The organism is Gardnerella sp. KA00255, assembly GCF_049244095.1.
GTDB classification, from domain to species: Bacteria; Actinomycetota; Actinomycetes; order Actinomycetales; family Bifidobacteriaceae; genus Bifidobacterium; species Bifidobacterium vaginale_F.
Window position 1 is genome coordinate 173,015 of record NZ_CP058374.1, and the last position, 230,686, is coordinate 403,700.

The 230,686-nt window shown below is 39.0% G+C and carries 162 protein-coding genes, 6 tRNA genes, 1 other RNA gene, 5 pseudogenes and 3 riboswitches (1 of these 177 only partly in view); of the genes and pseudogenes, 49 read left to right on the forward strand and 125 right to left on the reverse strand.

Annotation, left to right across the window (positions count from 1 at the left end; all coding sequences use genetic code 11):
* Positions 1-193: 193 nt before the first annotated feature.
* Positions 194-283: riboswitch (TPP riboswitch) on the reverse strand.
* A 315-nt stretch (positions 284-598) separates the two neighbouring features.
* From HXT51_RS00690 to HXT51_RS00710, 5 genes are all read right to left on the reverse strand, one after another.
* Positions 599-671: transfer RNA gene (locus tag HXT51_RS00690), tRNA-Val, on the reverse strand.
* 40 nt (positions 672-711) lie between these two features.
* Positions 712-783, reverse strand: a tRNA-Val gene (locus HXT51_RS00695).
* 34 nt (positions 784-817) lie between these two features.
* Positions 818-888: transfer RNA gene (locus tag HXT51_RS00700), tRNA-Cys, on the reverse strand.
* 28 nt (positions 889-916) lie between these two features.
* A tRNA-Gly gene (locus HXT51_RS00705) sits at positions 917-989 on the reverse strand.
* A gap of 428 nt (positions 990-1,417) precedes the next feature.
* Positions 1,418-3,673 (reverse strand): KAP family P-loop NTPase fold protein, encoded by a 2,256-nt coding sequence (locus HXT51_RS00710; RefSeq protein WP_421776538.1) that lies wholly within the window; start codon positions 3,671-3,673, stop codon positions 1,418-1,420.
* A 441-nt stretch (positions 3,674-4,114) separates the two neighbouring features.
* On the opposite strand from HXT51_RS00710, the gene HXT51_RS00715 reads away from it, so the two are divergent.
* Both HXT51_RS00715 and HXT51_RS00720 read left to right on the forward strand, forming a co-directional pair.
* Positions 4,115-4,702 (forward strand): hypothetical protein, encoded by a 588-nt coding sequence (locus HXT51_RS00715; protein ID WP_421776539.1) that lies wholly within the window; start codon positions 4,115-4,117, stop codon positions 4,700-4,702.
* 178 nt (positions 4,703-4,880) lie between these two features.
* Positions 4,881-6,278: a hypothetical protein gene (locus tag HXT51_RS00720; RefSeq protein WP_421776540.1), complete on the forward strand. Its 1,398-nt coding sequence runs from the start codon at positions 4,881-4,883 to the stop codon at positions 6,276-6,278.
* A 14-nt stretch (positions 6,279-6,292) separates the two neighbouring features.
* On the opposite strand, the gene HXT51_RS00725 is transcribed toward HXT51_RS00720, so the two are convergent.
* Positions 6,293-7,051, reverse strand: coding sequence for a hypothetical protein (locus HXT51_RS00725; protein WP_421776541.1), 759 nt, complete (start codon positions 7,049-7,051; stop codon positions 6,293-6,295).
* 88 nt (positions 7,052-7,139) lie between these two features.
* A complete protein-coding gene (locus HXT51_RS00730; RefSeq protein ID WP_421776542.1) occupies positions 7,140-7,913 on the reverse strand; it encodes a DNA-binding protein in 774 nt (257 codons plus the stop codon).
* Positions 7,914-8,047: 134 nt separating this feature from the next.
* Here HXT51_RS00730 and HXT51_RS00735 point away from each other — a divergent pair, with 134 nt between their 5' ends.
* A complete protein-coding gene (locus tag HXT51_RS00735) occupies positions 8,048-10,840 on the forward strand; it encodes a class I SAM-dependent DNA methyltransferase (RefSeq protein ID WP_421776785.1) in 2,793 nt (930 codons plus the stop codon).
* Positions 10,841-11,157: 317 nt separating this feature from the next.
* Here the strand turns inward: HXT51_RS00735 and HXT51_RS00740 are convergent, their stop codons facing one another.
* Together HXT51_RS00740 and HXT51_RS00745 are read right to left on the reverse strand one after the other, a co-directional pair.
* Complete coding sequence (locus HXT51_RS00740; protein WP_421776543.1) at positions 11,158-11,988, reverse strand: DUF3800 domain-containing protein; 831 nt, start codon at positions 11,986-11,988, stop codon at positions 11,158-11,160.
* A gap of 568 nt (positions 11,989-12,556) precedes the next feature.
* The gene (locus HXT51_RS00745) at positions 12,557-12,946 is read right to left on the reverse strand and encodes a hypothetical protein (RefSeq protein ID WP_421776544.1); all 390 of its coding nucleotides are present in this window, start codon (positions 12,944-12,946) and stop codon (positions 12,557-12,559) included.
* 156 nt (positions 12,947-13,102) lie between these two features.
* Between HXT51_RS00745 and HXT51_RS00750 the strand changes: the two are divergent.
* Positions 13,103-13,186, forward strand: a pseudogene (locus tag HXT51_RS00750) (type IIL restriction-modification enzyme MmeI); the annotation flags it as partial.
* A gap of 149 nt (positions 13,187-13,335) precedes the next feature.
* On the opposite strand, the gene HXT51_RS00755 reads toward HXT51_RS00750, so the two are convergent.
* The 6 genes and pseudogenes from HXT51_RS00755 to HXT51_RS00780 form a co-directional block, all read right to left on the reverse strand.
* Positions 13,336-16,038 (reverse strand): ATP-dependent Clp protease ATP-binding subunit, encoded by a 2,703-nt coding sequence (locus HXT51_RS00755; RefSeq protein WP_421776545.1) that lies wholly within the window; start codon positions 16,036-16,038, stop codon positions 13,336-13,338.
* A 74-nt stretch (positions 16,039-16,112) separates the two neighbouring features.
* Positions 16,113-17,144 (reverse strand): annotated as a pseudogene (locus HXT51_RS00760) (DUF3027 domain-containing protein); the annotation flags it as partial.
* 3 nt (positions 17,145-17,147) lie between these two features.
* A complete protein-coding gene (locus HXT51_RS00765) occupies positions 17,148-17,537 on the reverse strand; it encodes a cold-shock protein (RefSeq protein ID WP_103084224.1) in 390 nt (129 codons plus the stop codon).
* 125 nt (positions 17,538-17,662) lie between these two features.
* Entirely contained in the window at positions 17,663-19,573 is a 1,911-nt protein-coding gene (locus HXT51_RS00770) for a sensor histidine kinase (protein WP_421776786.1), read from the reverse strand.
* A 206-nt stretch (positions 19,574-19,779) separates the two neighbouring features.
* Entirely contained in the window at positions 19,780-20,523 is a 744-nt protein-coding gene (locus HXT51_RS00775; protein WP_103084223.1) for a response regulator transcription factor, read from the reverse strand.
* A gap of 116 nt (positions 20,524-20,639) precedes the next feature.
* Positions 20,640-21,338, reverse strand: coding sequence for a hypothetical protein (locus HXT51_RS00780; protein WP_421776546.1), 699 nt, complete (start codon positions 21,336-21,338; stop codon positions 20,640-20,642).
* Positions 21,339-21,651: 313 nt separating this feature from the next.
* Here HXT51_RS00780 and HXT51_RS00785 point away from each other — a divergent pair, with 313 nt between their 5' ends.
* Complete coding sequence (locus tag HXT51_RS00785; protein WP_103084222.1) at positions 21,652-21,942, forward strand: WXG100 family type VII secretion target; 291 nt, start codon at positions 21,652-21,654, stop codon at positions 21,940-21,942.
* 134 nt (positions 21,943-22,076) lie between these two features.
* Here HXT51_RS00785 and groL read toward each other — a convergent pair whose 3' ends face one another.
* Both groL and HXT51_RS00795 read right to left on the reverse strand, forming a co-directional pair.
* Positions 22,077-23,702, reverse strand: coding sequence for a chaperonin GroEL (gene groL / locus HXT51_RS00790; protein ID WP_415691975.1), 1,626 nt, complete (start codon positions 23,700-23,702; stop codon positions 22,077-22,079).
* 420 nt (positions 23,703-24,122) lie between these two features.
* A complete protein-coding gene (locus tag HXT51_RS00795) occupies positions 24,123-24,812 on the reverse strand; it encodes a LytR C-terminal domain-containing protein (protein ID WP_103084220.1) in 690 nt (229 codons plus the stop codon).
* A gap of 215 nt (positions 24,813-25,027) precedes the next feature.
* Between HXT51_RS00795 and HXT51_RS00800 the strand changes: the two genes are divergently transcribed.
* The 12 genes and pseudogenes from HXT51_RS00800 (at position 25,028) to HXT51_RS00855 (ending at position 38,341) form a co-directional block, all read left to right on the forward strand.
* Positions 25,028-25,756 (forward strand): uracil-DNA glycosylase, encoded by a 729-nt coding sequence (locus tag HXT51_RS00800; protein WP_103084219.1) that lies wholly within the window; start codon positions 25,028-25,030, stop codon positions 25,754-25,756.
* Between the two features lie 149 nt (positions 25,757-25,905).
* On the forward strand, positions 25,906-26,937 hold the full coding sequence (locus tag HXT51_RS00805; protein ID WP_415692199.1) for an AAA family ATPase: 1,032 nt from the start codon (positions 25,906-25,908) through the stop codon (positions 26,935-26,937).
* The gene (locus HXT51_RS00810; protein ID WP_415705729.1) at positions 26,934-28,007 is read left to right on the forward strand and encodes a DUF58 domain-containing protein; all 1,074 of its coding nucleotides are present in this window, start codon (positions 26,934-26,936) and stop codon (positions 28,005-28,007) included. Before HXT51_RS00805 ends, HXT51_RS00810 begins: the two co-directional genes overlap by 4 nt.
* A 158-nt stretch (positions 28,008-28,165) precedes the next feature.
* The gene (locus HXT51_RS00815; RefSeq protein WP_415691979.1) at positions 28,166-28,720 is read left to right on the forward strand and encodes a hypothetical protein; all 555 of its coding nucleotides are present in this window, start codon (positions 28,166-28,168) and stop codon (positions 28,718-28,720) included.
* 42 nt (positions 28,721-28,762) lie between these two features.
* Positions 28,763-30,007, forward strand: coding sequence for a vWA domain-containing protein (locus tag HXT51_RS00820; protein ID WP_258004165.1), 1,245 nt, complete (start codon positions 28,763-28,765; stop codon positions 30,005-30,007).
* A 71-nt stretch (positions 30,008-30,078) separates the two neighbouring features.
* Entirely contained in the window at positions 30,079-31,209 is a 1,131-nt protein-coding gene (locus HXT51_RS00825; protein ID WP_421776787.1) for a vWA domain-containing protein, read from the forward strand.
* Positions 31,206-31,865, forward strand: coding sequence for a DUF6466 family protein (locus HXT51_RS00830; protein ID WP_415705732.1), 660 nt, complete (start codon positions 31,206-31,208; stop codon positions 31,863-31,865). Before HXT51_RS00825 ends, HXT51_RS00830 begins: the two co-directional genes overlap by 4 nt.
* 331 nt (positions 31,866-32,196) lie before the next feature.
* Positions 32,197-32,574, forward strand: a complete 378-nt coding sequence (locus tag HXT51_RS00835) for a hypothetical protein (protein WP_421776547.1) — start codon at positions 32,197-32,199, stop codon at positions 32,572-32,574.
* 434 nt (positions 32,575-33,008) lie between these two features.
* Positions 33,009-33,791: pseudogene (locus HXT51_RS00840) on the forward strand (alpha/beta hydrolase); the annotation flags it as partial.
* Positions 33,792-33,829: 38 nt separating this feature from the next.
* Positions 33,830-35,272 (forward strand): adenylosuccinate lyase, encoded by a 1,443-nt coding sequence (purB, locus tag HXT51_RS00845; RefSeq protein WP_421776548.1) that lies wholly within the window; start codon positions 33,830-33,832, stop codon positions 35,270-35,272.
* A gap of 123 nt (positions 35,273-35,395) precedes the next feature.
* A complete protein-coding gene (locus HXT51_RS00850) occupies positions 35,396-37,846 on the forward strand; it encodes a lysylphosphatidylglycerol synthase transmembrane domain-containing protein (protein WP_415705735.1) in 2,451 nt (816 codons plus the stop codon).
* A 213-nt stretch (positions 37,847-38,059) separates the two neighbouring features.
* Positions 38,060-38,341 (forward strand): HU family DNA-binding protein, encoded by a 282-nt coding sequence (locus HXT51_RS00855; RefSeq protein ID WP_103084211.1) that lies wholly within the window; start codon positions 38,060-38,062, stop codon positions 38,339-38,341.
* Between the two features lie 150 nt (positions 38,342-38,491).
* On the opposite strand, the gene HXT51_RS00860 is transcribed toward HXT51_RS00855, so the two are convergent.
* Positions 38,492-39,328 (reverse strand): inositol monophosphatase family protein, encoded by an 837-nt coding sequence (locus HXT51_RS00860; protein ID WP_103084210.1) that lies wholly within the window; start codon positions 39,326-39,328, stop codon positions 38,492-38,494.
* 228 nt (positions 39,329-39,556) lie between these two features.
* Here HXT51_RS00860 and serB point away from each other — a divergent pair, with 228 nt between their 5' ends.
* Entirely contained in the window at positions 39,557-40,240 is a 684-nt protein-coding gene (gene serB / locus HXT51_RS00865; RefSeq protein WP_421776549.1) for a phosphoserine phosphatase SerB, read from the forward strand.
* Positions 40,241-40,368: 128 nt separating this feature from the next.
* On the opposite strand, the gene fmt is transcribed toward serB, so the two are convergent.
* From fmt to hrcA, 3 genes are all read right to left on the reverse strand, one after another.
* Positions 40,369-41,412, reverse strand: a complete 1,044-nt coding sequence (gene fmt / locus HXT51_RS00870; RefSeq protein WP_421776550.1) for a methionyl-tRNA formyltransferase — start codon at positions 41,410-41,412, stop codon at positions 40,369-40,371.
* Positions 41,413-41,566: 154 nt separating this feature from the next.
* Positions 41,567-42,709 (reverse strand): DnaJ C-terminal domain-containing protein, encoded by a 1,143-nt coding sequence (locus tag HXT51_RS00875; protein ID WP_103084207.1) that lies wholly within the window; start codon positions 42,707-42,709, stop codon positions 41,567-41,569.
* Between the two features lie 114 nt (positions 42,710-42,823).
* Positions 42,824-44,128 (reverse strand): heat-inducible transcriptional repressor HrcA, encoded by a 1,305-nt coding sequence (hrcA, locus tag HXT51_RS00880; protein WP_421776551.1) that lies wholly within the window; start codon positions 44,126-44,128, stop codon positions 42,824-42,826.
* Positions 44,129-44,424: 296 nt separating this feature from the next.
* Between hrcA and tkt the strand changes: the two genes are divergently transcribed.
* On the forward strand, positions 44,425-46,524 hold the full coding sequence (gene tkt, locus HXT51_RS00885) for a transketolase (protein WP_421776552.1): 2,100 nt from the start codon (positions 44,425-44,427) through the stop codon (positions 46,522-46,524).
* 209 nt (positions 46,525-46,733) lie between these two features.
* Complete coding sequence (gene tal / locus HXT51_RS00890; protein WP_421776553.1) at positions 46,734-47,837, forward strand: transaldolase; 1,104 nt, start codon at positions 46,734-46,736, stop codon at positions 47,835-47,837.
* 79 nt (positions 47,838-47,916) lie between these two features.
* Here tal and HXT51_RS00895 read toward each other — a convergent pair whose 3' ends face one another.
* The 33 genes and pseudogenes from HXT51_RS00895 to HXT51_RS01055 all read right to left on the reverse strand — a co-directional run bounded on the left by HXT51_RS00895 (position 47,917) and on the right by HXT51_RS01055 (position 87,014).
* Complete coding sequence (locus HXT51_RS00895; RefSeq protein ID WP_421776554.1) at positions 47,917-49,545, reverse strand: RNA-binding domain-containing protein; 1,629 nt, start codon at positions 49,543-49,545, stop codon at positions 47,917-47,919.
* 362 nt (positions 49,546-49,907) lie between these two features.
* On the reverse strand, positions 49,908-50,429 hold the full coding sequence (locus HXT51_RS00900; protein WP_421776555.1) for a hypothetical protein: 522 nt from the start codon (positions 50,427-50,429) through the stop codon (positions 49,908-49,910).
* Between the two features lie 58 nt (positions 50,430-50,487).
* Complete coding sequence (locus HXT51_RS00905; protein WP_421776556.1) at positions 50,488-51,012, reverse strand: hypothetical protein; 525 nt, start codon at positions 51,010-51,012, stop codon at positions 50,488-50,490.
* A gap of 66 nt (positions 51,013-51,078) precedes the next feature.
* Entirely contained in the window at positions 51,079-51,597 is a 519-nt protein-coding gene (locus HXT51_RS00910) for a hypothetical protein (protein ID WP_421776557.1), read from the reverse strand.
* A gap of 131 nt (positions 51,598-51,728) precedes the next feature.
* Positions 51,729-52,226 (reverse strand): hypothetical protein, encoded by a 498-nt coding sequence (locus HXT51_RS00915; RefSeq protein WP_421776558.1) that lies wholly within the window; start codon positions 52,224-52,226, stop codon positions 51,729-51,731.
* Between the two features lie 205 nt (positions 52,227-52,431).
* The gene (locus tag HXT51_RS00920) at positions 52,432-53,262 is read right to left on the reverse strand and encodes an HAD hydrolase family protein (protein ID WP_421776559.1); all 831 of its coding nucleotides are present in this window, start codon (positions 53,260-53,262) and stop codon (positions 52,432-52,434) included.
* 57 nt (positions 53,263-53,319) lie between these two features.
* Positions 53,320-53,568 (reverse strand): preprotein translocase subunit SecG, encoded by a 249-nt coding sequence (secG, locus tag HXT51_RS00925; protein ID WP_103084198.1) that lies wholly within the window; start codon positions 53,566-53,568, stop codon positions 53,320-53,322.
* 239 nt (positions 53,569-53,807) lie between these two features.
* Positions 53,808-54,611 (reverse strand): triose-phosphate isomerase, encoded by an 804-nt coding sequence (gene tpiA, locus HXT51_RS00930; RefSeq protein WP_421776788.1) that lies wholly within the window; start codon positions 54,609-54,611, stop codon positions 53,808-53,810.
* 217 nt (positions 54,612-54,828) lie between these two features.
* On the reverse strand, positions 54,829-56,034 hold the full coding sequence (locus tag HXT51_RS00935) for a phosphoglycerate kinase (RefSeq protein ID WP_415705740.1): 1,206 nt from the start codon (positions 56,032-56,034) through the stop codon (positions 54,829-54,831).
* A gap of 187 nt (positions 56,035-56,221) precedes the next feature.
* Positions 56,222-57,160, reverse strand: a complete 939-nt coding sequence (whiA, locus tag HXT51_RS00940) for a DNA-binding protein WhiA (RefSeq protein ID WP_103084196.1) — start codon at positions 57,158-57,160, stop codon at positions 56,222-56,224.
* A 177-nt stretch (positions 57,161-57,337) separates the two neighbouring features.
* On the reverse strand, positions 57,338-58,204 hold the full coding sequence (gene rapZ, locus HXT51_RS00945) for an RNase adapter RapZ (protein WP_308411036.1): 867 nt from the start codon (positions 58,202-58,204) through the stop codon (positions 57,338-57,340).
* Between the two features lie 134 nt (positions 58,205-58,338).
* Positions 58,339-59,553 carry a shikimate dehydrogenase family protein gene (locus HXT51_RS00950; protein WP_103084195.1) on the reverse strand — a complete coding sequence of 405 codons (1,215 nt, stop codon included), beginning with the start codon at positions 59,551-59,553 and terminating at the stop codon, positions 58,339-58,341.
* A gap of 11 nt (positions 59,554-59,564) precedes the next feature.
* On the reverse strand, positions 59,565-62,282 hold the full coding sequence (locus HXT51_RS00955; RefSeq protein ID WP_103084194.1) for a primosome assembly protein PriA: 2,718 nt from the start codon (positions 62,280-62,282) through the stop codon (positions 59,565-59,567).
* Between the two features lie 79 nt (positions 62,283-62,361).
* The gene (gene metK / locus HXT51_RS00960) at positions 62,362-63,588 is read right to left on the reverse strand and encodes a methionine adenosyltransferase (RefSeq protein ID WP_103084193.1); all 1,227 of its coding nucleotides are present in this window, start codon (positions 63,586-63,588) and stop codon (positions 62,362-62,364) included.
* A gap of 138 nt (positions 63,589-63,726) precedes the next feature.
* On the reverse strand, positions 63,727-64,011 hold the full coding sequence (gene rpoZ / locus HXT51_RS00965) for a DNA-directed RNA polymerase subunit omega (protein ID WP_103084192.1): 285 nt from the start codon (positions 64,009-64,011) through the stop codon (positions 63,727-63,729).
* Positions 64,012-64,161: 150 nt separating this feature from the next.
* The gene (gmk, locus tag HXT51_RS00970; protein WP_103084191.1) at positions 64,162-64,770 is read right to left on the reverse strand and encodes a guanylate kinase; all 609 of its coding nucleotides are present in this window, start codon (positions 64,768-64,770) and stop codon (positions 64,162-64,164) included.
* A 146-nt stretch (positions 64,771-64,916) separates the two neighbouring features.
* Positions 64,917-65,822 (reverse strand): orotidine-5'-phosphate decarboxylase, encoded by a 906-nt coding sequence (gene pyrF, locus HXT51_RS00975; RefSeq protein WP_103084190.1) that lies wholly within the window; start codon positions 65,820-65,822, stop codon positions 64,917-64,919.
* Between the two features lie 10 nt (positions 65,823-65,832).
* Positions 65,833-69,222: a carbamoyl-phosphate synthase large subunit gene (gene carB, locus HXT51_RS00980; protein WP_415705741.1), complete on the reverse strand. Its 3,390-nt coding sequence runs from the start codon at positions 69,220-69,222 to the stop codon at positions 65,833-65,835.
* Between the two features lie 24 nt (positions 69,223-69,246).
* Positions 69,247-70,458: a glutamine-hydrolyzing carbamoyl-phosphate synthase small subunit gene (gene carA, locus HXT51_RS00985; protein ID WP_103084188.1), complete on the reverse strand. Its 1,212-nt coding sequence runs from the start codon at positions 70,456-70,458 to the stop codon at positions 69,247-69,249.
* 75 nt (positions 70,459-70,533) lie between these two features.
* Positions 70,534-71,082 (reverse strand): transcription antitermination factor NusB, encoded by a 549-nt coding sequence (gene nusB, locus HXT51_RS00990; protein ID WP_415705742.1) that lies wholly within the window; start codon positions 71,080-71,082, stop codon positions 70,534-70,536.
* Positions 71,083-71,286: 204 nt separating this feature from the next.
* On the reverse strand, positions 71,287-71,850 hold the full coding sequence (efp, locus tag HXT51_RS00995; protein ID WP_103084186.1) for an elongation factor P: 564 nt from the start codon (positions 71,848-71,850) through the stop codon (positions 71,287-71,289).
* Positions 71,851-71,971: 121 nt separating this feature from the next.
* On the reverse strand, positions 71,972-72,964 hold the full coding sequence (locus HXT51_RS01000) for a hypothetical protein (protein WP_421776560.1): 993 nt from the start codon (positions 72,962-72,964) through the stop codon (positions 71,972-71,974).
* Between the two features lie 135 nt (positions 72,965-73,099).
* Positions 73,100-73,793 (reverse strand): annotated as a pseudogene (gene pyrE / locus HXT51_RS01005) (orotate phosphoribosyltransferase).
* Between the two features lie 81 nt (positions 73,794-73,874).
* A complete protein-coding gene (locus HXT51_RS01010) occupies positions 73,875-74,870 on the reverse strand; it encodes a dihydroorotate dehydrogenase (RefSeq protein ID WP_421776561.1) in 996 nt (331 codons plus the stop codon).
* Positions 74,871-74,876: 6 nt separating this feature from the next.
* Positions 74,877-75,773: a dihydroorotate dehydrogenase electron transfer subunit gene (locus HXT51_RS01015; protein WP_415691999.1), complete on the reverse strand. Its 897-nt coding sequence runs from the start codon at positions 75,771-75,773 to the stop codon at positions 74,877-74,879.
* A gap of 136 nt (positions 75,774-75,909) precedes the next feature.
* On the reverse strand, positions 75,910-76,953 hold the full coding sequence (pyrF, locus tag HXT51_RS01020; RefSeq protein ID WP_421776562.1) for an orotidine-5'-phosphate decarboxylase: 1,044 nt from the start codon (positions 76,951-76,953) through the stop codon (positions 75,910-75,912).
* A gap of 34 nt (positions 76,954-76,987) precedes the next feature.
* Complete coding sequence (locus HXT51_RS01025) at positions 76,988-78,400, reverse strand: dihydroorotase (RefSeq protein ID WP_103084180.1); 1,413 nt, start codon at positions 78,398-78,400, stop codon at positions 76,988-76,990.
* A gap of 65 nt (positions 78,401-78,465) precedes the next feature.
* Positions 78,466-79,728 (reverse strand): aspartate carbamoyltransferase, encoded by a 1,263-nt coding sequence (gene pyrB / locus HXT51_RS01030; protein ID WP_421776563.1) that lies wholly within the window; start codon positions 79,726-79,728, stop codon positions 78,466-78,468.
* Between the two features lie 133 nt (positions 79,729-79,861).
* Positions 79,862-82,966 carry a bifunctional [glutamine synthetase] adenylyltransferase/[glutamine synthetase]-adenylyl-L-tyrosine phosphorylase gene (locus tag HXT51_RS01035; protein WP_415705842.1) on the reverse strand — a complete coding sequence of 1,035 codons (3,105 nt, stop codon included), beginning with the start codon at positions 82,964-82,966 and terminating at the stop codon, positions 79,862-79,864.
* Positions 82,967-83,033: 67 nt separating this feature from the next.
* Positions 83,034-83,495 (reverse strand): hypothetical protein, encoded by a 462-nt coding sequence (locus tag HXT51_RS01040; RefSeq protein WP_415692003.1) that lies wholly within the window; start codon positions 83,493-83,495, stop codon positions 83,034-83,036.
* 152 nt (positions 83,496-83,647) lie between these two features.
* The gene (locus tag HXT51_RS01045; RefSeq protein WP_103084176.1) at positions 83,648-84,427 is read right to left on the reverse strand and encodes a trimeric intracellular cation channel family protein; all 780 of its coding nucleotides are present in this window, start codon (positions 84,425-84,427) and stop codon (positions 83,648-83,650) included.
* A gap of 296 nt (positions 84,428-84,723) precedes the next feature.
* Entirely contained in the window at positions 84,724-85,851 is a 1,128-nt protein-coding gene (locus HXT51_RS01050; protein ID WP_421776789.1) for a branched-chain amino acid aminotransferase, read from the reverse strand.
* Positions 85,852-86,396: 545 nt separating this feature from the next.
* Positions 86,397-87,014, reverse strand: a complete 618-nt coding sequence (locus HXT51_RS01055) for a 50S ribosomal protein L25/general stress protein Ctc (protein ID WP_421776564.1) — start codon at positions 87,012-87,014, stop codon at positions 86,397-86,399.
* Positions 87,015-87,572: 558 nt separating this feature from the next.
* On the opposite strand from HXT51_RS01055, the gene HXT51_RS01060 reads away from it, so the two are divergent.
* The 3 genes from HXT51_RS01060 (at position 87,573) to HXT51_RS01070 (ending at position 93,966) form a co-directional block, all read left to right on the forward strand.
* Positions 87,573-89,612, forward strand: a complete 2,040-nt coding sequence (locus HXT51_RS01060) for an AMP-dependent synthetase/ligase (protein ID WP_103084174.1) — start codon at positions 87,573-87,575, stop codon at positions 89,610-89,612.
* 372 nt (positions 89,613-89,984) lie between these two features.
* The gene (locus HXT51_RS01065) at positions 89,985-90,611 is read left to right on the forward strand and encodes a hypothetical protein (RefSeq protein WP_421776565.1); all 627 of its coding nucleotides are present in this window, start codon (positions 89,985-89,987) and stop codon (positions 90,609-90,611) included.
* A gap of 178 nt (positions 90,612-90,789) precedes the next feature.
* The gene (locus HXT51_RS01070; protein ID WP_421776566.1) at positions 90,790-93,966 is read left to right on the forward strand and encodes a hypothetical protein; all 3,177 of its coding nucleotides are present in this window, start codon (positions 90,790-90,792) and stop codon (positions 93,964-93,966) included.
* Between the two features lie 124 nt (positions 93,967-94,090).
* On the opposite strand, the gene era is transcribed toward HXT51_RS01070, so the two are convergent.
* The 6 genes from era to HXT51_RS01100 form a co-directional block, all read right to left on the reverse strand.
* Positions 94,091-95,086 carry a GTPase Era gene (era, locus tag HXT51_RS01075; protein WP_415705844.1) on the reverse strand — a complete coding sequence of 332 codons (996 nt, stop codon included), beginning with the start codon at positions 95,084-95,086 and terminating at the stop codon, positions 94,091-94,093.
* Positions 95,087-95,658: 572 nt separating this feature from the next.
* Positions 95,659-97,029, reverse strand: coding sequence for a hemolysin family protein (locus tag HXT51_RS01080; protein ID WP_421776790.1), 1,371 nt, complete (start codon positions 97,027-97,029; stop codon positions 95,659-95,661).
* A gap of 116 nt (positions 97,030-97,145) precedes the next feature.
* Positions 97,146-97,685, reverse strand: a complete 540-nt coding sequence (gene ybeY / locus HXT51_RS01085; RefSeq protein WP_103084172.1) for an rRNA maturation RNase YbeY — start codon at positions 97,683-97,685, stop codon at positions 97,146-97,148.
* A 2-nt stretch (positions 97,686-97,687) separates the two neighbouring features.
* The gene (locus HXT51_RS01090; protein ID WP_415705758.1) at positions 97,688-99,073 is read right to left on the reverse strand and encodes a PhoH family protein; all 1,386 of its coding nucleotides are present in this window, start codon (positions 99,071-99,073) and stop codon (positions 97,688-97,690) included.
* A 3-nt stretch (positions 99,074-99,076) separates the two neighbouring features.
* On the reverse strand, positions 99,077-99,439 hold the full coding sequence (locus HXT51_RS01095) for a histidine triad nucleotide-binding protein (protein WP_421776567.1): 363 nt from the start codon (positions 99,437-99,439) through the stop codon (positions 99,077-99,079).
* A gap of 187 nt (positions 99,440-99,626) precedes the next feature.
* On the reverse strand, positions 99,627-100,424 hold the full coding sequence (locus HXT51_RS01100) for a 16S rRNA (uracil(1498)-N(3))-methyltransferase (protein ID WP_421776568.1): 798 nt from the start codon (positions 100,422-100,424) through the stop codon (positions 99,627-99,629).
* A gap of 95 nt (positions 100,425-100,519) precedes the next feature.
* Here HXT51_RS01100 and HXT51_RS01105 point away from each other — a divergent pair, with 95 nt between their 5' ends.
* Complete coding sequence (locus tag HXT51_RS01105) at positions 100,520-101,572, forward strand: succinate dehydrogenase/fumarate reductase iron-sulfur subunit (RefSeq protein WP_421776569.1); 1,053 nt, start codon at positions 100,520-100,522, stop codon at positions 101,570-101,572.
* Positions 101,573-101,702: 130 nt separating this feature from the next.
* Here HXT51_RS01105 and HXT51_RS01110 read toward each other — a convergent pair whose 3' ends face one another.
* The 5 genes from HXT51_RS01110 to HXT51_RS01130 all read right to left on the reverse strand — a co-directional run bounded on the left by HXT51_RS01110 (position 101,703) and on the right by HXT51_RS01130 (position 105,460).
* Positions 101,703-102,494 (reverse strand): TIGR00730 family Rossman fold protein, encoded by a 792-nt coding sequence (locus HXT51_RS01110; RefSeq protein ID WP_421776570.1) that lies wholly within the window; start codon positions 102,492-102,494, stop codon positions 101,703-101,705.
* 20 nt (positions 102,495-102,514) lie between these two features.
* Positions 102,515-103,759, reverse strand: coding sequence for a Na+/H+ antiporter NhaA (locus HXT51_RS01115; RefSeq protein ID WP_103084168.1), 1,245 nt, complete (start codon positions 103,757-103,759; stop codon positions 102,515-102,517).
* A gap of 141 nt (positions 103,760-103,900) precedes the next feature.
* Positions 103,901-103,974 (reverse strand) — tRNA-Arg (locus HXT51_RS01120).
* 170 nt (positions 103,975-104,144) lie between these two features.
* Positions 104,145-104,843: an ATP-dependent Clp protease proteolytic subunit gene (locus tag HXT51_RS01125; protein WP_103084167.1), complete on the reverse strand. Its 699-nt coding sequence runs from the start codon at positions 104,841-104,843 to the stop codon at positions 104,145-104,147.
* Between the two features lie 5 nt (positions 104,844-104,848).
* Positions 104,849-105,460 (reverse strand): ATP-dependent Clp protease proteolytic subunit, encoded by a 612-nt coding sequence (locus HXT51_RS01130; protein ID WP_103084166.1) that lies wholly within the window; start codon positions 105,458-105,460, stop codon positions 104,849-104,851.
* A 179-nt stretch (positions 105,461-105,639) separates the two neighbouring features.
* Here HXT51_RS01130 and HXT51_RS01135 point away from each other — a divergent pair, with 179 nt between their 5' ends.
* Entirely contained in the window at positions 105,640-106,494 is an 855-nt protein-coding gene (locus HXT51_RS01135; protein WP_421776571.1) for a hypothetical protein, read from the forward strand.
* A 53-nt stretch (positions 106,495-106,547) separates the two neighbouring features.
* Here the strand turns inward: HXT51_RS01135 and HXT51_RS01140 are convergent, their stop codons facing one another.
* The 7 genes from HXT51_RS01140 to HXT51_RS01170 all read right to left on the reverse strand — a co-directional run bounded on the left by HXT51_RS01140 (position 106,548) and on the right by HXT51_RS01170 (position 117,434).
* Positions 106,548-107,975 (reverse strand): chloride channel protein, encoded by a 1,428-nt coding sequence (locus HXT51_RS01140; RefSeq protein ID WP_421776572.1) that lies wholly within the window; start codon positions 107,973-107,975, stop codon positions 106,548-106,550.
* 213 nt (positions 107,976-108,188) lie between these two features.
* A complete protein-coding gene (tig, locus tag HXT51_RS01145) occupies positions 108,189-109,547 on the reverse strand; it encodes a trigger factor (RefSeq protein WP_421776573.1) in 1,359 nt (452 codons plus the stop codon).
* Positions 109,548-109,600: 53 nt separating this feature from the next.
* Positions 109,601-111,055 (reverse strand): HRDC domain-containing protein, encoded by a 1,455-nt coding sequence (locus HXT51_RS01150; RefSeq protein WP_421776574.1) that lies wholly within the window; start codon positions 111,053-111,055, stop codon positions 109,601-109,603.
* 107 nt (positions 111,056-111,162) lie between these two features.
* Positions 111,163-112,077, reverse strand: coding sequence for a hypothetical protein (locus tag HXT51_RS01155; RefSeq protein ID WP_415705770.1), 915 nt, complete (start codon positions 112,075-112,077; stop codon positions 111,163-111,165).
* A gap of 155 nt (positions 112,078-112,232) precedes the next feature.
* Positions 112,233-113,114 carry a pyruvate formate-lyase-activating protein gene (gene pflA / locus HXT51_RS01160; RefSeq protein ID WP_103084160.1) on the reverse strand — a complete coding sequence of 294 codons (882 nt, stop codon included), beginning with the start codon at positions 113,112-113,114 and terminating at the stop codon, positions 112,233-112,235.
* A gap of 128 nt (positions 113,115-113,242) precedes the next feature.
* On the reverse strand, positions 113,243-115,618 hold the full coding sequence (gene pflB, locus HXT51_RS01165) for a formate C-acetyltransferase (protein ID WP_421776575.1): 2,376 nt from the start codon (positions 115,616-115,618) through the stop codon (positions 113,243-113,245).
* 118 nt (positions 115,619-115,736) lie between these two features.
* On the reverse strand, positions 115,737-117,434 hold the full coding sequence (locus tag HXT51_RS01170; RefSeq protein ID WP_421776576.1) for an NAD+ synthase: 1,698 nt from the start codon (positions 117,432-117,434) through the stop codon (positions 115,737-115,739).
* A 375-nt stretch (positions 117,435-117,809) separates the two neighbouring features.
* Here HXT51_RS01170 and HXT51_RS01175 point away from each other — a divergent pair, with 375 nt between their 5' ends.
* The 4 genes from HXT51_RS01175 (at position 117,810) to thiC (ending at position 123,299) form a co-directional block, all read left to right on the forward strand.
* On the forward strand, positions 117,810-118,643 hold the full coding sequence (locus tag HXT51_RS01175; RefSeq protein ID WP_421776577.1) for a MetQ/NlpA family ABC transporter substrate-binding protein: 834 nt from the start codon (positions 117,810-117,812) through the stop codon (positions 118,641-118,643).
* 242 nt (positions 118,644-118,885) lie between these two features.
* On the forward strand, positions 118,886-119,722 hold the full coding sequence (locus HXT51_RS01180) for a methionine ABC transporter ATP-binding protein (RefSeq protein WP_421776578.1): 837 nt from the start codon (positions 118,886-118,888) through the stop codon (positions 119,720-119,722).
* 2 nt (positions 119,723-119,724) lie between these two features.
* The gene (locus HXT51_RS01185) at positions 119,725-120,405 is read left to right on the forward strand and encodes a methionine ABC transporter permease (RefSeq protein WP_421776579.1); all 681 of its coding nucleotides are present in this window, start codon (positions 119,725-119,727) and stop codon (positions 120,403-120,405) included.
* A 140-nt stretch (positions 120,406-120,545) separates the two neighbouring features.
* A riboswitch (TPP riboswitch) is annotated at positions 120,546-120,656 on the forward strand.
* Positions 120,654-123,299: a phosphomethylpyrimidine synthase ThiC gene (gene thiC, locus HXT51_RS01190; protein WP_103084155.1), complete on the forward strand. Its 2,646-nt coding sequence runs from the start codon at positions 120,654-120,656 to the stop codon at positions 123,297-123,299. (Overlaps the previous riboswitch by 3 nt.)
* A 226-nt stretch (positions 123,300-123,525) precedes the next feature.
* Here thiC and HXT51_RS01195 read toward each other — a convergent pair whose 3' ends face one another.
* From HXT51_RS01195 to HXT51_RS01205, 3 genes are all read right to left on the reverse strand, one after another.
* Positions 123,526-125,865 (reverse strand): RelA/SpoT family protein, encoded by a 2,340-nt coding sequence (locus HXT51_RS01195; protein ID WP_103084154.1) that lies wholly within the window; start codon positions 125,863-125,865, stop codon positions 123,526-123,528.
* A 191-nt stretch (positions 125,866-126,056) separates the two neighbouring features.
* Positions 126,057-126,536: a dUTP diphosphatase gene (dut, locus tag HXT51_RS01200; protein WP_103084153.1), complete on the reverse strand. Its 480-nt coding sequence runs from the start codon at positions 126,534-126,536 to the stop codon at positions 126,057-126,059.
* Complete coding sequence (locus HXT51_RS01205; RefSeq protein WP_103084335.1) at positions 126,536-126,829, reverse strand: DUF4193 domain-containing protein; 294 nt, start codon at positions 126,827-126,829, stop codon at positions 126,536-126,538. The genes dut and HXT51_RS01205 overlap by 1 nt, the downstream gene beginning before the upstream one ends.
* Positions 126,830-126,989: 160 nt before the next feature.
* On the opposite strand from HXT51_RS01205, the gene sepH reads away from it, so the two are divergent.
* On the forward strand, positions 126,990-128,420 hold the full coding sequence (gene sepH / locus HXT51_RS01210; protein ID WP_421776580.1) for a septation protein SepH: 1,431 nt from the start codon (positions 126,990-126,992) through the stop codon (positions 128,418-128,420).
* 83 nt (positions 128,421-128,503) lie between these two features.
* Here the strand turns inward: sepH and HXT51_RS01215 are convergent, their stop codons facing one another.
* A complete protein-coding gene (locus HXT51_RS01215) occupies positions 128,504-129,736 on the reverse strand; it encodes an alkaline phosphatase family protein (protein ID WP_421776581.1) in 1,233 nt (410 codons plus the stop codon).
* Positions 129,737-129,928: 192 nt separating this feature from the next.
* Between HXT51_RS01215 and HXT51_RS01220 the strand changes: the two genes are divergently transcribed.
* Together HXT51_RS01220 and HXT51_RS01225 are read left to right on the forward strand one after the other, a co-directional pair.
* Entirely contained in the window at positions 129,929-132,607 is a 2,679-nt protein-coding gene (locus tag HXT51_RS01220) for a DNA gyrase/topoisomerase IV subunit A (protein ID WP_421776582.1), read from the forward strand.
* A gap of 486 nt (positions 132,608-133,093) precedes the next feature.
* Positions 133,094-134,308, forward strand: coding sequence for an ATP-binding protein (locus HXT51_RS01225; protein WP_415705785.1), 1,215 nt, complete (start codon positions 133,094-133,096; stop codon positions 134,306-134,308).
* Positions 134,309-134,534: 226 nt separating this feature from the next.
* On the opposite strand, the gene HXT51_RS01230 is transcribed toward HXT51_RS01225, so the two are convergent.
* From HXT51_RS01230 to HXT51_RS01255, 6 genes are all read right to left on the reverse strand, one after another.
* Positions 134,535-136,493, reverse strand: a complete 1,959-nt coding sequence (locus HXT51_RS01230; protein WP_421776583.1) for an InlB B-repeat-containing protein — start codon at positions 136,491-136,493, stop codon at positions 134,535-134,537.
* A gap of 47 nt (positions 136,494-136,540) precedes the next feature.
* Positions 136,541-136,744 (reverse strand): hypothetical protein, encoded by a 204-nt coding sequence (locus tag HXT51_RS01235; protein ID WP_421776584.1) that lies wholly within the window; start codon positions 136,742-136,744, stop codon positions 136,541-136,543.
* Between the two features lie 155 nt (positions 136,745-136,899).
* Positions 136,900-137,082, reverse strand: a complete 183-nt coding sequence (locus HXT51_RS01240) for a DUF3791 domain-containing protein (RefSeq protein WP_415692206.1) — start codon at positions 137,080-137,082, stop codon at positions 136,900-136,902.
* Between the two features lie 33 nt (positions 137,083-137,115).
* Complete coding sequence (locus HXT51_RS01245) at positions 137,116-137,610, reverse strand: DUF3990 domain-containing protein (protein WP_415705789.1); 495 nt, start codon at positions 137,608-137,610, stop codon at positions 137,116-137,118.
* The gene (locus tag HXT51_RS01250; protein WP_415705791.1) at positions 137,607-137,849 is read right to left on the reverse strand and encodes a DUF3791 domain-containing protein; all 243 of its coding nucleotides are present in this window, start codon (positions 137,847-137,849) and stop codon (positions 137,607-137,609) included. Before HXT51_RS01250 ends, HXT51_RS01245 begins: the two co-directional genes overlap by 4 nt.
* Positions 137,850-138,392: 543 nt before the next feature.
* Complete coding sequence (locus tag HXT51_RS01255) at positions 138,393-140,558, reverse strand: InlB B-repeat-containing protein (RefSeq protein WP_421776585.1); 2,166 nt, start codon at positions 140,556-140,558, stop codon at positions 138,393-138,395.
* Between the two features lie 286 nt (positions 140,559-140,844).
* On the opposite strand from HXT51_RS01255, the gene HXT51_RS01260 reads away from it, so the two are divergent.
* Positions 140,845-141,954, forward strand: a complete 1,110-nt coding sequence (locus HXT51_RS01260; protein WP_415705792.1) for a type II TA system antitoxin MqsA family protein — start codon at positions 140,845-140,847, stop codon at positions 141,952-141,954.
* 168 nt (positions 141,955-142,122) lie between these two features.
* Here the strand turns inward: HXT51_RS01260 and HXT51_RS01265 are convergent, their stop codons facing one another.
* The 3 genes from HXT51_RS01265 to HXT51_RS01275 form a co-directional block, all read right to left on the reverse strand.
* Entirely contained in the window at positions 142,123-144,573 is a 2,451-nt protein-coding gene (locus tag HXT51_RS01265) for a DNA gyrase/topoisomerase IV subunit B (RefSeq protein WP_421776586.1), read from the reverse strand.
* A gap of 106 nt (positions 144,574-144,679) precedes the next feature.
* Complete coding sequence (locus HXT51_RS01270; protein ID WP_421776587.1) at positions 144,680-146,155, reverse strand: RNA polymerase sigma factor; 1,476 nt, start codon at positions 146,153-146,155, stop codon at positions 144,680-144,682.
* A 138-nt stretch (positions 146,156-146,293) separates the two neighbouring features.
* The gene (locus tag HXT51_RS01275) at positions 146,294-147,172 is read right to left on the reverse strand and encodes a hypothetical protein (RefSeq protein WP_421776588.1); all 879 of its coding nucleotides are present in this window, start codon (positions 147,170-147,172) and stop codon (positions 146,294-146,296) included.
* Between the two features lie 297 nt (positions 147,173-147,469).
* On the opposite strand from HXT51_RS01275, the gene HXT51_RS01280 reads away from it, so the two are divergent.
* Together HXT51_RS01280 and HXT51_RS01285 are read left to right on the forward strand one after the other, a co-directional pair.
* Positions 147,470-148,588: a polyprenyl synthetase family protein gene (locus tag HXT51_RS01280; protein WP_415705799.1), complete on the forward strand. Its 1,119-nt coding sequence runs from the start codon at positions 147,470-147,472 to the stop codon at positions 148,586-148,588.
* A 138-nt stretch (positions 148,589-148,726) separates the two neighbouring features.
* Positions 148,727-151,021 carry a protein kinase domain-containing protein gene (locus tag HXT51_RS01285; RefSeq protein WP_421776589.1) on the forward strand — a complete coding sequence of 765 codons (2,295 nt, stop codon included), beginning with the start codon at positions 148,727-148,729 and terminating at the stop codon, positions 151,019-151,021.
* A 201-nt stretch (positions 151,022-151,222) separates the two neighbouring features.
* Here HXT51_RS01285 and HXT51_RS01290 read toward each other — a convergent pair whose 3' ends face one another.
* A complete protein-coding gene (locus HXT51_RS01290; RefSeq protein WP_103084139.1) occupies positions 151,223-151,942 on the reverse strand; it encodes a lysophospholipid acyltransferase family protein in 720 nt (239 codons plus the stop codon).
* Between the two features lie 80 nt (positions 151,943-152,022).
* Between HXT51_RS01290 and HXT51_RS01295 the strand changes: the two genes are divergently transcribed.
* Entirely contained in the window at positions 152,023-152,610 is a 588-nt protein-coding gene (locus HXT51_RS01295) for a hypothetical protein (protein ID WP_415692035.1), read from the forward strand.
* A gap of 113 nt (positions 152,611-152,723) precedes the next feature.
* Here HXT51_RS01295 and secA read toward each other — a convergent pair whose 3' ends face one another.
* Complete coding sequence (gene secA / locus HXT51_RS01300) at positions 152,724-155,507, reverse strand: preprotein translocase subunit SecA (RefSeq protein WP_103084137.1); 2,784 nt, start codon at positions 155,505-155,507, stop codon at positions 152,724-152,726.
* 332 nt (positions 155,508-155,839) lie between these two features.
* Positions 155,840-156,508: a ribosome hibernation-promoting factor, HPF/YfiA family gene (gene hpf, locus HXT51_RS01305; RefSeq protein WP_415692036.1), complete on the reverse strand. Its 669-nt coding sequence runs from the start codon at positions 156,506-156,508 to the stop codon at positions 155,840-155,842.
* A gap of 278 nt (positions 156,509-156,786) precedes the next feature.
* On the opposite strand from hpf, the gene rnpB reads away from it, so the two are divergent.
* Positions 156,787-157,167: RNase P RNA component class A (rnpB, locus tag HXT51_RS01310), an RNA gene on the forward strand.
* 28 nt (positions 157,168-157,195) lie between these two features.
* On the opposite strand, the gene HXT51_RS01315 is transcribed toward rnpB, so the two are convergent.
* From HXT51_RS01315 to eno, 22 genes are all read right to left on the reverse strand, one after another.
* The gene (locus HXT51_RS01315) at positions 157,196-157,867 is read right to left on the reverse strand and encodes an HAD family hydrolase (RefSeq protein WP_421776590.1); all 672 of its coding nucleotides are present in this window, start codon (positions 157,865-157,867) and stop codon (positions 157,196-157,198) included.
* The gene (gene recN / locus HXT51_RS01320; protein ID WP_421776591.1) at positions 157,857-159,668 is read right to left on the reverse strand and encodes a DNA repair protein RecN; all 1,812 of its coding nucleotides are present in this window, start codon (positions 159,666-159,668) and stop codon (positions 157,857-157,859) included. Before recN ends, HXT51_RS01315 begins: the two co-directional genes overlap by 11 nt.
* 8 nt (positions 159,669-159,676) lie before the next feature.
* Positions 159,677-160,729 (reverse strand): NAD kinase, encoded by a 1,053-nt coding sequence (locus HXT51_RS01325; protein WP_415705807.1) that lies wholly within the window; start codon positions 160,727-160,729, stop codon positions 159,677-159,679.
* 202 nt (positions 160,730-160,931) lie between these two features.
* On the reverse strand, positions 160,932-161,747 hold the full coding sequence (locus tag HXT51_RS01330) for a TlyA family RNA methyltransferase (RefSeq protein ID WP_415692040.1): 816 nt from the start codon (positions 161,745-161,747) through the stop codon (positions 160,932-160,934).
* A 26-nt stretch (positions 161,748-161,773) separates the two neighbouring features.
* A complete protein-coding gene (locus tag HXT51_RS01335; protein WP_415692207.1) occupies positions 161,774-162,871 on the reverse strand; it encodes an HAD-IIA family hydrolase in 1,098 nt (365 codons plus the stop codon).
* Positions 162,872-163,025: 154 nt separating this feature from the next.
* Positions 163,026-164,738 (reverse strand): hypothetical protein, encoded by a 1,713-nt coding sequence (locus HXT51_RS01340; protein WP_421776592.1) that lies wholly within the window; start codon positions 164,736-164,738, stop codon positions 163,026-163,028.
* Between the two features lie 192 nt (positions 164,739-164,930).
* A complete protein-coding gene (gene tyrS / locus HXT51_RS01345; protein ID WP_421776593.1) occupies positions 164,931-166,250 on the reverse strand; it encodes a tyrosine--tRNA ligase in 1,320 nt (439 codons plus the stop codon).
* Between the two features lie 103 nt (positions 166,251-166,353).
* Positions 166,354-166,962: an arginine repressor gene (argR, locus tag HXT51_RS01350; protein ID WP_421776791.1), complete on the reverse strand. Its 609-nt coding sequence runs from the start codon at positions 166,960-166,962 to the stop codon at positions 166,354-166,356.
* Between the two features lie 269 nt (positions 166,963-167,231).
* Positions 167,232-169,856: a phenylalanine--tRNA ligase subunit beta gene (gene pheT / locus HXT51_RS01355; RefSeq protein ID WP_421776594.1), complete on the reverse strand. Its 2,625-nt coding sequence runs from the start codon at positions 169,854-169,856 to the stop codon at positions 167,232-167,234.
* A gap of 5 nt (positions 169,857-169,861) precedes the next feature.
* Entirely contained in the window at positions 169,862-170,947 is a 1,086-nt protein-coding gene (gene pheS, locus HXT51_RS01360) for a phenylalanine--tRNA ligase subunit alpha (RefSeq protein WP_103084127.1), read from the reverse strand.
* Positions 170,948-170,979: 32 nt separating this feature from the next.
* Complete coding sequence (locus HXT51_RS01365) at positions 170,980-171,924, reverse strand: TrmH family RNA methyltransferase (RefSeq protein ID WP_421776595.1); 945 nt, start codon at positions 171,922-171,924, stop codon at positions 170,980-170,982.
* 65 nt (positions 171,925-171,989) lie between these two features.
* A complete protein-coding gene (locus HXT51_RS01370; RefSeq protein ID WP_421776792.1) occupies positions 171,990-172,922 on the reverse strand; it encodes a cation diffusion facilitator family transporter in 933 nt (310 codons plus the stop codon).
* A gap of 305 nt (positions 172,923-173,227) precedes the next feature.
* Positions 173,228-174,280: a class C sortase gene (locus HXT51_RS01375; RefSeq protein ID WP_421776596.1), complete on the reverse strand. Its 1,053-nt coding sequence runs from the start codon at positions 174,278-174,280 to the stop codon at positions 173,228-173,230.
* Between the two features lie 111 nt (positions 174,281-174,391).
* On the reverse strand, positions 174,392-174,784 hold the full coding sequence (locus tag HXT51_RS01380; RefSeq protein ID WP_421776597.1) for a hypothetical protein: 393 nt from the start codon (positions 174,782-174,784) through the stop codon (positions 174,392-174,394).
* 201 nt (positions 174,785-174,985) lie between these two features.
* A complete protein-coding gene (locus HXT51_RS01385) occupies positions 174,986-176,704 on the reverse strand; it encodes a SpaH/EbpB family LPXTG-anchored major pilin (RefSeq protein WP_421776598.1) in 1,719 nt (572 codons plus the stop codon).
* A 286-nt stretch (positions 176,705-176,990) separates the two neighbouring features.
* Positions 176,991-183,029: a Rib/alpha-like domain-containing protein gene (locus tag HXT51_RS01390; protein ID WP_421776599.1), complete on the reverse strand. Its 6,039-nt coding sequence runs from the start codon at positions 183,027-183,029 to the stop codon at positions 176,991-176,993.
* A 597-nt stretch (positions 183,030-183,626) separates the two neighbouring features.
* A tRNA-Leu gene (locus tag HXT51_RS01395) sits at positions 183,627-183,710 on the reverse strand.
* A 99-nt stretch (positions 183,711-183,809) separates the two neighbouring features.
* A complete protein-coding gene (locus HXT51_RS01400; RefSeq protein WP_421776600.1) occupies positions 183,810-185,498 on the reverse strand; it encodes a DUF501 domain-containing protein in 1,689 nt (562 codons plus the stop codon).
* 200 nt (positions 185,499-185,698) lie between these two features.
* A complete protein-coding gene (locus HXT51_RS01405; protein ID WP_421776601.1) occupies positions 185,699-186,220 on the reverse strand; it encodes an FtsB family cell division protein in 522 nt (173 codons plus the stop codon).
* Positions 186,221-186,288: 68 nt separating this feature from the next.
* A complete protein-coding gene (gene folP, locus HXT51_RS01410) occupies positions 186,289-187,422 on the reverse strand; it encodes a dihydropteroate synthase (protein ID WP_421776602.1) in 1,134 nt (377 codons plus the stop codon).
* Positions 187,423-187,580: 158 nt separating this feature from the next.
* A complete protein-coding gene (folK, locus tag HXT51_RS01415) occupies positions 187,581-188,081 on the reverse strand; it encodes a 2-amino-4-hydroxy-6-hydroxymethyldihydropteridine diphosphokinase (RefSeq protein WP_415692053.1) in 501 nt (166 codons plus the stop codon).
* A 232-nt stretch (positions 188,082-188,313) separates the two neighbouring features.
* Entirely contained in the window at positions 188,314-189,609 is a 1,296-nt protein-coding gene (gene eno / locus HXT51_RS01420; protein WP_103084118.1) for a phosphopyruvate hydratase, read from the reverse strand.
* 212 nt (positions 189,610-189,821) lie between these two features.
* Positions 189,822-189,946: riboswitch (TPP riboswitch) on the forward strand.
* On the opposite strand from eno, the gene HXT51_RS01425 reads away from it, so the two are divergent.
* The 3 genes from HXT51_RS01425 to HXT51_RS01435 all read left to right on the forward strand — a co-directional run bounded on the left by HXT51_RS01425 (position 189,936) and on the right by HXT51_RS01435 (position 192,807).
* On the forward strand, positions 189,936-190,751 hold the full coding sequence (locus tag HXT51_RS01425) for an ABC transporter permease (protein WP_103084117.1): 816 nt from the start codon (positions 189,936-189,938) through the stop codon (positions 190,749-190,751). It overlaps the preceding riboswitch by 11 nt.
* A gap of 153 nt (positions 190,752-190,904) precedes the next feature.
* Positions 190,905-191,900, forward strand: a complete 996-nt coding sequence (locus HXT51_RS01430; RefSeq protein ID WP_421776603.1) for an ABC transporter substrate-binding protein — start codon at positions 190,905-190,907, stop codon at positions 191,898-191,900.
* 169 nt (positions 191,901-192,069) lie between these two features.
* Positions 192,070-192,807: an ABC transporter ATP-binding protein gene (locus HXT51_RS01435; protein ID WP_421776604.1), complete on the forward strand. Its 738-nt coding sequence runs from the start codon at positions 192,070-192,072 to the stop codon at positions 192,805-192,807.
* 51 nt (positions 192,808-192,858) lie between these two features.
* Here the strand turns inward: HXT51_RS01435 and mfd are convergent, their stop codons facing one another.
* From mfd to HXT51_RS01450, 3 genes are all read right to left on the reverse strand, one after another.
* Complete coding sequence (mfd, locus tag HXT51_RS01440) at positions 192,859-196,626, reverse strand: transcription-repair coupling factor (RefSeq protein WP_421776605.1); 3,768 nt, start codon at positions 196,624-196,626, stop codon at positions 192,859-192,861.
* Positions 196,616-197,215 (reverse strand): aminoacyl-tRNA hydrolase, encoded by a 600-nt coding sequence (gene pth, locus HXT51_RS01445; RefSeq protein ID WP_415692057.1) that lies wholly within the window; start codon positions 197,213-197,215, stop codon positions 196,616-196,618. Before pth ends, mfd begins: the two co-directional genes overlap by 11 nt.
* Positions 197,216-197,406: 191 nt before the next feature.
* Complete coding sequence (locus HXT51_RS01450) at positions 197,407-198,456, reverse strand: ABC transporter substrate-binding protein (RefSeq protein ID WP_415692058.1); 1,050 nt, start codon at positions 198,454-198,456, stop codon at positions 197,407-197,409.
* A gap of 335 nt (positions 198,457-198,791) precedes the next feature.
* Between HXT51_RS01450 and HXT51_RS01455 the strand changes: the two genes are divergently transcribed.
* Complete coding sequence (locus HXT51_RS01455; protein ID WP_415692059.1) at positions 198,792-199,583, forward strand: ABC transporter permease; 792 nt, start codon at positions 198,792-198,794, stop codon at positions 199,581-199,583.
* A 200-nt stretch (positions 199,584-199,783) separates the two neighbouring features.
* On the opposite strand, the gene HXT51_RS01460 is transcribed toward HXT51_RS01455, so the two are convergent.
* The 4 genes from HXT51_RS01460 to HXT51_RS01475 all read right to left on the reverse strand — a co-directional run bounded on the left by HXT51_RS01460 (position 199,784) and on the right by HXT51_RS01475 (position 205,857).
* Positions 199,784-202,891, reverse strand: a complete 3,108-nt coding sequence (locus HXT51_RS01460) for a UPF0182 family protein (RefSeq protein ID WP_421776793.1) — start codon at positions 202,889-202,891, stop codon at positions 199,784-199,786.
* Between the two features lie 340 nt (positions 202,892-203,231).
* Complete coding sequence (locus HXT51_RS01465) at positions 203,232-203,570, reverse strand: branched-chain amino acid transporter permease (protein WP_103084110.1); 339 nt, start codon at positions 203,568-203,570, stop codon at positions 203,232-203,234.
* Positions 203,571-203,574: 4 nt separating this feature from the next.
* Positions 203,575-204,387 carry an AzlC family ABC transporter permease gene (locus tag HXT51_RS01470; RefSeq protein WP_103084109.1) on the reverse strand — a complete coding sequence of 271 codons (813 nt, stop codon included), beginning with the start codon at positions 204,385-204,387 and terminating at the stop codon, positions 203,575-203,577.
* Positions 204,388-204,570: 183 nt separating this feature from the next.
* Entirely contained in the window at positions 204,571-205,857 is a 1,287-nt protein-coding gene (locus HXT51_RS01475; protein WP_103084108.1) for a uracil-xanthine permease family protein, read from the reverse strand.
* 594 nt (positions 205,858-206,451) lie between these two features.
* On the opposite strand from HXT51_RS01475, the gene HXT51_RS01480 reads away from it, so the two are divergent.
* The gene (locus tag HXT51_RS01480; RefSeq protein WP_103084107.1) at positions 206,452-207,516 is read left to right on the forward strand and encodes a YeiH family protein; all 1,065 of its coding nucleotides are present in this window, start codon (positions 206,452-206,454) and stop codon (positions 207,514-207,516) included.
* Positions 207,517-207,671: 155 nt separating this feature from the next.
* Here the strand turns inward: HXT51_RS01480 and HXT51_RS01485 are convergent, their stop codons facing one another.
* From HXT51_RS01485 to HXT51_RS01500, 4 genes are all read right to left on the reverse strand, one after another.
* Positions 207,672-208,616 (reverse strand): L,D-transpeptidase, encoded by a 945-nt coding sequence (locus HXT51_RS01485; RefSeq protein WP_258004157.1) that lies wholly within the window; start codon positions 208,614-208,616, stop codon positions 207,672-207,674.
* Positions 208,617-208,832: 216 nt separating this feature from the next.
* Positions 208,833-209,921: a redox-regulated ATPase YchF gene (gene ychF, locus HXT51_RS01490; protein ID WP_103084106.1), complete on the reverse strand. Its 1,089-nt coding sequence runs from the start codon at positions 209,919-209,921 to the stop codon at positions 208,833-208,835.
* 54 nt (positions 209,922-209,975) lie between these two features.
* Positions 209,976-210,779: a pyrroline-5-carboxylate reductase gene (proC, locus tag HXT51_RS01495; protein ID WP_103084105.1), complete on the reverse strand. Its 804-nt coding sequence runs from the start codon at positions 210,777-210,779 to the stop codon at positions 209,976-209,978.
* 147 nt (positions 210,780-210,926) lie between these two features.
* Positions 210,927-212,309 (reverse strand): alpha/beta fold hydrolase, encoded by a 1,383-nt coding sequence (locus tag HXT51_RS01500; protein ID WP_103084104.1) that lies wholly within the window; start codon positions 212,307-212,309, stop codon positions 210,927-210,929.
* Positions 212,310-212,534: 225 nt separating this feature from the next.
* Between HXT51_RS01500 and HXT51_RS01505 the strand changes: the two genes are divergently transcribed.
* Positions 212,535-215,102 carry a sensor histidine kinase gene (locus HXT51_RS01505; RefSeq protein ID WP_103084103.1) on the forward strand — a complete coding sequence of 856 codons (2,568 nt, stop codon included), beginning with the start codon at positions 212,535-212,537 and terminating at the stop codon, positions 215,100-215,102.
* Between the two features lie 27 nt (positions 215,103-215,129).
* Positions 215,130-215,852 (forward strand): response regulator, encoded by a 723-nt coding sequence (locus tag HXT51_RS01510; protein WP_103084102.1) that lies wholly within the window; start codon positions 215,130-215,132, stop codon positions 215,850-215,852.
* A 445-nt stretch (positions 215,853-216,297) separates the two neighbouring features.
* Here the strand turns inward: HXT51_RS01510 and HXT51_RS01515 are convergent, their stop codons facing one another.
* The 4 genes from HXT51_RS01515 to HXT51_RS01530 form a co-directional block, all read right to left on the reverse strand.
* Positions 216,298-218,304: a chromosome partitioning protein ParA gene (locus tag HXT51_RS01515; RefSeq protein ID WP_421776606.1), complete on the reverse strand. Its 2,007-nt coding sequence runs from the start codon at positions 218,302-218,304 to the stop codon at positions 216,298-216,300.
* A gap of 498 nt (positions 218,305-218,802) precedes the next feature.
* Positions 218,803-221,496 carry an ABC transporter permease gene (locus HXT51_RS01520; RefSeq protein WP_103084100.1) on the reverse strand — a complete coding sequence of 898 codons (2,694 nt, stop codon included), beginning with the start codon at positions 221,494-221,496 and terminating at the stop codon, positions 218,803-218,805.
* A gap of 17 nt (positions 221,497-221,513) precedes the next feature.
* A complete protein-coding gene (locus HXT51_RS01525; protein ID WP_374703746.1) occupies positions 221,514-222,419 on the reverse strand; it encodes an ABC transporter ATP-binding protein in 906 nt (301 codons plus the stop codon).
* A 282-nt stretch (positions 222,420-222,701) separates the two neighbouring features.
* Positions 222,702-224,027, reverse strand: coding sequence for an O-acetylhomoserine aminocarboxypropyltransferase/cysteine synthase family protein (locus HXT51_RS01530; protein ID WP_415706161.1), 1,326 nt, complete (start codon positions 224,025-224,027; stop codon positions 222,702-222,704).
* A 360-nt stretch (positions 224,028-224,387) separates the two neighbouring features.
* On the opposite strand from HXT51_RS01530, the gene HXT51_RS01535 reads away from it, so the two are divergent.
* The 5 genes and pseudogenes from HXT51_RS01535 to HXT51_RS01555 all read left to right on the forward strand — a co-directional run.
* Entirely contained in the window at positions 224,388-224,939 is a 552-nt protein-coding gene (locus tag HXT51_RS01535) for a YraN family protein (RefSeq protein ID WP_421776607.1), read from the forward strand.
* A pseudogene (locus HXT51_RS01540) lies at positions 224,939-226,369 on the forward strand (YifB family Mg chelatase-like AAA ATPase); the annotation flags it as partial. The gene HXT51_RS01535 and the pseudogene HXT51_RS01540, both read left to right, overlap by 1 nt.
* Before the next feature lie 180 nt (positions 226,370-226,549).
* Positions 226,550-226,828: a hypothetical protein gene (locus HXT51_RS01545; RefSeq protein ID WP_308411035.1), complete on the forward strand. Its 279-nt coding sequence runs from the start codon at positions 226,550-226,552 to the stop codon at positions 226,826-226,828.
* Positions 226,829-226,895: 67 nt separating this feature from the next.
* On the forward strand, positions 226,896-228,698 hold the full coding sequence (locus tag HXT51_RS01550; RefSeq protein ID WP_421776794.1) for a DNA-processing protein DprA: 1,803 nt from the start codon (positions 226,896-226,898) through the stop codon (positions 228,696-228,698).
* 83 nt (positions 228,699-228,781) lie between these two features.
* Positions 228,782-230,686 carry the 5' portion of an FAD-dependent oxidoreductase gene (locus HXT51_RS01555; RefSeq protein WP_421776608.1) on the forward strand. The gene runs 138 nt beyond the window's last position, so 1,905 of the gene's 2,043 nt are visible here — the first part of the coding sequence; its start codon is at positions 228,782-228,784; its stop codon lies beyond the right edge, outside the window.

Below are 230,686 nucleotides of genomic sequence, written 5' to 3' on the forward strand. Positions count from 1 at the left end.
TATTCCTCCTCACTTGTGCAAGTTTTCCCAAAAGTGATATTCAGGCGGATATTTTTTTGGTTTTTTGTTTGGTGTTTGGTTTTTAGTTTTGGTGTTTGGTTTTTAGTTTTTTTTAATTGTTTAGTTGATACTCGTGTAATTGCTACTACTCTGTGGCAACGCAAGATATCACGAAAATCGTGATAGAAAGAAATCACTTACTGTAATTGCTCCCTACGCATGTCTTAACAAAACAGGTTCAAAGGGTGTTTCTCAACTGTTTCCAGTACCCCTGCAATTTTCACTTGTACTCGGATGAGTATAGCACGATATTAAATGAACTCAAAATGAACATTAGTATGTGTGTTTCTGTGAAGAAATGATTGGTTGCTTGCTTAGCTGGTTGGTTGGTTGGCTGATTGACTGACTGGCTGGATGGTTGGTTGACTGGTTGACTGACTGGCTGGATGGTTGGTTGGTTGGTTGACTGCTATGAAATATTGCTTCCACTTAGGGCCACATTTGTGTTCGCATGCAAAAAATTTTCATATGAAAGTTAGAAAATAAAAAAATAGCCAGATAACAAAAAACGCAGCGATTTTACACTGCGAACATATTGTGGGTGATATAGGAATCGAACCTATGACCCCTTCCGTGTGAAGGAAGTGCGCTAGCCGCTGCGCCAATCACCCAAAATTTTTTTAATTATGCGTGAAAGGCATTCCTTTCGAGTGGGCGATACAAGGTTCGAACTTGTGACCCCTTCCGTGTCAGGGAAGTGCGCTACCACTGCGCCAACCGCCCGGTTGTGATGCTAGAAACTAAGTCTCTAACTTCGAGGTGGGTACGAGAGTCGAACTCATCTATACGGCTTTGCAGGCCGCTGCCTAACCGCTTGGCTAACCCACCGTAAGGTCGAATAACTCATCGGACCTAGAGCGGACAACGGGACTCGAACCCGCGCTCTCAACCTTGGCAAGGTCGCGCTTTACCAACTAAGCTATGTCCGCGATGCATTCTTACTGACAATGTCAGCGCCGAAGCACGAGTAACTACTATACCCGAAATATTTACAAATGCAAGCTTTGTGTTTTTTGGCGTGTCGTTTTGTGTGCGTTTTTCGACAGTTTTGGCTTGTGTTTTGTTTATTTCACCAGTTGATTTGGTGTTTTCGACAGTCTATAGTAGTTCGCCTGCCTTCCAATACAAAAACCAAACTGTGCAGTAATAAATAGCCGCGATTGAGCATTACTAGTGCATTGTTACTGTTTTGAAAGCCAACAAATAAAGGAGCCCACACAACGCCTAAGGTGAGTAAATCACCGACTGCATGAAGCCGACTTTCAACGCAGGAAGACTCCTATACTTTATGCTACCCAATAGGGTAAGCGGCAAAAATATTGTACACTAACTGCAGTGTGCTAGTGCCCAATATGATTTATTTCTTTGCTATGTTACTTTCAGATTTCCACTTTTCTATAAGTTGCAACGCTTCTCTATCATAAACATGGTCAAAATCGCCGTTATTATTTTCATAATTCAGTACAAACGACGCTAATTTTATTTGTTCTTCTTTAGTAAATTCATCTAATCGACTTTTATCAAAATTTTTTATAGAAGCATAAAATTCTTGTTCAGAAGTAAAATCAAGACAATTCTCTGAATAAAATTTCCAGTCCATTGAACTATTATATGTTGTTAAGCATAAGAATTTAAGCTTATTTACATCATCTTTAAACAGATTTTTAACGTACTCTTCAGCACTTTCACTATCTAATTTTTTCCATAAGCAAAATATTCTATCCAATCCAGCTATACTTAAAATGTTTTTAGAATTTGAGATTGATTTAATTTTTTCTACATAAATTTTTCCAATATTTTTTAGGTGTTCAAGAGTTATAATTTGCAAATTTTTATCTTCATCGTCAGATTTTCTACAATCTTGAACTATTTGATTAAGAAGAATAGACCTTGCTGCAATATTAGTTTTATCAATATTCTCAACAATGAAATTGATAATTTCATAACGTACTTCCTCTTCTTTAATAGAAATTATCATATTGACTACAATATTATTTGAATAGTAATCTGCTAATCTACTTTGATCTACAAATTCATTTTGAAGCCCTAATAAAACATATGCAATTAAATCGAATCTATTATTTGATATTTTGTTATCTCTAAACAATGAGTCTACATTTTCCAAAAAGTATAGGATATTGCCATTTTTATTAAATTCGCTAACCTTTTGCGAAAGTATTAATTTACTATAACTGTTCACGCATTTAATAATTTCTTCTCTTGGAATTTTTATATCAGATAAATTAAAGCTAAAATATAAACCTATTGTTTTTGTAGATCCAATACGTTTCCTGCTAATAAGTTCTGATTCTGATATATCTTCATTGATTAATTTATGATTTGTATCATACGCAAATGTGGGAAACAGAATTGAAACAATATCAAAAGCCATTTTGTTATACAATCCCAAACTTTCAAATTCTTGATTACATTTTTCAATATATTCAGATAATCCAAATTGTTTTAGTAATGAAGAATTAATATCTCCACGACAAATTAAATCTTTATTGTTAAAGATCCATTCATATAACTTAGGCTCGAAGATTTCTATTGCAGTAATGGCTAATAAATCAACAAATGATGTTTCTTCACATAAAGCGCCATATTTGAATTGGAAAGAATTTAGCAACCTATTAATATCTCTTATATTTTTGATATATGGATTCACGCAATTTTCAAGTACTGTTTCAAAATAATTATTGTTTTCAAATTTTTCTTCGCAATCATTTTTGTGTATAATTCTGCTGAGTCTATCTTTTAGGATTTCAGGCAGTAGCGATTTATCAATTTCGGGAACTTCAAAAGAAACTTGAACAATTTTCTTTAAATATTCATACCCGTAAATATCGTTACATTCAGACAAAGCATCGCAAACAATTTCCCTATCCATTGTAAGAACATAAATTATGTTGGGAAAATCGCCTACTTGTTTAACCAATTGGAAAATATCTTTAATTTGAGGAGTAGTCAATCTATCTATATCATCGATAAAAACAATTATTTTGTGGTTAAAATCTTCTAGCGCCTCACACAATTTTTCTTTAGCGTCATTCAAACTAGGAGCTTGCATCAATTTAGCTCCTTTTGATTTGGAAATAGTTTTCAATATAGGAGCAATTGCAGGCCCAGCTACTGGAACAAATGATAAAACGTCAATAATATCGGAATATTGACTTATAGCCTTTCCGATTTTTTCTTTATTCTCTTCGTCTTTAGCTACACCTAATTTATTCTTCAATTCATAAAAGAACAAACTGATTAAATTGTTCTTGTCGGAATAATTCCATGGCGAAAATCTAATAATTATTGGATTATGATTTTGATCTTCTTCAGTTTTTTGTGAAGTAAAAATTTTTTTGATTCTTTTGTTTACTCTTGAATACCATTTTTCTTTTTCTGCTTTTTGGGCTTCGTTTTCGTCTACTGGAATCTCGGATATTGCCATGTTAATAATAGATGTCTTACCGCTACCCCACTTTCCATACAAACCGATTACAAGACCATCTTTGCTATCATACTCGCAAATCGATTTTCCAAATTGTTTCGCAAAATCAGATCTTCCCAATAAATCTTCATCAGCTCTTTCAATAGGTTTATCAGCGACGTAGCCCATATGCCTTCTCCCTACTTTTGCAATTTCAGTATTTCGTATAATAATTTACATTCTAATCATTTATACAAATTATTCTTTGGCTAATCCTTACATATTACGTATTTCAAAAATTGAGCTACAAGCCAAAGATTTTGAAAATGCTATCGCATAAAACGCAAACTGGAAGATAGAGCATTGCGGATTGAAAATCAATGTTATGGCTTTTACAATCCTGACCAATAAAAAAGAAGACAGTTACGTTCCAGATTCTTCTACGTGAGTTCAGAAGATATTCACAGCAATTAATTTCGATATTATAATACTTTTATCTTTCCTATGATAAAAGCAATAGGTTTATAGTTTACGTAACTTAATTAAGTACTTTTACAGCCTTCATTGCAATACTGATATTTTAGATTGTAATATAAATAAAATAAGGCTTTAAAGAATTGAGAGAATATTTTGAATAGCATTCAGTCATTATGCATTAACATTAACTTAAATAATTTGGTAAATAGCATAATTATTTCAGTTGCATCTTCTCTTTTAATTACAGGCTTATATTTTATTTTCCGCGCTTTTAGATTAGATAAAATTGGTCAATATATATTGCCTGAGAATAATAAAATTTCATATGTTGAACTTGACTTAAATAAACAGATTGTGCGTAACATAGGAATGGAAGCTGCAACTGATATTGAATTATTCAAAATTAATTTTCCTTTAGATAATAGTTTTAATTACATGAATGTAGCGCATATATGTACTTTGCCAAATTTAATTCAAAATCAAAAAGAAGACATTCAATATATCCCAGATGATTGTTTAACTGTTCATGAATATTGTTTTCTTATTCAATACTCAAATATTTCAGGAATGTACTTTTGGACTTTAATAATTCCAACTAGCCCACGAGGTGACAACTTTATTCAAATCAATCCCCATTTTATAAAAGATAAATATAAACTCAATATTGCTAGTAATAAATGCAAATGTCCAAGATGTATAAAGAGTGCAGTGTTAAAAGACCAGAAAAAATACAATGGCTAAAATTGTTGCGTTAAGGAAACAGTTTTGATACACAGGTGCGTAATATTCTCAAGCGAAATTATCAATTGCTGCATTGGTTTATAGTACTAAAATTGCAAACAATAAATTATGGTCATTTACATTTGTATATTAAAATATTCTCATTAAAAGTAGAAACTTAGTTGGAGATTAAGAGATTATGGAAGATAAAAGTCTTGATTTAACTAAACCAGTTCTTGGTTTTTTGAAGACAGAGAATAATGATTCTTCTGAAACTGTAGTTATGCTACATGATAACGGAATGAAATTCGAACTGTCTGTATTATTCAAAGAGCTTAGTGGTCAAATTTTTAGGTGGTTTTTAGGAAATAACGTTATACATGTAAACTCTGATGCAGGAGATGAAATAATAAATAGATTGCCTATACCTCATATTTTGCAAGTTTTATCTCCAAATAAGACATATACATTAGTTGGATGTAGATGTGTAAAATCATCTACGAATGTAATGCGTCAAATTGGAATTGGAACAATTACATGCGACTACATAATCGTTGGTTCGAATGAAAAACAATTCAAAAAAATAAGTAATTTGCGAACAAGTTGTTCAAACCTATATGATTGGTTTACATCGGGAGGAATTAGCGTTAGTAATCTTTCCGATGATGGCGAAAGTATAAAAATAGATATTAAAAAATCTAGTAGCAAAGAGTTATGCAAAATAAATTCAACGCCAAATGAAAGCAATAAATCACTCATCAGTCTGTCGCTTGCTATCGATCAGCAGGTAAGAAAAATATCAAAAAATGGCAGTATTGTAAGCTTTACAGAAGAAGCATTTATTGAGACTGATAGTGAAGCTGAATTGAATTGGGAAAAGCATATTTCAATTCATAAGTGGATTTTAAATCTTATCTCTATATCTAAATTAGAGCGATGCGAATTTTCAAAAATGGAAGTAGGTGTGGAAAACAATAATACTTGCAATGATTTAACAGTAAAATGGTTCCATGTTCTTCATCATTTAAATGCTCATGCGCAAAGCATTGATAAAAAGCATAATAAACAATTCTTGTTTGATTTTGACGATATTAATATTTATGGAATAGAAAAATGGTTTGAATTATTGCAAATATATGGAAGAGCAATGGGAATAATATCTCACATAGCAAAAGAACAAAATAATCTTCCAGTTGAATCTGTGAATATAATCTTAGGTGTTGCACTGGAAGATATTGGGTTGGGAATAATAAAAAGCAAAGGACAAAAAGATAGAATGAACAAAAACGGTGGATTGGCATGTTTTACGTGCGCATTACACGCGATAAAAGACGAATTTGGCGAATGCTTTCCAATAGATATCGAAGATTTTGATTGGGCAAAAGAAACGAATGATATTTATAAGAAAAATAAACATGCTGATGCTAACAAAAATATGGAAAAAACTCCAAAAGATTATGAGAAAATGTATAGAATTAATATTTGCTCTATAAATATTATTAGATTGTGGATTGGCAAGCAGCTTGGAGTTGATCTACAGACAATGCTTAAAAGACTTAATTCGAACATATTTAAATACAATGAGACATCTATATAAAACAACTTTAAACGTTATATAGCGTGTTCTGTGAGAGTTTCAAGCGCATCTAAGCCACTTAACTTATGTTCTGCATCTAATGCGTCCCAGTATATTGAATCTTTAGTAAGTTTTGATTTTAGAAATCTTAATCTTTTATAATCATTCTTACTATGCAATCGTTTAGCTTCAGAATCTGGATCGTCTATTAAAGATGCTATTAGAGCTGCATCATACAAATGCTTTTCCCTGTCCCCCATATTATCTGCCTTATATGCAGCACTTTTCAATATTAGCGCTCCAAGTAAATCTGGGATTCTTAGCATTGCTTCACTATTTTCATGTCTATCAATAAGCATTACTAGCATGCTTCGATCTATTGCTTGAGCTCCGCCTGGCATGGATAAAAGTGGAGTATTAAAGATATTCAAAAAGCCTAATAGCTTTTTGGGAGTATGATCAGCTATTAGCACATCAACAACATCATTTTTGTTATTCCTTAATCTGGTTGCGTATCCAGTTAAGCCAGTTTGTAGTGCAAATCCCAGATTTTTTAGAGTGTTATAAACTTTACGAACATTATCCTTATTAGAAATTACATCGATCAATAAATCAGCGTCAGAGGTAGGACGTGCTGTAATTCCATTCATTATTGCGTGTAACTGAACCATAAGTCCGCCAGCTAAAAGCCATAGTGAACTATCGCACGATTTGGATAGTGCATATATCGTGCTCCACGGATGTGTGCTACTAGAAATTTCAACTGTGCGTGTAGGTACACTCATGCCAATCATTAAATTCCCCCAAAAACTCCCCAATATTGTTTCTAGATTTTAGCAAAAGGTATGATTCTTTTTTATTAATTTATCGTGTGACTAAATCTTATTTTGCTAGATTGTATTCAGTAAGCAGTTCCGAGAGCTTGTTTAATCCTGATTGGCGCTCGCGAACGTCAAGAGATTCAGCCAAATCTGCAGCGCACACTGCGATCGGCATAAAGGATTTTGCCGATGTTGCTCGAGTGTCTTCAGTAATGCGCGAAGACGAATTTTGGCGAATCAAATCGAAAACTTTAGAATCTTCAATAATGCGAAGTTTAACGTTGATTATTGAACTGTCCGCTCCGTCTTCTTTATTTTTAAGATGAAATTTATTTACCAAATCTTCTAAATTATTGCTACTTACATATCCTTCTATTTTGTCACTTTGCGTAAGTTGGAATTGTGAACGCATATTTCCGGTTGCTGCAGAAAGTATCAAGTGATTGGAAAGTTCTACTAGACGCGATTTTCTGCACCAATATTCAATCGTCTTCGAACGATTTTTAGATCGGTTAACAAGCTCTTGTGGAGTAATCGAACGCAAATATGCTTCTATACGATGCTTCTGCTGCCTATTGATCCACGAAACTTCACAACTGCTAAGCATAAACAATGCTGCAAAAGCTGATGACGGAGCATATGCTCTACCGCTTTTATAGTTTTGTTGCTTATAACGATTTACAGAATCTAGTGAAATTAAAATCTTCCTACTTCCAAATGTGTACGTTGTTAGTAAATGATTCGAGCATAATGCGCTAACTCTTTGAGTGCTAACTTCTAGCCGAGATGCAGCTTCCTCACGCGTAAGAAGAGTATCATTCACAAAAATAGACATAACACAAGTGTATCAAAATTGTTGCGTTAAGGAAACAGTTTTGATACGCGCGGTTGGGTATGTAGGCGGTTTTATGCGCAATTTAAAACAATAAGCACATAATCCCTAGCAAGTTAGATAATAGACTCATGAATATTGCAGATCAGCATAAGAAGGCAACAGAATTTATTGAGCGCTGGCAAGGTCGCGGCGATGAAAAGCAGGAAACGCAGAAGTTTTGGCTTGACCTTATGCAAAATGTTTTGGATGTTCCAGATGCAATAAACAATACTGAGTTTGAGTATCGTACTGCTAACCGTGGGTACATTGATATGCTGTGCCCTGATTCTAGTTTTCTCGTTGAGCAAAAAAGTAAGAATGTTGATCTTGATAAGCCTGAAGAACGTCAAGGTGATTCTGTTACTCCAGCTGAGCAAGCTGTTAGATATTCCGACAATCTTCCGCCTAGTAAAAAACCTACTTTTATTTGTACCTGTAACTTCAATACTTTTCGTTTTTATGATCTTGAGAAAGATCCTAGAGCACAAAAGTCACCAGTTGAAGAATTTACGTTAGATAAGCTTGCTGAACATTTAACAGTATTTCGTAATATTTTTAGCGAGAACCGTTCGCGCAATTATATTGAAAAACAGCTTTCTGAAAAGGCAGGATCATTAGTAGCTGACTTGCACAACGAACTAGAAGAACAGTATGAAAATCCAGATAGTGAAGAAGAACATCATTCTTTAGCATTGCTAACTGTTCGTATAGTGTTTTGCTTATATGCTGAAGATGCCGGATTGTTTACGAATCATATCTTCAGTAATTATATTCATAACGCGCAAGCTAGCGATCTTCGCAGGAAACTTATTGACTTATTTAATACTCTTGATACTAAAGAAAAAGATAGAGATAGATATCTTGAAAATGAGTTACAACAGTTTCCTTACGTAAATGGTGGATTGTTCCGTGAAAATATTGAGATTCCGCAGCTTACTGAGCCAATTAGATATGCTATTCTTCAGGCTGGAGATGATTTTGATTGGCATACAATCAGCCCAGTTATTTTTGGCTCTTTGATGGAAGAAACATTAAGCCACGATCAGCGACGAAAAGGCGGAATGCATTACACTACTGTGAAGAATATTCACAGGCTTATCGATCCACTATTTTTAGACGAATTAACAAATGAGCTTACAAAAATTGAAAATGATCATGCAATTTCTGAAAAAGTTCGTAAAAATAAACTTGAGAAGTATCAAGATAAGCTTGCAAGCCTTCAGTTTCTAGACCCCGCTTGCGGTTCAGGCAATTTTTTGACTGAGACATTTCTTTGCTTAAGAAAGCTTGAAAATAGAGCTATTGAGCTTATGCTTAGTGGTCAAGGTTACGTTGATTTAGGAGATAAAAATAGCCTCATAAAAGTAAGTATTGATCAGTTCCATGGTATTGAGATTAATGATTTTGCGGTGTGCGTTGCTAAAACGGCATTGTGGATTGCTGAGCAGCAAGCTTTAGACGATACCGAAAGTATTGCAGAATGTGCTTTGCCTCATCTTCCTTTGCATGATTCAGGAAATATTGTTAGAGCAAATGCTTTGCAATACGACTGGAATGATTTGCTTCCTGCAGATAAGTGTTCGTATGTGATTGGAAATCCGCCATTTGTGGGGCATCAGCAAAGAACTGAACAAATAAAGCAAGATTTAGAAAATGTATGCGGAAAATCTAAAGGCGGAGATTTAGATTACGTTGCTGGTTGGTATTTTAAAGCTGTTCAATATTTGCGATTTAACTATTCAGCAAAATTTGCTTTTGTGTCAACTAATAGTATTACTCAAGGTCAGCAAGTTGCTCCGTTGTTTGAATATATTATTAAGGAAAACGGTTGGAATATACTATTCGCGCATAGAACTTTTGCTTGGAATGCACAATCTACTGATAATGCGAATGTGCATGTTGTAATCATTGGTTTTACACATGTAAATAATTACACTCCAAAACTATATTATTATAAGAAGATTAATGGTGACCCAATATTGACATATCCTAAGCGTATTAATGGATATCTTATTGATGCACAAGACGTATTCGTAAACGCAAGAAGTCAAAAACAAGGGCCATTATCGCCGAATCTTTCACTTGCTAACTTTGGTTCTATGCCATTAGATGGTGGGAATTTACTTCTTAACACAGATGAAGAATATGATGAAGCAATGAAAGATCCTATTGCTGCTAAATATGTGCATCCTTTCCGTATGGGTAAAGAACTTATTAATAATATTGAACGCTGGTGTTTATGGCTTGTTGACGCTGAGCCTGCTGAAATGCGCATGTCAAGTTTTATTAATAAGCGAATACAAAAGATAAGAGAAATTAGATTAAAATCAACACGTAAGGCTACACAAAAATATGCTTCTACGCCGTGGTTGTTTGGAGAGAACCATCAACCTAGTTGTTCATATTTAGCTATTCCGAGTGTGTTCACTAGTCAACGAGAATACGCTACATGTGATTGGTATAGTTCAGATATTATTGCTGGGAATAAAATCTATACCTGCATAGACACAGATGGATTTAATTTTGCAATTATAGAATCGTCTATGTTTATGACTTGGCAAAAAGCTGTTGGCGGCAGATTGAAAAATGATTGTAACTTCTCCAACACAGTCGTTTGGAATAATCTTCCACTTCCAGAGCTTACAAGTGATATGCGAGCAAAAGTTATTGAAGCAGGTAAAGCAGTACTACAAGCGCGCGCGAATCACACAGGCCAATCCCTAGCAGACTTATATGATCCAATGTGCATGCCTCAAGATTTGCGCAAAGCTCACAACGAGCTAGATAAAATAGTAGATGTTGCTTTTGGTGCTACAAAGCCTTGCACTAATAACGACGAGCGACTAGAAATTCTCTTCAAATCCTATATTCGTATGACTAAGGAATGAATTTAATATAAATAAACTGAATAAAACAAAGAACCAATCTGTAGTTTCTACAAGTCAGGATTTATGTTTAGTGATCATTTAAAAAATTATTAACCGTTTTTTGATTAATAATGATAGACTATTAGAACAAATGGATTGGGAGTACTCGGTCGGCGGGAAAAGCTCTAGGCATAAAACCTAGAGCTTTTCGCTTTTTCTTTGACTATAACTCGCCTATAATTCTATATGTGCGACAAGCTTACTTCACTATAGGAAGTGTTGATTGCTGTTAGCAAAGGGTCACCAGTTTTGTGTGTCCCAATGCTAACATATCTACCTTAAAAAATGTCGTTTTGTATACGATGCTTCATTGGGAAATATACACCACTGTTACAAATAATATCATCAATTATATGAGCAGTTTTTAATACTGCTTTATCTCCGCGAGAAAGTTGAGATGATTCCAATGATTTATCAATCATTGCAGCGCGTGAAGCGATAAATAATGCAATATCGATCATTTGTAATCCAAAGTATTGTCTTGAGTCTTCCCAATGGAATGGCATCACAATATGAGAAAGATTTGAATCATAAAAACCCTCTGTATTTCCATTCTTTTGGTATTGCTTAATGCGGCCTTCATGTGCCTCAGGATCAGCCACTTTATCAGCGACAATAGTTATATCAGTTTTATATAATTCAGCAATAAAATTAACTCGCTCGAGACAATATTGAAGTGCAACATCGTGAGGTGTATGAGCATGTTCTTTATATCGTTGTTTTAATTCAGTAGCAGCAACACCGCGAATAATAACTTTTGCGCATGATTTTGCCAAGATACGCATTGCAGATTTATAAATACCAGTGGATTGCGCATATAGTCCACTCATGCATTCCCAATCATCCTTGAACTGGAACATGCAATGACCATGAAATTCAACATTACTTGGAACATTAAATTTTTTTATAACGCTTTCTTTTAATTTTGCAAGCTCCTGTTCTATAAATTCTTTTTGCTGCTCGTCAACAATTAACGCACCAATATAATATATATCTCCGCCAATTTTTCTATCTACAGGCGAATGAGATTCATCAATATAAGCAGTTAACATGTAATTATTATCGCACATTAGTATTTCAACCATCAAGTTAGAAAAAATAATGTGCATAACTCATATAAATTACTGCTATATTTACTACAAATTGTTGCATAAAATAGTAGCAATATTAAAAACAACTTCATATTCGTACTAAAATATTGCGAATATATTCTTCTAGTTATTTAATAATTGTGTTTATAGCATGTTTTATATTAAAAAACTATTAATACAACACATAGTTATAAAATTTGTAAAAACATCAAAATTTGTATATACTTATATATACGACAAGCTCACTTCACTATAGGAAGTGTTGATTGCTGTTAGCAGAGGGTCACCAGTTTTGTGTGGCCCTCTAGCATATTCATTCTTCTGAAACAATACGCAGTTAAATTGTGAATCTTCAAGCATATTTATCGCAATTGTGTGGTTGCGCTATATACGGGTAAGCGGATCCAAGGTGCGTAAAGCTAAGCTGATGAATATAGCGCACTAACGTAGTGCACTACTGCTGAGCACGCATATAGTTGCACCCACAATGGAAAAAGCATGTAAAAAGTCAAGTAAAATCTGCAAATTGCTCAATATTTGTAAGAATTATATATTCTATAGGAGAATAAAAATACGAAGGATAAAATCATTGTCGTTCAAAAACGAATTCGCCGACAGTATCCTTTTTACCTGGATCTATGCTTACTGTTATGAAGTTCCCTTTTTTGTTGTCGTGCGTATCTGAGAAAACACCAGAAGAAGTAAATTTAGAAGAATCCGCAGTAAATGTAATTACAGAATCACTGAGCTTCCAACTTCCAGAAAATGTGCCGTCATTATTCGTATACATGTATGTACCGTCATCTTTTATTTTTAAAATACGCTCAGGATTTGCATAGTCGTGATCTGGATTATATTTATACCAAGTTCCTGCAACTTTCGATGAACTACCACAACCTGCTAATGAAACGCAAAAACTCAGCAATAGCATCATAATTAAAGCCGAGGATGAGAATTTACAAATTACTTTTTTCATATTCATGCCCTCCTAAGTGTTATTTATATAATATGTATTCGTTTACTAGTCGTCAATGATTACACTCAAGTACTATAGGAACACAGCTTAAAGTCGTGCGCGCTAAATCGTTTAACGATAACCTTCGTTGAACAACGCTAAATCAAGGGGAAAAGCGCGAATCACCCAGGCCAATCTCTATCAGACTTGTATGATCCAATGTGCATGCCTCAAGATTTGCGAAAAGCTCACGAGGAGCTCGCGACGAGTTAGATATGACTAAAATTGAGATATAAAAACCAGTAGAAAAGCACAATATAAAATCACAGTAGAAAAACCAATAGAAAAGCCCGACGGGTTTGCGCGCCGGGCTTTTAGTGTGTGCATGTTTAGCTATTGCGTAGCTTTACTTATTCTTTGCTGTTATCTTCTTTATCTGCGCTATCCTCAGATTTATTATCTTCTGATTTACTATCTTCAGTAGCTTCAGACAAATCAACAGGTTTAGACGAATCCAGCGAAGACGAATCCGAAGACTCCAGCGAAGAAGAACCCGAAGACGAATCAACAGCTTCAGACGAATCAGCTCCATTAGTATCCTTAGCTGGATTACTAGCTACAGCTGTATCAATCGTCTCGAACTTTTCGCCTTTAATAGTGAATTCCCCTAGCAATCCTTCGCCTTCAGAATCAACTACTATGCGCTCTCCGTCAACAAGATTTCCGCGCAGAATCTGCTCAGAGATTGAATCCTCAATATCGCGCTGTATAACTCTACGCAAAGGACGAGCTCCAAGAAGTGGATCAAATCCCTTTTGAGTAAGTAAAGTCTTAGCGTTATCAGTGAGCTCAATAGACATGTGATGATCGAATAATCTATCGTTAAGGCTTTCCAAATCTAAGTCAACAATCTTACGAACTTCAGATTCAGTAAGCTGCCTGAAAACAATAGTGTCATCAAGTCTGTTAAGAAACTCTGGACGGAAATGCTTCTTTAATTCGGAATTAACCTGAAGCTTCATGCGCTGATACGTAGAATCGTCATTATTACTTAATGTGAATCCAGTAGTAGCAGCTTTAGCTATATCTCTAGTTCCAAGATTAGTTGTCAAGATAATAATAGTATTCTTGAAATCAACCTTACGGCCCTGTCCATCGGTCAAATGACCATCATCAAGCACTTGTAAAAGCGTATTGAAGATATCTGGATGAGCCTTTTCGATTTCATCGAATAACACAACAGAGAATGGCTTTCTGCGAACTTTCTCAGTTAATTCGCCGCCTTCTTCATATCCAACGTATCCTGGAGGAGCACCGAAAAGACGCGAAGCAGCATACTTTTCAGCAAATTCAGACATGTCAACGCGAATTAAAGCATTTTCGTCATCGAACAAGAATTGGGCTAAAGTCTTAGCAAGTTCTGTTTTACCAACTCCAGTAGGACCAGCGAAGATAAACGAACCAGCAGGACGATTTGGATCCTTCAAACCTACTCGAGCACGGCGAATAGAACGAGATAGAGCTGAAACAGCCTCATCTTGTCCAATAATACGCTTATGGAGTTCTGATTCCATGTTGAGAAGCTTTTTGGACTCAGCTTGAGTGAGCTTAACAACAGGAATGCCAGTTGTGCTTGAGACAACAGATGCTATAACATCTTCATCCACAACCATATTCACGTTTGATTCGCCTTCGCGCCAAGCTTTTTCTTTAGTCTTGCGATCTTCTTCTAACTTTTCTTGTTCATCTCGCAAATCAGCAGCGTTCTCAAAATCTTGATTCTTAATAGCTTCATCTTTCTTCGCAGAAAGTTTAGCAATCTTATTATCAAGTTCTTTCAGCTCAGGCGGTTCAGTTAAACGCTTAATGCGTAAACGTGCTCCAGCTTCATCTATAAGATCAATAGCCTTATCTGGTAAATGACGATCTTGAATATATCGCGCAGACATTTCAGCTGCAGCCTGCAAAGCATCATCTGTAATAGTTACATGATGGTGATTTTCATAACGCTCGCGCAGACCTTTAAGAATCTCAATCGCTTCAGCAATAGTAGGCTCATGAACCTGAATTGGCTGGAAACGACGCTCTAAAGCAGCATCTTTTTCAATGTATTTGCGATATTCCTCAGTTGTCGTAGCGCCAATCGTTTGTAGTTCTCCACGCGCAAGCATTGGCTTTAACATATCAGAAGCGCCTAAAGCACCATCTGCAGATCCTGCACCAACAATAGTGTGAATCTCATCTATGAAAAGAACGATGTCTCCCCTAGTTTTGATTTCTTTAAGTACTTTCTTTAAGCGTTCCTCGAAATCACCGCGATATCTGGAACCTGCAATCATGGAGCCTAAGTCGAGAGAATATACTTGCTTATTTTTTAATGTTTCAGGAACATCTCCTGCAACGATTTTTTGAGCTAATCCTTCAACTACAGCTGTTTTGCCTACGCCTGGGTCTCCTATAAGAACAGGATTGTTTTTTGTTCTACGAGAAAGAACCACCATAACTCGTTCTATTTCACGCGAACGACCAATAACAGGATCAAGCCTACCTTCAGAAGCTTCAACAGTGAGATTTCTTCCAAACTGGTCAAGAAGAGCAGAACCAGTTTGATTTGTTTTATCTTGTACCCCACCTGCATTAGCTAAATCATTCTTACCACTTTCAGATGGTATTCCTGAATTTCCGCGAATCAAATCCATTGTTGTTCCGCGAAGGTCATTAAGATCAACTTCCATTTTGATAAGAACTTGTGTTCCTATGCCTTCGCCTTCGCGAATAAGTCCAAGCAAAATATGCTCAGTGCCAATATAGCTATGGCCTAATTGCAATGCTTCGCGTAAGCTCAGCTCTAATACTTGCTTAGCATGCGGTGTAAAAGGTATATGGCCATTAGGAGACACAGTCCCCTTGCCAATCATTTCCTCAACTTGTTTACGTGTGCCATCAAGTTCTACACCTTTTGCACTTAACGCTTTAGCTGCTATGCCTTCGCCTTCGCGAATAAGTCCAAGCAAAATATGCTCAGTGCCAATGTAATTATGCTGAAGTGAGCGAGCTTCCTCTTGCGCTAACACAATTACGCGTCTAGCGCGGTCAGTGAAACGTTCAAACATAATTGCCTTTCATTACTATCGTTCGTTCCATCGTAACGACTTGCCATGACTCATTACTAACGTTTTGATGATGTTTTGCGTTTTTTACGCTTATTTTCTTTACTATCTTCAATAGCTTCTTCAATTAGTTCAACATCAGCACGTTCTTCACGAGGAGATTGCTCTATAACATCAATATGATAATCGTCATAAGCTGGTTCTGATTGAATCCATATCTGAGATGGTTCAGGAGGTTCAATATCTGAATGTTCTCCGCATCCATGATCAAGAGAAACAACCTTGCCGTCGTCAGGACTCCAAGCGTTTGCGCATACTCCGAACATATTTCCAAGAGCACCTGCAAGTGGAATCATAAATCCGCATGTTGAACAAGCATTACCTTCTGCAATTCTAGTCGATAATGATTTAGGCCCATGTTGCCCTGAATACCAACGTTTTGCTGTCTGTGCTATTGCTTCAGCAGTCATTACCTTTCTTCGCGAAAGATGAAATGCTTCTACTGCGTCTTCGAAATCTTCATTAGATTCGTAAGATTCACTAGATTCAGATTCTTCAGATTCTTTAGATTCTTCGCTAGATTTAGCAGCTTCATTTGCTTTATAAGCCTCGTTAGCTTCATTAGCATTAGCATCAGCAGCATCGGTGTTTTCAGAAGTTACATTATTTTCTGAAGCCTCTGAGTCAGAATTCTCTGATTTATCCTCAACTTCAGATTTATCCTCAACTTCAGATTTATCCTCAACTTCAGATACACCATTTTCAAGACGCGAATCGTTTTCTTCTGTACCAATAGAATCAGTAACAGAAAGATCAGATGGCTTTAATCTGTCTTTCCAAGGAATCCAAACTGGAGGTAATAATGAATCCTCCGTAGGCACAAGCGTAGATTCATTAATGGTCCAACGCTCTGCTTCTTCGTCATGGTATAACGTGACAGACCATTGCCATCCTTCGTAACCGCGCATAGTGCATTCAAAGCGATAATCTGTAACATTGTCGCCAAGATCTATAGCAGTTACAAAATCTCCAACTGCATCATCACGTTCTGAAGTTTCCACAGCATTTTTGTAAGCCAAATCCTGCGGATTTAATACGTCAACTGACATAAATTAATCCTGCACGTCAAAATTATCTGCTACAGCTCTAAGCAATGTAGCAAGTTTTTTACTTTCAGCCGTTGATGGGTAGTGCTTTCTGCGTAATCCATTTCCTGCAGAATCAAGAAGCTTAATTAAATCTTCTACAATAGCTGCCATATCTTCTGCTTTAGGTCTAGTAGCCTTTACCAATGATGGTGCAGATGCTAATACAGTCAAACCCATTGCTTGTGGGCCTTTACGACCTTCTACTACTGAAAATTCTACGCGAGTTCCTTTGCGAAGAGTTTTCACATCAGCTGGTACAGCGGTAGATGGTAGGAAAACGTCCTTGCCATCATCACTGGCAATAAAGCCGTAGCCCTTTTGTGTATCGTACCAACGAATACGCCCATTGGGCATAACACACCTCACTCAATCAATGACATAGTTATTAATGTAAAAGTTTGCGCATAATCAATCTGATAAATGCACACCCGTTCTATTGTAGCGCATCATAAAATTATGGGCACATAATAGTTATTTTTTCATTCACTCACTTTTACAGGAAGCACAATAGTAAGTGTTAAACCATGTGCATCCGATAAATCTAATTTATTCTTTCCATCCATTGTATCGTCAATATTCTCAACAATGTTATCTGCGTTTTTAGCATATGGAGCAGATGTTGAAGCGCAAATAAAACCATGATGTGCTTTAACAACTGATTGAACAATAGCCATTCCCAGTCCTGTTCCACCTTTTTCTCTTGCCCTAGAAGGATCAGCACTATAGAATCGTTCAAAAATGTGTGGCAATGATTCTTCAGGCACGCCTTTTCCGTGGTCTATTACGCGTATAACCGCATAAGACACGCCGCTTCCAGTTGATTGACTAACTTCCACAGCTTCAATGAATTCTTTAAGAGAGCCAGAAACAGAATCCATGCGAGCCAAAGAATCTGGTTCGATTGAAGCATTCATAATGCTTATTCCAATTTCAACAGGCGAATCAATAGGAGTATAACGATGTATGTTTCCAACAATATTCGTCATAACTTGTTGTAATCTTGCTCCATCTGCTAGCAGTGTAACTTTAGGCATGTTTCCAGGCCTAAAAACAATCTTATGCTCGCATTTTACGCTGTTGGAATCATGTGTTTTCCAGTAATCTAGGAGTTCTAAACTACCCAATTTAACATCGCGAATAGGATCCAACGCGTGCAAGTCGTTTGCAGCATCAGTAATAATAGATGAAACATTAACTTGTTGCGAAATATCTATTCCACGACCTTCATCAAATCTTGCTAAAGATAACAAGTCTTCAACTAAATCGGTCATTCGCTCTGTAGAAGATTTAATATGAACAATAGCATCATCAACTTTGTCGTCCGAGCCTGGCACTTTTCTCCACATTTCGTAAAGCTCTACATAGCCGTGAATAATTGCTAAAGGCGTTCTTAATTCGTGGCTAGCATCTGAAACGAATCGCTTCATTTTTTCTGTCATAAGCTCTTGCTCGTTAAATCCTCTTTCAATTCTTGAAAGCATTGAATTTAATGATGCAGCTAAAGATCCTATTTCCGTATTCTCGGGAGCTGATTGAACACGTTTGCTTAAATCTCCAGAAGCAATTTTAGATGCGGTTTTTTCGATTCTCTTTAACGGCTTAAGCGTTGATTGAATAATAATAGTTGACATAAATACGCCGAATAAAATTACTGTAATACTAACCATAAGGCAATATTGTGTAAGCGTATTAATAGTGTCTATCTGGTCGCTTAAAGACAATGCTATATAAACGTATCCATGTTTAGTATCGCTACTGTATTCGCTAGTGTTTCTTCCCCATTTAAGAACTAGTACACGCCATGGAGCAGAAGCTGTTTTCACAGTTGCTGAGCTCACATTTTTAAGATTTCCCTTAACTTGTGCAGGAGTAGTAAAAGGCTTATTTGGAGAAACCCCGTCTAAACTACCATCTTCAGGAAGAGTTGGAATAGATGTTATATCTCCCTTAAGAGGTGGGACAAGTGGAGTTGAAAGAATTTTGTTGTCAATATCTCTAACTTGCAGGAAGTAATCGTTAGGGCCAACTGTTGATTGACGTCCATCCTTACTACGCAATAAGTCAATGTTGTCATAAATAAGCTGTGCCTGATCAGTTAGCTGAGTATCGGTTTTTTCAATAAGATAATTTTCTACGAGTTGTCGAATTGAAAGTGAAATTCCAAATGCTGCTACAGTAAGAACAACAAAAGTGCATGCAAGTAGTTTAGTGCTGAGAGGTATAGAATCTACGCGCTTGCGCATGAAACGACGAATCCAACCAATTTTCTTTGGTTTTTCTGAAGAATTTTCAGCCACATTATTATATTTGACTAATTGCTTAGATTTTTTATCTTTGTTATCTTTGTTTTCTTTGTTATCTTCATTTACTTTATGGCTACTGTTATCGATGCCGTTATAGCTATTTTTATCGCTATTATTTTTAGCGCTATCTATATCTTTCTGATTTTCAGAATGTTCTTCATATGACGATTCATATTCTGCACTTTTAACGTCTTGAGACATTTCTAGTGAGTTTTGAGACATAGAATTTGCGTCATGATTATTCAGTGATTCAGTAACTTTCATAGCTACAAGCACCTCATACGTGAAATTTATTAGTTTTGTCCCGCTTTTGGTTCGCGAATCATATAACCAATTCCGCGTTTAGTTTCAATTAATGGGACTACTTTGCAATATTTACCTGATAAATCTTCTGTTTCAATTCCATCGATTTTCTTGCGCAAATATGAAATATATGATTCTACGATCGCAGCGTCTCCGCCCCAGTCATATTGCCAAACGTGATTAAGAATTTGATTTTTGGAAAGAACTCTTCCTTCGTTTTCCATCAAATAATGTAGAAGCTTGTATTCAGTAGGACTTAGTTCAATAGGCGTTCCAGCTCTAGAAACGTCATGAGAATTCTCATTAATTTCCAAATCTGCTACTCGCAAAATAGAGCTGTCGCTTTCTTCGTGACTATTAGTTCGGCGTAGAATAGCGCGAATGCGAGCCACAACTTCTTCTAGGCTAAATGGCTTAGTGACATAATCGTCTCCGCCAACAGTAAGTCCCATAATCTTGTCTTGCATGTCGTCGCGTGCAGTGAGGAATAACACTGGTACGGTGATGCCATTTTGCCTAATTCTTCTTGTTACAGTAAATCCATCAATATCTGGTAACATGACATCCATAACAATAAGATCTGGTTTTACTCGTTCAATAACATCAACAGCTTCAGAACCAGATGCAGCAGTGTTAACGTCAAAACCAGCGAAGTGCAGTGATGCTACAAGAAGTTCGCGAATTGACGGTTCATCATCGACAACAACAATAGATGCTTCTACATTCTTACCCATAATATTTATCTTTACTTTTACTATATGTTTTTAACAGCTGCTGAAAAATAAGCATATTAAAAAATATGATTATTTACAACTTTAACTAGTATTTCTTCAACTAACCTTATTCCATATTAAAGATGTTGTGCGTGTCGTCTTCGAGGCTTTCGTTTTCCGGATTTAATTTCATTTGCTAACTTATTTTTACGTTTAATAGCTAGAACAATTATTGTCGCGATTGAAAATAGTATAACAAGCATAACAACGGTAGATATTATGCTCGCCGATGTTGTAGTGGAAGTTTGCTTTGAAAGAACAATTTGCTTCATCATAGCTAAAGCTGATCCTGACCAATCTGGACCTGAATCGTTCATTAATGCATTTGATGCAGCGTCAGATATTGTGTCTACTGTTGTTTTGCGTTTAAGCCATTCATCTGAATTAGGCGAAACTGCTACTACTAATCGACCATCATGACTTGCTACAGCCAATAGCAAGGTGTTTGGAGCTGGATTAGTGCTTATAAGTACATCACTTGCCCATTTTGAAGGATCTTGAGAGTTTCCAAAAGTAGATATATAAAGCAATCTCACAGAAACTCCTGTTTGCTTTTTAGTCTGAATAATCGCATCAGAAACTTTTGATATTGAATCTCCTAATAAGTTTTCTGTATCTGTAATTGAATCTGTGGCAACAATATTGTTAAGCGAATGGTTTGGATTTTTATTTCCATCTTTACTTGAATCTACAGCATAAGCATTGGAAGTAAACAATTGTGTATTTGCATAATTGCTGTAAGGAAATACTGATAGAAGGCATGTCAGAATTGCCATAATGATAAAAGAACACGCCGCGCGCATTTTTTTCATCTTTTTTATATGCATAAAATAACCGCCTACACGCGTTTTTCTAAGCTTTTGTGCTTAAAAAAAAACTTCTGACCACAATGGACAAAAACATTGGTAATTTATTGCTTAATGCAATAGATTTCATAATACAGTGTTAATACGTCATATACGTGTATCGCGTCGTATTTTAAACATTTAATAATGTTGTTTTATGACGAAATTGCGTTTATGACTATTAATATTTGTAAACACTAATTATAACAATTTAATAAATTACGAGAATAGGTTGGGGAAAAATATGGCACAATTTCAAGTTGATTCGGATCGTATACAACAAGCAGCTGGAGCAGTAGGAACATCTGTTCAAGCTATTCGAGATGCAGTTAATGGAATGTATGCTAATTTGCAACAATTGCAAAGTGTTTGGACTGGATCTGCATCAGTTCAATTCGCTTCTACTGCTCAGCAATGGCGTGCTGCTCAGCAACAAATGGAACAATCATTGCAAGCAATTCAACTTGCAATGCAACAGGCATCTAATGTCTACCTTGATGCTGAGACTCAAGCAGCAGCATTGTTCCATAATTAATAACTAAAACATGAATATTACATGCTAAAAATAAAACACGGATGCGTTATAATTGCTTAACGTCTCCGTGTTTTATTTTGCTAATTAATGGTTTTATCTTAAACGAACTTTAAGTTAAAAACTTATAACTCTGTTTAGTATCCCATGTCAGCGCCGGCCTGTGGTGCAGCAGCTGCCTTTTCAGGCTTGTTTGCAACAACAGCTTCAGTTGTTAAGAACAAGCCAGCAATAGAAGCTGCATTCTGTAGAGCAGAACGAGTCACCTTAACTGGGTCAGTAACACCAGCAGCCATCAAATCTTCATAAGTGTTGGTTGCAGCATTGAAGCCTTCGCCTTCTGGAAGTTCGCGCACCTTGTTAAGTACAACATCTCCAGAAACGCCAGAGTTCTGAGCAATCTGCTTGATTGGAGCTTCTACAGCGCGGAACACGATTGCAGCGCCTGTGGCTTCTTCACCCTTGAGCTCTGTAATCTCAGGAGTCTTTTCAATCTTTGCAGCAGCCTGAACCAAAGCTACGCCACCGCCTGGAAGCAAACCTTCCTCGATAGCAGCCTTAGCATTACGAACTGCATCTTCAATGCGATGCTTACGTTCCTTAGCTTCAACTTCAGTAGCAGCGCCAACCTTAATAACAGCAACACCGCCAGCGAGCTTAGCAAGACGCTCTTGCAACTTTTCGCGATCGTAATCAGAATCAGTGTTCTCAATTTCAGCGCGAATCTGAGCCACGCGAGCATCAACATCTTCCTTAGAGCCAGCACCGGAAACGATAGTTGTTTCATCCTTAGAAACAATCACCTTAGCTGCATGGCCGAAAACAGAAGCGTCGATTGAATCAAGCTTCAAGCCGAGGTCGTCAGAAACAACCTGTGCGCCGGTCAAAATAGCCATATCCTGGAGCATAGCCTTACGACGATCGCCGAATCCTGGAGCCTTAACAGCAACAGTATTGAAAGTGCCACGAATCTTGTTCAAAACAAGTGTTGGCAATGCTTCGCCATCAACATCTTCAGCAATAATAAGCAATGGCTTGCCGGACTTCATAACGAGTTCAGCGATGTGGACGATATCTTGCTGGCTTGAAACCTTGCCAGAAGTGAGCAAAATGTATGGGTCTTCAAGAACAGCAGTCTGATCTTCTGCGTTAGTGACGAAGTAAGGGGAAATATAGCCCTTATCAAAGCGCATGCCTTCAGTGAAGTCCAAGTCAAGACCAAACTTGTTGTTATCTTCAACAGTAACAACACCATCCTGGCCGACCTTATCCAAAGCTTCAGCGATCTTTTCGCCAACTTCAGGATCAGCTGCAGAAATCGTAGCAGTAGCAGCAATCTGTTCCTTGGTCTCAACATCCTTTGCAGAAGCAAGCAATTCCTTGACGATTGCTTCAGCAGCTTTTTCGATGCCGCGGCGAAGAGCGATTGGGTTGCTTCCTGCAACAACATTCTTCAAACCTTCATGCACCAAAGACTGTGCCAAAACAGTAGCAGTTGTAGTACCGTCACCTGCAACGTCATCAGTCTTCTTAGCGACTTCCTTAACGAGTTCGGCGCCAATACGCTCGTATGGATCTTCAAGATCGATTTCCTTAGCGATAGAAACGCCATCATTTGTGATAGTTGGTGCACCGTAAGTTTTATCTAATACAACGTTGCGACCCTTTGGGCCAAGTGTAACTTTAACAGTGTCTGCAAGCTTATCCAAACCGGCGAGCATACCCTGACGGGCGTCTTCCTGGTAGGCAATAATCTTTGCCATAATTCCTCCAGATCTTTATTATGAAATACTCACTTATAGCGTGGGATAACTAACCGTCAGCTGTTTATTATCACTCACAACCTTTAAGTGCTAATCTGAAGATTAGCACTCTCGAGGCTTGAGTGCCAACTTTTATAGAAAAATTCTTTATATAAAGTACTTCTAAGGCGATTCTTTTTAAAATTATTCAATATTTTCGCTCAATAATTATTTGATAAGCATCATTTTTATTTTAGAGATATTAACAACTATAGATAAAGCAATTCTATAGATAAAGAATTTTATAGATAAAGCAATCACACTTATTTGACCATATCTTATAAAAATGGGCGCAAAGCTAACTTGCGCCCATAAGTTTTAACTAGATTTCTTTAATTTTTAATAAATCTAAATAAGATTAATTAAAAATATTTAAGAAAATCATTTACAAAGAACTACAACAATTGCAGAACTTATATCACTCTCAGACTCTACAGCACTAATACCCATTGTTTTCGCGATATCTTCTGCTGTTGCTTTATTAGAATCGTCTTTATACCAAACAACAGAATTGCTTGGAATATTCCCAGTAGGATTCGAAGCGGTTACATTAGTGTATCCAGCTTTTTTAAGTTTGTCGGCATTAGAAGCAGCATATCCGTTAATTTTCGTGGCATTAATAACTTTTACTACTACATCTTTATTAACGGCCTGAGAATTATTTTCAGAAGAGTTAGAAGAAGTATCCTTATTGTCTTTTGAATCTTTACCTGAATTGCTGTCAGTGTTATCTTTGTTGCTATCTTTTGAATCTTTATTTAATCCAAAATCATCATCTTCATCTTCGCCATCAACATCAGAATTATCCTTAGACTCAGTCTTGTTTGAAGACTTGCTTGCATAATTTTGAGTTTGTTTTCCGCTAAATGAAGTCATGATATTTGAAAGATTTCCGGAAAGTGTGGCCCATACGCCAAAGCCAAAAACTGCTGCTATTACGATTACCATAAAGTAAGGGAATAACACTGAATACCATGCTCGATTGCCTCTATGAACTCCAACAGGACCTTCTGGTGGATTGTCAAAATCATCTGGCGTGTATGACGCATAATTCTGGCTGTTTCGTGCCATAATGGCATCCCTCCAAGAAATCTACTCAGTAATATGAACCTAATATTACCTAATACCGCTCCCAAATATGATATTTTGTGTATTTTATTTATTATTTAGGAGTCTTAAACAATAATTGAAAATTAAATAATGATAAAAGAATATATTTCATAATTTTTTAATTAAAAACTAAATTATGTATCATATTTTCACCGGCTTGTCATAATGTTGTTAATATGACTATTGCGCAAATTAAGCCGTTAAATGAACTTATGGAATCTGATTGGGCTAAAGCTATGCAACCCGAGGAAGCACATATTCGTGCTATGGGTGATTTTTTGCGTGAACAAATTCACCAAGGTCATCGTATACTTCCAGAATCGCGCAATATTCTAAGAGCATTTAATATACCGCTTAGAAGCATAAAAGTTCTTATAGTTGGCCAAGATCCCTACCCTACGCCTGGTCATCCTGTTGGATTGAGTTTTAGCACTGAAGCAAATGTGCATCCATTACCTAAAAGTCTAATAAATATATACAAAGAATTGGTTGATGATTTGCATGTTCCAATGCCAGTTAACGGTGATTTAACTCCATGGACTAAGCAAGGTGTGATGCTTCTAAACAGATGCTTAACCGTAGAAGCAGGACTTCCAAACAGTCATCAGGGAAAAGGTTGGGAAGAAATAACTGAAGCCGCTATACGTGTTTTAAATAATAGAGTTGATGAAAACGGGAAGCCTTTGCCGTTAGTAGCGATACTATGGGGACGAAACGCTCAGAGTCTTGCTCCCCTATTAACCAATGCGACTCTTATAGAATCTGCTCACCCAAGTCCTCTTTCTGCAACGCGTGGATTTTTTGGCTCTCACCCATTTTCTAGAGCTAATGAGGCATTAATTGCATATGGGGTGGATCCTATTAATTGGTCTTTACCTTCTTCGCCAATTCAAGGGACTATGTAAAAAGAATCGCCATTTATTGAATTTTTTTAAAGAGATACAAGATATCGGTTACCATAGAACTCATGTCATTATTCCCTCCAGAACCACGCAAAAAAGCGTCGCCTTTGAATTCACAATTGAATGGCGTAAAAAACTATGTTGATTCATCTATAAAAGATGATGATCAATCACAAATTTCATCTAAAGATGGTGTTTCAGCTGAAGATATAAGACGTGCACAACAGATTGCAAATATCTTGCGTTCTAGATTTACTCGTACTCTTGTTGGGCAAAATGAACTTCGTGAATCTTTGATTTTAACGCTTGTTGCAGGTGGTCATATACTAATTGAATCTGTTCCAGGTTTGGCTAAAACTACAGCAGCACAAACTCTTGCAACTGCGATGTCTGGAACTTTTAAGCGTGTACAATGCACTCCTGATTTAATGCCTGCAGATTTAGTTGGAACTCAGGTTTTTGATTTTGCATCTCAACGTTTTACTACGCAAATTGGTCCTATTCATGCGAATATTGTTTTGCTTGACGAAATTAACCGTTCAAATGCAAAAACTCAATCTGCAATGTTGGAAGCTATGGCAGAAGGAGCTACAACTATTGGCGGAGAGCGTATTGAATTGCCTTATCCGTTTATGGTAATTGCTACGCAAAATCCTATTGAAGAAGAAGGTACTTTTAATCTTCCTGAAGCGCAAATGGATCGCTTTATGATGAAAGCGATTATGACATATCCTAGCGCTGAAGAAGAAGTTCGCATGTTAACTATGCTTACTGAGCGTGGATCTGATGTGATTGATATTGCTTCATTGAGCAATCAACAGATCAGTTTGCGAGATGTGATTTTCTTGCGTGCTGCTTCTCGTCGTATTCATGTATCTAAAGCGATTATGGAATATGCAGTTGATCTTGTTGCCACTTCTCGCGGAGAAGGAAAGCATCCACTTTCAACTCTCCCATCACTTGTGAGAATGGGAGCTAGCCCTCGTGCATCTATTGCTTTAATTCGTATTGCTCAGGCTCACGCTTTGCTTTCTGGACGAGATTATGTGATTCCTGAAGATGTAAAAATGTTTGTACATGAAGTTTTGCGACATCGTATTCTTCTAACTTTTGAAGCATTAGCAGGCTCTATTACAAGCGATCAGATTATTGACGCTATTGTGGAAACGGTTCCTGTACCATGATTGATTCATTTATGAATCGTTCAATTAAGGATTCTGTGCGTAAGGATTCCAAGTCTAAGGATTCTGCACGTAAGGTTTCTAAGCCTAAGAAGAATTTCAATGTGCTTAAAGACGTTGCAAGTTCTATGCTTTTAACGCCAACGAGCAAGCGTATTCGATTATCTAGTAAATCGAGATTGGTTCGTAAAAAGATAGAAATTCTTGATCATAGAATAACTCTTCCAGTTGCTAGAACAACTTTAGGCTTGTTAGAAGGTGAGCATCCTTCTCATGACCGTTATGGTAATGGAGATATTCTAGATATCCATTCTTGGCAGCCTGGCGATGAAGCGAGAATGATGAATTGGTCTGCGAGCGCTAGAGTTGGCCAACCTATGGTTTCTGCTAGAGAACGTTGTATGTCTTCTAATACGTGGATTATTTGCGATGCTAGTATTTCTATGAATGCTTCTTGCGCTTCTGGAGAATTCGCTTATGAGGTTGCTTCTAATGCAATATGCTTGTTCGCTTCTTTAAGTATGAAGCGAAATGATACTGTGCAATTAGTTATGGTTGATGGAGATTGTGTTAATTCAATGCCTCAATCTCACACAGTTCCTGATTGTGAAAGAATTATTGATAGTGCTTTTTTGCGTTATAGAAGAAATAAGCAGAATAGTGATTCATTAATTAAGTTCATTAGGAATATTCGTAATAAGCGCGGTCTTATTGTGCTAATAGTAGATAATGATTCTTTTAAAGCTTCTCAATTGGAGGATCTGCAAAAAATATCTCTTAATCAAGCGCTTGTTGTAGTAAATATTGAAACTATAAATCCTTGTGATTCGAGTTTAAACGCTAGAGTTGTTGATGGAGTTACATTAAAACAGATTCCCGCATTTTTTATGGACGATATTGTTAAAAAAGAAATTGCTTCGCGTCATGCTTTCCGTAAGAATGCTCTTGATGATGTATTAACAAACATGAAAGCTACACTTATAAATGCAAATTCAAGTGAATCAATGCTTCGTAATTCGGCGCATATTATGTCTCGCGCATTTTCGTATACTTCAAAAACTAAGGCTATTTAACAAAGGTATAGGTTTTATAGCGATGAGAGAAATTCTGACAGCTTAATACACAATATATAGAAAAATCTTAAAATGAGATTTGCTTAAGTAGAAGTAATGTGATAATTGGATTGATAATGGAGTACAAAAATAATTTTGTGCATAAGTCAGGAGGTTCCATGGATATATCAAGTATTCAGCCGCAGCTTCACGACAATATACTTTTTGTAGGAATTATTTTAGGAGCTTTAATCGCTCTATGTATTTCAGCGTTCATAATTTACATTTCGTTGCGAGTAAAGAAAATAGAAGATGCTTCTAACTCATTGAATCCGGCTCATAAAACTAGTGCACGTAAACAAGAGTGGAGAAAGAAAATCGAGTCAATTGTTGAAGATTATCATTCCGGGGCTCTTTCTCATGATCAAGCTTGTGCGAAACTTGCGTCTGTTGCAAGAAAATACGTATCGGCTTTAACTGGCAAAAATATTACTACTTGTACTTTGAGTGAAATAAGTTCTTTAAGAAATAAATTAAATAATAAGATTGGTGCAGATAAGTTAAGACAAACTATTACAGCATTGTATCCTCCTGAATTTGCTGATTTAACTATGAATTCTCAAGCTAAAGAGACAAGTGTTGATGATGCCGCGCAATGGGTTCTTTCTCTTCTCGAAGGTTGGTCTAACAATAATAAAAACGCTAAGAGTTCTAAGAGTAAGAAAACAAATTAGTATATAAGTTAATATGCTTTAAGTTTAAAGGGGCTAAATTTTATGAATGGAAGCTGGCAAATGATATGGCCTTGGCAGTGGCAATGGCCATTTCTTTTCTTAATTGGAATGTTTGTATCAGTTTGCATTCTTCTATTTGTTTTTATTTATGATTTCGTTATACAAAAAAAGCGTAGAAAAATTTGGGAATCCTTAATACTTAATCAAGAAAATAGTCTTAATAGTAAAAGAAAAAATAAATTTGTAGAAAACGCTTCTTCTTCTGATAATTCGAATAAGAGTAGTAAAAAAAGTAAGAGTAGTAAAAAGAATATTGAAAATATTAGCACTTTATACACTTTTAGTATTGATGATGACTTACAGGGAACAATAGCAAGTAGATTGTGGAGAAAGTGGATTATTCTACGCAGAACAGCAACAATTTTATTAGTTTTATCTTTGATAAGCGCTTTAGGATTATTTGCAAGACCATCAAAAATTTCAGATGCTCACGAGCAAGCAAGCACTAGAGATATTGTTTTATGCTTAGATGTTTCCGGCTCTACGTTGCCATATGATCAAGAGGTTTTGCAATCATACTTAAGTTTTGTAGAGCATTTTCAAGGTGAAAGAATAGGTTTAAGTATTTTTAATTCGACTTCTAGAACCGTTTTCCCTTTAACAGATGATTACGAATTAGTTAAAAAGCAACTTTCATACGCGTCTAAACTTTTAAATGGAGTTCAAACTCAAAGTAGCATTGATAAAATGCAACAGCGTCAATATCAACAGATTTCTGACTGGTTAGATGGTACTCAAAATCGCAAGGAATCTACATCGCTAATTGGTGATGGATTAGTCAGTTGTGCTGCAATGATTCCAGGTTTTATCTACGGATCTACAAACAATGGTCATAAAACAGCTAACAGATTCCATAGGAATGCGTCTATAGTATTAGCAACAGATAATGTTGTTTCTGGAAAGCCTACTTACACGTTGCAACAAGCGTTAGATTTAACTAAACAAGCTCATATAACTGTTGACGGATTATATTCAGGTTCTACTGAAAACGAAAACAACGACACTACTTTGAGCATGAAGAATCTTATTGAAACTCATGGAGGAACGTTCTTAACAAGAAACAACGATTCCGTATTAAGTCTTGTTCGTAAAATTGAACAAACAAGAGGTATTTTTGCGAATAAAAACAATCAGTCAGCTTTAAGTGATGATCCTGATTTATGGATTTTGCTTACGATTTTATGCTTTATTGTTTGGCTAACAATTGCAAGGAGTATGAAACGATGACACTTCTATCAATTGCGAAAACGTCATTTAATGCAGTAGCATACGAGAATTTTTCATCTGGGCAAATAATATTGAAACCTATTTTCGGGTGGATTTTTGCATCAATCCTTTTAACTGTTATATTGCTTTTTGCTTTAAAAGAATTTATATATTTTGATTTAAAGATTTTGAAAAATAACAATTTAAAAGGAATTTCGCGTTATAAAATCAGTTTCACAAAATCGAATCTTACTAACGAAACAGTTGGCATGCGCATTAGAAGATTTGTTATTTGTATCTTACTTTCAATATGCGTGTTATGCCCTTGCGTAATGCGAAATACAATTCATAGATCTTTAAGTGCAACAAACGTATTATTCGTATTAGATGTTACAGGATCTATGAAAGTAAAAGATGCTGGTTACGCAAGTTATAAAAATATAGAGCGAATTCAAACAGCAAAGCTGATTATAAATAAAGTCACAAAATCATACCCTAATGCAAGTTTTGCTGGAATACGTTTTGGAACGTCAACATCAGTAGATGTGCCTTTAACGCCTGATGCTAATGCAATAGAAAATTGGGTTAATACTGTTCAAACAGAGCCTACGGGGATTTCTTCAGGAACAAGTTTAGATGCTCCAATTGATCAAACTCTGCTTACAGCAAAAGCTATTCGCGATTCTCATCCTGAAGATGTTAATGTCTTGTATCTTATTAGCGATGGTGAAGAAACAACAGCTCGCAAACGTCGTACTTTCTCATCTTTAAGAGCATATATAAATCATGCTTTCGTTATTACAGTAGGATCAAAAGAAGGTGGAAAAATACCTGTTTCTAAAGATACTTTAGAAGATTCAGATAATAGCGATACTTCTGATTCTGCTGATGATTCTTCTTCCGATTCTAGTTCAGCTTCTTCTAAGTCTTCCAGTTCTTGGGTTATCGATCCTTCAACAGGAAATCCAGGAATTTCAAAAACTGATGACAAAAATATGAAAAATATTGCAGATGAGCTAAGCGGAGGCTTTATACACGCTAAATATAGTCAAGAAATTGGGAATGAAGCTAAGAGTATTATGTCTAAACAATGGCGTGATAGTAAGACTTTTAAACCTAGATTACGTCCTGAACCGATTGTATGGCCATTTGCTTTAGTATTATCTTTTGTAATGTTATGGGAATTATCAGTATGGCTTTTGACATCTAGGAAGTTGATATGAGACTTAAAAAACCTTCAAGTAATTCCTTGTTAGTATCGCGCATGTTAATGCGTATCAGTGCTGTTATTCTTGCGATTTTAGCGCTCGCTGCTATCTTTGCTGTGATTGTAAATATACGTTCTGAAATAGCATATAATGAAGCAACGCATAAGTTAGTCGAAAATGTTAAATCTTTAAATAAGATAGATTTAGATTTGCATATGCTTAAGATTCAGCAACAACAAACCGATGCTCAATTTGACGACGCTAACTCTAATAGTGATTTTCTTTTACCTCATATTAAGAAAAATATTGAGAGAAATGCAGCTATTTCTAGAGCATTTACAAAACAATTAACTAATCGTATAAATCAGGAAGACGCTATGAATAAATCTGATAAGAATAGCGTTGATCAAAATAAAATTAACACAAGCAATAATCCTAAATCAGACTCTACTAATAAATCTGGTAAGTCTAATAGTGATGCTTCTAATGAAAATAAGCCTGAACTTAATAGTGCTCAAAAGAATAAAGTAGAAGATCTTTTGAAACAAAATAATCATTCGAATCATCAATATGAAAATTATGACAATGATTCTAAGTCAAATAAGAACATTGATTTAAATAAATCTAAAGGAAGCATATCTAAGTCAGACAACCCTAATAAGCCTTGGTAATTTAAAATAAAATAGTGAAAATTTTTTAAAAAATCTAAAAAATAGATTGGAATTCGCATCATATAGCCATAAACAACTTCTGACCACATTAGAAGAAAATACGTGACTTTTATGCATTTATTATGTGTAATACATGTATGTTTAACAATACTTATGATGAATTCGCGTCACTTAAACGCAGTACATACATTTGTGCATTAGATTTGCTATCACTTGTACGTTCGCATGAATTAAGTGATTGGACTGGAAAAGCGGCAACCTTATACAAAAATGATTTGCAGAATGTTGCCAGAGAAGCATTATCGATATCGCACTCATATTGGAGCGCATAATGGTTTGGAAAGTTCAATCAAGTATAAGTGGTGGCACAAAGCTATCTGTTTCGCAAGAGAGCGAGTATCGTTCTTGTTGCAATCAGTTGCATAAGCTTTCTCAAGAATTTGATTCTTTAAGTTCTCAATGGATGCAAGCTGCTAGTAGAATCATGGCTAATTCCCTAGCTAAGAATTCTTGTGAAGGTCCATTATGCAATACGAATAATTCATTAACAACTTCTTTAACTTATGATCAATGTGAGATGAATTCGAAAGAATGTAAGCGTTTTTCTGAGAAGTTATTTGAATTAAGTGTTCTTCTTTCTCGCGCGAATAGTTTATATTCTGAAGCAGAAAGAGCCTCTAAACAGCTTTTGACAATGTTGTTTCTTTAGGTTTTACTTTTGCTCCGGCAACAGCTATCCCAATATTTGTTTATGCTGGAATATCTATTTTTAAAGATTCAACAACTCCAAATAGTAATATGCGAAATTTTGCAAAATGGTCTCACGATACTGCGCCATTGCAACAAGGTCTTATTAAAGGACTTTCGCAACATTTTATTATTAATCCAATAACGGGATTACCTTTGCGCTGGCTGAATTCTATCCAAAAAACTAAGTCATTATTTAAAAATGGAAAGTTTTCATTTGGATTTTCTAATCTTAATTCTCCGTTAGCAAGAGTTTCTGGAGGATTAAGTTCCATATCTTCAAGAATTAATAATCTATGGCAAGGAAATAAGTTAACTGTAACTAAAGTCAATATTCCAAAAAAGTCATATAAGAATATATTGCCTAAAAAAGGTCAAACAATAGGAGAAGCTTTTACAAATATTACAGAATTAAGCAATGGAAATATAGGCGTAAAGCCTCCGCTTGTCAATTCTGAAGCTGCAACAGTAGCTATACAGTGCTTCAGAAAACCAGATGGAAGCAAATCTTGGTTAGTTACAATACCTGGGACAGATGGCAAACCTCACTCTCCTTTTGGGTGGGAGCAAAATGCTGAAGTTATGAGTGAAAATAAAATTTCAAGAACTCAGGCAGATAGCACTCGTATGGTAATAGAAGCAATGCGTAAAGCTGGAATAAATAAGAATGATTCTGTTGCAATTATTGGCCATTCTCAAGGAGGAATTGTTGCAGCAAGCATAGCTAGTGATTATTCAGAAGAATATAATATTCAGCATGTTATAACTGCAGGATCTCCTATAGCAAATCATCCTATCCCGAAAAAAACTTGGGTAACAAGCGTAGAAATGGATGATGAACTTGTGCCAAGTCTTGACGGAAAATCTAATCCTTCAAGAAACAATTGGGTGACGATTAGCGCAAAAACAACTCATTATGGTAATGAAAAAAATAAAGATGATAAAAGAAATAAAAAATCTAAATCATCTAAAGATTCGTATAACGTTTCTGGAACAACAGTAAAAGGAGTTCCTGAATCAGGTACGTTAAGTCATGATTTACATTATCATTGCGCTGCTTATGAAGATGCTTCGGCTTTAGGTTCGCGTGCAATTCGTAGTCAAGAAGAGCATTTTGAAAATATAGTTAGTGGAAAATTAGAAAGTACAACACTCTGGCAAGGCACAGTTAACAAGTAAGAATAAATCTAATTCCTAGTTTGATGTAAGGTAAAACTATGAAGCTTACTGATATTTCTCCTGCTATTGCTCTTACACCACTCGATGGACGCTATCATTCTCAAACATCTTGTCTTGTTGAATACCTTAGCGAACCTGCTTTGAATCGCGAACGCATGCGCGTAGAAGTTGAATGGATGATTCTTTTAGCAAACGGATATGATGCCAATAACTTTACGCCTATTGTTAAGGGTGTTAATCCTTTAAGCGATGAAGAATGCGAATATTTGCGTTCAATTCCAGAAAACTTTGATAAAGATGGTATTGCTCGTCATGCTGCTCACGAGGCTGTTACGCATCATGATGTTAAAGCAGTTGAATACTATATTGATGATGCTTTAGATCAGGCAGAAGAAAAGCTTGGGCATAAAACACAGCTTTCCTCTCTTAAGACTCTTGTTCATTTTGCATGCACTAGTGAAGATATTAACAATCTTTCTATTGCTAGATGTGTTAAGAATGCTGTTAAGAATGTTTATAGACCGCAATTAGATTCAATAGTTGATTATTTAACTCAAAAAGCGCAAGAATACAGAGATATGCCACTTCTTTCGCTTACGCACGGTCAGCCTGCTACCCCAACAACTTTAGGTAAAGAATTAGCTGTGTACGCTTATAGATTAAAGCGTCAGCAAAAGCATTTAAATGCTCAAGAATATCTTGGGAAAATTAATGGAGCCACTGGTACTTTTGGTGCTCATGTTGCAGCATTCCCAGAAGTTGATTGGATTAGTGTATCTAAAGAATTCGTTGAAAATCGAATGGGACTTGATTTCAATCCTTTGACAACACAAATTGAAAGCCATGATTGGCAAGCTGAATTGTATAGCACTGTGAGCCATATAAATCATATCTTGCATAATCTTGCTGTTGATGTATGGATGTACATATCTCGAGGAGTATTTGTACAAGTTCCTGTTAAGGGCGCGACAGGATCATCTACTATGCCTCATAAAGTCAATCCAATCCGCTTTGAAAATGCGGAAGCAAATCTTGAAATCTCATGCGCATTATTCGATACTCTTTGCGCAACTCTTACTGAAAGCCGTTGGCAAAGAGATTTAACAGATTCAACTACACAAAGGAATATTGGTTCTGCGTTTGGCTATGCAGTTCTTGCACTTAATAATTTGTTTGGCGGATTGCAGTCAATTCACCCTAATGCAGATTTTATGTCTAAAGAATTAGACGATAATTGGGAAGTTTTAGGTGAGCCTATTCAAACAGCAATGCGAGCTGAGGAAATTGCTGGAGTTGAAGGAATGGAACGTCCTTATGAGCAAGTTAAAGAGCTTATGCGTGGACATCACATTACTCAAGAAGACGTTGAAGCTTTTATTTCTTCTCGTAATTTTGATGATGAAACCGCTAAGCGTCTAAGCTCTTTAACGCCAGCAACTTATACAGGTTTAGCTTCAAAATTAATAGATTTTCTTAAATGAGAATATTTAATTAGAACTTCTAACCTATGCGATAAATGTTATAGAATACTTAACAAGTATTAATTTAACGTTGCTCTTTGTTGAACAGCAGATGTTATACGCATAAAAATTAGTGGTACGGTTATGCAAACGCAAGTAATTTCCCATAAGGATGTTGTTATTAATGATACTCAGCCTGTAAGGGTGAGAGATTTAGCAGATTTGCTTTACTCTATATTTTCATTAGTTCTTACTTGTATTGTTATTTTCTTTGCAATGTATCTTTCTGGTACTACTGCGGGCGTTGAACACGACGCTCGCAGTGCAGGAAAAATGATTATATGGATTATTAATGGCGTACCGTCATCTTTATTACAACAAGGATTGACATTAATAATTGTCTCTCTAGTTTTAGCATCAATGATTAATGCTAAAAAATGGTTTGATACTGTACTATCTACTCTTACGTTGTTGCTTACGTATCCTGCTGTTTGGGCTATTTCTTATATGCTCGCATCTTTTAAAAACCAATCGTTATTCGCGTCGCTTAGTTCAATTTCAAATTTTCAAGGTAGTGATTCATTTGAATTATTACCAGATATGTATGCTGTTTTAGTTGCTTTTCTTACTGTAAGCGGACCTAGACGCGATAATCGTTTTGTTAAAATATCTTGGCATGCGTTGATTGTTGCATCTCCAATATTAGTTATGACATCTTGGCATCCTTTAGCGGGAGTTTTAGCGTCATGGTGTATTGGTAGAACGATTGGTACATTAATACGTTTTATTAAAGGCACTCAAACTAGAGGTGCTTGGGGTGACGATATTGTTGATGCTTTAAGTAACATAGGCATTGATAATTTAGTGCAGCTCACTAGGCGCAATCAGCAAGCAGATCATTCTGGTATGCTTCGTTCAAGTCTTGACGATGATTTGATTGAAAATTCTAGGCTTTATGATGCTATTGATATTCATGGAAATCGTTATGTGATTTCAGTATTAGACAATCAAGTGCATTTGCCTGGATATATAAACCAGTTATGGCAGTGGATTCGTCTAGTTGATGTCCCTGCTCGTAGGGATTTGTCTGCAAGGCATTCTGTTCATCATCATCTTTCTATGCTTTTGGCTTTACGTAATTTAAGATTAGCTACTGCAAATTTTTATGGAGTAACTGATTTTGAAAAATCATCTATGATGGTTTTTAACGCTGCTAACGCTCCTACGCCATGCAATCTAAATACTATGACAGTTGATGATGCTACTAGATTCATGAGGTATTTGGATATTGCAAATAGTCGAGGAATCACACATAGGCGTATTACTCCAGAATCCTTAGCTCGATTAGAAAATGGAACTCCTATTATTGCAGGATGGCATAATGGTGATGTTGCAAGTGATAAGAACAATATTGCTTTGGATAAAGTTCAATTATTAACTCTTATTTCTGCATGCATTGGAATCGATAATGCTGTAGAAGCTGCTATTAAATCTTGGGGTTGTAACACTCTGTCTGAATTATTGCCTTATATGCAAAAAGCAGCAATTCCTGCTTCTACGCGCGCATTGCCTGCAGTAAATAAAAAGATGCTTGAAGAATTGAGAAATAAAGTAAGCAAGATTGTAGTAGAAGAAGTAGATGAAGAAGATTCAAGTACTATACGCCTTTCGAGATTTAATTTGCGATTCTTTGTAAGCTTGGTTTTAGCAATTGTTGCTATTGCTGTTATTATTACGCAATTACATCCTCAAGACTTGATTAGAGCTTTGCGATTAGCTGACCCAGTTCTAGTAGTGCTTTGCTTTATTTGTAGTATGGTTGCCTGGATTGGTTCTGCAATTACTCTTTCTTCGTTCATGGATGATTCTAAGCCTTCGGCGTGGGTATTGTTCTGCTCGCAGGCTGCTTCCGGTTTTACAGTAGTTTCAATGCCTGCTGGAGTTGGACCTGCATTCGTAAATCTTCAAATTTTGAAAAAGCAAGGATATAATTCAACTGCTTCTACTGCAATTACAAGTGCTGTATGGATGATTCAAGCAATTATAACTGCTGCTGTTATGTTTATAATCGGAATCTTTACGGGTAGAAACGTGCTTTCAGGTATGGTTCCTACACATATGTTTGTGACTGTAATTGGAATAACTACCCTTGTAGTATCGCTTTGTATGATTATCTCCCCTATTCGTAAAAGAATAACTCGTAGATATTTGCCAATTATTTCTGCATATGGATTACAAATAAAAGAGATGATTTCGCATCCCGGTCAGCTTATTGGAGGAATTGTTGGAGCAATTATATTAGTTATTTCAGTAGGAATGGGATATTGGATTTCACTTCTTGCTTTCGGATACTACGCGAATCCTTTCGAAACCATATTACTGTTCTTAATAGCAAATGCTGCAGGATCTGCTATTCCTACACCTGGAGGTCTTGGAGCTGTTGAAGCATCGTTAACATTTGCCTTTACGTCTGTTGGAGTTCCACCAACAATAGCGTTATCTGCCACATTGCTTTATAGATTGATGTTTTACTGGTTGCGCATACCATTAGGCGCAATGTCTATGCATTGGTTAAATAAGCATAATTATATTTAATATTTTCAGTCGATTTATAGATTAATATCGTTTGAATAATTGCATATTTAGTGATTTCGTATATGAAAAAGTTTTTTAAATCTATAAATATGAAAAAATCCTAAAAAAACTTTAAAAAATCACCAAAAATGGCTACATTTGTAGGGAAAATGTACTAATATCTAGTATGAACGTGGTCTTCGAAAAGAAGGCCCCTGACACAAAGGATGCTGCATGGCATACAACAAGTCTGATCTCATTTCGAAGATCGCACAGAAGTCCAACCTGACTAAGGCACAGGCCGAAGCCGCCGTCAACGCATTCCAGGATGTGTTCGTTGAGGCTTTGCAGTCTGGTGAAGGTTTGAAGCTTACCGGTCTGTTCTCAGCAGAGCGCGTAAAGCGTGCTGAGCGCACTGGTCGCAATCCTCGTACCGGTGAAACCATCAAGATTCCTGCCTCCTATGGCGTGCGTATCTCTGCTGGTTCTTTGTTAAAGAAGGCTGTTACCGCCTGAAATTAGCAAGTTCTGCACAGATTTTGTGTGAAACAAATAAAGGGACATGCCGAAGTTGGTTTGTCCCTTTATTTTAATTTCTATTTGTTTTTCTATTTGTTTTAATTTCTATTTATTTTAACTAAAGTTCTTTTACTAATACATGCAGTCTTAGTGTAAGTATTTTTGCAATTCTTTAATCACTAATCCGTTAGAAGCGACAACATCGTTTTCTCGACGCCAATGTATAGAACTGCCATCCCACTGTCTAACAGTACCCTGCGCTTCTTTCACTACAACAGCACCAGCAGAAACACCCGGAATATCCCAATAATGAAGGTGTGGCTCAAAGTACGCATCGTAGGTGCCATCTGCAACTTTACACAAATCTAGAGAAGCTGGGCCAATGCGCTTTATATCAGATGGTCCTCCTTCTAGCGAAGAGACAACATCAAGTGCTCGCTTGGATTCTCCAGGAATATATGACATTCCATAACACACAACAGAGCCTTGAAGAGTTGACGTTGTAGACGGAGTGATTTTTTCTCGCTTTTCACCATTAGGAGTACGGCGTATACGAATCGCTCCTTGACCTTTAGCAGCCAAATAAGTAAGACCTAACGCTGGAGCGTGTACAACTCCAAGAACAGGACGAGCAGAATTTTCTTCATTAAATTCAAACAAAGAAACAGTAAGTGTCCACTCAGCCATATCCCTATTAAAATTAATAGCTCCATCAATGCTTCCAACGCACCAAAAACGCTCTCCTGGAATGCAATGCTCATGTCTATTGCGCCAGAAACCTTGGAAAGCATTAATATAAGTTAAACGATTTTCAATAAAACGTATAATCTTATCCCCAAATTCAGATGATGACTGTGTTTGGTCCCCCAACGCAAGAGAGCTCATATCTCTAGGGCTTAACTGATCCTGATAAGCGTGTTTGCCAACATCTTCTAGAATTCTTGCTACCTCTAAAGCAATCTCACGTAAATTTAATTCTGTCATATTCTCACCTCTATGCAATCAAATCCACACTTTTACTCTTATAAAACTCTGAAATCATTTTACTCAACTCATCGCTTGATACCAAACGTATAAATATTATATTGTCAACACTCCAATAATTTTCCAGATTAAAGAACAATTATCACAATAAAAACATAATTTGTAATAAGTTTTTAACAGATATAATTTAAGATTTATTAATATAACAAGAACAATTCAGAGGATATCATGAACACAGTACTGGAATCTTTTAGTAACAATTTTTATATACCTTCTATAGATACTCCAGGAATTCTAGTTATGGATGTAGACGCGACTCTTATAGACGAAGAAGTTATTGATTTGTTGGGCTATAAGGCAGGCGTTGGGAAAGATATGGAATCTATTACAGCTAGAGCAATGCGCGGAGAAATAAATTTTGACGAGTCTTTGAAAAAACGAGTATCCATGCTTAAAAATATGGATTCAAATTCTTTTGATGAAATTAGAAAAAAGATTCATGTAACTAAAGGCGCAGAAGAATTAATTTATATTCTTCATTCTCACGGATGGAAAATAGGAGCTGTTTCAGGTGGTTTTCATGAAGTAATAGATCCGTTATTATATTCTCTTTCAATAGATTTTTGGGCTGCAAATCATCTTGAAGTCGTTAATGGAAAATTAACTGGCAAAGTTTTAGGCGATATAGTTAACAGGAATTACAAGGCTGAAATGCTATGCAAATGGGCTAGAAATAACAATATAAGCATGAAAAATACAGTTGCTGTTGGAGATGGTGCAAATGATATTTCTATGCTTAATACGGCTCGTTTAGGTATAGCTTTTTGCGCTAAAGATGCTGTAAAAAGGCAAGTATCTCATAGCATTGATATACGTGACTTAAAGGAAGTTTTAAGATTCCTAGAATCGTGAAAAACTAGTTTTTAGCTTTTATAGTTCTATGCTTTTTGTACTTCTATTAAGTTTTCTTGTATCTAAATTTGTACCTAAATCTCTAGTTAAATTTGTATTTAGATGTTATTGCACATATAAAACTAAGTTTATTCGCAATATGAATTATCGCTAAGATGTGCGCCTCTAGCCCAATCTGCAGCTTTCATGGCTTTCTTACCTTGAGCTTTAACTTCTTGAAGCTCAAGAACTCCGTTAGAAGTTCCAACCCACACATGATGCTTATCTACAAATAGCTTTCCAGGTAAAAGATTATTAATATTGCGAGAAATAAGATCTTCACTATTAGCTAAAGCGCATTTAAGCACATGCAATTTTGTAGGAAGAGAATCTGATTTTGAATCTGATTTTGAATCTGACTTTGAATCAGACGACAAATCTTGGTTCAAATCGTAATCTTGCTTAGCAACTATATTGCACCATGCACCAGGATTTGGTGTACATGCTCGAATTTGACGATCTGCAACAAAAGCCGGCACGTCAAAACGAATATGAGCATCGTCTACAGTTATTTTTTGAGCGACATCATATGAACCAGGATTTTGTTCAACAGGATTTGCGCTACCGGATTCTACCGCACTAAGAGATGCAGAAAGCAAAGGAGCTCCATCTATACTTAGACGATTTAATAATTCGCCAGAAGTTTCATGCTTTCCAATTTCAGTAGTGTATTGAGCGAGAATAGGACCAGAATCCATTCCTTTAGTAATACGGAAAACTGTTGCTCCAGTAATCTCGTCGCCTGCCCATATAGCTCGTTGTACAGGGGCTGCTCCCCTCCACTGTGGCAATAATGAGAAATGTAAATTGTACCAACCTAATGGAACGGCATTTAATACAGACTCGCGCAAAATCTTGCCATATGCGACAACAGCTGCAGCTTTAACGCCTGAATTCTTAATTTGTTCAATGAAAGATTCTTCTTCACTAGGATTTGATTCCCATACTTCCAAGCCTAATTCTAAAGCAGCTTGTTTAACTGGACTTGGTACAAGCTTTCTTCCCCTACCAGTTGGAGCGTCCGGACGAGTAAGAACAGCGCGAATTTCAAAATTCTCAGTGTCTTGTGCTAACAGGCGAAGCGATGGCACTGCAACTTCAGGAGTACCAGCGAACAATAAAGGCAATACCATATAAACTCCATTCAAAATGCGCACATAAGCAGATTATTAAACGTACTTAATCACTAATCTACTTCTATAGATTTGTTGATTTTAAAAGCATCCGTAAAACAAATCTTAAAGCATTCTCATATAGCAATCTTAAAGCAGCTGTAAAGCAATCGTTTTATTCATTAAAAGCATCTTTAAGTTTGCTAAAGAAACCTTTCTTCTTTAAATCATCTTTTGCAGAACTTTGCTTAGTCTCAACTACATCGCTATCGTGCAAAATAGAGAATTTCTCAATAAGCTTACGTTCCTCTACGCTTAACTTTGTAGGGATAGTTACAGTTATATGCACAATAAGATCTCCGCGTTCCCTATTACTTGAACGCATAACAACAGATCCTAATCCCTTTAATGTAACAACATCCTCATTCTGACAACCAGCAGGAATAACAACACTTTTATCTCCATCAAAAGTGTGAATCATTGACTTATGTCCTAGAACTGCCCAGCTCATAGGAATATCAATCCAGCAATGCAAGTTATCGCCATCGCGAGTAAATTGCTTATCTTGACGAATAAGAATGTCGATATATAAATCTCCTGCAGGGCCACCGCATTCACCAATTTCGCCTTGAGAAGCTAAACGAAGTCGCGAGTGATCATTAATGCCAGCTGGAATATTTACGCCAACTTCGCGCATGGTACGAATTCGGCCGCTACCCTTACATTTAGCACAAACATTTCTGATGATAGTTCCATGACCTTCACACTGCTGGCATGGAGCAGAAGTCATCATTTGGCCAAGCAAAGTTCGTATGACTTTTTGATATGAACCGGTTCCATTGCACATAGGACATGTAATAGGTGGCATACCATCTGCAGATCCATGTCCACCGCAATCAGGGCACAATCCGAAAGTGGAGATTTTAATTTTTATTGTTCCGCCAAAAACAGCTGTTTTCAAATCAATATTGGCTTCAGCTAAAGAATCAGATCCGCGTCGAACTCTAGAAACTGGTCCGCGAGGACCTCCACCAAAGAATTGAGTGAAAACGCTACCCATATCCATATTGTCGAAATTGCTTTCAGGGTTAGGCGCTCCAGCAGAAGGATTGTTAGGATCAACTCCCATATCGTACATACGTCGTTTTTCAGGATTAGATAACACATCGTAAGCGTTATTTACTTCCTTAAACTTATCTTCAAATTCTGGTCCTGCAATATCTGGGTGATATTTACGACTCATTTTTCGATAAGCTTTACGAATGTCATCGTCGCTGGCTTGACGGTCAACTCCTAAAATCTCGTAGTAATTAATCACTATAATCCCTCATTTAGTTCATCAAAATGCATAATGAAACTTTTTTATTTCCCAAACTTCATCTTATTTTTGCATAAGGCAAGGTCAGTGTTGTTTTAAATTGCTCATAATAATTTAACTGTTATGAGCAATAAAAGTATTAAGGTATTTTGCAACAGCTTTTACAGCAGACATAGTTGCAACATAATCCATGTGTTGAGGCCCGATAGATCCAATAAATGCTACAGGCGTATTTGTGTGTGAAGGCTCAATATCGCTACTTGTTTTGTTATTTTCTCTAAGATTGTTTTCGCTAAAATCATCTTCACTAAGATTATCTTCTCCACATTCTTCATAATCCCCATACTCGTTAGAAATACAAGAATCGTCATCATCAAGATGTGAGAAGTTTTTATTTTTGCCCTCATTACTATTTTCGATAAGGCTCACATCTATATTCATGTTTCTTCTATTGTTAAGTGACGAGCCAATAATAGCTGATTCAGATATAGAAGAATTATAGCCATATGAATTATAGCCATATCCACTTGTGACTACAGATGCGTTAAATAGTTCTGGAGTGTGCGTTTCAGATCCAATAGCAACGCTAACTCCATTAGCACAATCGCTCGCCTCCTCGCTTAGAGAAGTCATTAAGCGCATAATAACAGCTTGTTCTTCAAGAGCATCAAATAATTCTGCAAAATCATTAGCATTATTACGATGCGCTAATTGAGATGCTCCAGCTATATAAAGATCATGAGTATGCTCACCTTTATACATGTCATCTAAAGCATTAGCTAAGGATTTAATAACCATGCGCATATTAGAATCGTCAGTGTGAATAGATAAATCTCTTACATACGACGCAGCGCAATCAAATGGAGTATCAGCGCACTTCTTGTTGATATTTGCCGTAAGACCAGAAAGATCCTTAATACTTATATTCCCTATAGGGAGCATATGTTGAGCTACGCTACCAGTGTCTGTAATAACAACTGCAAGTAGAGTGTTTGAGGAAACTTGAACAAGTTCTATATGTCGCACTCTAGATCTTGACAATGCAGGTGAAGCAACTAAAGCAATTTGACCAGTGATAGTAGCTAGTAGACGAGCTGAACGTTGCAATGTATCTTGTAAACTTACTGATCCGCTTAGAAAGTTGCGAATTGCACGACGTTGAGCTTCAGAAAGAGGAATAACAGAAGCTAAGCCGTCAACAAAATAGCGATAACCCTTTTCTGTTGGAATTCTACCAGCAGAAGTATGAGGCTGAACAAGATACCCATCTTCTTCAAGAGCTGACATATCATTGCGAATAGTTGCTGAACTAACACCTAAATGATGATTTTTAGTTATAGAAGCAGATCCGACAGGTTCTTGTGAACGAATATAATCTTCAACGACCGCTCGCAGTACCATCATGCGTCTCGGTTGCATTGATTTTCCTCTCATATTCTTTTAGGTACGTATTAAAAGTATGTATTATAAGCAAGTTATAAATATGCTATAAGTATGTTATCAAAAATTTGTGCAAGTGACAGTTAATATATTGAAAAAGAATGATAAAAATAACTGATATTGCTAATTTTAGTTATTAAAAAGAAAATCATTTTTTGACACACTTTAAACTCTTTTAGTCTGACGCAAAAGATAGGATGAAATCGCAATGTGAGGGTAAAAACCCAGCGTGAGCTGTGTCTAAAACCCGAATTATTGGAAGGAAAGTAGATCACATGACCGATTTCAACTGGTCTGCATTAGACGAGCGCGCCGTAAAAATGGCGAAGGTTCTCTCGGCTGATGCTGTTGAGCGAGCAGGACATGGACATCCTGGCTCCCCTGTTTCATTGGCACCAATTGCGTACACCTTGTACCAGCACTTCATTAAGCATGATCCAGCTGACCCAAAGTGGGCTGGCCGCGATCGTTTTATTCTTTCTGGTGGTCACGCTTCACTTACGCAATACGTGCAGTTGTTCTTCTCTGGATACGGCTTGACTCTTGACGATCTCAAGTATTTCCGTGGCGGTGCAGACACGCGTACTCCAGGTCACCCAGAATACGGCTTGACTCCAGGCATCGAAATGACTACTGGCCCACTCGGTCAGGGTCTTGCTTCTGCTGTTGGTTTCGCTTATGGCCAGCGCTTCGAGCGCGGTCTTCTCGATCCAGAAGCTCCAGCTGGCACTTCCCCATTCGATCACAAGGTTTGGGTTATCTGCGGCGAAGGCGATGTTGAGGAAGGCGTTTCTTCTGAAGCTGCTTCCTTGGCTGGAAACCAGAAGCTTGGCAATTTGACTGTAATCTTCGATGCAAACCACATTCAGATTGAAGGCGATACTAAGCTCACCTTCTCTGAAGATATTCTTGCTCGTTACCGTGCATACGGTTGGTACACTGATGAAGTTAGCTTCATTCAGCCAGACGGCTCCTACAAGGAAGACGTTCAGGCTTTGGCTGCTGCTATTGAAAAGGCTCAGGAAGTTACCGATAAGCCTCACTTCATTAAGGTTAATACTTTGATTGCTTGGCCAACCCCAGGCAAGACCAACAACGAAGCTTCCCACGGTTCTAAGCTTGGTGAAGAAGCTGTTAAGGGCTTGAAGGAACTTTGCGGTTTCGATCCAGAAGTTTCGTTCCCAATCGACGAAGAAGCTTTGGCTCATGCTCGTAAGGTTGCTGAGCGCGGTTTGGCTGCTCACAAGGCTTGGGATGAAGCTTTTGCAAAGTGGGCTGCTCAAAACCCAGATAAGGCTGCTCTCTACGATCGTCTTAAGGCTGGCAAGCTTCCTGAAGGCTTCGACAAGGCTATTGATGACTTGGTTGCTGGCTTCGAAGTTGGCTCTAAGGTTGCTACCCGTAAGGCTTCTGGCGCAGTTCTTAATGCAATTGCTGCTGTTATGCCAGAACTTTGGGGTGGTTCCGCTGATTTGGGCGGCTCTAACAACACCAACATTAAGGGCGCTGACTCCTTCGGTCCATCCGAGGATGCAACTCGCACTTGGCCAAACGTTTCCGAGTACGGTCGTCAGCTTCACTTCGGTGTGCGCGAGTTCGCAATGGGTGCTATTACCAACGGTATTTTGCTTGGTTCTGACACTCGCCCATTCAACGGCACATTCTTCCAGTTCTCTGATTACGAGCGTCCAGCAGTTCGTTTGGCTGCTTTGATGGAGATTCCAAACCTCTACGTTTGGACTCACGACTCCGTAGCCTTGGGCGAAGATGGTCCAACTCACCAGCCAATCGAACACTTGGCTGCATTCCGTGCTATTCCTCAGCTTGAGGTTGTGCGCCCTGCAGATGAGTACGAAACTGCTGAAGCTTACCGTTACTTCTTCGAGAAGAAGAACAGCTATCCAACAGCTATGATTTTGACCCGTCAGGGCGTTCCAACTCTCGCTGAGACCGCTGAGAAGGCTCGTGAAGGCGTAAAGCATGGTGCTTATGTCTTGGTTGATTGCGAAGGCACTCCAGACGTAATTATCATGGCTACCGGTTCTGAAGTTCAGTGGGCTGTTGCCGGTGCCAAGACTTTGGCTGCTGAAGGCATTAAGGCTCGCGTTCTTTCTATGCCATCTCTCGAATGGTTCGAAGAGCAAGATGAAGAGTACAAGGAAGCAATTCTTCCAAAGTCCGTCAAGGCTCGCGTTTCCATCGAAGCTGGCTTGGCATTGCCTTGGTACAAGTATCTTGGCGATTGCGGCAAGGCTGTTTCTATCGAACAGTACGGCTTGCAGGGTGACGGCGGTCAGAACATGATCGACTTGGGCATTACTGCTGAGCACGTAGTAGAAGCTGCTAAGGCTTCTATCGAAGAAGCTCGCGCTTAAGATAGAAAGTAAGCAAAATAAAAACTTGATGTATCAAAATAAAATTGATTCATCACAAAACTAGAAGTGCTAATTTAGTAACTTCACAGGAACAGCGATGGCGTGTTGATGCCGAGCTACCGTTGGTTCGACATCAACCGCTGTTCCTTGTAAAAACGCCAAACTACCGACGTGCCCCAATTGGTGGAGCACAGTGTTAAGGAGATAACATGACTGAAGCAACGCAGCGCACCAGCGATTCCGGCGTTTCTATTTGGTTGGACGATTTGTCCCGTACCCGCATTGAGTCCGGTTCTTTGCAGGATTTGATTGCTAACAAGAATGTTGTTGGTGTTACCACCAACCCATCCATCTTCCAGAAGGCTTTGAGCCAGGTTGGTCCATACGATGCACAGCTTAAGGAACTCGGCAAGGTCGACGTTGAAACCGCTATTCGCGAGTTGACCACCACCGATGTTCGTAACGCAACCGATATCTTCCGCGAGATCGCTGAAAAGACCGACTTCGTTGACGGCCGCGTTTCCATCGAAGTTGACCCACGCTTGGCTCACGATACTGCTAACACTGAGAAGCAGGCTGAAGAGCTTTGGGCAAAGGTTGATCGTCCAAACGTTATGATCAAGATTCCAGCAACTTTGGAAGGTCTTCCAGCTATCACCGCTACCCTTGCTAAGGGTATTTCCGTGAACGTAACCTTGATCTTCTCCCTCGAGCGCTACGAGCAGGTTATCGACGCCTTCATCGAAGGTATCGCTCAGGCTGCCGCTAACGGCCACGACTTGAAGCACATTGGTTCCGTAGCTTCCTTCTTCGTCTCCCGCGTTGATACCGCTGTTGACAAGCTCCTCGAAGCTAACGGTTCTGAAGAAGCTAAGGCTCTTGAAGGCAAGGCTGCTGTTGCTAACGCTCGCTTGGCTTACGAACTCTTCGAGAAGAAGTTCGCAGCTGACCCACGTTGGGCTGAGCTTGAGGCCAAGGGCGCTAAGAAGCAGCGTCCACTTTGGGCTTCTACTGGCACCAAGAATGCAGCTTACTCCGATTGCAAGTACGTTGACGAGTTGGTTGCTGAGCGTGTTGTTAACACCATGCCAGAAAAGACTTTGAACGCTCTTGCTGATCACGGCAACGGTGCTCCTTCTGTTAAGGGTACTTACGAAGAGAGCCACGCTGTTATGAACAAGCTTGCTGAGCTTGGCATCAACATCAAGGACGTTACCGACAAGCTTGAGGCCGACGGTGTTGCAGCCTTCATCAAGTCTTGGGATTCCGTGATTGCTGACGTGCAGTCCGGCATCGATCGCGTAAACGCCTGATTTGATTAATCATTAAATAAATAACAGAAGCCGCACATGTTCGTGGATTAATTTCCACACATGTGCGGTTTTTGTTTAACTAACGGTTAAAAACGTAAGTAGTAGACCGACCTTTTCCGCAAACTGAAATATCTCCCCTACTAACTAGATTAGATAACAATTGCTTAGCCTTGGTACTACCCACGTTAAGAATATTTTGCACTTGTTCACGCTTTATTGTTCCATGATTATGTACTGTTTCAATAATCTTTTTATAGCAATCATCAACGCTCATACGCTTATGTGACTTATCAGAATCTTGCGAAAGTGCATTTGAAGTAAATCCTAAATTATAAGTATTATTAACTAAATTTGATGAATCAGTATTAAGATCCGTTTTGTTTTTCACATTATTAGATACAATGTTATTCTTATCGCTTACAAAAAATTCAAGAGTGGTACGGTCGGGATTAAATGACTCACTTAACCTTGGATGAGGTATTCCAGCCCAATCACAGCCAGCTCTCATAGCATCAAATCCGCTTCCTGCACGTTCAACAACAGAAATCAGTGCAAACATTTTAAGCAGTGCGGGATTTCGAGAATCCGAAAAACCTCCAGCCAAAGCCACTTCTATAGGCATACGTAAACACCCAGGATTTGCAAAAGAAAGCTTAAAACCAGTGTTCAAGATATTTGTTTCTATAGAAGATTGTGAAGAACCATCAACATCAGTACTCACAGCATCATTATATGTAATAACCGTGTTTCCTCGCATATAATAATCAGCATGAATCAACGTGTTTGCAAGAGCTTCTCTAACTGCCATATGCAACGGGGTATCATCAACTCTTAATGATTGAGAATTAAGCAAAAATGGTACATCAATTTTACGAGAAAGGCGCTGCCATACAGTATTCCAAAAATCATAAAGATTACCGCTCCACGAACCATCCGAGCTGGTAATTCTATGATTCCACCTACTATCAGCATTTGTAACTTCTCTATAGTCGAGAAAATAGTACGGAAATTCCGTAATAATGCACCACTCATGACCAAACATTAAAAGACCTGCTCGAGTGGGATGTAACTTATTTGACTCGTCTTTTACTAATGCTCCGATTCTCATAAGAAATTCATCTATATCAAGCGTAAGCCAAGGATGTTGAGGACGCACTGCACTTAGCATATTGCGATAGGATCGTACAGTATCCATATCAAAATCGTCAACACTGTGTTGAAGCAGTGGAGATTGATCCATAGAATTTACGCTCGAACCATTGTCTCGGACCATCGCTTGATACTCTTCTTGTGAGCATTTGTAGTCGCCTTCAAAATTACGACGATATGTACCACCTATAGGATTTCCATTAATATAAACCGGCTTATCAGAACGATTTGCTCTTGGAACGGTTATGCGAATAATAGATTTATTATTATCCGTTTGCTCGATAGAAATATTTTCTTCAATAAGAATATTTGAACTAATTTTATTCTTATTATTTAGCGTATCCCAAATATCTTTTACCATATGCTCAGGGTTATTCACGCCAACAAGTTGCAAATTATGCTGTGCATCTTCGCTTACACCCAGCAAGATAGTTCCACCATTCGTGTTAGCAAAAGCACAATACGTTTCCCACATACTTCTTGGCATACCATTTGAAGCTGCTTTTGCTTCTAATTGATTGCTCTCTCTTAGAGAAGATAGTGAATTTATATTGAACATTGCGGTCTCGCTTCGTAAGTTATGTTTGTTGCAATATCGTTTTTTAGTTAAGTTTGTAGTTATATTTGCGCCTCAAATCGGACATTTTAAAACTCAAGCATATTTTGCGTCCGATTTACATCCTTTTCGTCCGATTCTACTTGTTTTGCGTCCAAAAAACAAGAAAACGTCCGTATTTTGCAAACGCGTCCGATTCTTCGCTATTTTCCGTCCGATTTTGCACGTTTTCAGACATTCACTCAATACGGTTCCTATGCGCGTAATATATAACACCGTTTATTTGTTTTACACTTGCACAGCGCGATTTCTGCACAAATGTCCGAAACAAAATAAGCACCACACTACAGCCTAGTAATGTTTAATTAATTCTTTCGAGAGCTACCATATTGAATCATATCGTTAACACTATCTCTACTAATCAAGAGTATAACGCGACAATATTTAGATGTGTCGATGTGGGAATTAATGTTTGTAAATATACCTGAATCATCTATTCCACCGCACTTATCGGAATAGCTATATCTCATTAATACTCCGTAGTTGCCATGGAAATAAACGCCTACGTATTCTCTCTTATCATCATGATAAATTTTCAATCTTTTTAATTTATGTTTTAAAACAGAATTATTCGGAGCAATAGAATTAGCTAAACAGCTCGCTTTATTAGAAAAATCATCAAAAGACGAGAAATTATTCTTTATATAAATATTTTCCTTATTGTATAAAGGTTCCTTAGCAGACTCTGTTATGCCACACTTAGTAGCAACTGTGCTGATATCATTATCGCTTTTACTTGTAGCTACACTATTATTGTTAGTGCCACAACTGCACAAGCATATTACAATAGCAACCATCGCAATAGATGCAAACACTCTCTTAAACATACTCAAAAACTCCTTCGCGTAAATAAAACCAACTACCTATTACCATCACTTTTAATGATCATCCCAAAAAATTCTTGTTAAAATTGTCAACGCTTAAAACACGAAATTCAATTCCGCTACTCTCAATGCGTAACATCATTACATATGAACGTCCAACATAATTAATAAACGAGAGGTTATTTTCTTTAAAGTAGTCATTAAGATTATCAGGATTACACTTGCTAAGTGTTCTCTCAATTTTAGAAGCTAATTCTAAAGCCTTAGGATCATCATGATTTAATCTTCGAACAATACATGGAACATCTTTAGTCAATAAATGCAAAACCTTACTACTCATTTTTTTAGAATAATCATGTGTATCCTCGTTATTAGGGTGCATATATACAATATCTGCCCCGTATCCATCAGATAAAGTTCCATTATCAATGACTGTACTTTCGGAGATATTGCATGCAATAGCTGCCTCTCTAATAGTTACATTTTTAGAATCGTTAGTGACATTGTTAACAGAACCCGCAACAGTACCACTATTTTGAGCAGAACCGCATGCACTCAAACCTAATACACAGCTAAGTACTACCACCAAACAGGTCGAGACAAGCTTATAATTACGTTTCACTTCACACTCCTTAGTGCTAGATTGCAATATTTATTTCTTTCGATCCAACTGATCAAGATTGAACTTGTTTAAATCTTCTTTCGTCATAATAAAAATATAATTAGAACAACTTACTTTATCGGGATTTTTACCACAATTTATTAAAGGCAATGACCAGCGGTATAACATAGAATGTTTAGAATCACCATTGTATTGCGCAAATGCAACAACATCCGAGTTTAAATATCTAAAAGAAATTTCAGTATCATCTACACCAAACATGGAGATATTATCTTGGTTGGCAGTAGACGTATTAGATTTTAGCAAGCACAATTTAGTTTTATTAAAATCATTAAACGTTTTAAAACCATTAATAATAGCCATAGTGTATTTAGAATATACAGGATCTTTTACAACCTTTAATCCACACTCTGCTGCCAACGATTTAATAGAATTTACCGATGTACTTGAAGAATTTGTTTTACCAACATTTTCACCGCAACCAGATAAACCTGTTAAGGCTATTGATAAAGATACTACAAAATATACAAATTTTTTTGTTCTACTCATAACTACTAACAACTCCATTATTTATACATATAAAAATCTAATAATCGATGTTTTATGCCGATATTATGAAATACGAAACTAACTCAATAATATTCTTTTGACATTAAGCGGATAATTAGCCAATAAAATACTTACTTAAACTTTGCAATCTCAAAACCCTGTAAGGTAGGATATACGTAATAAGTTCTACCAAAATATGGTGGCACGTATTCAATATAAATATAATAGTTTTCATCTTCAAAATTATTCAGATATTCTTCAGCACTGGTAGAAAAAGATTTAATGTTTGATGAAGATGGTAGCATAGCACTAAGTTTTTCTGCGACTGAATCTCCAGGATTAGCATTTTTTATAGCACAAGCATAATCTTTCTTAAATGTTTTTCCAGAAAAATGATTTATAGAAAGAGAATCCCCGTCATCAGAATACTTGAAATTGCATTTTTTAGCTATATCTTCAAGAGATACATTTTCTGACGAATTCTTACTACTGGAGTCATTCGAAATGGAAGAACTGCTTGCAGAATTAGCATTGTTATTGGTTTGAGCAGAACCACACGCGCTCAAACCACACATGCAACTAAGGACAACAATCAAACAACCCGAAACAAGTCTATACTTACGTTTCACTTCACACTCCTTAGTGTTATTTTGCGCTGCTTACAATACAAAATATTGCAAAAGCAGAGACCTTTTTCTCTCAACACTCACAAATATACTCTAAAAGCGCAGTAACAGCTATAGCGCGCTTGCCTTAAAAACTAAAGAAACAGACACTAACGCAGTAACAGCGTGCGCAAAAGATCCGTCCGATTTTGATGATTGCAATAAACCGCTAGAGTAATTCGTTTTGAAGCCAGTTGGCAACGCCATCGCTGTTATTGGAATCGCAAACTTCGTCTGCAATAGCAAGAAGTCGTGGATTGCTATTCGACACCGCTACCCCGTATCCACCTGCGCGGAACATGTCAATATCGATAATATCGTCGCCGAAAACAACAGTTCTACTAGGCTTTACATTTAAACGCTCACAAATAACATTCAACGCGTGTCCCTTGTTTGCAAGAGGATTTGTAAGCATCCACAAAACATCTTCGCTAATATGCAATGAAAAATCCTCAGGAAGAGCACTTTCCAAACGTAATTTTTCATCATCTTGCGGAACAATAATTATTTTGTCTGCAATGCCATCTGGAATATCGTGAAAATCAGTGCGAATAAAATTACTTGACTTCCACAATGTATGTAAATCGAAATTAGTGTATCGAATATCATTCATAACAATACCTATACGTAAAGTAGGTATCGTACAAAGTAAACTCAAGCAAACTTCACAAGCGCGCTTTGAAGAAAAACCAAATCGAACTACTGAATCAGGCTGATTTTGAGAAGCCAAAATAGATTCGCTTGAATTGTTAGAATCAAAATCTATTAGAGCACCATTCAAGTAAGCACAAACGTTAGCATTAAGAGACTTCACTATCTTAAGAGCAGAGCAAACTGGTCTAGCAGTAATAATAGCTAGCGGAATATGAGTTTTGTATTGTACTTTCTTAACAATATCGATTGTTGATTCAGATAAAAATCTACTTTCAAACTCGTCCGCATCATGCAGCATTGTGCCATCCAAATCCGCTACGATAAGAGACGGACTGAATCTCAACATTAACACACCACTTTTTACAAAAATAGCGCGGCCGAAACCGCGCTATTAAAAACAATCTTAAATCAGTGAGAACTTACTCATTAAATCTAGAGCCACGATAATGACAACCCAGAATAAAGCAATAAACACTGTCCAACGATTCAAGTTCTTTTCAGCTACACCAGAACTTCCAGCGTTCTTGGTTAAACCGCCACCGAACATATCGGAAAGACCGCCGCCTTTACCCTTATGCATCAAAATTAAGAGAGTGAGCAAAATGCTTGCGAGTACCAATAAAACTTGCAAAACAATCTTGACAGCGTTCACAACTAACCTCCTGTTGTAGAGTACTTTGATTGAGCATAATACTAACCATTGACCGATATCAGATAAAATTCATATCGGCTAAGTTATATATGTTTTTGCATGTGTCGGTTAATACTTATATCTACCAATATTCACTTATATTTATTTATTTATTTATATTTACCTTGGTAAATTATCACTTTATCCAATATATCCTAAGCTTTTAGGCTATTAATTTAGGCTACTATTTTAGGCTATTATTAGACGTTTAGGCTACCATTAGACGCGACGATATTTACTATATGCGCAAGTTCATTTGCATCTAATGCAGCTCCGCCAATCAAAAAACCATCTACATCATTTTCTTGTATAAGACTAGACGCATTTTCTGAAGTAACAGAACCTCCATATAAAATACGAACTTTGTCAGCAACTGCGTCTGAAAAAGTATTTCGTAAATCTTCTCTAATGGCAAATGCAGCATCTTGTGCTGATTGTGCAGTTGCAACCATTCCCGTGCCAATAGCCCATACAGGTTCATAGGCGATAATTAATCGTTCAGCCTGTTGTGAATCTAAATCGCGAGTAACATCGTGAACTTGTCCTACAGCAAAATCAAGTTCAATGCCTTGTTTGCGCTCTTCAAAGCTTTCTCCAACGCACAAAATAGGCTGCATTCCTGCAGCAAGAACTGCTCGAACTTGATCAACTATATTTGCATCGTCTTCAGGATGATACTTACGTCTTTCAGAATGCCCAACAATTACCATAGAACATCCTAAAGCAGCAAGCATGTCTGCTGAAACATCACCAGTAAAAGCACCTTGAGCTGTAACTGAAACTGCTTGTGCCCCATACAATAAAGGAAGCTTATTTGATTCAACAAATACTTGCACGCTTCGAATTGAAGTAAAAGATGGCATAAGTGCTATATCGCAAAGATGATAATCAGTATGAGAATCTCGCAAAAGCCAAGCAAATTTATGAATAAAATGCGTAGCTTCACGATGATTAAAGTTCATCTTCCAATTACCAGCAACAAGCGGCTTTCTGCGTAGAACCAACATTCACCCTTTACTAGCAAATACAAAAACGACGATTAGATAACGCTTAAATAATGCTCAAATAACGCTTAAATATAAATAATATAAGACAAAAGTCAATAGTGTGCCGACTCAAAGTACTTATAAGAGCCAGCACACTATTTAACGTTCGCACTAATTTAAACTAATTTAATATAACTTAATCTAACCTAAATTAATTTAACTTAGCTTAAAATTATTACTCAAGTACGCTCAAACCTGGAAGAGTCTTACCTTCCAAGAATTCGAGAGAAGCACCGCCGCCAGTAGAAATGTGCGAGAAGCCATCTTCTGGGAAGCCAAGGTTACGAACTGCAGAAGCAGAATCACCACCGCCAACAATAGTGAAAGTGCCATTCTTCGTTGCATCAACTAAGCCTTGTGCAACAGCACGAGTACCAGCAGCAAACTCTGGGACCTCGAACACACCCATTGGCCCATTCCAAACAACAGTCTTGGAATCAACAATCTTATCGTGGAAAAGCTTCTGAGAATCAGGGCCAATATCCAAGCCCATCTTGTCTGCAGGAATAGCGTCAGCTGGAACTACTTCTGGAGCAACTGGAGTATCCCCTGCTGGGAAGCCAGCGTTAACAACAATATCGGTTGGAAGTACAAGCTCAACGCCGTTCTTCTTAGCGGTTTCAATGTATCCCTTAACCTTCTCGAGCTGATCCTCTTCAAGCAAAGAAGTACCGACTTCGTGACCCAAAGCCTTCAAGAAAGTGAAGACCATACCGCCGCCGATAACAAGGCGATCAGCCTTAGAAAGCAAGTTTTCAATAACACCAAGCTTGTCAGAAACCTTAGAACCGCCAAGCACAACAGTCAAAGGACGTTCTGGGTTTTCAGTTGCGCGAGAAAGTGCCTTAACTTCCTTCTCAACAAGCAAACCTGCAGCAGCTGGAAGATCGGCAGCAACATCGTAATTTGAACCCTGAGCGCGGTGTACAACACCGAAGCCATCGGATACGAATACGTCTCCGAGAGAAGCAATCTTCTTAGCATATTCAGAGCGCTCAGCTGCATCCTTGCTGGTTTCTTCAGCGTTGAAACGAACGTTTTCAAGCAAAACAACGTCGCCATTATTCATGGCAGCTACTTTAGCTTGAGCATCCTCACCATAGGTATCTGCTGCTAAAACAACATTTGTGCCTAGCAATTCACCTAAGCGCTGTGCAACTGGAGCTAATGAAAGCTCAGGAACAACCTGTCCTTTTGGACGACCAAGATGAGCCATTAAAATCACCTTAGCGCCTTGCTCACGCAAAACCTTGATGGTTGGCAAAGCTGCGCGAATACGACCGTCATCAGTGATAGTCGTACCCTTGAGAGGAACATTGAAATCAGCACGTACTAATACGCGCTTGCCGCTCAAATCTCCCAAATCCTTAAGTGTCTTCATTGGTATCCTTTCCAAACCATGATGGCGTAATGTGAATCGAAACAAGCGATATTGCTTCGAAAATCTATAAATGCCAAGTGAGATTATACCGCATAAACCTAACAAAAAAGCATATTATGAGAACGTTAACAACAAAAAATGGGCACATCTAACGTGCCCATAAAATGTTTTAAAAAATCAAAAACTATTAAGCTCTAGATTTCTCAATCTTATCTGAAAGTTGCAAAAGTCTGCGTATACGACCAGCAATTGCATCCTTCGTAATAGGAGGATCAGCTAAATGTCCTAACTGTTCCAAAGTTGCATGAGAATGCTCCAGGCGTAAACGACCTGCCATTAACAAGTTATCTGGAATATCATCGCCTAAAACATCAAAAGCATGTCTAACCTTCTTGCATGCTTCAGTTGCAGCGCGAGCGCTACGGCGCATATTAGCATCGTCAAAATTAGCTAAACGATTAGCTTTACCACGTGCCTCTCCATCAGAACGCTTACCAGTCCACTCTCTGGCGGATCGAGGAGCTCCAATTAGATTAAGCATACGTTCAATAGCGTCAGAATCGCGTAATGTAACTCTTTCAGAGCTACGAACTTTACGAGCTTTAGCGCTAATACCTAAGCGAGCAGCCATAGTTTGTAAAGCTGTAGCAGCTTCAGCGGTAGGGCAAACAACTTCCAAGTAGCTTGCTTTGCCAGGGTCTGAAATAGCACCGTGAGCCAAAAATGCTCCACGCCAAGCAGCTTTAATTTGAGCTATATTTCCACCAACGATTTCAGGTGCTAAACCTGCAACAATACGCATCCTGCGATCCAAAAGACCAGCTTGTAAGGCTAATGCAGTAGCTCCATGTTCAACAAGAACATCGTAGCGAACAACAGTTCCATTAGGAGTTTGACGAGTGACTTGTGATACTACAGCATCGCGCTTGCATTGTATGCGTAAAACATCTACAAGCCATTGTGCAGTACTCAATGAGTCGAATTGCGCTCGGATTACAGCCTTATTGTTAACTGGTCGCAAACCGCCACCAAAGCGCATCATTGCTGCTGCTTGAGCCATAATGACAGTCGGGAGCTCATTATCGTTTGATACGAGTTCATTTTTGACGTCGTCAAGAAGAGCCAAGGGACAACCTCCTACTTTTGTTCTTCTTAAAGTATGCGTATTACAATTCGTGCCTGATGCGCAAAACATAGACATGCTCGGCTTTCTGTGATACCGAATGACTTGGACATTTTACATCTCTATATTTATTATTAGAGCGCTTACAACAGCTATATTGCAGATACTATAACATAATCCTTATATTCTACGAGCTAATTCACGAGCAGAAACAGTAACTTGTAATCCATGAAGACGTAGTCTTCTAGATAACTCAATACTTGTAGCAACTGAACGATGCTGACCACCAGTGCAACCTACGGCAATCGTAACATAATGCTTATCTTCTTTTGCAAATCCATCAATAGCTGTAAGTAAAGCTTTTTCGTAAGAATCTAGAAAAGCAATTGCAGCAGGGTTAGATAAAACATAATCTTGTACAGCTTGATCTTTACCTGTAAGTTCTCTTAGTTCAGGAATCCAGAAAGGATTTGGTAAGAATCGCATATCAGCTACAAAATCAGCATCCATTGGCATACCGTATTTGAATCCAAAACTAAAAATATGAACTGAAACTGTAGATGAACCTTTGCCGAGCAAACTTTCGTAAAGCTTAGTGGAAAGTTGGTGAATACTAAGCGCAGAAGTATCTATAATAATATTCGCGCAATCCTTTAAATGACCTAAAAGTTCTCTTTCTTCGTTAATGCCGTCGATAAGTCTCCTACCGCCTTGCAAAGGATGCGGTCTACGTACAGATTCATATCGTTTAATTAGAACTTCATCTGAAGCATCTAAAAACAGGATTCTAGTTTTAACGCCTAAATTATCTACGTGAGCTAGCACAGCAAAAAGATCATCAAAATATCCGCGAGAACGAACATCAATAACAGCTGCAAGCTTATGGACTTTAGATCCTGAGGACGTCATCATATCAACCAGTGGTATAAGCAGTTTCGGCGGAAGATTATCTATTACGTACCAACCCATATCTTCTAATGCGTTAGCTGCGTGAGATCGACCTGCTCCACTCATGCCCGTTATAAGCATTACTTCAAAATCAGTCAAAGAATTATCTTTTGTATGCGTGTGTGGAGTAAAAGAGTGACCAACAAAACTATCGTTATTGTTAATATTAGACGATAACGTTTCATTTTTAACAACATTATTCTGCTGATCATTATTTAATGAATCATCAGTCGTCATAATGCCTCCTCTAACGCCTTACGCATATGACCGCTTAAGCAATCGTAATCTGTAGCCTTGTCAGAATCATTTTCGAAGCTATTTTCAAAATTTTCTTTAGAATTTCTGTAATCATAAGTCATAAGCTTTACTTGTTCTAAAGCTTGATATAAAAGCATTTCTTCCCCGCCAATTCCGCAACCGTATCTTCTCCATACGCTTAGTAAATCACTTGGTCTAGGGTCGTAAACAACGTCGAGCAGTGTTCCTAAATGATTTATTTTTTGATTTTGGCAATATGCATCTAGTGCTATTGCTAATCCGTCTGCTACGTGCGCAGGAACTGTGCTTATAACTATGTCTGCATCTTCTATTGCGCGAATTGCGTCAATCGAAGTTAAAGATTTTAAAATGAGAGATTTATCACATTCTGATAATTTTTCCGCACCTAATTTTTCCGCAGTATACCCGGCAAATTCCGCAAGCACTTCTTCGCTAATTGTTGGGAATTTAATGCCTCCCACTGATTCGTAGTTTGCATTATTTTCACTACTTTCGATTCTGCTATTTTCGATTTTCTTGCTTTCGATTTCGCTATTTTCTATTTCCCTACTTTGGCCTTCCCCACTTTCACAGCACGGCTCTATGCTTCTGCTATTTGGAAAATCAGCACAATATTTGCGCAAAAGATTATTAAAACGTTCAACGCCTTTTACACTACCGTTATCTTCAGTTCTAGCAATAACTTGCACTTTTTCAAGTTTTGAGGCTTGAGCGATTTCTATAAGTGCCGCCATTGCCGATGATGCCGTATTGCCACTGCCAATAATAACAGCCTTTTTTACGTTGCTTATGCTCTCGTGCAATGCTCGAATAAAAACTGTTATTATGCCACTTACATCAGTGTTGCACAGTTCAATTTGAGAAGGCGATGCGGTTGCAGGATTGCTGGTAAAAATCGCTGTGTTTGCTACGTTAAGTGTGCGAGACCAGTAATCGCAAGGAGTGCCGAGTTTCATTATGGTTTTTTTAAGCGGCATTGTAAGGCTTAAGCCTTTCCAAGAGTTATCAAGATGAGCAATGAAATCGCTAAGTTCTGTCTCATTTACTCTTTCTTTGCTGTATCGCCAATTTTTAAGTCCTAAAGCCGCATAAGCAGAATTATGTAACACAGGAGATAAAGAGTGTGCAATCGGGTCTCCAAGTACTGCACAACGATAAATCTCACTCACATTTACTCCAATCAATAAGCTAATAAATCTTTAGGATCCAAACTAAAATGCAATTCGCCTTTATAGTTAAATGCGCTATGTTCTGCTAATTGTTTTCGTAATTTTTTAACTAATTCATTTCTAAATTCTAACGGAACTCTTACTACCGCTTTAACTCTGTCATGCAATTCGTTGAAATGTAGATTTTTTTCTGTTACAGAATTATGCATAGGTACAACGCCAAGCAGCGGAGAAATTTTAATATTATTTACGCAAATCGTTGGTAAATTAAAATTATTTGAATTTAAAACTCGCATAACATCTTCACGATTCCCCCAAACGCAAGCTGCGCAAACAGTTGGAGGAAGGCCAGCAGATTTGCGTTGAGAAAGTTCACGAGTAGCTAGAATAGATGAATCCCATGTTGTAAGAGAATCTACTATAGAACTATCGCTTTCTCCTAATATCATTACGCATCCGCCTCGAGATTTAGGAGCGCAGGCTGAAGATGCGCGCATCCATGAGGACAATACGTCATAATTTCCGTCAAGACTTGTAGTATATAAGCTTGCCCAAGCGTCAAGAAAAGCTACAACTCGATATTCGCCAGTGTATGATTCAGATTTAGAAATAATAGAATCGTAAGCGTTGATGTTATTTTTACTGTTTTCTGGAATTTTGCCGTTCTGTTTGTAATCAAGAGCATTATTTAATTCAGATGAAGTATTTTCTGAACTGCCATATATTAGGTTAGAATCATTGAAATCATTTGAAGAATCATCACCTGCAGCACGCTTGAAATCATTTTCAAAATCGTCATCTAATGAAGCTTCTATATCATTTTGTTTATACGATCTTTTTACTCGCGGTTCAGCGCCAGGAGTAGCAACAACAATCATTGGCTCTTCATTAATCCAAGAGACAATGCCATTTTTAGAATGTGGAGAAGATACTATCATCTTTGTGCCCGGGAAAAGCATAGAAAGTTGCTTTACAGTACCAGCAGCTCCAACACGAATTGCGCGAAAAACTTTGCACGAGCAATAAGTGCAAGACCAGTTCACAGTACTTGCACCGCACCAAGCGCATCTAGATAACGAGCCATTAATACTTAAGTCGATTGGACCAGTACAACGACGACATCTAGCTTGATGATGACATTTAACGCATGCTGCAGATTGAGTAGTACCATCTTCCGGAATAGACAATAATACTGGATACCCAGCTTTTAAAGCGTCTTTAATAATTTTTTTAGCAGTGTCTGGAACTCTTAGTCCAGCGCTATCATCGCCAATCTTTGCTAATGATTCACGATTAAGCCATCTTACCCATCCGCAAGCTGCTACTCTTACTGAATTAAAAGGGGTGATAAGTTCACTTTTACCTGTTACTAAATTACAAGTTTTATCATAATTTTTACTAGGATTTTTATCGGACTCTTCATAAGAATCTTCACTGAAGTCTTTACTGAAGTTATCACTAAAATTATTACCGGAATCTTTAGTAGAATCTTTACTGAAATCTTTACTTAAATCTTCGTGATTATAAGTATTTAAATAATTATTTGAATCGATTTCATAATGGCTTGTCATACTTCTTGCAAAAGACATGGATATAAATATTCCGCCATGATTTTTAGCTCTTAAACGCATAACGCCACGAGCTTGAGCATATGGTTGCATACCGTCAGCTTGTTGATACGCAGCATCCTCAACTATCACAAAAAGAGCGTCACCTTCAACAGGAGCATACATTGCAGCGCGCGTACCTAAAACGCATGGAACAATCCCCTGCGAAACAGCAATCCAAGATCGATAACGGTCAGCTGGAGCATCTGCAGCAGAAAGACGAACTACATCTCCAACAAATTCGCCGTTTTTCATCTGTTTATATGGTTGAAGGCCGCAAGACATTAGTGCTCGCATAACATCGTTAATCTCGCGCAATGTTGGTAATACAACCGCAACTTGCCGCCCTGAATTTATGGCAGTTACAATAATCCAAGCTAAGTCTTGTGCCCAGCGCTGAGATCCAGGCAATGCATCTATAACAAACGATCTAGCGTGATTTACATCATTTTCATCGTATTTATATGAATTTTTTAAATAAGAATATGGGTATATGACATTGGATAATGCTTCTTTTAGCGAAAAAGCGCGACTATATGATGACATCATCCTTTCATCAGTTGTAAAAGCTACACGCTCTGAGCCATCATATTCAACTTTTAAATCGTAAGAAGATTGCCTAGTAAATAATTCAGGAAGAATTTTTTGGTGAAGATTTGTAATCCTAGCTTTTTGAGCTCTGCTAGGAGAATAAGCGTATTCTTCAACGCTTGCAATTCTAGGCGGAACAGCCAGTCTAATAATGTTTGCTGGCGTACCGCCGTAGGCATTTGCAATCGAAACAATATCTGAGCGCATTGATTTAGAAAGCAATACTTTATGAGACAGTACTCTTTCAATAAATCTTAACGAATCTCTTGTAGTATGCGAATCATCGGATCTAGACCAAATAATTCCGTTAACTCTTCTAGAACCAAAACGAACGCGTATAAGAGAGCCCGGCTGAGCAATTTCGTCATACTTTTCTGGAATAAGATAATCAAAAGTGTGACCTAAATGTGGAGCTTGGACATCAAGCATCACATGAGCAACAGCGCATGATGCTGCCGGCACATTAGCAGACGAGTTTTTTCTACGCCTGCGTTTATGTGCTAAACCTTCTAATTCAGGTTGTTGCAGCATAAATCACACCTTCGCTCTTTTTACCATCCTATTTCGCGCTTAATTTACTTATTTATAAAAAATATGACGATAATTTATTTTAGTCATTAACAATATTACTAATAGCGCGTTTTAAATCTTCAACACGATTTAACTCTTCCCAAGGGAAATGCGCATCAGTTCGACCAAAATGACCATATGCAGAAGTCTTAGAGTAAATAGGCTGCAATAAATCAAGCTCATCAATAATAGCGGCTGGGCGTAAATCAAATACTTCTCGAACAGCTTTAGAAATATCCGAGCTTGTAATACCTTCAGATTCAGTTCCGAAAGTTTCCACATTTACGCTTACAGGATCCGCTATACCGATTGCATAGGCAACTTGTACTTCTGCTTTATGAGCTAATCCTGCTGCAACAATATTTTTGGCCACCCAACGCGCGGCATAGGCTGCAGATCGATCGACTTTACTTGGATCTTTTCCAGAAAAAGCTCCACCACCGTGATGAGCAGCACCGCCGTAAGTGTCAACAATAATCTTTCGTCCTGTTAATCCTGAATCTGCAGCAGGCCCACCCAAAACAAACGATCCAGTAGGATTCACTAACATTCGATAATCGTTATAATCTACTTTATTAGAAAGAGCTTCTTTTAAAACAGGCAATACGACGTTTTCGCTTAATTGCTGCTGTAACCAGTCATGAGAAACTTCAGGATCATGCTGAGTAGAAATAAGAACTGTGTCAACGCGCTTAGGATTACCATCGCAATCGTATTCAATAGTAACCTGAGTTTTACCGTCTGGGCGCAAATGAGGAACAATCCCCTCTTTACGTACTAATGTTAAACGATAAGCAAGTTTATGAGCTAAATAGATTGGAAGAGGCATATAAGAATCTGTTTCATCACTTGCGTAACCAAACATTACGCCTTGATCGCCGGCACCCTGAGAAGAATAGCGTTCTTCTCGAGAAACAGAATCATCTTTAGAATCTATACGCTGAACACCTTGATTGATTTCCGCACTCTGTTCTGTAAGAGAAACCATTACGCCGCAAGAATCAGCATCAAGCCCTATTTCTGAGCTTGTGTATCCAACATTTCTTACAACTTTTCGAACAATACCAGGAATATCAGTGTAAACTTCTCCGCGAACTTCACCGAAAACAACGAATTGACCAACGCAAGCGCACACTTCAACAGCTACGTGAGCATGAGGATCCTGACGAAGCATATCGTCTAAAATTGCATCAGCAATTTGGTCACATAATTTATCAGGATGACCTTCAGTTACAGATTCTGCAGAAATTAATTTGCGCTCTTGCATTTGCACTCCAATAAAATCCAACTCGTTAGTTGTCACACATAATAGTTGTCGCACATAATATGAATAAATCGCAGCCACATATATACCTCTAAAAGTTAAGTATGTGACTGCGATTACTTCGTTCGAAAACGAATAAAATTAATTGCCTTCACTCATATCATCGTCGCCAAGAGTGTCTTCCAACAAGCCTTCGTTAATTTCACGGAAAGCAATTGAAAGAGGCTTTTCCTGGTTCTGATACTCAACAAGAGGACCAACGTTCTGTAACAAACCCTCGTTAAGCTGAGTGAAATAAGAATTAATCTGCCGTGCTCGTTTTGCGGCAAACAAGGCAAGCGCATACTTGGAGTCCGCATGTTCCATTAAATCGTCAATCGGCGGATTAGCAAGTCCCGTAGGTGTTGGCTGAGTGCCCAATGCCATAATGTTCTCCATATTCTATGGTGCCACAATAGTTCCAAAGGTGTTATTATATGCTACCGTTCGGATATTGCCGGATACTGCCGGATATTGTGTAAGTTTTATTTATAATTCTATTTACAGGTTTATTTATTTGTTTATATATTTATCTATCTATAGGTCGTATTCTTTAGCGATTACATCCCACAATTCGTTTGCGGCACGATTTACATCGTCGTTAACAATTACAACATCAAATTCGCCAGCAGCAGCCATTTCAACTTTTGCTGTTTCTAGACGTTTTGCCTGCTGTTCAGGAGTTTCAGTACCCCTTCCAATTAGTCTCCTCTTAAGTTCTTCAAAACTTGGAGGAGCAATGAATACATAAACAACGTCTAATCCTAATCGAGATGCTTCTTGCTTAACTCGTCTTGCACCTTGTAAATCAATTTCTAGAAGAGTAGGAATATTTTGCTCAATATGATCTAAAACAGGCTGAAGAAGAGTGCCATAATGAGCCATTCCGTGAACTAGTGCAGTTTCCAAAAACTCGCCATTTTTTACTCGACGATTAAACTCTTCTTCGTCCAAAAACCAATAGTGAATTCCATTAAACTCACCTGGTCTAGGAGCGCGAGTAGTTGCAGAAACAGAAAGCCAAATATTTGGGTGCCTTTCGCGCAAAGCGCCTTCAACAGTGCCTTTACCTGCTGCAGTAGGACCGGTAAGAACAATTAGCCTACGCTTACGAACTCCGCCTCGTATGTAAGTTGCATCGGTCATCTTAATCGCACCCCATTAACAATAATAACTTCTATTAAATTCTAGTTTAACAATACTTTTAAACGAGAATATTAAATATTCTAATACTTTAACGCATTTTACGTTTCTAGTACATTGCGAATTTATTATTTTTTGTTAATTAGAGTTTAAGATTCCGAATACATCAAAGCTTGACGAATATCCCAAGCAATACGCTCAGTTGCCGCCGAAAGAGAACCAATATCTGGACCATGGGAAGCAATGGAACGTGAAACAGTGACTAAAACATTTCCGTGAGTTCCAGCAAACACAGTTTTAAGATCGCTTGCTTCAGCACCCTGCCAACCGTAGCCTGGAGAAAGAATTGGGCCAGTAAAGCTTGTAAGATCTACGTCCCCACCATTCATCCAATCGCCGATAGTAGCTCCAACAATCAAGCCAACAGAACCCATGCCTTTAGTGTTATTGTTAAAGCTTTGAGCTGTTTGAGCTATACCGTGAGCAACAGTATGTCCGCGATAGCTTCCGTTTTGTCGTATAGCTGTTTGAAGATTAGCGCCTTCACGATTAGATGTAAGAGATGCAATAAATACTCCGCAACCGTTGTTTAAGGCTTCATTAATAAGACTACTCATAGAACGAGCGCCATAATATGGAAGCAGCGTTATAGCATCGGCCATAAGCGGAGCTCCAGGCTTAAAATAAGCATCAGCTAAAGCAGAAATAGTAGTAGACAAACCACCATGTCCACAATCGACAATCGTAATAACATCCATTTGACGTGCAGCATACAGCACGCGTTCGAGCGCTGCGAATCCTTTAGAACCGTAGCGCTCAAACATGCTAGATTGGAATTTAACTGCTGCTGCCCTACCATTCATGGCCTGAAGCATACGCATAGAGAATAGCTCAGCACCTTGCGCATCCATCTCATATCCCCAATTAAGCAACATTTTGCGATGAGGATCAATGCCTACGCATAGCGGACCATATTTGGCCATAGCGTTTTTTAAACGCAAACCAAAATCAGATCGTTGTGCTTGTAATTCTTGATCGCCTATGGTTCCGGTCATGTTATAGTGCTCAACTTTCTTTAGCTTCAGCTTGCTCTATAGCAAATAATTGCTTTGCATGTTCCTGAATACTCATCACTTGATAATCATTGTTCTTAACAGCTTCAATTGCCATCAAAACTGGTGCAAACTCAGTAATCGTAGTGAATTGAGGAAGATCTGCTGCTACTGCTGCCGCACGAATGGCATAACCATCAGTACGAGATCCTCTTGAATTCGGAGTATTCAATACCATGTCAATCTTACCATTTTCGATAAGCTCTACAACATTCTTGCCGATTCTTTCGTGTACTTGCTCGCTGTTACGCACATCTTTCGCTGTGTCGCCCTTGCTAGAAATCTTGTCGACAATCACAGAATCAATGCCATAACGACGAAGTACAGAAGCAGTACCTTCAGTAGCCCAAATCGTAAAGCCAAGTTCAACTAAACGAACTGCAAGAAGCGGAAGTTGACGCTTATCTGCATCACTTACGGACACAAAAACGTTTCCGCTGGTAGGCAAACCACCCTTGTATGCTGCAAGTTGGCTCTTAGCAAAAGCATGTGGGAAGTCGCGGTCGAAGCCCATAACCTCACCAGTAGAACGCATTTCAGGTCCAAGCAAAATATCAACCGTACGACCAACAGGAGTGCGGAAGCGTTTGAACGGCAACACAGAAGCTTTAATAGCAACCTGCTGACCTGGGTGAATATCTCCGCCATCTCCTTGTGGGAGAAGAAGTCCGCGCTTGCGCTGTTGGGCAATGGTTTCACCGGCCATAATTCTTGCAGCAGCTTTAGCAAGAGCAACTCCAGTAGCTTTAGAAGCAAACGGAACAGTACGAGATGCTCGAGGATTTGCCTCAATTACGTACAAAGTATTTGCCATAAAAGCATACTGCACGTTAATAAGACCGCGCACAGAGCAGCCGCGCGCAATCGAAAGCGTGCCTTCACGAAGACGACGAATCTGATCGTCAGAAAGCGTGCTTGGAGGAAGAGTACAAGCAGCGTCACCAGAGTGCACGCCAGCTTCCTCGACATGCTCCATAATGCCGCCAATATAAAGCTCGTTGCCGTCGTAAAGCGCGTCAACATCGATTTCAATGGCGTCCTGAAGGAACTTATCGATTAAAAGCGGCGAAGGCAAACGTCCAGAAACAACCGTGTCTGCTCTAGCTTCTTCCAAAGCGCGATCAACATACTTTGCAAGTTGAGCGTCATCGTACACGATTTCCATGCCACGACCGCCAAGTACGTAACTTGGGCGTACAAGAACCGGGTAACCGATTGCGTGAGCTGCATCTTTTGCTTCCTCTAAGCTCAAAGCTGTGCCGTAGCGAGGAGCATTCATGCCTTCTTGACGAAGAACCTCGCCGAAAAGCTCACGGTTTTCCGCCAAATCAATGGCCTCAGGAGTAGTTCCCAAAATTGGAACTCCTGCAGCTTTAAGACGAGCAGCAAGCGAAAGTGGAGTTTGACCACCAAGCTGCACAATCACACCCTTAACTGGTCCAAGCTTCTTTTCTGCTTCGTAAATTTCAAGCACGTCTTCGAAAGTAAGCGGCTCAAAGTAAAGGCGATCAGACATATCGTAATCTGTAGAAACTGTTTCAGGATTGCAATTAACCATAATGGTGTCGTAATCCTTACCCAATTCCTGAACAGCGTGAACGCAAGTGTAATCAAACTCAATGCCCTGTCCAATTCTGTTTGGACCAGAGCCAAGGATAATCACAGCTTCGCGATCGCGCTTCTTAAGCTCGCTTTCGTCAGCATAGCAAGAATAGTAGTACGGAGTTGCTGCATCAAACTCTGCTGCGCAAGTATCGACAGTCTTGTAAACAGGGCGCAAACCGTAAGCCCAACGAAGCTCACGAACCATGTTTTCACCTTCGTCGCCAAGATTACGCAAATGCGCAATTTGAACGTCTGAAAGGCCAGCAAGCTTAGCACGCTTCAAAACCTTAGGAGTTAAGGTTTCAGCTTCACGAACTGCGAGCGCAGTCTCGTTAATTTGCGCCAACTGCTCAACAAACCATGGGTCAATCTTTGTTGCTGCAAAAATCTGTTCTGGCGTTGCTCCACCCCATAGTGCGCGCTGGATTTGCAAGTAGCGATGCTCTGTTGGAGTGTGCATTTCTTCAAGAAGCTTATTAACTTCTTCCTTGCTTGGGCGCTCGCCATCCCAGCTAAAGCATGAGTGACGTTTGTCGATTGAGCGCATTGCTTTTCCAAGAGATTCCTGGAAGTTTCCAGCCAAAGCCATTGCTTCGCCAACTGACTTCATAGAAGTTGTAAGCGTAGTGTCTGCTCCTGGGAACTTTTCGAAAGCAAAGCGCGGAATCTTTGTTACAACGTAGTCGATTGTTGGCTCGAAGCTTGCAGGAGTTGAACGCGTAATATCGTTTTGAATTTCGTCCAAAGTGTAGCCGAGAGCAAGTTTCGTTGCAATTTTTGCGATTGGGAAGCCAGTTGCTTTAGATGCGAGTGCGGAAGAACGAGATACGCGCGGGTTCATTTCGATTACAATAATGCGACCAGTTTTAGGGTTGATTGCAAACTGAATATTGCAACCACCGGTGTCAACTCCAACGCCTCGAATAATAGCGATACCAATATCGCGCATCTTCTGGTATTCGCGGTCGGTAAGAGTGAAGCAAGGAGCAACTGTAATCGAGTCACCAGTGTGCACGCCTACAGGATCAACATTTTCGATTGGGCAAACAACTACGACGTTATCTTTTGCGTCGCGCATAAGCTCAAGCTCAAATTCCTTCCAGCCTTCAATGCCTTCTTCAATAAGCACTTCGTTTGTTGGAGAATAGTGAATACCGGCTCCTGCAATGCGATGAAGTTCTTCCTCATTGTGAGCGATACCAGATCCGAGGCCGCCCATTGTGAAGCTTGGACGTACTACTACCGGGTATCCTAAAGTTTCAACAATTTTGTCTACTTCTTCGATTGAGTGAGCAATAAAGGATTTTGCTGACTCAGCTCCAGCTTTTTCAACAACTTTTTTGAAAAGCTCGCGATCTTCACCGCGGTCGATTGCTTCCAAAGAAGCACCAATAAGCTCAACGTTATATTTTTCTAGTATTCCTGCACGGCCCAAATCCATTGCCGCATTAAGAGCGGTTTGGCCGCCGAGTGTTGGAAGAAGCGCATCCGGACGCTCCTTCGCAATAATTCTCTCCAAAATCGATGTGTCAATTGGCTCAATGTATGTCGCGTCTGCAAGTTCCGGGTCTGTCATAATCGTAGCCGGATTAGAGTTGACTAAGATAACGCGAATTCCTTCTTCGCGAAGCACGCGGCAAGCTTGAGTTCCTGAATAATCAAATTCTGCAGCCTGACCAATAACAATAGGGCCAGAACCAATTACCATAACCGACTTAATATCAGTACGTTTTGGCATAGTAAACTTCTCTTTCCTTGAATCTTACTTGCTTTTTATAGCGTTTTCGCGCATCAATTGCACAAAGCGGTCAAATAGGTAGGAAGCATCGTGCGGACCTGCCGCAGCTTCCGGATGATATTGCACTGAGAACGCTGGAATATCAAGGCATTGCAAGCCTTCTACAACGTTGTCGTTCAAGTCAATATGCGATACCATTACGCGACCAAAGTGTCCGTTTTCGTATGGAGATTGAACAGGGCCGTCAAGAGGTGCGTCTACAGCAAAACCGTGATTGTGAGCTGTAACTTCCACTTTTCCTGTTGTAACGTCTTTTACAGGCTGGTTAATACCGCGGTGGCCAAACTTCAGCTTGTAAGTGCCAAAGCCGAGAGCGCGTCCAAGTAGCTGATTTCCAAAGCAGATACCAAAGAACGGGTATCCTGCATCCAAAACTTTGCGCAAAAGCTCGACTTCGCGATTTGCTTGGCCAGGGTCTCCTGGACCGTTGGAGAAGAATACTCCATCTGCGTTCAGAGCTTGTAAGGACTCGAAACTTATTGAGGAGCTTACGACGTGTACCCGGCAGCCACGCTCTGCCAAACGGTGAGGAGTCATAGCTTTAATACCAAAGTCGACTGCTACGACTGTGTAAAGCGGGTCTTTTCCTTCAAAATCGCCGCAAGGCTCAATCGTATACGTTTGATCAGTACTTACTTCGTCCGTTAAACGCAAGCCTTGCATTTGAGGAGTTTGCTTAATCTCATCAACGAAAGAAGCAACGGTACGAAAAGCCCCAGTTGAAGAATCAACCAGGGCCTCATTAGAAAAAATGCCGGCACGCATAACGCCGACAGAACGTAAATGACGAACCAGCTTTCGAGTATCAATACCACTGATACCAACGATACCTTGCTTTTGTAAATCATCTTCCAAGGAACCTTCAGCTCTCCAATTGCTAAAAATTGGGCTTGGCTCCTTAACTACATATCCAGCAACCCAAATGCGAGTAGATTCTGGATCTTCATGATTCATTCCCGTATTACCTATGTGTGGGAATGTTTGTACTACTATTTGCTGATCATAACTTGGATCGGTTAACGTTTCTTGATAACCAGTCATGCCCGTAGAAAAAACAATCTCAGCACGCGTAGATCCTCGCGCACCAAAAGGCTTACCAACGTAAACCTGACCGTCTTCTAACACCAATACTGCATCGTCACTGCCGAATCCGGCGAAGGTGTCGTTGTAATCCACCTTAACCCCCTTATGGCTTTAGGATATTCGTGGCAAGTTTACTCAGATTGGCGGACGGGCGACGCGCCGACTAGATCATTCAGATTCAGAAGATTCAGAAGATTCAGAAGACTTTTGGGCTTCCTGCGTTTCTTGAGTTTCCTGAGATTCTTGAGAAACCTGAGAATCGCTAGCGTTTTCCGTAGTTTCTTCTTGAGATTCGCCATTAAACTTTGCCAAGCATGCTTCTTTGTCTGCCATAATCGCGCTTAGCAATCCGTGAATAAATGCAATAGCATCATCATCGCTGTAAGTTTTAGCAAGAGAAATAGCTTCATCAATCGCAACTTTGTCTGGAATTTCTTCGTTAAGAAGCATTTCCCAAACTGCAATGCGCAAAATATTACGATCAATAACCGCCATACGTCCAACTTTCCAACCTGTTGAATAGCGGTTCAGCGTCTTGTCAATCCTATTTCTGCGTTCCCCAACACCTCGAACAATTTCAATAGCATATTCAGGAAGAGGCGTTTGAGCACCAGGCTCTTTGACTCGCTCTTCAAGCAAGGAAAGAATATTCTGACTCTTTTCATCTGCTTCATACAGTGTATTCAAAGCCCTTTTACGAGCGGTAGAACGTGCCATTGTATCGTCTTTCTGTACAAACTACATATAGAATTCTTATAAATTTACTTAAGCACACAAGCATAATCAAATATGTTATGCGCACAGCTTATAAGAACTTAACTTACATCAATATATATCCAATATTACACAAACATGCATTCACAAATAAAGCGACCCAGCAACGACTAATCGCCACCGAGTCGCTTTATGCAAAAAATTTAATTAGTTTTCGCGACCAAGGTAAGAGCCGTCACGAGTGTCGACCTTAACCTTTTCGCCTTCACCAACAAAGAGTGGAACCTGGATTTCAGCACCAGTTTCAACAGTTGCAGGCTTTGTACCAGCGTTAGAACGGTTGCCCTGCAAGCCTGGCTCAGTGTGAGTGATAGTCAAAATCACGGAAGCTGGAAGTTCAACGCTCAAAGGAGTGCCATCATGGAAGCTGACGATGCAATCAGTGCCTTCAAGCAAATACTTGCTCTGCTCGCCAACTAAGCCCTTAGGAATATAAACCTGATCATAAGTTGTCATATCCATGAAGACGAAGTTATCGCCATCTTCATAAGAATATTGCAACGTACGGTTATCAACGGTCTCGAACTCCATCTTCATGCCTGCGTTAAAAGTCTTATCGACAATCTTGCCGGAGAGCACGTTTTTAATGGTGGTGCGCACGAAAGCAGGACCTTTACCTGGCTTCACATGCTGGAACTTTACAACAGTCCAAAGCTGACCTTCAAGGTTCAAAACCGATCCATTTTTAATATCATTGGTAGTCTGTGCCACGAGTTACTCGTTTCTGTGCTAATTACAGCTGCAATTTATACAGCTAAGAAATAAACCTTGCTTATTATGCCACAAAGCGTCAACTAATTAAATAACAACACGTATTTAACGCGATTACTTACTATTGTTGATCGTCATAAGAATTACCATCACCTGAATTTGAGGATTCCGGATTATTACTACGGCCTATAGGCGCATAGCCGCCCTGATCATCCTTAGGATGTGGAGCATTTAACGGATAGCCATTGCCATCGCGATTTGCAAGATCTGAGCTTAATTCCTTAATTTTCGCCAAATAATCTTTAAGAGCATTTTGCAAATCTGTAACGCACTGTTTTAATTCATCGTCGTTGTTATTGCTCTTAATAAGAGCTTTTCTTGCAAGATCAACAACTTTTTCTAATTCAGCTTGAGCGTCTCCGAATATAGGGACATTCTTAGTTTTATCTATAAGCTCTTGACCTTGATTAACTAACTTCAATAGCTTATTAGAAACTGCTGATTTACTTGCTTTTATAGCCGCTTTAGCAGATTTTACAAGAGCATCTCTGTCTTGATGGAAAGAGTCGATTTTATCTGAAAGTTTATTTTCAACAGATGGAGAATTTTCAGAATCAGCACCAACAGGACAATTGGGTAATTTCTCTTTAGCATCTGATTTTGCATAGTTTAAAGATGATTCAAAATCATCAAATGCATCTTTAGCTTCATCTGAATCTGAGATAAATTCAGTTTTGTTAATATTTATAGCTTGAAGAACGTCATCATCTGAAAGAGATTTTATAACACCTTTTTGAGCATGCAGTGCTTTCTTTCGTAATTGGACACAAGTTTTAGAAGGCGTAGCAACGCTATTATTACTCGGCTTATTTTTATTCGTAGTTAAGAAGAACACGACTGCAGCTACGATTGCAATTGCCACCATTAAAACAGCGACTATAGCAGTAATAACTTTGCTATCTCTAAAAATGGAACCATTAGAATCATTGTCAAACTGAGAATTATCTTGATCAAATGAAGATTCGGAATCATAATCACCAGGTAAAAACTCTGGAGGCATATTTGAAGAATTCAAATCATTAAAATTCTGATAATTATTATTTTGATCTCTCATACTCAGCCATTCATCATCTAAAAAACATCATCTCAAAGTAATTCAAAATAAATTTGAATTAGCAAATAAACTTCAGTGCTAATTTAAAATCTATTATGAAAATGAAATTTCATAAATTCTATCACTATAAACTATTTACGCACCATATTCTCGCAAATAATTTTCAGCTCGAGCAGCCAAATTCTCATCCATAACAGCGCTTCCGTCACTATTAGTGAGTTTTTTGCGCTGCAGCGAAAATTTCACGCACATTAGCAATTGGCAAAACTGGGAAGCCAAATTCCTGCTCTACTGCTTTTACTGCAGAAAGCTCACTGTCTTTCGTGCGTTCCATTCTGTCTACTGCCAAAATCAAGCCAACAACTTGCACATTTGCTTCCGCTTTAAGCTTTGGCAAAGTTTCGCGAACTGCAGTTCCAGCTGTCATCACGTCGTCAACAAGCAGAACTTTCATGCCGTCTTTTAACGGTTTTCCAACCATAATTCCGCCGTCGCCATGATCCTTTCGCTCTTTGCGATCGAAAGTAAAGCCAACAGGCATATTGTGATTATTCGTCAAAGCCATTGACGTAGAAACTGCCAGCGGAATGCCCTTATAAGCAGGACCGAAAACAGTGTCAATATCTTTCGGAAGTTTGCCATCTTCGATTGCAGCAATAACTCGCTGAGCGTAATATGCTCCTAAGCTCGCGATTTTCATACCGTCATCAAAAGCGCCTGCGTTAATAAAATAAGGTGATTGACGGCCAGATTTTAGCGTGAAATCGCCAAATTTAAGTGCGCCTGAATCAAGCAAAAACTTTGTAAAACGTTCGTCTAATTCTGCCATAATTGACTCTCCTTCTTAAAATAATTTTAAATACTTTCTTAAATAAACTTTCTTAAATAAACTTTCTTGCTATATTTAATTTCAGCGCCAAGTTTTTCCTTCAGCAAGCAAAGACGCAAGCTTTGGACGAGAATCAAGCAAATCATCAAGCTCGCGAGCAATGCGAATAGGAGCAGTAGGATCCACCAAAGCAGCAGCACCAACTTCTACAGCATTCGCGCCAGCATACAAGTATTCCAAAGCTTTTTCGCCAGAATCAATGCCACCAATACCAATAATTGGAATATCTGGCATAGCTTGGCGAACTCTCCACACAAACCCAAGTCCAATCGGGAAGATAGCAGGACCGGAAACGCCTCCTGTACGGTTTGCAATAATCGGTTCGCCTGTTCGAATATCAATTCGCAAGCCAACAAGCGTATTAATCATGCTTAAGGCATCTGCTCCAGCATCAACCGCAGCTTTGCAAATCGATACAATATCAGTAACGTTTGGCGTCATTTTTACAATCATTGGCTTGTCTGTCATTGCACGAAGACGCTTAATTAAGCGGTGTAATGCCACCGGGTCCGTGCCGACGCTCATTCCGCCGTGAGTCACGTTTGGGCAGCTTACGTTAATTTCGAGCATGTCTGCAGAAGAATCTGCAAGCTTTTCAACAACTTGCGCATAATCGTCGTCACTGTGCCCTGCAACATTAGTAATAACAAGCGCTCCCATGGATTTTAGTTTTGGCAATTCGTCGATGAGATAGTGGTCGACACCAGGATTTTGCAATCCGACTGCGTTTACCATTCCAGAAGGAGATTCTGCAGTGCGCGGAGAAGGATTTCCTTCCCAAGGAACAGGTGAAACGCCTTTTGTGCAAATTGCGCCAAGTTGGCTTACGTCATAAAAACGTCGGCAAGCTGCAAGCTGGAAAGTTCCAGAAGCTGTACCAACCATGTTTTTCCACTTAACGCCTGCAACTTGAGTTGGATGCTTCCACACATGGCTGGTGTCAAAGCCAAAAGTTTCAGCGGAATTTGTTGCAGAATTTGCGTTATCTGCGTTATTTGTATTATTTACAGCACTCATATTTTTTTACTCCCAACCCAAACGATTTGCTTCAAAAACAGGACCGTCGTTGCAAACTTTCAGTCTGCCTTCCAAAGTGTCAACAACGCAAGCAACACACGTTCCATATCCGCAACCCATTCTTGCTTCTAAACTGAGCTGGCATTCAATATTTCTTTCATGTGCCCAGTGAGCTACGGCTTTCATCATAGGCAAAGGACCGCAAGATAAAATCACAGTTGGCAAATCGTCTTCGAAATCAAAATGCTTAACTTTTTCAAGTTCATTTAGCAAAGTTATAACAGTTCCTTCAGCATTCGTAATACTGTGTACGTCTGCAATATATTCTTTCATTAAATCGTCTGCAAAACGCTTGCTACGGTAGCCGAGAACCGCTGTTACGCTAGAATCTTCACGCTTTGAAAGCGCTTGAGCAGCACACAAAATAGGCGGCACGCCCAAACCTCCACTGACCAACACATAATGTGCAGGCTTAGAAATATTAAAGCCAAGTCCTAAAGGTCCGAGAGCGTCAATGCTATCTCCTGGCTTAAGTTCAGCAAACTTAGCAGTGCCTTTGCCAATCACAGCGAAAATCAGAGTAAAAGTATCCCCATCTACGCTTGCAACTCCAAAAGGACGAGGAAGCATAGCAGTTGGATCAGGAGAATACAAGTTCACGAATTGCGCAGGAGTGGATTTTTTAGCGATCTCTTCATCTCTTAAAGTCAAACGATACACGCCTTCGTCTAGCTTCTCATTATTAAGCACTTCTATAGCTCGGCGACCCCAAAGGCGCGAATATTTTGCATTATCGCTTTCATTCAACGCGCTTGATCCTGATGAATCAAAAGCGTTTTCACGTAACGTAAATATGGCGTTTCCAGATGCTTTTCGCGTTGGAATAAACATGCCATCACTCATGTGGTTTCCCCTACCCTTGTATGTGTTTTGTACCGTTGCGTTTTGGTTACTTTTTAGTTTTGTTTATCTTTATTTTATTTTTAGTTTTAGTTTTGATTTTAATTTATTTTTTAAGTTTTATTTTTAAGTTTTTATTCTAGCGATAAACTGCATTCCGCAAGTCATCTCGCATGTTCCTCGCTGCAACAGCTGCAGAATCATGCACAATATCAAGAATGTCATCAAGAGACATATGACCTTGATGCTTTAAATAATCTTCTGATTTTTTCCAAGCACCAATAATACCGCGCGAAGAATTTACAATAGCACCTTCAGAATTTGCATCAAACATTCCAGCAACATCTTGAGCTGTACCGCCTTGAGCACCATAACCTGGAACCAGGAAGAAAGTGTGCGGCATAATCTCGCGCAAACGCTTACCTTCTTCCGGATGCGTAGCTCCAACAACAGCACCGACTTTAGAATAACCGTGCTTCCCAATATTTGAAGCACCCCAGTTCTCAATTAAATCAGCCATATGCTCATACACTGGCTTTCCATCTTGCAAAATAAGCTCCTGCAGCTCTTTGCTAGAAGGATTCGATGTTCGCAAAAGCACAAAAATGCTTTTATTGTGCGCTACTGCTTCGTCAATAAAAGGCTTCACTCCGTCCGAACCCATATAAGGATTTACTGTAAGAGAATCTTCATGCCAGACGTCAAAATTTTTAGAGCTTTTTAGAAGATTTTTAAGAGATTGCGGCAGCTCACTACCAGTAGTGCTGTCATCATCAAAGTAGACAGAAAGATTAGCAAAACCGCTTAAATGAGCCGCATATTGGCCAGCTGTAGATCCAATATCTCCGCGCTTTGCATCTCCAATTACAACTAATCCTTGCGATTTTGCGTATTCACAAGTCATCGTGTAAGTATCGATACCAGCAGGACCAAGCGCCTCATACATTGCGATTTGCGGCTTTACTGCAGGCACGATATCCGAAACAGCATCAATAATCGCACGATTAAACTCAAAATAAGCAGTTGCAAGAAGCGTTGGTAAAGCTTCCTCTTTGCTAACTTCTTGTAAAACTTCGTCAGCAAGACCGCTAATAATTTCGGCAGGAACAATTCCAGGCTTAGGATCCAAGCCAACTACGCTAGGATTTTGCTTAGCTGCAATCGCTTCAATTAATTCGTCCATAATTCACCACAAACCTAACTTTATTTAACTTCAATCACATTCTTGAGAAAGCAATTTCTGAGCCAATAATCGTCGCCACTGGCCTGCCAGTAAGATGCCAACCGTCAAAAGGAGTGTTACGAGCTTTAGAATGGAATGAATTTGCGTCAACAGTCCAATTCTCATTCATATTAATAACAACTAAATCAACATTTTCAGGATGTTCTGTAAGATTTAATCGCAAAGTTCTTTTTGTAGCGCATCTTGCGGATACGTTCAACATTGCAGCAATATCAGTAGGTCTTCTACTCATCAATTGCATCGGATTTACAGCCATTAATTCAATTAGGTGTTTGTCATCTGTGTATCCTGCTTCGACAAGCACTTTTCTGCAAACGCCATAAGCGCACTCAAGACCAATAATTCCATTAGGAGTTTTTGCAAAGTCTCCAGATTTATCCTCAACTGTATGAGGAGCGTGATCGGTTGCAATCATATCAATAGTGCCATCCGCAATAGCGGCTAATGTTGCTTGACGATCCGCCTTAGAACGAAGAGGAGGATTCATCTTAGCCATCGCGCCATATCGCAAAACATCCTCATCGCACAAAGCTAAATAGTGAGGTGCTGTTTCACACGTAATCGGCAATCCCTCTTTTTTTGCTTTACGAATAGCCTCAAATGCAGCAGCTGTACTCACATGCTGGAAATGCACATGAACGCCAGTTTCTTTAGCGGCATCAATATCTCGTTGCACAATTGCAAGCTCAGTAGAAGCTGGAATTCCACCAACACCAAGCATTTTTGCAACAGGCCCATCATTTACAGAACCGGTATCGTGATGCTCGCAATGTTCAACGAACGGCAAGCCAGTTTGTTTCGCCATTTTAAGAACATCTCGTAAAATTGGTTCAGGAACTGCAGCACCGTCGTCACTTATAGCAGTGATTGGATGCTTTTTCATAGGAGAAGTTTTTTCGTCATCGCAAATTCCCGGAACATATTTTTTCCAAAGTTCAATATTGCTAGGCTTCAAACCCTCTCGTCCTAATGATGCGCACACGCTTAAGTCGTAGCGAACAGGCAATTTTACTCCGTAGATGCATCCATATCGCTGCAAATAGTCAATAACATTTTCTACATCAAAAGGAGCATCGTTCCAAGGCTCGCCATCAACTGCAGGAATAGTATTCGGCATAATCAAAACTTGTGTGTATCCACCTGCAGCCGCAGCATTTGCGCCTGTCATCATAGTTTCTTTTGCCGTTTGACCAGGATCCCTAAAGTGTACATGAGGATCAGCAAAGCCAGGAGCAATAGTCCAACTGCTAGCATCAATATCTCCACTAATTCGCGCATTTTTCTCTATAAGAGCATCCTGTCGAACGCCATCTATAATAAGATCAATGCGCTCGCCTGTATCCCAAACAGAGATATTGCGCAAAGTTAAGGTACGTGCTTCGTTCATATCACTCCTAGTTTGCGTAACTTTTAATTTTTATTGTTATTTAATTATTCTAATATATTTTATTTTCATTTAGATTCTTCGTCACAATATAAGCAATGATATTCATGCCTTTGAGACTCAGACTTATAGAATTTATGCTTAAGAGTTAGCTCACTGTTCGTTATGCATCGAGGATTCGGGCATTCGAGATTTTCAGGAGCATTCAAATCAGCTGTATGAATTCTTGGCTTAGCCAAAGAAATACCATTAGCATCGCACGCTTCAGATTCTTCGCAAGGTACTTGAACCAAATCAGTTGGCTGATATCCTGCAAGCTCATCTCCTAATACAGAACTTTCCAAAGCCATACGCATAAGCATGCCATTTTTAACCTGCTCAAAGTATGCTGCACGAGGATCGTCATCAACATCAACAGCGATTTCGTTAATACGCGGAAGCGGATGAAGCACTGGCATATAAGATTTTGCTTTTTGTAATTTTTCTTCCGTCAAAATGTACGTGTCACGAAGTCGCAAGTATTGTTCGCGATCTGTAAAACGCTCTTCTTGCACGCGCGTCATATAAAGCACGTCCAAGCTGCCGATAACTTCCATCAAGTCGCGAGTCTCTTCGTAAGTGCACGAAGGCGTATCGTTAATGCGATCGATTACGTACTGAGGAGTTTTAAGCTCATCTGGGCTAATTAGCACAAAGTGAACATTTCCAAAACGGCATAAAGTTTCAATAAGCGAGTGAACAGTGCGACCGTATGTTAAGTCGCCGCACAAGCCGACAGTGAGATTATTAAGGCGACCAAATCGAGAAAGAATAGTTGCCAAGTCTGCAAGAGTTTGCGTAGGATGCATATGGCCGCCGTCACCAGCGTTAATAATAGGCGTGCTCACAGCTTGTGTTGCAACGAAAGCAGCACCCTCCTTTGGATGACGCATCGCAACGACATCAACATAATTTGATACAACTTTCAAAGTATCATTTACAGTCTCACCTTTGCTTGCGCTAGAAAGTTGCGCGCCGGCAAAACCGATTACCTTGCCTCCTAAACGCAGCATTGCTGTTTCGAAGCTTAAACGAGTGCGAGTGCTTGGCTCATAAAAAAGAGTGGCCAACACTCTGCCATCGCAAGTGTGAGCCACTTCTTTACGGTGCGAATCAATGTATCGCGCTTTATCTAAAAGCATTCGTATTTGTGCTGTTGAAATATCGTCTAATGTAACAACACTTTTTCCTGCTAATGAATTAGCAATCGTATAACGAGAAAAATTTTGATTAGAAGAATCAGAAGAATTACAAGAACTAGAGGAACTAGAAACGTTAACTGCATTCATCATAATAAATATCGCTTACCTTTCGTCAGTTGGCAAGACGGTCACATACTACGCGACCTACGCAATTCTACTTATTTGCGTTGACGAATGCACCCACCGGAGTGGCGTAATACAATGACGCAATTACGCCATAACACTAGCGCCCATAGAATAAGCGAGACATTGTTTCGCGGCATTGACGCATGGTTGCTAAAAGATCGTTTTCAAAAACGCGACCTTGATTCGACTCATATCCAAGGTATGTAGCAATTCCGCCTAATGAATACGAGTCAGTTGGAATTATATCTGCGCGAGACATTGATCCTGACCACAAGAAGTTTGCGTTTCGAACAGCAGAACACATATGCCAGCATCGACTTAAAACTTCGGCATCTTCATTGCTTATCAAATTCTCAGATTGCAATGCTTTCAAGGCTTGCATAGTTCCAACTACTCGCAAAGACTCATGCTTTGAAGCGTATTGCAATTGCATTAATTGCACTGTCCACTCAACGTCACTCAATCCGCCACGGCCAAGCTTTAAATGACGATCCCTACTTACGCCTCTAGGCAAACGCTCTGCCTCCATGCGAGCTTTGAGCTTACGAATTTCAGCAAGCTGTGATTCACTAAGCGGATTTTCCGAGTAACGCAATTCGTTTACAACACCATTAAGCAAAGCATCGGCTAATTCTTTAGAACCTGCAGCAAACCGCGCGCGCAATAACGCTTGACGCTCCCACGTACTCGCCCACTGACGATAATACTTTTCACAAGATTCTAGACTGCGAACTAATGGACCGTCTTTGCCTTCCGGGCGCAAATCCAAATCAACCATAATTTTTGGCTCAAGCGTAAGCGATCCTTGGAGAATATTTCGCAAAATATCTACAGTTGTTTGAGCAAAACGATGAGCAGCATTTAAATCACAATCTTCGCCAACTGGCTTATAAATTACCATTATGTCTGCGTCAGAACAGAAATTTACTTCCCTGCCGCCATAACGTCCTAAAGCAATAATCGCAATTTCAGCTTGATTAGAGTTAAAATTCATTCGCAAAGCAGCATCGCGCATAGACCATTGCAAAGCAGCATCTAAAACAGCATCAAAAACATCACTCATTGCAAGCATAGAAGCGTCGTCGTCAATTAATCCACACATCCAAGCTAAAGCTACTCGCTCAATTTCTTGACGGCGAAGCGCTCGCAAATATTGCGCAAAATCATCAATACTAGTGTCATACCTTGCTAGCATTGCATGCGTTTGCATATCTAAACTTTCACGTCCGCGAGCAGATAACGCTTCGTCATCTCCGAGCCACGTAATTGACTGTATAGATTGCATCATTGCATCGCCTAAATAGCGCGAATCAGCCAACACATGGCAAAGACGTTGAGCTGCAGAAGGAGAATCACGCAAAAAACCAAGATACGTATTCTTTCCACCAAATCGTTCAGAAAGACGTCTCCACGCAAGCAAACCCATATCTGGATTCTGCCCATCGCCTAGCCATTTCAAAACAGCTGGAAGTAAAATTCTATGGATTTTAGCAGCGCGCGAAAGCCCCTCGGTAAGAGCTTCAACATGCAATTGTGCGGCGCGAGGATCTGCAAAACCAATTGATGCAAATCTTGCACGAGCGGCTTCAGGCGCAAGAACAATAGGATCAGAGTCAGATTGCGCGTTAATCGGGAGCATTGGCCGGTAATAAATATCTTTGTGCAAATGACGAATTTCACGTCGAGCTTTATCGAATTGCGCAACAAGCTCTTCAGGACGTAATCTAACAGCACGCGCAAGCCTACGAATTTGCTCATTATTGTTAAGCTGCTCAGCGCAAACTGTGCGCGCACGATCCAAACCACCGTTACCTTTAGCGCCTAAATCCGGGAATAAATGCGTGCGATGCATATTCCACATTTGCTGACGATGCTCAAGAACTCTTTCAAAACGATAATGCTCAGCCAAAGTTGCAGCTTGCGATCTTGAAACATATCCACCAACCGCTAATGCTTGTAAAGCAGAAAGAGTGTCTCTAACATGCAAGGAAGAATCTTCACTTCCATGAACAAGCTGAAGCATTTGCACTGTAAATTCAACGTCTCGTAAACCACCGCGGCCAAGCTTCATGTCAAGATCTCGTTGCGAAGCAGGAATAAGCGACTCAACACGTTGACGCATATGCTGGCAGTCAGAAACAAAATGATCACGCCTAGAAGCCTTCCAAATAAACGGCTCAACCATATCCCTATAGGATTTTCCAAGAGAAATATCTCCTGCTGCTTGGCGAGACTTTAAAAGAGCTTGAAATTCCCAACTACTCGCCCACTTTTCATAATATTCCCTATGAGATTCAAGACGTCGAACAAGAGGACCATCTTTACCTTCAGGACGAAGAGCCGTATCAATCTGCCACAAAGGAGGCTCTGAACATCCTATAACAACAGACTGGCATACTTTTTGCAAAACCATTGCCATAGATGTGCCGACTCTAATTGCAGCATCTTGCGGTTGACTATCCGAAGGCTCAACAACATAAATCAAATCAATATCTGAAACATAATTAATTTCTTGAGCACCCAACTTACCCATTGCAATTATTGCAAATCTACAAGCTGAAGATCCGCTAACTTGTCCACGAGCAATAGCTAAAGCAGCATCTAAAGCAGCATCGGCAGCGTCGGAAAGTTTACGACTAATATCTGGCTGCACTTCCACAGGATCTGCGCTCGCTAAATCGGCTGCCATAATTGCAGCAATATGCTCACGATATCTCGCTCGAAGTGAGGAAACAGCTTGCGCAAAGCCAAGTGAAGAAACAGGAATATTTACAGAAGAATCATTATTCGATGAAGAAACTACAGTCGCGATATTAGCTTGTACTGAATTTAATAAATCCTCACAACGCTCATCTCTAGTCATATGCAGTAGATGATTAGGATCGCTAGATGCAGCTTTTATAAGATCCGGATGCGTGCGCATTAAAACTCCTAATGCGTTTGACGCTCCAAGAACTTGCAATAAAGAAGTAAAGTCATGAGATTGAGGATTATGAACAAGAATATCTTTTATAATATCTGGGTAAATATTTACTAAATCTCTTAAAGCTAATACAGCTGCATCGCAATCTTCAACAACGCTAATAGAATCAAACAATAATTTAGCTGAAATATCAGGACAAATTCTGCTAATTGTCTCCATTGCTTCGCGAGCTAAATCAGGACGCAAAAACCCTGCTTTAATGAAATCTCTTGCACTCATGGAAGTGTAATCGGAAGAGTCATTGGAAGCGACATTGTAAGCGTCACTATAAGTATCGTGAGATGAATTATTCAAAATTTTTTCCGGAAGTATTATTTTCACCATTTCCGCCATTTTCACTAGTCTTTCTAGTTTCATTGCTTTGATTAGTTTCGCTAGATTCACTAGTTTGATTATTGGTCTCTTTAGAAGTTTCTTCAGAATACTGTTTTAATAAATCAAATCTAGGATCATTCTTCCTCAAAAACACATAAGGAAACTGCTTTAAAAGAAAACGGTGAACAGCAGGAATTTTCCCAATAAACATACCTAATACCAATGCAACAATAACAGCTACAGTTGCAACTCGCATTTTCATTACAAATAACACGATTACTGCAACGAAGCAAAGCACGCTTAAAATTTGTTGAAGAATATTTTGTACCTTAGTCATTGAGGACGTTCTAAGAGGTATTCCAGCAAAATAAATTCCAATTACTACAGACAATAGAAAAGCAATAATAGTTACGGCAATTTCAATAAGTGACATGGCATTACCTTTCTTAAGTAGCAGCAATACTTTTAGTTTACCATCGTACTAGCATCACAATTATTTGTTTTTCTAACAAACATATTAGTCTTTTATGCTATTTGCTAACTATCTACTAACTATTTTCTAACTATTTTCTTTAATAAAAAATTTTATAAATCTTCATCGTTTTTCGTTACATCTTTATTAGCGTTAGACAATATTAGATTGTTGTTGATGTTATTTCGTTTACGTTTTTTATGAATGCGAATTTTAGGAGTGCTTACTTTAATTGGCTTGGTTCTTTTAGCGGCTCCCAACAAAGTCAAATCGAATTTTACTGAGATAATTCGCATAACAACTACAAGAAGTACAATGCACGTATCGAGAATCATTTCTGTTTTAACGTCAAAAGTTCTACTATGCGCGCCTTTCCATACAAAAACAGTTAAAATGCAACCTATTGCAGCTGGGAACGCATACCAGTGTTTATCTCTTACAACAACTGGAACTTGGTTAAGCATCATATCTCTAATAAGTCCACCTGCTAGAGCTGTAAACATGCCTAAAAATACGGATGCCATTCCAGACATTCCAAAATCCAAAGCTTTAGCAGTACCATTAACAGCAAAAAGCCCAAGCGCTAGAGCATCAAGAGTTAGCATAAGCCATTTCCATTTGTCTATCTCAGGATGCGCAATAGCTACTAATAATCCTGCAGCTAATCCAGTAAAAACAAATCCTCTATCTGCAATACCAACCGGCGGTAATGCTCCAAGCAGCACATCACGCACAATACCGCCGCCCAAAGCAGTAATCCATGATGTTGTAATAATTGCAAAAAGATCATACTTCTTACGTATTGCCCACATTCCTCCAACCATGCCGCAGCATCCCATAGCAATATATTCAACGACAAGGAAGAAAATGTTATCGCCTAATGCTCCTTCCACAAGGCTCCTTTCGAAAGAAATATTTCTGATCTTATTAATAATCTTTTAGCATACAATAAGCGCGCCACCTACAAGCTTATACCTTTTGCTAATACGCATTGCTTATATTCTTATAGTTTGACGCGCTTTTTATGCTTTTTTATTCTATTTTTTGTTTTACTTTTACTTTTATTCTATTTTTTGAAATTGCTAAAGTTATGGAAACTCGAGTTTTAAAATTCCACAGTTTCAAAACTTTATAGTTTTATATCCCATAGTTTTATATTCTATAGCTTTATAGCTCTAGATATTTATAACTAATCGCAAACTTTCCACATCCAATTATGAGTATCTTCTACTTCACCAAGTTGAATGCCGAGCAATTCATCTCGTAATTCTTTTGTAAGTTTGCCAACTTCGCATCCGGAAACTTCAACCTCGAATTTTTCTGATTTAAATCTTCCGATTGGAGTAATAATCGCGGCTGTACCACATGCGAACACTTCAGTAACTTCACCAGAGCGAATATCTTCGAGTAATTTCTCTAACGGAATCATAGTTTCTGTAACTTCATGACCATGATCTTCCGCAAGTTGAATAATTGAACGTCTAGTTACGCCAGGCAAAATATTTCCTGTCAACGAAGGCGTTTCTAAATGGCCATCCTTATGAAGTGCAAATACATTCATTCCGCCTAGCTCTTCTAGGTATGTCTTAGTTGCAGCATCAACAAAGCATACTTGCTCACAGCCATGTTCAATACCTTTATATTCGCCAAGTAGAGAAGCTGCATAATTCCCGCCGCACTTAGCAAAACCGGTACCGCCAGGGCCTGTGCGGAACCACTGATCTTCAACCCAAATGCTAACAGGCTTCAAACCGCCCTTGAAGTATGGGCCAGATGGAGAAGCAATAACACAGTACTCAACTTCGTGGGCTTCACGCACGCCAAGGAATGGTTCAGAAGCAAACATGAATGGACGCATGTAAAGTGTATACTCGCGACGACTTGGAACCCATTGTCTATCTCGCTTTACTAAAGCTGCAACTGATCCAATAAAATCGTCAACTGAAAGTTCTGGCAAATACAAGCGCTTAGCGGAATTTTGGAATCTTGTAGCATTAACGTCTGGGCGGAAAAGCCAAATAGATTCATCAGTACGCCTATACGCTTTCAAACCTTCAAAACATTCCTGAGCGTAATGTAAAACGGATGCGCCTGGATCCATTTTCAATGGACCGTAAGGCTCTACGCGACGATCAGACCATCCTTCGCCTTTAGTCCAAGACATGTGAACCATATTGTCTGAGAAAATCTGACCAAAAGCAGGCTTGTCGATAAGCTCATTTCGCTTAGCGTCGCTTGCAGCATTCGGATTAGGTAAAACTGTAAATTTACTTACAAGATTATCTAAATAGCTTGTATCACAATGATTTTCTTGCATTACTAATGAATTTGCTTCTTCCATTGAATCAGTCATTAATGCCTCTTTCTTTCAGCATGTATTTTATAAATGCATTATTATAAAACATTCTAAGCACTAATTTTGAGTATTCGAAAATAAGACGCCTAACTCTCATATGTCTTAGCATCATTCACAATATCATTATTAATCTTTACACGCATATAAGTTATATATGATTAACAAAAATTATTATTCGAATTCGATATAACAATATATAAGGTATAGATACTGTATACAAATACAGATGATATACGGATATTACAGGTATCACGAGTATTACGGATATTACGGATATAGATAGATACGTGAATGCATACGAAGACACATATATAAAAGAATAAAAAAGATTTACTTGCAACAAATTAAAGTGACAAAAAGATAAAAAATTAGGCTCGCATAAGATTTACTTACGAGAGCCTAATTAACTAGATTTTCTAGATTACTAGATAACTAGATTAACTAATCTTAATTTTAAAACTGTAAAACTGTTAGATTTAAGTTTAAAATTTAAGATTTACAAAATTTTACTTAGCGTCTGCAGCTGGAGCGGCGTCAGTAGCAGCGGCAGCGTCGGCTGCTGGAGCTGCTTCTTCTGAAGCAGCGTCTTCAGGAACAACAACGCTTACAACGGACTCTTCGCCATCCATATCAAGCTCAGCACCCTCAGGAAGCTTTACATCCTTAGCAAACACCTTGGTACCGTCAGTTAAGCCATCAACGTTAACAACCAAGCGCTCTGGCAAGTTAGCAACATCAGCGCGAACCTTAAGTTCCTGAACGTCAACGAATGCAACAGCAGCACCCTTTGGAGTACCTTCAACGAAGACTGGAACTTCAACGTCAATCTTTTCTCCAGCCTTAACTTCGTAGAAATCAATGTGCTCTACGATGCGCTTTACAGGATTGCGCTGAACGTCCTTAACAACTGCGATACGAGATTCGTTGCCGAACTTAATAGTGAACAAAGCGTTAGCGTGACGCAAAGCCAAAGTAGTTTCCTTCATTGGGAGCGTAACGTGAACTGGTTCAGCACCGCCAGCATAAATGCTTGCAGGAATTAATTGAGCAACACGCAAACGGCGAGCAACGCCCTTACCGAACTCATTGCGTTCATTGCCTTCAAGAGTAATCTTTGTAGCCATATCGGTCTCCTTATGGTCTGGTTATTAATCCAGCTTCAGGCGCACCGACGCGCCGAAAACCACCATAAGCTGGCTATCAGCCCAGTCGATAACGGAACTCACCTTTAAACTAGCGGTTCCCTCGCCAAAGCAACTTTGCTAGTATAACTAACCGCAAAGACTAAATTTTGAATACAATAAAGTCGAAATTGATTTAATGGATTTAATAAATTTAATCGTCTTAATAAATTTAATATCTGTAATATCTGTAATATCTGTAATATCTGGAATATACGCAATAACTACTATATCCGCTATATCCACAATATCCGTAATAGCTACAATAACTTCAACAACTACAACAACTACAACAACTTCACCAATTGCAACAATTGCAATAACGAATATAAATGAACTTATTGTGACAAATTTGAAAATATTTGAAAAAATTTATCACTTTTATTGTAGCAATCATCAATATGCTTGAGCATATGGACTATTATCATATGTATTAGTAATAAAGCGTATTATTTTTGTGCGCTAAGAAGTAGCCGATTTCGGCATGATGAAGGAGCAGATGTGTCCGTCCTTAATACACTCCAGCAGCAGGCATTTAATCTAGCAAGAAAAGCACTGCATATTAGTGGTAACTTTGCACATCCTGTCAGCGATGATCGAGCAGGTGGACCAGATTATCCGGAATTGCATAACGTATCAGAAGGTAGCGTAAATCCGCTCCTTCCAAGAGTTGACGAGTGGGGTCCAGGAATGCCAACCACTACTATGGTTGATCCTGAAACTGGTTTACTGACTACAAGCACTCAAGGAAATCCTCCTTTAGACGATGGAACAAGTATTTACGACTTGTATGCTAATCGTGCATCTCGTATGGGCGATGATCCTCTTTACACTTATAAAAACGGAAATCGTTGGATTACTAAAACAGCTAACGAGTTTCTTTCAGAAGTTCGAGCAGCCGCAAAAGGCTTAATGCATTACGGATTGAAGAAAGGCGATTCTGTATCTCTTATGTGTAAAACATCCTATGAATGGGATGTTATTGATGCAGCTATTATGGCTTGCGGAGGCGTTTTAGCTACTATTTATGACACTGATTCTGCAGAGCAGATTCGCAATATTGTAAATAATTCTGATTCAAGGTTCTTAATTGTTGGAACCACTGAAATGCGCGATAAAGCAGATGGAGCAATTGAAGATTGCCCTACATTGGAAAGAATTATTTGCATTGAAACGGGCGGATTGGCCGAACTTCAAGCTTTCGGATATACAGTTAGCGACGAGGCTTTGGATGCAAGAATTGATTCTGTAAAGAAAACTGATTTATGCTCTATTGTTTATACTTCCGGATCGACTGCAGCTCCTAAAGGCGTTGAAATGACGCATGAGCATTATTGCACTACAGCTCTTAATCTTCCAACTTATTTGCCTGAACTTTTAAGCGAGAAAAATGGATCTGTTTTGCTGTTCTTACCGCAAGCTCACTCTTTTGCTCGTGCTATTAACTACATTGTTGTAGCAAGCTCTTTGCGTATTTATATTGCTCAAGGCATTTCTACTCTTATTTCTGATTTGCAAGTAGCAAAGCCAACCGTTATGATTGTTGTTCCTCGTGTGCTTGAAAAAGTTTATAACGCCGCTTCACAAAAAGCTGGTCACGGCGTAAAAGGATTGGCATTCCAAGGCGCAGTTGTTACGGCTCAGCAGTATATGAAGGAAATTTCAAAGTACGGCAAGGCTAAAGCAATCACTCAAGCTCGTCGCGCTGCATATGATCAAATGGTTTATCATTCTATCCGCCAAGCTTTGGGTGGTCGCGCGCATTGGATTGTTGCAGGCGGAGCTCCATTGGATCCTGAGCTTCTTTCATTCTTCCGCGGTGCTGGAGTGCCTGTATATGAAGGATACGGCTTGACTGAAACTACTGCACCATGCGCATTTAGCCCTCTTGGAGTTCCATTTAGAGAAGGCTCAGTCGGAATCGCTTTCCCTGGATTTACTCTTAGGATTGCTCATGATGGTGAGATTCAGATTAAGGGCACATGCGTATTTAAGCGCTACCATAAGAATGCTGAAGCTACGGAAACATCATTCACTGAAGATGGATGGTATGCTACAGGCGATCTTGGCCGTATTGATAATGAAGGATTCCTTTATATTACAGGCCGAAAGAAAGATTTAATCATTACAGCTGGCGGAAAGAACGTTGCGCCAAGCCCTATTGAGGAAATAATTAAGCGTTGTGAGATTGTTTCGCAAGCTTTGGTACTTGGAGATAAACGTCCATTTATTTCCGCTTTAGTTACTTTAGACGAACCAACTTTGCGTACGTGGCTTAAGAACAAGGGTCTTGACGCTAATATGACTATGGAAGAAGCTGCTCGTAATGCTGTTGTTCGCGCTGAAGTTCAAAAGTTCGTTGACATTGCTAACGAAGGCGTTTCACGCGCAGAATCTGTGAGAAAGTTCATTGTTCTTCCTGAAGAGTTCACTCAAGAGAATGGATTGCTAACAGCATCTATGAAGGTGATACGTCCGCGTGTTATTAAACGATATGCCACGCTTCTTAACACGCAAATGTACACTACGCGCAAAAAGTAGTATTAACTTATGTAATACGTTAAGTTTATTGCTTTAGTTTATTGTGCTTTAACTTATTGTTTAAGTTTGCTTTAAATTAGGCGATATTGCGCATTATACTGACCAATAAAATAGCCGCGGTTTGACTTTGTAATTCACTGTCTGCCGCGGTTTTTGTTTATTATATTAATTCTCAAATTTATCCATGGCTATTTGTTAAAATCACAGAGAAAAACTTGATACCCCCCCCCGTAGAAGATTATAATGCTCATAAGAAGCAAGGCTGCAGGGAAAATCGCAATGGATGCGAGAGACTTAATCGCAAAACATTGCGGTATTCACTGATTCTTGTAGAGCAATAAAACTGCAAATTCATATAAGAGGAGAGGTTTTATGAACGCCAAACTCGCAGTAGCAATCTCATTAGGCGCAAGTTCCCTTGCATTATTTGGTATGGCAGGTGTTGCCAATGCTGCAACTACTGAGCCACCATCTAATCCACCAGCTGTCTCAAATCCTCCTGCAGTACAGCAGGGAGAAAATGCTACAGATAAAGCTAAAAAAGAAGCTAAGCAAGCTGTAGATGAAGCTAATGAGCAGAAAAAAACAGTTACTAAGGAAGTCGAGGATGCTGAAAGCGAAGTTAAAGATGCTAACAGCAAAGCAATTGACGCTAACAAGGAAGTAACTGAAGCTCAGACTGAATTAGACAATAAGAAAAAAGAAGCTAAAACGGCTGAAGAACAGAAAAAAGAAGCTGATAAGGAATTATCTGAGCAGCAGACTGCGGTAGATAAAGCTGACAAAGAGGTTGACCAGAAAACTAAAGATTTAGAAAAAGCAAATAAAGACAAAGCTGAAGCCGAAGAAAAAGAACAGCAAACTAAAAAAGATAAAGAACAAGCCGAGAAAGACAAAACGGCAGCATCCAGTGAAGTTGATAAAAAAACAACTATCGCCAATACTAAAGCTTCTGAGCTCCTAACTAGGCAGAATAATCAGAAGGCCGAAGAAGACTAAGAAAGATAAGCAGGATGCTAAAGCAGAAGCAGATAGACTTTCCGGCGAGGCTGATCAAAAAGAGCAAGATCAAAAATCAGCAGAGCAAGCTGTAAATGCTAATACAGAAAAGCAGGAAAAGATTCAAAAACAAATAGATAATCTGAACGCTGCTGGTTCCGGAGCAACAAATGCCGAGGTGCAAGAGCTTAAAAACAAGGCCGAAAAAGCCAAGCAAGATTACGATCAAGCAAATACTACAGCAACTCAAAAAGCTCAGGACGCTACCAATGCTAATAATGCAATCGCTCCTAAAGCACAAGAACTTGCCAATGCAGAAACTGCTCTTAAACAAAACGAAAATTATAAGAATAATATAGCTTCATTTGACCAAGCTGCAGATGAAGCAACCAAAAAATACAATGAAGAATATAATAAAGCGAAACTTGATTCAGAAGTAGAAAAAGGCTTTGAAGGATTCTTGGAATATGTTATTTCCACAGAAAAAGCAAAAACCGATGGCTCAAGAAATGAAGATTTAATTGCAGATGCTGAACGCGCTCAAAAAATTCTTAAAGGTGAAACTTTTAAGTCAACCTATACAGAAATCAAAATAGGTAATGATACTTACAACGCCTCTTCAAAAGACATGAAAGCTCCAATCTGGGCTGATTACGTTAAAAAACTTCGACGTGTTGGCGGAGCAGATTCTTTGCAAAATTTGAAGGAAGCTGCAACTTATTATGATGCACTTAACAAAGTTCGTAACGAAGAAAAAGCTGGTTTACCAACAGTTGGTGTCCGCTTAAGCCTTATTGCTGAAAGCATCATACACTCCTTCTACTCTGCATCGATACAAGATCATGCTGCTAATTTCGACATGAAACATAATGTGACCCCTGCTTCTCCAGAACAGCTCAAATCTCACGCATACAATGATTCTTCAGAAAATCTTGCATGGGGAGAATTTGACGGCAACGATTCCAATCGTGCTATGAACAAAAAAGGAACTATGAGCATTGATATAAACAGTACTTCTAATATCGCTCATTCTTCCACTAAATCTAACGCAATGGATGGATGGTATTACAAAGAAAAAGATATATATGATGATACACTTTCATCCAATTCATTCGGTGGAAAAACACTAACAGCTGAAGGAAAAACTTTCTTACAGGAACATAGATATGATTTCTTAGATTACGCATCAGCTGGAATTTCACCAACCTTATTTAATGATGATTCTGATAAAAGTATACAAGCCAAGTTCCAACACGCTGTTGGACACTATCTAAATTTTGTTAGTACTAATAATACTGCAGCAGGATTTGCAGAAGCTGATACAGCTATAAAGGATACAAGCTTCACTGTTACTGAAACCTCTAACGGTACACAAAAAACATATAACCAAAATGGAACATTGATTTATGACGTTGCTGTATGGCATGGCAATTCCGAAAAAACCATATCTGTTGATACTTACAAGGATTTGCTGAATGCTTATATAAATAAAGTCACAGACAATGGCAAAAAGAAGCTAGAGCCTGCTAATTCTAGAAATTTGGCAGATCTTGCTGCAAAAGAAAACGTAGCTGATATCAAATTATTTGATTCTGTTTATAAAGTCATTACCTCTGAAAGTAATAATTCTCAAACAGGCGCTAACACAGTAACTGAGCTTATTAAGAAGGTCATTACAGCAAAGAAGAACTTCGAAAAGGCGAGGGACAATGCTAGCGCAGCAAATGAAGCTTCATCCAAGGCGCAGGAAAAGGCTACTGAGCTGCAGACTGCTTGGGATACTGCTCAGCAGAAGTATCAAGAAGCTGAGCAGGCCGCATCTCAAGCATCTCAAGAAAGCAAAGAGAAGCGCGAGCAGAAGATTAAGGAACTTCAGGGCGAACTTCGAGGCTTGGAAGCAAAAGCACAAGAGTTGAGCAACACGGCCGCACAAGCCAAGCAGACTGCTGATGCAGCTCGCAGGACAGCCAAGGCACAGCAAGCAAAAGTTGATGGCGAGCTTACCAAGGCTGTTAACGAAGCTCAAGTAAGGTTTGATACAGCAACTCAGGCTGTTAAAGAAGCCAACGAAGCCAAAGCTAAGGCTGATAGTGAACTCCAAAAAGCTAAAGATAAAGTAACCGGTCTGCAGCAAACGATTCAAACTCTTGAAACTCAGATTGCAACTGAATCTAAGAAAGTTGAAGACGCTAAGAGTGAAGTTCAAGCTGCTCAGGTCGCTCTTGATGGCGCTAAAGATACTCAGAACACAGTAACAGCACAGCTTGAAGCATTGAAAACAAAAGTCACGAAGGCTGGTGAAACCTTAACAAACGCAAATAATGCTGTTAAGACTGCAAAAGAAAATGTTGTTAAGAAGATTCAACTTGCTCAGACTGCTGTAACAAATGCTCAAACTAAGGTTAAGCATGCTCAAGAAGTTGTTGCAGAAGCTAAAACCAAGATTGCAGAGATAAAGAAGAATCTTGAAACAAAGAAAGCAATTTTAACTAAAACTACTAAGGATGAAAAAGTTATACAAGAGCTCAACGAAACATTCTTGGCAGCTTATCAATCGTTTGAAAGCTTCGTACAAACTCTGACAAAAACGAGTACTGATCTGCAAACTACTGATAACAAGCTCAGCACGTCTGCAACAACACTCAAGAAACAGCTGAAAGATGTTGCACCAAAGCCACCGGTTGTTAAACCAAGTCATGAGGGAGAAAGCGGTCACGGCAACACTGGTAATACGGGAAGCACAACCAATACCGGTAACACTGGAAACACAACCAACACTGAAAACGCTGGAAACACTGGTAACAATAATGTTCCGTTCATTCCGCAAGCACCGCATATTAGCGTTCCTGCTGTTGATGTTGAACAACAGTCTAACGAGTTCGCTTCAACTACCGCAGAAAATCACGCTACACAGGCTGTTGTTAAGAGTGAAACTGGGAAGTCCACTAAAGCAGAACATGCGAATGAGAAAGCTTCAGTGAAAAACACTAAAGCAAACACGCAGCATACACGTAGCACATCTTCTGCTACAAGTACATCTGCAAATCAGAACAATGCTCAATCACATGATGCAAATAAGTCTGCTGAGAATAAGAATGCTGAAAACAAGAAGAACTCTGAGTCAAAGCAAGAAGATAATAAGCAAGAAACTCAGGATTCTAATAACAATAACAGCACTCAAAACAACGAATCGCAGAACAACGAATCTAAGAATTCTCAAGCTTCTGGAAATCCTAGCGAAGCTCAGCAGGAAGGAAATAAGACTCTTACTATTGCTGCAATAGTCGCATCAGCAATAGCAGGAATCGCAGCAATCGGCGGAGGTATAACTTTCGCACGTCATCGTCGCATGTAGTTTAAAATAAATAAAACAAAAACCGCAGTCGAAAATCGTATCGGCTGCGGTTTTTTTATAAGCGATAAGCAGAATTCGCTAGGCAGAATGAGCGAGTCAAAAAACGCTAATCAAAATCTGCTTGCTAAAATCCCAAACGCTCAAGCTTCTTAGGGTCGCTCTGCCATCCTTTTGCAACCTTCACATGCAATTCAAGCACAGCTTTAGAACCAGTAATGCGATTTACAGCAGTTCTCAAACGCTTCTTAACGCGCACTAAATGCTCCGCACGATGCCCAATAATAATCGGCTTTTGCGAATCACGCTCAACATAAACAGACACAAGCACATGCGCTTTGTTGTCTTCGTATTGAGTGTCCTCGCCGCCGCCCGGATACACAATATCGTCAACTACAACAGCTAAAGAATGAGGCAACTCGTCGTCCAATTCTTCCAAAAATGCGCCGCGAATAAGCTCCGAAATCATGCTTTCTGGACTTTCCTCGCTAAGCTGATCCGCCGGATACATTTGCGGACCTTCCGGCAAGTTTTGAATCAAAACATTCTTAACTTCATCAACATTGTCGCGTTCCAACGCACTAACTGGAACAATATCCGTAAAATCAGCAAACTGCTGAATTTGAAGCAAATGCGCAACTAACTCGCTGCGGTTAAGCGTATCGATTTTCGTAACAATACCGATAAGCGGAACTTTCCAAGTCCAATTGCCCTTATCATCTTTTTTAGCAAAATCGGAGCGAAGACGGCTCAGGATTCGCCTATCTCCAGGCCCTATCTCCTGGTCTGCTGGAAGCAAGAATGCAATCGCGTCAACATCTGCAAGCGACTCGTCAACAATATCGTTCAAACGCTGACCAAGAAGCGTACGCGGACGGTGAATACCCGGAGTATCAACCAGAACCATTTGCGCATTATCTGTTGTAACAATTCCGCGAATAGCCTTACGCGTAGTTTCCGGGCGAGAAGACGCAATAGCAATTTGCGTTCCAATAAGAGCGTTCATAAGCGTTGATTTACCAACGTTTGGCCTACCAACTACAGCTATGAAACCGGAACGGTATCCGTGAAAATCAGGAGTAGAAATCGTTGCGCGAGTTGAAGCGTCTAGATTTGCAAACATCTCGTCGTCGAAGTCATCAGTGTCGTCAAAGTTGTTATCTAAATCACTATCTACTTCACTATCGAAGTCATTATCTAAGTTATCGTCGTTAGCAAATTTACTATCGTCTTTAAGATCACTCATAATTAATCCATCCAAATTCAAAATATTCCATAAAATCAAAACACTACATAAAACATTACATCAAATAAAGCATTACATAAATATTATCTGTTAATATCAAACTTTAGATTTTATTATTTTATTATTCAATTGTTCAATTAGGCTACTAAAAACGATTAGTTTACTAGCCTACTACCCTATTAAGTTAGCCAATTTTATTATTCAATTAACCTATTCAATTAACCTATTCAATTAACACACTAACTTCAAAATTTTTAGAATATAAAAGAAATTTCAAATTACGCATTATCTACGTTTCCTCAATATTCTTTTAAAAATCTTCGTAAAAATTTTAGTCAATATTTTTACTAATACCTTCTGGAATAATTTTCCAATAAGCCTAGATATTAATCTTCTCATAACTTTCAATCCTCCGAATAAAAGCTTCAATATTATTAATATTATTAATATTACTTATCAGAACTACTGGTATTAGTATCTTCACGATTCTCTTGCAAACCCTGCAAATCTCTTTCAACAACTATTGTTGAAACTTTCTTACGCCTTCCAGCAGAATCAACAGCAGTTAGCTTAAGACCTCTTGTTACAGCACTAGATCCAACAATAGGAACATTACCTAAAAGTTTAGTGAGCAATCCAAATACAGTATCAACATCGTCTTCGTCAATATGTACCTCAAACAAATCTTCAAGATCTGCTATAGGCGTACGCGCAGGCATTCGCCATACTCCATCACTTATTTCTTCAGGATCAGCGCGTTGAGTACGATCATGCTCATCTTCCAATTCGCCAACAATTTGCTCAATCGCATCTTCAATAGTAACTAAACCAGCAATACCGCCATATTCGTCAACTACAACAGCAACATGCTGACGAATGCGTTGCATTTCATGGAATAAATCATCCACAGGCTTTGATTCCGGAACAAGCATTGGGTCACGAGTAATCGTAGAAACAGCTCTACTAGAAGCAGCATGATTAAATACAGTTGCTCTAACAGCATCTTTTAAATACGCTATTCCAACCAAATCATCTACAGAATCACCAATAACCGGTACGCGAGAAAATCCTGAGCGAGAGCATAACTTCAAAAAATCTTCTAACGTTTCGCTATTCTTTACGCAAATCATATCCGTACGCGGAACCATAATTTCACGAGTTAAAGTATCTGAAAGCGTAAGAACATTTCGCATCATTTCTGAAACTTCTGGATCGAAATCATTAGCTTCAACTAAACGATCTATACTAGCTTTTGCCTGATCTCTTTGAATATCCTCTAAAGCTTCATCATCTGAAAGATCAGTATGTTTTTTACGAGAAGCCATATCAACATCGCTTGCAACTCTTACACAAGGATTTAAAGCTATTGCGATTAGCACAATACGCGATAATCTCATAAGTTTTGCAACAGGTTGAGCAGCTCCAACAGATCTTGGACGAACAAGAATAGAAATAACAGCGACAATTATTGATATAACAACGCCAATAAGAATAGTCAGCCATAAAGGTGATTTAAAAACACTAGCTATAGAAGCTACTAAAACACCATCTAGCAGATTGCATAAGATTCTCACAAAAGCACAAGCACTAGAAGCAGCATAACGATCTGCAATCAATCTTTTCACTCTATGGATTCGAGCTATTTTTCTCATGCGAACTATAGCGCTAATATCATCCTCGTTAGTTTGAGCTTCAATCATCATATTATTCAAACTTGCACGAGTAACTCTAGGTATAGCACCTTCAGCAGCAGCCATCGCTAATGAAAGCCATACTAAAAGCACAGCAACCAAAAATGAAACTACAACAACCGTCCACATTTGCACAGACAATTCTGGAAGCTCAGGAATTTTAAAGCTTTCAAACAAGTTCGTCAATTCTCATCATCGCCTTTGACTGTTATTTTGTCGCTTATTTTGCACGTTATTTTGCACGCTTACTTTTTTCTAGAGTCTGAATGATTTTTATCGTATAAATCTAATTCATTCACAGCGCCTTCAGGAAGAGTTGCGTCATAAAGTTCTCCAGATCTAGCTGCAAAGAAAGTAAGCAATAGCTGACGTTGCAAACCAAACATTTGCTTTTCTTCATCCGGCGTAGTGTGATCGTATCCAAGTAGATGAAGCATGCCATGAATAGTTAATAAAAGCATTTCTTCCATTGTGCTATGACCTGCAGCTAACGCTTGCTGCTGTGCCACCCAAGGGCAAATCACTAAGTCACCAAGCATGCCTTCAGATACTTTATCATCGCTTCCAGGAGTAAGCTCATCCATTGGGAAACTCATGACATCTGTTGGTCCTTCTAAATTCATCCATCGCTCATGCAAGCTAGCGATTGGCTCAGGATCAACAAAAGTAATTGATAAATCAGATTGCGTACTTACACGCATCTTTTGTAAAACCCACATTCCAAGATCAGAAAAAATTTTAGGATCAATATTCCATACTGTTTCATTCATAACATCAACGCTCATGATTACTCATTATTCCTCTCGTGAGCACTTTCAGAAATTTTAGATTCAATATTTACATCATTTACATCGCCAAGCTGTTCAATATCATATTGTTCTTGAACACGCTGCATATCATCACGCTGCTCATTAGGATCCTGCATATCATCGCGCTGTTCATGTACGCTCTGGCCATTAAAGCGATAATCATTAACGCTCTGATCTTCTTTTTTAAAAGGTGCTTTTTGATTGCGCTCAAGTCTTTTACGCTCAACAAATGAATCATATCGATCATATGCTTCTACTATACGTCCCACTAACGCATGACGAACAACATCATCAGCATGCAAATGAACAAAAGCTATATCTTTCACGCAGTCTAAAATGCGCTCAATTGAAAGCAAACCAGATTTCGGAACAGCAAGATCAACTTGAGTTATATCTCCAGTAATAACCATAGTAGTATTAAATCCGAGACGCGTTAAAAACATCTTTAACTGCTGCACAGTAGCATTTTGAGCTTCATCAAGAATAACAAAAGCATCGTTTAACGTGCGACCTCGCATATATGCAAGAGGAGCAACTTCAACAATATTTTCATCCAAATAGCGTTTTAATTGAGATGGCCCAAGCATATCTGAAAGAGCATCATAAAGCGGTCTTAAATAAGGATCAACTTTATCGTTTAGCGTTCCAGGCAAAAAGCCCAAGCTTTCTCCAGCTTCAACAGCAGGACGCGTTAAAACAATCCTACGAACTCTGCCATCTTCTAATGCACGAACAGCTTTAGCAACTGCTAAATATGTTTTACCTGTTCCAGCTGGACCAATACCAAACGTTACAATATTGCAATCCATTGCTTGTACGTATTGGGTTTGACCAGCTGTTTTAGCGCGCACAGGATTTCCGCCTGCAAAAGTAATAACACCCTTACTCATGCGAGCTCTTCTGCTCATAGCACGGCGATGCGCTTCTTCGCTAGAAGGCAAAAATTCGCTCGAATCTCTTGAAAATTCATTTTCTGAACGTGAAGCAGAATTGTTAACGCTATAAGATGATGCACTTAAACTATTTGCAAGCACACCACCATTATGACCAATACGATCAATACGCACATTATGTTCATCGTTGCGTAAAATATCTCGCTCTAGCATTCTTTTTACTTCATACGAATCCATAGGATGCTCATAAGCTGCATCAATCATTCTCTGTAAAGCATACTGTGCCTTCGAAGCATCTTCCTCGCTACGAGCATAATGAGATACGATACGAACATCCTGACCATGAACGCTAATATCTACTGCAGGAAAAGCGCTTTCAACATAACGCAAATGAGCATCAGCAGCGCCTAAAACTGCAACTGAATTCAATTCGCTAGGAATATGAACAATGCGCGTAGTATTTTTTGTCACGATTTACAAACTACCTTCTACCAATTTTTCACCAGTCAGCACATGCGCATGCACATGGAAAACTGTTTGACCAGCATCAAGACCAGTATTAAACACAAGTCGGTAATCACCATGGAATGCATCATTTGCAATATTTTGCGCAACCTCAGCAATATGAGCCAAAGTCTCAGAAGATTTGCTAGCAAGCTCAGCAACATTCTTATAATGATTTCGAGGAACAATCAACACATGCACTTTTGCTTGCGGATTAATATCTTTAAAAGCTACGAGTGTGTCATCTTCATAAACTCTACTGCTTGGAATTTCACCAGCAATAATCTTGCAAAAAATGCAATCACTTTCAGTATGATACTTAATATCACTCATGATTCTCCCCTTATATTTTGCTCATAACACAATCAAATGCTTATGCTTACGTATGAAGCATACTTCTTATTATTCTACACAAAACTACACATTTTATTTATAAATATTTGTATTTATATCAATCATTTATATCAATCATTTATATCAATCATATACATCAATCACTCATTTAAATCATCCATATAAATCACTCATAACGGCCTAAAACGCGAGAAAGCAATGAAAGCGCTACAGGACCTGCTGCAGATGCTCTAAGAATATTACTGCCTAACACACAGCTTTTAGCTCCAGCATCAACAAACATTGACACTTCATCTTCGCTTATTCCACCTTCAGGGCCAACTAACACATACACAGTGCGCTCGCGGCCATCGGAAAGACAACGATCTGTAAGATCATTTACATAAGATTCGATTTGACTCCAAGAATCAGTAGCATCTTGATGCAAAACTATAACCAAATTTCCATAAACACATGCTCGTCTGCATATTGCAACAACATTTTTACTTGATACGCAATCACCTAGCTCAGGAATCCAAGCTCTACGAGATTGTTCAGTTGCAGATTGCAAAACTTGATTCCACCGCTTATCACTGCGCCCTTGCTTCCATTTTGCAATAGATCTATCTGAGCACCAAGGAATTATCTCATCTACTCCAATTTGAGTTGCCATATCAATAGCCTGCTCATCATGACCTGTTTTAGCCAATGCTTGAACAAGAGCTAGACGAGTAGTTGTACGAGGCTCTCTTAAAAATGAATTAACCTTAACTAAACCATTTTCTTCATCTGTAACTGTAGCGTGAATCCTCAAACCTTTTCCGTCAGAAAGCTGTAAAGCGTCTCCAGATTTTAACCTCATAGCAGATATAGCATGACGTTTTATACGAGCTGGCAACTGTAAAGTCCAGCCCTCCTCAATGCCATTAGCCAATATAGGCGCATCATCATGATCGATATCTAATAAAAATAAAGCGTCAGTCATAGTTCAAGCCTAACCTTAAGGCTGCACCAACTTTAAAATGTTTCTGTGCAAGTATTGTGGCAAACTAGAATAGTACGTATTGGAGGTAAAGCGCAATGACTGATAATTTTAGCGATAGCACTGCGCTTGTTACCTTACGCATTTCGCGTTTTATGCCATTTTCTCAAGTAAATGATGAAGATGACAATACTCAAAATGTGCGCAAACGTAGAGAAAGTCCTTTTGCTCGCAAAAAAAGAAGCAATCCTTTTGCAAAAGTGGATTCTTCTGAAAAAAATATAGATGAATCTTCAGAATTTTCTAAACCTTCTGCAAAACGTATTCAAGGCAAACATTGGACTCAAGATTATAATTTACGAGTTCATTCAACAGATACAATTCTTGACTGCTTGCTTACTATTAAACGCACAATCGATCCAACTCTAGCTTTTCGTTACTCATGTGGACACGGAGTGTGCGGCTCAGATGCAGCAAACGTAAACGGTATGCCAACACTTCTATGTAGCGCAACAATCGGAGCAAACGCACGTCCTGAAATAAACTCTAACGTACAATCTCGCGGATTTAGAAAAACAGGCACTACAAGCAGTAATGCGCAGGCGGAAAAATCGCCAATTTTGCAGCAAAAATCTAAAGAAATCAGTTCCCCACAAAATAACAGCTTCGGCATTATTGAGCTGTCTCCACTTTCGGGATTTAGTGTTCAACGCGATCTTATATGCGATATTTCACCTATGATTGCGCAAATAAAACGTTTAGAACCTTATTTGCAAGCTGCAAACATTCCTACAAGAAATAACGAAGGAAAACTCGAGCTTATTGAGTTCTTGCAAAATCCTGAAGAACTTCAAAAAATTGAACTTTTAAGCAATTGCATTATGTGCGGAGCATGCGAAGGAATATGCCCAATTTATGCAGGCGGAGAAGCATTCATTGGTCCAGCTGCTTTAATTAATGCAGCACGATTCATTTACGATTCTAGAGACAGCAAAACAGAGCACCGCTTAGATTTGATTGACAGCAGCGATGGAATAAGCGCATGCCAGTCGGTTAGAGCCTGCTCTAGACAGTGCCCTCGCGGAATTGACATAGGCGAAGAGATTTGGCAGCTTACAACACTTGTAAACGAACGTAAAGCTCAAGATTAGTTAATTAATTTGCTAGCAAAATAAATAACTATCTAGCTTATATTTCTTAACGCTACTTTTGCTGCTATTTCCTACTTCTTACCACTATTCCTTAATGTTATTTCTTACCACTATTCATTAACGCTATTTCTTACTTCTCGGCTCCGGAAGCATCGGCTCCGGAAGCAATGCGCACAGCCTCTATAGGATCATCAGTAATAGCGAGAAGATTTGGATCAATCGAAGAAATAAATCCTCTACTCATAACACTATTTTTCAGCCAATCTATAAGACCATTCCAATATGAGCTACCAAAAAGAACCACAGGAACTTTTGCAACTTTATGCGTTTGAACAAGTGTTAAAGCTTCAAACATTTCATCCATAGTGCCAAAACCGCCCGGACATACAATAATTCCAGAAGAATATTTCATAAACATGGTTTTGCGCACAAAGAAATATCTAAATTGCATTCCTAAATTAACCCACTTATTCAAGTTTTGCTCATGTGGAAGTTCAATGCCAAGACCAACTGAAGTTCCGCCAGATTCCGCGGCTCCACGATTAGCAGCCTCCATAATTCCAGGACCGCCACCAGTAATAACCGCAAACCCGCGTTTCACTAATTGCTCACCCATAAGTCGAGCAGCAGAATATTCAGGCTCATTTTCTTTAACTCGAGCAGAACCAAATATGCTAACAGCTGCACCTAAACCAGAAAGAGCATCAAAACCATCAACAAACTCTGCTTGTATGCGCAAAGCACGCCAAGGATCAGCATTACGCCAGTATTTCTCGCAATTATTGCAGGTATCGAAATCGTGCTTTAATAATATTTCAGTACTACTCTCATTAGGAATCATAGGACCTTTTAATATTGCAGCTCCACGATAATACGTATCGTTCCAAGGCGGTACATCTTTAGAAGAATTTTCCGAAATCATATTATCTGCTTCCAAAACATTCACTCCTTAGATTTTTCCATTCGCTTTGATTGACTATACAGAAGTGCGCCTGAAACTCCTGCAGCAATAAGAGAAGCAACAAGTACTCCAAATCTTGCTTCTCCAGAAAGATCAGCGTCAGAATAAGCTAGAGAGGCTATAAGAAGTGACACAGTAAATCCTATGCCGCAAGCACACGCAGTAGGTAATAAATCGAATACTTTTAAGTTATCTGGAACTTTTAATCCAATAAAGTTCTTAGCGACAAAAGCTGTAAGCATAATGCCCAAAGGCTTACCAATAACTAAAGCAACAGTTATTGCAATAACAATAGGAGAAATAAATAATTGCCAAGTTAAGGTTTCAAAATGGACGCCAGTGGCAAATAGTGCGAATATTGGCAAAGCGAAAAGCGAAGAAAGAGGCTGGATTTTTTCACGATATCGTTCAGCTCTCAAAGACTTTTCTCCATGAACCAAATGTGCAGGAGTAAATAAGCCAACCATAACACCCGCCAAAGTTGGATGAACGCCTGCCTGATACATCATAATCCACGCAAGAATACCTACTATTGCAACTAAAATCCACGGAACTTTTTTAAGACGAACTAACATAGTCCAAACTAATCCGCAAAGAATTACGCCTACAAACCAATACCAATCTTTCAACGATGAGAAGAAAATAGCTATTAAAGCAATTCCTAGAAGATCGTCAACAGTAGCCAAAGTCATTAAAAAGGCTCTTAAAGCCTTAGGTAGTGCTTTAGCAAACAGCGCCAAAACAGCTAAAGAAAATGCGATATCTGTTGCAGTAGGAATAGCCCAGCCATCTCTTACCATTTCAAGAGATGGAAGAGCGCCAGAAGTAAGACGCATTATTTCTTGATCTGCATGAAACTCTGAAAAAAGCGTAACTGTGCACACGAATAATATTGGAGGCATAATCATACCGCCAACTGCACAAATCATAGGCATTGCAGCTGCGCGAGGATCAGATAACGATCCAGCTACTAACTCATGTTTCAGATCCAAGCCAACAGTAAGGAAGAAAATAGTAAGCAAACCGTCTTGCACCCAATGGCCAATAGACATGTTGATGTTGGTATAAGGTATTCCAACATTAGTGTGCGAGATCGCTTCAAAAACAGGCGCAGTTATAGGAATATTTGCCAACAACAAGCCAGTAAGAGCAAAAGCTAGCATAATTAAGCCAGATAATCGCTCATTATTAGCTATATTGCGAACTATTCTCCAACTGCGTAACATATCTTAACTATTCCCTTCAAAACTATTCGCTAAATAATCAAATTTACAGCACTTTTTAGTATAACTTAAAGGGATAAACCGAGCGAGTTAGTAACATGATAATAAAAAAAATCGCGGCACAAAAGCACTGCGATTAATTTGTGCGCCAGACAGGATTCGAACCTGCAACCTTCTGATCCGTAGTCAGATGCTCTAATCCGTTGGGCTACTGGCGCATGTTTCCAGCCTCAAGAACCATGTCCTTGTTTCCGGCAACTTGACTAATATACAACTTATAAAACAAAAACACAAACCCCGGCGTGTCGCCAGGATTTGTGTTTATAGAAATCCTCTAACTTTTCTCTAACTTTTCTCGCTATTTAGATTCTATTATTAAAATTTGAAGTTAGAAGTTATCACGAGTATAGCTTTTATCTCTATGCTCTAAAACTTGATCAACAATGCCATATTCTTTTGCTTGAGGAGCAGTCAAAATAGTATCAACCTCAATATCTTTACGAATACGATCAATATCCTGACCAGTATGCTTAGCAAGAGTATTTTCTAACCATTCACGCAACCTAAGCATTTCTTTTGCTTGCAACTCAATTTCTGTAGCCTTACCAAAATCTTGCCCCATAGCTGGTTGATGAATCAAAACGCGTGCATTAGGCAAAATCATACGCTTTCCAGAAGTACCTGCAGCAAGCAAAATAGCTGCAGCAGAAGCAGCTTGACCTAAGCAAACTGTTTGAACATCAGGACTGATATATTGCATCGTGTCATAAATAGCAGTCATAGCAGTCATGGAACCGCCTGGAGAATTAATATACATCATCACATCACGATTAGGATCCATGCTTTCCAAAACCAAAAGCTGAGCCATAATATCGTCAGCAGATGTATCGTCCACTTGAACGCCCATGAAAATAATACGATCTTCAAAAAGCTTAGTATACGGATCCTGAGTTTTCATACCATAAGGAGTTTGCTCTCCAAATTGCGGTAAAACATAACGATTCGTAATTCTCTGACTTGAAGAAATACCGCCAAAACCAGCTAAACGTTGTGCTCGCGCAACGAACTTCGCTTCTTCACTTGCCATAATAACTACTCCTCACCTCGCATTGAAGCCGGTGTGGTCACAATCTTATCAACGAAACCATATTCCAAAGCTTGCTGTGCAGTAAACCAATGGTCATATTCGTTATCTCGATATATTTCTTCAACAGTATGGCCAGTTTGCTGTGCAGTAAGCTCAGAAAGCGTCTTCTTCATATCCATAATCAATTCAGCATTGATTCTCACATCAGTAGCTGTACCACCAACACCACCAGAAGGCTGGTGCATAAGCACGCGAGCATGAGAAGTGATAAAACGCTTTCCAGGAGTGCCAGAGCTTAACAAGAACTGACCCATAGAAGCAGCCATACCTACAGCAATAGTTGCAACATCTGGTTCAATAAGTTGCATTGTATCGTAAATTGCCATACCTGCTGTAATAGAACCGCCTGGAGAATTAATATACAACCAAATATCTTTCTTAGGGTCTTCTGCTGCAAGCATTAACATTTGAGCGCAAATAACATTTGCATTCTCGTCTTTAACTTCGGAACCAAGCCAAATAATACGATCTTTTAATAACCTGTTAAAAATCGAATCAGTTTGGGATGGCGCTTCACCCTGTTCCATCACAGGAGAAGTTGTAAGCAAATTGGTCACTTTATCTCCTTCAATTTGTCAATTGTTTCTACATTATCGTGTGCTCGTGACTGTATTAAAACATATTATCCGTGAAACAAACACAATCTTTTACACATATTTTTTACTCATTCTGTTGCCACAAGTATGCAACATTTAGTATATTTTTAGATAACTTATCAACTCATAGAGGAGAAGTCATGGATTCCAACAACTTGCCAAACAATAATTATTCTCCGGATGCAGAAGCAAATAACGGCTATCAAAACAACGGTTATCCAGACAATTCATACCAGAACAATGGGTACCAAAACAGCGAATATCAAAATAACGCTTATCAGAATAACGGATACCAGAACAATGGATACCAGAACAATGGATACCAGAACAATGGATACCAAAACAATTCTTATCCAGACAATTCATACCAAAATAACGGGTACCAGAACAATGGGTACCAAAACAGCTGGAATTCAACAAACAGTTACCAGAATAACGTAAATCCTAATAATGGATATCAAACAAACATATATCAAAATAGTCAAGAGCCAGTAAACAACTATGCGTCAAACCAATATCAAAATACAGCAAAAACAAGTATTTTAAATAAACGAAATATTTTTATTGGTTTAGCAGCGATAGTGGCAGCAGTAATTGCACTATCAGTCGGTGGATTTTTAATAACGAATATCTTCTTTAAACCACATTACAATTGCTCTGCAGAAAAAAGCGCAAATATTGAAGAATATCTAAATTGCCACCCTTCAGAAGTGAAGGATTTCAATGATAGAATGAGTAATGATAGTGACTTCTCCACAAAAATTGAAGCTAAAGGTGATACGCTCAATCTGACTGTGCAATTCAAATATCACGTGCCTGACGAAGACATTTCATTGTTAAGAAATCAAGTTGCTTCATCTTCTAATAACTTCTCAAGAATATTTCCATCAGCAGAAGAAATTAAAAGTAAGATTATTTCTCCAATACATTTACACTACACTTTGCTAAATGATGATGGCGGTTTTATTACTGATAAAGACTACCTCGCTAATTAGTAAATATATAATATGCGCCTCTGTTATCATTAAATAAACAAAGGCGCATATTTTTATTTTCTACTAAAAGTTTTTGACAGTAGCGTTATACTTCGCGCAGCAGCACAAGCAATAACCATCGGAATAATCATAATAAGCGGAACATTCACTAACTGCGCCACCAGTAAAAGCGCAAACCATAATGATTTTCTGCTAGCAGTCAATAGGCTTGCAGCGCCAAAAATCGCAGCAATTATCAAGACATTAGGCTGATTTGATATTATGCTACCAATTAGTGGAAGTTTTATACTTATAACGCCTACAATCAGCCCAATACAAGCGCCGGTTGAAATACTTGGTTGTAGCACACCTCCAGAAGCACCGCAACGCAAAACAAGCAAAGTCATAAACATTTTCATCATTGCAAGAAGCAACAAAATAATCATAATGTTAGAGCTATCTACCGCATACGGAAAGCTAGACACAGAAAACGCAAACTGAGAAAGTGACCTACCATTCCCCATAATATGTGGAAACCAGCAAGCTGCGATACCAATAACTAAGCCAGCTACAGGCATAAAACACAGCATTTTTACGCCGCGCAAAGCATGAGTGCGACACCAAATAATACCCAATCGAAAAACGTAACCAACTAAGCCGCACACAGCACCAACAACAACAGCTAAAGCACAAATTTGCCAAGAAATCGCACATGAAAATTGCGAAATATTGTAGTAGCTAGAATGATGCATTAAAAATTCAACAACAAGCGTAGCAATATAATTCATAACAAGCGCAAAAGGCAAGCAATACAAGCGCTCCGAACGCGAAATATTTTTAATTACATTAACTACTACAGGACCGTTTTCACGATTTAGCCATGCGTAAAAACCAAGGCCTTGAGTTTTACTAAGCAAACCTAAAGCAAGCACAGTGCCAGCTAAAGGAGCATGATATACTGCAGCCAAACCAGCGCCTGCAGCAGAGGCAATGAGTACGCGCTGAGTTTTAGCAGATATATGAAAAATACTACTGTAACGCTGAGCAATCATTGCAGCCAATTCTCGCGGAGCTACTTCCCTGCCGATTGAAATCCCAGAACCAACAATGCTGATTTGTAACAAAACATGTGCGATAGTAGAAAAAATTGGCATATTGCTTCCGTCAACAGCTTGCGGAATTGTGACAATACGAGGAGGATTTTTTCTCTTGCGCAAAAAATACCAAGTTACGCTAGCAATAGTCATCGCAATCGTGCAAGATAGCACGTAACGATACCACGGAAGCTCCGAAAATACAGTGTTTTTAGCAGATTCAATTGATCCAAAAGCAAGATATTGTACTGCATAAAGAATAAACGTAAGAGCTGTTGCGCCTAAGCCGGTAATGATGCCAATGAAAATAACAGATAAAATTAGGAAAGCAAAATTTATAAACCTAAAAAGCACTGTTTTGCTATTGCAACTGAGATTCGTTGCATTAGTTTTGCTAGTACTTTTCATTATTTATACTTTCACTAAATTATATGAGATCAAATTTAAGATCACATTTATATGAGATTACATTACAAATATACGAAAACGAATATATAAGTAAAACATATATAAAATATATAAAATAAATAAAATATAAGTAAGACCCGGCAGAAAATACTTCCGCTAGGTCTTACTTAGAGCTGTCACTTAAGTAACAGCGTAGAAAAATTAGTTATACTTCTACTTGGAAAGCTCGTCAGCGACTTCTGCAGCCTTAGAAGCAGCCTTCACGCTTTCGTCCTCAGAAGGATCCTCTTCTTCAGAAAGGAATGCACTCAAGTCAATTGTTTCACCATTAGAAACAAACTTCACAGCGCGCATACCAGCAATCAAGCCCTTAGAACGAGCAACTTCCTGCACTGCAGAACCAAGCTGACCATTACGGACGATTGCGTTAATGAACTGGCTTGGATCCATACCATACTGCTGAGCAACAGAAATCAAGAAGTTAGTAACATCAGCTTGAGAAACGGAAACATCAAGGCTTTCAGACAAAGCATCAAGAACCATCTGATCGCGAATTTCCTTCTCTGCAGCCTTTTCAGCTTCTTCCTTCTGCTCATCAGTAGCCTTCTCAGGATCTGGAGTCATGCCCTTAAGATGCTCGGCAACAGCCTTATCCTTAACACCCTTTGGCACAGGAATTTCAACTTCTTCCTGAATCTTAGCAATGAAAGCATCGCGAGCAATAGTAGCTTGACGACCTTCATTAGACTGCTCGCAAGACTTGCGAATATCAGCCTTAAGCTCATCCAAAGTATCGAATTCGGAAGCTTCCTGAGCGAAATCATCGTTAAGCTCTGGCAATTCCTGAGTCTTTACGGAATTAACCTTAACCTTAACCTGAGCTTTTTCGCCTTCATGCTTGCTATTCTTATACTCATCAGTCTCGAAAATAGCTTCTTCACCAGCAGAAAGGCCTTCCAATGCCTCATCCATTGCTTTAAGAACACGATTAGCACCAACTTCGATGCTTTCGCCTTCGCTGCTTGCTACTACATCGTCACCGAACGAAGAAGTATAGTCGATATTAGCAAAATCACCCTTCTGAATTGGGCGATCTACACCAACAAGTGTTGCGAAACGATGACGCAACGCTTCAAGACGAGCGTTTACATCTTCATCAGTTACTTCAGGCTTTTCAACTTCAATTTCGACACCCTTAAACTTGTTCAACTTGAACTCTGGGCGACGCTCGACTGTAGCAACAAACTTTAACTTTTCGTCACCGTTGGCTCTTGTTGGCACTTCTTGAACTTCGAACTCTGGCTGATCCATAGGACTAATCTTCTTTTCTTCCAAAGCCTTAGAATAAAGCTCTGGAACAGCAGAATTCACAGCCTCACCGGCAACTGCGCCGAAGCCGACACGCTGATCTACAATCTTCCCTGGTACATGACCCTTACGGAAGCCAGGCACGTTAATCTGCTTGGCGATTTCCTGACGAGCCTCATCCAAGTAAGGCTTGAATTCTTCGAGTTCTACGGTAATGGTGAGCTTAACTTTAGTTGGCTCAAGATTCCTGACGCTGATTTTCACGCTTCATGCTCCTGAAATTACGTTTTTCTAGCTTCTGCCATATGGCACAACCGTTATATGATAGCGCGAGTCACGGACTCAGAAATTAAATCGGCTTGCCAATCTCTAGCGCCTTGCTCAATAAGAAATGAATGAACGTCAATATTCTTAGGATTATCAGTCCAACAAAGGCTACGAATTATTTGAGGTTTAATTAGTATATCTGTCGGAGTATGAGTATCTTCAGATATGCTCATAACAACAGCTTTTACTTTTTTCAATAATGCAAAACGTTTAGGATGATGCTCTCGCCAATATTTCATTGACTTTGGCGCGCCTTGAGTCTCTTGTAAATATGAAGACTCAAAACTATTCATATCCTCTTCAGATTTTTCAATAAATTTATCTTCATTATTGTTCTTAAAACAATCACTATCGGCATCGTCAGTTGAAGATTTCTTACCAGAACAGCCAGAATTATCGAAATTATTAGTATTAGAACTACTACTAGAGCTGTTTGAATCAGAATCAATACTCATTGCGTCTATGCCACTTTTAGCTTTAGAAATAGCTTCTTCAATAACAAGCTTCCAAACATTTGGCTTGATTTTACGCTGAATTGGAGCATATCGCTCAAACATCTTATCCTGCTCACACCCAGTATGAATTCGAACTCTCTCATTAAGAATACGAATCGAACGGAAAGACCTGGAATTGTTTGGCTTACGCTTACTTGCTTCAATAATTGCAGCATCAGAAAGCAATAGCGTTGGAGCAATGTCGTATTGTCTTGCAAGCTCATCTCTTTTTTGCCACAGCTCTTTAGCTATCATTAATCCGATCTTATCGTGCATAAGAACGCTTATATGAGATATTCGAAGCCACGGACGAGGATGCTTAGCTTTCTTTTTTTCTCCAGCTATCAACAAGTGAGCAAATTCTTCTTCAGCCCATAAAAGCTTGCCCTGCTTTTTAAGTTCCGCACGCATTACTTCTTCTAATTCGATTAGCAATTCAACGTCTAAAGCAGCGTAATTTCGCCAATCTCTAGGAAGTGGGCGGTAAGACCAATCCGCTGCAGAATGTTCTTTTGCAAGAGTAAGACCCAAATAATATTCAGTTACAGAGCTTAAACCGAATCGCTTTCTTCCAAGTAATTTAGCCGCAATCTCGGTATCGAATAAAGCAAGCGGGCGCAAACCAATATCAAAAAATCCTGGCAAATCTTGCATTGAATCGTGAATAATCCAAGGCGCATCTCCTACAGCCTTGTTAAATTCATTCCAATCAGCTCCAAGTTTTGTAAGTTCTATTGGATCCAGTAACCCGATTCCTGCACCTTTGCGTTTAAACTGAATTAGCCAATCTTCATGACCATATCTAAAACCGGAAGCTCGCTCGGCATCTGCAGCTAAAGGACCTGAGCCTGCTGCCAACAAGCTACAATAATCTTTATATGCTTCAAGCGTATCAATGACTTCTGGAACTCCTTCTCTAGGCTCTTTTAAAAGCTTTGGTTCCTCGTTCAAGAACGCCTCCCGATTGTACGCTTAGCAAACACATGCATTTAAAAACTATATGCAATATTACACACATAGTTTGCACATTGCTACAGCGAGTAACGCAACTGGCTATACTAATTACGAGATTTACGCAACAATAGTATTCCTCGCGTAATCGCAAAACCTAATACGCTTATAACTAAGGTTGGAAGCATTGCACTAAGGAAATATGAAGCATCCATATAGAAGAATCTTAACGATATTGAGCCAATACTAAAGCACACGTTCTCAGCTAAATTCTTAGAACCGCATGGTAAACCAAGAAGATGCAAAGGCACTGCAAAACACACTAAAAGCGCGTCATAAATAATACCTACAAGTACCACAATCCATCCGCCTTTGCCAGCCATGGCAGCGCACACGGACACTCCAGCCATAAGCAAGAATGGGAATATCATAAGCGAAATCATAATACCTATTCCATCGCTCAATAGCACGAGTACTGTAGAAGCAATATAGCCAATAACTAAAGTAAACCAGCAGCCAGCAAGAATCTTATGCTTAGAAATCCAACTATCTTCTTTCATAAAATCTGTTTTACTCAAGCAATACTCTTTAACAGCATCCAAAACGTAATATCCAAAGGCGTAACCAACCCAAGTACCAATAATTCCTGCAAAAGCAATAGATAGAAGCACAAGTATTAACAATCCGAAAGAAAGCTTATCTCCTGCATAAGGGTAAAACGCAAGAAAAATGTCGAAAAGTATGCCACATAACACGCTTAATATAGATGTAATTATTGGCAACGTTAAACTTCTAGAACGCAACATAGAGAATAACGATTGAATAACAAAAAATATTACAACAAGTAAAACTGCTGGACCACACGTAACTGAAATACTTAAATTACGATTATGCACCAACGCATATGGAGCGGAAGCAAGAACAATCACATAAAAAATAAGCGAAACAATAACAGCAATCGAGGCCACAGTATGCGCACGATTCCATGTACAGTATTCCTTCAATTCCTTCAACTTCTTCACGATAAGCTCCTTTGCCTATGCAATATTGAATATTATTGAAATACTATCATAAACAAAAAATATAAATATAGAAAAATACGCTCTTAACAGAATTATTACAACTTACAGAGCAATATAATTTAAACACTCCGGCAATTGAATGCGCATATTTAGATTTAATACACTACGAAACCGTGGTCTTTGAACTGGTTTACAACTCGCTCTTTAAGTGCTTTAGAAGGCCCTTTCTGATTCTCAAGAGGGTACGGAATTCGAAGCTCATGCCACTTTGGGCGGCCTAGTTGATGGAAACCAAGCACGTCAATATGCTCAACAGCATCCCCAAACGAATCGCAAATCTCTGCAACTTTTTCAACATTTTCTTCGCTGGAAGTCAAACCTGGGACAAGCACAAAACGCACCCAAATCTTCTTACCAGCCTTCGCCAATCGCTGACCAAAATCAATAGTTGGCTGCAACAATCCACCAGTAACTTCTTTATACGTTTCTTCAGTGCCTGATTTAACGTCAAGAAGACAAAGATCAATGTCTTCAATCATTTCGTCAGTATAATTGCGATTCAAAAAACCTGAAGTATCTAAGCAAGTATGAACGCCCATCTCTTTTGCAGCACGAAAGACTCTAGATACAAAAGCTGGCTGCATCATGGATTCGCCGCCGGAAAAAGTGATACCTCCGCCTGTTGCTTTAAAAAGACTTTGATAACGGTCAACTTTTTTAATCATCGCATCCAAATAAACCGGCTTACCGTCACGCATTTTCCAAGTATCAGGATTTTGGCAATACTGACAGCGAAGTGGGCAGCCACTCATAAAAACAGTCATACGAGTGCCAGGGCCATCAACAGAAGTGTTAATATCCCACGAATGCACGAACCCAATATCGCCAGTTTTAAGAGCTACCAGGCGATCTTTACGATCCAGACCAATTGGTGACTCAAATCCAGAAAGACCACCCATTAAAGTTTGACGAGCATACTCTTTCGACTCTTTCAGCATATGCTGAGTTGTTGTACGAAACGCTGTATTTTCAACCATCGAGCAGCCCTCCTGAATAGTAGATTTTTTGAAAACCGCCGGGAGTAACACCTACCCCCGGCGGCTCATAAACACTAGCAAATAATTACAAGCGTTTTATTTTACTCTCGTTACTCTTATCACTCTTATTACTCTGTAACAGATCCCTGATGGAATGTACGAGAAATAACATCGAGCTGCTGCTCCTTAGTGAGCTTTACAAAGTTCACTGCATAGCCAGAAACTCGAACCGTAAGATGTGGGTACTTTTCTGGATGCTCAACAGCGTCTTCAAGCTGTTCCTTACGCAAAACGTTGATGTTTGCGTGATACAAGCCGTGACCGTTTCCAGCATCCAAAATACCTACAAGATTACCAATTCGCTCGTCTTCATCGCGACCTAAGCCATCAGGAGTGATTGTATTAGTAAGCGAAATGCCGTCGAGAGCGTCATCGTAGTCAATCTTACCAACGGAGAACATAGATGGAAGCATACCGTGTGCATCCATACCATTTTCTGGATTTGCACCTGGAGCATACGGAGTGCCCTTCTTATGGCCGGATGGGAAGGAACCAGTATTCTTACCGTATTCAACGTTAGAAGTAATGGTCAAGATGGACTGAGTTGGAACAGCATTACGATAAACAGGCAAACGCTTTACCTGACCCATAACAGTGCTTACAACCCACTTAGCCAAATCATCGGCGCGATCGTCGTCGTTACCGTAAATTGGGAATTCTCCAACAGTCTTGTAACCAACGATTAAATCGTCATCGCCGCCCTCAATGTACTCGTACTCATGACCTTCAGTAGTCTTTGCATCCTTGTTGTAGATTGGATAAACCTTCGCGTACTTCAAAGCAGCTAAGGAATCTGCAGCAATAGACAAACCGGACATACCGCAACCAAGCGTACGGTAGACTTCCCTATCATGCAAAGCCATCTCAATGGACTCATAAGCATACTTATCGTGCATGTAGTGGATGATGTTCAAAGCCTCAATATAAGTCTCGGAAAGCCATTCCAAAGCCTTCTCGTAGTTGGCCTTAACCTTCTCGTAGTCAAGAGTGCCATCAGCTTCTGGACGAATTGGCTCAACAACACCCTTATCGATAACCTGCATGCCAGTCATCTCATCGCGACCACCGTTAATAGCGTAAAGCAAAGCCTTAGCAGAATTCACGCGAGCTGCGAAGAACTGCATTTGCTTACCGACGCGCATTGGAGAAACGCAGCAAGCAATAGCAGCATCGTCACCCCAGTGCTCACGAATGTCTTTATCGGATTCGTACTGGATTGCAGAAGTATCAATAGAGATTCGTGCGCAGAAACGCTTATAAGCTTCTGGAAGCTTTGGATCCCAGAAAATAGTGATATTTGGCTCAGGGCCAGGTCCCAAATGCTCAAGAGTCAAAGTGTTAAGCAAACGGAACGAAGTCTTGGTTACGAAAGTGCGACCATCCTCGCTAAAGCCTGCATCAGACCAGGTTGCCCAATAAGGATCACCAGAGAAGATTGCGTCATAATCCTTAGTACGCAAGAAGCGCACAATGCGAAGCTTCATAACAAGAGCATCGATGATTTCCTGAGCATCGGTTTCGTTAATTAAACCAGCCTTAAAATCGCGCTCAAAATAGCAATCAAAGAATGCAGAAACGCGGCCAAAGCTCATTGCAGCGCCATCCTGGCTCTTTACGGAAGCAAGATACCCCATGTAAGTCCACTGAACGGCTTCCTTAGCAGTCTGAGCTGGACGGCTCAAATCCAAACCGTACTCATTACCCAAATTAATAAGCTGCTTCAAAGCTTTAATCTGCTCATCGTGCTCTTCACGGAAACGAATCCAATGCTCAATTTCAGTCTCAGTGAAATCATTACGATATGGAATCGAATCCTTATCGCGCTTCTTGAACTCAATAAGCATATTAACGCCATAAAGAGCCACACGACGATAATCGCCAATAATACGACCACGGCCGTAAGCATCTGGCAAACCGGTTAAAATCTTGTTATGGCGAGCAATCTTAATGTTCTTTGTGTAAACGCCAAACACGCCATCGTTATGAGTCTTGCGGTAAACAGTAAAAATCTTCTTAATTTGAGGATCTACTTCCTTGCCGGCTTCCTTAATAGCCTGCTCAACCATACGCCAACCACCATTTGGCATCATAGCGCGCTTGCAAGGCTCATCAGTCTGCAAACCGACGATTACGTTATCGACTTCTGGGCTTTCAATGTAGCCTGCTGGCATGGCATCAATGCCTGCTGGGATATGAGTTTCAACATCGTATACGCGACGCTCACGCTCAACAGCCAAGTAGTTGTCATCAAGATACTTCCACATATGCTTCGTTTTTTCAGTGGCGTTTGCCAAGAAGCTTTCGTCACCCTCATATGGAGTGTAATTCTTCAAAATGAAATCACGAACGTCAATATCTTTCTGCCAGTTGCCGGTCTCAAATCCGTCCCACGCCTTGGTGCGAAGATCCTCTTCACTGAGAACGGAAGCATCAACAGATGTCATTTTAAAACTCCTTTTGTACTCGCAACGCATCTTCACGCTGCATTACTAACAATGTTAGAACATAGGCAAACGCATACACGAGCAGTTTTGGAAAAAATCTAGTGAAATACATCACATTTTATTCACGAAATGCTGTTGTTACTGGCATTCTTCTATCTCTACCAAAAGCAATAGAACTAACTTTTGGTCCTAGCGGATATTGGCGACGCTTCCATTCAGCACGATCAACTAATCGCATAACAGTGTCAACTGTATTCTCATCGAATCCATCAGATAGTAAATCTTCACGACCATGAGCAAGTTCAATATGCGCTTCTAAGACTCTGTCAAGCAATTCGTATTCAGGCAAAGAATCTGAATCCTTCTGACCAGGTCTTAGCTCAGCACTTGGAGGCTTAATAATTGAATTTACCGGAATTAATATCCCATCTGCAGGAGCTTTCGAAATTTCTAAATCTTCAGCGCCAACAATTGGCAACATTCCAAGTCCAATACCATTTTTAGCAGCACGATTGCGCCAACGAGAAAGAGCCCAAACCCTTGTTTTAAACAAATCTTTTATAGGAGCGTATCCTCCAACAGCATCACCATAAATAGTAGAATATCCGCATGCAAGTTCTGACTTATTACCTGTTGCGAGCGCAAGCAATCCTTTTGAATTAGAATATGCCATTACGATTACGCCGCGTACTCGAGCTTGCAAATTTTCAGCAGCAACACCTTGCAAATCAAGCTGATTCTGGAAAGATTTAAAAAGCGATTCAATTGGTTGCACGTCGTAGTGAGAGCCGATTTTATCAGCTAAATCGCGCGCATCGTCTTTAGATCCATCTGAAGAATACATGCTTGGCATTGAAATTCCCCATACGTTTTCACCACCGCAAGCGTCTGCTGCCATTGTTGCTACTAGCGCAGAATCAATTCCTCCAGAAAGACCTAAGCAAACACCTTTAAATCCGTTTTTGCGCATGTAGTCACGAAGTCCAAGTACGCAAGCACAATATACTTCTTCGTCTGGTTCCAATTCTTTTTCAATAGTTGAAACTTTTTGTTTAGATGCAGAAGAATCGATATCAATGTATGAAATATCTTCTTTAAACATTGCTGATCGTTCTAGCAAAGTACCATCAGAGTCAACTACGAAACTTCCTCCATCGAAAACTAAATCATCTTGTCCACCAACTTGGTTTACGTACACTAGTGGAGCGTTAACTTCAGATGCTCTTTGTTTTGCTAATCTGACTCTGATATCAGTTTTGCCTTCTTCATATGGAGAGCCATTCATAGTTACAAGTACGTTAATTTTATTCTTCGCTAATTGTGCTACAGGACCGCCGTCTTGCCAAATATCTTCACAAATAGCAAAACCTATACGCATATCATTAATTTGTAGGATTTCGCATTCATTTCCAGAAGAAAAGATTCTGAACTCGTCAAAAACTCCATAATTTGGTAAGAAGTGTTTATCGTAGTGAAGAATAACTTTCCCGTCGTGTAATACAACTAGACGATTTCGTGGCTTACCTGAGGATTCATCTAAACCAACAGTTCCAACTACTACGTATAAATCGGACAATTCTTCTTCGCATAAACGCTTTGCAAGAGAAGATATAGCATTATTAGCAGCTTTACGAAAAGTATTCCTTAATGCAAGATCCTCAATAGGATATCCGGTTAAAGTCATTTCAGGAAATATGACTATGCTCGCGTTATTTTTCTTAGAATTTTTGCAGTATTGCAAAATCTTTTCACTGTTTGATTCTATATTCCCTACGCAAGTATCAATCTGCGCTAATGCTAAACGAATTACACTCATGCTTATAAGTGTAATCGAAAAATAAAAATCACTAATAATATTGCAAAATTTATACACTTAATATTTTTTAGTTATCCTTTATTTACAACGTTTTCTAACTGGTCATAAGTAATACAAATATTAAAACAGTAGCGTTAAATGATTTTCTCTCATATATTGAGATTTTGTTACTCGCGAAGGGGAAAAATTGCAGAGAAACAAGAGATAAGAAAAAACTTAAGAAGTGAAGACGGGAACAGAAGACAAAAGAATAAAAGAACAAATTAAAAAGCAAAATTAAAAAAGATTAAAAAATTAAAAAGCAAAATAATTTAAAACAACAAAAAAAATAAAAAATAAAAGCAATAACTAAGATTTAGATATAAGGAGAAACGCATGAATAGTAAGAAAATTATTGCAGCAGTCATCACTTTAACTTCACTCGTCGGATTGACTTTAGGCGGATGCGGTTCACGTAAAAATGCTCAGGAAGATAATAAAACTATTATAATTGCCGCTTCTCCTACTCCTCATTCTGAAATCTTAAATAAAGCTGTAAAGCCAATTTTGCAAAAAGAGGGTTATAAGTTAGTAGTAAAGGAATTTACTGACTACGTGCAGCCAAACACAGCTACTGAAGAAGGCGAAGTAGACGCAAACTATTATCAGCATCTGCCTTATCTTGATAATTTCAATAAGGAAAAAGGCACTCACCTTGTTTCAGTAGGTGGAATTCATTTTGAGCCATTTGGATTGTATCCAGGAAAAACCAAGACAATTAAAGCATTAGCAAATGGCGCAACAGTTGCAGTTCCAAATGATCCTACTAATGAGGCTCGCGCATTGCTTCTTTTGCAAGACGCTGGATTGATTAAGTTGAAGAATCCAAATGATATTAACGCTACTACAAAAGACATTACTGAAAATCCTAAGAATTTGAAGTTTAAAGAGCTTGAAGCAGCAACAGTTCCTACTGCTATTAAGGACGTAGACCTTGCTGCTATGAACGGCAACTACGCTATTCAGGCTGGTTTCAATCCAATTAAAGACCCGCTTGCTTCAGAAAAAGTTGGAGGCGTTGCAGCTAAAACTTACGAAAACATTATTGTTGTAAAGAAGGGTTCTGAAAAGTTTAAAAAAATCAAGGCCTTGCTTAAAGCTTTGAAGACAAGCGAAGTGCGCGATTATATTACTAAAACTTATAAGGGTGCCGTACTTCCTGTTTTCTAAAAAATACTCACAATGTAGCCATATAATGCCGCAATGTGTATTATCCATGTACGCTTGCGGCATTATTTTTATAAGAGTGTAATATACGTAATGCGCGCGCTAGTCATAGTGTTAACTAATAAATAAATATAGTTAAATAAATACAGTTAAATAAATACGATGCTGGATAATAACTTGTGCGTAACGTAATATGAAACGCTGGTATATTTCACGCCGAGAACAATAATCTGTTAAGGAAAAGCATGATTCAGATTGAACATCTTCACAAAAGCTACGGCAAAGGTAGCGAAACGAATGAAGCATTACATGATATTAATCTCACTATTGAATCGGGAGAAGTATTCGGAATTCTTGGTTCCTCTGGTGCTGGAAAGTCTTCGCTAGTTCGTTGCATGAATCTGCTTGAGCGACCAACCTCTGGAAAAATCATCATTGACGGGAATGATATTACAGAAGTAAAAGATAAAGAACTTGCAAAAGTTCGCACAAATATTGGCATGATTTTCCAGAATTTTAGCCTTTTCCAGCAGCGCACAGTATTAAGAAACGTAACGTTCCCATTAGAGTTGAACCACACTCCAAAAACGAAACGAGAAGAACGCGCAAACTATTTGCTTGACTTAGTAGGCTTAAAAGATTTTGCAAATCGCTACCCTAGCCAACTTTCAGGCGGACAGCAGCAGCGCGTGGCAATTGCGCGAGCGCTAGCTAATAATCCTTCAATAATGCTTTGTGACGAAGCAACAAGCGCGCTTGATTCAACAACTACTGCACAGATTCTAAACTTATTGAGCAAAATTAACCGTGAGCTTAACGTAACGCTTGTTATTATTACGCATTCGTTAGCTGTAGCTCGTAATATTTGCGATCGAGTTGCAATGATTGATGGCGGGCGCATTGTGGAACTGGGTGACACGGATACGCTTTTTGCAAATCCACAAAGCGATATTTTGCGCACGCTTATTGCGGATGAAAAGCAGGAAAATCATCGAGCAAAACCTACAAACAAGTCTGCAAACGCGTCAACAAATGAGGCAACAAACACACCTAAAAACGCGCTTAACAATGAGGTGAAATAACAATGTTAGAAGCTGCTACACAATTTATTAATGACTACGGCGACTTACTTATTGAAGGCGTGCAAGACACACTTGTAATGACATCAGTTGCAACACTTTTTGCGTATATTATTGGTCTTCCTATTGGCGTACTTCTAATTACGTCAAACAAAAAAGGTATTTGTCCTAACGCGCCAATTAACACAGTTCTCGGCTGGATTGTTAATATCGTACGTTCAGTGCCTTTTATTATTTTGCTAGTTGCAATAATTCCTTTCACTCGTCTTATAGTTGGAACATCTCTTGGAGTTCCTGGAGCTATTGTTCCTCTGGTAATTACAGCTGCACCATTCGTTGCTAGAGTTGTTGAACAATCTTTAGCTGAAGTTGACGGAAGCTTAATTGAAGCAGCACAAAGCTTTGGCGCAAGCAAATTACAAATTGTTTGCAAAGTATTATTATGGGAATCTTTACCTTCGCTAATTCGCGGAGCTGCACTTACATTTATTACGCTTTTTGGATTCTCTGCAATGGCTGGAACAGTTGGCGCAGGCGGACTAGGAGATATTGCAATACGATACGGATACCAGCGTTATCAATACGATGTGATGACAGTAGCTGTTATTCTTTGCATCATTCTCGTACAAATTGTGCAAAGCTTGGGAGATTTTATTTCTCGTTCAATTAATCATCACGAACGCTGAAAAATACAAATATATTAAAACTAATAAAACTGTCTGCGCGAAATAATCGTTCAGACAGTTTTATTTTAATTGCAATCTTTTATCGCAACATACCTTTTGCTTATTAAATGCACGTACTCGTGTAAAATATAGAAGTCACAACATTTTTGCAGGGGTGCTTTCTCAAGAAGATTGCTGAGATAAGTTTTTATAAAACTTAACCCTTCGAACCTGTTAGTTAATACAACGTAGGGAGCAACGACTTAGGTATGACTTCGAATTATCCATACGCGTCTATGCGTAATCAATTTAACCTCAGCGCCTGCTTTATTGCAGATGCAAAAACTTGTAATCGTCCTATCACTGATGTAGTTGATGACGCTTTACGCGCTGGAGCAACATTCATACGTCTTCATGCTAATAATGATAATGCCCAGGAACTCACAACTGTTGCTCGTGATATCGCGCAAATAATCGAAGATAATAACAAATGCGACTCGGTCACTTTTGTTATTGATGAACGCGTGGACGTAGCATGGCAAGCAAGAAATCAAGGCATTAAAGTTGATGGTATTCATCTTTCACAAGGAGATATGGAACCTAGAGAAGCTCGTGCTTTGTTAGGCGAAGATGCCGTTATAGGTTTGTCATTAGAAACAGAAAGCCTTGTAAAAGTTATTAACGAACTTCCAGATGGATGCATTGATTATATTTGCGTAACAGCAATGCATAATCCAGAAGAAGGATGCGAAAACTCTACTGCATCTTACGAGTTGGAAGCAAATCATACAACGCTTGATGAAGAAAAAATCAATACTATTTGTAAAGCAAGTGATTTCCCTGTTCTTGTTGGCGGAAGAATTCAACTTGATGATGTAGATATGATTGCACGCACTAATGCTGCTGGATGGTTCGTAGCTGAAGCATTGTATTCTTCGCAAACACCAGAATCAACTATGAGCGAATTTATTGAGCGCTGGAAAGCTGTTCGAGGAGAAGAAAAGCACGGTTATGCCAAGCGTGTAATCGTTCCAGAAAATGCTGAGAACTCTGAAAAGCCTCAAGAAAAGAAGCCAACATTTATTAATGCTAAAGAAGCAAAAGACGCTGCAAAATTAGCAAAACAGCAAAGAGTTGATATAGCTGCTCGTGGATGCACTCAACGAGACAAAGCTCATATTCGTAAGACTACGCCAGTTCATTTTGAATATAAGTATGGTTCTTACGATTTGGAAGTTCCTTATACAGAAATTAAGCTTTCTGATACTCCAGGCGTTGGTCCTAACCCACCATTTAAGGATTACAACACAGAAGGACCTAAGTGCGATCCGAAGGAAGGCTTGGCTCCTCTTCGCCTTGATTGGATTTTGGATCGTGGAGACGTAGAAGAATACGAAGGTCGTAGACGTAATCTTCAGGATGATGGAAAACGTGCTATTAAGCGTGGTAAAGCTTCAAAAGAATGGCGTGGACGCATGCATAAGCCAATGAAGGCTGTGGATCATCCTATTACTCAAATGTGGTACGCGCGTCATGGAATTATCACTCCAGAAATGCAATATGTTGCTACTCGTGAAAACTGCGATGTAGAACTTGTTCGCTCTGAACTTGCTGCTGGACGTGCAGTAATTCCTTGCAATATCAACCACCCTGAAGCAGAACCTATGATTATTGGTTCTCGCTTCTTAACTAAGCTCAACGCGAACATGGGTAATTCTGCTGTCACATCTTCTATTGACGAAGAAGTAGAAAAGCTTACCTGGGCTACTAAGTGGGGCGCGGATACCGTTATGGATCTTTCCACCGGTAACGATATTCACACGACTCGCGAATGGATTTTGCGTAACTCCCCTGTTCCAATTGGCACTGTGCCAATGTATCAAGCTTTGGAAAAGGTTGAGGATGACGCTTCTAAGCTCAGCTGGGAATTGTTCCGCGACACTGTTATTGAGCAGTGCGAGCAGGGCGTTGATTACATGACTATTCACGCAGGTGTACTTCTTCGTTACGTGCCTCTTACTGCAAATCGCGTAACTGGTATTGTTTCTCGAGGCGGTTCCATTATGGCTGAATGGTGCTTGCAACACCATCAGGAAAGCTTCTTATACACTCACTTCGAAGAATTATGCGAGATTTTCGCCAAGTACGATGTTGCGTTCTCTTTGGGTGACGGCTTGCGTCCAGGAAGCTTGGCTGATGCTAACGATGCAGCTCAGCTTTCAGAATTGATGACTCTTGGAGAGCTAACCAAGATTGCATGGCAGCATGATGTTCAGGTGATGATTGAAGGCCCAGGACACGTACCATTCGACACTGTCCGTATGAATATCGAGATGGAGAAAGCAATTTGCCAAAATGCTCCATTCTATACTCTTGGACCTTTGACAACCGATACAGCTCCAGGATACGATCACATTACTTCAGCAATAGGCGGCGTGGAAATCGCACGTTACGGAACAGCTATGCTTTGCTATGTGACTCCTAAGGAGCACTTAGGCTTACCAAATAAAGATGACGTTAAGCAAGGCGTAATTGCATATAAGATTGCCTGTCATGCGGCTGATCTTGCAAAGCATCATCCGCATGCTATGGATCGCGATAACGCAATCAGTAAGGCTCGTTTTGAGTTCCGCTGGTTGGATCAGTTTAATTTAAGTTACGATCCTGATACCGCTATCGCTTTCCATGATGAAACGCTTCCGGCAGAGCCAGCAAAAATGGCTCACTTCTGTTCCATGTGCGGACCAAAATTCTGCTCTATGGCTATTTCGCAGAATATTCGTAAGCGTTTCGGAGGAGCAGCTCAGCAAGAGCAGCTCGTCGAAGAAGCCCGTAGCCAAGCAATTGCAGACGGCATGAAAGAAATGAGTAAGAAGTTTCAGGAAGCTGGATCTTCACTGTATCAAAGCATCTGATATTTAAAAATGTTAGTTAGGTATATTTGCGTTGAGAATATGCCTAACTAAAGTCTTTGATACTGAGAAGTAAAGTTACTGATATTTCAAAGCGAGTCTTTAGTATTAAATGCTAAAGACTCGCTTTTTATTAAATAATTTTAAAGTAAACGTTAAAAGTAAATGTCAAAAAATAAACGTTAAAAAAAGTAACCGTTAAAAGTAAACGTTAAAAGTAAACGTTAAATTAATCGCGTTCCATTTTTCTAAGTCTTGGCTCAGCACTATCTTTAGCGCCCGTAATCCTGTAAACATCAAAAACACCTTCAATCTTGCGAATAGCGGCAAGCAAAGTATTCAGATGCTGAGGATCTGCCATTTCAAAAGCAAATTGGCTTGTAGCAACTCTATCGTCTCCAGTAGCAATAGATCCGGAAATAATATTTACTCCGTGATCAGAAAGCACTTTAGTAACATCTGAAAGAAGATGCTGACGATCCAAAGCTTCAACCTGAACTTTAACCATGAACAAACCTTTATCGCTTGTCCATTGCACAGGAATTACACGCTCAGACTGAGTTTTTTGCAAACCAATCATATTCTGGCAATCAGTTCTATGAACAGAAACGCCTTGATTACGCGTAATGAAACCAACTATATTGTCTCCAGGAACAGGCATACAGCAACGCGCAAGCTTAACCCAAACGTCACCAACGCCTTTAACTGATACACCAAGAGCGCCATTAGTTTTACGCGCTCGCTCAGGTCTTCTTAAAGGCAAAGCTTCCTGCTCAACCTCTTCATCAACCTCATCTGCACCAGCATCTTTAACAAGTCTAGAAATAACATTCTGTGTTGAAACTTGACCTTCGCCAATAGCTGCATAAACAGATTCAACATTAGGTGCAATATTCAACTCATCTGCGACGCCAATTAAAGCCTGCGGAGTCATCAAAGTAGAGATAGGCAAGTTACGCTTACGCATAGCACGAGTTAGCTCATCCTTGCCCTCTTCAATGGCCTCAGAACGACGTTCCTTGCTGAACCACTGACGAATCTTATTACGAGCACGAGGAGACTTTACGAAGCTAAGCCAATCTCTAGATGGGCCAGCAGTATCTGACTTTGATGTCAAGACTTCAACAGTATCTCCATTAACAAGCTTAGTATCAAGAGGCACAAGACGGCCGTTAACGCGAGCGCCCATCATGCGATGACCAACTTCAGTGTGCACAGAATAAGCAAAATCTACTGGAGTTGCGTCTTGAGGAAGAGCAACAATACTCCCCTTAGGAGTAAAGACGTATACTTCTGATGCTCCTAAATCTTGTTTTAAAGATCCTAAAAACTCATCCGAATCAGGTGTTTCACTAGTCCAATCGGCAAGCTGCTGAATCCACTTAAGATTATCTGCTTCGCTAAGTTCTTTACGATCTTCCTTTTCACGCTTTAAATCATCATTGTCTGGCTTACTTAAAGCGCGACCAGCCTGACCATTAGCTTTATACTTCCAGTGTGCAGCAATACCAAATTCAGCACGCCTGTGCATATCCCATGTACGAATCTGAATTTCAACAGGCTTTCCGCCAGGCCCTACAACAGTAGTATGCAAACTTTGATACATGTTTAGCTTAGGCGTTGCTATATAGTCCTTAAAACGCCCAGGAACAGGGCTCCAGCGCGCATGCACGGCACCTAATGCAGCATAACAATCTCGAATTGAATCAACAATTATTCGTACGCCCACAAGATCATATATATTTTCAAAATCATGTCCTCGAACAATCATCTTTTGATAAATCGAGAAATAATCTTTTGGACGGCCTTTAACAGAAGCTTTAACATGCTGCTCAGCTAAATCTTCGTTGATTTCTTCAAGAATCTGGCGTAAATAAACTTCACGCTGACCAGCCCTACGAGCAACTAAAACAACGATTTCATTGTAAATTTTTGGATATAAAACCTTAAAACTTAATTCTTCAAGCTCTGTTTTAATCGCGTTCATACCAAGTCTATTTGCAAGAGGAGCATAAACATCTAGAGTTTCACGAGCTTTTTTATGCGAGCTTGATGCTTTAACGTACCTCCATGTACGAGCATTATGCAATCGGTCTGCAAGCTTTACAACTAAAACTCGCACATCCCTGCTCATTGCTACAACCATTTTTCGTATGGTTTCAGCTTGAGCGTTATCGCCATATTCCATATTCGAGATTTTGGTAACACCATCAACTAAACCTGCTACCGTATCTCCAAAATCAGCCCTACACTCTTCTAGCGTATAGTCTGTATCTTCAACCGTGTCATGCAATAATCCTGCTGCAACAACTACTGGTCCCATGCCAAGATCTGCAAGAATTTGCGCCACTGCAAGAGGGTGAATAATATATGGCTCTCCTGATTTGCGACGCTGACCCGTATGCTGCTTCACTGCTCTCTTATAAGCACGATGAAGTATATCCATATTTTCACCGGGATGATGCCATTGGCACATTCGTAAAATTGGGCACAATGGGTTATTAGGTTCATTACTAATTTCGCAACCTAATTTATTAGCACCCTTTATTTCTTCTTGCGATTCGCCCATCGTACATCACCTCCCGTTTAACACTATCCTACATGTTTCAACAAAATCCGATAACTAAATTGTTGAATAACATAAAAAATATGAATATTCTTTGAACAAATGATAATAAATTCAAAAAATATCAGTAAATATTGTAAAACTTACGACAAATCCGACAAGCGCAAGCAAGTCGGATTTATAAGCATATTTATTTATTGCAATCCTGTTGAGCCAAAACCTTTATCAGACCGGTCTGAAGAAGGAAGTTTTTCAGCAGGAATAAAATCAGCCTTTACGTATCTTTGAATTACTAATTGAGCTATACGATCTCCTCTATGGAATTCAGCCGTATGCTCAGGATCCAAATTAATAAGCGGAACCTTAATCTCACCGCGATAACCAGCATCCACAGTTCCAGGAGCATTCAAAACAGTAACTCCTTGCTTAACTGCAAGACCAGAACGCGGGTGTACAAGGGCAACGTATCCTGCAGGTAACGCAATCGCGACTCCAGTCGGAACAAGCGCACGCTCAAAAGGTTTCAAAACAAAATCTTGAGTAGTACGCAAATCCGCACCAGCATCCGAAGCATGAGCATAATGAAGAGGCTCCATCGGCTCAGAATCATTATCGAGATAACTAATAAGCACCTCTAACTGTTCTGGTCCGTTATAAGTTTCATCATATGCCATTAAGCTGCGCACTCCTTGCAAATAGGATGGTTTTCAGTAGAAGACTCAGCAAGCTGACTGCGATGCTTAACCAAGAAGCATTCTGAGCAAATAAATTCATCACCTTGCATAGGAATTACTGTCACAGATGCATCTTCACCACTAAGATCTGCACCAGGCAACTCATAATCTTCAGCAATAGCATTCTCATCATCGTCAATCTCATTAGAAGAGTTCTGCGAACCCTTGATTAACGCTTGCAATGACTCTTCATCCTCATCTTTACTACGAGGGGAATCATAATCTTGTGCCATTATGGTCCTTTCGTTCTCTAAAGCTTCTACGCGCATAGCATACATGAATGCCACCCCGCACAGAATACACGTTTTTAAATATATGTAAAATGTTAAAGAATGCAGAGTATAGACTAAAGTATATAGATAGTATTGTTGGAAGCGAGGAAAGTGGTGTACAATGCTTGAAAATCCGCCAAAAACGGCGAGTTTCGATCATGTGGATGAGAATGGCGATTTAATTTTTATTTTTGAAAACACGCCGTTAAAAATTTTCATGGACGACACGCTGAAGCACGCCATAACAGAATCACAGCGCATTAAAGATAAAAGTAGTGAGAAATCCGAAGAAGGAACCTCAACATCTAGTGCGCTTCCTATATCACAAATTCAAGCCCTTATTCGAGCAGGTATTGACCCAGCTCATGTCTCGCAACGCTATCATATTAGCGAATCGCAGGTTAGAAGATTCTCTGCTGGCGTCGAAACAGAAAAGCAATACGCTATAGAGCAATTCTTAGCTGTTCCAGCTCCTAAGCAAAGTAATATGCGAAATCTTTCAGATTTAATCGAGCGAACACTAGCAAAAGCTCGCATTGGAATGGAAACAGTGAAATGGAAAGCCACTCGTAGAGGACTTGAACCATGGCGAATTGTTGCTCAATTCAACACTGCTACTCGAACAATTAAAGCTGAATGGACTTGGAATATGCATGACAATACTGTTTCGTGCATGAATCCTTCCTCTAGACTTTTGCTTGGCGAAGAAATAGCATCTTCAGCTCACGTAAATACAAATAAGTCTTCATTCACTACTCCTTATCGAGATAATGTAAATGCGGCTTTTCCTTTTGAAAATAGTGAACTTCCTGGAAATTCAATACGTTCAGCAAGAATTGAACGCGCTATTTCTCAATGGGAACTTAACGATAAAAACTCTAACGCAAATTCATTAGCAGTTTCTAACGATGCAAATCAATTTGATTCCAGTGAAGATTCACAATTAAACAATCAAAATGAAGTAAACACTCTTGCGGATTACGTAAATAAATCATCCGCATCCGCGTCAAAGAATTCTTCAAACGGAAATGAAAAAGTTAGTGCACCTTCCAAACTGAATGTGAAAGCAAATCATAGTTCCAACAGAAGCAATACATCAGCTAAAGTTGGAAATAAATCTGATAATGCTACAAACACCAATATTTCTGACACTAATTCTGCTTCAGAAAGTGCTTCGAAAATAGCAGAAAGTTCTAAATCTTCTAGATACTCTCAAGAGGATTTATTGCTGCAAAAAGATGACATATCAAAATTATCAGCTTATGAAGCTTCACAAATAAATGCACAAGAAGCTTCAAATAGCACAATAAAGCATTCCAATAAGCGCACTAATTCTCAAAAAGCTGAAATAGGTACAAGTACAAACAACGAAAAGCATGATTCTAATAAAAGCCAGAATCTTTCAGATGCTTCTACCCTGATTTCAGCTGAAAACACTAATGCGGCTGAAAAATTAGATAACGAAGAAAAACAACGTCCTAATGAGCATAAGAGAAAAAGCGGAAGATCTGCTGTTCCTAGCTGGGATGAGATTTTATTTGGAGAAGGATGATTTTATTTAGAGAAGTATGATTTTAGAAAGCTATCTATAAAACATCTAAATACCTTGCTTAATCACAATGTCGATTAACAAAATCAATCGACCAAATCAATTAAGCAAGGTATTTCCATTTCAAGACGCGTCATAGATCCATGCACACTTGGCAAACTCATAGCTTTTTCAGATTGCATTCGAGAATCAACTATTGTAACGCGATTCTTAGCTTGAACAATCACATCACCTAAAATTTCACGAGCTCTACCACAAACCTCACCAAAAACACCATCTGAAATAGCTTGATCTTTAGTTCTAACTAATGCTTTATCTTCTAAAACATTCCTCCAATTTTGAGCTAACTCATCTGCGCTAACACCATCCTGTGCGTAAAGCATTACAGATCTAGGCTCTCCAGCAACTAAAGAAACACCTTTCATTAATTGTGCATTCTTAGCTATGTCAATGCGCTGATTAGCGTCAGATTGAATCATTCCATGATCAGCAGTAATAATAATTAAAGTTCCACTAGCACACTGTCTACGCAATAATCGCAATTGCTCATCAACTTGCTCAAAAGCAGCAATCCATTCTCCAGAATCACAACCGTAATTATGGCCAACCTTATCTGTATCACGCAAATACATATAAGTAAGTCCAGGTTCAAATGTTGTTTTAGCAGCAGCGAAAATGCGTGCGCGCGGAGTTCCACCAGTTATATAATTTGCTCCACGTAATGCAGCAATAGTAAGAGGAGAATTTTCAAATTTAGGAAGACTTACACTATCAGAGCGAACACCTTGCTCTGATAATAATTCAAAAATAGTTGGCTGACGTTGCAAATCTTCTGGATTCGGGGCATCACGAAATTGAATCAATTGAGCTAAAGCGCCCGTTTCATGATTTTTTTGAGTATATCCAGTCATGCATGTAAGACCTGGGCAAGTTCCGGTTCCAAAAGTACTCATTGCTGCAACTGTTGTACTCGGCAAACACGAATAAATCGGACGCTGATTTAACGGTTCTTTCATAAGCGAGCGAAGATAAGGAGCATGACCAATTCTATTAACAATATTCCAATAACCTAAACCGTCAACAAGCACAACAATTGCTTGACGCGCACATGGAATATTTAAAGCTTTTCGCAAAAAAGAAGAATCTTCATGAATAGCAGTTCTTACTGGAACACCAATCGCATCGCAAATTGCAGGAAGAACAGACGATAAATGTAAAGCGCCGCCAAAATTATAAATAGACGACGACTGCCAATCGCCATATCCAACTTTTTCATCAAATCGCAGCAACTCTTGCAAAGACAGCATTTCAACGCTCATACATATCATTGAACCACTTTATGAAGAAAACACACAAGTTTAACTAATGAATAACAAGTTTAACTAATCAATAACATCAATCACATCAATAAAATCAGTAACAAGTTTTATCAAACATTAAACTATTTCAACACCTTGTGCACATAAATTGCTATTATGATACTTTGTATAATCATTCCAAGGAGTTACATCATGCCTTCACGCCGTCATTCAACAGCACCTGCTTTTGACCCAAGAAAAGTTAAAGAGCATATTGTTGAAACGCCGCTAAATGAAGAAATGAGCAAGTCGTTCTTGGAATATGCTTATTCCGTTATTTACGCACGCGCTTTACCTGATGCACGAGATGGCATGAAACCAGTTCAAAGAAGAATCGTGTATCAAATGGGCAATATGAATTTAAGCCCTGATCATGCTTATATGAAATCCGCTCGAGTAGTCGGCGAAGTAATGGGTAAATTGCACCCTCACGGCGATTCTGCAATTTATGAAGCAATGGTTCGTTTAGCTCAGCCATTCTCTTTGCGACTCCCTCTAGTTGATGGACACGGAAACTTCGGCTCCTTAGACGATGGTCCTGCAGCTTCGCGTTATACAGAAGCGCGTTTAGCACCTGCAGCTTTAGGTATGAATGCAGATATTAACGAAGATACAGTTGATTTTGCACCAAACTACGATAATAAGCTTAAAGAACCAACAGTTCTTCCATCCGCAATACCTAATTTACTTGTAAATGGAGCTTCTGGAATTGCAGTTGGCATGGCCACTAATATGGCAACTCACAACTTAGGAGAAGTAATTGCAGCTGCAAAGTATGTTATGAAGCATCCTGACGCAACTTTAGATGATTTAATGCAATTTATCCCAGGACCGGATTGGCCAAACGGTGGAATTATCGTTGGCAGATCTGGCATACGCGAAGCATATGAAACAGGTAGAGGCGCTTTCACTACCAGATCACAAACACATATTGAAAATATTACCGCTCGTAAAAAAGCGATTATTGTAACTGAACTTCCATTTATGGTAGGACCTGAGCGAGTACTTGAGCGAATTTCTCAAGGAATTAAAGCTCATAAACTTGACGGAATTTCTGGAGCTATCGATTTAACAGATCGCCATAATGGCACTCGCTTAGTAATAGAAATTAAAACAGGATTTGATCCAAACGCAGTTCTTGCGCAACTTTTTAAGCACACTCCACTACAAGAAAGCTTCACGATTAATAATGTGGCTTTAGTGGACGGAAGACCGCATACTATGGGATTGCGTGAACTTTTAGATGTGTGGATTTCTCACCGCAGAACAGTAGTTCGCAGACGTAGCGAATTTAGAAGAACTAAAGCACAAGAACGTTTGCACTTAGTTGATGGATTACTGCTTGCTTTACTCGATATCGATGAAGTGATTCAAGTAATTCGTTCTTCAGAAGATGCTGATAGCGCTAAAACTAAATTAATTAAAGTTTTCGATTTAGACGATATTCAAGCACAATATATACTCGATTTACGTTTGCGCAGACTTACAAAAATGAGTCGCATAGAACTTGAATCCGAACGCGACGATTTACTAAAGAAAATCGATGAATTAAATAAGATTTTAAGTTCTAATATTGAGCTTGATAGAGTTGTTATAGCAGACATGGATTCCGCTGTAAAACAATGGGACACTCCACGAAGAACTATTCTTTTAGACGAACAAGAAGATGGAAGTTTCACCACAGTTCAAACTCGAAATACTAAAAGTTCAGATGCAGATATCGCTATGGCAGCTGTTCATGAAGCCAATAAGTTAACTTCCGTCCAAGCAGATGTTGCAGCAGCAAATGCAGCCCGTCTTGCTGGAGAATCTAATGCCGCAGCCGCAGCATTGCAATTAAGCGATGAGCCGTGCGCAGTTGCCTTAAGCGCATCTGGATTAATAGCTAGAACAAATATAGATACTTTTAATAAGTGGAAAACAAGCTCTAGAAATATTTTCGATACGCCTTGCCACAATATGTTTGTAACTACAACACGCTCAACATACGCCCTGATTACTTCAGCTGGCCGACTTGTTCTTGCGCATGTAGCTGATTTGCCTCAACTTAATTCGAACGTAAATGGTGAAGATTTACAAACTGAACCACTGCATCTATCTAGCGGCGTTAAAGCAAATGAATTATTAACATCAACTCAAAGCACAAGCCCAGTTGATGGAGAAAACGTTGTTTCTGCGCTATCACTTAATCCAGATAAACCAGAACCAATCGCTATGGGAACAAAAGACGGCGTAGTAAAACGCTGGAATAGCGATTCCCCTACTACCATGGATTCTTGGAGCGTTATTGATTTAAAGCCTGGAGATAGTGTAATTAATGCGGCTATTGCGCGCGACGATGACCGTCTAGTCTTTATTAGCTCGGATTCTTCATTACTAACTTTCGAAGCAAAACAGGTGCGACCACAAGGAAGAACAGCTGCAGGAATGGCAGGCATTCGTTTAGCAGATGGATGTATCGTATCAGCATTCTCAGTAGTTTCCAAAGATAATATTGCATGGAACTATGAAGAAGGCGATAATGGATTATTCTGCGCATCCGGAACTATTGTTTTCACAGCAGCAGGAGATGAAAATGCTCTGCCTGGCACAGATAATGGAGCAGCTAAACTAACGCCACTAGCAATGTATCCAACTAAGGGACGTGGAACTGGTGGAGTACGATCGCAAAGATTCTTGAAAGGACAGAATACTTTGTTACACGCGTACGTTGGAAATTATCCACTTTATGCTGTTACTCCTGGTGGCTCAAATGTTGAATTACCTAAACCAGATATGCGACGGGATGCTTCTGGAACAGAGCTAGTTTCCCCTATTGCACATATTGGCTAGATAGAAAGTTAAAAATAAAAATCGCGGTTAGCAATATAACAAAAATGGTGCCTTCATTCTAATAACGAAGGCACCATTTTTATATTAAGTTTAGATTATTTTTGCATTATAACCTTAGACTCATGCATTTCTTCTTAGACTCATGCATTTCTTCTTAGACTCATGCATTTCTTCAAGCAAATCTTGTACCAAATATTCATCACTCATGCAATGCATATCCGAAATACCGTTGCGCATCACGTGGAAAGCGTTTGCCTAATGTCAAAAGCTTAATAGGTGGGTGCATTTTTGCCCTTGTGTAGCAGGGCTTAGCGTAGTTAAACGTTAAAAGGTTTAATGATTGGTTTCTTTAGGCTGGTTTCTTGCGGTGTTAAATGCGATTTTGCTATTTTATCAGTTATAACTTATAAATTATCGATTTTGTCATTAAATTTCACTTATAAGTGTGATAGACTGTAATTGGTTAAGGAATGAGGGTGAAATTTTATGATTAAACGCGAACTGTATATGAGCCGTATTCGTCCATTTATTGGAACTGATTTGATTAAGGTTATGACTGGTATACGCCGATGTGGAAAGTCGGTTATGTTGAAGCTGATTCAGCAAGAGCTTACAGAATCTGGTGTTAGTTCGACGCAGTTTATTTCAATCAACTTTGAAGATATGTGCTATTCGCATCTTCTAACTGCTCAAGCGTTGAACGATGAGATTGTCAAACGTGCTAAAGAGATTGGTGGGAAGGTTTACCTATTTTTCGATGAGATTCAGGAGGTTAAAGATTGGGAAAAGTGCGTTAATTCTTTACGTGTTTCTTTGGATTGTGATATTTACATTACTGGGTCGAATGCGAAGTTGCTGTCTGGTGAGCTTGCGACTTATTTGGGTGGTAGATATGTGGAGTTTGTGATATATCCTTTCTCTTTTGTGGAGTTTATGGAGCTGTATCATTCAGTAAATCCCGATGCGTCCAATCAGCAGTGTTTTCAAGAATACTTGCTTGCTGGGGGCATGCCTTACCTTGCAAATCTGCGTTATGTAGATGCTCCGTCTAAGCAGTATCTTCATGATTTGTTTAATTCGGTCCAGCTCAAGGATATTGTAAAACGTAATAAAATTCGTGATGTTGATTTACTTGAACGAATCATTGCTTACGTGATTGCTAATGTTGGAACGACTTTTTCTGCAACGTCTCTTGCAAAGTTTTTGAAAAACGAGCATCGTACTGTCGCTCCAGAAACGATTTTGAACTATATAAAGTACTGTTGCGATGCGTACTTATTCTATCAGGTAAAAAGGGAGGATTTGCAGGGCAGGCAGGTTCTTTCTTCTAATGAAAAGTACTATATTGCTGATCATGGTATTCGCGAGGCTATCTTCGGTGGCAATATGCGAGATATTAATCTTATTTTGGAAAATATTGTGTATTTGGAATTACTTCGCCGAGGTTATGAAGTGACTGTTGGCAGAATGGGTGACAAGGAAATTGATTTTGTATGCAGTAAGCGTGGTGAAAAACTGTATGTTCAGGTCACTTATTTGCTTGCTTCAGAGGAAACGGTTAGTCGTGAGTTTGGAGTGTATGATGCTATTCGCGATAATTTCCCGAAATATGTTGTTTCTCTTGATGAGTTTGATATGAGCCGAAATGGGATTAAGCACAAGAATATTCGTGATTTTCTTTTATCTGATAAATGGAACTGAAAAAGCCTGAGTATGGTTCGGATGCTTAGTTAAGGTATTGGTTTTAGCATAAACACATGTTATTTTTACGTATTGTAAGTGGATGCGAAAAAGCTCGCACCTATTGAAAAAATTAAAAATTTTTTCTTTAATAAGGCTTCTGCTTAGTGTATTAAACATTAAACAGAAGCCTTAATTATTAACAAAACGTAAGCAATCAAAACTACGTATTATTTACCACTTATAACTAGTTTCTGCGCTTGCGATTTGCAGCAAATGATTCAACAAAGCCAGCTATACCTGCAAAAAGCGAGGCAATTGCGGAAGCGAGAACTGTGGTTGTGGTTGAGCCAGTTTGTGGAAGATACTTGGCAGCGTGCTTAGCTTCAGGATGTTTTTGCTGTTTCGGTTGCTCCGGTTGATCAGGAGCTGGCGCTGGCGCTGGCTCAAGTTCATGATCAAGCTCAGGAACCGGTGTTGGTTCCGGTTCTGGTGGTGTCGGAGGGGTCGGTGGCGTTGGCTTCTTAGTAACAGTTACTGTGGCAGATGCTGTTGCAGTAGCGCTACCATTATCCGTTACACTAAACGTAATCTTATAGGAGCCAACTTTAGTATTATCAAAACCACCATTATCAGTTAACGTTACTTTACTGGTTATATCCCCATCTTCAGGATCCTGAGCAGACACAACAAGTGTCTTTAGATCAAGCTGCTCGCCTTCAGTAATCGTTTTATCTTGCAAAGTAAGCGTTGGCGAATAATTCTTATAAATCGAATACACCGTCATATCGTTATCTACTTTAGCGCCAGCGAGAAACGCTGAACCTGTACCATCAGCTTGAGTATTCCACCCCATAAAAGAATACCCATACTTCGAAGGTTTAGTAGGCATAGACTGATCACTAATAGACTCACCAGCTTGCACTTTTACTTTCGCATACTCACTGCCCTCATTCATAAAAGTAACTGTATGACCAGCTTCTTTTTCCCACTTCGGGAACACAACGAAAGTGTGATTTGTAGTGCAATATTGTGTACCGAGCATACTACCAAACGTATTAACGCCCTTGCTGTCTCTAATTACAGCAAATAAATATGGATAATCAATAAATGGCTTAGTACCAAAATCCGAATACGCAACAGTTGTACTTTTAATAATCTTTTTATCGTCATCAAACATACGGTCATACGACGTATATGGTTTGCCGTTTTTCTTTTTAGCAACATAGAACTGCCAACCAACAAACTTGTAACCTGCTTTTGTAGGATTAGTTTTCGGGAATTGAATAGCGTTGTCTTTTACACGAATACGCTCAAAAATATTGTCATCATTATACTTGAAATTCCAGTTACCATCAGATCGATAGCTTCCATCAGCATTTTTTGCCTGCTCATACGAAAAGCACTTGTCTGCCACAGACTCATCCTTGGCATAAATAATTTCCAAGGCGTTAATACGGAACAATTTATTCTGATACGTTTTATTCGACCCTTTAGATGGAATCCATTTAAAATGACTTATATCGCCTTGAAATTCTTTTCCTTCATCTGCGGAAACATTATTATACGTCACATAATACGGGCTTGGAATTGTTCTGCCTACCACTGACACTTCGTACTCATGGCTTGAATCATAACTACCCAAGCTTTTTGTTGCGCTCGTAGCAGTATCAGGATTATAAGTGCCAGCAGTCGTTGCTACTATCTCGTTATCAGTTAAATCTTTTATCTGAAACTGGATCTTTGAAAACGCATCTTTAACGTCTTTTCCAATTTTGTCTGAGTTAGGACCAGGCCAATTCACAAAATTCAGTTGACCAAAATCGCTATTACCATTAATCAATGCATTCTTATTATCACTGTTCATGGTTTCAAATACAAGGCTAACCTTAAGCTCAGTTGTTTGTATTTGAGGATTTGTCTTATTAGGATCTGGCTTACCACTAGCAAAAAGCGCTTGATTAAAAATCGTTGGAGAAACTGAGTCTTCATTAACTTTAGACTTTGAATCAATATTTGATTCATCTTTTGTATCAGTATTTGCAACAGAATCTACATTAGATTTAGTAGTAGTCTTAACGACAGTGTTTACATTAGTATTTGTATCAAGCTTGACATCAGACTTTACACTACTCTTGGTCTCAAGCTTGGATTCAGTCTTTATATCAGACTTCGTATCAATATTTGTACCAGACTTTGGTTTCACATTCTCTTCAGATTTTGCATTACCTTTTTCAGAAGATTCAGAAGACTTTATGCCATTCTTCCCAGAAGCATCGGTTTCTTGAGAATTGCTATTTGCAACTGGGGGGGGGGGGTAATAATTTTTGCGGTGGAAGCATCAGTAACAGTAGAAACCTCAGACGCATTCGCAGTCTGCGCAACGCAAAAAGCACAAGCCGCAGTAGCAATACTCATCATTGTTGTAGACAATACAAGCACAGTTCTCTTGTTCATTTTTCCCTCTTATAAAATAAACAAACTTAAAAACTTATAAAATAAAAATCACACAGTTGCAATCTCATCCTAAGAATGCAACCACACAAACCAATATACCATAATTCAATATAATGTATATACAAAATTATGAATTAAAAAACGTATCAGAATAATTAAGATTCATGCATTTCTTCAAGCAAATCTTGTACCAAATATTCATCACTCATGCAATGCATATCCGAAATACCATTACGCATCAAATCGTAAGTAACCGAATGGTAAAACACGTCAAGCGCCTGCTCATAGCTCAGCCCAGCACGCTCAGCAAGAAGACTTACAACTCTCGCATACTTCATTTGCAACAAAACAGGATTCGCATTCAAAATCCATCACTCCCCTAAAATTTCTCCATTTACACACTCGCTTTTTACGTATGTGAGACACAAATCAATAGATTTTTGATTTCTAAAACAAATTTGATCATTAGGCTTCTCATATTTTAGCCTACCCAAAGCTTCAGCTTTAGTAATTAAATTATCAAAAAACAATTCAAGAGTGTTATAAACTTTATCGTTCGCAACACCGCCAATTACCACGTCAAAACTACTTGTATCATTCCCAGAACGAGCATTAAGTATGAAATTAAGCCATTCTTCAGAATATGAATCAAACTTAAGAACAGATAATTTACTGAGCGCATCATAGTTAAAATTATAAGAAGAAACAAAAGCATCTTTGCCTTTGCTAATAAATTTCTTCGCCCAATTATCAGCCTGACTGCGTATTGATGTGACGTAAAATCCGGCACCAAAATCAACATTCTTACGCGAATGTAATACATCCGGAAATTCAACAGGCATAAAAGAACCGTGATAAACAATCATACTTTCACACCTTTTTCGCGCATGAAGGAAATAATATCGTTTGTAATATACTCTTTGCCTTGAGTATGTAAAGCATCATATGACGGAACAATATAAGACATAAGAATATTACTTTTCTTAGTCAAAGCATCATACGTATCGCGAGGGTCTTGATTAAGTTTCTTAGCAACATTTTCAATACAAAATATCGCAAAATCAAGCTTATCTCTATCAAAATCTGCTTGCTTATTATCAATCATAACCCCTCCTTTTGTAAAAACATTATTAGAAATACATCTACTAGATAATGCGTATACAACAAGTCCTAACACACCTAACACAAGTCTACATCAAAAAATCTAAATAATACTTCTGCTTGGTGTATTAAGCATAAAGTTTCAACAAACTCAGCAAAACTTAAATTATTCAACAATTACTTATTTTTTTAGTAAAATGGGGCACCTGAGAAGATAAGTAAGGATTTTGTTGAACAGTATGATAGTGAAACAGAGCGTTTGAGGCATAGACTACCTGTAAACATATGCAGTAAGATACTTGGAACTCAGCATAAGTCTAATATGAAATTGCTTAAGGGCTTTATGGAAAACTAGTAAAATTCGCTGCAGAATTTTGCTAGTATGATAACATTATATTTGAATTGCGGTGGACGTCTTCGGACTAAACCTAGAAGGATCTGATGCGTCGGATTCTTCTTTTTCTTTTATGGGGTTATAAGTTGTAAGACTTATAACCCCAAATATTTCACATTATGGTTCTTACTTATAACTGCAAACTATTTATAACTAGTTTCTGCGCTTGCGATTTGCAGCAAATGATTCAGCTAGTCCGGCGATACCAGCGAAAAGCGAGGCAATTGCGGAAGCGAGAATTGGCGTTGTATCTGAGCCGGTTTGAGGAAGATGCTTAGCAGCATGCTTAGCTTCAAGCTGCTCTTGCTGTTTCGGTCGCTCCGGTTGATCAGGTTGATCCGGTTGAGAAGGAGCTGGCGCTGGCTCAGGCTCAGGAACCGGTGTTGGCTCTGGCTCTGGTGGGGTCGGTGGTGTCGGCCGTTTAGTAACTGTTACTGTGGCAGATGCTGTTGCAGTAGCGCCACCATTATCCGTCACACTAAACGTAATCTTATAGGAGCCAACTTTAGTATTATCAAAACCGCCATTATCTGTTAGCTTTACTTTACTGGTTATATCACCATCTTCAGGATCCTGAGCAGACACAACAAGTGTCTTTAAATCAAGCTGCTCGCCTTCAGTAATCGTTTTATCTTGTAAAGTAAGCGTTGGAACCTGATTTAAAACAACAGCATTCAAATCATAAATAGCATAAACTGTCATATCACCTGTTACTGGTGTGGCAGCACTAAATTCCTTGGTTTTATCTTTACCGGTTTCGTCCGTGCTCCAACCTCTAAATGTATAACCCGTTTTAGAGGGATTATCCGGCATAAACTGATTTAAAATACTCTTGTCGTTTATGGATTTATTCTCTTCTACCCGCACCTTTGCATAGTTTCGATTGGTATCATTTACGAATGTAACCGTGTAAATCTTAGCCTTAGGAACGATTTTGTAAGTGAAGTACGAAATACCAATTATCCTAAATTGTTTGTTGATAATATCGTAAAACATGCACTGACCTTCAAGTGTGCCAGTTTTTACTGCTATATATTTACCTTCTTTATTCTTCTTAAAGTAAGATGAATGTTCAATCTGTACTGGAGTACCATTTTCTTTGAACCCTCCCACTACACCAATACTCTGATTGACACCTTCTTTCGTAATTTTAATAGGACTTTTATATTCATCTCCTACTTCAATATTGAAAGTTCCAGGATTCTGATTATCAAATACAGAATCACCCTTCTGTGGATTATTAGATGGGAATAATTGATACTTAGCCAAATTATCTTTTACATCAATTTCAGTAATTTTATTACCCTGGAAGGCAACAGTACCAATTCCAGAAAGATAATACGGATTAGAGTCTGTATCGTGCTCTTTTCCCTTACCATCAATTACACCTTCAAACACAACTTTTTGAATTTCATTAGCTAAAAAAGCGCCATTATGTATTGAAATCACATTTTTTGGAATAACAACAGTTCCTTTAATTTTATTCCAAGCGAAAGCGCCATATTCTATAATCTTAAGAGACTGCGGAAGTGTTACACCTTCAATATAAGTTTCGCCGTCAATATACTTGTGCTTGTCTCCGACTTGTGTTGTATTTCCAGTGAAAGCACATTCATGAATAACTTCAATGCCTTCAGGAATTACCAGATGATGATTTTTCTTAAGTTTTTCCTTGCCTTTAGCAGTAAGTCCATACACATATTCATTTACCGCTTGCTTCTTATCAGGATAATAAACATCTTTCTTATATCCAATCTGCTTTCCATCCTTGGTAATATTAAAATCCTCACGAGTCCAAGTCAAAGATTCATCATTTGTAGTAGTTGAATCAGTTGATACTGATCTAGATTCTGCAGATTCGGGTACGTTTATATTTTCACGATTAGTTGTTGAAAGATTACTATTGCTTACATCTATGAGAGTTTGCGTAAGTTTAGTAGTTTCAAAATTTTCAGTAGCGTCTACAAGTTTAGAAGATTTAACAACATCATTATCAGTTTTTGCAGTTTCGGTAATTTTTGCAGCTTCATTAGAATTGGAGGAATTGATATTTTCAGAAGGTTTTACAGAATTGCTATCGAAAGCAGACCCCCCCCCATTGGTTGTTTTAGAAGTTACGTTAGAAGAAGTTAATGTATTAGATGTTACAGTATTAGAACCTGCGTTAGAAGAAGTCGCAGAAGAATTTACAGTTGAACTAACGCCAGCAGTCGCCAAACTTTCAGCTGCATTCGCAGTCTGTGCTACACAGAAAGCGCAAGCTGCAGTAGCAATACTCATCATTGTTGTAGACAATACAAGCACAGTTCTCTTGTTCATTTTTCCCTCTTTTTAAGAAAATATAAAAAATTATTTAATAAAAACTCACACACTCTGTCTCATAACATTGCTAAGCAACGTATATATACATATCTTATACAGATAGCATCATAATAACATAACAAATGTGGCTAAACTCACAAACAAACTTATAACAAGATACTCAAGCCCAAACAAAACATTTATGCATCAATAGATGCATTTTTCTTGATAAAAACACTTATTTTTTGTATCATAAAATAAATCGTAAATTATAATAATAGATTTTAGAAATGAGCTTCAATAAATGAATACAGATAAGACATTTTGCGAAGAATGCAGGAATGATGTTGAGTACTCAACAAAATCCGTTCCAATGACTGCATCTATTAAAGGAAAACAATATTCATACACTGGCACAGAAGCACACTGCAAAGAATGCGGTTCTGCCGTATATGTACCAGAAATTATTGACGCGAATCTTCGAGCATTGTATGACGAGTATCGTAAAGAAAACAATATTATTCCGCTTGACGAAATCAAGAAAATCCCTGCTAAATACTCAATAGGTAAGCGCCCACTATCACTACTGCTCGGTTGGGGTGAACAAACGTTTTCTAGGTTTGCAGATGGAGACATTCCTTCAAAACAATATTCCGACATTTTGCAACGCATTTATAACGACCCGGAATATTACTTGCAATTATTAATCAGTAATAAGAATAATCTGAAATCTGCAATTAGTTACGAAAAAAGTTATAAAGCAACACAAAAACTAATAAACGAATCACAAAATAATTCTGCAAATATTAACTTTGATAGTAATAAGTCGAGTGACAAAATAAACAATGTAATACAATACTTGCTTATAAAGTGTGAGGATATAACTCCCCTAGCCTTGCAAAAGTCCTTATACTACATTCAGGGTTTTTATTTCGCTTTTTATAAAGCGTTTATATTTACCGATGATTGTCAAGCATGGGTTCATGGACCTGTGTATAAAGACGTCTATTTGCGCTATAAAAACTACACTTTTGATCCAATAGATTCGCCAACAACAGAAATATCAGGAATTAAATCATCAGGAAAATTAGATGATTACAGATACGCTCAAAAAAGTGACATCACACGACTTACAGCAGAACTAACAACCACACTATCTACTACCGAAAAATCAGTATGCGATAGTGTTATTGATAATCTTTGCTGCTACAGTGGTAAAGAACTTGAACGATTTACGCATCATGAGGAGCCTTGGATACTTACTCGCGGCAATCTAAAAACTGATGATTCATCAGATAAAATAATCAGCAAAAATATGATTGGCAAATACTTTACGAAAATAAAAGAAAAGTACAATATGATAAATCCAGATGACATTCGCCAATATGCGAAAGATATGTTTGCCAGTAACTAACTAGCTAACTAACTAAATAAATAACTAATCTACATAAAAATCCTCCTGCAGTAATTCACTAGACAGGAGGATTTTTGTGTAAGTAATTTACACACAATCGATACTCGTGAGTAATTCACGTTCAATATAATTTATTTCACTATAAACAAAAACGTTTATATAACAAAATCAGGTATCGATTTTGGAACGATCGAAGTCGTCTGCATTATCAACAATAAACTGCTTACGCGGAGGAACATCATCGCCCATTAGCAAATCGAATACTTCACTCGCCTGCTGAGCATCTTCCATACGAATCCTTCTAAGCATACGGGTTCTAGGATCCATAGTGGTGTCTGCAAGCTGATCCGCATCCATCTCACCCAAGCCCTTATAGCGCTGAATATCGCTGTTAAAATCAATGCCCTTAGCTTGCAAATCATCAAGCTTTCCAGCCAATTCGTCGTCTGAGTAAGTATAAATGTACTCGCCCTTGTGCTTTCCAGCGAGCGCAATTCTGTGAAGAGGCGGCACTGCAGCATAAACATGACCGTGCTCAATAAGCGGACGCATATAACGATAGAACAGCGTTAGCAGCAAAATACGAATGTGCGCGCCGTCAACATCAGCATCGGTCATCATAACAATCTTGTTATAACGCGCTTGCGAAATATCAAAACTTGCGCCCGATCCCGCTCCAACAACCTGAATAATCGCAGCGCACTCTTTGTTTGAAAGCATTTGTGCAAGACTTGCTTTTTGCACGTTCAAAATCTTACCGCGAATCGGAAGAAGCGCTTGGAAAGCAGAATTTCGAGCAGCTTTTGCAGTACCAAGTGCAGAATCACCCTCGACGATGAAAAGTTCTGCAACATCGTCGTTTCCAGGCTGGCAATCAGAAAGTTTCGGCGGCATTGAAGCAGACTCAAGCGCATTCTTTCTGCGAGTAACTTCCTTAGTTTTACGCGCTTGAATACGCGCATGCATTTCGGAAACGATTTTCTCTAAAACTCGCGCAGACTGCTCTTTGAATCCTCGCTTAGATCCGGAAATCATTTCTCCGAATTGAGCGTCAGTCATTTTAGTAACGATTGGCTTAACTTGAGCGGTTCCAAGAACATCCTTAGTTTGACCTTGGAATTGAGGTTCAGCAATGCGAACAGTTATAACAGCAACCAAGCCTGCTGTAATATCATCGCGTTCAATTTTTGTATTCGAATCTTTAAGATTTACTTTTAGCTTGCGAGCGTTATCTTCAACAGCTTTACGAATTTGCTTAGTCAATCCTTGCAAGAATCCGTCTACGTGCATGCCTCCGCCAGGAGTTTCAACAACGTTCACGAAACTGACAATAGTTGAATCGTAGCCGTTCACCCAGCGCATTGCAATATCAACGCCGCATTTTCGAGTTACTTGCTGCGCGTGTAAATCTCCTGCAGAATCAACAGCTTGCGTTTCTTCTACATACGTATCTTCGCCAGAAATACGCCAAATATCTGATACTGCTTCACCTCTTGAAAGAAAATCAACGAAATCTTTGACGCCACCATTATGCAAAAATTCAACTACTCGAGGATGATGCTTATTTTGCATTGAGTTAGCAGACTCAGCATTTGCAACAGATTGCGCAACTGATTCTTCAGATTCAGATTCTTCAGATTCAGCCTCTTCAGTATCATCTTCAGTCTCATCTTCAGAATCATCTTCAGAATCATCTTCATCTTCTAATGTTTCTTCAGATTCTAAGCCATCAGATTCTAATTCTTCAAATTCGGACGCAGAGTAATCGCTATTATCAGACTGATTTTCAAGAAGATTATTTTCTTCAACAGTACCTTCTTCAACAGCACCTTCTACAACAGTACCTTCCGTATCTTCCGGCAAATCAATTTCTTCAATATTTGCCGATTCGCCTTCAGGCACATGCTCGTCAATAACAGTAATTTTTAAGCCTGGAACTAAGAAACTTGTTTGACGTACGCGAGCAATAAGCTGCTCATAACTAAAGCGAGCTGTTGAATTAAAAATCTCAGGATCAGCCCAATAGCGAACTCGAGTACCTGTAGTTTTTGGAGAAACAGTGCCAATAATCTCAAGCTCAGTAGGCTTGTTCTTACGCGTACGCTTAAATGGAGAAGCTGGAGACGGATGCATTGGATCTGCGTCACTATAAACTCCAGGATGCCCCTGATGAAAAGCCATGTGGTGTGTTTTGCCATCACGATCAACTTCAACATCCAATCGCAAGCTTAAAGCGTTTACAACCGAAGAACCAACGCCATGCAAACCACCTGCAGCATTGTACGAAGCGTTACCAAACTTAGCTCCAGCGTGAAGCTTAGTAAGAACAACTTCAACACCCGTAAGTTTTGTTTTAGGCTCTACATCTACTGGAATACCACGGCCGTTATCAGCAACTTCAATAGAACCATCGTCGTGAAGAGTAACAGTAATATGATTGCAGGCACCAGCTAAAGCTTCATCGACAGCATTATCAATGATTTCCCAAAGGCAATGCATTAAACCTTGGCTATCAGTTGTACCAATATACATACCTGGGCGCTTTCGCACAGCATCCAAGCCTTCAAGCACAGTCAGACTGTCGGCATCATACTGTTCTCGATCTTTATTAGAGACCACTTTTACCCCTTGCACGGATTAAATATACAACCGATTATCTTAAGTAATAAGTGTCGTACTATCACTAAAAGTAACAATACGACACTTCGCATATAACACTACTCAATCACTGATCTAAGAAGTCACGCAAAGTTTGCGATCTAGAAGGATGACGCAACTTAGACATTGTCTTAGACTCAATCTGACGAATACGCTCACGAGTAACACCATATACTCGACCAATATCGTCCAAAGTCTTTGGCTGACCATCTTCCAAACCGTAGCGCATTTTAATAACGCCAGCTTCCCTAGGAGACAAAGTTTCAAGAACTTGTCTAAATTGTTCCTGAAGAAGTGAGAATGCTACAGCATCCGATGGAGCGATTGCATCAGTATCTTCAATTAAATCGCCAAACTCAGAATCGCCATCTTCACCCAAAGGAGTGTGCAAAGAAATTGGCTCACGACCATATTTCTGTACTTCTTGCACCTTTTCAACAGGCATATCGAGCTCGCGTGCAAGCTCATCTGGCGTAGGTTCGCGACCAAGATCTTGAAGCATCTGGCGCTGAACTCTAGAAAGCTTATTAATAACTTCCACCATATGCACTGGAACTCGAATAGTACGAGCCTGATCTGCCATAGCACGAGTAATAGCCTGGCGAATCCACCAAGTAGCATAGGTTGAGAACTTAAAGCCCTTCTTCCAATCGAACTTTTCTACTGCACGAATTAAACCGAGGTTACCTTCCTGAATCAAATCAAGGAAAAGCATGCCTCGACCGGTATAACGCTTTGCAAGAGAAACCACAAGACGCAAGTTTGCTTCAAGAAGATGATCTTTAGCTTTCTTACCATCTGCTGCAGCCCACTTAAGCTCGCGCTTACGCTTGAACTCCATTTGGTCAATTTGCGTATCAAGCAAATGCTGAGCATACAAACCAGCCTCAATACGCTCTGACAAATCAACTTCCTGCTCAGCATTAAGCAAGCTCACGCGACCAATCTGCTTTAAATAATCCTTAACAGGATCCGCTGTAGCACCAGTAGCGATTACGCGGCGCTTAGGATTACCAGGAGCAGAATTTAAAGGATCGTCGTCATCATCATCGCGTACAACAAACGCACCTTTAGCTTGCGGAACAACAGGCTCTTCAGCTTTTGCATTATCTTCTGAATCTTCATTATCGTCGATATCTGAATCATCAAAGTCAGCATCTACGTCGTCATCAACGTCTAAACCGTCTACGTCGTCTACATCATCAACGTCAACGTCATCAATATCTTCAGGATGAATATCGTCGAGATCATCCAGCTGCATACTCAAATCATGATCGTCAACGTCGTCAATGTCAACGTCATCATCGCTAACAGAATCTAATGAATCAGGTCCATCTTCATCGTGAGAATCATCATTAAAATCAACATTCTCATCTTCATCTAAATCACTAATTTCATCATCTTTTTTAAGCGAACTCGAAGATTTAGACGTTGCGGAAGACGAACGCGTACTGCTTTTATGAGTACCGCTAGTCTTACGAGTTTTTGCTGGCTTATCTTCTTTAGTGGTAAGTTCGTCAGCTTCTAGTTCTTCACTCGTCAACTATTCCTCCTGATACAACCATTGTCATAAAAATTACATAAAGGCATAGTTATGGCAATGTCAACTTTGTGCGTCTTGCTAGTTAACCACCTTCTAAAGACAATCTAGCTCCTTAATTTTTAAACTATTCCTGATAAGTCAGCGAATTTTATCCTTTTTCAGCCATTGTGGTTCAACACCGTTTTCATATGCAGATTTAACAATTCTCGCCATTGAACAATCCTCGGAAGCATTTAAAGCAAGATTTACATAACGCTCGACTTTTCCTAAGCTAAACCACCATCTCAGATACGCAATCAATGCATAAATATGCGCTGTTAATTCAGAATAATCACTCATGATGTAAGCCATAGAAGTTAAAACGTCAATAGCATTATTCACTCTGCGAATGTCTGGGATATGATCGTAATAAGTAAATTTACTTTCTAAACAATCCCTAAGATGCTGTGACATTACTTTTGTATGAGGTTCGAAAGCCAAAGAATACAATGACTTATACTCATACCACTCGTGATAATCATCTAAAATCGAGATAAGCATTGCATCACGCACATTTATATTGCTAGTCATAACTAATGGCAAATATATTAAATCAATTCCGCGCAATCCTATATTTTCACTTGAAGCGCATTCATTTTCAGAAGAATTTTCTTCGATACCAGCTTTCTCATAAGAAAACATTTCATACCAGTTACTTAAAGCCTTTTCTCCGCAAATAATATTTGCTTCTGACTCTCCACGCATTTTAACTAGACTTTGATAAGAATTTATTCTATCGGATACAAGAAAGCGCAGATTTTTAATCCACTGTGAATTTTCGGAATTATTTTTAGATATGAAAGACTGTTGAAATACATGTGACAAATTTTCTTTAATGAAATCATAATAGTCAGAAGACTTGCTATCTAAGTTATCGTATTCTTTTGCATTGATTGGTTCATTGTCCAGATCAACACATTCATACGTATAGATATGGCTATCAGATTTATCGATAATAATTCCAGTTGTAACAGTCATAATTCCCCCTAAACATCCCCATGTTTTACGTTTTTACGTTTTATGTTTTTATGTTTTATGTTTTAGCCAATGATTATTTTTTTAAAAGCATAATCAAGCTTTAGTTAAAAAGTTTCCCAACAAAATTTTTAATTAGCAATAAAAAATCATCATTGTGGTCAGAAGTTCAAAAACAAAATAGAACCAAAACAAAAACAAAAATTAAAACAAAAATTAAAACAAAAAACTTAAATGTAAAGTATAAAATTTGTACACGCACGTAGGATAATGTCTAAACCCTGTGGATAACTTCATATTATGGATATTGATGCGGAACTTAAGCAAATAGAAAGTCGTATTGGTGTTCTTATAGAGCAGCAATTCGAGTCTCCGGCATGCAAAAACCTTCGTTCAGCGTGCAAAGACACCATGCAAACAGTGATAGACCAAGCTTTCACGTCTAGCGAAGGAGGCAAGCGTCTACGCGCATTGTTGGCGCTATGCTCTTACGATGCTGTGCTAGCAACTAAATCCAACGCGCAAAACTTAGATTTTGAACCTTCTTTAGACGATCCTAAACGAATGTCAATGATTGACATGGCGTGCGCTATTGAAGTTTTCCAAACAGCTGCACTTATCCACGACGATATTATTGACGAATCGTCATTAAGACGAGGCAAGCCAAGTGCTTACTACGCTCTTACGAACGTTTATGACAGCCAGCAAATAGGCACAGGCTTAGGCCTTATGCTCGGCGATTTATTAGCTTCTGAAAGTTTCGATATAGCTCGAAACAGCGCGAATAATCTTAGTAATACTCAAGAGCTTCTCGCAACGTTTGCCGATACTCAAAGAAATGTTTGCTTAGGCCAGGTATTAGATCTTTCAATCGAAATGATGGATTTGAGTGATCCTAAGACACTCGCTGACTCTTCTGTTAACGTGTTCCGTTGGAAGACCGCAAGCTATACAACTGTTGCTCCAATGCACTTAGGACTTCTTGCTGCAGGATTTACAGTTGAGCAAGCACATGATTTTGCTTATAGCGTTGGAGAGCCTTTGGGAATTGCATTCCAGTTGGCAGATGATTTGTTAGACGTTGTTTCAGATCCTAAGCATACTGGAAAACCAGTTGGTGGTGATATTCGCGAAGGTAAGCGCGCTACACTTCTTGCAGACGCTTTGCAGACTAGCAACGAATCTGATCGCAAGTATTTGCAAGAAGCTTATACTAAGAAAACTCGCGACGATGAAGACGTCAAGAAAGTTATCTCGATCTTGCATACAAGTGGTGCTATTGATAAGTCTAAAGAGCGAATTAAGGATCTTTGGAATAAATCTCAAGAAGCTCTTGACAATAGCGATTTGAATGAGTGCGGCAAAGATATTATGCGCCAGATTATGAATCGCTTCATCCCTGAGCAGTGGAGAAAGTAAAAACTTAAGAAAAGTAGAATATATAGCGTGTTTTTATTGTAAAAAAGCAATAAAAATGCGCTATATCTTTATTTCTCTACCCACTTGCCTGTACACTCGTAAATAGTGAATAGCGTTTGCGTATAAGGATTTGCAATAATGAGTGAAGCTACACAAGCAGAACCTGGCATGTACATTGAGAACAGATACCGTCTAGTACAGAAAATAGCTGAAGGCGGAATGGCTACAGTTTATCAAGCTCAAGATGAAAGACTTGGTAGACCTGTTGCCATTAAAATAATGCATACGCAATTGGCACAAGGCGTTCATAGAGAACAATTTATTGCTAGATTCAGGCGCGAAGCCACATCTGCTGCCTCAATAGCAAATCCTCATATTGTACAAGTTTATGATACTGGCGAATACGAGGGTCTTGATTATTTAGTTATGGAATATGTTCATGGCGTTAATTTGCGTTATGAAATGAATATGCATGGCACTTTTACAGTAAAAGATACTTTGCGCGTATTAGCTGAAACTCTTGATGGATTAGCTTCAGCTCATCTTGCCGGAGTTGTTCACAGAGATATTAAACCAGAAAATATACTTATTAACGATCGCGGCCACGTGCAAATAACAGATTTCGGCTTAGCGAAAGCTATTTCTCAAGCAACTTTATCTTCTACTGGATTACTACTTGGAACGGCAGCTTATTTGGCTCCAGAGATGATTGAAAATAATATTGCAACTCCTCAAGGCGATTTATATTCAGCCGGAACAATGGCGTGGGAAATGCTAGCTGGCAGAGTTCCGTTCACAGCTGATAATCCTGTAACTTTAGTTTTCAAGCATGTGCATGAAGATACGCCTTCTATTTCCACTGTTTGCCATGAAATAAATGCTGACGTAGCAAAATTCTTAGAAACACTTACGTCTAGAGATATGAATTTGAGGCCTAGCGACGCTTCAGAAGCATTGTTGCAATTAAAAGAATTAGTTAAAAAGCTTAATCCTCAAGACTTTGTATATAGGCTTGCTCCTACTGAATTAAACAAGTCTTATGATGATATAGACAGCAATAAAATTGCAAATTTGGCCGATAAAATCAACAGCAAAGCCGGCGACAGCAAAGCCGGCGACAGCAATTCCAATATTGAGGCCAGCAATAAAGCCGAGGACAATTCCGACATCAAATCCGACTACAAATCAGACATCAAAACTGCTGAGTTAAAGCAAAATACTGATTTTATCAATACCGATGCTGTTCCTAACGGGAACACAGATAATTCAGCAGAAACTCAAGCAATACCATTATCGAATACAAAATCAGATAATTTAGCTTACGGTAAGACATTTAAAACTTCCCAAAACGATCCATTGGAAGCCTTTAACGACAACAATCTTCCAACAATCTCTTTGCAAAAAGCAAAAATTCTTAATGAATCCATCAATAGCGAAGAAAAACAGAAAGAAAAGTCTCACAAAAAGAAGATTATCATTATTTCAAGTTCAGCTGCGGCTGCTATATGCGTTTGCGTTATAGGAGGATTGTTATACTTCTACGGTCCTAACAGTTATTGGTCTTTACCAAAGCCTAATGATTTGCAATGCTCGCGCACAAAAGCTTGTAAGATTACTAATGTTCAGTGGAAAAATTACGAGAAATTACTTAAATCTTCCGGCATTCCTTATAGCATGGATTTAGCTTATAGCGATGACATTGACTCTGGATATGTGATTTCTACTACCCCAGATATTGTCGGCGGTCATGTTGGAAAGCATAACAACGATATGCTAAAAGTTGTTGTTTCTAGAGGTATACGTCAATCTACGATTCCTATTGACATCATGACTATGTCTAAAGAAGAAGGAACTGACCCTATTGAAGCATTGCGAAAAGCAGGTTTTACAGATATTTTGCATCGCGCTTCTCTAGATATGTATTCTTTGGAAGTTCCTCAAGGAAAGATTATTGAAATAACTCCTGATCCTGGAACAACAATGGATCATAATAAGCCTGTAACTGTAGTTATTTCTCGCGGTCCTATGCCTGTAGAAATGCCTGATATAGTTAATAAACCTAAGACTGATATACAGCAAACTTTAGATGATTTAAAGCTTAAAGCAGATTATAAAGAAGAATATAGCGATACTGTTGACAAAGGAAACGTTATTAGCGCATCTAAAGATAAAGGCGCACAACTTCATTGGGGAGATAAAATTTCTATTGTTGTTTCTAAAGGACCTAAGACAATAACAATGCCTGATGTTCGCGGAAAGAACACTAATGAAGCTCGTAAGATACTTGAAGGCCTAGGACTAAAAATCAGGATTTCAGCGCCTTTAGGTGACTACACACATGTTGTAAGATTGCAATCTGCTGCTCCTGGAAAAGAAGTACCGCTGAAAGATAGCAACGGGAATCCAACTGTTATTACTCTTACAGTTGTGTGAGTCTTACAGAGTCTTACATAGTCTTACAAGAAAGCTTACAGTAAGACTCTTAAAGCTTACAGAAAAGCTTACAGAAAAGCTTACAAGAAAGCGTTACAGAGATTTACAGTCTGTAACGCTTTTTCATTCACGAAAGCAAGAATACCTAGATTAATCAGATTTCTACGCTTTTACAGCCTTTGCTACGCATGACTGCTCAAACTATTTAGCTTGCTCGGAAAGATTATCTTCAGCCTGCTGAGCTTCTTTCATGCGCTTCTTAACAACTTGAGCGTACTCATCAACATATTCTTGACCGCTCATAGCTTGAATTGCTCTAGTGATACTATCTGTAACTTCACGCAAGCGCTCGCGCGTTATTTCTTCACTACTTTTTACAGGCTCAACAATAATTGGCTTACCATAAATAGCACAAGTCTTGCCTTTTGAAGGAATAACTTGTCCTTTAGGCTGCAAGTCGCGAGTACCAATAATTGCCACTGGAATTATAGGGCAACCTGTTTCTAAAGCTAAACGAGCTGCACCGGTATGTCCCTTGTATAATCTTCCATCAGGACTTCTAGTTCCTTCAATATGAATTCCAAAAAGATGGCCTTTTTCAATAATCTCTCTAGCATGATTCAAAGCGCCAAGAGATTTTGAACCTCCAGAACGATCAACAGGAAATACGCCTACAGAAGTAAACCACCACTTTTTAAAGCGACCTTTAAAACCTTTGCCTTCGAAATATTCAGCTTTCCCCATAAAATGAATCATTCTTGGGCAAGTTAATGGCAGTAACGCGTCATCGATAACAGCTAAATGATTAGCTGCAATAATCGCTCCACCTTTTTTAGGTATGTTCTCTACACCTTTAACACTCGGATGAATCCTCATACGAGCTATGAAACCCAACCCCTTTACGAAAAACCAATAAAGCATGCTAAAACCTTTCTGCGCGCACGCAAGATATTAAGAACTTGTTTAACACGCTATCAAGCAGACTTGCTACAGTATAACTCATGACATCATCTAAGGATACCAACTCCCCTCGCCTGGGAAACAATAGTGGAAAAGATAACAATTCACACGACTTGCAAGATGATTGGTCGAATTTCTTGTCTGAACACGCTGAAGATTTTAAAGATATAGAAAAATCTAAAAACGCAAAAAACTTCGAAAAATATGTCAAGCGAGAAGAAAAACGCAATATTAAAGAAATTAAAGAACAAGAAGAACAGGCTCGCAAAAATGCACAAAAAAATTTAAGACGCGAACAAGAAGAATTTTTATCGCATGGACCAAGAGATAATATTCGCTCTAGCTGGTTAGACGTCGATAGCACTATGGATAAGTACGGAGATGATTTTGTACCGCCAAATCCGCGTTTTAATAACATTCGCTTATCAATCGTAATTTTGTGGATCATGCTATTAGTTGGTATAGCAGGCATTATTACAAGCGCATTTATACCGATTATTGCTTATATAGCAGGATCGATAAGCATAGTTTTAATAATAATTGGCGGATTCGGATTATTGATGATACGAAAAGATTCACATAACGAAAATAACGAATATAGCGATTACGGAAAAGGCGCTAGGGTTTAGATAGTGCTTATATCGCGCAATATGGCACTTTAAACGGATAAACATCCATTAGATTAGAAAAAGTAAAGACCAGCTGAAAACAGCCGGTCTTTACTTATTTTTATAAATTATTATTATTCTTCAACTTCGTTTTGACCATGGCACAACTTGTACTTACGACCAGAACCGCATGGGCACTCATCGTTCTTGCCTGTGCCTGGGAATGTGCGGCCATCAGCCCACGGAGTCTTCCACTCTTCTGCCTTTGGACGCATACTTGCTGGGACTTCACCTTCAGCATGGCTCAAAGGAGCAGGTCCTACGATAGCGGAGTTTTCTTCGGAATCTATTTCAGCAGAAGCTTCAGCAACATCGTTATCTACATCACTATCTGATTCAACTTCTTCTGTAGAAGCAATCTGATCAATATCAATGTGGAATAGAAGCTGAATTGACTCTTCCTTAATGGCTTCAATCATGGAATTGTACATCTGGTAGCCTTCACGCTGGTATTCAACCAGAGGATCACGCTGACCCATACCACGAAGACCAATACCATCCTTCAAATAATCCATCTCATAAAGATGTTCACGCCACTTGCGATCCAAAACAGCAAGTACAACGCGACGTTCAAGCTGACGAATATTATCTTCACCTAAACGATCTTCGAAAAGACTATATGAATTCTTAGAGTTTTCAACAATAAGATCGCACAAAGCCTTAGTAGCTTTTTCGCCCTTAAGCTTTTCTACTGTTGCACGCACTTCATCCCAATTAAGCGTTACAGGCATAACAAGGTCAAGAGCATTCTTCAAACCATCCCAATCCCAATTCTTAGGCTTATCGGAACGATTTTGAGCTCCACGAACATAGCTTTCAACAGTATCAGAAATGAACTTCAAAATATCGCTATGAATGTCTTCGCCTCTAAGAACCATCTGGCGCTCAGAATAAATAACAGTACGCTGCTTATTCATAACGTCATCGTACTTCAAAACATTCTTACGCATTTCAAAGTTTCTAGCTTCAACAGACTTTTGAGCTGTACGAACGCCGTTAGAAACATACTTGGATTCGATTGGTTCACCCTCAGGCAATCCCTTAGACATAACACGAGCTACAAGCTGAGTGTTAAACAAGCGCATCAAATCATCTTCCAAGCTCAAGTAGAAGCGAGATTCACCAGGATCGCCCTGACGACCAGAACGGCCTCGAAGCTGATTATCAATACGACGAGATTCGTGACGCTCAGTGCCAAGAACATACAAGCCGCCAAGCTTCTTGACTTCTTCATGCTCGTCTTTAACTTGCTCTTTAACTTCAGCCAAAACACCAGGCCAACGCTTCTCGTACTCTTCAGGAGTATCGTCTGGAGAATATCCATCAGCCTTCAACTTTGCATCAGCCAAGAACTCAACGTTACCGCCAAGCATAATATCAGTACCACGGCCTGCCATGTTAGTAGCAACAGTAACAGCACCCTTACGGCCTGCAACAGCAACAACAGCAGCTTCCCTTGCATTCTGCTTAGCATTCAACACCTGATGAGGAATACGAGCAACATCAAGCAAAGAAGAAACAATTTCTGAAGATTCAACAGATGCAGTACCGAGAAGAACAGGCTGACCTTTAGCATGTCTCATTGCAACATCGCGAATTATTGCAGCAAGCTTTTCCTTCTTAGTGCGGAAGATCAAATCATCCTTATCCATACGAATAACTGGACGATTAGAAGGAATTGGAAGAACACCAAGCTTATAAGTACCCATAAATTCTGCAGCTTCAGTTTCTGCAGTACCAGTCATACCAGCAAGCTTGTCATACATGCGGAAATAATTCTGCAAAGTAATAGTTGCAAAAGTCTGATTTTCAGCCTTAACTTCAACGTTTTCCTTAGCTTCGATTGCCTGATGCAAACCATCGCTGTAACGACGACCAGGAAGCACACGACCAGTATGCTCATCAACAATCAAAACTTCACCGTTTGTAACAACATAATCGCGGTCACGTAAGAACAAATCCTTAGCCTTCAAAGCATTATTCAAGTAACCAACAAGTGCTGTATTGCTTGGCTCATAAAGATTATCAATACCCAAATAATCTTCAATCTTAGCGATACCAGAATCGAGAATACCAGCAGTCTTCTTCTTTTCGTCAACCTCGTAATCTTTATCACGATCTAACTTCAGAACAAGCTTTGCAAACTCACGATACCAGCGAGTCACATCTCCTTCTGCAGGACCAGAAATAATCAATGGAGTACGAGCCTCATCGATAAGAATAGAATCAACCTCATCGACTATCGCGTAATGGTGTCCACGCTGTACAAGCTCACTCTTCTCCCACGCCATGTTATCGCGCAAATAATCGAAGCCGAACTCGTTATTCGTACCGTAAGTAATATCAGCATTGTACTGCTTACGACGCTCTGGTGGCTGCTGATCTGTAATAATGCAGCCAACGCTCATGCCAAGGAATCGATAAATTCGACCCATCAATTCACTCTGATAGCTTGCAAGGTAATCATTAACGGTGACAACGTGTACACCTTTGCCTTCCAAAGCATTCAAATAGCTAGGCAAGGTAGCAACCAAAGTTTTACCTTCACCTGTTTTCATTTCTGCAATATTGCCCCAATGCAATGCAGCACCACCCATAAGCTGCACATCAAAGTGACGCTGACCGAGAGTGCGCTTAGAGACTTCTCGCACAGTAGCGAAAGCTTCAGGCATAAGCTTATCAAGAGATTCACCGTTGTCTAAACGCTGCTTGAACTTGGCTGTTTGACCCTTCAATTCTTCATCGGAAAGCGCAGAAATAGTTTCTTCTAACGCATTCACAGCCTTGGCTACGTTTTCAAGGCGTTTCAACTGACGGCCTTCGCCCATTCGCAAGGCTTTGTCGACGATATCTACCACGTTTCACTCCCTTAGGTCATGTCTGCACCGACGGCCTAGACGGCACAGACGAAACTGTGCCCATATTACGCGACAGCTGGGATTTTTTGAATATAGCGCGTTGTTATTTAAATATAACAATACTTTTACTTAAAAATATCAGCATGAATATAGACATAAAATACGCAATATACATAAAAGACACATATAAACACAAATATTTTAGATAACAAATATTTATTACTTCTTTTCTCATGCATAATGCCCACTAAGATTAAACCTAGCGGGCATTACACATGTATATTTTATATACAATTATTGTAGAACTTTTCTATCTGAAACCTACCTATGCATCACTTCTTTACATTTTCTGGAGTATCAATCTCAAATACGCCATAGCTCCAACCATGCCTACGATATACAACCGATGGACGCATAGTTTCTTTATTAACAAACAGGAAGAAATCATGGCCAATAAGTTCCATCTCATACAATGCTTCATCAATACTCATTGGCTCAGCAATATGCAGCTTGCGACGAATCACAATAGGAGTGCTTCCTACACTGACTTCAACCGATTCACCAGGACCAAGATCCGAAGCAACAGCTGCATCAGCACTATTGGTTTCTTCTTCTTCATCTGGTTCTTCTTCAACTTCTTCAACTGGAACATCAGCCACACCCAAATCAACCGGAGTCATCTGAGCATATCCGCGACGATGATCCTTGCGACGATCACGAGTACGACGTAAACGCAACGTAAGCTTATCTAAAGCCATATCTAATGCGCTGTATTGGTCTGTACTCGCTGCTTCAGCGCGAATAACTGTACTTCCTGCAATAACGGTAATTTCTACTCGTTTTGCCGTATCTGCCTGCCTTGGATTACCTTCATGCGAAACAACAATTTGTACGCGCTGTGCATCCGGGGCAATGGCGGTCACACGACTCATCTTGCTTTCCACAACGTCACGAAACTTTGGCTTAATCTGCGTATGACGTCCGGTAATGACGATTTCCATGCGAACCTCCTTAAAATAACCCGAGCACTATACTCGGTCTGTATGCACATCGATAGCCACGATGCCATCGATATATTCATTATATAAGGTTTCTTCTTAACAAACTAGCGCGTTTTATAAAAATAAAAGATTATTACATTTACTAAGGGACGCCTATTGAATTTGCTAAGAAATACATATTGATAGTAAAGGAATTCCTATTGATAGCAATTGCTAAAAAATAACTACAAAAAATAATTTTTTACGATTCTAACTAAGTCTGCTATACTCAGGAAGGTTGAGGTTTCACGATGGCCGCGGTCGCAATGTTCATTCGGAGTGACTGAGGAACTTCCGGGCTCCATAGAGCACAATGGCGGATAACGTCCGCCCAGGGTGACCTGAGAGATAGCGCAACAGAAAATAAACCGCCTAATCGTTTTTTAAGTGCGTTTAGGTAAGGGTGAAATGGCGGTGTAAGAGACCACCGGACTTCTGGTAACAGTTAGTCGCATGGCAAGCCTCATTGGGAGCAAGGTCAAGCAGAAGGCATTAAGGGCTGCTCGCCCAAGTCTTCGGGTAGACTGCTAGAGTTTGGCGGCAACGTCAAATCGAGATGGATGGCCATCCGTGTGCATTTATGCACATGACAAAACCCGGGGTATGTGAAACCTCACCACTCAACTGCATTGCAGCTTAAACTATTTGTTATATTTTGGGCGCGTCATAAAAATCAGAAAACACTGCTAAACAGTTTGACAATAAAGAATCTTCTTTAAAATCGCTTTTAACATCATCTAATAATGCGCACGTTCGCATACCAGCTTGTTGAGCTGAATATAAAGCTTTAAAAGAATCCTCAAAAACAATACAATCAACCGGATTAACACCAATTTCACGCGCTAAATCTATGTAAAACTTCGAACTGTTTTTACCAACAATATCTAAATCTTCACCAAAAAACATAGTATTGAAATATTTAAATATTCCAGTGCGCTTCAACGAAGGTTCACACAAAGATTTAGAAAGAGTAGTGACAAGAACTAGATTGATACCTTTGCTATCCAAATTCTCAATATAGCTTTTAGCACCTTTTCTAAGCTGCAAACGATTAGCATACGCGTCAAACGCCATTGCAGACCATTCCTGCATCAAATCTTCTGGAGAATCTTCAAAACCAAAACGTTCAATAACATAATCAGCAACTTGCTTAGGAGTCATAGTAGCTGTAACTCTAGCAAAATCTTCCGGAACGCTAATACCCCTTTTAGCAAAGCTTTCATTGTCAATATCATCCCAAACATGCAAAGAATCAATCAAAGTTCCATCAAAATCGAATATTGCAGCGCGAATAGGAAGATTACTTTTATTAAATTCCATCAACAAACTTTCTGCTAGTATCCAGAAGCTCTTTAGCATGCTCCAAAGATGCTTGAGATTGACTTCCAGAAAGCATCCTAGAAATTTCTTGTTCTCTTTCAGTATCATCTAATTTGCTAACAGTAGTATCTGCAATTAATGAAGAATCTAAATCAGATTCCAATACACTATCTAGCACATCTTGAGAAGTATTAGAAACATCAGTGATTTTCTTACTAACAACAAACTGAGCATCCGCAAAAGAAGCAACTTGAGCTAAATGCGTTACAACAATCACCTGAGCACTTTTAGCAAGCTGAGCTAATCTCTTGCCTAATTCAACTGCAGCAACACCGCCTACGCCAGCGTCAACCTCATCAAAAATAAAAGTCATGGAATGATTATCGTCATGCTTAAACCTAGCAGCTACAAGTTCCATAGCAAGCATAAGTCTACTCAACTCGCCGCCAGAAGCACTACTGCCCATTGGCAAATACGCAGAACCCGGGAAAGGCTTAAAAAGAAACTCAACATTATCTAAACCGTGAGAATCTAAAGATACCCTTCCCGACTCTTCAGATTTACGCTTTTCAACTTTAATTGCAAGCACAGCATCTGGCATAGCTAATGATTTAAGCTCTTTAGTAACCTCCGAAGAAAACTTTTCTGCAGCATCCTTTCTAGTCTCATAAAGCTTATCAGCAAGATTTTTAGCCTCAAGATATCGCTTTTCACATAATTCTTTTGAACGCGCAACTGCTTCAGGTGAATCATCTAAATCTTCAAGCTCTAATTGTGATTTTTTAGCCCACTCTAAAACATCTTCAATTTGAGGACCCCACCTACGAGTTAACTCATTTAAATCATGAATGCGCTCATTTATAACATCTAAATCTTCTTGACTTTCATCGATATCTAGCTGCTGAGCCAATTGCATGACGATATCAGAAATTTGAGCGCAAATGTCATCAAGCTGATTTGCAATGTCATTGTAATTTCCGTCAACTCGTATAGAGCGCACGGATTTAGCAGCATTATCTATTAAATGCAATGCATCAACAGAATCCATAGCTCCATAATCTATTTGACTTGCATCCAAAGCAGATATAGCTTCACTAACACCGCGAATTATTTGAGCAGCATTCTCAATACGATCTCTTTTAGCTTTAAGATCCTCATCTTCATGCGGCTTAGGATCAATTTGACGTATTTTTTCTAATGATTCACGCAAATAATCAGCACGCTGACGTGAAGATGATTCCTGATTTATAAGACGATTATAGGATTGAATAGAGTCTTGAAAAGCTTTAAAAGCTTCTGAATATTCCTCTAATTCTTTAAAATTGCACGCAACTGAATCTAAAAATTCTCTTTGCTTTGTGCTTGACGCAATTCTTAGCTGATCACTTTGACCATGAATTGTTACTGTTTGGGCACAAACTTGTTCCAATAATGATTTAGGAACACCACATCCGGAAATAGCTGCCCTCGATCTTCCAGTTTTGGGAACTGTACGAGAAACATAAATATCTAAATTAGAACTATTATTTTCAGATTCCTCTGGATCAATCCCGGATTCATGCAATAAATCAGCTACAATGCTTGACTTCGAAACAGAAAATACGCCTTGAACCCAAGATTCATCAGAAGATGACGAAACTCTTGAAGAATCTGCTTTAGCTCCAGATATCAACTTTATAGCGCTTAAAAGCATTGATTTTCCAGCGCCAGTTTCACCAGTTATAGCAGTCATGCCACATGAAGGAGTAATAACAGCATGAGAGATTGGTCCCAAATTTCGTATTTCTAGTTCTTCAAGCACGATATCACCTACAGGCTTGTATCACTAATATCAGCAATATTAGTGGTGTTAGTATGCTTACAATTACTTATATTAATTTGACTATCTTCATAATTCCTATCAGTTTCATTATGAAGATTTGCTTCATAATATTTAGGCTTAGCCGCTATTTTACGACGATTTTCACGCCATCCAACAACAGGTAAATCAAACTTCGTAACTAATCTTTGAGTAAACGGAACTCCAGAAAGACGAGCTAAAAGTAATTCATCTTTAGATTGGCGGATTTGGATTCTAGAACCCTGCGGTAAAGCACGCTGACGTCTGCCATCGCAGCAAATCCATCCACCAGACGATGATTCTTCAAGAATATTGATAGTAAAAGTAGATCCCGAACCAATAATAAGCGGACGAGCAAAAAGCGCATGTGCTGCTAAAGGCACTAATTGCAATGCTCCAACATTTGGCCACATAATCGGGCCTCCTGCTGAAAATGCATAAGCGGTAGAACCTGTAGGCGTGGAAACTATTACACCATCACACCCAAAAGATGACATTTCCACGTCGTCAACTTGTATTGAAAGCTCTACCATACGGCCCCTGTCAGAACGATCAAGCGTGATATCGTTCAAAGCCCAGTCGCTTAAAGGTTCACTAGCTCCAGGAAGCCACACATCTACATGAGCTTCCATTCTGCGCTCCAGAAAATAATCTTTTTGCGCAATTCTATGAATAGCCTCATCTATTTGAAAACTTTCAAATTCAGCTAAAAATCCAACATGCCCAAGATTAATACCGATAATTGGCACAGGAGTACAATGCACTAGTTCAGCTGCTTGAAGCATAGTGCCATCTCCCCCAAGCACAACAACAATTTCAGTATTTTCATCAACAACACGAGTTGGAATTTGAGCAAAATCAGACGCGGCAGCACTGTTAAAAACGTCTACATGAAAACCAGCATTAACAAGTTGATTTTTAACTTGACTAACAACATCACTTTTGCTGTCAAGACGTGCATGCGTGACAACAAGCGCACGACGAATACCCGAAGCAAAATCGCCCATGAATTGTTCCGGCATTACACAGCCCCCTCACACTGTTAGCAACAATAGTAACTATTGTAATATAGTCACCATTGTAATTAATACATGAAATATTGGGCACAAAAAATATTTAACTAAAAAATAAAAGAGCAAATACTTAATTTACAACTATTTAATCTGCAATTATTTAATCTACAATTCCAACAATTTAATTTACAACTATTTAATTTACAACTATTTAATTTCTAACAATAGCGTATAAAAGATATTCAATATTCCCATGTGTTCCTTCTATAGGAGATTCATGAGTACGAATAACGTTCAAACCGTTATTTTCAGCACAATCTTTAACTGTATTTAAAGCTTTGATTCTAAGACTTTCATCGTTTACAATTCCGCCTTTGCCAAGGTTACCTTTGCCGACTTCAAATTGCGGTTTAACAAGTAAAACTACATTAGAATTCGCTTGAGCAATACGAGAAATCACTGGAATAACAAGAGTAAGCGAAATAAAAGAAACGTCAGAGACTATCAGATTTGGCTTATACGGCAAATCTTCATCATGAACATCTCTAATGTTTACACCGCTCATCTCAATAACACGAGGATTATTTGCAATTTTAGGATGCAACTGGCCGTGCCCAACATCTAGCGCTATAACAGATTTAACACCTTTTTGTAATAGAACATCGCAAAAACCTCCAGTTGACGCGCCGATATCTAAAGCTAGAGTATTTTGATCAATTTTTAATCCAGAATTTTCAAATAATGAAAAAGCTCCTTCTAATTTAAGCGCGCCTCGAGAAACATATTTAAGGCATGAACTTGCATTATCAGAGTTATTAATGGTTATTTTTTCTGAATTTTTAACTACAAAAGATGATTTTTTAATATTACAATTATTTACGTTTACTGCGCCTGATCGAATAAGACGCTGAGCTATAGTTCTACTTTCAGCTAAACCGCGATTCACAATAGCTAAGTCAAGACGCTGAGCCAAATCCTGACTTTGCGATAAGTTTTGACTTTGAATCAAGTCCTGTTCAGAATTCACAAATAAATTCCGATTTTCTCTCATAATCATAGAGAAAACTCCGGCAAAATATAATCGTCAAGCGCTTTACCACTATCTTGCAAACTCCATGTCAGTGCACAAGCTGCTCGCAAAGCATTGCAATCATTAGTGTTATTAACTTCAATAGTATTATCCACAACTCTTGCTACGGCATCTTCGCAAGTAAAAGTAGTATCATCAACGCGTTCAGGAGCATTGTGAGATTCGTTTAATCCTCGCAAGTCTTTGGAAACAAAACTTGGACGCAAATGTTTTGGAGCAAGCATAAGCATATGAGGATCTGTAACTCCAGTAAGAACAAGCAAAGAGTCATAACCCCCTCTTGTTCCAGCTTCAATATCAGTATCTAAACGATCTCCAACCGCTAATGAATTCTCAACACTAATTACAGGATTACCAGACTCGTCTTTTTCAGTGTATTTTGCATATTCAGCATCATCATGTTGAGCATTAGCAGCAACCAGGAACCTCGCTTCATCATACATTGCAGATTCCGGCTTTCCAGCAGATGCAATAGGCTCTACACCAGTAGCATTAATAACAGCTTGAATCATAGAGCCGCAGCCTGGAGCAATACCAAGCTCTCTTGGAATAGTTAAATCGCGGTTGGTAACGAAATATTTTGCGCCATGTTCAACAGCAAAAGAAACTTCCGCCATTTCTTGCCAAGTCATTTGAGGATACCAGCCTTGAATAACAGCTTTAGGATTATCTTCGCACGAATCTACAAGCTCTAATCCTACGCGTTGTACTTCTTGACGCAGATGCTCAGCACCTAGAACAAGAACTTTAGAGCCTTTTGGAACATGGCGAGCAACCATTCTTGCAGCAACAACAGAAGACGTTATAATCTGCCATGGTTCTACTTTTAAACCAAAACTTTCCAACTGCTTTGCAACAACAGATTGAAAACGCGAAGAATTATTAGTCGTGTATTCAATGAACATACCGTGATTTTGCGCGTTAGAAATTGCTTCAGACGCATATTCAACAGCATTTCCGCCCCTATATACAACGCCATCCAAATCAAGTAAAGCTAAGCTAAAAGCCTCGCTTAAAATGCGCTTTGACGATGAAAAATTCGTTCGTTTATTAGATTCCATAAAACTAACCCCGCCTGTTTTGCATGATTTCAATGCACTTGATTCGCATTTTAATCCTAATAATCCTAAAGTAGTAGCAAATATTCGTAAAGTAACAATTGCCCGGCTTACCATACTTAACATACAGCAGCCGGGCATAAAATAACGAGTCTAATTATTCTTCGGAAGCATTAACAGCATTCATCTCAATAGTTTCAGTATTGTCTGCACTATCTAAATCATCTGCGCTACTCGAAGTATCTGTATCATCCTCAGAATCCTCAGAAGTATCTTCACTAGAATCTTCACTAGAATCTTCATCAGAATCTTCGTCATAATCCTCAGAATCCTCGTCAGAATCCTCAGGAGCGTCTTCAGGAGCATATTTAGCATCTTCTTCGCTCACTCCAATATCTTCTAACAAAGAATCATTGAAATGCTCTAAATCATAGTCAATAACAATATCTTCTGGATTAATTTCCTCATCATCAGAATCAGCGTATTGTTCTTCCAAACGATCCAATAATCCTTCTAACTCAATAGCTTCATCACTACGACCAGCTTCTTCCAAGAAGTATTGTTCTGCTTGAATAGCTCGCATGCGATACTCGCCAGGCAAACCTTTAGAGCGACCCATAACATGAACAAGCTCTATAGCTTTATCAATACGATTTGTATCAGCTAAAACTCCAGCATAAACTAAGAACAACTCAGCTTTTACTTCTCCAACAACAGATTTCGCATCATCAGACATGCAAATCTCTAAAGCTTTATCAAGATTGCCCATGCCGCGTTCACAATCGGCAATAAATGGCAAATAATCAAGATAACCATTCATTCGCATAGCAGTGCGAAACTCTCTAGCAGCAAGCTTATAATCACCTTGACGGTAAGCAATAAATGCAAGAGTCTCACGCGAAAAATCAATGCGAGAAGCCTGCTTAGCAGCCCATTGAGCGTGCTCTAAAGCTAATTTTGGATCTTCTTCTTCCAAAGCATATGCTGCAAGAATATGCAAACCAATATTTTCTGAATGCTCCTTAGAAAGTCCACGCAAACGCTCTCGTGATTCCTTAGAAAGCATGGAATATTCTAAGCCCTTAGGCATCTTAGGTTCGCCAGGACGACGCGCAGTATAAGGATTTTGCGAAGGATAAGAAATAGTTCCATCAGAATTTCTACGAGGACCATTTTCATAACTAAAATTACGACGTTCATTGCGGTTATCGCGACGATCAAAACGATCGCCATCCTTCTTAAAACCGTCACGCTTGAAGCCCTCGTGCTTTACGCCATCCTTATGGAAGCCATCGCGACGCGGCTTGCGATTATCATGACGATCATCTTTATGATTAAAGCGATTGTCATCAAACTTTTTATAACGCGGATTTCCACCCTCGCTATTTCTATTTTCATTTCTTGAACGGTAGTCATTATTTCGTTCAAAACGATTATTTTCGCCACGCTCTTCGCCATGATTAAAGCGACGATTATCGCGGAAATCTTCACGACGATTGTCGCGACGATCAAAACGATCGCCATCCTTCTTAAAACCGTCACGCTTCATGCCATCGCGCTTAAAGCCATCCTTATGGAATCCATCTTTATGGAACGACTTCTTAAAGTCACCGCGACGATCTTCATTACGATCAAAATCGCGACGATCTCCATCTTTCCTAAAGCTATCTTTCTTAAAACCGTCGTGCTTTACGCCATCGCGTTTAAAGCCATCCTTATGGAAACCTCCCTTATGGAAGCCATCCTTGTGGAAACCGCCATGTCTCTCAGCGCTTCCACTTTTGGCACCGTTACGATGACCACCAAACTTTCCATGTCCACCACTAAACGACTTACCACCGCTTCGCGAGAATCCACGTTCTTCGCCCATTATTGGCACCTCTCATATACATGCTTAAAAGCAATTCAGCATATTGCATAAGCACAGTTATTTCATCAAATACCAAATGAAAGTCGTAAACAAACAAAGTCCTAAACAAACACAGGTATCTATTTATTATTTATTATCTTATTTAATTATTCGCACACATTATTGTTATCTATACTGTTAAAACAAGTAATATTACTTGCAAGTAACAGCGCCAATAGCTTTCTTACCGCGGCGAAGTAAAGCAAAACGATTTTGCAAGAACGAATCTTGACTTAAAACATCGTCAACACTATCAACACGCTCATTGTTTAAATACAAACCGCCTGCTTCAATAGCGCGACGAGCTTCGGAAATAGTGCGGAACAATCCAGCAGAAACTGCAGCCTCAACAACACGATCTCCAGCATTAGCTTTAGCGAAATCTAAGCTACCATCTTCAGCCTTAACTTTAACGCCATCTAAAGCAGCTTCAAGAGTCTGCTCATCAATATTGCTAAGATCTCCACGACCAAACAGAGCAGAAGAAGCTTCAATAGCCTGATTAGTTAAATCCTCACCGTGAACGAAACTTGTAACTTCCCACGCGAGCACACGCTGAGCTTCACGGCTTCCAGGATCATCCTGAATTTGTTGAGCCAAACGCTCAATTTCATCTTTTGGCAAGAAAGTGAATACTTTAAGCAACTTAACAACTTCATCATCCGGCTGATTAAACCAGAACTGGTAGAAGCGATAAGGGCTAAGCATAGAAGGATCAAGCCACATGGCATTACCTTCAGACTTGCCAAATTTACGACCCTGATTATCTGTAATAATCGGGCTAGTAAATACGTTTACTGAAGTTCCGCGAACTTTACGAATCAAATCCATGCCGGAAGTGAGATTACCCCACTGATCCGAACCGCCAAGCTGCAAAGTCACGTTGTAATTATCAAACAAGTACAAGAAGTCGTTACCTTGCAAAACCTGATAGCTGAACTCAGCAAAAGAAATACCTTCATCAGAATTTAAGCGGCGAGCCACAATATCCTTAGAAAGCATTGTGCCAACACGGAAATTCTTACCAACATCACGCAAGAAGTCGATAGCAGACATCTTAGAAACCCAGTCGTAATTGCTAACAAAACGAACAGGATTTTCACCCTCAAGAGGCAAAATTCGACCAATCTGCTTGCGCAAACGTTCAGCCCAGCCAGCCACAATATCCTTAGAATTAAGCGTGCGTTCACCACTTTGACGAGGGTCACCAATCAAACCAGTAGCACCGCCAACTAAAGCAATAGGATGATGACCTGCAGCCTGCAAATGACGCATATTAATAAGCTGAACAAGATTACCAATATGCAACGAAGCAGCAGTAGGATCGTAACCGCAATAATACGTTAATGGTTCTCCGTCAAGCGCTTGAGCAAGTTGCTTCTCATCAGTAGATTGTGAAATTAATCCACGCCACTTAAGCTCTTCAAACAAGGAAGTAAAACCAGCTTCCTTGTAATTCCTGACCTGAGCCATTCGTATCTCCTTATTGCATTCTAATAAAACACGAGTAGACAATAATACGTCTACAAGCCATTCAATTCTGTCAGCAGACGACGACACTTAATAAAGAATTCAACTAATTTTTTGAAGCCATATCGATAAGCCAATCAGCTCTGTTTTTTGCCATCTCATCAGATTCGCAAATAACCATAACTGTATCGTCACCACCAATAGTTCCAAGAACACCTTTTAATGGTTGCTTATCAATAACACTAGCTACATATTGAGCAGCTCCAGATGGAGTGTGAATAACCAATAAATTATTGGCACGAGCAACTTGAGTTACTAATCCAGACAATATGCGACTTACTTGCTGTTCTATGCGCAAAGAATCTACGTTATGCCCGTGAGACGTTCCATCCCCCAAAACATACGCAATTCTACCATCGTGAAGACGGATTTTTACAGCATTAATTTCATCTAAATCACGACTTAAAGTAGCTTGAGTTACTTCAATTCCATGACGCGCAAGAACTTGAGAAAGCTGAGATTGCGAAGTAATAACATCAGTAAACAACGCTTGCTCAATAAGACTTAAACGTGCCGCGCGCGTCTGCGGACGCTGCCTATAGCTATCTTCCTTCGAAGAATCTTCACTAGAAAAATCCTCGACAGAAGAATTATCGATAGAAGCATTACCTACAGAAGAACCACCTTTAAAAGAAGATGCATTTGAAGGATCCATCGATTCTTTTGAATAGGACTTCGACACGTTAAAACCTTTCAAAATAAATTTATAGAATAAGTGGAGCTATAGAATATACCATAACTCCACTTATTTTAGTCAATATCAATAGAGATTTATTAATAAATTTTCGAATAAATCTACTAAATCCACTAGATTTACCAGATCTGCTAAATCTACTAAATATTCGCTAAAATATCCAATTTTTTAGTTATCGAGAAAATATTAACAAAATCCACTACAAGCTTGTTATACACGCAATGTAGCTGTTATACACGCAATGTAGCGTGCAAAACAGACGCAGCCTTCGTAATCGATTCACGAACAGCTTCCATTTCATCACCTGAAAGCGTCCTATCTGCAGCTCTGAAAGTCACAGAATAGGCAAGAGATCGCAAACCTTCACCAAGCTGTTCACCTTCATAAACGTCAAACAATTCAACTGACTCAAACAAATCACCAGAAGCTTTTTCTATAGCTTCTTGCAATGTTCCAGCACTAAGTGAAATTGGAGCAACAAAGGCAAAATCTTGCTTTACAGGAGGGAACGTAGAAACAGGTTTTGCTTGAACAGGCTTAGCTTGCATAGCATCAAACAATGCAGTTAAATCAAGCTCAAAAGCAGCAGAATGCTTTGGCAAGCCCAAATTCTCATCAACCTGAGGATGCAACTCTCCAACAATACCAATTTCAACATCATCGGCACCATCAACAGGAATATACACCTTCGCGGTACGACCCGGATGCCAAGAAGCAGGAACATCATCAGCATTAAGCTGACGAATATCAAAAGCAACGCCGATTCGCTTTCCTAAGCGATTAACAGCTTCTACAGCATCGCTCCAATCAACTTCCCTATGATTTCCAAGCCAACCAGTTTCTTCAGCATTACCAGTCAGAAGAGCTGCAACATGCAAAGGCTGCTCAGGCAAACCAGCATCCAACGCAGCAAGCTGAGCATCCGTAGGGCGAACCGAGCCAGGCAAAGCAGGAATTGCCGGAGCATTAGGATCCGCAAAATACACGTGACCAAGTTCATAAAGCGAAACATTATTCAAACCACGGCGAAGATTCCTGCGAACAGTACCAGCCAAAGTTGTAAGAACATCGCGACGAAGCCAAGGACGATCTCCAGCCAAAGGATTTGCAATCAATACACTAACTTTGGAAATCTCATCAACATCTTGACGGAAAGCATCAAAATCTTCCTTGCCAACAAACGGGTAGCTCAAAGACTCAACCAAACCCATTTCAGCAAGCTCGTACGCAATAGCCCTGCGAGTAGCCTGATCTTTCGTTAAGCCAGTTTTACCAGTAACAGGAACAGCTGGAACTTTAACAGGAATCTCATCGTAACCGACCAAGCGTGCGATTTCTTCAACCAAATCGCATGGAGCATTCAAATCAGGACGCCACGTTGGAGGCAAAACAGAGAATGAACCGTTACCGCCACCAGCAACCGAGCAGCCAATATCCGTAAGAATATCGCTAATACGATTCAAATCAATATCAAGACCAGCTACACGCTTTACTTCATCTGCTTTAAAAACAATAACATCGCGAGGCTGCGTATTGTTTAAATCACGAGGATGACTAGATGGCTCGCCACCGCCAAAATTAGCAAGAAGCTTAGATGCCATCTGAGCTGCAGCAGGCTGCAATTGCGTATCAACACCGCGCTCAAACCTACGTGAAGCTTCAGAAGGAATCTTATGACGACGAGCAGTACGAGCAATAGAAACAGGATCAAAGTGAGCTGCTTCAATCAATACATTCTTAGTCTCACTCGTAACTTCTCCATACATGCCACCCATTACGCCAGCAAGACCAAGAACACGCGAACCGTGATTTCCACTTGGAGAATCACAAATCACTAAATCTTCATTATTTAATTCGCGATCTTTGCCATCCAAAGTAGTTAAATGTTCACCTGAACGCGCGCGACGAACAACAATCGGAGACTCAATCTTGTCTAAATCATAAGCGTGCAAAGGCTGACCCAAATCCAACATAACATAGTTAGTTACGTCTACGGCTAAGGAAATACCACGCATTCCAGCTCGAGTTAAACGACGACGCATCCACTGTGGGCTTGAAGCATTAGCATCTATATTTCTTACAGCGCGAGCATAGTAACGATCGCATCCTACAACGCCATGAATAGGATTATTATCTTCTACGCTAACCTCAATATCGGCCGCTTCTGCTGATGTAACACTATCTAAGATTGGAACATTCTTATTTAATTCTTCAACAGGATCTTTATAAACTGCTCCAGTTGAATGATGATATTCGCGAGCAACACCGCGATAAGAGAAAGCATATCCGCGATCAGGCGTTATGTTAATCTCCAAAATCGGCTTATTAAGATGGAGTAATTCCATAGCGTCATCGCCAGGCTTTAACGCATCATACTCAGCCTTAGAGAAGCCATACTCTCGCAACAAAATAATTCCGTTGTGGCTATCTCCTAAACCAAGCTCACGTTCGGAAGCACACATACCATCAGAAATATGTCCGTAAGTCTTACGCGGCTCAATTTTAAAATCTCCAGGAAGAACAGCACCAGGAAGAGTAACAACTACCTTTTCACCAGCAGCCATATTAGGAGCGCCACAAATAATGCCGCGAGGAACTTTTTTACCGTTCTCGTCAACATCGTTGTATTTATCTCCAACGTCAACATGACACCAGTTAATAGTTTTACCATTCTTCTGAGGCTCAGGAGTTGCATCTACTACGTAGCCTACAACAATAGGACCAGTAACCTGAGAAGTATGAATTTCTTCTTCCTCTAAACCAACACGAACTAAATCTTTAGCAAGCTGTTCGTATGTTAAACCTTCTGGCACTTCAACATGATCTTTAAGCCAGTCAATATCTACCATTGGCATGAGTTTTACTCCCCCATCACAAACTGTTCACTGAAGCGCTTATCGCCTTCAACCAAATCATGCATATCGTTAATGTCATGTCGAAGTAGCAAAGTTCGTTCCAAACCTACCCCGAAAGCAAAACCAGTATAAACTTCTGGATCTAAGCCAGCGGATTTAAGAACATTAGGGTTCACCATTCCGCATCCGCCCCATTCAATCCAGCCTGGACCACCCTTTTTATCTGGGAACCATAAATCAAGCTCGGCACTTGGTTCAGTAAATGGGAAGTAGCTTGGTCGCAAGCGGCTCTTTGCATCAGGACCAAACATAGCAACAGCTAAACGATCAAGCACACCCTTTAAATCAGCCATGCTCAAATGCTTATCTACTGCCAAAGCTTCACACTGATGGAAAACTGGAGTATGCGTTGCATCAAGCTCATCGGTACGGAACACTCGCCCAGGAGAAGCAATGTACAGAGGAACGCCTCGCTCAATTAACGCGCGAACCTGATCAGAAGAAGTTTGCGTGCGCAAAACCATGTTTGAACCGACAAATCCTGCAGCATCCTTCGCCTGATTGCCTTGCACGTAAAAAGTATCTTGCATTTGACGAGCTGGATGATCCGGACCAAAATTCAAAGCATCAAAATCGAACCACTCTGTTTCGACTTCAGGACCTGCAGAAATCTGCCAGCCCATAGAAACGAAGAAGTCCTCAAAATCCTCAATAATACGCGAAATAGGATGACGCGCACCCAAAGGTTTACGATTAATCGGAAGAGTCATATCAACAGTCTCTGCAGAAAGCATACGCGCTTCTTCAAGAGCTTTAATACGATCAGAAGACTGCGCAAAAGCACGGCCAAAATCAGCTCGCAACTGCGACATTAACTTTCCGACTTCTTTTTTCTGGTCAGCAGGTAAACTACCAATCTCTTTACTGGCTAAAGTCATAACTGACTGAGAACCTGCATACTTAGTTTTCGCTAACTTCAAATCTTCCATGCTTTTAGCTGAATTAACACAAGCAATGCCCTCTTCCACTGCTTTTTTTACAGCTTCAACATCAAACGTATTATTACTCGTCACAGCACCCTTCCTATCCAAGTACTAACAGTTATTTAAATAACGTTACAAAGCTACATTTTTCGCGCATGACTAGACATAGCCAAGCCCATAAGCATCACCGCTGCGCTAGTAGCCAAATTCATAGATTCAGCCTTCCCGTAAATAGGAATAACAGATATTTCGTCTACTTTATTTAAGACACTAACAGGCAATCCTCTAGCCTCATTACCGAACAAAACAGCAAGCGAAGATTCCATAATATTATTGTCGTCAAGAATAATAGGAAAATCTTTAGGCTTACGCTCGTCCGTACCATAAATATCTGCCGCTATAATTCTTATTCCAACTTTTTTCGCCCAATCAAACCATTCATTTTCACTTATTGAAACAACTGGCAAATGGAATAATGAGCCTGCAGTAGAACGAATAAGTTTAGAATTCCAACGACTTACGCAATCATCAACGAATACTACAGCATCGCATCCAGCTACGTCTGCTACTCGAATAATAGCTCCAGCATTACCAGGATCTCTTACCTGCCAGCAAGCAGCAATTCGCAAAGGTTTAATATGATTCTCGCCTAAAGAATTATCACCTAAAGGATTCTGCAAGTTATAAAAAGATCTAGTATAAAAATCATCTAAAGACTTCGAATTTAAAACAGCTACTATTCCTTGAGAGTCACTACTAATCTTGCGTATAACTTCAAGACTTACAGGATGCACATAGCATTCTTTTTCTAAAGATTCCTCAACGATAGCGCGAATAGTATCTGTAGAATTATTCTCATTCGAATCAGAAGAATTATTATTCGTAAAAGACTTATAATCGTTTACAACATTTTCTGCAACATAAATATCGCAAATAGAATCTGCAGCATACCGAACTGCCTCGCGCACACTTTGTGGACCTTCAACCAAAAATTTATGTAAATCATTGACTTTGCCACGCGTAAGAGCAGCAATACGTTTCACTCGCTCACTATGAGGATTATCAATTAATTCTTTTAAAGGCATGTATATAACTCTACTTCAAAAAACTTCAAAATAACTTCAAATAACTTCAAAAACCACTCAAGATTTCACGGCTGGTGATGCTCTGAGGAACTAGGAGTCGTATACCCTTCTGGCTCCAATTGAAAAGTAGTATGCGAAACAGATACTGGGAAATGTTCGCGCAAACAATCTTGGAGCTGACTAAGAATTTGCGCACACTGCTCAATCGTCAAATCCTTCTCAACAACTACATGAGCCATAAAAATAGGCATACCCGTAGAAACAGTACTAGCATGCAAATCATGAACAGCTATAACATGCTTCACGCCTTCCAAATGCTTACGTACTAAATCTAAATCCAATCCTTCAGGAGTTTGCTCTAAAAGCACCTTTATTGCGTTCTTCAATAACTTCAACGCTCTAGGAATCATCAAAATCGCGATAATTCCACCAGCAACAGCATCAAAACCAGTCCAACGCGTGCTCATCATAACAATTGCCGAAATCACTACTGCAACAGATCCAAGAGCATCATTCATAACTTCAAGGAACGCAGCACGCATATTCATATTGTCATGAGAACGAGAAACTAAAATAATAATAGATCCAACGTTTGCAGCCAAACCAAGTAAACCGAAGAAAAGCAGCTGATTAACATCATGAATACCATCATGACCGTTCCCAAAAAGACGCATACCTGCTTCAACAAGAGCATATACGCCAACAAAAAGCAGAACTAAAGCACCAGCCGCAGCAGTTATAACTTCCAAACGAGCCCAACCCCAAGTACGCTTTCCATTTGGTCGACGCTGCATAAGAATTGCAGTAACAGTAGATGCCACAAGCACAGAAATATCTGTAAGCATATGTCCTGCATCAATAAGCAGCGAAAGAGAATTCGTGAGGAATGAGCCAACTACTTCTGCAATAAAAACTATTGACGTAAGAGATAGCGTTAATATTAGACGATGCTGATGCGAGCGATGCAAGCTACGCGATGCATTCGAATCCTGCGAAATATTATTATTCGAAGTATTATTATTATTCGAAGTATGATTATGCAATCCTCAAACCTCCAATTGTCACGTTAAATATTCAATATACCAGTTCTATTTGCTTTAAGCTTTTTAGCGCGCGTATTTCATAAATCTTATAAGCGTAGTTATTTTATGCAATACAAGCGAGCATAAAATAAAACAAATCCTTCTACGATACAAACGCATCTTTAGTATACAGCTGTATACCTCTATATCTGTATATTTCTATATGCAGATATATGGGTATATCTCTATGAAAATAGTCAGATAATCAGCAATATGTCGAGTTAGTTTAAATGCCTTCCATGCGGCTCAATATTTTTACGACGATTGCGGACCATTATAATAATCATTGTGGCAATAACAGCCGCCGATAATATCATCGCTATAAGGAACAGCGTCATCCAAAGCGGCCATTGAAGATGATCTTCTGGAGCATGCGCTGGGTCTGGTAGAACGCGATATCCCGTCACCAAAAGCCTATGCGAGTTAACACCATACGGAGTGCACGTAAGCAGCGTTGCCAAATCGCGCCCTTTTTCGCGCTGAAGCAAACTAATATCGTGCGGCTCAACCACGCTTATGCGGAACACTTTGTATCGCAAGGTTTCACCTTGTACGTCAATATAGAAGTAATCTCCACGCTTCATGTCAGTTAAAGCGTCAAACATGGTTGCTGTAGGCAATCCAGTATGAGCAGTGATAACAGTATGCCTGTTTTTGCCACCAACCGGCAAATCAGTACCATACAAGTGCCCTGCTCCGCGAGCTAGAACATCACGCGAAGCACCATGATAAATTGGTAGTTTCACGCCTATTTTTGGGATTTTTATGATTCCCATAATTCCCATTGGTTCATCTAGTTGTTTGATATACGACTTATAGTCTTCTGTTTTTTTGTAATTATCACTGCCATCATACGGATCGGCTGTAAAAAATTTTTTCCTTCGCGCATTGTATTTTCGCGCATTTTTTAAAATAGATCGTCGCACACTAGCGGATTGATTGTAACTTACTTTGTCGTAATCTATAGAAATTTGTTTAGACACGTGGTTGTTCCACAGTGTTGACGCCACTGGGTAACTGAAGCACAAAATGCCTGCAAGCACAAACGCAATCGGCTCAATGATTTTACGAATCATAGACTTTTGCTTGGATTTGTGGGCAGCGTGAGGTTTTTGTGCTGAGACCTCTGGTGAGTTTGTTACGTTAGCTGCGGTTGCTGCATTAGTTGCGTTAGTTGTTTGTGAAGATTGGTTATTCTGGTTTTTAAAAAGCTTGTTTTGTGAAATCTTGTTGAGAAAAGCATATACTTTCGTAACAGCGCTGTTCAATTTCATGCTTCCTCGTTTCGTGTTTTTCTTATCTTAGATTTACTGATTTTTGAGTATCGTCTATAAGCTGTAGATTAATATATTCACAGTTGTTCTTCTGCGTTTAATAAAAACTATCTAACGAAATATATAACGCATTCCCACTTTTTTAGGCATTGATTGAGCTCGATCCATTTTCTTAAGCTCATCTTTATAACGCTTCATTAGTTCATATAAAAAACATACAACTATAGACAGCACTACTTGTATTAATAAAATATCGAAGAAAGCAGATCCCAAAAACTCCATGATACTACTTACAAGGCATTCATTATAAGATTTATTTTGACTTGCACTTTGTATAACACTCATCATTGATTGAACGAATGCAAATAAAAATGCAGGAACAAAATTCACAGTAAGAATCTTTGAAAGATTATAAGAGAACCTTACCAGTTTAAGTTTGCCTTCTAACTTTTCTTTGGTATTTTTGTTTTTTGCACAATTTTTATTATTAAATTTCTTAAACATTTTAACTTCTTCTTTAATAAAGAATGAATTGTTATTTATTAAAGTTCTTACAGCACAATCAGTTGAAAGCAATGCTGCAAGAACAGTTAGAATTTATCTAGTGTTTAGCTATTAATTAGCCATTAATTGGGTGGGGCGCAAAGAGTATTAATCCCTGCACCCCACAAGATACTCACCTAACAGCGAGCATCAGAACTACAATCAGGCAGCCTGCTGCTCTTCATCCTTCCTGCGATTACGCATGAAGACGAAGATGCCAACAGCGACCAAGCACATGCCAACAAGAGCAAAGATAATCACGCCATAAGCACCAGTCTTAGGAAGCTTGAACCAGTGGTCAATGCCATTGTCGCTCGTTGGAACATCCTTGAACGAGTAAACAAATGTTTGCGTTTGACTATCATACTGAGAATCTTTTGTGTATTCCGTAGGAATAGTAACTTCTTCAACTTTTGGAGCCAAGACATATTTGTCTGGAGCTTGAGTTTCCACAACGTAGAACTTTTGTCCAATTTTTGCTTTAAATCCAGTTGCTGTCAAGCCAGTAGTTTCAGCAGTTTCAGTATCAGCAGCAAATCCCTTAGAAGACTTGTTTTTGCACTTATCAGCAGAACGAGAAGCATCAGCAGCACATGCGTTTGCCTCATCTGCCTTTGCAAACACAGCAAACTTAGCACCCTTAATAGGTGTTCCGTCAGTACTGCTTATCTTCTTAATCTGGAATTTAACAAGAGTTACCTTAGATTCGTTGCCTGGATCTGGGTTAACAGGCTTTGGCTTTTCATTTTCAGGAGTACCTTTCTTATATCCTGGCTGATAACCATACTTGTTAACGAGGTCACCAGAATCAACTCCTTCGTTAAGAGTGAATTTAAGATCAACAGTTAACTTTGCATTTGGCGAAGTCTTAAGAGCAGTAGCAATATCATTAAGACCACCATTTTCACCCTCAGTAAACTCTATCTTAATACGCTTACGAGTTGCGGTGCCACTAGTCTTATCGATAGGACTATCTTCAACAGTAACCTTATACTTATCTTCTTTGTTTTCAGAATTCGTAATCGGTGTATTACCGATCGTAACTTTCTGCACAACTTTCGTATTGGCATCATATGCTTTAATCAACGCATCATCCCACACAGCAAAACCAGTGTAATCATCAGCCGTACGATCTTTAACAGGCGTACCACTATTTGTGACTACAGAAGTTGAAATGGTATATGGCAAATCATCCTTTGTACCAACCATTCCTGTAGTGTCAACAGTCTTCTTAATAGCATCCTTAGTATATGCATTCTTAGGATCGACAGTTGGATTGTAATCATATTCTGTGCCACTTTTACCACTGGTAATCTCTGGAATAGTCATGAAGAACGGCTGCGGAAGCTTTTCATATCCATCTGGAACACTAACTTCTTCAACCTTATACAAGCCAATTTGAAGATTGTTAACAGTTACTTTACCATCAGAGCCTGTTGCAAACAGAGTATTATCAGTTTCGCCTTGAGCTGGATTAGGATTAGTTACTGCAGTACCTAAATCAGTACTTGGCAAAGAACTAGGATTTAAGTTAAGACTTGGCACTTTAGCAGCAACTTTTAGCCAATCATCATACTTCTTAAGATCAATAGCTGTACCATCTAGTTTGCTAACTGGAGTTACCTTAAACTTTGCACCAGGAACAGCAGTTTCCTTCTTCTGTTCACCTTTATCATTGGTTTCATCTTTGTACTTGGTGATTGTGATGGAACCAGTCTTGTTGGCAGCAGCTTTATCCCATGGTGCAGGATCAGTACTAGCTGCTTCAGAACCCGTAGCAAATGCCACGTTGTTTGTCACCACGGCGCCGGCGACGCACAGCGTGCCAGCCATTGCGAGCGAGGCGAATGCCGCCACGCATTGTTTAGTGAATTTATTCACTTTCTTCTCCTTTGTTCAGTGCCCTTGTGGGCAGGTTTGTGAGAGGAATTACGGTTATTGTTTTATTTTGTGTTGCGCACGGTCGGCGGAGTCATCGCAAAGCCGCATGAACTCTGTCGGCGGCTACGATTTGCGCCGCGCGCAGCAAGATTAAATCCGAACCATGCTCCGGCATAATTACCGTTACTGTGTAACGTCACTGTGTACCATCACTACGTAACGCGTAATGTCATTGCCAGCACATGGAACGTTGATACTGCAGTTTTTAAGCTGCAGAAAATTTTCATCAGCATCGCCACCTTTCGCCAAGTCGCCTTAAAGCGCGAAGCTTTTTGGCAGTTTTGCAGATAAAATCTTTAATCAGTGCCTTACGCAGCAACGACTCAAGCAGAGTGTGACCCCACTTCGTCTGATCAACGAAGAACGCGCCGCACATAACGCACATGCCGATTATCATCAGCACCAGCAGCGCCATATTCATCCCCTCGCCACCGGTCTTTGGCAGCGCGAATTTAGGAGGATCTATCACGTTCACGTCGAAGGAAATTCTGTTCCAATCAACAGCAGACTTTAATTCTGTAAGCTGAACCTTTTTCATATCTGTAGATGAACTAAGCCCATTAAACACCGTCAGTGCATTCGGCTTCAACGCAAACACAGCGCACGTGTAATTTCCAGCCTTTTGAGGTATGCCAGCAATATCGTCTTCACTGCGAGACACAGCGCTTTCTATGCTGTTCGGATCTTTATTCTTCGTGAAGCCATACAGCAAGTTAGCTATGCACTTATCACCGTTCTCACTGCAAGACTTTCGCTGATCAGCATTTGCAAAAGCCCACGGTCTTACACCTTCGCCATAATTCTGGTTCAGGTGCATATTGAGCGTATCGTCAAGCCCGTGGCTCCACTTTTGCTCGCCTTGCTTAGTGCACATCATGCGCAATGAAATATTGCTACGATCTTTCAAGCTCCACGCGCGCACATACGGATTCTTAGTAAGGCTCGTGCCGCTCATAACGGTAAGAGAATTATTACCACCAAGCGTGTCAACAGGATCAGCGTCCTGGGATCTTAGCAATGTCATCTTAAGATCCTTGTCAGATCCACTGAAACCTCCAACTGTAACTTTCGCATACACAGGCTTGCCGTTGTTACCAGAATCCGGGTCGTCAGAAGTGGATCCATCCGGGTAATGGATGACAATCTCTTTAAAGTACGCTTTAGGAGCAACAGATTGATCCGGGTGGAAGGTCACTTTGCCGTAACGCGTGCCGTCATCCTTGGAACTGTGCTTGCCATTCTTTTGCTTGGAAGGATTGTCAGGCTTATTGCTTTGCTCACCAGTTTTATCGGTGGCGTTGCCAGAAGCCCAATACGACCAGTCTAAAGACACACTGTTGCCCTTAGTGCCGTCAGCATTTACTTCAAAGCCGTTTGCGGCATCCTTAAACTCAAACCAAGTTCCGTCCGGAAGCGCGCCAGGCCTCACAGCATCCTGATATTTATCTGCACCGTTAGCACTCTTAACGCTTTGCGGCACAGCATTCTCAACCTTTTGACCAGCCGTAACGTTCACATCAACATACTTCGGGTTGTAGAAGTGATTGTCGTTGTGAATTTGAATTTGTATTGCGCGATACTCGTAGTCAACACCTTTAACCGCGTCTTTTTTACCAGTATCACCATCAAGCTTCCACTTGAAGCCTTTCAAAGGATCAGTGTTGCTTGGCGTTGCTTTGCCGCTTTTATCTGGTTTAATCGACTGAACAGCATTATCAAAGCTCTCTAATAATTTGCTTCCCTGCTTAATCGCGTACACTACGCACTCGTAGTCGCCGGATTCGTTAGCCTTGCCAACAAGAGATGCACGCGTACGCTCAGTCGTATTCCTAGAATTACCATTAATCACATAATCGTCATACAAAAGCTTCACATCGCACTGTTTTTTATCCCCATAGCACTTATGCTGCTTTTGAGGATCTTCCTGATGATCCCAAATACTTGGATTCTCCATGGTAATGCCAGCAATACCATTCCAAGTGTATTCAGACGTAGTATCAGCAGTATTATCCTTGTGAATAATCTTATGACATATTGTCCTAAGCTCGATTTTGCCAGGCTTATGAGTAGACCATAAGTTAAGACGGCGAGGATGACTATTGGTAAGAGGATCACCCTTCTTAATCTTAATAGTCTTATCAGCCCAGCCACCATTGTTAAAATTGTTCGTTACATCAAAACTCAAATCGCCAGGATTATAGTCGTGTGGTACAACATTTACTTTCGCATACACTGGGTTACCATTGTTACCAGAATCCGGGTCTTCCGAAGTAGAACCATCGGGGTAATGAACAACTACTGGAGCATTATCACTCCTATTAGTGCTAATCCACCTATGAGGATGGAAAGTCACATTACCAAACTGACCCGTGCCATTCTTAGCTGATTTCTTACCGCCCTCATTCTTGACATTATCGTCATCATTTTCAAAGAAAGCATAGTTAAGAGGTCCATCTCCATTAGGCTTTCCATTCTTCGTGTACTGCTTAAACTCGAACCAAGTTCCATCTGGCAAAGGCTCATTGTCTTTCACATCATCCTGATTATTCTTTGCACCATTAGCATTCTTAACACTCTTTGGCAGCTTAGAGGTACCAGTTTCGCCAGCCTGTAGTTTTTTAACCTCTTCATACTTCGGGTTGTAGTAGTGAGCGTCCGAGTGCACGTGAATTGGGAAGGTTACAGAGTCCCAATCAACGTGTCGCACAGAGTTATTCTGAGGATACTTTGCATCTACTGTGTTATTGAGTAATGCGTTAATATTACTCAGTGTTCCACTTGCATCATTTTTGATATTTTTAACAAAAGCATCAAAACGAGAAACAAGACCGCCAGTCTTACCCTTATGCGAAAGAGTTTTCAGTCCATAAACCGTGCAAACAAAATCGCCATAGCCTTCAGGCTTACCAGTAATATGACCGTTCGTTCGCTCGGTGGTTTCCCTATTGCCGTTAACACCATCTTTTACATCATAGTCATAAAGATAAGTTCCAGTTTCGCAACCACTCTTATCATTACGATTACATGTTTTACGCTTATCACTGTTATGCTCGACATCCGCATGCTGCCACTGCTTAGGCTTACTATTACTGTCACCAGTAAGACTCAACCCATTAATTCCACCAACTTGATAGGAGTCAGCAATTGGCTGACCAGTATTAGAATCATACTTGTAGCAAATCACTCGCTGATCAATAGGTCCAGGCTTATACGTAGACCATGAGTCTACTAACATATCAACACTTTGATTCTTTTTGAAGGTAACACCTTGCGAATCGTTATCTACAATACGCGTTCCGCCAGTTCTGCCAGTGTAAAGATTCAAATGAAAATCTGGATTTGCTGTTTTTCGCTCTACCTTAACTGGAGCATTCACAGGTTTGCCGCCATTAGCAGACTCACGGTCAGTTGACTTAGAACCATCAGGATAATGCACGACTACCGGATAATTGTAAGTGTCTGCTTCCTGCCACTTATCTGGACTGAAAGTTACCTTACCGTATTTTGTACCATCTCCAGCATTATGATTCTTACCCACATTTTTATTAGCAGGCTTGTTATCTTGACCATCTTCAAAAGAAGCCCATTTTGACAATTTATCTTTCGGCTTTGCAGGCTCAAACCAAGTTCCATCTGGCAAAGGTACATTGTTCTTCACATAGCTAGGATTATTCGTAACTCCATTAGCGTTTCTGAAGCTTCTTGGAACTTTAGAAACGTTATTATTCTTATCAAAGTTACCTGCCTGCACAGTAGAAGTCTCGTACTTAGGATTGTACATTTCTGCCATTGGGTGCACTTTAAAACGGAACGTGCGCGAAGCTATATCTTTAGAAGTATAATTAGCAAACAAAGATAACATTTCAGGATGATTTTTGCCAAGATTATCAAGGTTATTGAGAATCTGACTACCCTCATGTAACGCATACACAACGCATTTAAAATTGCCATTATTTTTAGGCGTTCCACTAATAACAGCTCGAGAACGCTCAGCGGTATCACTATCGTCAGTGTACAAATACTTTTTCGTATTGCATTTATCACCTTTGCAATCTTTTTTATATATACCAAGCTTTTCCCATTGCACAGGCTTACCAATTTTCAAACCATTAAATTCTTGCTTTTCATTAGATAAAAATGTGTACTTATTGTTAGTTGTAGGATCCTCACTGCACAATGTTCGAAAAACAATTTTACCAGGCTGAACATTAGACCATGAGTCAAGCACTAAATTAGGCTTAATAGGCATGCTGTTTGTATAGTGCAAAATATCAGAGTCTCTGCTGCCAATTGGAGCACCAGCAGGACTATATTCATTATTTCCATTATGAATATTCAAATGCATATCTTGATCGCCAATTGGAAGCGGATTGACCTCCACACTGGCGTACACTATACCTCGGCCACCATTGAAGTTAGCAGCATCAGAATCCTCAGATGTAGAACCATCTGGATACGTAACAATAACAGGAGTTTTTCCCTTCAGTCCAGCTTCTTTTCTACCTGGCTTAAAATGTACTCTACCTGTTTTCTTATCTTCATTTTCAATATGTGACCACGAAAGTACTGGTTCACCAATATTGCTACCCTTGCCACCATTAGCTTTATATTGTCTTAAGGTAAAAGTAGTTCCTTCAGGCAATGGGCCTTCCTTAACCCAATACTTGCCATTTGGTCGCACGCTCTTAGGGCGCTCAGTAAAAGCATTTGATGACGTAGGCTCCACATTCTTCAATGTTTCATATTCAGGGTTATACCGGGACGCCTGAGAAACGACGTGTATATCAACGCCTTTAACCTTCACAATTGAATTGTTCATTTTACAATTGTTAGGTTTAGGATCAGGGTAGTTTATTTGAACATCAAAATGTATGGTTCTGCCTCTATCAGAAGACTTAGGACTATACTTAACTTCGCCTGTTTTTGGATTAATATATGCCTGACCAGGCTTCATATTATTAGGATTGCTAGCCTTAGTAACACCGGGCGGAAGTATCTCCATATTTCCGAATTCATTCTTTTTAAACGTAAATTCTATTCCAGCATCAGTTGGAATGACCTCAGACGTAGTACTGCCTCGATGATTTGGCATGTCCTTATAATATTTAAAATCGCCGTTATAAGAATCACCAACCCACTCACCAGTATTTATATATGGTTTTACGGAAGTAACTTCACCGTAAACAGCGTCCTCTTTAGACTTCCTTGGGAATTGGATATCATCATTATTTTTAGGATTTAAACCATAATTAAACTCTTCCAAGTCTGGTATGCCATCACCATCGTGATCATACGGACCCCAAGCTGTAAACTTATGCTTGTCACCTCTAAGTGAAATCCAGCCAGCAAGGAAAGGCAGGTCATAAGGATTCACTCCATCTTCAACTTCAGCAGAAATAATCCAGTGAACAGCATCTACACCATTATCTTGTTCCCAAGATTTAAGAATTCTGCCAAATTTACCAGCTCTACGCCATGTATTAATTTCACAAGCATTGTCTGAACCCATACCACATTTTGAAATAGAATTATCCCAGAGGCCCTCGTATCCTTTATCACCAGGCAATTTGGTTTCATTGCTTCCACCATTAAAATCACCTGGTGATTGATTTTCGCCTCGAGTCTCCCAAGAGTACGTAGTAATAAACGAATATTTACCGTCTCTCTTAACAGGATGTCGACCGTCACTCCTAGTTCTATAACGCGTAATCTTAATAGTATTGTCCTTAAGCTTCGCAGGAAGAATAAGATAAAAGTCAGGTCTACCACCATAAGTATGCTCAGCAGCTTCCTCATCACAGTCTATAAATGGATTCGCAATTTTTTTAATTCTGCAAGAAGTTGCATTAAAAAGAACATCCCACTTGATAGTCGTCGTTTTCTTTCCATTAACGGTTACCGTATTTATATCTGGCGGCTGAACACCGAAATCCCTATATACATCCCAACTCGCAACAGAGTTAGGAGAAATATATCCATTACCAAGGTAATCCCAACTAACATTAGCTGCATTAGCGTTGCGCACTGGCGGAACGATGAGCATAGTTGCTATGGTGGCGGCTGATACGAGCATTGCGAAAAGCGCACGACGGAAGGTGCGAGAAGTGTGAGCTGTGCGAGCCGTGGTGACGTTGCCGGAAGTAGCTGCAGTGCTGGAAGTGCGAGCGGTGGCGCCATCACGCTCGCCGTCCTTATGCAAAGCCAAAGCGCGCGACGCAAGACGACCCACGCGTGATGCGAATCCACGGAACTTTGCTGGTAACATTTTCTCGCCTTCCTAGTCCTCCACTGCAGCAAAAGCCGCAGTATATCTCAAATTCCAACTCTCTAAGTGTTAAGCTTCAAACACTCAGCCTGCATACGATGCCGATGTATGGCAAATCAAAAACCTTGCGCACTCGCTACTACGAATGCAACTAACTGAGCCAAGCACAGGTAGTCAGTATAAAACATATACGTATGCCTTATATGCAGGCACGGCTTCCCAGAAAGCCTCTAACAGTTCTACCCCCCCCCCATAGCAAAATTCAAGCAAAATCAGCACATTTCTTAATATTCGTAAAAATTCCTAGATTCTGTAAAAACCACAATAAAATACGTTAAAAATATATTGAAAACTTGATATTCTTCGCTTCTTTTAGTGTACATATATCGCACCAGCGTGTCACAAACACAATATACAGTCAGTTAGATAAGCATAACCACAATATACAGTGATTTTGCATACATTAATCTCAATCTAATTCCGTGTTGTTTCGGATTATTTCCCAAAAAACAACTAAAAACAGAGCTATAGTCTAAAAACATCCCAGTTTTTAACAAAAAAACGTTGCACAGCAAAAGCCATGCAACGTTTTATTCGTGCCTCCGGTGGGACTCGGACCCACAAGCCCGTAAGGGCGTCAGATTTTAAGTCTGATGCGTATGCCAATTCCGCCACAGAGGCAACAGTCATACATTATGCCATATTAATTACATAAACACAACTCAGCGTGTGGCGAATGATTATGTGGCAAGTCAGCGTGCCGAATCAGCGTCTACCAACTCAGCGTGTGGCGAGTAATTTTCTGCCTAAATCAAGCGTTATTCCATCGAGTAAACCATGCTCACTAGCCACAAATGTGTCTAATACCCCACCATGATCCTCATATGCTGCTTTAGAAACACGCTCAAGCACACGGCTCCAAACAATAGCCCCACCGCCAACAACATCAATACGTCCAGGGTGAATTGTTGCATACGTACGCCTACGATCTCTAGGCATATGTAAGAATCTATCGTTAACTGTATAAGCTTGCTCTAGCCCAATATGTGCGCCATCAACTGCACTATGATCATAATGCTTCAATCCTAAAGCGAGCGCAGCCATTGTTGTAACTGAACCTGAAACTCCAATAATAGTATTTGCTTTACCTACTGGGACGCATCGTAAAGCTTCGTCAATATTAGCGTCGATATCAGCAATCGCGGTATTAATTTCATCATCAGTTGGAGGATCAGTGTGAAGATGTCGTTCAGTCATTCTAACTGAACCAATATTCATTGAATACGCAGCTGTAACTTCCCTAATATCATTATTTATTCCGTCTCCGCCTAGAACTAATTCAGTAGATCCACCGCCCAAATCTACTACTAAATAAGGCGCAGGTAATTCATCCCTAGAAACAACACTAGTTGCTCCAAGGAAACTTAGTGCAGCTTCTTCTGTACCACTGATAACTTCAGGACGCACACCAAGTTCATCTATCATCATTTGCTCAAAAATCTCACGATTTTCAGCATCGCGCGTTGCAGACGTTGCAACAAATCTAATACCATCAACAGGATTGTCTTTTAAAACTTGCGCAAATTCGTGAGCTGCAGCTTTAACTCTCTCTAATGCTTCATTCGAAAACTTATGAGTTTCATCAATGCCTTGCCCCAATCGCACAACTCTTAACATTCGCGGAACAATATCTGTCATACCGTGATCGTTTACACGAGAGATTTTTAAACGAATTGAGTTAGTACCGCAATCAATAGCTGCAACGCACACAGATTTTTTTGATTTTTTTGATTTTTGCGATTCTGTATATTTCATATTTTCCACAACATTCTTAGAACTATCGCTATTAAAATTACTGGCATCAGAATTATCGCTATTATTTATTACTTCGCTATCGCACTCAGTTGAATCATCACTCCAAGGAGTTGTACAACGGCACACGCCAGGATCAAACTCATTACTGATTCGAGCTAATACCATGTCTCCAATTGGATTAATCCCACTACCCATAACAAGAGTTTGAGCAAGAATCGCGTGTAAACACTTAACTCTTACAGGCATACCTCCGGCGCTAACATCAGAAATATGCTCTTCACTATCCGAAAGTCGAATTGCTAAATTATGCCTAAATAACTTATAAATTTCATGAGCTTTAGCATACTGTTCAGCAATATTTGCATCATTTTTCAAAAGCTCATTACACTCACGCATAAAGCCTTCAGCTTCAATATGCGATACAGCTTTCACTGCTTCAGGACTAGTTAAATAGAATGTAGTAGGAAAAGGAGTTCCATCTTCTAAGCAAGGACGCGTAATAACAGCTAAAGGTCTTCCGCACACACAACGAGCTCCTACAGAAACCATTCCTCTTGGGAAACGCCCTAGTTGTCGGTAAACCATATCTTTATCAACGTCACTTGCAGGATTATCACAGAAGCGATTTATTGCAGCTTCTACATCAAATACCATTACTAACTCCTGTATTATTTATACCTAAAACATCTTCGTATTATTTAATCTTAACAAAAACGAATACAAGCAGGTTACACGCTAATCCAATGTAAAACTATCGCAAAATAATCACGTGTTTTACATAAAAATTAACAGTTACTTCAGTCACCTTAGTTACCTTAACTTCAGTTTCAGCTACCTTAGTTACTTCAGTCACCTTAATTATTTGTACGAGTTATATTACTATCCGCATTTTTATCCGATGAATGCTCAACCATATTTTCTGGCTTGTCAGCTTTGTGCAAAGTGTAAGACAAATTACTATACCAAGGAAGTGCAGTATGAGAAGCGCTATTGTAACTGCTTTCAGCAAAATTATTAGGAGCTTTGCCAGTAACAGCTTCAGGATGTTCAACACGAACAGCTTGCTCTCCTGGGAAAACAAACCCCAAACGATCGCGAGCGCGAGTCGCTACATATGCTTTATCTTTCCAACGGTCAATATTATTGAGCAGTGTATTTTTACGAGTTTGCAATGAAGATTCTTCATTTTGCAACGTATGCAATTCAGCTAGGCTTAACGCATAACTTCGAATAGTTGAAATAAGCTCTATAGAGCCTAAAATAACAACAGCAAGCATAATTGCAAACACTATCGGACCAGAAAAAAATTTAAAACTCTTTTTCTTGTCTCCATTCGTATTAGCATTGACAAGCATACGGCGTTTTCTTGCACTCATAATTTATAACCTACTTGGCATATTCGACGTGTGCTACAAGTAAACGTGATTCTTTAACATGAAACATTTTATTTAAGCCAGTAGTTACGATTAATAACGTCAATCATATCTACTAATTGCTTTGTTTCAGCTATATCATGAGCACGAATTACGCGACCGCCAGCCATAAACATCGCTGTTTCCGCAACAAGAGTTACAGGCAAGCGATCTTCTTTATCAAGATTGAATAACTTTTTGCCAAAGCCTTTTCGAGAAATTGCAACTAATATTGGACGACCAAAACGATTTAGCTGATTAATATTACGCATCATAGCGTAGTCTTGCTCGCCATCAGCAACTTTCGCGTATCCAATACCTTGATCGAGAATAATCCTATCTTTATCAATTCCACCATCTATAAGCATACGAAGATTATTGGTAAAGAATTCACACATAACTTTTGTTAAATTATCATATTCTGTATCTCTATTGCTGTGCATTGTAACTAAGCCAACATTAGATTCAGCCATCAATTTTACTTTTTCAGGATCTTCAAATGCGCGAACGTCGTTAACAATATCTACGCCAGCTTCAATTGCTGCTTTCATAACTGGAATTTTATAAGTGTCTACAGCAACAGCAATTTGAGGATAATTATCGTGAATATAACGAATCGTTGGGATTACACGACTAATTTCTTCTTCAGGAGTAATTTCTACATATCCCCCTGGCTTAGTTGTTTGACCGCCAACTTCAATAACGTCAGCTCCAGCATTAACGATTTCTTCTACATGCTTTTTAATTTGCTCTTCTGTTTGATATCTTCCACCGTCATAAAAAGAGTCAGGCGTAATATTCAAAATTGCGTAAACAATTGGCTTGTCAATAGTATCAAAGCAGAAACGTCCAGCTTTCCAAATAATAGTATTTTCGCGCGCAACAGAATTAATGCTTTCTAATAGATTAGAATCATTATTCCACGTTTTTTCACATGCGTTTATAAAAGGTTTAATGGCAATAAGCGGCAATAAAAATTGAACAGACGACTCTTTTACTTCATAAGAAGTATCAAAATGATCAATGAAATCAATCACCTTTTGCATGCAGTCAGAAGGTATATCATTCCAGTTCAAAACTAATTTTTGCTCTTTTTGTACTTGATTAAGAAGAACTTTTTCTGCAAGACTTGTGCCAGTAATATCACGTTCTTTTGTAATATTCATAACTATTCCTATCTTTATGTCTAAATACCTAAATAATCATATACTATTTGCAAGCTAAGTATGCGGATTTGCAATTTTGTTTCTAGCTTGCACATACCATAAATACAAATAAATATGAATGGAATATAAATAAATATGAATGTGAGAAAACGTCTTATTTAATTAAAAACTTCACTGCCTTCAACGATTTTAATCCAATGAGAATCATTAAGATAAGATAGTTTTTCTTCAAGTAAGTCATGATAGTCAGGATCATCTTTGCTGATTTCCAATAGCGGAACCAAGACAAATTTGCGATTATCGCGCTCTTTATGAGGAATAGTTAAATTATCGCTTTTAAATACGCATTTATCGTAATCAATAATATCTAAATCGATTGTTCGAGGACCCCAATGGATAATCCTCTTTCTGTGTAAACGCTGCTCTATCTCATGAATGAAATCTAAAAGTTCATAAGGAGTTAAGTCTGTTCTCAGCCTAATTCCAATATTATAAAAACTATCTTGCTCAACGTCTCCAACTGGTTCAGTTTCATAAACAGAAGAAACTATTACATTACTTATATGGGTATTTTCTTTCAGCATTTTAACTGCTTGTTGTAAATTATTTAAACGATCCCCAATATTGCTTCCAGAACTTATGTATACTAACGAACTCATACAGACCCCCAAATTGTTTTATATTTGTTTTAGATTGCTTTATGCAATTTTATTCAGTTTTATGCAATTTTTATATTTTTTAAATTGTTTTATTCAGTTTTATTTATTGCTTTAGATATTTTAATTCAGTTTTATTTTTATATAAAACGGCCAGCCACCGAAGTGACCGACCGTTTAGCATATTCAAATTAGCTTATTGTAGCTTATCAAAATGCAATTCAAAACTATGAAACTACTTAACGTACTTCTTGCAAGCCTTGAATGCACTGTAACCAGCGTACTGAGCAGTAGAACCAAGCTCTTCCTCAATCTCAAGCAAGCGGTTGTACTTAGCAATACGCTCGCCACGAGCAGGAGCACCAGTCTTGATTTGGCCGGTGTTCTTAGCAACAGCAAGATCAGAAATGGTGGTATCTGGGGTTTCACCAGAACGATGGGAAACCATGGAAGTGAAGCCATTCTTGGTTGCAAGCTCAATAGCGTCGAGGGTTTCGGTAACGGAACCAATCTGGTTCAACTTTACGAGCAAGGAGTTAGCTGCTCCAAGCTCAATACCCTTAGCCAAACGCTTTGGATTAGTGACGAGCAAATCATCGCCAACGAACTGCAAACGATCGCCAAGACGCTTGGTGATTTCTGCCCAATCATCCCATCCTTCTTCCTGGAATGGATCTTCGATGGAAACGATTGGATACTCGTTGATGAGCTTCTCGTAGTAATCAAGCATGTAAGCAGATTCGCGCTCTTCGCCATCGAAACGATACTTACCAGTTTCCTTGTTGTAGAACTCAGAAGAAGCAACGTCAAGAGAAATACCAATCTGCTTGCCTGGCTCATAACCTGCAGCTTCGATCGCATCCATGATGTACTTCAAGGAATCCTCATTGGACTTCATCTTTGGAGCGAAGCCGCCTTCGTCGCCAAGACCAGTAGCCAAGCCTTCCTTCTTCAAAACGTTCTTCAAGGTGTGATAAACCTCAACGCCGGCGCGCAAAGCGTCGCTGTAGGTTGCGAAGCCGTATGGAGAAATCATGTATTCCTGAATATCGGTTGCGAAGTCAGCGTGAGCGCCACCGTTCATGATGTTCATGTTTGGAACTGGAAGAATGTGTCCGTTAGTTCCGCCGATGTAACGATACAATGGAAGCTCTGCAGATTCAGCAGCTGCATAAAGAGCAGCAAGAGAAACGCCAAGAATAGCGTTTGCGCCAAGCTTGCCCTTGTTTGGAGTGCCATCGAGCTCAATCATAGTTTCATCAAGAGCGCGCTGGTCAGTGGCATCCATGCCAATAACCTTAGGTGCGATAACCTCATTGACGGCCTTGACTGCTTCCAAGGTACCCTTGCCTTGGTAACGGGACTTGTCGCCATCGCGACGTTCCCAAGCCTCAGCTTCACCAGTTGAAGCACCAGAAGGTACTAAACCAATGCCCTGAGCGCCATCTTCAGTTTCCAAATAAACTTGAACAGTAGGATTTCCACGGGAATCCAAAATTTCGCGTGCATATACGCTTTCAATAGCTGCCACAACTACTCCTTAATACTTATGGGTTGTGATGACTCTTTTAACATTAGTGCGTTTTATGGACGTTATAGATTCTTCCATTGTGTTTATGCCGTGAACGTTCACAATATCTTGATTTACTTCGAGTCAAATTAGCAGATCATCGATTTTTACACGAATATCGTTTATAAATATCGCTTTTAAATAATACTTGTCCATACCCTTAATAGATAATGACCTCAGACACGGGGTGCGCAACTACATCGTGCCAAACAACAATATGTACAGTGTTGCGCTGAGAATACACTCGTCGAACCTGATATAGCTAAAACTATCGAAGGGATTGTCGCATGACTTACAGTTCGCCTAATAAAGCGAAGAACATATTGAAGATTGCGTTTAAAGCGGTATCTTCGTGCAAAGTGTGGATTTCAACTATCCTCATTTTGGTTTTGTGGTTTTTCACAACTCTTTCTCCAATCGAAGACCGTTCTTTGCCATCCCCATATGAAGTAATACAAGCTTTTATTGATTTAAACAATGAAGGCATATTATTAAAATCCTTAGGAATAAGTATTTTACGAGTTCTTTTAGGACTTTTATTAGGAATTATTTTTGCTGTTCCAGCAGGAATACTTGCAGGAGGCAGTAAGCTTGGCAATATTGTTGTTGATAAACCAAGCCACATGTTGAGGTCAATTCCATTCCCGGCTTTAGCTCCAATATTAATAATTTTCCTCGGAATAGATGAAACGATGAAAATAGCGCTTATAGCCGTTGGTGTTTTTGGACCTATGTACGTTAATATTCGCGATGGAGTGCGTAATATTGATCCAAAACTTCTTGAATTAGCGCAGGTTTATCACGTTAAAAAATCTACTATTTTTATATCTATTTTGCTTCGCGGCACACTTCCAAGTTTTATGACAGGTTTGCGATTTGCAATATCTGTAGCATGGGTTGCATTAGTGACTTGCGAAACAGTTAATTCTTCTATTGGAATTGGATACATTCTTTCAAGAGCACAAGAATTCTTTAGACCAGATCAAATGATGGCATGCGTTATTATGTACGCAATTGCAGGTCTTGGATCTGAGCTTACTGCAAATATATTAGAGTATCTTCTTATACCTGAACGCAGATTAGATAGAAAATCACGCAAATAATCTAGTAATATCAACATTTTTCTAAAATTAACTACTTTTTAAAATGCATTAAATTGCTTTTTAAGAATTAGTCAATATTTAGAATCAACAACCAAATAATAACAACCAAACAAACAACAAACAATAACAACCAAACAAAAGGAGCTATATATCATGGCTAATTTAAAAATGCGATTTTCTAAAAAGAGCATTATTGCATTAATCTGCGCTGCTTGTGCAACTGTATCTCTTGCAGCTTGCGGAAGCTCACAAAAATCATCAACCGCTTCTTCAAAAGACGCTGGAACTATGAGAGTTGCTTATCTTTCTACAGCAAATTATTTAACTACTTTGAAAAATGAGAAATTCCTTCAAGACGAATTTGGCAAATCTAAAGTAGTTTACACTGGTCCTTACACTCCAGTTGACGGTCTTACTGCTGTGATGAGCGGAAATGCAGATGCTACAACCACTGGAACTGGACGCTTCATTGATTTGATTGCTGAAGGACAGCCATGGGTTGCTTTTGCACTCGAATATTACAATGGTGATTCCCAAGGAATCGTTGCATCCGCAAAAAGCGGCGTGAAAACACTAAAAGACTTGTATGGCAAGAAAGTTGCTATTATTCACAACGGTGACACTGGCGATTACATGCTTCACCGCGCATTCGATAAAAGCGGCTTAGATGTTTCTAAAGTTAACAAAGTTGAGATGAGCCCTAAGAACTTCCAGGCAGCATTTACTTCTGGACAAATCGACGCAATTTCCTCATTCGATCAGAATCTTGCTGCAGCAATGACAACTCCAGGCGCAAAGTTGCTTGTAAATGCTAAAAAGTACGGCAATATGAACGTCACCATTCACATTGTTTCTAAGAGCTTTGCTCAAAAGCATCCGGATCTTGTTAAGAAGATGTACAAGGCTCTTGTTCGCGAAGCAGAAAAGTCTCATAAAGAAAACAATGTTATTGGAAACGCTTACAAGCAGCTCGGAGCAAGCGAAACTATTATTAAGCAAATTGAAAAGTTTGACAATCCAACTATTCGTCCAATCGATGAAAAAGGTTTGGAAATGATGGAAACTCAGGCTAAAGAATACGTGAAATATGGTTTAATTAAGCAAGCTCCAAAGAATTTGAAAGATTCTGTAATGGATTGCTCGAAGTAAATTAATCCATATATCTATAAAACACATATCAGTAAAAACAAAAATTAAATATCAAAATAAATATATAACTGATTAATCAAAATTAGAACAAAGTTATATAACAAGTTTGTATAACAAAGTTATATATATTATATAAACATGATTTAGAGCAACGCAGTAGGAGTAAAATATGAACACTCAAATAGAAGAAAACTATGAGACTAAAAATAACTCTTACTGCGTTACTCTAGAACATATTGGCGTAACTTTTAAAAATAACGCTAAAATATTGCGAGATATAAATCTAAATATTAAAAAAGGTGAATTTGTATCTCTAATCGGACGCTCAGGATGTGGGAAAACCACTCTTCTTAAAGTTATTTCAGGATTAATCAAACCTGATTCTGGAACAATAAACGTCACGCAACATCAAGCAATAGGTTTCCAGGACGCAAGATTAATACCATGGCTAACAGTAAGTAAGAACGTAGTTTTCGGCATGCAAGGAAACAAATCAGAACTAAAATCTATTGCAGAAAAAGCTCTTAACGATATGCAACTTAATAATTGCGGTTCGAAATGGCCGTCAGAACTTTCAGGTGGTCAAGCACAACGAGTCTCATTAGCTAGAGCTTTAGTTCATAATCCTGAATTACTACTTTTAGACGAGCCTTTCGGAGCATTAGACGCTTTAACTCGTTTAGACATGCAAGATTTGCTTGATAATCTAAGGCAAAAACATGGCTGGACCACAATAATGGTCACGCACGATATTTCTGAAGCAGTAAGACTTTCTGACAGAATTCTTATGATCAAAGACGGAATCATTGAGAAAAACTGGAATATTGATCGAAGCCAACTTGATGCACAAAAGCGTCCAAATAATCACGTTGAAATAGAAGACGAACTGCGCATGGCATTGCAATAAATATTTTTAATACTTATATTGCAACAGATATTACAAATCAGATATTACAAATCACCACGCTAAATCTTCAAGTAATTGTTTAGACCACTTAAGAATATCTGATTCATTCATAGAACTAGATCCTAATGATGATTCAAATGGAGCAGGAATAATCAGCATATGCGTAAGTGGACGATACTGTACTGACTTATAAATCCTCTTTAATCTCATTAACAACGATTCTTTAGGATCCATACCTATAACTCTCACAGATTTACCTTGCGAAGCTATTTGTGTAATGCCTAATTTACTGGCAGCAAATCTCAATCTAGCAACATCACACAAAGCTTCGAAAGCTTTAGGCGGCTCACCATAACGATCAGATAATTCTTCTCGGATTTCTTGCAAATCTTCATCGCTACGAGCAGCAGACAACTTTCTATATGCTTCTAATCGCAACTTATCGCTATCAATATAAGAAGTAGGAATAGAAGCTTCTATCGGCAAATCAATAGAAGTTGATACTTCTTGAACATGTTCTGGTTCTTTATACTTTTCAACAGCTTCTGAAACCATGCGAACATAAAGATCAAAGCCAACTCCCTCAATATGTCCACTTTGAGCATCGCCTAATAAATTACCAGTTCCGCGTAGCTCCAAGTCCTTCATAGCAACATCAAAACCAGAACCTAAAGCCGTATGCTGTGCAATAGTTGTTAGCCTATCATGAGCTTGTTCAGTCATAGGCTTAGACGGATCATAAAGGAAGTAAGCATACGCTCGCTCACGCCCTCTACCAACTCGTCCACGTAATTGGTGAAGCTGACTCAAACCAAAACGATCAGCATGGTCAACTATAAGCGTATTTGCATTAGAAATATCAAGACCTGTTTCAATAATCGTAGTGCACACGAGCACGTCAATATCGCGATGCCAAAAATCGCGTATTACAGAATCAAGCTGCTTTTCGCCCATCTTTCCATGAGCAACACCCACTCTTACTTCAGGAACAAGATCATGAATTTTTGCAGCGACGCTAGCAATATCTTCTACACGATTATGCACGTAAAACGCTTGTCCTCCACGCAATAATTCGCGCTTAATACAAGCCGCAACCTGCTTTTCTTCATAAGCTCCAACATACGTTAAAACAGGAAGTCTATCTTCAGGAGGCGTAGCTAAAGTAGACATTTCGCGAATACCAGTTACTGCCATTTCTAAAGTTCGAGGAATTGGAGTAGCAGAAAGACTTAAAACATCTACATTCGTGCGCAAAGCTTTTAACGTTTCCTTATGTTCAACGCCAAAACGCTGCTCTTCATCAATAATAACTAAACCTAGATCTTTAAATTTAATACTAGGATTAAGCAATTTATGAGTACCTATTACAACATCTACACTACCGTCAGCAAGACCGTCAATAGTTTGTGAAATTTGACTAGCTGTTTGGAATCTACTCATAGCAGCAACTTTTACAGGGAATCCTTCGAATCTAGAAGTAAAAGTTTCATAATGCTGTTGAACTAAAAGTGTAGTAGGAACAAGAACAACTACTTGCTTAGAATCTTGAACAGCTTTGAAAGCCGCGCGCAAAGCGATTTCAGTTTTACCAAAACCGACATCGCCGCAAATCAAGCGATCCATAGGAATCGACTTTTCCATATCTGCTTTAACTTCATCAATAGTAGTTAACTGATCAGGAGTTTCTTGATAAGGAAAAGCATCCTCTAGCTCTTTTTGCCATGGAGTATCTTTGCTAAAAGCAAAACCTTTTGAAGAAGCACGCGCAGAATATAATTTAATCAAATTTTCTGCAATATCACGCACATGACTTTTAGCTTTAGCTTTAGTTTGAGCCCAATCGGATCCACCAAGCTTATTTAGCTTTGGTATTTCTGCACCAATATATTTACTAACTAAATCAAGCTGATCTGTTGGAATAAATAATTTATCTGCTGGAGCATTTCTCTTACTTGGAGCATATTCAATAACTAAATACTCTCTTGTTGCGCTAGAATCACCTGTTGAGATGCTTCTCTGCTTCATACCGATAAAACGACCTATGCCATGTTGCTCGTGAACAACAAAATCGCCAGGCTTTAATTCAACTAAATCTATTGATTTTCTTCTACGTTGAGGAGTTTTTAACTGACCAGAACGAGCACTATGACCTGTTAAATCGCGCTCAGTAAGAATAGCAATCTTAGCGCTTTTATCAATGAAACCATCCGATAAGCAAGAAGTCACTTTTTCAAAACTAGCTACACCAGTTTCGTGAATAGCTCTAGCTAAACGAGATAAAGTACCTGCAGCAGATGCAGTAATAATAACTTTGTATCCAGAATCAATTAATCCAGCTACACCACCAGAAATTTTGTTCTCATCGCCGCGAAATTCTTGTGCTGCTTCAACAGGCAAAACAATATTATTGCGTAAACTTCTATCAATGCTTGCACCAATACCAGAACCAATACCGTCGCCAATGCCAGCATCCATACCAAATGACGTAAGATTCCACACATCGTGATTTGAATACGACAACGAGTTAATAGAATCATCAAAATCAAGAAAACTTGCTTGATCAAAACTGATAGGAGCACCAGCACCATGACCGGATGCTGCAACATGCCAACTAGCAGCTAAAAACTCATTTGCAGTCTGAGCTAAATCTTCTGCAGCTCTTCTGCATTTTTCTCGATCAGATAGCATGATAATCGCATCATTAGGAAGCATATTAAATATTGGTTCCATATGCTTTACAAGAGCTGGCATTAAAGACTCCATACCCTCAACAGGTATAGAATTCGAAATGGATTCCAACATATCTTCAGCGTTAGGAATTGAACCTATAAGATTCTTAGCTCGAGATCGAACTTCGTCACTGAATAATAATTCGCTACAAGGAGTAGCCCACGCGCTTTTAATATTATCCCCATAAGTACGCTGATCAGAGGCATGGAATTCTTTAATAGTATCTATTTCGTCACCAAAAAATTCAATACGAATCGGATGACTCATAGTAGGTATAAAAATGTCAATAATTCCGCCTCTAACAGCAAATTCACCGCGCTCCATAACTAATTCCACGCGCGAATACGCTTGTTCAACCAGTCTTCGAATTGCATCTTCCATTGCAATTTCTTGACCACATCTAAACACTAAAGGCTCAACATCACCTAAACCAGAAACAACAGGCTGTATAAGTGAACGAACTGGAACTACTAATATTTTTATAGGCCCAAAAGTTAGATCTTTTTCATCAGGATGGCATAAACGGCGAAAAACAGCCATTCTATTCGCAACAGTATCCGCCCTAGGAGAAAGACGCTCATGAGGTAAAGTTTCCCAAGCTGTTAATTGTTCAACGTCATGAGGATTACCTTCATACCATGCTCTAATAGACATAACCGTATCTTGAGCATCACGACCAGAAGGAACAACAAAAACAACAGGCTTACGTTTAGATACAGCTGAAGCTATAGCAGCTCTAATTCCTAAAGGAGCTTTAATAGTAATACAAGACGAGTCTGATCCATTTAAATCACGACTTATCTTTTCGCTAGTATTATCTTCTCTACGATTATTTTTTAAACTTCCACTTTCTAAACTTCTATCGTCATAATTGTTGAAATCTAAACAATCGTCAATATCGCCTGAAACTAGCGAATAAAATACTTTATCTTTGTCACATAACTCTTTTAATGCATAAGAAAGTTGAGATAACTTACTCGTATTAGTAGTTGTGCTCGTAGTTGTGCGCGTATTTGTATTCGCACTCGTACCAGTATTCGTAGAAGATTTTTTATTTAAAGCCGCAGAATTCACATCCTCATCGACCATTGAAATGCTCCTGCGTCAATGAAAGACCGCGGAAAATAATGCTTTCTACAGCATCAGCCCCATCAGCTAAAAAGTTAGGAAGCTCAGATTTTTGAGCTGCAGCAAATCCGCCCAACACCCAATTAACAGTATTATCATGAGCGTGAGCACCACGCTGAGCATGACCGACACCCATCCTGACTCGCGCGTATTGAGGAGTTCCAAGAGAGCGATCGATTGAGCGAATACCATTATGTCCGCCAGCAGATCCTCCTGATTTTACTTTAATACGCCCAAAATCTAAATCCATATCATCATGAATTATCACAATATGATCTGGCTCAATCTGATAATAAGAACTTATTGAGGATACGGCTGCTCCAGAATCATTCATAAAAGTCAATGGCTTAGCTAAGAAAAACTTGGCATTTTTACCATCTAAATTCATAACACCTTTGCCAAGCTTAGCTAGACCTTTATGATCCGAAAGGGATACCGACCAGCGCTGCGCCAAGACATCTGCCACCATAAACCCCATATTATGGCGAGTTCCTTCATATTTTGCGCCAGGATTTCCTAAGCCCGCAATAAGCCAAAAATCTGATGCCATACTATCCCCGTTTTCTTCACAATCACTGTTACAACTAAATAACAGTCATAACTAAAACTACAAAACACCAAACAAGAAGGGCGCATCAATGCATCGCGTACATCGACGTTCTGCAGATACGCCCTCGCATACCTTTGCCTATTCTAGCAAGATGGTGGTCAATAGTAAGATAATGTTTTAATTATTTTAAACTATTTCAAAAATTCATCCGTAGAAAGCTTTTTAGCATTAGGTACTTGCTTAGTTACTTTACCCTTAGAATCGGTATAAGCGTCTTCTCTACTTAAGAAATCAAAGTAATCTTGAGCGCCTTTAACATCAGTGGTTCCAAACACGAATTTACCGCTCTTAATATCGGCCTTGCTTCCCCAATATTCGCCGTCAACAATCATTTTCATACTGCGTTTAACGAACTTTGGATCAAGATTTGCTTCTTTTGCTTCTTTTACAAGAATATCTGACGCTTCATCAGGATGCTCATAAGCGTATTCATACCCACGCTTTGCAGCTTTAACAAAAGCACGAACAAGCTTAGGATCTTTATTCACAGTCTTCTTATTAGTTATTATGCCAATAGTATCTGGCTGACCTGGAACACCGTAATCGCCCTCTTTAAAGCAACGAAGCTTTGGACCAAACATTTCAGACTGCACGCCTTCCCAAGTGCCGTAGAATCCACCAAAATCAGCTTTACCAGATTCAAGAGTCCTGAAAGTTGAAGTACCGACAGTAACTTTATCGAATTTTCCTTTGCCTCCATCGTGCTGAATCATTCTACGAATTACAGCATCACCTTCAGCTGATCCGAAAGTAGCAAAAGTACGACCGTCAAAATCTTTTGGAGAGTGAATCTTATTGTTTTTATCAAGCGAACACCAAATAGCACTTGGCTTTTGCTGAACTTGCATAACCTCTTCAAGATTTGCTCCCTTAGTAGAAAAATCAGCAACATTAGTTAATGTACTAAGCGCAAAATCAGCAACACCACTATCAACCGCATGCTCAGATCCAGTTTGTGCAACAGCCAGAATATCTACATCTAATCCAGCATCCTTAAACCAACCCTTATGTTTTGCTACATAAATACCAATATGATTAGTATCAGGAGCCCAGAAAAGCATAAAAGATACTTTTCTAAGGCTTGAATTTTGATTACTGCTAGACCCACATGCTGCAAAAGAAAAAACACAGCACAATGAAAGAATAAACGCAAGAGTACGCTTTAAAACACGCATATTCATGAGTTCCCTACTTTGTTTTACTTACCATTTTCTGGGAAATGCAGCACAGACTTGGCAGAAAACGGTATCAAGGGCCTAGCCCGCGCCGTTCAATGCCCCCGAGCAGATTAGAATCTACCGCGGTTTGCCACACATTGACTCACGAAACATTTAGATTATGCACGATTCAAAAGACAAATTCGTATTAATTGTCAAAATAAATATTTTTAAACATTACTGGTTGTGCGATACTAATAGCTGGTTGTGCGGTGCTAATAGAATGTGTGTACTAAACTGATTTTGTTTTTATGCGATTGGGGCAGCAATCGCAAGTTTAATGAAAGGAATCAATCTCTATGACGCGCTCGCGTTTAAAAAATATGCTATTAAAATATCTGCCTACCCCGATAGCAGTAGTGTTTTTACTACTTTTATGGCAATTTGCGTGCGAATATTTTAAAATATCAGAGAATTTGATTCCAACTCCAATTTCTGTTATTCAAGAAACTTTTGAATCTTTCCCATCTATGTTGCCAGCGATATTAGCTACTACTCAAGAAGCTGTTATTGGTTTTGGGATTTCAATTATAGTTGGAATACTTTTAGGAGTACTATTCCACGTTGTTAAACTTTTAAAATACGCGTTATTCCCACTTTTATGTGCTGCGCAAACAATGCCACTGATTTCAATCGCACCAATTTTTTTGATTTGGTTCGGCGTTGAAATATCGGGAAAAATAGTAATAGTCATGATTTTTAGCATTTTCCCTATAGCTGTACAAACTATACGAGGACTTGACGCTGTTCCAAGTTTTTATACAGATGTTGCTTTAACTTGTGGAGCTACTCACACTTGGACTTTATGGCATGTTAAATTACGAGTTGCAGCTCGTCAAATTTTCGGCGGAATACGAATTAGCGCAGCATATGTTTTTGGAACAGCTGCTACTGCTGAATATCTTGGAGCTAGAAATGGCTTAGGAATTTGGCTTCAATTCGCGTATAACTCGTTTAGAACTCCTCCTATTTTTTCCGCAACTATTGTATTAATAATTCTTACTTCTATTTTGATGCTAATTATTAAAACTTCCGAAAGAGTTCTTTTAGGCCCAGTAGAAGATGATGAGGATCCTGATAATCAGCTTTGATAGCACAATTTAGCCACTAATACTTAAATTGATATAAATACTAAAACTCGATTATCTAATACCAAAACTCGACTATTAAATGCGATACTAAGCGATTAAAAAAAAAAACAAAATTAATGCCGGTACTAAAAAGCACCGGCATTAACATTAGTTGTGTGAATTTATTAATTTTATTTAGTTTTATTCACATTTATTTGGCTTTATTTACCTTTAGATTCTTCTTGAATAGCCTCATTAATTGCGTCGCTTAACTCTTTTTGAGCTTTTCCATAAGCTTCCCAATTACCTGAGCGCATAGCAGAATCAGAATCCTTCAAAGCTTTAGCTGCACGCTTAAGCGCCTCTTTAGCTTTGGTACTCATAGAACTGTTTTTCACAGCATTCTTAGATTCTGAATTATTAGAGTTATCCTTAGAATCCTTAGAAGCAGAATCCTTCGCATCCTTAGAAGCATGATCCTTAGAATCCTTAGAATCCTTCGCATCCTTAGAAGCTGCAGAATTATTTGAAGCATCTCCAGCTAAAGCACCAGAATCGCCTCCAAATACTTGATCTAGAGCTTCATCTAATGTATCCGCAAATCCAACTTGATCTCCAAACGCAACCAAAACCTTCTTTAACAAAGGATAACTTGTAGATCCGCTTGACTGCACGTAAACAGGCTCTACGTAAACAAGCCCTCCACCAAGAGGCAAAGTTAGCAAGTTTCCACGCTTAACTTTCGTTGAACCAGATTCAAGCAAATTCAACTCTTTAGAAACATTCGCATTAGCGTTGAAATTATTTTGAGCTTGACCAGGTCCCGGAACATTAGACACCTTAGGCAATTCCTGCAAACGAAGCTTACCATAATTCGGACCAATCTTTCCAGGAGTATCCCCAGCATCAGAATCAACAGACAAGAAACCAGTCAATATTTCACGCGTGATTTTACCAGCTGGAATATAAGTAGAAACAAGCGAAAACACTGGTTTCTTTGCGTCTCCAGTTTGCAAAGTCAAATAATATGGAGGTTGCAAAATATCTTCTTTTTGTGCTTTTTGAGATTCAGTAGGATCCACAGGGGTTTGCCAAAAATCTTCTCCAGAGAAGAATTGGCTTGCTGTATCCACATGATACTTTGCAAGCAAATAGCGTTGAACTTTAAACAAGCTTTCTGGATAACGCAAATGCTTCATCAAGTCACCAGAAATCTTAGAAATATCGTGATAGTGACCAGGGAAAATTGAACGCCATGCTTTAATCACAGGATCTTTTGTATCCCACACATACAAATCAACAGAACCATCATAAGCGTCAACTGTAGCTTTTACAGAATTGCGAATGTAATTTGCTCGTTGATTAGTCAATCCCTTAATAGAATGAGAAGTTGTTGTTGTGGAATCTTGAGTTATCTTACCAAAATCAGTCATCTGAGAATACGGGTAAGAAGCGGAAGTAGTATATCCATCAACAATCCACTTAACACGTCCATCAACAACAGCAGGATAAACTCTACCGTCCAAAGTTAAGTATGGAGCAACTTTGGATACGCGTGTTTTAGGATCGCGATCGTACAAAATCTGCGAATCCGGAGTTACGCGGTCAGAGAAAAGAATCTGATCTGACTCAAATCTAACTGCATGTAAAAGCCTAGAGAAGAAGTTTCCTACGCTTGGACCACCATTACCCTTGAAAGTAGTTAAAGCACCTTGAGATCCAGTTGGATAATCAAATTCCCATGGAGCAGTACCTTTTGGAGATCCAACAATAGAATATTCAGGAGCATTTGGCGAGAAGTAAATACGCGGCTCATAATTTTGTGACTTAGTAAGCTTTCCTTGAGTAGGAATACCATACTCCATAAATTGAGGCTGGCCATCTGCCGTCACTTTATTTCCATAAGCTGCAACAATTCCATAGCCATGCGTATAAACAGTATGGTCATTAACCCAATTTCGATTATCATTGCCAGCTAAATCAAGCTCACGCGCAGCAATAACCGTATCTTGACTTACACCGTCAATATCGTATTTATCAACTGAAAGCGTATCTGCAAAAGTATAGTATTGCTTAGATTGCTGCAATTGACGGAAAGTTGGAGAAGTAACTTGAGGATCTAGAAGACGAATTTGCGCTGTAGATTCAGCTTCTTTTGCTAAAGCTCCAGATTTTCCTTCAGAAGTAGCGTTATACGATTCTTTCTTTACATTATTTAAACCATAAGCAAACTTAGTGGCCTCAATATTCCTCTGAATATAAGTAGCTTCCAACTCTTGCGCATTAGGTGCAACCTTAAATCGCTGTAAAAGAGCTGGCCAAGCAAAAGATATAACAATTGAGCAAACAATAATAAAAGTTAAAGCAATAATTGGTGTTTTCCATGCCTTAATTGCGGTTTTAAAACGCACTGAAATTGGTGCTTCTACAGATAAGGCATGAGATTTCATAAACCAAAATGCAATAACAGACCCAACTAACACCGTGATCACTGCCATTGCTATGCTTCCAGGAACGCCAGCATTCATATCAGTGTATGAACCGCCTGTAATTCTAGGGCCATCAAGAGTTACTAAAGCGAACATGTCTAAAATCTGTTCAAGTGCCCACGTCAAAATCACAAGCATAAACCATACAGAAATTTGTCTACGTGCTTGTTTTGTAATGCTGAATATGCCTTTACCGTCGATAGGCATACTAAAACGAATTGCTCCCATAAGAACATGGGTAATAATAGAGAAAACAAGGGATATTACCAATAAAAGCACAAATGCGCTTATAAATAACCTTAATCCCGGAAGCACAAATACATAGAACCCATTGTCAATTCCAAATTGCGGATCTTTAATACCAAAAGGTTGAGCGTTAAACATTAACAAAATTTGCGCCCAATGATTGTAGAATTTAAATCCAAATACTGCGCCTACAATCAATGAAAAAATTCCCGCAACATGCAAAGCAAGCTTTGAACTAATTCCCTGCTTTAAATCGATAACATTGCCTTTAATTCGAATATAAGTTCCATCCGCATTGCTTGGACGCGCTTTTATTGCCAAAGCTGCAGACAAGTATCCAAAAGCAGACATTAATATTGCATAAAGCACCCAAACGCCGATTTTTGCCCCTAACTGAATCCAAATTACGCTCTCGAATCCAAGCTGAGAATACCACATGCAGTCAGTTATAAAGTTTGCAAGACCAAATATTGCAGCTCCAGCAAAACATAGTATTACAACTAAAATTGCAAAAATCCAACGCCACTTTTTAGATATTTCAATAATTTTATTTACTTTAATGGAATCAGTTACCATAAACTTATTGCTCTCCATATTGCTCTCCTTGCTACTTTCGTAGCCTCCATCATTTTCGTAGCTTCCATTGCTTTCGTTATTTTCGTAGTTCATATCGTTATTTTCATAATTCATATCATTTTCTTTATTCTTTAGAAAACTTTTAAATAAATCTTTAACTTCACTGTCACCATTTACAAGATTATTAAAAATGTTCTTATAATTAAAGTTTTTATTTTTAACATTTTTATTATTCTGATTCTTTTTCTTCCCCTTAGATTTGCTCACCAATATAGAGCCAACACCTGTCCACATAATCAGAATAATTATGTCTAAAATAATCTTATCCATAGAACAAGTATACTTTTGATTCAAACATTTAATGCAAAAACACGCATTGAACTAAAAACATATATACTATAGTTCCAGCCGCAATTGAGAGCAGCATATTCTTACGCCAGCAATGAAGTACTCCAACTACGACTAACGCAATTAATTCAGGCAAGCCATGCGATCCCGTTAGAATCGGCGTAGTTTTAAGCGAATACACTAACAAAAGACCGCTCATAGCATATGGCAAAAGGCTTCCAAGGTATTGGACGATTTTAGGAGGCTTTTTGGATTCTGGAAATATCCAAAACGCTGCGAAACGAGTTGATGCAGTACCAATAATTGCAACAATAATAATAACTATGCTTTGATATAGGTTCATACTCATAAAATCACGCCTTCTTGGATTCTAAATCTTCGCTTGATTCAGATGAATTATTGTCATAATTTACATATAACTTTTCAAAGTATTTTCTAAACACTATAAAAATAATCAAAAATGTAACCAAAGAAGGAATCATAAACATTTTTGGACCAAGTATGCCAAGTGCCACAACAGCAACAACAATACCAATAATAAGCACAATATGATGTTTTTGCGCACGCCATTGTTCAATAAAAATCACTAAAAACAGGGCCGTTAAAACAAACTCAATACCCTTCATGTTTATTGGCAAAACACTGCCAACAAACCACCCTATTATTGCTCCAATTATCCAATACCAATGGTTGAGAATAGAAACAAAGAACATGAACCACTGGCGATTCACGCTTTCAGGAATTTTTGCAGACGAATTGATTGCGAAAGTTTCATCCGTCATGTCAAAAATCATAGAGAACTTCTTTATTCCAGCTCCCTTATATGGCTTTAACATTGTAATTCCGTAGAAAATATGTCTCACGTTTACAGCGAGCGCTAAAACAAGCGCGGAAAATGGGTCGAAAGCGCCAAAGAATAAGTCGAGTGTAATAAACTCCATTGTGCCAGAGTAGATTAATATGCTCATGCAAATTGGATACCATATTGAAAAACCTTTGGCATGCATTAACATTCCGTAAGAAATACCAAGGAACATGTATCCAGCGCAAATTGGTATAGTAAACGGTAAGGCAGTATCAAATGCCTTTAAAATCACAGATTTTCTATGTGAATGCTCTTTAGAAGAAGAATCCTGTTTTTTAAACACAGAATTTAACAACTTCATATATGGCACACTTCCTTATCTTTATCTTTATATTTATCTTTAATACAAATATTTAACAAAATACAACTCAAAGGTTTATAAGTATATAGCAAGGTAGGCACGTTATAACAAATTTAGCGCGCTCACAAATTAATGCAGGCGCGCTAGAGAAATAAGATTTTGTTAGAAAATCAAACTGTATTGTTAAGCAATATCTGGATCGTTTTTAGCAATCGTGCCAGTAAGCTTACCAATAACCTTCAGTAAGTGGTACACAACCAACACCACAACGGTTCCAATTGCAATGCCGTTGAACTGAATACCAGAAACTGCAAACTGGAAGTTAGCAATGCCAATAATCATAACGATTGCAGCAATCATAATATTCACTGGCTTGTCGAAGTTCACTTTGTTTTCAACCCAAATTCTTACGCCAATCATGCCAATCATGCCGTAAAGCAAAGTTGTTACGCCACCAAGAACACCAGCTGGAATTGAGTTCACAATTGCACCAAACTTCGGGCAAAGGCTTAAGATGAACGCAAACGCTGCAGCACACCAATAAGCGGCAGTGGAATAAACCTTTGTTGCAGCCATAACGCCAATATTTTCACCGTACGTAGTGGTACCGCAACCGCCAAACAAACCTGCAATAGCTGTACCAAAGCCATCTGCAAATAATGCGGTTCCAATCTTAGAGTCATAGTCGCGACCAGTCATTTGAGATACAGACTTTACGTGACCGACATTTTCTGCAATAAGAACAAGCACTACTGGCAAGAACATGAGCAGAACAGAGAAATCAATTTGTGGAGTGTGGAATTTAGGGAAACCAATCCAAGAAGCTTCCTCAATCTTTTTGAAATCAACTTGCCCATGGAAACACGCGTATGCGTAACCAACAAGAACACCTAAAAGAATATTCAAACGACCAAGAAGACCGCGGAAAACTACAGCAATAAGCATTACAGCAACTAATGTTACAAGCGCTGTATCTGGAGCTTTCTGGAAGTTAGCCCAAACTGCAGGTCCCAAATTAAAACCGATAATTGCAACGATTGCACCGTTTACAACAGGCGGCATAATAATGTCAATCCACTTAGCTCCTGCAAAATGCACAAGCACACCGATAAGAGCAAGAAGCAAACCTGTGCACATAATGCCGAAGCTTGCAACTGCAATACCTTTATGAGCTGTTGTTACAGCCATAACAGGTGCTATAAGACCAAAAGAGCTTCCTAAATAACTAGGAAGCTTATTTGCGTTAATAAGTAAGAACAGTGCCGTAGAAATAGCAGTGAACATTAATGTTGTTGATGGATCAAAGCCTGTAAGAATAGGCACCAAGAACGTAGCGCCAAACATTGCAATAACATGCTGAGCACCAATACCAGCAGTACGAGTCCAAGTTAGACGTTCGTCTGGCTCTACAACTTCACCAGGCCTTAACGTTTTGCCATTACCGTGAAGCTTCCAAGTAAATAAACTCATATTCTCTCCTAGCTCTAAATAGCATCCCTTTTTTGCTTTTAAAAGCCAATAGTCCGAGCGCAATTAAAACAGAACCAAAAATTCCTTTGCGCAACAGCTTTGTAGCCAAATCTTCATTCTAACGTATATAGCTTAAAAATCATAGTGTTGCTTGGACTAACTTGCTTTTCTATCAATTAGGCAGCGATTTGAGTTTTTCGCCCATGCATTTCCCCGATTTTGTTTACTTATGTACCCTCTAAGTAAACAAAACCAAGAATCCTACCCCGATTTTGTTTACCAACACGCACTCTAAGTAAACAAAACCAAGAATCCTACCCCGATTTTGTTTACCAACACGCACTCTAAGTAAACAAAACCAAGAACCCTACCCCGATTTTGTTTACTTATGTACCCTCTAAGTCCACAAAATTAAGCGCGACGACTTGATTTGCTATTCACAAGACAGAGATTTGAGATTCTGAGTTATTATGTTCGATTATGTGATTTTTACATTCAGCATGTCGCGCATAATTCCAGCAAAAATGCATAATCATTAGCTAAATATTTAATTTTTGTTCGCTTTTGTCCGATTATGAGAGAATAATGAGCTAAATGGTTAATTTCTTTGATACATGGAAAAAGAAAATCTGCACCATCGATATGGCTCTTATCGCTGTATTGACACTTCTAGCTTCCTTTATTGGCAGCTGGCTTAAACAATACCCAGGTTTCAAATTACTTGGTGCTCTTATTATTGCGTTGCTTGTTGGCATGGCTCTGCAGCTGCCATTGCACGCATACAAAAAGAATAATGATTTACGACGAGCAGGCGTTAAAAGCGCTGCTGGTTTGATTGCAAACAAGCTTCTTCGTCTTGGTATTATTCTTCTCGGCTTTAATCTGAATTTGCACGATTTGTTTACCGAGGGCATTAAGTGCTTGCCTATTGCAGCTGTGTTAGTTGCAGTAATGGTCTGCATAACTTATACCATTGCTAAACTTCTGAAAGTAAATCCTCAGCTTGCAATGCTAACTGCAGGCGGCACAAGTATTTGTGGAGCCGCAGCAGTTATGGGTCTTTCCGGATCAATGCCAGTTCTTCCAGAAGAGGAAGACGAGAAAGAGCAGAACGAAGTTATGGCCGTTGCAACAGTTGCAATTATGGGCACTATTTACGCTCTTGCTGAAATCTTCATTCTTCCTCACTTTGGTATGAGCACGCAGCAGCTTTGCATTACAGCTGGAGCATCTCTTCACGAAATCGCACATGCTGTTGCAGCTGGTGGAGCATTCAATAATATCCATGTTGCAACAATTATGAAGCTTGCTAGAGTTCTTATGCTTGTTCCCGCTTCCATCTTTATTGCAATTTGGTGGAATGCGCGTCATAGCAAAGTTGAAAATGGCGGAAAGCATAAGATTAGCTTCCCATGGTTTATGCTTGGCTTTATTGCAGCATCTGTTATTGGAACTTACGTGCCTTTCATAACAGCACACACAACAACTCTTGTAGCAGCAGGATACGTTTTCCTTGGCATGGCAATGGCCGCTCTTGGAATTAACGTTAACTTCAAGGTTATTTTCAAGAAGGGTCGCGCAGCTTTCGCAGCAAGTTTCTTAGCGTCTATTGTGTTGGTAATTCTTGCATGTGCAGCTGCAAAAATCTTCTTTGTATAAATAACTAAGTAAATAACTAAGTAAATACTGATTTATGAAAATAGGGAGCCTTTATAGACCCCCTATTTTTTATATTTCATAAAGGATTATCAAATAATAAATCTTTCTAAATTAACCTAATATTAAACGTTAAATAATTAAGTTAAATAATTAAGTTAAATAATTTTCACATGCGTACCTGGCTTAATGTTATCGAAGAACCACCTAGCATCGGGAACACTCAACCTTATGCAACCATGTGAAGCTTTATGCCCCAATTTACGGCCTTCTTCTTCAATATAATCTCCAAAGTTTTCTCTAGTAGGCACTGAATGGAATAAGTACACATCATCTTTGAAAGAAACTGCATAGTCGCCACCCATTCCACCACCATCATAAGCATTATAAAAATGTTCAGTTCGAGTACCAATCAAAAAATCACCTTTAGGAGTTTCTGATCCTTTAACACCTGTGCTAGCAATCATTTCATAAATCACTTTTTTACCGTGATAAATATATACACGTTGCTTTTTTGTATCAACTTTTACGTGAACATCCGCTACATTTAAATGAGTAATATCCGGATAACGACCACCAGTAGGGTGCTTCCAGACATAATCAGGATCTTTCCTAGCAAAAGCGTTATTATACTTATCTTTTGTCTTTACTTTACTTTTCCCTTTAGGATTATCTTTGACTTTGCCTTTAGGCTTATTTTTAGTTTCGTTCTTAGAATTTGCTTTGCCCTTAGACTTGTCATTTAGCTTAGACTTAGAATTGACTTTATCTTTAGACTTACCCTTAGAGTCAGCAGACTTACCCTTAGAATCCCCATTATTCTTATCTTTAGACTTATTGTTTACATTAGGAACTGGAGCTATACGACTCTTTTTAACTGCATGCTTTTCTTCGTTTTTCTCTTTAACAATCTTATTGCTAATATTAACTACATTGTTTATTGAGTAATCAACAAATCCTAAATAAACAAGCACCATAACCATGGCACCAACAAGACCGACAAATCTACGCCACATAGTCCCGTGAAGCCACAAATCAAAGCCTTTTTTAAGCACATGACCAAAATTCTTCATGTCACTTATCACGGTATGAAACATTTGCATCGTATCTCCATTAACAATAAAAATGCTATACAAACTACATTAGCATTAATAACTAATAAGTAAATCTTCAAACGAACGTAGATTACTTAATTATATAAAAAACGTTGCTAAATAGTAATCAAACTATGAAGCAACGCTTATTCTGTAGATTTCCAAAAAATATCTTCAATAAAAATATCTACAATAAAAATATCTACAAGAAGAAATCAAATAGAATCAAACATTAAACTTGAACTCTACGATATCTCCATCTTGCATAATGTAATCACGGCCTTCAAGACGAAGCTTTCCTTCTTCCTTAATTTTTGCCATAGAACCGTCAGCTGCAACAAAATCATCATAAGATACGATTTCTGCCTTAATAAATCCACGCTCAAAATCAGTGTGAATCACGCCAGCAGCTTGTGGAGCAGTCCAACCTTTATGAATCTGCCAAGCGTGTACTTCCTTAACACCAGCAGTCAAATAAGTTTGAAGACCCAAAATATCAAATCCTACGCGCGCAAGCTGATCCAAACCAGATTCCTTCAAGCCAGCATCTTCAAGCATTTCGCGCGCATCAGCTTCATCAAGTTCAGTAAGTTCTGACTCAAACTGAGCGTTCAAGAAGATTGCTTTTGCAGGAGCTACAGAAGCAGAAAGTTTAGACTTCAAATCTTCATCAGCTAACTCCGAATCATCCACATTGAATACGTAAATAAATGGCTTAGCAGTGAGCAAATGCAAATCGTAGACGTCGTTTTTATTGATCAGCTTTTCATTATGAGCTTGGTCAATAGTTTTTCCAGAAGCAAGAATTTCCTTAGCTTTGTTCACGGCATCAACATATTCTTGAGTGACTTTCTTGCCTCGCAAATCCTTTTCCAACTTTGGAAGAGCATTGTCAATAGTTTGCATATCGGCGAGAATTAGCTCAGTATTAATCGTGTCAATATCGTCAGCAGGATCTACTTTGCCGTTAACATGCACAATATCGTCGTCGTTAAACGCGCGCACAACTTCACAAATAGCATCAGCTTCGCGAATATTAGCAAGGAACTTATTACCTAAGCCTTCACCCTCAGAAGCGCCTTTAACAATGCCTGCAATATCAACAAAAGTAACTGTTGCAGGAACAATTTTTTCAGTATTAACTAATTTAGCTAAAACTGGTAAACGATGATCCGGAAGTGGAACAATACCAGTATTCGGTTCAATAGTTGCAAACGGATAATTTTCCGCCAAAACGTTGTTTCGAGTTAAAGCATTAAACATAGTGGACTTGCCAACATTTGGCAATCCAACAATTCCAATAGTTAAAGACATATTCACCTAGTTTAGACCAGTGTCGGGAAAGCCGACACAAATTGATTTTATTTACTATTTATTTTCAATAGCATCAACTGCAGAAATCACATCTCCCCTAAATCCACGAGATTCTAACTGCGCAACTCCTCGAATAGTTGTTCCTCCAGGAGAGCACACCGCATCCTTCATAATCCCTGGATGAGTGCGAGAATCCATGTATAACGCGCCTACTCCTTCAATCATTTTTGCAGCCAAACGATAAGCACAATCACGTTGCAAACCGTATTTCACACCAGCATCCCCCAACGCTTCCATATACATTGCTGTAAAAGCAGGAGCACAGCTAGAAATGCACATTGCAATATTCATATGCTCAGCGTCCACTCGTTCTACTAAAGAGATTGGCTCAAACAAAGCATTAAACATCGAAAGTTGGCTATCTGTAAGCGAATGATTAGTTTCAGCTAAAGTCACGCCTTGACCTACTGCAATAGGAGTATTAGGAATAATGCACTGCACATGAGCATCCTCGCCAAGTAACTTTTGATAGCGTTCAAGCGTCCAACCTGCAGCCACAGAAATAACAGCAAGACGACGTTCTTTAATAAAGTCAGCAATAGGTTCTAATACTTCAACAACTTGATACGGCTTTACAGCAACAATAATCGCATCGCTTGCTTCACATACTTCTTTAGCAGCATGCATAGCGCGAGCGCCAATTAGCGAAGTATTACGCTCTAGTTTTTCAAAATTATGCGCGCACGCAACAATATTTTCACCTTGCAATACTCCTGCATTCATAGCGCCTTTAGCAATTGCTTGCGCCATATTGCCATAACCTATGAATCCTACAGTACCGAATGTTTTAACGCTCATACATAATCCCCTTTAGCGCATATAAATAAAACACTATCTAAACAACACTATCTAAACAACACTATTTAAAAACAAATAGATGTATAGCATACCAAATAGTGCTCTATTAAACACTAAAACGCAAAACTTATAAGAATCGCATTTGCTTTAGCGCTTATAAATTCCCTCTAAATCACCGCGATTCAAAGATTCATTGAAAAGATGAGCAAATACCACGTCTCCATGCAAACCGTCGTGTTCGAACTCGTTTGTAGTCCAATAATGCGAATTAGCTATGCGAGATAATGTATCTAATTGCAAACCAGAATCAACATACATGTCGTCGAAGTAAACAGCTGATTGCAAAGGAACTTCATTATCAGCTAATTGTTCCTCATCGTAAATCTTGCCAAATTCTGTGTCATTCATCATAGCTTCAACAGCAGGCTTAAACGGCTTTAACGCATTTTCTTGATCAAACATCCAAGGAAATACTGCTTCTCCTGTGAAAAGAAGTGGACGAGCGGAACAAGAAAACTCAGGCATTGACTCGCGCACTTGTTGAGCAGCCCAACAAATAGGATTTTCTAACTCACCATCAGCATAAATAAACTCTTGCAAAGGCCAATAAAGTGGGCTTGAAGAAGTGCTATCCATAACTGAATACAAGAACTCATCGCTTAAAGACCCAGCTAATGCTCCGCCGCTGTGCTTAAACGCTTTAAGAGAACCATCGCCATCAGAAAAAGCTGAATCCAGTAGCCAATGAACACGCTCAAAGCTTGGTTTCATGCCAAAAGAGGATCCCAATGTTTGGAATCTTTCAACAGTAAGTTTTTCGCCATTAGGCAAAACAACATCTCCCTGCGCAATACGATCTGCAATAGCAGCAGCACGAGATACATCTTGTGGGTATCTCTCATAGAATTGCTCAGTTTTACGAGCCATTCGAGGAAAAGTATGCTCATAAACTTCACGAGCATTAGCTGGAACATGAGGAATACCGCCAGTTGTGAAGCTAGCGATTAAACCTTGAGGGAAAAGCGACAAATAAGTAAGAGTCAAGAATCCACCATAGCTTTGACCTAATGAAACCCATGGCTTGGCATCGAATTCAGTAAGTCGCAGATGTTCAAAATCTCTAATAATAGAATCAGCTAAGAAACGCTTCAAATACCAAGCTTGATGCTCTACATTCACGCCATCAGCTTCCATTCGCTTAATAGTTGAAGCATCAACTCTAGAAGAACGACCTACACCTCGTTGATCCGGTAAAACTACGCGAAAATGTTTAATAGCCTCAGCAATCCAACCATCACTAGAAGGTGAAAGTGGACGCGGGCACTGCCCTCCAGGACCACCTTGCAAAAATACTAATAATGGCAAATCATCATGAGCATGTTCAGGAGAAGTAACAACTCTACAGAATAAACGTATAGTCTCCCCTTTAACGCAATCTCCCGGCGTATTCCCATTCCAATCAAGAGGCACATCAATAGCACGTTCTTCTACATACAACCCTGGTACATAATAGTGTGTTAATAATGTCATGACTATTTGCCTTTCTAAGCTACTTTGCATGAAAAATTTTTAGCAAAACCATCAATAACAAAAGTATAGTAGAGAATCGACTATATAGCTTTTATACTAAATTATGTTTCACAAATCATGTTTCTAAATAAATTAAATTATGTTTCTAAATAAGTTAAAATAAGTTTCACAAATCATACTAGAGTTTGATTGTACGATAAAGCACTATGCGCTAGCCTTGTAATTATGAAAGTACCTAATATGTTTCAATGTGTTATACAGCGCTTACGAAAAGAGCTCACATTAAACGACATATTATTGGGTATTATTACACTTATTCTTTTTATACTTTCAACCAATCGATATATTATAAGCAATGTTGACGGATTCTTGACGCAAAGTTCGCTAATTACAGCCTATCTTATAAATATTGTTGTTGCATTACTACTTTCAGTACGAAAACTATGGCCTGAACAAGCGGCTACTATTTTTATTGTTATTTGCATTGTACAAATAATATTTGGCCCTATTCAACTTTTTGCTGATTTCTTTGGTTTCGTACTACTTGTTAATTCTATTGCGCGCGGAAATCCAGAGCATTCAAAAGCTTTTGTTATTGCAGCTTACGTAACAACAGTATTATCTTGCGTAGTAATATCGTGGAATATTGTAATGGGACCAATATATGGCATCAATCATTCAAAAGCTAGTTATGCTTGTAGCTTACGAAATATAAATAGTAGTAACATAAAAAATTGCGTTTCAAATATACTTGATTTTGCAATTCCTTCAATAATTTTTGCGATTATTATTACTACTATTACGGTTATTATCGGCTACTGGCAGCGCACTCACGTGCATACTATTCAACTTTTACAAGATCACAATAATGCTATTCGCGCGTACCGAAAGAAAGCTCAAAATATTGCTATTACTGCAGAGCGCGCAAGAATTGCTAGAGATATGCACGATATTGTTGCCCACACGCTTTCTATTATTATTGTGCAAGCAGATGGTGGTCGTTATGCAGCAACCAAAGATATTTCGCTCGCTAAAAAGACAATGCATATTATTAAAAACGAAGCCGAACGCGCCGTTCACGACATGCGTCGGCTGCTAGAAGCTTTAACTGATGCACCTTCTAACGACACAAATTTGAATCACGTGCCATCACTTATTGAGCAAGCGCGAATTGCTTCACCAAATAATATTTTTTGGCATACTGTTGATGGCATAAATTCTTCTAATAAACTCAACAAAGATGCGCAAACTGTAGCATACCGCGTTGTTCAGGAATCACTTACTAATATTCGAAAGCACGCAGGCGAATGCGTTAAAGTAAACATTCATGAAGAATGGAACACCCAAGGTTTAAAACTAAAAATTACAAATGAAATACACAAAATCGAAGCTAACCAAACGCAAAATAGCAATGCGCAGCATAAAAACGGTTATGGCTTAATTGGCATGAAAGAGCGCATTGAAAATCTTCATGGAACACTTGATTATGGAATACAAAACGATGGAACATTTAGTATTGCTGCTTTTATTCCATATTCTTACAGCACAGACCAATCAAACACTACTGCTTTTGCATTAAATAATATTACTAACGCTACTTATAAGAACATAAAAGTTAATAATCCATTATCAGTGCAAGAAAAGGCAGAAAATACAAGCGATAAAACCTCATCAAAAGTTTTGCCAGAAGCAAATAATTCACAAAATAGGATTGAAAAAGTATCACAATGGTTTGAACAACATTGGCTTATTGGAGACACTATTTATGCATCACCTTGGGTTGTTATGATGCTTTTTACACCAACTTACGATTTTACTGTTGGAACTGGAATTACTTCGCAATATTCAAGCTCGCTTTCATTTCAAATACTTTATAGAATACTTACGCTTACTACTATGATTCCATTTATGTTTCGTAGAAAAGCTCCGACTACGTGTGCAATTGTTGCAGCAGTATTTTCTGCAATACAGCTAATATTCTTGCCTAATATTTTATTCGCTAATTTTTTCATACCAAACATTATTTACGCTGCTGTACTCTACGGCAAAAAGCACACATGGCAATGGGTTAGCGCAGTAGTGCTTGCAGAATCTGCTATTTTTGCATTAAAAATTGGTATTGCTACAAGAGATATTCCACAAAATGCAACTCCAATACAATTCTTTACATCAAATATTGTTACAACCAATTTTTATGACATTATGCAAATGGCGTCCGTAGGATTAGTTTTTGGTTTCATAGTTGCAATAATTTGCTTTACAGTTATTGCGTTTGCTTATTACCGCAGAAATGATGACAATAATTTGCTGATTCTAAAAGCGCGCAGAGAAGAATTAGAGCAAGAGCAAAAACAACTAGAAGTACTTGCAGCAAATGCCGAGCGACAACGACTCAGCTCTAATATTCAGCAAGAAGTTTCTGCTACTTTGCGAAGAGTTATAAATGCTGCAGACACTGGAATTAGCATGTTAAACGGATACCAATCTGAAAACGCTAATAAAGTTGACCCAGCAAAAGTTGATTACTCAAACAGCAGCGATAAAAATACGATCTCAGATAACTCATCTCTTACTATTGAGCAAACAGAATCTATTGCTGAAGCATTCAAGCACATTGGCGAAGAAGGAAGATCAGCCTTAAGATACATGCGTCACTTACTTGGAATTTTGCGAGAAACTGAATCAGTCTCTAATAAGTCTGCAAAAAACAAAAATGCAAATCTTGCTTTAAGACCAGCAGAGTCATTAGATAATCAAATTCGACAGAATAATTCAACACAACAATTCACGTAAAACTTCACACACTGATAGTATTGAATTATGAACGATGGCAGTGTTATTCGAGTAGCTATTGCAGATGACCAAGAGCTTGTTAGAGCAGGCTTCGCAATGGTTATAAATTCACAAAGAGACATGCATGTTGTATCCCAAGCTTCTGATGGATACGAAATAGTCGATATAGCTTCCAAAGAAAATCCTGACATCATTCTAATGGATGTGCGTATGCCAAGAATGGATGGATTAGCGGCAACTAAACAGATAATTCACAATAACTCACGCGCAAACACACGTATCATAATTTTGACAACATTTGATCTTGACGAATACGTTATGGCTGCTATCCACGCTGGAGCTTCAGGATTCCTACTAAAAGATACAGAGCCAGAAACTTTGCTTAATTCCATACGAACTGTGTATCAAGGAAACGCGATTATCGCTCCTACGGCAACAAAGCGTTTGATTGAGAATATGATTCAGCAAAATCACAACTCTTTAAATTCAGATTTTCAATCCAATAACAACAAACAAGACTATCGAAGTGTAAATATTTCAAACACGCATATTAGCGAGCTTACTGATCGTGAACGCGAAGTACTAATTGAAATTGCTCACGGACTTTCAAATCAAGAAATCGCTAACAAACTATTTATTAGCTTGCCTACAGTGAAAACACATGTTGCACATATTTTATCTAAAATTGACGCTCGCGACCGTGTGCAAGCTGTAGTCTTTGCTTACGAAAATGGCTTACTTCAGCCGTAAGCATATACGCTATTTACCAGACATGCATTGCTACCAAGTAGGCAGAGATTTGAGATTTTTCGCACAGAGCGAAAGAGATCTTTAGTACCACTTTCCATCGCGCACGCAGTAACAGCTCAACACTTCGCTGGCGAGGAAGTCCACTGGACTTCCTCTCTGTGCCAGCTCACTCATCGAAGGAGCTTAAAGCGCACTATGCTGCTTTAAGCTCGGTCGATTCGCAGCCCTTCGATGGTGATTCATTGAGCGAAGAAGAAAAATTGAAAAATCTCGGTGATTAACCGAAGATTAAAAGACTAAACATGCCAAGAGCTGTCGGAGTTTCTCTTAGAGCAATGTAAAAATCTTGCGATGAGAGAAACTCCGACAGCTCAGCCCCAATAGAATGGATCTTAAAGCGCAGTCACTATCCAGCTTTAAGCTCGGTCGATTCGCCAGATAGCTTTTAAGCCTTAGGAAGGCGACGATGACGCATAACAGTAACGCCTACTGCAGCAGTTCCTACAACTGCTAGCGTTCCGACGACGCCAATAACCACCTTCCCAAGTACATTTCCTGAAGATTTGTTTTCACTTGTAGCACTAGCTTGAGCTTGTGGCTTCTTGCTTTCAACAGGAGTTTTTTCTTCAACTTCCTCAGTTTCACTGTTATTATCTTCAGGCTTCTTCGAGTTTTCTTCTGAAACCTGTGATTCAGTTGACTTATCTGCTTGCGAAGTATTGTTCGACTGAGCCGCAGCAGCTGTAGTCTGAGCAGCAGCATTAGCAACGGCCGGAGCCTGAGATGCGGCTGCAGAAGAAACCTTTTTAGCTGCTTCAGCAACTGGAGTTACTGCCTTCTGAGTATTTGCAACAGTAGGATTTGCTGCAGGTACTGAAGACACTGAAGGAGCCGAAGGTGCTACAGGAACAGCAGGAGCTGAATTATCTTCAACTTGAACTGCTGGCACTACTGGGTCTGCAGGAGCAACAGATACTGATGGAACAACAGAAGCAGGTGGCATAGCTGGAGCTTTAACAGACGGAGCTGGGATCTTAGCTTCAGGTACTGCAGGAACTGGAGCAGCTACTTTCGGAGCGGATCCTACTGGAGGTGCAGGAATTTGATTAGCATGATCTTGAGATTCGTTAGCTTTTTTAGACTCAGAAGGTGCTGGAACACTAGGAGCAGCTTGCTTTTGGGATTCTTTTGCACCATCATTATTGCCAGCAGAACTGCTGCTATTTTGCTGATTCTTTTGAGCTTTTTCCTGTTCCAATTGAGCTTTGAGAGTAGTAACTTTAATTCTAGCTGCCTCAAGATTCTTTTCTGCTTCCTTTAAAGAATCTTCAGCTTTCATCTTTAAATCACTTTTCTCAGTTCTCTCATGAATCTGATTTTTCTTAGCTGCTTTAGCACCCTCAACACCATTTTTTAAGGAGTTAATTTTTTGGCTTAGCTCATTATCTTTGCCAACTAACTTATAGTTCTCAATAATATTATTAAGAAGCTTTATTTCAGACTCTGCTTTCTTTACTTCAGAATCTTTACTATTAGAAGCTTCAAGCTTATTGGCTACATCTTTCTTAGACTCATCAATTTGATCTTTAATCTTTTTAAGTTCTTCATCTGCTTTTTCAAATTCTTGCTTTGCTGTTTTGAAAAGAGTATCTAATTGTTTCAGAGTTTCTTCTTTAGCAGCAACAGATTTCTTATTTCCTTCAACTTTTTTGCTAAGTGAAGTTTGATCATTAGAGACTTTTCTAAACTGCTCCGCTAGAGAATAAATATTACCGGCATCGTCTGGATCAGCTTTTTCTAACGCAGATTCTAATTCACCGATTTTTGTATCATACTCTTTAACTTGAGCAGAATCACTTGCAATAGATTCCTTAAGAGAATCTACTTCTTTGTGAAGATTTGAAATCTGCGATTCATATTGTTTTATGTTAGCTGCAGCTCTTTCTTTTGTTTCACTTTTTTCTTCTTCGTCATTTTGCAAACCATCAAGAGCTAATTTTGCATTATCATATTGCTTTTTTAAAAGTTCGTATGCTTCTTTTAATCCGGTAAGATCGCTCTCTTTTTCTTTTTTGGATTTTTCAAATTCTGCAACCTTTGCTTTTGCAGCTTCGGAATCCATTTTTAATGCATTCTCAGCTTCTGAAAGTTCTTTCGCTTTATCATTTTCAACGTTTTCAAATGTTTTTTCAGCATCAGAGATTTTATTTAAAAGATCGTCAAATTCTGTAACTTTTTTCTTATACGCTTCAATTTGATCTTCTAATTGCTGAACTTGCTCTTCAGCTTTTTCAATTGCTTCCTCAGTAGACGCTTTAACAGTCGCCTCTGCTGGAGCTTGTGGATCTTGTACATTCTCAACAGCATCTTGCGCCCACGCTGGCATTGGGCTTTGCATTAACAATAAGATTCCTGCAATTGCTGCGGCAGATTTTTTATTGACCGTTACCATATTTTCTACTCCTTGCTCGTAGCGGCCTTCATGTCTAACTTATGTCAGCAGTCATTCTTGAGCATAACAAAGGAATAAATACAAATACAAGATAAAAGATACGGAATATTTCCGATTAATTAACTTATTATGCATATTAAACATAACATATTTGTAAATATGCTATAAATACTTATAAAAAAGAGAATATTTATGCATAATATAGAATGTTATTCGTAAATAAGATTTACTTTTTGTTAACTTATACTTTTTAAAACCCTGCGTGTCGCAAACCCAACAGAAAAAAATAATGCTGACATAAAATTAATCATGCCAGCATTATTTATATACTTTCGACTACTAAAAATCTTTATAAATTATCGAAAATAACTTAATCTTTTTATAGTCGATATACTATATATTTTATTTAATTATTGTATACATTATTCACCTTGTTCATGCATATATACAATTTATCTTAAATTCATATATGTAAGATATGCAATCATAAAGCGAATACTATTCTTCCGCGAGCGCAGCCACTGGAGAAGACTTCACTGCTCTACGAGCTGGAAGCACACTAGAAAGAAGCGCTGCAAGCAAAGCGATTAGAGCAAGAACCGCGTAAATAGTCCAATCAACTACAAACGGAACTTTGCCAATTGTGCTAAATACCATGTAGGATCCAATCCAACCAAACATTGTTCCAACAATCAAGCCAGAAACAGTGCTCGTCAAAGAAATCAACGTTGCTTCCAACGCAAGAGATCTTCTAACCTGTCCTCTTGTCATGCCTATTGCGCGCAAAGTTGCAGATTCTTTGGTTCGCTCAATAACAGACAAGCTTAATGTGTTTGCAACACCTATTAAAGCAATCACAACAGCTACAGCTATTAATCCAACGAACACCATCATAATCGTATTGATAGCACTATCCCACTGCGCTCGCTGGAATATACTTCCAGTAGCCATAACCTCAGCATAATTAGATGTAGTTTTTTGAATGTTTTTAACAATATCTATAAGATTAGCTTTGCTAGAATCTACCGAAATAAGCAGCATATGCGTTGTAGGCTTAAGATAGTTATTGAAGTAGGATTTGCTTACAAAAGCGGTATTATTTGAATACACACCAACATTTCGATACTTCTTAAACTGAACTTGCTTTACGGTAATGCTCTTATCGTTATTACTCGAGTCAGTATTCATACCAGTGAATGGCGTAATATTATCACTGTCTGTTTCACCAGAACTGTACTTTTCTACGTAAGCTTGTAGATTAAGGTTTCCTTTTTTAAGTTCAAAAGGCTCTCCACCCTCACTATTAAACTTAGGCAAAAGCACAGAATCTTTCTTTATTTCAACGCCATCAAGATCAGTATGCATTACATTTCGAAGTTGATCTACATTATCAACTCCAGCTACCATAGCGTACTCAGTTTTGCCCTTAGCATTCTTAAAAGTCATAGGAACTGCAGGAAGCAACTCAGTATGCTTTATTCCACTAATCTTTGAAATATCGGCAGCTAGAGACTCATCAACATTCTTGCCTTGAACAATAATGTCAACACTGTATCTATCATCAACAAAACCTTTAAGAGTTGCTTTACCACAAGTTGCGCCCGTTACCACTGTTGAAACAAGCGTTACGCCAATAAGCAAAGCAGTTCCAGTTGCTGCAACTCTTCTAGGATTTCGCTGAACATTTGCGTTAGCAACTTTAGATGCTGGCCCACAAAGTGCCATAATTGCTCCAGTTGCCTTCATAGCTAGCGGCATCCAGAATATGGCTGTCATAACAATACCAATGAATATAAGTGCACAGCCAAACATTGCTCCAAGCAAAGTCATCCAAGAGTCAGAACCAGCATTAGGCGACTGCCGAGCAAGCATGCTTGCCAAAGAAGTGGCACTTAAAGCCGTAGCTAAAATACCTACAACAATAAACAGAACGCCAAAAACTGCTCGAACAATACTAGCTCGCTTATCTTTAATCAAATCCATTGGTCGTAACGCTTCCATAGGCGTTACTTTTGTAGCAGATCGAGCAGCACCCATAGATGAAAGAACTGTTACTATCATGCCGATTACTATTGGCCACACAACCGCTGGAAGCGAAACAATCAGAGGAATCTTAGATAATACGCCAGAATTAAGATTCACGTTACTAATTGCGCCCATAAATCCGATTGCGCAAAGCACACCAATACCTGCAGAAATAACTCCAAGTATTGCAGCTTCAAGCAAAACTGCAGCATAAAGCTGGTGCGACTGTGCGCCAATTACGCGCAAAAGTGCAAGAGTTCGTCTACGTTGTGCAACTAATACTTGGAATGTATTTGCTATAACAAGCGAAGAAACCAGCAACGCTAGAATACCAAATGACAACAGGAACATAACCACGAAATTAGTGCCGTTGGATGCATTTCGAACAGCTTTTACACCAACTTCGTGCCTAGACATAAGAGAGAATTGATCTGGAAGCAAAGCGTTAATCTTAGGAGATAAATCGTTTATTTTAGATTCATCAATACTCATATATACTTTGCTTTGCACAACTTGATCGTCAAAATTCTTAAGATTGTTGAGTTTTGCACAAAAACCATTCGTTACGCCACCAAGATACGTGCCGCGATTTGAAATTGGTATTTGAGAATGTTCTCCATCGCCTACAAGACCAACCACACGAACATCGTATGATTTTTCTTTATCTCCGCCAGTGTCATCTACTTTAACCAAAGTTATAGTATCGCCAATATTTGCATGTATGGATTTAGCAATACTTTTAATAAGCGTAATTTCGCCTATTTTTTGCGGATCCCTACCTTCTGTTGATTTATACACAGGAAGATTTCCATACAAGCCAGTAGACCAAGCAATACTCGTAACTGATTTATCGCCTTTTTCTACTCTTACAAGCGCAGTAGCATCGTTACTACGAATGCCATTAACACCAGGCATCTTCGATATTTTATCTAAATGAAGGTTTTTATAATGGATTTCACTACTCGGAGAACTGTTAGGATTTTTAAATGAGATTGCATAATTTGCGCTAGTGAATTCTTCCGTTGCGCTGCGAACCATCAAGTCGTCAACACTATTTACAAAAAGCAAAGTACTGCTCATAAACATGCTGCCTATAAGAATTGCAATTCCAGAAGCTATTAGCATGCGTACGCTTTTACGCATAAGTTTTAGTGCGATTTTCCACATTCTAATTTCACCACCTTTTATTGCAATTGAGCAGGCTGAACAAACTGAGAATTACCATTATTAATAGGTAATGCTTCACTTCGATCCATAAGCATCTTGCTCATGCCTTCTGCAGTAGGATTCTGAACATCTTCAACGATTTGACCATCTGCAAACACGATTGCTCGATCCGCATAAGATGCTGCAACAGCGTCGTGAGTAACCATAATCACAGTTTGGCCAAGCTCAGTTACAGACTTTTTCAAGAAGTGCAAAACTTCTGAGCTGGAAGCAGAATCGAGATTACCGGTAGGCTCGTCTGCAAAAACTACTGAAGGCTTAGAAATCAAAGCGCGAGCAATTGCAACCCTTTGACGCTGACCACCGGAAAGCTCAGCTGGCCTATGCTTTAAACGATTTTGCAATCCAAGAGTATTAACCAGGGTGTCAAACCATTGCTTATCTGGCTTTTTGCCTGCCAAAGTAAGAGGCATAAGAATATTTTGCTCAGCGCTAAACATTGGAAGAAGATTAAAACTTTGGAAAATAAAACCAACCATCTCGCGGCGCATAAGAGTAAGCTGCTTGTCATTCATGGTTGTAATATCTAAGCCATCAACCAAAACTTTTCCAGAATTAACGCTGTCAAGACCAGCTAAAACATGCATTAAAGTTGATTTACCTGAACCAGATGGACCCATAATAGCAGTGAACTTACCGCGCTCAAAGCTAACGCTAACGTCTCGCAAAGCGTGAACAATACCAGTTCCTTTTCCAAAATTTTTAACAACATGCAAAGCTGCAACCGCTGTCTCGCCAATCAAATTGGAATTACCATAATTATTCAAATTAAGATTCTGTGAATTAAAGCGAGTGTCATTTTTATCAATTGCATAACCATACGGATCATTTTCGTATAGATTTTGTTCATATTTGTCGTTCACGTTAACTCCTTTAATAAAGTGTTCAAAATGCATAGTTAACCTATTGCTAATATCAAATTTACGATAAAAATCATTGCTGAACATCGTACTAAAGGCGGAAATTCTCACAAAAAAATTAATAGCTCATTCTTAAGGATGACTTATAAATTCACAGAATATATACAAAAAATCGGAGCGCATACAAATACAATATGTGCTCCGAATTAAATGGTAATGGATCTTCAGGAATATTTTTTAATTAATAACTTTTGATTTCACCTTCGCTTTGTTTTCTCTTTTCTTTTAAGCAAGACCTGCTTTACGAACCGCGTCAAATCCTCGCTGCAAATCAGCAAGAATATCGTCAATATGTTCAGTTCCAATAGACAAACGAATAGTGCCTTCATGAATACCCTGATCCTCCAACTCTTCATGAGTTTCCTGAGAATGAGTGGTAGATGCAGGATGAATAACCAACGACTTCACGTCAGCAACATTTGCAAGCAGTGAGAAAAGCTTCAAATTATCAATAAATACGCGAGCAGCATCCCTTCCACCTTTAATATCAAACGTGAAAATAGAGCCTCCACCATTCGGGAAGTAACGCTTATAAAGCTCGTGGTCAGAACGCCCTTCAATAGAAGGATGACTTACAGATTCAACTTCTGGCACAGTTTGCAAATATTGAACAACTTTCAACGCATTCTCAACGTGACGCTCAACACGCAAGCTCAAGGTTTCCGTGCCTTGCAAAAGCAAGAATGCTGCAAATGGGCTAATGCAAGCGCCGGTATCGCGCAAAATAATCGCACGAATACGCGTCACAAAAGCTACAGAGCCAAGAGCTTCATAGAAGTTTAAACCGTGATAGCTAGGGTCAGCTTCAGTAAGAGTTGGGAATTTTCCAGGAACTTTAGCCCAATCAAAATTGCCGCCTTCAACAATAATGCCACCAAGAGTTGTACCATGACCGCCAATAAACTTCGTAGCAGATTCGACTACAATATCTGCACCATGCTCAAGCGGACGGAAAAGATATGGAGTTGCGAAAGTATTATCAACAAAAACAGGAATGTTGTGGCGGTGTGCAATCTCTGAGATAGCTTCAAAATCAGGCAAATCTGCGTTAGGATTACCAAAAGTTTCAAAGTAGACAAGCTTTGTATTTGGCTGAATTGCATCCTCGAAGTTTTGAGGATTCTTAGGATCGACAAAAGTAGTTGTTACACCATCTCGAGGAAGAGTGTGACGAAGAAGGTTATAAGTTCCACCATACACATTCTTTGAAGACACGATGTGATCGCCCTGCTGAGTGATGTTACGAATAGCATAATCTACGGCAGCTGCACCAGAAGCAACAGCCAAAGCTGCAGTACCACCTTCAAGAGCTGCAATTCTGCGCTCAAAAACATCTTGAGTAGAATTCGTTAAACGACCATAAATGTTTCCAGCATCACGCAAATCAAAACGAGCTGCAGCATGATCAAAATCATGGAATACGTAGCTTGTTGTTTGATAAATAGGAACTGCACGAGAATCAGTTGCCGGATCCGCCTGCTCTTGACCAACATGCAATTGCAATGTTTCAAAATGATATGCACCATCAATATTTTCAGCGTTAACAGCCATAATTTTCCCCTTCATAAAATCTGAAATACAAAATCTGAAATACAAAAGCTGAAATATGAAATCTGAAATAATAATTCAAAATTCATAATCAAAATTCATACTTCAATTTTCGTTAAGCTACTACTTAACTTTCACGAAATATCAACAATATTGAGATTAAAACAATAAACGTTATAAAAACAAATTATCAGTTATCACGATTAGCTATAACGCATTATTTACAGATGCAATACTCGCAAAAATTGCATAAAAATTTTTAAAAATAATCTTGATTTTAAGCCCGACACTCCCATAAAGAACTTCTGACCACATAGCTTAAAAAAACTAGCTTTCACCAACTTTCATTGATGAAATAGCATCATGAAAGAAACACATTACACTTATGAACCATATTCAGATTACGCGTTAGAAAACACGAAATATGAATACAGCGAGGAACTTATTAGAAGCAAGATATCTAATCTCGCTGAAGCGCTATGCGAAGAAAAAGATAGTAAGGCAATCGGAGCCTTAGGCGAAACATACGCGTCATTCAAACTTATACAAAAAGGATGGATTTTATTAAATCGAAATTGGCATTCTCGTTTTGGCGAATTAGACATTGTTATGTTAACTCCTGACAAAATACTAGTTTTCATTGAAGTAAAAACCAGAAGAAGCACACGTTGCGGAATACCTTTAGAAGCAATCACTTATAAAAAGCGCTTAAAAACGCGAAAAACTGCAATGAAATGGCTGCAAGAAAACGGATCGCAAGTTAGACATTGTTCAACAAGATTTGACGCAATATCTATAACTATTCCTTCTATAACTATTCCTTCTAAAGCCATTCCTTCTAAAAACACGAATAGCGATACACAGTTTAGCAACGAAGAAAGCATACAATTTAAACACATCCAAGGAGCATTCTAATGACTATTGGAAACGCATTATCCGTAGGCCTAATAGGACTAAAAGCATTTACCATACAAATACAATCCTTTATATCTCAAGGGCTTCCAGCTTTTTCTATTATTGGATTGCCAGATACATCTTTAAGCGAAGCTAGAGAACGCGTAAAATCCGCTTACCAATCTTTACATTGCGAATGGCCAGAATCGCGAATAACTGTGAATCTTTCACCTGCATCTATGCCTAAAAGTGGATCTTCATATGATTTAGCAATTGCAGCAAGCATTTTAAGCGCAAGAGGAATAATTCCATTGCAATCTTTAGATAACACGATTATTCTAGGAGAACTCAACTTAGATGGAACAATTCTTCCAATTAACGGCTTACTTCCTATATCACTATTCGCAAAAGAACTTGGAATAAAAAGGATGATTATTCCTGAAGGAAACCTTAATGAAGCTCATCTAATAAGCGAAATTAATGCAATTGGAATAAAACACATACTTGATTTAGTTGACGAACTTCATGGAGAACTCGATTCTAAAGATAGAAAATATGCAGAATACAACAGAGAACGAGCATTACAAGCCAATAGCAATACGTCATATGAACATATACACGTTAGCGAGCGCAATGCTGAAAACTCTAATAATTCAGAAAGCAACAATAGCAATTACGGAAGCGGCGTAGAAAATAGAGAAAACAGGGAAAATAAAGAAAACAGTCATGAGAATAGTAGCGAAAATAATCAAAGCAATATAGAAAAATCTTTAACGCAAAAATCTGTTTTAGAAGCAGATACGCAACATTCTATTGGAGATATGTCTGAAGTTCTTGGACAAGAACACACAAAATGGGCTCTACAGGTGGCAGCAGCAGGAGGGCACCATGTTATGATGATTGGCCCACCAGGATCTGGAAAAACTATGCTAGCTTCACGTATGCCTGGAATTATGTGTCCTCTTAACGAGCAAGAACAATTAGAAGTTGCTTCCATACGCTCTTTATGTGGAACGCTACCCTATTACGGAATTAGCGATATACCACCTTTTGAAGCACCTCATCATACTGCTTCATCTGCATCACTTATAGGCGGAGGAACAGGAATTGCAAAACCTGGTATTATCACTCGCGCTCACTGTGGAGTTCTTTTTATGGATGAAGCACCAGAATTTTCGCCTCGTGTTCTACAAACATTGAGAGAACCTTTGGAATCTGGGTTTATAGCAGTATCTAGATCTAAAGGAACTACTTTTTATCCTGCAAAATTCCAACTTATAATTGCAGCAAACCCGTGCCCTTGTGGATACGCATATGGAAACGGCGAGCGCTGTACATGTAAAGAAAAAGATAGAATACGCTATTTTTCAAGACTTTCAGGACCAATCCTGGATCGTATTGATATTCAAATGGATGTGCCACCAGTTGAACGAATACTAATTCCTCAAAGTGAATCTAATTTGAATAAATCAACTAATGCACAAAACCGAGTAGTAAAAGAATCAAAATCAATTAATAATAGTCAAAATAATAATGAAAGTAATGCAGAAAAATGGCAGAACTACAATAATACGAATCAAAGTAGTAACAGTTCTAACTACCATGGTGAGCCTATATTGACAAGCGCTATCATGCGCAGGAACGTTACGATAGCTAGACATATAGCTCAAAAAAGATTTGCAGCTCAAGGTTGGAATTGCAATGCTCAAGCTTCTGGTACGTGGTTACGCAAATACACTTCTAAACAAGCTCTAATACTTGTGAACAATGCGCTTGAAAGGCATCAGTTAAGTTTACGAGGTGCAGATAGAGCTTTAAGACTCGCATGGACTCTTGCGGATATTGCAGGACACACTTCACCAGACATAACAGATATGGCTCAAGCAATTAGTTTAAGAACAAGAATATGAGAAATGTGTAAATTTGGGAAATTCGATAAATGCAGAAAACATTAGAAATGTGGAAAATGTGGAAGATATGGAAAATATAAATATTAAAGTAAAAAATCAAACTAACAATCAAAACGATAATAGCCTTTTTATTCTTGATGCAGAGACACTATCAAGAGCAATATTGACATTCTGCTTAGATGGTGCCGACGCAATCATGTACACGCTTATTCTTGGAGCGCCAAACGCTTCTTCAATAGTGCAAAAATTACGTATGCTTACAGTGATTTTATGCGAAAAGTACAATGCCATTGGCAAAAACGAAAACATGCAATTGGAATTACTATTAGACGAGAAAAATACAGACGTTGAAAATACAAGCGTTGAAACGGATGTTGAAAATACGTACGTTGAAAATACGAATCACTATGAAAATGAATTGAGCACAAAAGAAAACGAATCTGAAATTATTAAAGACGATGATTATTACAAAAAGCAAACAGCAGAATATCGTCTTATTAAATCGATAGAAGGCAATCCTCATCTAAAGATTTTAGAACAATACTTCCATCAAGGGCTTATATCCTGGGGGTACGCTAATGCGAATAATTCTAAATCGCTAATTACATTACACCGTTCAGTTATACGCTGGTGCATGAGATTAAGTCATTTGCCTTCATGGGATGTACAGAAATTAACTGCATGGTTTACCGTTGGCGGCTCACAATGGATTATTGCGCCGAACAGTAAATACTGGCCAAATCAGCTTCAAGATTTAGCATTACACGGACAATGGGCACCACCTTTATGCTTATGGGGACTCGGAAATCCTGAAGCATTAATTCAATGCAAAAAACCTATAGCTATTGTTGGATCAAGAGGATGCGACGACTACGGTCGCGAAATAGCCGGAAGAATAGCTTATGACAGCTCCTTAAAAGGACATACAGTGATTTCTGGTGGAGCTATGGGAATTGATGCTGCAGCACATTGGGGTTCATTAGACGCTCGAAGTGTTACCGAATCAAACAACACTACTTCAGGTTGCACTGTTGCAGTATTCGCAGGAGGTCTTAACAATAAAGGACCTCACTCAAACGAAACCCTGTTTAAGCAAATAATTAATAATGGTGGCGCTTGCATTAGCGAATTATGCCCAAATACAACTCCTATAGCAAGACGATTTTTGATAAGAAATCGTATTATTGCAGCTTTATCTTCAAAAGTAATAGTCGCTCAAGCTCGAATCAGATCTGGAGCGCTTAACACTGCATTATGGGCATCTAATTTAAATCGTGAATTGTATGCAGTACCTGGAGATATCACAAGTCCTCATAACACTGGATGCAACGAGCTAATTCATGATGGAAAAGCTATTATGATTTGCTCATTTTCAGACATTGAATCTATATATCCAACCAAGCACGCGATGCCAAAACAAACTGATGTCCAAGACAAGAAAGCAGACGAGGAATTAAATAGAAACACATTAGATTCAAACAAGTTATCAGAAAATTCAGAATCAAATTATGAAAATAGCGCAGACTCATCCTCTTATAATTTATTGCAAAAATACATATTAAAAGGTATTGCAATATGTAGAAAACAGCGCATAACAACTACTATGGATGCAGTTTACAACGCAACCGTTGAAATAATAAAAAAGGATTCAAGATTATGCAAAACAAAGAATATTTCAGATAACACATCTAACACAACTAACACATCCAGCACAAATAACACAGCCAACACAACTAGCACAGCCAACACAACATCCGTGTCTTCTATAAATATTCCATCTATAGCTGAATTTTCAGGAATAATCACATTATTAGAAATAAACGGAGTTATTAAAAGGAATAATGAAAGTCTTGTAATAGTAAAGAAATAATATCGACTCACGAAAAGACAAAAATATGCCTAAGCAAATAATATTTTGCTGTATCTAATGAAAGATTGTGAGAAAATAAAAGTATGCATTTATATCCCGATGAACAGAGTACGAGTAACGAACAATCGCAAGCCAATAGCAATAATAATATAAAAATAGTTTCATCAAACTATGATGCGGTTATTATCGGAGCAGGCGGAGCGGGTCTTTCAGCAGCTCTAGGACTTGTAAGATCAAATGCATACGAACAATTGTCACAATCTGGTAAAAAACCATCCATACTTGTTATATCTAAATTACAAGCATTAAGATCGCACACTGGTTCAGCAGAAGGCGGAATAGCAGCAAGCTTAAGCAATAACGAACAAGATCATTGGCAATGGCACTATTACGACACTGTTCACGGAGGAGACTGGCTTAGCGACCAAGACGCGGCAAAGATACTAGCAAAAGAAGCGTCAAAAACCGTAATACAGCTTGAACACGATGGTGTTGCTTTTTCGAGAACCGATGACGGGCATATAGCACAAAGACGTTTTGGAGGACATACAGCTGAATTTGGCCAACAACCGATTCGTAGAGCGTCATACGCTGCGGATAGAATCGGGCATCAAATTTTATATAGTTTATGGCAACAATGCGTATCAAAAGGTATTACTTTTTATGAAGACTGCTATGTAACAGATATCGCAATCAACCATGAACTCAATAAAATTGAAGGACTTGTAGCATACGACGAATCAAACGGGAAGATTCTTGCTATATCGACTAAAAACTTACTTATCGCAACCGGCGGAGCTGGAAGACTTTTTAAAACAACATCAAATTCGTGGGATTTAACAGGCGACGGAATGGCTTTAGCCTTAAAAGCAGGATTACAACTAGAAGATTGCGAATTTATACAATTCCACCCAACAGGATTATCTCACACTGGAATATTGCTGTCTGAAGCTGCAAGAGCCGAAGGAGGAGTATTACGAAATTCTTCAGGCGAAGCATTTATGAAAAAATATGATCCCATTCATTCAGACTTAGCCCCACGAGACGTAGTGAGTAGAGCTATTATTGCGGAAATTGATGCTGGCAGAGGCGTGGAAGATTTATATAGCGAAAACAAGTCAAAGGACTGCGTATGGCTTGATATGACCAATATAGATAAAAATCGCATGAAAAGCGCATTGCCGCAAGTTCTTGAAACGATTGAAAAATATGGACATTGCGATCCTTCTAACGATTTCGTGCCAATACGACCTACGGCTCACTACACTATGGGCGGAATACCTATTACATTAAACGGAGAAGTTTATAAATGGGACGGGAATAATAAAAATATAATAAATGGTTTATACGCTGCAGGAGAATGCTCATGCGTTGGAGTACATGGAGCAAATAGGCTTGGAGGCAATTCCCTACTAGACGCATGTCTTTTTGGTACAAGAGCTGGAATAGCTATAGCAGATTCTATTGCAAAAATTGCAAAAGAAAATACATCAAAGACAAATGCCTTAGAATTTGATGCGCCAAAAGATGATACTTTAGAAGATGATAAATCTAAAGATACTGAATCCAAAGCTGACAAATCCGAACAATGCGACAGTTCGATTCTTAAAAATGCTGCTCAAAATCGTGCGAACGCAATTAATATGTTAATAAGCGCCGTACAAACCAACCAAACAGCACAAACAAGCCAAGTAGCACAAACTATTAATGAAGATAACGCTTATACATTGTTTGGAGAATTAGGCGAGATAATGGAAAATGCTATTGCAGTTAGATGTGATAAATCCTCGATTCTAAAAGCCTTGGAAAAAATCGAAAAGATTAGCAAGAAAGCTTCATTATTGAAATCTCATAATAATTCTCTTGTATTCAACCAAGAAATAACAGCAATATGCGAATTAAATAATATGCTTACTCTTTCTAAAGCAATACTTTTCGCTTCCATGAACAGACACGAATCCAGAGGATCATTTACTCGCCTCGACTAC

Bases quoted from the DNA above. Each gene is read 5' to 3' on its own strand.
- HXT51_RS00710 (WP_421776538.1), bottom strand. From the start codon at position 3,673: ATGGGCTACGTCGCTGATAAACCTATTGAAAGAGCTGATGAAGATTTA.
- HXT51_RS00720 (WP_421776540.1), top strand. From the start codon at position 4,881: ATGGAAGATAAAAGTCTTGATTTAACTAAACCAGTTCTTGGTTTTTTG.
- HXT51_RS00725 (WP_421776541.1), bottom strand. From the start codon at position 7,051: ATGATTGGCATGAGTGTACCTACACGCACAGTTGAAATTTCTAGTAGC.
- HXT51_RS00730 (WP_421776542.1), bottom strand. From the start codon at position 7,913: ATGTCTATTTTTGTGAATGATACTCTTCTTACGCGTGAGGAAGCTGCA.
- HXT51_RS00740 (WP_421776543.1), bottom strand. From the start codon at position 11,988: ATGCACATTATTTTTTCTAACTTGATGGTTGAAATACTAATGTGCGAT.
- HXT51_RS00745 (WP_421776544.1), bottom strand. From the start codon at position 12,946: ATGAAAAAAGTAATTTGTAAATTCTCATCCTCGGCTTTAATTATGATG.
- HXT51_RS00755 (WP_421776545.1), bottom strand. From the start codon at position 16,038: ATGTTTGAACGTTTCACTGACCGCGCTAGACGCGTAATTGTGTTAGCG.
- HXT51_RS00765 (WP_103084224.1), bottom strand. From the start codon at position 17,537: ATGCCCAATGGGCGTATTCGTTGGTACGATACACAAAAGGGCTACGGC.
- HXT51_RS00775 (WP_103084223.1), bottom strand. From the start codon at position 20,523: ATGGGTAAGAATGTAGAAGCATCTATTGTTGTTGTCGATGATGAACCG.
- HXT51_RS00780 (WP_421776546.1), bottom strand. From the start codon at position 21,338: ATGGCAATTCTGACATGCCTTCTATCAGTATTTCCTTACAGCAATTAT.
- HXT51_RS00785 (WP_103084222.1), top strand. From the start codon at position 21,652: ATGGCACAATTTCAAGTTGATTCGGATCGTATACAACAAGCAGCTGGA.
- groL (WP_415691975.1), bottom strand. From the start codon at position 23,702: ATGGCAAAGATTATTGCCTACCAGGAAGACGCCCGTCAGGGTATGCTC.
- HXT51_RS00795 (WP_103084220.1), bottom strand. From the start codon at position 24,812: ATGGCACGAAACAGCCAGAATTATGCGTCATACACGCCAGATGATTTT.
- HXT51_RS00800 (WP_103084219.1), top strand. From the start codon at position 25,028: ATGACTATTGCGCAAATTAAGCCGTTAAATGAACTTATGGAATCTGAT.
- HXT51_RS00810 (WP_415705729.1), top strand. From the start codon at position 26,934: ATGATTGATTCATTTATGAATCGTTCAATTAAGGATTCTGTGCGTAAG.
- HXT51_RS00815 (WP_415691979.1), top strand. From the start codon at position 28,166: ATGGATATATCAAGTATTCAGCCGCAGCTTCACGACAATATACTTTTT.
- HXT51_RS00820 (WP_258004165.1), top strand. From the start codon at position 28,763: ATGAATGGAAGCTGGCAAATGATATGGCCTTGGCAGTGGCAATGGCCA.
- HXT51_RS00830 (WP_415705732.1), top strand. From the start codon at position 31,206: ATGAGACTTAAAAAACCTTCAAGTAATTCCTTGTTAGTATCGCGCATG.
- HXT51_RS00835 (WP_421776547.1), top strand. From the start codon at position 32,197: ATGGTTTGGAAAGTTCAATCAAGTATAAGTGGTGGCACAAAGCTATCT.
- purB (WP_421776548.1), top strand. From the start codon at position 33,830: ATGAAGCTTACTGATATTTCTCCTGCTATTGCTCTTACACCACTCGAT.
- HXT51_RS00850 (WP_415705735.1), top strand. From the start codon at position 35,396: ATGCAAACGCAAGTAATTTCCCATAAGGATGTTGTTATTAATGATACT.
- HXT51_RS00855 (WP_103084211.1), top strand. From the start codon at position 38,060: ATGGCATACAACAAGTCTGATCTCATTTCGAAGATCGCACAGAAGTCC.
- HXT51_RS00860 (WP_103084210.1), bottom strand. From the start codon at position 39,328: ATGACAGAATTAAATTTACGTGAGATTGCTTTAGAGGTAGCAAGAATT.
- serB (WP_421776549.1), top strand. From the start codon at position 39,557: ATGAACACAGTACTGGAATCTTTTAGTAACAATTTTTATATACCTTCT.
- fmt (WP_421776550.1), bottom strand. From the start codon at position 41,412: ATGGTATTGCCTTTATTGTTCGCTGGTACTCCTGAAGTTGCAGTGCCA.
- hrcA (WP_421776551.1), bottom strand. From the start codon at position 44,128: ATGCAACCGAGACGCATGATGGTACTGCGAGCGGTCGTTGAAGATTAT.
- tkt (WP_421776552.1), top strand. From the start codon at position 44,425: ATGACCGATTTCAACTGGTCTGCATTAGACGAGCGCGCCGTAAAAATG.
- tal (WP_421776553.1), top strand. From the start codon at position 46,734: ATGACTGAAGCAACGCAGCGCACCAGCGATTCCGGCGTTTCTATTTGG.
- HXT51_RS00895 (WP_421776554.1), bottom strand. From the start codon at position 49,545: ATGTTCAATATAAATTCACTATCTTCTCTAAGAGAGAGCAATCAATTA.
- HXT51_RS00900 (WP_421776555.1), bottom strand. From the start codon at position 50,429: ATGTTTAAGAGAGTGTTTGCATCTATTGCGATGGTTGCTATTGTAATA.
- HXT51_RS00910 (WP_421776557.1), bottom strand. From the start codon at position 51,597: ATGAGTAGAACAAAAAAATTTGTATATTTTGTAGTATCTTTATCAATA.
- HXT51_RS00920 (WP_421776559.1), bottom strand. From the start codon at position 53,262: ATGTTGAGATTCAGTCCGTCTCTTATCGTAGCGGATTTGGATGGCACA.
- HXT51_RS00935 (WP_415705740.1), bottom strand. From the start codon at position 56,034: ATGAAGACACTTAAGGATTTGGGAGATTTGAGCGGCAAGCGCGTATTA.
- HXT51_RS00955 (WP_103084194.1), bottom strand. From the start codon at position 62,282: ATGCTGCAACAACCTGAATTAGAAGGTTTAGCACATAAACGCAGGCGT.
- metK (WP_103084193.1), bottom strand. From the start codon at position 63,588: ATGCAAGAGCGCAAATTAATTTCTGCAGAATCTGTAACTGAAGGTCAT.
- rpoZ (WP_103084192.1), bottom strand. From the start codon at position 64,011: ATGGCATTGGGCACTCAGCCAACACCTACGGGACTTGCTAATCCGCCG.
- gmk (WP_103084191.1), bottom strand. From the start codon at position 64,770: ATGACCGATGCAACTTACATACGAGGCGGAGTTCGTAAGCGTAGGCTA.
- pyrF (WP_103084190.1), bottom strand. From the start codon at position 65,822: ATGACCGGAACCATAGGCGATCAAGAATTACAAGCACAACGATCTGAT.
- carB (WP_415705741.1), bottom strand. From the start codon at position 69,222: ATGCCAAAACGTACTGATATTAAGTCGGTTATGGTAATTGGTTCTGGC.
- nusB (WP_415705742.1), bottom strand. From the start codon at position 71,082: ATGGCACGTTCTACCGCTCGTAAAAGGGCTTTGAATACACTGTATGAA.
- HXT51_RS01000 (WP_421776560.1), bottom strand. From the start codon at position 72,964: ATGAGAGATCAAAATAATAATTATCAGAATTTTAATGATTTGAATTCT.
- HXT51_RS01010 (WP_421776561.1), bottom strand. From the start codon at position 74,870: ATGAGTGCTGTAAATAATACAAATAACGCAGATAACGCAAATTCTGCA.
- HXT51_RS01015 (WP_415691999.1), bottom strand. From the start codon at position 75,773: ATGAGTGATGGCATGTTTATTCCAACGCGAAAAGCATCTGGAAACGCC.
- pyrF (WP_421776562.1), bottom strand. From the start codon at position 76,953: ATGGACGAATTAATTGAAGCGATTGCAGCTAAGCAAAATCCTAGCGTA.
- HXT51_RS01025 (WP_103084180.1), bottom strand. From the start codon at position 78,400: ATGAACGAAGCACGTACCTTAACTTTGCGCAATATCTCTGTTTGGGAT.
- pyrB (WP_421776563.1), bottom strand. From the start codon at position 79,728: ATGATGAATGCAGTTAACGTTTCTAGTTCCTCTAGTTCTTGTAATTCT.
- HXT51_RS01035 (WP_415705842.1), bottom strand. From the start codon at position 82,966: ATGAGTGCAAGAGATTTCATTAAAGCAGGGTTTTTGCGTCCTGATTTA.
- HXT51_RS01040 (WP_415692003.1), bottom strand. From the start codon at position 83,495: ATGTCACTTATTGAAATTGCCGTAACTATTATTGCTTTTCTATTGTCT.
- HXT51_RS01050 (WP_421776789.1), bottom strand. From the start codon at position 85,851: ATGCAAGAAAATCATTGTGATACAAGCTATTTAGATAATCTTGTAAGT.
- HXT51_RS01055 (WP_421776564.1), bottom strand. From the start codon at position 87,014: ATGGCTACAAAGATTACTCTTGAAGGCAATGAACGCAATGAGTTCGGT.
- HXT51_RS01065 (WP_421776565.1), top strand. From the start codon at position 89,985: ATGAACGCCAAACTCGCAGTAGCAATCTCATTAGGCGCAAGTTCCCTT.
- era (WP_415705844.1), bottom strand. From the start codon at position 95,086: ATGTTTGCAAATCTAGACGCTTCAACTCGCGCAACGATTTCTACTCCT.
- HXT51_RS01080 (WP_421776790.1), bottom strand. From the start codon at position 97,029: ATGTGGACGGTTGTTGTAGTTTCATTTTTGGTTGCTGTGCTTTTAGTA.
- ybeY (WP_103084172.1), bottom strand. From the start codon at position 97,685: ATGAGCGTTGATGTTATGAATGAAACAGTATGGAATATTGATCCTAAA.
- HXT51_RS01095 (WP_421776567.1), bottom strand. From the start codon at position 99,439: ATGAGTGATATTAAGTATCATACTGAAAGTGATTGCATTTTTTGCAAG.
- HXT51_RS01100 (WP_421776568.1), bottom strand. From the start codon at position 100,424: ATGACTGACGCTTTATTTTTATTAGATATCGATCATGATGATGCGCCT.
- HXT51_RS01105 (WP_421776569.1), top strand. From the start codon at position 100,520: ATGACTGATAATTTTAGCGATAGCACTGCGCTTGTTACCTTACGCATT.
- HXT51_RS01110 (WP_421776570.1), bottom strand. From the start codon at position 102,494: ATGATTTCGGAAAATTCTTCTAAAGATGTACCGCCTTGGAACGATACG.
- HXT51_RS01115 (WP_103084168.1), bottom strand. From the start codon at position 103,759: ATGTTACGCAGTTGGAGAATAGTTCGCAATATAGCTAATAATGAGCGA.
- HXT51_RS01125 (WP_103084167.1), bottom strand. From the start codon at position 104,843: ATGGCAAGTGAAGAAGCGAAGTTCGTTGCGCGAGCACAACGTTTAGCT.
- HXT51_RS01135 (WP_421776571.1), top strand. From the start codon at position 105,640: ATGGATTCCAACAACTTGCCAAACAATAATTATTCTCCGGATGCAGAA.
- HXT51_RS01140 (WP_421776572.1), bottom strand. From the start codon at position 107,975: ATGAAAAGTACTAGCAAAACTAATGCAACGAATCTCAGTTGCAATAGC.
- pflA (WP_103084160.1), bottom strand. From the start codon at position 113,114: ATGGTTGAAAATACAGCGTTTCGTACAACAACTCAGCATATGCTGAAA.
- pflB (WP_421776575.1), bottom strand. From the start codon at position 115,618: ATGACATCTGTTGATGCTTCCGTTCTCAGTGAAGAGGATCTTCGCACC.
- HXT51_RS01170 (WP_421776576.1), bottom strand. From the start codon at position 117,434: ATGAGTGTAATTCGTTTAGCATTAGCGCAGATTGATACTTGCGTAGGG.
- HXT51_RS01175 (WP_421776577.1), top strand. From the start codon at position 117,810: ATGAATAGTAAGAAAATTATTGCAGCAGTCATCACTTTAACTTCACTC.
- HXT51_RS01180 (WP_421776578.1), top strand. From the start codon at position 118,886: ATGATTCAGATTGAACATCTTCACAAAAGCTACGGCAAAGGTAGCGAA.
- HXT51_RS01185 (WP_421776579.1), top strand. From the start codon at position 119,725: ATGTTAGAAGCTGCTACACAATTTATTAATGACTACGGCGACTTACTT.
- thiC (WP_103084155.1), top strand. From the start codon at position 120,654: ATGACTTCGAATTATCCATACGCGTCTATGCGTAATCAATTTAACCTC.
- HXT51_RS01195 (WP_103084154.1), bottom strand. From the start codon at position 125,865: ATGGGCGAATCGCAAGAAGAAATAAAGGGTGCTAATAAATTAGGTTGC.
- dut (WP_103084153.1), bottom strand. From the start codon at position 126,536: ATGGCATATGATGAAACTTATAACGGACCAGAACAGTTAGAGGTGCTT.
- HXT51_RS01205 (WP_103084335.1), bottom strand. From the start codon at position 126,829: ATGGCACAAGATTATGATTCCCCTCGTAGTAAAGATGAGGATGAAGAG.
- sepH (WP_421776580.1), top strand. From the start codon at position 126,990: ATGCTTGAAAATCCGCCAAAAACGGCGAGTTTCGATCATGTGGATGAG.
- HXT51_RS01215 (WP_421776581.1), bottom strand. From the start codon at position 129,736: ATGAGCGTTGAAATGCTGTCTTTGCAAGAGTTGCTGCGATTTGATGAA.
- HXT51_RS01220 (WP_421776582.1), top strand. From the start codon at position 129,929: ATGCCTTCACGCCGTCATTCAACAGCACCTGCTTTTGACCCAAGAAAA.
- HXT51_RS01225 (WP_415705785.1), top strand. From the start codon at position 133,094: ATGATTAAACGCGAACTGTATATGAGCCGTATTCGTCCATTTATTGGA.
- HXT51_RS01235 (WP_421776584.1), bottom strand. From the start codon at position 136,744: ATGAACAAGAGAACTGTGCTTGTATTGTCTACAACAATGATGAGTATT.
- HXT51_RS01240 (WP_415692206.1), bottom strand. From the start codon at position 137,082: ATGAAGTATGCGAGAGTTGTAAGTCTTCTTGCTGAGCGTGCTGGGCTG.
- HXT51_RS01245 (WP_415705789.1), bottom strand. From the start codon at position 137,610: ATGATTGTTTATCACGGTTCTTTTATGCCTGTTGAATTTCCGGATGTA.
- HXT51_RS01250 (WP_415705791.1), bottom strand. From the start codon at position 137,849: ATGATTGATAATAAGCAAGCAGATTTTGATAGAGATAAGCTTGATTTT.
- HXT51_RS01255 (WP_421776585.1), bottom strand. From the start codon at position 140,558: ATGAACAAGAGAACTGTGCTTGTATTGTCTACAACAATGATGAGTATT.
- HXT51_RS01260 (WP_415705792.1), top strand. From the start codon at position 140,845: ATGAATACAGATAAGACATTTTGCGAAGAATGCAGGAATGATGTTGAG.
- HXT51_RS01275 (WP_421776588.1), bottom strand. From the start codon at position 147,172: ATGACTGTTACAACTGGAATTATTATCGATAAATCTGATAGCCATATC.
- HXT51_RS01280 (WP_415705799.1), top strand. From the start codon at position 147,470: ATGGATATTGATGCGGAACTTAAGCAAATAGAAAGTCGTATTGGTGTT.
- HXT51_RS01285 (WP_421776589.1), top strand. From the start codon at position 148,727: ATGAGTGAAGCTACACAAGCAGAACCTGGCATGTACATTGAGAACAGA.
- HXT51_RS01290 (WP_103084139.1), bottom strand. From the start codon at position 151,942: ATGCTTTATTGGTTTTTCGTAAAGGGGTTGGGTTTCATAGCTCGTATG.
- HXT51_RS01295 (WP_415692035.1), top strand. From the start codon at position 152,023: ATGACATCATCTAAGGATACCAACTCCCCTCGCCTGGGAAACAATAGT.
- hpf (WP_415692036.1), bottom strand. From the start codon at position 156,508: ATGGAAATCGTCATTACCGGACGTCATACGCAGATTAAGCCAAAGTTT.
- HXT51_RS01315 (WP_421776590.1), bottom strand. From the start codon at position 157,867: ATGGAATTTAATAAAAGTAATCTTCCTATTCGCGCTGCAATATTCGAT.
- HXT51_RS01325 (WP_415705807.1), bottom strand. From the start codon at position 160,729: ATGCCGGAACAATTCATGGGCGATTTTGCTTCGGGTATTCGTCGTGCG.
- HXT51_RS01335 (WP_415692207.1), bottom strand. From the start codon at position 162,871: ATGGAATCTAATAAACGAACGAATTTTTCATCGTCAAAGCGCATTTTA.
- HXT51_RS01340 (WP_421776592.1), bottom strand. From the start codon at position 164,738: ATGGGCGAAGAACGTGGATTCTCGCGAAGCGGTGGTAAGTCGTTTAGT.
- tyrS (WP_421776593.1), bottom strand. From the start codon at position 166,250: ATGGCTCAGGTCAGGAATTACAAGGAAGCTGGTTTTACTTCCTTGTTT.
- argR (WP_421776791.1), bottom strand. From the start codon at position 166,962: ATGGATCCTTCAAATGCATCTTCTTTTAAAGGTGGTTCTTCTGTAGGT.
- pheT (WP_421776594.1), bottom strand. From the start codon at position 169,856: ATGCCAATGGTAGATATTGACTGGCTTAAAGATCATGTTGAAGTGCCA.
- HXT51_RS01365 (WP_421776595.1), bottom strand. From the start codon at position 171,924: ATGCCTTTAAAAGAATTAATTGATAATCCTCATAGTGAGCGAGTGAAA.
- HXT51_RS01375 (WP_421776596.1), bottom strand. From the start codon at position 174,280: ATGAAATTGAACAGCGCTGTTACGAAAGTATATGCTTTTCTCAACAAG.
- HXT51_RS01380 (WP_421776597.1), bottom strand. From the start codon at position 174,784: ATGTTTAAGAAATTTAATAATAAAAATTGTGCAAAAAACAAAAATACC.
- HXT51_RS01390 (WP_421776599.1), bottom strand. From the start codon at position 183,029: ATGTTACCAGCAAAGTTCCGTGGATTCGCATCACGCGTGGGTCGTCTT.
- HXT51_RS01400 (WP_421776600.1), bottom strand. From the start codon at position 185,498: ATGGTATTTGATGTAGAAGCTGCAATAAATCGCTTCTGTGATAATCCT.
- HXT51_RS01405 (WP_421776601.1), bottom strand. From the start codon at position 186,220: ATGAGTGCAAGAAAACGCCGTATGCTTGTCAATGCTAATACGAATGGA.
- folP (WP_421776602.1), bottom strand. From the start codon at position 187,422: ATGAATATTACAAAAGAACGTGATATTACTGGCACAAGTCTTGCAGAA.
- folK (WP_415692053.1), bottom strand. From the start codon at position 188,081: ATGAGTTCGTTAGTATACATAAGTTCTGGAAGCAATATTGGGGATCGT.
- HXT51_RS01425 (WP_103084117.1), top strand. From the start codon at position 189,936: ATGACTTACAGTTCGCCTAATAAAGCGAAGAACATATTGAAGATTGCG.
- HXT51_RS01430 (WP_421776603.1), top strand. From the start codon at position 190,905: ATGGCTAATTTAAAAATGCGATTTTCTAAAAAGAGCATTATTGCATTA.
- HXT51_RS01435 (WP_421776604.1), top strand. From the start codon at position 192,070: ATGAACACTCAAATAGAAGAAAACTATGAGACTAAAAATAACTCTTAC.
- mfd (WP_421776605.1), bottom strand. From the start codon at position 196,626: ATGGTCGATGAGGATGTGAATTCTGCGGCTTTAAATAAAAAATCTTCT.
- pth (WP_415692057.1), bottom strand. From the start codon at position 197,215: ATGGCATCAGATTTTTGGCTTATTGCGGGCTTAGGAAATCCTGGCGCA.
- HXT51_RS01450 (WP_415692058.1), bottom strand. From the start codon at position 198,456: ATGAATATGCGTGTTTTAAAGCGTACTCTTGCGTTTATTCTTTCATTG.
- HXT51_RS01455 (WP_415692059.1), top strand. From the start codon at position 198,792: ATGACGCGCTCGCGTTTAAAAAATATGCTATTAAAATATCTGCCTACC.
- HXT51_RS01460 (WP_421776793.1), bottom strand. From the start codon at position 202,891: ATGGAGAGCAATAAGTTTATGGTAACTGATTCCATTAAAGTAAATAAA.
- HXT51_RS01465 (WP_103084110.1), bottom strand. From the start codon at position 203,570: ATGAGTATGAACCTATATCAAAGCATAGTTATTATTATTGTTGCAATT.
- HXT51_RS01470 (WP_103084109.1), bottom strand. From the start codon at position 204,387: ATGAAGTTGTTAAATTCTGTGTTTAAAAAACAGGATTCTTCTTCTAAA.
- HXT51_RS01475 (WP_103084108.1), bottom strand. From the start codon at position 205,857: ATGAGTTTATTTACTTGGAAGCTTCACGGTAATGGCAAAACGTTAAGG.
- HXT51_RS01480 (WP_103084107.1), top strand. From the start codon at position 206,452: ATGGTTAATTTCTTTGATACATGGAAAAAGAAAATCTGCACCATCGAT.
- HXT51_RS01485 (WP_258004157.1), bottom strand. From the start codon at position 208,616: ATGCAAATGTTTCATACCGTGATAAGTGACATGAAGAATTTTGGTCAT.
- ychF (WP_103084106.1), bottom strand. From the start codon at position 209,921: ATGTCTTTAACTATTGGAATTGTTGGATTGCCAAATGTTGGCAAGTCC.
- proC (WP_103084105.1), bottom strand. From the start codon at position 210,779: ATGAGCGTTAAAACATTCGGTACTGTAGGATTCATAGGTTATGGCAAT.
- HXT51_RS01500 (WP_103084104.1), bottom strand. From the start codon at position 212,309: ATGACATTATTAACACACTATTATGTACCAGGGTTGTATGTAGAAGAA.
- HXT51_RS01505 (WP_103084103.1), top strand. From the start codon at position 212,535: ATGAAAGTACCTAATATGTTTCAATGTGTTATACAGCGCTTACGAAAA.
- HXT51_RS01510 (WP_103084102.1), top strand. From the start codon at position 215,130: ATGAACGATGGCAGTGTTATTCGAGTAGCTATTGCAGATGACCAAGAG.
- HXT51_RS01515 (WP_421776606.1), bottom strand. From the start codon at position 218,304: ATGGTAACGGTCAATAAAAAATCTGCCGCAGCAATTGCAGGAATCTTA.
- HXT51_RS01520 (WP_103084100.1), bottom strand. From the start codon at position 221,496: ATGTGGAAAATCGCACTAAAACTTATGCGTAAAAGCGTACGCATGCTA.
- HXT51_RS01530 (WP_415706161.1), bottom strand. From the start codon at position 224,027: ATGGCTGTTAACGCTGAAAATATTGATGGTGCATATCATTTTGAAACA.
- HXT51_RS01535 (WP_421776607.1), top strand. From the start codon at position 224,388: ATGAAAGAAACACATTACACTTATGAACCATATTCAGATTACGCGTTA.
- HXT51_RS01545 (WP_308411035.1), top strand. From the start codon at position 226,550: ATGCGCAGGAACGTTACGATAGCTAGACATATAGCTCAAAAAAGATTT.
- HXT51_RS01550 (WP_421776794.1), top strand. From the start codon at position 226,896: ATGGAAAATATAAATATTAAAGTAAAAAATCAAACTAACAATCAAAAC.